The sequence below is a fragment of the Methylococcus mesophilus genome, from assembly GCF_026247885.1.
Taxonomy (GTDB): Bacteria; Pseudomonadota; Gammaproteobacteria; order Methylococcales; family Methylococcaceae; genus Methylococcus; species Methylococcus mesophilus.
On sequence record NZ_CP110921.1, the window covers coordinates 801,389 to 1,032,074 of the forward strand.

Annotated in this window: 193 protein-coding genes, 3 tRNA genes and 5 pseudogenes (2 of these 201 cut by a window edge); 119 read left to right on the top strand and 82 right to left on the bottom strand. The window is 61.7% G+C overall.

Features of this window, described 5'->3' with window-relative positions; genetic code table 11:
* From OOT43_RS03675 to OOT43_RS03700, 6 genes are all read right to left on the bottom strand, one after another.
* A protein-coding gene (locus OOT43_RS03675) for a hypothetical protein (protein ID WP_266023354.1) crosses the window boundary here: on the bottom strand, nt 1-1,617 show its beginning. The gene continues 2,010 nt to the left of window position 1, outside the view; the window shows 1,617 of its 3,627 coding nt (coding positions 1-1,617); its start codon is at nt 1,615-1,617; its stop codon lies beyond the left edge, outside the window.
* A 256-nt stretch (nt 1,618-1,873) separates the two neighbouring features.
* Complete coding sequence (locus tag OOT43_RS03680) at nt 1,874-2,641, bottom strand: helix-turn-helix domain-containing protein (RefSeq protein WP_266023355.1); 768 nt, start codon at nt 2,639-2,641, stop codon at nt 1,874-1,876.
* Between the two features lie 70 nt (nt 2,642-2,711).
* A complete protein-coding gene (locus OOT43_RS03685) occupies nt 2,712-2,924 on the bottom strand; it encodes an FmdB family zinc ribbon protein (protein ID WP_266023356.1) in 213 nt (70 codons plus the stop codon).
* A gap of 13 nt (nt 2,925-2,937) precedes the next feature.
* Entirely contained in the window at nt 2,938-3,360 is a 423-nt protein-coding gene (gene hemJ / locus OOT43_RS03690; protein WP_266023357.1) for a protoporphyrinogen oxidase HemJ, read from the bottom strand.
* Nucleotides 3,361-3,364: 4 nt separating this feature from the next.
* Nucleotides 3,365-3,829, bottom strand: a complete 465-nt coding sequence (locus OOT43_RS03695; protein ID WP_266023359.1) for a TlpA disulfide reductase family protein — start codon at nt 3,827-3,829, stop codon at nt 3,365-3,367.
* Between the two features lie 68 nt (nt 3,830-3,897).
* The gene (locus OOT43_RS03700) at nt 3,898-4,824 is read right to left on the bottom strand and encodes a Tim44 domain-containing protein (protein ID WP_266023360.1); all 927 of its coding nucleotides are present in this window, start codon (nt 4,822-4,824) and stop codon (nt 3,898-3,900) included.
* A 198-nt stretch (nt 4,825-5,022) separates the two neighbouring features.
* Between OOT43_RS03700 and OOT43_RS03705 the strand changes: the two genes are divergently transcribed.
* Both OOT43_RS03705 and OOT43_RS03710 read left to right on the top strand, forming a co-directional pair.
* Complete coding sequence (locus OOT43_RS03705) at nt 5,023-6,723, top strand: phospholipase C (protein WP_266023361.1); 1,701 nt, start codon at nt 5,023-5,025, stop codon at nt 6,721-6,723.
* Between the two features lie 205 nt (nt 6,724-6,928).
* Nucleotides 6,929-8,530, top strand: coding sequence for an alkaline phosphatase family protein (locus OOT43_RS03710; protein ID WP_266023362.1), 1,602 nt, complete (start codon nt 6,929-6,931; stop codon nt 8,528-8,530).
* A 48-nt stretch (nt 8,531-8,578) separates the two neighbouring features.
* Here the strand turns inward: OOT43_RS03710 and OOT43_RS03715 are convergent, their stop codons facing one another.
* The 4 genes from OOT43_RS03715 to OOT43_RS03730 form a co-directional block, all read right to left on the bottom strand.
* On the bottom strand, nt 8,579-8,749 hold the full coding sequence (locus OOT43_RS03715) for a rubredoxin (RefSeq protein WP_266023363.1): 171 nt from the start codon (nt 8,747-8,749) through the stop codon (nt 8,579-8,581).
* 36 nt (nt 8,750-8,785) lie between these two features.
* Nucleotides 8,786-10,834 carry an oligopeptidase A gene (gene prlC / locus OOT43_RS03720; RefSeq protein WP_266023365.1) on the bottom strand — a complete coding sequence of 683 codons (2,049 nt, stop codon included), beginning with the start codon at nt 10,832-10,834 and terminating at the stop codon, nt 8,786-8,788.
* Nucleotides 10,835-11,073: 239 nt separating this feature from the next.
* Nucleotides 11,074-13,206, bottom strand: a complete 2,133-nt coding sequence (locus OOT43_RS03725) for a sodium-translocating pyrophosphatase (protein WP_266023366.1) — start codon at nt 13,204-13,206, stop codon at nt 11,074-11,076.
* Between the two features lie 48 nt (nt 13,207-13,254).
* On the bottom strand, nt 13,255-14,517 hold the full coding sequence (locus OOT43_RS03730; RefSeq protein ID WP_266023368.1) for a 6-phosphofructokinase: 1,263 nt from the start codon (nt 14,515-14,517) through the stop codon (nt 13,255-13,257).
* Between the two features lie 427 nt (nt 14,518-14,944).
* Between OOT43_RS03730 and OOT43_RS03735 the strand changes: the two genes are divergently transcribed.
* Entirely contained in the window at nt 14,945-16,243 is a 1,299-nt protein-coding gene (locus OOT43_RS03735; protein WP_266023369.1) for a hemolysin family protein, read from the top strand.
* A gap of 17 nt (nt 16,244-16,260) precedes the next feature.
* Here OOT43_RS03735 and OOT43_RS03740 read toward each other — a convergent pair whose 3' ends face one another.
* Together OOT43_RS03740 and argH are read right to left on the bottom strand one after the other, a co-directional pair.
* Complete coding sequence (locus OOT43_RS03740; protein ID WP_266023370.1) at nt 16,261-16,884, bottom strand: histidine phosphatase family protein; 624 nt, start codon at nt 16,882-16,884, stop codon at nt 16,261-16,263.
* Nucleotides 16,884-18,281, bottom strand: a complete 1,398-nt coding sequence (argH, locus tag OOT43_RS03745; RefSeq protein WP_266023371.1) for an argininosuccinate lyase — start codon at nt 18,279-18,281, stop codon at nt 16,884-16,886. The genes OOT43_RS03740 and argH overlap by 1 nt, the downstream gene beginning before the upstream one ends.
* A 138-nt stretch (nt 18,282-18,419) precedes the next feature.
* Between argH and pgi the strand changes: the two genes are divergently transcribed.
* From pgi to OOT43_RS03780, 7 genes are all read left to right on the top strand, one after another.
* Complete coding sequence (gene pgi / locus OOT43_RS03750; RefSeq protein ID WP_266023372.1) at nt 18,420-20,060, top strand: glucose-6-phosphate isomerase; 1,641 nt, start codon at nt 18,420-18,422, stop codon at nt 20,058-20,060.
* A 12-nt stretch (nt 20,061-20,072) separates the two neighbouring features.
* On the top strand, nt 20,073-24,236 hold the full coding sequence (locus OOT43_RS03755) for an EAL domain-containing protein (protein ID WP_266023373.1): 4,164 nt from the start codon (nt 20,073-20,075) through the stop codon (nt 24,234-24,236).
* A gap of 81 nt (nt 24,237-24,317) precedes the next feature.
* Complete coding sequence (locus OOT43_RS03760) at nt 24,318-25,757, top strand: DUF6513 domain-containing protein (RefSeq protein WP_266023374.1); 1,440 nt, start codon at nt 24,318-24,320, stop codon at nt 25,755-25,757.
* Between the two features lie 3 nt (nt 25,758-25,760).
* The gene (locus OOT43_RS03765; RefSeq protein ID WP_266023375.1) at nt 25,761-26,351 is read left to right on the top strand and encodes a DUF447 domain-containing protein; all 591 of its coding nucleotides are present in this window, start codon (nt 25,761-25,763) and stop codon (nt 26,349-26,351) included.
* The gene (locus OOT43_RS03770; RefSeq protein ID WP_266023376.1) at nt 26,348-27,160 is read left to right on the top strand and encodes a (5-formylfuran-3-yl)methyl phosphate synthase; all 813 of its coding nucleotides are present in this window, start codon (nt 26,348-26,350) and stop codon (nt 27,158-27,160) included. The genes OOT43_RS03765 and OOT43_RS03770 overlap by 4 nt, the downstream gene beginning before the upstream one ends.
* 32 nt (nt 27,161-27,192) lie before the next feature.
* Entirely contained in the window at nt 27,193-28,212 is a 1,020-nt protein-coding gene (locus OOT43_RS03775; RefSeq protein ID WP_266024827.1) for a quinone-dependent dihydroorotate dehydrogenase, read from the top strand.
* Nucleotides 28,209-28,568 carry a VOC family protein gene (locus OOT43_RS03780; RefSeq protein WP_266023377.1) on the top strand — a complete coding sequence of 120 codons (360 nt, stop codon included), beginning with the start codon at nt 28,209-28,211 and terminating at the stop codon, nt 28,566-28,568. The genes OOT43_RS03775 and OOT43_RS03780 overlap by 4 nt, the downstream gene beginning before the upstream one ends.
* A gap of 16 nt (nt 28,569-28,584) precedes the next feature.
* On the opposite strand, the gene OOT43_RS03785 is transcribed toward OOT43_RS03780, so the two are convergent.
* Entirely contained in the window at nt 28,585-29,178 is a 594-nt protein-coding gene (locus OOT43_RS03785; protein WP_266023378.1) for a UbiX family flavin prenyltransferase, read from the bottom strand.
* Between the two features lie 212 nt (nt 29,179-29,390).
* On the opposite strand from OOT43_RS03785, the gene OOT43_RS03790 reads away from it, so the two are divergent.
* The 10 genes from OOT43_RS03790 to OOT43_RS03835 all read left to right on the top strand — a co-directional run bounded on the left by OOT43_RS03790 (nt 29,391) and on the right by OOT43_RS03835 (nt 49,259).
* A complete protein-coding gene (locus tag OOT43_RS03790) occupies nt 29,391-32,489 on the top strand; it encodes an efflux RND transporter permease subunit (RefSeq protein ID WP_266023379.1) in 3,099 nt (1,032 codons plus the stop codon).
* A gap of 264 nt (nt 32,490-32,753) precedes the next feature.
* Nucleotides 32,754-41,498, top strand: a complete 8,745-nt coding sequence (locus OOT43_RS03795) for a type I polyketide synthase (RefSeq protein ID WP_266023381.1) — start codon at nt 32,754-32,756, stop codon at nt 41,496-41,498.
* Between the two features lie 325 nt (nt 41,499-41,823).
* Complete coding sequence (locus OOT43_RS03800; RefSeq protein ID WP_266023383.1) at nt 41,824-43,746, top strand: putative bifunctional diguanylate cyclase/phosphodiesterase; 1,923 nt, start codon at nt 41,824-41,826, stop codon at nt 43,744-43,746.
* 567 nt (nt 43,747-44,313) lie between these two features.
* Nucleotides 44,314-45,597, top strand: coding sequence for a tyrosine-type recombinase/integrase (locus OOT43_RS03805; RefSeq protein WP_266023384.1), 1,284 nt, complete (start codon nt 44,314-44,316; stop codon nt 45,595-45,597).
* Nucleotides 45,598-45,628: 31 nt separating this feature from the next.
* Nucleotides 45,629-45,955: a type II toxin-antitoxin system RelE/ParE family toxin gene (locus tag OOT43_RS03810; RefSeq protein WP_266023385.1), complete on the top strand. Its 327-nt coding sequence runs from the start codon at nt 45,629-45,631 to the stop codon at nt 45,953-45,955.
* Nucleotides 45,952-46,239 (top strand): helix-turn-helix domain-containing protein, encoded by a 288-nt coding sequence (locus OOT43_RS03815; protein ID WP_266023386.1) that lies wholly within the window; start codon nt 45,952-45,954, stop codon nt 46,237-46,239. The genes OOT43_RS03810 and OOT43_RS03815 overlap by 4 nt, the downstream gene beginning before the upstream one ends.
* Before the next feature lie 10 nt (nt 46,240-46,249).
* On the top strand, nt 46,250-46,804 hold the full coding sequence (locus OOT43_RS03820; protein WP_266023387.1) for a hypothetical protein: 555 nt from the start codon (nt 46,250-46,252) through the stop codon (nt 46,802-46,804).
* A 343-nt stretch (nt 46,805-47,147) separates the two neighbouring features.
* Entirely contained in the window at nt 47,148-47,597 is a 450-nt protein-coding gene (locus tag OOT43_RS03825) for a DNA primase (RefSeq protein WP_266023388.1), read from the top strand.
* The gene (locus OOT43_RS03830) at nt 47,581-48,927 is read left to right on the top strand and encodes an AAA family ATPase (RefSeq protein WP_266023389.1); all 1,347 of its coding nucleotides are present in this window, start codon (nt 47,581-47,583) and stop codon (nt 48,925-48,927) included. The genes OOT43_RS03825 and OOT43_RS03830 overlap by 17 nt, the downstream gene beginning before the upstream one ends.
* 86 nt (nt 48,928-49,013) lie before the next feature.
* Nucleotides 49,014-49,259 (top strand): hypothetical protein, encoded by a 246-nt coding sequence (locus tag OOT43_RS03835; protein ID WP_266023390.1) that lies wholly within the window; start codon nt 49,014-49,016, stop codon nt 49,257-49,259.
* Nucleotides 49,260-49,698: 439 nt separating this feature from the next.
* Here OOT43_RS03835 and OOT43_RS03840 read toward each other — a convergent pair.
* The 3 genes from OOT43_RS03840 to OOT43_RS03850 all read right to left on the bottom strand — a co-directional run bounded on the left by OOT43_RS03840 (nt 49,699) and on the right by OOT43_RS03850 (nt 52,307).
* Nucleotides 49,699-50,804, bottom strand: a protein-coding gene (locus OOT43_RS03840; RefSeq protein ID WP_394358016.1) for an IS3 family transposase whose coding sequence is annotated in 2 segments (ribosomal slippage) — nt 49,699-50,546 and nt 50,546-50,804 — 1,107 coding nt in all. Because the reading frame shifts where the segments join, the coding sequence is not laid out codon by codon here.
* Between the two features lie 297 nt (nt 50,805-51,101).
* Nucleotides 51,102-51,362: a hypothetical protein gene (locus OOT43_RS03845; protein ID WP_266023391.1), complete on the bottom strand. Its 261-nt coding sequence runs from the start codon at nt 51,360-51,362 to the stop codon at nt 51,102-51,104.
* A gap of 162 nt (nt 51,363-51,524) precedes the next feature.
* The gene (locus OOT43_RS03850) at nt 51,525-52,307 is read right to left on the bottom strand and encodes a Crp/Fnr family transcriptional regulator (protein WP_266023392.1); all 783 of its coding nucleotides are present in this window, start codon (nt 52,305-52,307) and stop codon (nt 51,525-51,527) included.
* Between the two features lie 508 nt (nt 52,308-52,815).
* Here OOT43_RS03850 and OOT43_RS03855 point away from each other — a divergent pair.
* The 9 genes from OOT43_RS03855 to OOT43_RS03895 all read left to right on the top strand — a co-directional run bounded on the left by OOT43_RS03855 (nt 52,816) and on the right by OOT43_RS03895 (nt 66,232).
* Nucleotides 52,816-53,103, top strand: a complete 288-nt coding sequence (locus tag OOT43_RS03855; protein ID WP_266023393.1) for a sll1863 family stress response protein — start codon at nt 52,816-52,818, stop codon at nt 53,101-53,103.
* A gap of 443 nt (nt 53,104-53,546) precedes the next feature.
* Nucleotides 53,547-62,267 (top strand): GH36-type glycosyl hydrolase domain-containing protein, encoded by an 8,721-nt coding sequence (locus OOT43_RS03860; RefSeq protein ID WP_266023394.1) that lies wholly within the window; start codon nt 53,547-53,549, stop codon nt 62,265-62,267.
* 139 nt (nt 62,268-62,406) lie between these two features.
* A complete protein-coding gene (locus tag OOT43_RS03865; RefSeq protein WP_266023395.1) occupies nt 62,407-62,772 on the top strand; it encodes a Thivi_2564 family membrane protein in 366 nt (121 codons plus the stop codon).
* A gap of 108 nt (nt 62,773-62,880) precedes the next feature.
* Nucleotides 62,881-63,030, top strand: coding sequence for a lmo0937 family membrane protein (locus OOT43_RS03870; RefSeq protein WP_218806269.1), 150 nt, complete (start codon nt 62,881-62,883; stop codon nt 63,028-63,030).
* A gap of 149 nt (nt 63,031-63,179) precedes the next feature.
* Nucleotides 63,180-63,329: a hypothetical protein gene (locus OOT43_RS03875; protein WP_266023396.1), complete on the top strand. Its 150-nt coding sequence runs from the start codon at nt 63,180-63,182 to the stop codon at nt 63,327-63,329.
* A gap of 150 nt (nt 63,330-63,479) precedes the next feature.
* Nucleotides 63,480-63,701 carry a hypothetical protein gene (locus OOT43_RS03880; RefSeq protein WP_266023397.1) on the top strand — a complete coding sequence of 74 codons (222 nt, stop codon included), beginning with the start codon at nt 63,480-63,482 and terminating at the stop codon, nt 63,699-63,701.
* A 175-nt stretch (nt 63,702-63,876) separates the two neighbouring features.
* On the top strand, nt 63,877-64,755 hold the full coding sequence (gene galU / locus OOT43_RS03885; protein ID WP_266024830.1) for a UTP--glucose-1-phosphate uridylyltransferase GalU: 879 nt from the start codon (nt 63,877-63,879) through the stop codon (nt 64,753-64,755).
* Nucleotides 64,756-64,890: 135 nt separating this feature from the next.
* Entirely contained in the window at nt 64,891-65,571 is a 681-nt protein-coding gene (trhA, locus tag OOT43_RS03890) for a PAQR family membrane homeostasis protein TrhA (RefSeq protein ID WP_266023399.1), read from the top strand.
* Between the two features lie 253 nt (nt 65,572-65,824).
* Nucleotides 65,825-66,232, top strand: coding sequence for a carboxypeptidase-like regulatory domain-containing protein (locus OOT43_RS03895; RefSeq protein WP_266023401.1), 408 nt, complete (start codon nt 65,825-65,827; stop codon nt 66,230-66,232).
* Between the two features lie 62 nt (nt 66,233-66,294).
* Here the strand turns inward: OOT43_RS03895 and OOT43_RS03900 are convergent, their stop codons facing one another.
* Nucleotides 66,295-67,329, bottom strand: a complete 1,035-nt coding sequence (locus OOT43_RS03900; RefSeq protein ID WP_266023402.1) for an IS630 family transposase — start codon at nt 67,327-67,329, stop codon at nt 66,295-66,297.
* Nucleotides 67,330-67,961: 632 nt separating this feature from the next.
* Between OOT43_RS03900 and OOT43_RS03905 the strand changes: the two genes are divergently transcribed.
* The 18 genes from OOT43_RS03905 (at nt 67,962) to OOT43_RS03990 (ending at nt 88,446) form a co-directional block, all read left to right on the top strand.
* Complete coding sequence (locus tag OOT43_RS03905; RefSeq protein ID WP_266023403.1) at nt 67,962-70,436, top strand: IPTL-CTERM sorting domain-containing protein; 2,475 nt, start codon at nt 67,962-67,964, stop codon at nt 70,434-70,436.
* A gap of 117 nt (nt 70,437-70,553) precedes the next feature.
* Nucleotides 70,554-71,072 (top strand): exosortase H, encoded by a 519-nt coding sequence (xrtH, locus tag OOT43_RS03910; RefSeq protein ID WP_394358032.1) that lies wholly within the window; start codon nt 70,554-70,556, stop codon nt 71,070-71,072.
* Nucleotides 71,053-71,715: an exosortase H-associated membrane protein gene (locus tag OOT43_RS03915; protein ID WP_266023405.1), complete on the top strand. Its 663-nt coding sequence runs from the start codon at nt 71,053-71,055 to the stop codon at nt 71,713-71,715. The genes xrtH and OOT43_RS03915 overlap by 20 nt, the downstream gene beginning before the upstream one ends.
* Nucleotides 71,716-71,928: 213 nt before the next feature.
* On the top strand, nt 71,929-74,619 hold the full coding sequence (locus tag OOT43_RS03920; RefSeq protein WP_266023406.1) for a cation-translocating P-type ATPase: 2,691 nt from the start codon (nt 71,929-71,931) through the stop codon (nt 74,617-74,619).
* A gap of 288 nt (nt 74,620-74,907) precedes the next feature.
* Complete coding sequence (locus OOT43_RS03925; protein ID WP_449406829.1) at nt 74,908-77,316, top strand: intermembrane phospholipid transport protein YdbH family protein; 2,409 nt, start codon at nt 74,908-74,910, stop codon at nt 77,314-77,316.
* 75 nt (nt 77,317-77,391) lie between these two features.
* Nucleotides 77,392-77,592 carry a YnbE family lipoprotein gene (locus OOT43_RS03930; protein WP_394358033.1) on the top strand — a complete coding sequence of 67 codons (201 nt, stop codon included), beginning with the start codon at nt 77,392-77,394 and terminating at the stop codon, nt 77,590-77,592.
* A gap of 18 nt (nt 77,593-77,610) precedes the next feature.
* Nucleotides 77,611-77,967 (top strand): YdbL family protein, encoded by a 357-nt coding sequence (locus tag OOT43_RS03935; RefSeq protein ID WP_266023408.1) that lies wholly within the window; start codon nt 77,611-77,613, stop codon nt 77,965-77,967.
* A 710-nt stretch (nt 77,968-78,677) separates the two neighbouring features.
* Nucleotides 78,678-78,992 carry a BON domain-containing protein gene (locus tag OOT43_RS03940; RefSeq protein ID WP_266023409.1) on the top strand — a complete coding sequence of 105 codons (315 nt, stop codon included), beginning with the start codon at nt 78,678-78,680 and terminating at the stop codon, nt 78,990-78,992.
* A 99-nt stretch (nt 78,993-79,091) separates the two neighbouring features.
* Nucleotides 79,092-80,222: an ABC transporter permease gene (locus OOT43_RS03945; RefSeq protein WP_266023410.1), complete on the top strand. Its 1,131-nt coding sequence runs from the start codon at nt 79,092-79,094 to the stop codon at nt 80,220-80,222.
* Nucleotides 80,223-80,298: 76 nt separating this feature from the next.
* Nucleotides 80,299-81,060, top strand: coding sequence for an ABC transporter ATP-binding protein (locus tag OOT43_RS03950; RefSeq protein ID WP_266023411.1), 762 nt, complete (start codon nt 80,299-80,301; stop codon nt 81,058-81,060).
* Nucleotides 81,057-81,995, top strand: coding sequence for an MlaD family protein (locus tag OOT43_RS03955; RefSeq protein WP_266023412.1), 939 nt, complete (start codon nt 81,057-81,059; stop codon nt 81,993-81,995). The genes OOT43_RS03950 and OOT43_RS03955 overlap by 4 nt, the downstream gene beginning before the upstream one ends.
* Entirely contained in the window at nt 81,992-82,639 is a 648-nt protein-coding gene (locus OOT43_RS03960; RefSeq protein ID WP_266023413.1) for an ABC-type transport auxiliary lipoprotein family protein, read from the top strand. The genes OOT43_RS03955 and OOT43_RS03960 overlap by 4 nt, the downstream gene beginning before the upstream one ends.
* Nucleotides 82,640-83,076: 437 nt before the next feature.
* Nucleotides 83,077-84,186, top strand: coding sequence for a serine hydrolase domain-containing protein (locus OOT43_RS03965; protein WP_266023414.1), 1,110 nt, complete (start codon nt 83,077-83,079; stop codon nt 84,184-84,186).
* Nucleotides 84,187-84,613: 427 nt separating this feature from the next.
* A complete protein-coding gene (locus OOT43_RS03970) occupies nt 84,614-85,825 on the top strand; it encodes a class I SAM-dependent methyltransferase (protein WP_266023415.1) in 1,212 nt (403 codons plus the stop codon).
* A 161-nt stretch (nt 85,826-85,986) separates the two neighbouring features.
* The gene (locus OOT43_RS03975; protein WP_266023416.1) at nt 85,987-86,532 is read left to right on the top strand and encodes a PRC-barrel domain-containing protein; all 546 of its coding nucleotides are present in this window, start codon (nt 85,987-85,989) and stop codon (nt 86,530-86,532) included.
* Nucleotides 86,533-86,615: 83 nt separating this feature from the next.
* Nucleotides 86,616-86,816: a CsbD family protein gene (locus OOT43_RS03980; protein WP_266023417.1), complete on the top strand. Its 201-nt coding sequence runs from the start codon at nt 86,616-86,618 to the stop codon at nt 86,814-86,816.
* 161 nt (nt 86,817-86,977) lie between these two features.
* Nucleotides 86,978-87,253 (top strand): DUF3309 family protein, encoded by a 276-nt coding sequence (locus OOT43_RS20510; RefSeq protein ID WP_394358045.1) that lies wholly within the window; start codon nt 86,978-86,980, stop codon nt 87,251-87,253.
* A 242-nt stretch (nt 87,254-87,495) separates the two neighbouring features.
* Complete coding sequence (locus OOT43_RS03990) at nt 87,496-88,446, top strand: IS5 family transposase (RefSeq protein WP_266023418.1); 951 nt, start codon at nt 87,496-87,498, stop codon at nt 88,444-88,446.
* Nucleotides 88,447-88,711: 265 nt separating this feature from the next.
* On the opposite strand, the gene OOT43_RS03995 is transcribed toward OOT43_RS03990, so the two are convergent.
* On the bottom strand, nt 88,712-88,912 hold the full coding sequence (locus tag OOT43_RS03995) for a hypothetical protein (protein WP_266023419.1): 201 nt from the start codon (nt 88,910-88,912) through the stop codon (nt 88,712-88,714).
* 373 nt (nt 88,913-89,285) lie between these two features.
* On the opposite strand from OOT43_RS03995, the pseudogene OOT43_RS20515 reads away from it, so the two are divergent.
* Both OOT43_RS20515 and OOT43_RS20520 read left to right on the top strand, forming a co-directional pair.
* A pseudogene (locus OOT43_RS20515) lies at nt 89,286-89,615 on the top strand (aldo/keto reductase); the annotation flags it as partial.
* A 48-nt stretch (nt 89,616-89,663) separates the two neighbouring features.
* Nucleotides 89,664-89,948 carry an aldo/keto reductase gene (locus OOT43_RS20520; RefSeq protein WP_394358034.1) on the top strand — a complete coding sequence of 95 codons (285 nt, stop codon included), beginning with the start codon at nt 89,664-89,666 and terminating at the stop codon, nt 89,946-89,948.
* A 362-nt stretch (nt 89,949-90,310) separates the two neighbouring features.
* Here the strand turns inward: OOT43_RS20520 and OOT43_RS04000 are convergent.
* The 11 genes from OOT43_RS04000 to tolQ all read right to left on the bottom strand — a co-directional run bounded on the left by OOT43_RS04000 (nt 90,311) and on the right by tolQ (nt 99,118).
* Nucleotides 90,311-90,386: transfer RNA gene (locus OOT43_RS04000), tRNA-Glu, on the bottom strand.
* 23 nt (nt 90,387-90,409) lie between these two features.
* Nucleotides 90,410-90,485 (bottom strand) — tRNA-Ala (locus OOT43_RS04005).
* A 44-nt stretch (nt 90,486-90,529) separates the two neighbouring features.
* Complete coding sequence (gene gltX / locus OOT43_RS04010) at nt 90,530-91,936, bottom strand: glutamate--tRNA ligase (RefSeq protein WP_266023420.1); 1,407 nt, start codon at nt 91,934-91,936, stop codon at nt 90,530-90,532.
* Between the two features lie 73 nt (nt 91,937-92,009).
* Entirely contained in the window at nt 92,010-92,684 is a 675-nt protein-coding gene (queC, locus tag OOT43_RS04015) for a 7-cyano-7-deazaguanine synthase QueC (protein ID WP_266023421.1), read from the bottom strand.
* The gene (gene queE, locus OOT43_RS04020; RefSeq protein ID WP_266023422.1) at nt 92,681-93,328 is read right to left on the bottom strand and encodes a 7-carboxy-7-deazaguanine synthase QueE; all 648 of its coding nucleotides are present in this window, start codon (nt 93,326-93,328) and stop codon (nt 92,681-92,683) included. The genes queC and queE overlap by 4 nt, the downstream gene beginning before the upstream one ends.
* 5 nt (nt 93,329-93,333) lie before the next feature.
* Nucleotides 93,334-94,191 (bottom strand): tol-pal system protein YbgF, encoded by an 858-nt coding sequence (ybgF, locus tag OOT43_RS04025; RefSeq protein ID WP_266023423.1) that lies wholly within the window; start codon nt 94,189-94,191, stop codon nt 93,334-93,336.
* 4 nt (nt 94,192-94,195) lie between these two features.
* On the bottom strand, nt 94,196-94,798 hold the full coding sequence (gene pal / locus OOT43_RS04030) for a peptidoglycan-associated lipoprotein Pal (protein WP_317134049.1): 603 nt from the start codon (nt 94,796-94,798) through the stop codon (nt 94,196-94,198).
* A 49-nt stretch (nt 94,799-94,847) separates the two neighbouring features.
* Nucleotides 94,848-96,122, bottom strand: coding sequence for a Tol-Pal system beta propeller repeat protein TolB (tolB, locus tag OOT43_RS04035; protein ID WP_266023424.1), 1,275 nt, complete (start codon nt 96,120-96,122; stop codon nt 94,848-94,850).
* A gap of 19 nt (nt 96,123-96,141) precedes the next feature.
* Nucleotides 96,142-98,004: a cell envelope integrity protein TolA gene (gene tolA / locus OOT43_RS04040; protein WP_266023425.1), complete on the bottom strand. Its 1,863-nt coding sequence runs from the start codon at nt 98,002-98,004 to the stop codon at nt 96,142-96,144.
* A complete protein-coding gene (gene tolR / locus OOT43_RS04045; protein ID WP_266023427.1) occupies nt 98,004-98,444 on the bottom strand; it encodes a protein TolR in 441 nt (146 codons plus the stop codon). The genes tolA and tolR overlap by 1 nt, the downstream gene beginning before the upstream one ends.
* Entirely contained in the window at nt 98,441-99,118 is a 678-nt protein-coding gene (tolQ, locus tag OOT43_RS04050) for a protein TolQ (RefSeq protein ID WP_266023429.1), read from the bottom strand. Before tolQ ends, tolR begins: the two co-directional genes overlap by 4 nt.
* Nucleotides 99,119-99,389: 271 nt before the next feature.
* Here tolQ and OOT43_RS04055 point away from each other — a divergent pair, with 271 nt between their 5' ends.
* On the top strand, nt 99,390-101,741 hold the full coding sequence (locus OOT43_RS04055) for a dynamin family protein (protein WP_266023430.1): 2,352 nt from the start codon (nt 99,390-99,392) through the stop codon (nt 101,739-101,741).
* 17 nt (nt 101,742-101,758) lie between these two features.
* Nucleotides 101,759-102,466 (top strand): hypothetical protein, encoded by a 708-nt coding sequence (locus OOT43_RS04060; protein WP_266023431.1) that lies wholly within the window; start codon nt 101,759-101,761, stop codon nt 102,464-102,466.
* Between the two features lie 12 nt (nt 102,467-102,478).
* Here OOT43_RS04060 and ybgC read toward each other — a convergent pair whose 3' ends face one another.
* From ybgC to OOT43_RS04100, 8 genes are all read right to left on the bottom strand, one after another.
* Nucleotides 102,479-102,886: a tol-pal system-associated acyl-CoA thioesterase gene (ybgC, locus tag OOT43_RS04065; protein WP_266023432.1), complete on the bottom strand. Its 408-nt coding sequence runs from the start codon at nt 102,884-102,886 to the stop codon at nt 102,479-102,481.
* Nucleotides 102,879-103,913 (bottom strand): Holliday junction branch migration DNA helicase RuvB, encoded by a 1,035-nt coding sequence (gene ruvB / locus OOT43_RS04070; protein WP_266023433.1) that lies wholly within the window; start codon nt 103,911-103,913, stop codon nt 102,879-102,881. The genes ybgC and ruvB overlap by 8 nt, the downstream gene beginning before the upstream one ends.
* Before the next feature lie 13 nt (nt 103,914-103,926).
* The gene (gene ruvA / locus OOT43_RS04075) at nt 103,927-104,532 is read right to left on the bottom strand and encodes a Holliday junction branch migration protein RuvA (protein WP_266023434.1); all 606 of its coding nucleotides are present in this window, start codon (nt 104,530-104,532) and stop codon (nt 103,927-103,929) included.
* Complete coding sequence (ruvC, locus tag OOT43_RS04080) at nt 104,529-105,026, bottom strand: crossover junction endodeoxyribonuclease RuvC (protein ID WP_266023435.1); 498 nt, start codon at nt 105,024-105,026, stop codon at nt 104,529-104,531. Before ruvC ends, ruvA begins: the two co-directional genes overlap by 4 nt.
* A 9-nt stretch (nt 105,027-105,035) precedes the next feature.
* Nucleotides 105,036-105,782 (bottom strand): YebC/PmpR family DNA-binding transcriptional regulator, encoded by a 747-nt coding sequence (locus OOT43_RS04085; protein WP_266023436.1) that lies wholly within the window; start codon nt 105,780-105,782, stop codon nt 105,036-105,038.
* A 647-nt stretch (nt 105,783-106,429) separates the two neighbouring features.
* Nucleotides 106,430-106,894 (bottom strand): transcriptional regulator, encoded by a 465-nt coding sequence (locus OOT43_RS04090; protein WP_266023437.1) that lies wholly within the window; start codon nt 106,892-106,894, stop codon nt 106,430-106,432.
* A gap of 39 nt (nt 106,895-106,933) precedes the next feature.
* Nucleotides 106,934-108,039, bottom strand: a protein-coding gene (locus OOT43_RS04095; RefSeq protein WP_394358035.1) for an IS3 family transposase whose coding sequence is annotated in 2 segments (ribosomal slippage) — nt 106,934-107,781 and nt 107,781-108,039 — 1,107 coding nt in all. Because the reading frame shifts where the segments join, the coding sequence is not laid out codon by codon here.
* 99 nt (nt 108,040-108,138) lie between these two features.
* Nucleotides 108,139-109,277, bottom strand: a protein-coding gene (locus tag OOT43_RS04100; RefSeq protein WP_394358036.1) for an IS3 family transposase whose coding sequence is annotated in 2 segments (ribosomal slippage) — nt 108,139-109,022 and nt 109,022-109,277 — 1,140 coding nt in all. Because the reading frame shifts where the segments join, the coding sequence is not laid out codon by codon here.
* A 128-nt stretch (nt 109,278-109,405) separates the two neighbouring features.
* On the opposite strand from OOT43_RS04100, the pseudogene OOT43_RS04105 reads away from it, so the two are divergent.
* Nucleotides 109,406-109,528 (top strand): annotated as a pseudogene (locus OOT43_RS04105) (IS481 family transposase); the annotation flags it as partial.
* 92 nt (nt 109,529-109,620) lie between these two features.
* Here the strand turns inward: OOT43_RS04105 and OOT43_RS04110 are convergent.
* Nucleotides 109,621-110,082 carry a YaiI/YqxD family protein gene (locus OOT43_RS04110; protein ID WP_266023441.1) on the bottom strand — a complete coding sequence of 154 codons (462 nt, stop codon included), beginning with the start codon at nt 110,080-110,082 and terminating at the stop codon, nt 109,621-109,623.
* A gap of 529 nt (nt 110,083-110,611) precedes the next feature.
* Between OOT43_RS04110 and OOT43_RS04115 the strand changes: the two genes are divergently transcribed.
* The 7 genes and pseudogenes from OOT43_RS04115 to OOT43_RS04145 form a co-directional block, all read left to right on the top strand.
* Nucleotides 110,612-112,039 carry a circularly permuted type 2 ATP-grasp protein gene (locus OOT43_RS04115; protein WP_266023442.1) on the top strand — a complete coding sequence of 476 codons (1,428 nt, stop codon included), beginning with the start codon at nt 110,612-110,614 and terminating at the stop codon, nt 112,037-112,039.
* Between the two features lie 3 nt (nt 112,040-112,042).
* Nucleotides 112,043-113,020, top strand: coding sequence for an alpha-E domain-containing protein (locus OOT43_RS04120; protein WP_266023443.1), 978 nt, complete (start codon nt 112,043-112,045; stop codon nt 113,018-113,020).
* A 21-nt stretch (nt 113,021-113,041) separates the two neighbouring features.
* A complete protein-coding gene (locus OOT43_RS04125) occupies nt 113,042-113,800 on the top strand; it encodes a proteasome-type protease (protein ID WP_266023444.1) in 759 nt (252 codons plus the stop codon).
* 110 nt (nt 113,801-113,910) lie between these two features.
* Complete coding sequence (locus OOT43_RS04130) at nt 113,911-117,198, top strand: transglutaminase family protein (protein ID WP_266023445.1); 3,288 nt, start codon at nt 113,911-113,913, stop codon at nt 117,196-117,198.
* Nucleotides 117,199-117,265: 67 nt separating this feature from the next.
* Entirely contained in the window at nt 117,266-118,216 is a 951-nt protein-coding gene (locus OOT43_RS04135; RefSeq protein ID WP_266023446.1) for an IS5 family transposase, read from the top strand.
* 171 nt (nt 118,217-118,387) lie between these two features.
* Nucleotides 118,388-119,650: a VOC family protein gene (locus OOT43_RS04140; RefSeq protein ID WP_266023447.1), complete on the top strand. Its 1,263-nt coding sequence runs from the start codon at nt 118,388-118,390 to the stop codon at nt 119,648-119,650.
* A gap of 296 nt (nt 119,651-119,946) precedes the next feature.
* Nucleotides 119,947-120,072, top strand: a pseudogene (locus tag OOT43_RS04145) (IS5/IS1182 family transposase); the annotation flags it as partial.
* 133 nt (nt 120,073-120,205) lie between these two features.
* On the opposite strand, the gene OOT43_RS04150 reads toward OOT43_RS04145, so the two are convergent.
* Together OOT43_RS04150 and OOT43_RS04155 are read right to left on the bottom strand one after the other, a co-directional pair.
* Nucleotides 120,206-121,311, bottom strand: a protein-coding gene (locus OOT43_RS04150; protein ID WP_394358008.1) for an IS3 family transposase whose coding sequence is annotated in 2 segments (ribosomal slippage) — nt 120,206-121,053 and nt 121,053-121,311 — 1,107 coding nt in all. Because the reading frame shifts where the segments join, the coding sequence is not laid out codon by codon here.
* Between the two features lie 62 nt (nt 121,312-121,373).
* Nucleotides 121,374-121,744, bottom strand: a pseudogene (locus tag OOT43_RS04155) (transposase); the annotation flags it as partial.
* 97 nt (nt 121,745-121,841) lie between these two features.
* On the opposite strand from OOT43_RS04155, the gene OOT43_RS04160 reads away from it, so the two are divergent.
* On the top strand, nt 121,842-123,698 hold the full coding sequence (locus tag OOT43_RS04160) for a hypothetical protein (RefSeq protein WP_266023448.1): 1,857 nt from the start codon (nt 121,842-121,844) through the stop codon (nt 123,696-123,698).
* Nucleotides 123,699-123,887: 189 nt separating this feature from the next.
* Here the strand turns inward: OOT43_RS04160 and OOT43_RS04165 are convergent.
* Nucleotides 123,888-123,963: transfer RNA gene (locus OOT43_RS04165), tRNA-Lys, on the bottom strand.
* Between the two features lie 130 nt (nt 123,964-124,093).
* Between OOT43_RS04165 and OOT43_RS04170 the strand changes: the two genes are divergently transcribed.
* Entirely contained in the window at nt 124,094-124,855 is a 762-nt protein-coding gene (locus tag OOT43_RS04170; protein ID WP_266023449.1) for a hypothetical protein, read from the top strand.
* 27 nt (nt 124,856-124,882) lie between these two features.
* The gene (gene mtaB, locus OOT43_RS04175; protein WP_266023450.1) at nt 124,883-126,184 is read left to right on the top strand and encodes a tRNA (N(6)-L-threonylcarbamoyladenosine(37)-C(2))-methylthiotransferase MtaB; all 1,302 of its coding nucleotides are present in this window, start codon (nt 124,883-124,885) and stop codon (nt 126,182-126,184) included.
* Here mtaB and cysZ read toward each other — a convergent pair.
* Genes cysZ through OOT43_RS04205 form a run of 6 tightly spaced genes read right to left on the bottom strand, consistent with a single transcriptional unit; the run spans nt 126,147 to nt 132,922 of the window.
* Nucleotides 126,147-126,896, bottom strand: coding sequence for a sulfate transporter CysZ (gene cysZ, locus OOT43_RS04180; protein ID WP_266023451.1), 750 nt, complete (start codon nt 126,894-126,896; stop codon nt 126,147-126,149). The two genes, mtaB and cysZ, sit on opposite strands and share 38 nt — an antisense overlap.
* A gap of 49 nt (nt 126,897-126,945) precedes the next feature.
* Nucleotides 126,946-128,328, bottom strand: a complete 1,383-nt coding sequence (locus OOT43_RS04185; RefSeq protein WP_266023452.1) for a sigma 54-interacting transcriptional regulator — start codon at nt 128,326-128,328, stop codon at nt 126,946-126,948.
* A gap of 19 nt (nt 128,329-128,347) precedes the next feature.
* Nucleotides 128,348-128,917 carry a surface-like protein gene (locus OOT43_RS04190; protein WP_266023453.1) on the bottom strand — a complete coding sequence of 190 codons (570 nt, stop codon included), beginning with the start codon at nt 128,915-128,917 and terminating at the stop codon, nt 128,348-128,350.
* Nucleotides 128,910-130,463, bottom strand: coding sequence for a sensor histidine kinase (locus tag OOT43_RS04195; RefSeq protein ID WP_266023454.1), 1,554 nt, complete (start codon nt 130,461-130,463; stop codon nt 128,910-128,912). The genes OOT43_RS04190 and OOT43_RS04195 overlap by 8 nt, the downstream gene beginning before the upstream one ends.
* A 27-nt stretch (nt 130,464-130,490) precedes the next feature.
* Complete coding sequence (locus OOT43_RS04200) at nt 130,491-131,369, bottom strand: ribose-phosphate pyrophosphokinase (protein WP_266023456.1); 879 nt, start codon at nt 131,367-131,369, stop codon at nt 130,491-130,493.
* Nucleotides 131,370-131,371: 2 nt separating this feature from the next.
* Nucleotides 131,372-132,922, bottom strand: a complete 1,551-nt coding sequence (locus OOT43_RS04205; protein ID WP_266023457.1) for a thymidine phosphorylase family protein — start codon at nt 132,920-132,922, stop codon at nt 131,372-131,374.
* Nucleotides 132,923-133,013: 91 nt separating this feature from the next.
* Between OOT43_RS04205 and OOT43_RS04210 the strand changes: the two genes are divergently transcribed.
* The 8 genes from OOT43_RS04210 (at nt 133,014) to OOT43_RS04245 (ending at nt 142,817) form a co-directional block, all read left to right on the top strand.
* On the top strand, nt 133,014-133,790 hold the full coding sequence (locus OOT43_RS04210; RefSeq protein ID WP_266023458.1) for an ABC transporter permease: 777 nt from the start codon (nt 133,014-133,016) through the stop codon (nt 133,788-133,790).
* Nucleotides 133,787-134,524 (top strand): ABC transporter ATP-binding protein, encoded by a 738-nt coding sequence (locus OOT43_RS04215; RefSeq protein WP_266023459.1) that lies wholly within the window; start codon nt 133,787-133,789, stop codon nt 134,522-134,524. The genes OOT43_RS04210 and OOT43_RS04215 overlap by 4 nt, the downstream gene beginning before the upstream one ends.
* 90 nt (nt 134,525-134,614) lie before the next feature.
* Complete coding sequence (locus OOT43_RS04220) at nt 134,615-135,262, top strand: DUF2076 domain-containing protein (RefSeq protein WP_266023460.1); 648 nt, start codon at nt 134,615-134,617, stop codon at nt 135,260-135,262.
* A 202-nt stretch (nt 135,263-135,464) separates the two neighbouring features.
* Nucleotides 135,465-136,118, top strand: coding sequence for a hypothetical protein (locus tag OOT43_RS04225; protein WP_266023462.1), 654 nt, complete (start codon nt 135,465-135,467; stop codon nt 136,116-136,118).
* A gap of 228 nt (nt 136,119-136,346) precedes the next feature.
* The gene (locus OOT43_RS04230; protein ID WP_266023463.1) at nt 136,347-137,618 is read left to right on the top strand and encodes an efflux RND transporter periplasmic adaptor subunit; all 1,272 of its coding nucleotides are present in this window, start codon (nt 136,347-136,349) and stop codon (nt 137,616-137,618) included.
* A gap of 26 nt (nt 137,619-137,644) precedes the next feature.
* Nucleotides 137,645-140,800, top strand: coding sequence for an efflux RND transporter permease subunit (locus OOT43_RS04235; protein ID WP_266023465.1), 3,156 nt, complete (start codon nt 137,645-137,647; stop codon nt 140,798-140,800).
* Entirely contained in the window at nt 140,797-142,107 is a 1,311-nt protein-coding gene (locus OOT43_RS04240) for a TolC family protein (RefSeq protein ID WP_266023466.1), read from the top strand. Before OOT43_RS04235 ends, OOT43_RS04240 begins: the two co-directional genes overlap by 4 nt.
* Nucleotides 142,108-142,292: 185 nt before the next feature.
* Complete coding sequence (locus OOT43_RS04245) at nt 142,293-142,817, top strand: hypothetical protein (RefSeq protein WP_266023467.1); 525 nt, start codon at nt 142,293-142,295, stop codon at nt 142,815-142,817.
* Nucleotides 142,818-142,830: 13 nt separating this feature from the next.
* Here the strand turns inward: OOT43_RS04245 and alr are convergent, their stop codons facing one another.
* The 5 genes from alr to OOT43_RS04270 all read right to left on the bottom strand — a co-directional run bounded on the left by alr (nt 142,831) and on the right by OOT43_RS04270 (nt 148,791).
* A complete protein-coding gene (gene alr, locus OOT43_RS04250; RefSeq protein ID WP_266023468.1) occupies nt 142,831-143,910 on the bottom strand; it encodes an alanine racemase in 1,080 nt (359 codons plus the stop codon).
* A gap of 4 nt (nt 143,911-143,914) precedes the next feature.
* Nucleotides 143,915-145,300, bottom strand: coding sequence for a replicative DNA helicase (dnaB, locus tag OOT43_RS04255; protein WP_266023469.1), 1,386 nt, complete (start codon nt 145,298-145,300; stop codon nt 143,915-143,917).
* Nucleotides 145,301-145,311: 11 nt separating this feature from the next.
* Nucleotides 145,312-146,733 (bottom strand): bifunctional D-glycero-beta-D-manno-heptose-7-phosphate kinase/D-glycero-beta-D-manno-heptose 1-phosphate adenylyltransferase HldE, encoded by a 1,422-nt coding sequence (hldE, locus tag OOT43_RS04260; RefSeq protein ID WP_266023470.1) that lies wholly within the window; start codon nt 146,731-146,733, stop codon nt 145,312-145,314.
* A 76-nt stretch (nt 146,734-146,809) separates the two neighbouring features.
* Nucleotides 146,810-147,760: a prolyl aminopeptidase gene (gene pip, locus OOT43_RS04265; RefSeq protein WP_266023471.1), complete on the bottom strand. Its 951-nt coding sequence runs from the start codon at nt 147,758-147,760 to the stop codon at nt 146,810-146,812.
* A gap of 107 nt (nt 147,761-147,867) precedes the next feature.
* Nucleotides 147,868-148,791: a hypothetical protein gene (locus OOT43_RS04270; RefSeq protein ID WP_266023473.1), complete on the bottom strand. Its 924-nt coding sequence runs from the start codon at nt 148,789-148,791 to the stop codon at nt 147,868-147,870.
* Nucleotides 148,792-149,275: 484 nt separating this feature from the next.
* On the opposite strand from OOT43_RS04270, the gene OOT43_RS04275 reads away from it, so the two are divergent.
* The 10 genes from OOT43_RS04275 (at nt 149,276) to OOT43_RS04320 (ending at nt 158,295) form a co-directional block, all read left to right on the top strand.
* Nucleotides 149,276-150,238: an HpcH/HpaI aldolase/citrate lyase family protein gene (locus OOT43_RS04275; RefSeq protein WP_266023474.1), complete on the top strand. Its 963-nt coding sequence runs from the start codon at nt 149,276-149,278 to the stop codon at nt 150,236-150,238.
* 59 nt (nt 150,239-150,297) lie between these two features.
* Nucleotides 150,298-151,467, top strand: a complete 1,170-nt coding sequence (gene sucC, locus OOT43_RS04280) for an ADP-forming succinate--CoA ligase subunit beta (protein ID WP_266023475.1) — start codon at nt 150,298-150,300, stop codon at nt 151,465-151,467.
* A gap of 5 nt (nt 151,468-151,472) precedes the next feature.
* Nucleotides 151,473-152,375, top strand: a complete 903-nt coding sequence (gene sucD, locus OOT43_RS04285) for a succinate--CoA ligase subunit alpha (protein WP_266023476.1) — start codon at nt 151,473-151,475, stop codon at nt 152,373-152,375.
* Nucleotides 152,376-152,442: 67 nt separating this feature from the next.
* Nucleotides 152,443-152,763, top strand: coding sequence for a rhodanese-like domain-containing protein (locus OOT43_RS04290; RefSeq protein ID WP_266023477.1), 321 nt, complete (start codon nt 152,443-152,445; stop codon nt 152,761-152,763).
* A 1-nt stretch (nt 152,764) separates the two neighbouring features.
* Entirely contained in the window at nt 152,765-153,211 is a 447-nt protein-coding gene (gene dtd / locus OOT43_RS04295) for a D-aminoacyl-tRNA deacylase (RefSeq protein ID WP_266023479.1), read from the top strand.
* A 73-nt stretch (nt 153,212-153,284) separates the two neighbouring features.
* Nucleotides 153,285-154,133 (top strand): GNAT family N-acetyltransferase, encoded by an 849-nt coding sequence (locus OOT43_RS04300; RefSeq protein ID WP_266023480.1) that lies wholly within the window; start codon nt 153,285-153,287, stop codon nt 154,131-154,133.
* An 88-nt stretch (nt 154,134-154,221) separates the two neighbouring features.
* Nucleotides 154,222-155,205, top strand: a complete 984-nt coding sequence (gene dusB, locus OOT43_RS04305; RefSeq protein ID WP_266023481.1) for a tRNA dihydrouridine synthase DusB — start codon at nt 154,222-154,224, stop codon at nt 155,203-155,205.
* A 14-nt stretch (nt 155,206-155,219) separates the two neighbouring features.
* Nucleotides 155,220-155,492 carry a helix-turn-helix domain-containing protein gene (locus OOT43_RS04310; RefSeq protein WP_266023483.1) on the top strand — a complete coding sequence of 91 codons (273 nt, stop codon included), beginning with the start codon at nt 155,220-155,222 and terminating at the stop codon, nt 155,490-155,492.
* 34 nt (nt 155,493-155,526) lie between these two features.
* The gene (gene purH, locus OOT43_RS04315) at nt 155,527-157,089 is read left to right on the top strand and encodes a bifunctional phosphoribosylaminoimidazolecarboxamide formyltransferase/IMP cyclohydrolase (protein ID WP_266023485.1); all 1,563 of its coding nucleotides are present in this window, start codon (nt 155,527-155,529) and stop codon (nt 157,087-157,089) included.
* A 6-nt stretch (nt 157,090-157,095) separates the two neighbouring features.
* Nucleotides 157,096-158,295 (top strand): (Fe-S)-binding protein, encoded by a 1,200-nt coding sequence (locus OOT43_RS04320; RefSeq protein ID WP_266023486.1) that lies wholly within the window; start codon nt 157,096-157,098, stop codon nt 158,293-158,295.
* Between the two features lie 63 nt (nt 158,296-158,358).
* Here the strand turns inward: OOT43_RS04320 and speD are convergent, their stop codons facing one another.
* From speD to OOT43_RS04335, 3 genes are all read right to left on the bottom strand, one after another.
* Nucleotides 158,359-159,159, bottom strand: a complete 801-nt coding sequence (gene speD / locus OOT43_RS04325) for an adenosylmethionine decarboxylase (RefSeq protein ID WP_266023487.1) — start codon at nt 159,157-159,159, stop codon at nt 158,359-158,361.
* A gap of 92 nt (nt 159,160-159,251) precedes the next feature.
* Nucleotides 159,252-159,668 (bottom strand): OsmC family protein, encoded by a 417-nt coding sequence (locus OOT43_RS04330; RefSeq protein WP_266023488.1) that lies wholly within the window; start codon nt 159,666-159,668, stop codon nt 159,252-159,254.
* A 68-nt stretch (nt 159,669-159,736) separates the two neighbouring features.
* On the bottom strand, nt 159,737-160,087 hold the full coding sequence (locus tag OOT43_RS04335; RefSeq protein ID WP_266023490.1) for a hypothetical protein: 351 nt from the start codon (nt 160,085-160,087) through the stop codon (nt 159,737-159,739).
* A 112-nt stretch (nt 160,088-160,199) separates the two neighbouring features.
* On the opposite strand from OOT43_RS04335, the gene OOT43_RS04340 reads away from it, so the two are divergent.
* The 3 genes from OOT43_RS04340 (at nt 160,200) to OOT43_RS04350 (ending at nt 167,109) form a co-directional block, all read left to right on the top strand.
* Nucleotides 160,200-160,862: a lipase family protein gene (locus OOT43_RS04340; protein WP_266023491.1), complete on the top strand. Its 663-nt coding sequence runs from the start codon at nt 160,200-160,202 to the stop codon at nt 160,860-160,862.
* Nucleotides 160,863-160,945: 83 nt separating this feature from the next.
* Nucleotides 160,946-166,711, top strand: coding sequence for an alpha-2-macroglobulin family protein (locus OOT43_RS04345; protein WP_266023492.1), 5,766 nt, complete (start codon nt 160,946-160,948; stop codon nt 166,709-166,711).
* Between the two features lie 212 nt (nt 166,712-166,923).
* The gene (locus OOT43_RS04350) at nt 166,924-167,109 is read left to right on the top strand and encodes a hypothetical protein (RefSeq protein ID WP_266023493.1); all 186 of its coding nucleotides are present in this window, start codon (nt 166,924-166,926) and stop codon (nt 167,107-167,109) included.
* A 298-nt stretch (nt 167,110-167,407) separates the two neighbouring features.
* On the opposite strand, the gene OOT43_RS04355 is transcribed toward OOT43_RS04350, so the two are convergent.
* From OOT43_RS04355 to OOT43_RS04375, 5 genes are all read right to left on the bottom strand, one after another.
* Nucleotides 167,408-167,833 carry a hypothetical protein gene (locus OOT43_RS04355; RefSeq protein WP_266023494.1) on the bottom strand — a complete coding sequence of 142 codons (426 nt, stop codon included), beginning with the start codon at nt 167,831-167,833 and terminating at the stop codon, nt 167,408-167,410.
* 309 nt (nt 167,834-168,142) lie between these two features.
* The gene (locus OOT43_RS04360; protein ID WP_266023495.1) at nt 168,143-168,892 is read right to left on the bottom strand and encodes a DUF1963 domain-containing protein; all 750 of its coding nucleotides are present in this window, start codon (nt 168,890-168,892) and stop codon (nt 168,143-168,145) included.
* A gap of 85 nt (nt 168,893-168,977) precedes the next feature.
* Nucleotides 168,978-169,934 (bottom strand): trypsin-like peptidase domain-containing protein, encoded by a 957-nt coding sequence (locus OOT43_RS04365; RefSeq protein WP_266023496.1) that lies wholly within the window; start codon nt 169,932-169,934, stop codon nt 168,978-168,980.
* Nucleotides 169,935-170,058: 124 nt separating this feature from the next.
* Entirely contained in the window at nt 170,059-171,276 is a 1,218-nt protein-coding gene (locus OOT43_RS04370) for a UbiH/UbiF/VisC/COQ6 family ubiquinone biosynthesis hydroxylase (protein ID WP_266023497.1), read from the bottom strand.
* A 32-nt stretch (nt 171,277-171,308) separates the two neighbouring features.
* On the bottom strand, nt 171,309-172,007 hold the full coding sequence (locus OOT43_RS04375; RefSeq protein ID WP_266023498.1) for a hypothetical protein: 699 nt from the start codon (nt 172,005-172,007) through the stop codon (nt 171,309-171,311).
* A 141-nt stretch (nt 172,008-172,148) separates the two neighbouring features.
* Between OOT43_RS04375 and OOT43_RS04380 the strand changes: the two genes are divergently transcribed.
* From OOT43_RS04380 to OOT43_RS04405, 6 genes are all read left to right on the top strand, one after another.
* Nucleotides 172,149-173,624 carry an NAD-dependent succinate-semialdehyde dehydrogenase gene (locus OOT43_RS04380; protein ID WP_266023500.1) on the top strand — a complete coding sequence of 492 codons (1,476 nt, stop codon included), beginning with the start codon at nt 172,149-172,151 and terminating at the stop codon, nt 173,622-173,624.
* 111 nt (nt 173,625-173,735) lie between these two features.
* Nucleotides 173,736-177,665, top strand: a complete 3,930-nt coding sequence (locus OOT43_RS04385; protein WP_266023501.1) for an FAD/FMN-binding oxidoreductase — start codon at nt 173,736-173,738, stop codon at nt 177,663-177,665.
* 565 nt (nt 177,666-178,230) lie between these two features.
* Complete coding sequence (locus tag OOT43_RS04390) at nt 178,231-179,256, top strand: hypothetical protein (protein WP_266023502.1); 1,026 nt, start codon at nt 178,231-178,233, stop codon at nt 179,254-179,256.
* Between the two features lie 241 nt (nt 179,257-179,497).
* The gene (locus OOT43_RS04395; RefSeq protein WP_266023503.1) at nt 179,498-180,268 is read left to right on the top strand and encodes an alpha/beta hydrolase; all 771 of its coding nucleotides are present in this window, start codon (nt 179,498-179,500) and stop codon (nt 180,266-180,268) included.
* Complete coding sequence (locus OOT43_RS04400) at nt 180,265-180,918, top strand: DUF2459 domain-containing protein (RefSeq protein ID WP_266023504.1); 654 nt, start codon at nt 180,265-180,267, stop codon at nt 180,916-180,918. Before OOT43_RS04395 ends, OOT43_RS04400 begins: the two co-directional genes overlap by 4 nt.
* 106 nt (nt 180,919-181,024) lie before the next feature.
* Entirely contained in the window at nt 181,025-181,237 is a 213-nt protein-coding gene (locus OOT43_RS04405) for a hypothetical protein (protein ID WP_266023505.1), read from the top strand.
* A gap of 47 nt (nt 181,238-181,284) precedes the next feature.
* Here OOT43_RS04405 and OOT43_RS04410 read toward each other — a convergent pair whose 3' ends face one another.
* Complete coding sequence (locus tag OOT43_RS04410; RefSeq protein WP_266023506.1) at nt 181,285-182,829, bottom strand: cytochrome-c peroxidase; 1,545 nt, start codon at nt 182,827-182,829, stop codon at nt 181,285-181,287.
* A 115-nt stretch (nt 182,830-182,944) separates the two neighbouring features.
* Here OOT43_RS04410 and OOT43_RS04415 point away from each other — a divergent pair, with 115 nt between their 5' ends.
* On the top strand, nt 182,945-183,100 hold the full coding sequence (locus tag OOT43_RS04415; RefSeq protein ID WP_266023507.1) for a hypothetical protein: 156 nt from the start codon (nt 182,945-182,947) through the stop codon (nt 183,098-183,100).
* Between the two features lie 196 nt (nt 183,101-183,296).
* On the opposite strand, the gene OOT43_RS04420 is transcribed toward OOT43_RS04415, so the two are convergent.
* Nucleotides 183,297-183,833, bottom strand: coding sequence for an aminotransferase-like domain-containing protein (locus tag OOT43_RS04420; RefSeq protein ID WP_266023508.1), 537 nt, complete (start codon nt 183,831-183,833; stop codon nt 183,297-183,299).
* A 112-nt stretch (nt 183,834-183,945) separates the two neighbouring features.
* Nucleotides 183,946-184,743: pseudogene (locus tag OOT43_RS20525) on the bottom strand (aminotransferase-like domain-containing protein); the annotation flags it as partial.
* Between the two features lie 89 nt (nt 184,744-184,832).
* On the opposite strand from OOT43_RS20525, the gene OOT43_RS04425 reads away from it, so the two are divergent.
* Together OOT43_RS04425 and OOT43_RS04430 are read left to right on the top strand one after the other, a co-directional pair.
* Nucleotides 184,833-185,288, top strand: a complete 456-nt coding sequence (locus tag OOT43_RS04425) for a 2,4'-dihydroxyacetophenone dioxygenase family protein (RefSeq protein ID WP_266021129.1) — start codon at nt 184,833-184,835, stop codon at nt 185,286-185,288.
* A gap of 62 nt (nt 185,289-185,350) precedes the next feature.
* Nucleotides 185,351-186,247: a haloalkane dehalogenase gene (locus tag OOT43_RS04430; protein ID WP_266023510.1), complete on the top strand. Its 897-nt coding sequence runs from the start codon at nt 185,351-185,353 to the stop codon at nt 186,245-186,247.
* Nucleotides 186,248-186,253: 6 nt separating this feature from the next.
* On the opposite strand, the gene OOT43_RS04435 is transcribed toward OOT43_RS04430, so the two are convergent.
* The gene (locus OOT43_RS04435; RefSeq protein ID WP_266023511.1) at nt 186,254-187,492 is read right to left on the bottom strand and encodes an alpha/beta hydrolase family protein; all 1,239 of its coding nucleotides are present in this window, start codon (nt 187,490-187,492) and stop codon (nt 186,254-186,256) included.
* A 143-nt stretch (nt 187,493-187,635) separates the two neighbouring features.
* On the opposite strand from OOT43_RS04435, the gene OOT43_RS04440 reads away from it, so the two are divergent.
* Nucleotides 187,636-189,369, top strand: coding sequence for a phospholipase D-like domain-containing protein (locus OOT43_RS04440; protein WP_266023513.1), 1,734 nt, complete (start codon nt 187,636-187,638; stop codon nt 189,367-189,369).
* An 809-nt stretch (nt 189,370-190,178) separates the two neighbouring features.
* Nucleotides 190,179-191,819: an MOSC domain-containing protein gene (locus OOT43_RS04445; RefSeq protein WP_266023514.1), complete on the top strand. Its 1,641-nt coding sequence runs from the start codon at nt 190,179-190,181 to the stop codon at nt 191,817-191,819.
* A gap of 36 nt (nt 191,820-191,855) precedes the next feature.
* Here OOT43_RS04445 and nikR read toward each other — a convergent pair whose 3' ends face one another.
* Nucleotides 191,856-192,350 (bottom strand): nickel-responsive transcriptional regulator NikR, encoded by a 495-nt coding sequence (gene nikR, locus OOT43_RS04450; RefSeq protein WP_266023515.1) that lies wholly within the window; start codon nt 192,348-192,350, stop codon nt 191,856-191,858.
* A gap of 163 nt (nt 192,351-192,513) precedes the next feature.
* Nucleotides 192,514-193,926 (bottom strand): aminotransferase-like domain-containing protein, encoded by a 1,413-nt coding sequence (locus tag OOT43_RS04455; RefSeq protein WP_266023516.1) that lies wholly within the window; start codon nt 193,924-193,926, stop codon nt 192,514-192,516.
* A 122-nt stretch (nt 193,927-194,048) separates the two neighbouring features.
* Here OOT43_RS04455 and OOT43_RS04460 point away from each other — a divergent pair, with 122 nt between their 5' ends.
* The 8 genes from OOT43_RS04460 to OOT43_RS04495 all read left to right on the top strand — a co-directional run bounded on the left by OOT43_RS04460 (nt 194,049) and on the right by OOT43_RS04495 (nt 201,889).
* The gene (locus tag OOT43_RS04460; RefSeq protein ID WP_266023517.1) at nt 194,049-194,960 is read left to right on the top strand and encodes a DMT family transporter; all 912 of its coding nucleotides are present in this window, start codon (nt 194,049-194,051) and stop codon (nt 194,958-194,960) included.
* A gap of 25 nt (nt 194,961-194,985) precedes the next feature.
* Complete coding sequence (locus OOT43_RS04465) at nt 194,986-195,771, top strand: PhzF family phenazine biosynthesis protein (RefSeq protein WP_266023518.1); 786 nt, start codon at nt 194,986-194,988, stop codon at nt 195,769-195,771.
* Between the two features lie 121 nt (nt 195,772-195,892).
* A complete protein-coding gene (locus OOT43_RS04470; protein ID WP_266023519.1) occupies nt 195,893-196,495 on the top strand; it encodes a DJ-1/PfpI family protein in 603 nt (200 codons plus the stop codon).
* Between the two features lie 136 nt (nt 196,496-196,631).
* Complete coding sequence (locus tag OOT43_RS04475; RefSeq protein WP_266023520.1) at nt 196,632-197,504, top strand: tRNA nucleotidyltransferase; 873 nt, start codon at nt 196,632-196,634, stop codon at nt 197,502-197,504.
* A gap of 112 nt (nt 197,505-197,616) precedes the next feature.
* Entirely contained in the window at nt 197,617-197,910 is a 294-nt protein-coding gene (locus OOT43_RS04480; RefSeq protein ID WP_266023522.1) for a hypothetical protein, read from the top strand.
* A gap of 663 nt (nt 197,911-198,573) precedes the next feature.
* The gene (locus OOT43_RS04485) at nt 198,574-200,109 is read left to right on the top strand and encodes a serine hydrolase (protein WP_266023523.1); all 1,536 of its coding nucleotides are present in this window, start codon (nt 198,574-198,576) and stop codon (nt 200,107-200,109) included.
* A 65-nt stretch (nt 200,110-200,174) separates the two neighbouring features.
* A complete protein-coding gene (locus OOT43_RS04490) occupies nt 200,175-200,963 on the top strand; it encodes an SDR family NAD(P)-dependent oxidoreductase (RefSeq protein ID WP_266023524.1) in 789 nt (262 codons plus the stop codon).
* A 269-nt stretch (nt 200,964-201,232) separates the two neighbouring features.
* Nucleotides 201,233-201,889, top strand: a complete 657-nt coding sequence (locus OOT43_RS04495) for a pyridoxamine 5'-phosphate oxidase family protein (RefSeq protein ID WP_266023525.1) — start codon at nt 201,233-201,235, stop codon at nt 201,887-201,889.
* A gap of 68 nt (nt 201,890-201,957) precedes the next feature.
* Here the strand turns inward: OOT43_RS04495 and OOT43_RS04500 are convergent, their stop codons facing one another.
* From OOT43_RS04500 to OOT43_RS04525, 6 genes are all read right to left on the bottom strand, one after another.
* Nucleotides 201,958-202,878: an EamA family transporter gene (locus OOT43_RS04500; protein WP_266023526.1), complete on the bottom strand. Its 921-nt coding sequence runs from the start codon at nt 202,876-202,878 to the stop codon at nt 201,958-201,960.
* Complete coding sequence (locus tag OOT43_RS04505) at nt 202,875-203,057, bottom strand: glutathione S-transferase family protein (RefSeq protein ID WP_266023527.1); 183 nt, start codon at nt 203,055-203,057, stop codon at nt 202,875-202,877. The genes OOT43_RS04500 and OOT43_RS04505 overlap by 4 nt, the downstream gene beginning before the upstream one ends.
* 75 nt (nt 203,058-203,132) lie before the next feature.
* Nucleotides 203,133-204,113 carry an efflux RND transporter periplasmic adaptor subunit gene (locus tag OOT43_RS04510; protein WP_266023528.1) on the bottom strand — a complete coding sequence of 327 codons (981 nt, stop codon included), beginning with the start codon at nt 204,111-204,113 and terminating at the stop codon, nt 203,133-203,135.
* Nucleotides 204,114-204,142: 29 nt separating this feature from the next.
* A complete protein-coding gene (locus OOT43_RS04515) occupies nt 204,143-204,850 on the bottom strand; it encodes an ABC transporter ATP-binding protein (RefSeq protein ID WP_266023529.1) in 708 nt (235 codons plus the stop codon).
* A gap of 7 nt (nt 204,851-204,857) precedes the next feature.
* Entirely contained in the window at nt 204,858-206,018 is a 1,161-nt protein-coding gene (locus OOT43_RS04520; protein ID WP_266023531.1) for an ABC transporter permease, read from the bottom strand.
* Nucleotides 206,015-206,671, bottom strand: a complete 657-nt coding sequence (locus tag OOT43_RS04525; RefSeq protein WP_266023533.1) for a CerR family C-terminal domain-containing protein — start codon at nt 206,669-206,671, stop codon at nt 206,015-206,017. Before OOT43_RS04525 ends, OOT43_RS04520 begins: the two co-directional genes overlap by 4 nt.
* Nucleotides 206,672-207,041: 370 nt before the next feature.
* Here OOT43_RS04525 and OOT43_RS04530 point away from each other — a divergent pair, with 370 nt between their 5' ends.
* Nucleotides 207,042-208,130 (top strand): GlxA family transcriptional regulator, encoded by a 1,089-nt coding sequence (locus OOT43_RS04530; RefSeq protein WP_266023534.1) that lies wholly within the window; start codon nt 207,042-207,044, stop codon nt 208,128-208,130.
* Between the two features lie 111 nt (nt 208,131-208,241).
* Nucleotides 208,242-210,056 carry a hydrogenase maturation protein gene (locus tag OOT43_RS04535; protein ID WP_266023535.1) on the top strand — a complete coding sequence of 605 codons (1,815 nt, stop codon included), beginning with the start codon at nt 208,242-208,244 and terminating at the stop codon, nt 210,054-210,056.
* On the opposite strand, the gene OOT43_RS04540 is transcribed toward OOT43_RS04535, so the two are convergent.
* A complete protein-coding gene (locus tag OOT43_RS04540) occupies nt 210,045-211,373 on the bottom strand; it encodes an ATP-binding protein (protein WP_266023536.1) in 1,329 nt (442 codons plus the stop codon). The two genes, OOT43_RS04535 and OOT43_RS04540, sit on opposite strands and share 12 nt — an antisense overlap.
* Nucleotides 211,370-212,032 carry a response regulator gene (locus tag OOT43_RS04545; RefSeq protein ID WP_266023537.1) on the bottom strand — a complete coding sequence of 221 codons (663 nt, stop codon included), beginning with the start codon at nt 212,030-212,032 and terminating at the stop codon, nt 211,370-211,372. Before OOT43_RS04545 ends, OOT43_RS04540 begins: the two co-directional genes overlap by 4 nt.
* A gap of 141 nt (nt 212,033-212,173) precedes the next feature.
* On the opposite strand from OOT43_RS04545, the gene trhP reads away from it, so the two are divergent.
* From trhP to OOT43_RS04600, 11 genes are all read left to right on the top strand, one after another.
* Nucleotides 212,174-213,514 carry a prephenate-dependent tRNA uridine(34) hydroxylase TrhP gene (gene trhP / locus OOT43_RS04550; RefSeq protein ID WP_266023538.1) on the top strand — a complete coding sequence of 447 codons (1,341 nt, stop codon included), beginning with the start codon at nt 212,174-212,176 and terminating at the stop codon, nt 213,512-213,514.
* 31 nt (nt 213,515-213,545) lie between these two features.
* Nucleotides 213,546-214,031 carry a ribonuclease E activity regulator RraA gene (rraA, locus tag OOT43_RS04555; protein ID WP_266023539.1) on the top strand — a complete coding sequence of 162 codons (486 nt, stop codon included), beginning with the start codon at nt 213,546-213,548 and terminating at the stop codon, nt 214,029-214,031.
* Entirely contained in the window at nt 214,031-214,639 is a 609-nt protein-coding gene (locus OOT43_RS04560) for a cob(I)yrinic acid a,c-diamide adenosyltransferase (protein WP_266023541.1), read from the top strand. The genes rraA and OOT43_RS04560 overlap by 1 nt, the downstream gene beginning before the upstream one ends.
* Before the next feature lie 23 nt (nt 214,640-214,662).
* A complete protein-coding gene (gene ispH / locus OOT43_RS04565; RefSeq protein WP_266023543.1) occupies nt 214,663-215,604 on the top strand; it encodes a 4-hydroxy-3-methylbut-2-enyl diphosphate reductase in 942 nt (313 codons plus the stop codon).
* Between the two features lie 38 nt (nt 215,605-215,642).
* A complete protein-coding gene (locus OOT43_RS04570) occupies nt 215,643-216,005 on the top strand; it encodes a rhodanese-like domain-containing protein (RefSeq protein ID WP_266023545.1) in 363 nt (120 codons plus the stop codon).
* A gap of 4 nt (nt 216,006-216,009) precedes the next feature.
* Complete coding sequence (locus OOT43_RS04575) at nt 216,010-216,435, top strand: RNA-binding S4 domain-containing protein (RefSeq protein WP_266023547.1); 426 nt, start codon at nt 216,010-216,012, stop codon at nt 216,433-216,435.
* A gap of 8 nt (nt 216,436-216,443) precedes the next feature.
* On the top strand, nt 216,444-217,847 hold the full coding sequence (gene xseA / locus OOT43_RS04580; protein WP_266023549.1) for an exodeoxyribonuclease VII large subunit: 1,404 nt from the start codon (nt 216,444-216,446) through the stop codon (nt 217,845-217,847).
* A 40-nt stretch (nt 217,848-217,887) separates the two neighbouring features.
* Nucleotides 217,888-218,427 (top strand): OmpA/MotB family protein, encoded by a 540-nt coding sequence (locus OOT43_RS04585; RefSeq protein WP_266023551.1) that lies wholly within the window; start codon nt 217,888-217,890, stop codon nt 218,425-218,427.
* 142 nt (nt 218,428-218,569) lie between these two features.
* On the top strand, nt 218,570-218,980 hold the full coding sequence (locus OOT43_RS04590) for a ketosteroid isomerase-related protein (RefSeq protein ID WP_266023553.1): 411 nt from the start codon (nt 218,570-218,572) through the stop codon (nt 218,978-218,980).
* 5 nt (nt 218,981-218,985) lie between these two features.
* On the top strand, nt 218,986-219,597 hold the full coding sequence (locus tag OOT43_RS04595; protein WP_266023555.1) for a GNAT family N-acetyltransferase: 612 nt from the start codon (nt 218,986-218,988) through the stop codon (nt 219,595-219,597).
* Entirely contained in the window at nt 219,594-220,463 is an 870-nt protein-coding gene (locus tag OOT43_RS04600) for a carbon-nitrogen hydrolase family protein (protein ID WP_266023557.1), read from the top strand. The genes OOT43_RS04595 and OOT43_RS04600 overlap by 4 nt, the downstream gene beginning before the upstream one ends.
* Nucleotides 220,464-220,470: 7 nt before the next feature.
* Here OOT43_RS04600 and OOT43_RS04605 read toward each other — a convergent pair whose 3' ends face one another.
* On the bottom strand, nt 220,471-220,881 hold the full coding sequence (locus tag OOT43_RS04605; RefSeq protein WP_266023559.1) for a hypothetical protein: 411 nt from the start codon (nt 220,879-220,881) through the stop codon (nt 220,471-220,473).
* Nucleotides 220,882-221,019: 138 nt separating this feature from the next.
* On the opposite strand from OOT43_RS04605, the gene OOT43_RS04610 reads away from it, so the two are divergent.
* Nucleotides 221,020-221,919 carry a DMT family transporter gene (locus OOT43_RS04610; protein WP_266023561.1) on the top strand — a complete coding sequence of 300 codons (900 nt, stop codon included), beginning with the start codon at nt 221,020-221,022 and terminating at the stop codon, nt 221,917-221,919.
* Between the two features lie 4 nt (nt 221,920-221,923).
* Here the strand turns inward: OOT43_RS04610 and OOT43_RS04615 are convergent, their stop codons facing one another.
* The 7 genes from OOT43_RS04615 to OOT43_RS04645 form a co-directional block, all read right to left on the bottom strand.
* Nucleotides 221,924-222,577 (bottom strand): DUF2231 domain-containing protein, encoded by a 654-nt coding sequence (locus tag OOT43_RS04615; protein WP_266023563.1) that lies wholly within the window; start codon nt 222,575-222,577, stop codon nt 221,924-221,926.
* A gap of 99 nt (nt 222,578-222,676) precedes the next feature.
* The gene (locus OOT43_RS04620) at nt 222,677-224,002 is read right to left on the bottom strand and encodes a lytic transglycosylase domain-containing protein (protein ID WP_266023565.1); all 1,326 of its coding nucleotides are present in this window, start codon (nt 224,000-224,002) and stop codon (nt 222,677-222,679) included.
* Nucleotides 224,003-224,171: 169 nt separating this feature from the next.
* Nucleotides 224,172-224,690: a hypothetical protein gene (locus OOT43_RS04625; RefSeq protein WP_266023567.1), complete on the bottom strand. Its 519-nt coding sequence runs from the start codon at nt 224,688-224,690 to the stop codon at nt 224,172-224,174.
* A 78-nt stretch (nt 224,691-224,768) separates the two neighbouring features.
* On the bottom strand, nt 224,769-225,614 hold the full coding sequence (locus tag OOT43_RS04630; protein ID WP_266023568.1) for an NAD(+)--dinitrogen-reductase ADP-D-ribosyltransferase: 846 nt from the start codon (nt 225,612-225,614) through the stop codon (nt 224,769-224,771).
* 57 nt (nt 225,615-225,671) lie between these two features.
* Nucleotides 225,672-226,979, bottom strand: coding sequence for an ATP-dependent Clp protease ATP-binding subunit ClpX (gene clpX, locus OOT43_RS04635; RefSeq protein WP_266023570.1), 1,308 nt, complete (start codon nt 226,977-226,979; stop codon nt 225,672-225,674).
* A 27-nt stretch (nt 226,980-227,006) separates the two neighbouring features.
* Nucleotides 227,007-227,753, bottom strand: a complete 747-nt coding sequence (gene cysE / locus OOT43_RS04640; RefSeq protein ID WP_266023572.1) for a serine O-acetyltransferase — start codon at nt 227,751-227,753, stop codon at nt 227,007-227,009.
* Nucleotides 227,747-227,914: a hypothetical protein gene (locus OOT43_RS04645; protein WP_266023573.1), complete on the bottom strand. Its 168-nt coding sequence runs from the start codon at nt 227,912-227,914 to the stop codon at nt 227,747-227,749. The genes cysE and OOT43_RS04645 overlap by 7 nt, the downstream gene beginning before the upstream one ends.
* Nucleotides 227,915-228,190: 276 nt before the next feature.
* Here OOT43_RS04645 and OOT43_RS04650 point away from each other — a divergent pair, with 276 nt between their 5' ends.
* The 3 genes in view from OOT43_RS04650 to OOT43_RS04660 are tightly spaced (at most 9 nt apart) and all read left to right on the top strand, a layout consistent with a single transcriptional unit that may run on beyond the window.
* A complete protein-coding gene (locus tag OOT43_RS04650; RefSeq protein ID WP_266023574.1) occupies nt 228,191-229,264 on the top strand; it encodes a DUF1611 domain-containing protein in 1,074 nt (357 codons plus the stop codon).
* Nucleotides 229,261-230,331 carry a dipeptide epimerase gene (locus OOT43_RS04655; protein WP_266023575.1) on the top strand — a complete coding sequence of 357 codons (1,071 nt, stop codon included), beginning with the start codon at nt 229,261-229,263 and terminating at the stop codon, nt 230,329-230,331. Before OOT43_RS04650 ends, OOT43_RS04655 begins: the two co-directional genes overlap by 4 nt.
* Before the next feature lie 9 nt (nt 230,332-230,340).
* On the top strand, nt 230,341-230,686 hold the 5' portion of the coding sequence (locus OOT43_RS04660) for a DUF2721 domain-containing protein (RefSeq protein ID WP_266023576.1). Its footprint extends 95 nt past the window's final position; 346 of the gene's 441 nt are visible here — the first part of the coding sequence; the start codon lies at nt 230,341-230,343; the stop codon falls past the right edge of the window.

Consider the following 230,686-nt stretch of genomic DNA (forward strand, 5'->3'; position numbering starts at 1 on the left):
GGGAGCCGCACTAAGGTTCACAACTGTGGGATTGCCGCCGCTGGCTGGCGTCACCCAGTCCACATGCATAGGCGGACTCTGCAAAGCGATCTGAACTTCAGATTGGCTGTTGGTGAGCTTGGTCGGTACCCCCAGACGCAACGAACGGCCCTGGAAATCTCCCGCGACCAGCTTGCCCGAGTAGCTATCTACGACATGAGGTTCATCATATTGCGAATTGAGCGTCATCTTGTATTGTTGATTCGGATCGATGGAAACGATACCCACCTGAAGTCCTGCGACATCCGTACCGCACCTTGGCCTCCAAGCCAAAGCAACCTGAAGATTCAGGTCCTGCTCTTCGGGTTGCGCCGGCCGCCTGCGGTCGAAACGCCCTAATGCGAAATCCGAAAAGCACTGCGCCGCCAACCCCAAATTAGCCGATTCTCTGATATTCAGATTTCCGTCAAACGTGAGCAACCGCAGCGAGCTATATCGCGCAACCGTCTGCCCCAATGTTCCCACCCAAGCCATCGCCTGATCGTACTCGGCTCGCCCATTCAGGCGACCACTTTTGAGTATTACACTGATACCGGCCTCCTTGCCCAAATAGTTCTCGCCTCCCCGGATAAACGCATTATACGAGTCCAATTTGATGTCATAAGCGATCACGCGCGCATCCCCACTGCCCGTCACATAGGCAACGGCAAGCTGATCTGCATCGGTTCTGCCGTATCGCCCAACAGCCGCCGAGAGCGATGTCACCTGATCTTCCTTTCTTGCAAGACTGAGCCAATCAGTAACTACAATCTTGGACTGCAAACTTGTTGGAGCAATATTTTGATACGTGATCCGGAGCATATCTTTCTTCTCCGCCGCCGGTTCTATCATAGCGATCACTCTGGACCGCCGGCCGTTTTGCCCCTGAGTTTCAAAAACGGCAAATGCGTGTGGCCACGAATGCTTGTTGCTGTCCAGTCGCCCAAGCTTGATCCATTTAAGGCCCGTCTTCATGTCGTTGACATCCTTTGCGGTAGCGAGATACGTATCGCCAAACGCCGTATGCATGACCAGCTCATCAAAGCCGTCATAATTGAAATCGGCCATCCACGCAAAATCGACCTCACTCCACCCATTCTCCAAAGGCACCCGCTCGATCAGCGCTGTTTGCGGGCCTTTTATCGGATCCATCAAAAACAAGTCCAACTCCTCTGGCCTGGCATTGGACCGGGCTCGAGGGGCGATGCCCGCAACAACGTCATTTGACAGATTGAACATCCGCCCGGCCGCCAGCGCGGACATATATCCCGATGGAGCTCGGTCAGATACTTTCCATGGACTCCTAATCTCTTTATCGGAATCAGCGTCCCAACGGGCGAAGGGCTCGCCTACAATCGCCGAATTGGCAGTCGTAAAAATTTTCCATTCCGCAAGGCATTGGCCTGGGCAATCGACGCCGAAGTACGCAAGGTCGTCATTGCGAAAAAGGTATTGATTACCGCCAAATACATCGTTTACCGCGCTGAGATCTGGATTGGAAAAAGCCAAGGAACTGCTTAACAGGCCTCCCCATAAGATAAGTCCAAGGCCCTTCTTAACCGCATGTTTCAGAACATAGGTATCGATTGTTGCGTTCATCTCGCCGCTCCCAGAGTGCTACAGATATTATTTTCACGTGCGCATAGCAAACTCAGTTTTTACTTGCCAAGCCGCCTTTATCTTTGAAACATTACTGCCCTGAAATGACAACGCCTATGCGGTCAGCCGCGTGAATCTTTACACTTTTGTTAAGGTTTGAAGCTCTGCCAACCGATGCCGCCAGACCCAAGCGGCGCGGGATATTAACCACATTCTGGCCATGGGAACAGTCTCTGTTCAGAGACAGTTCCCGTCGTCAGCGACCCAGCCACAAGGCCGCGAGGCCGGTCCGCCCCTTAACGCCGAATTTTCGGTAGAGGCGGGTGGCGTAGGTATGAACTGTGGCAGGCGTGAGGCCGAGGCGTTCGGCGATCTCGGCCTCGGAAGTGCCGCTGAGCAACGCACTGAGCAGCCGTCGCTCGGCGGGGGTGAGGGGCTGGGAAGCGATCAGCAAACCGTGATGCAGAGCCACCTGCCGGTGGAACCATTTCAGCGGCCGGCCGGCCCGCTCCAGCGCGGTACGTTCGATGTCCCCGAATAAAGAAGCCTCTGGACCGATGCGCTCGAAGCCGAACCAGGATTCCATATCGCTGTTGACCGGGGTCGCGATATAGCAGACGTCGCGGATGCCGAAAGGCTTGAACAGGTTGCGATAGAACTCGCTGTCGTACCAGCCGGGCGGCACGATCTCGTGCTGGATGCTGACGCGGAAGCGGCCGGCATGGCGCAGATTGGCGATGATGCTGGGGTCGATGTCACCCCGGTCGAGACGGCGGCAATGCTCCGCATAGGCGGCATCCCGCTCGGGGCGAGGGTGAAGATAGCGAATCGCGCAGGCCCGCCAGCCGCCGATCGGATCGTCCCGACAGTCCAGCCGCACCGCGCCGAACCAGCACTCCTGCTGCGCGCCGATAATCTCGCACAATGAGGCCATGGCATAGTCGAGCGCCTCATTGACACGAGTCGGCCCGAATTCAGCGAGCCCGTCCCACAGGTCGTGAATCTGCTGTTGTTGCGACGCCATGCGTACCGGAGAGGAAGCCCCCCGGCACCGTCCCGCCCCGGAACCGGCTAGAGGACGGACCTGAACGGAGTCAGTGCTTGCAGCCGCAGCCGCCCATGCCACAGCCGTGGCCGGCTGCCGGCGGCGAGGAATGGCTCGATCCGCCATGTACGGCAGGTGCCGACAGCTTCTTGGTCACCGCCTCGGAACCGCAGTGCGGACAGGCGGGCGGCGGATCGCTGATTTTCTGCATCACGGTGAAATCCCGGCTGCAGGACTGGCAGGCATAGTCGTAGGTAGGCATTCGATGCTTCTCGTCAGAAGGGTTTCAAGCTTGCGAGCAGGACGATGGCGAAAAGAAACAATACCGGGACTTCATTGACCCAGCGGTAGAACAAATGGCTGCGCGTATTGCGGTCTTCGGCGAAATCCCGCAGCCATTGCCAGCAGAGGAAATGGTAGCCGACGAGAAGTGCGATGAGCGTCAGCTTGACGTGCAGCCACCCGCTGCCGCCGTACAGCGCCCCGGCGTAGTCGACCAGCATCCAGATGCCGAACAGGAGAGTCAGGAGCATCGCCGGCGTCATGATTCCCCAGAACAGTTTTCTTTCCATGATCTTGAATCGGGCGATGCCCACCGCATCAGAGGTCATGGTGTGGTAGACGAACAGCCGCGGCAGATAGAACAGACCGGCGAACCACGTCACCATGAAGATCAGGTGAAAAGCTTTCAGCCACATGCGCTCATCCCTCCCGGAGCAGCTTGTCTATCACTTCCCGCAATTCGCGGAAATCGGGTTTGCCGAGGCGCGTTGCGACGACCGCTCCGTCGCCGTCCAACAGATAGCAATTCGGCACCAGTTCGACCCTGAGCGCACCGGCCAGTTCGCCCAACGGATCGAGCGCAACGGGAAACGGCCAGCCTTCCTTCCCGGCGAGGGACAATACGCGGCTCGGCAGATCGTAAGGCATCGCCACCGCTGCCATCCGCAGGCCGCGCTCCTCGTAATCCCGGAACAGCGCGGCGAATTCCGGCATTTCTTCCAGGCAACTGCGACAATTGCTGGCCCAGAACGCCAGCAGGACGGGACGGCCACGCCAGTCCCCCAGTTTCACCCTCTGTCCCTTGACAGTGGTGAAGCCCAGGGCCGGAGACAGACCTCCGCCCTCGAGATGTCCGTAGCCAAGCCAGATTACAGGCGCGAGCAAGCCTGCGGCGGCAAGGAGCCGGGCGAACCACCCCCACGCGCTCCTACCGCGGCGGACTGGGGCGGCTTTCAGGCCTCGACCTGCTGAATGCCGTCCAGGAACCAGGTCGGCTGGCGGCTCGAACGCGACCTTACGAAATGCCATACCTCGTGAACCACTGCCGCTTCTTCGGCCGGCGATTCGCGCAGTGTGACGTCGAACAGCACGGCGACTTCACGCTCGTCGCCGCGGTCGCTGACCTCCAGGATCTCCGCATCGACCCGCAGCAGTTCTGTGCGGTGAGGCTCGGCAGATGCCCGCAACTGGTCCTGCAACTCGGCAAACACCTTGTCGGTCGCGAGGGCCCGCAGGGTCCCCAGGTCGCGCTCGTCCCAAGCCGCCTGAAGCTGGCGGTAAGCGGCTTTGGCGCCATTCAGAAAACCGGCTGCGTCGAAATCGGCCGGCTGGGTCCGCTCCGGCTGTGCTCCTCCGCGACGAGACAACAGATCGGTATCGAATGCAGGACGTCCCGAAGCAGGCTTCACGCCCGCGGCAGGTTCCGAATGCGGGTAATAGCCGGCTCCTGCCGCGGGCTGGGGCTGGCTCCTGCGCGCGGCCAGCAGCCGGTAGAGGAAATAGCCGACACCGGCAAATAGCAGGATGTCCAGAAAATTCAGATGCTCGAAAGCGCCGCCGAACAGCATGGCACCCAGCAGTCCGCCCAGCGCCAGACCGCCGAGCATGCCCATCAGGCCGCCGCGGCGGGAATAGGCCTCGCGCGCCGCCTGGTTGCGCTGGCTCGCGGCACTGGCCGGCTGGCTGGGCTGGTAACCCGGCCGCTGCGTTTGCGAGAAGGAATTTCCGTCGGTCGAGCGCCGATAGGGTTCGCTGTATGACGGCCTGCTCCCGAAAGAACTTCCCCCGCCCAGGCGTTTGGCGAACGCATCGCTCATGCTGGAAAACAGCAGCGCCGTGACGAGCGCGGTACTCAGTGCGAATCCAAAAATCTTTTTCATATGGCCCTCAAGCCTCAACGTCATCGCCGGTGTTATAGGGGAAGCACCGGCCAATTACAACTCCCCCTGTCACAGCTCCGCACTGTCCCGAGCGCGTAATGTGCAGCGATTAGCCTGTCCGTTGCCGTGTCGAAAGCGACCGGCAAGCCGCCGCTCGCGGCTGAAACCGCCATAAAACCCGCACAGGAGCCGATGTTCATGCGAGTCGCACAAAAGGTGTCCCTGGCCGCCGCCCTCGTCGCGGCCGGCTTCGGTCCCGTTACGGCCAACGCCCATACCGACAGCGAAATCCGGAAAATCAAACGTTTCGTCATCATCTACCAGGAAAACCACAGCTTCGACAATCTGTACGGCGGGTGGGAAGGCGTCAACGGACGTACGCCGGCCAACTATGTTCCGCAGGTCAGCCAAGCCGGCGAGCGTTACGCCTGCCTGTTACAAAACGACCCGAACCTGACTTCGCCGACGCCGCTCCCGGTCACCTGCACCGATCCGGTCAACCAGATCGAAAGCGCGTTCACCAACGCCGAATTCCCGATCGACACCTACGTTCCGGCTACGGCCTCGACCTGCACCGGCGGCATCTCCCAGGGCGACAGCTATAACGGCGGCTGCACCGAGGACATGGTGCATCGCTTCTATCAGCACCAATATCAATTGAATGGCGGCGCGATGAACCGATACGTGACCGGCAGCGATGGCGTCGGTCTGACCATGGGCTATTACGATACGAAACAGCTTCCAATTTACCGTTACCTGCACCAGGACGGCCATCCCAGGTACGCCGTTCTCGATAATTTCTTTCAAGCTGCATTCGGTGGCTCATTCCTGAACCAGCAATGGCTGATCGCGGCCAATACGCCGATCTGGCCCAACGCGGTGAATGACGGCAGTGAAAAGGATCTCCACGCGGTGGTCGACGTCAACGGCATGCCTACCAGCTATCCGCTCTATACCTCCCCCGCAACCTACGCACTCTATGACAATCCGTTGTCCGTTTCTTGCGATCCCCCGGCCGGACGAGGCCCCACCCCTCCAAATGTCGTGTGCGGCGACTACGCGGTCAACGACCTGCCCATGCCGAGCAATCAACCCTACCAACCGGGCACTCCAGACTATATGAAATTGCCGCTGCAAACCGCGCCGACAATCGGCGACCGGCTGAGCGCGGCGGGTGTCAGTTGGGCTTGGTATTCGGGGGGATGGTCAAACGCCAACGGCGACATCGGCGCGCCCGGCTGGACCAACGGACACGGCCCCCATTGTGCCGATCCTCATGTAATCCAGGGCGCTGCTTTCCCGAACTGTGCGGACACTTGGTTTCAATTTCACCACCAAGCCTTCAACTACTTTGCCAATTTCAGCGCCCAGACCAAAGCCGGCCGGAAAAACCGCAAGGCTCATTTGAGGGACGAAATCGAGTTCATCGACTTGGCTCAGACTTCCAAGAAAAAGTGCAAGCTGAAGAGAGTGAGCTTTGTCAAAGCCCTGGGCGAGAGCAACGAACACCCAGGCTATAGCAGCGAACCCCTAGGAAGCGACCACCTGGTCATGCTGCTCGACGCCATCGAAAGCAGCGCCTGCGCGAAGGACACCATGGTCATCGTGACCTATGACGAATTCGGCGGCCAGTACGACCACGTTCAGCCACCGGGCCAAGGCAACGACAACGGGCCACACGATCGGTGGGGACCGGGCAACCGCATTCCCGCTCTGGTGCTATCGCCGCTGCTGTCTCAGCATTTCTCGGTCGACAACACGCAGTACGATACCACCTCGATCATGGCTACTCTGGAAGCGCGCTATGGGTTGGCCCCGGTCGCCACGCGCGACGCGGAAGTGAACAATCTGTTCTCGGTGTTCAACGCCGCCACCGCCAAAACAGCGATGAAGCACTGAACTGCTGGAAATCATCCTCCCGCCGGTCACTTATCCAAACCGGCGGCAATAGCCCTATGAATTGTTAATAAATGCTTCATCCACACAAACCCATAACATCCTAGGAGCCATTGATATGCCGACCACACGCAAACTACCCCTTGCTGTAGCCCTAGCGGCAACCGGTTTAGCGCCGCTTTTCGCCGATGCCCATCCATCCCAAGAGATGAAGAGAATCAAACGGTTCGTCATCATCTATCAGGAAAATCACAGCTTCGACAACCTGTACGGCGACTGGGAAGGCGTGAACGGACGCACGCCGGCCAACTATATTCCGCAGGTCAACCAGGCAGGCTCCCCCTATGGCTGCCTGCTGCAGAACGACCCCAGCCTGACGTCTCCGTCGCCGCTACCGGTGAGCTGCACCGATACCGAGAACGATATCGCCAGCGCATTCACCAACGCGGAATTTCCGATCGATACCTATATTCCGGCTACGGCCCCGACCTGCACCGGCGGCTATGACCAGGGCGACAGCTACAACGGCGGCTGCACCGAGGACATCGTACATCGCTACTATCAGCAGATTTACCAGTTGAACGGAGGCAAGCTGAACCGCTACGTCACCGGCAGCGACGCCGTCGGCCTGACCATGGGCTATTACGACACCAGACAGCTCCCCATCTACCGCTACTTGCACCAGGACGGTCATCCCAACTATGCGATCCTGGACAACTTCTTCCACGCGGCCTTCGGCGGCTCGTTCCTGAACCACCAATGGCTGATCGCGGCGACCACGCCGATCTGGCCCAATGCGGTGAACGACGGCAGCAAGAAGGATTTGCACTCGGTAGTGGACGGCAACGGCATGCCGACAAACTACCCGCTCTATACCTCGCCGGCGAGCTATGCGCTCAACGATGCTCAGTTGACCGCGTCATGCAATCCGCCGCCGGATCGCGGCCCCACGCCATCGGGTGTCGTATGCGGAGACTATGCGGTCAACACCACCCAGCCCACCAACCAGCCCTACCAGCCGGGAACCAAGGATTACAAGATGCTGCCGCTTCAAACCGCGCCGACGATCGGCGACCGGCTTTCGGCGGCCGGCGTGAGCTGGGCCTGGTATTCGGGCGGCTGGTCCAATGCCGCCGGCAACATTGGGGCGCCAGGCTGGACCAACGGACTCGGGCCGAATTGCGCGGACCCGCATACCATCCAGGGTTCGACTTTCCCGAACTGCCCGGACACCTGGTTCCAGTTCCACCACCAGCCGTTCAACTACTTTGCCGGCTTCAGCGCCCAGACCAAGAGCGGCCTGAAAAACCGCAAGAAGCACCTGCGGGATGAAATCGAGTTCATCAAGCTGGCACAGACTTCGAAGAAGGAGTGCAAGCTGAAATCGGTGAGCTTCGTGAAACCCATCGGCGAAGGCAACGAGCATCCGGGCTATTCCAGCGAGCCCATCGGCAGCGACCATCTGGTCGTCCTGCTCTCGGCAATCGAAAACAGCGCCTGCGCGAAGGATACGCTGGTCATCGTGACCTACGACGAATTCGGCGGCCAGTACGACCACGTCCAGCCGCCGGGCCAGGGCAACGACAACGGACCGCACGACAAGTGGGGACCGGGCAACCGAATCCCGGCCTTGATCGTGTCGCCGCTGCTGCCTCGTGCCTTTTCAGTCGACAGCACGCAATACGACACCACTTCGATTATGGCGACTCTGGAAAAACGCTACGGGCTGGCTCCAGTCGCCGAGCGGGATGCGCAGGTCAATGACCTTTTTTCGGTCTTCGACGCTGCATCGGCGACAACCGCCCACTGACATCCATGAATTCCGCCGGCCGCGCGGCCGGCGGATACCGATTTCTGCTCAATCCAGCAGTTCGAAGAAACTCTTGTCCACGCCGCACTCCGGACAGCCCCAGCCTTCGGGAATGTCCTCGAAAAGGGTTCCGGGCGGAAGACCCGCGTCCGGATCGCCTTCGGTTTCGTCGTAGATGTAGCCGCAGGCGGAACATTGGTACTTGTGGTATTCGACCATATTCGTCTCCTTGTCGATCGTGAAGCTCAAAAAGACCTAACCGGCGGACGCGAGCATCCCGCTATGGCGCAACAAGGCTTCGATTTCCGGCTCGCGTCCGCGGAAGGCGACGAAGGACTCCAGCGCGCTGCGCCGCCCACCCTGTTCCAGCACATTGCTGAGGAAGGCATGGCCGGTGTCCGGATCGAAGATGCCGCGCTCTTCGAACAATGAAAAGGCATCGCTCGACAGCACTTCCGCCCACTTGTAGCTGTAATAACCGGCCGCATAGCCGCCGCCGAAGACGTGCTGGAAGCTGTGCGGGAAGCGGTTATACGGCGGAGGCGGCATGACCGAGACCTGCCGCCGCACGTCGTCGAGAATTTCATAGACACACCCGCCTCGGGCCGGATCGTATTCGTGATGAATGCGGAAATCCAGCAGGGCGAACTCCAATTGACGGACCGTCTGCATGCCGGCCTGGAAGTTTTTGGCCGCCAGCATCTTGGCCAGCAGTGCGTCGGGCAGAGGCTCGCCGGTGCGGTGATGACCCGAGATCAGTGCCAGCGCCTCGCGTTCCCAGCAGAAGTTCTCCATGAACTGGCTGGGCAGTTCCACCGCATCCCATTCCACGCCTCGAATACCTGACACGCCGAGGTGCTCGACCCGGGTGAGCAAATGGTGCAGGCCGTGGCCGAATTCGTGGAACAGCGTCACCACGTCGTCATGCCGAAGCAGCGCGGGTTCGTCGCCGGCCGGGGGGGTGAAATTGCAGGTCAGGTAGGCGACCGGACTCTGAATGCTCCCGCCGAGACGGCGCCGGCTGACGCATTCGTCCATCCAGGCGCCGCCGCGCTTGCTGGGCCGGGCGTAGAGGTCGAGATAGAACCCACCCCGCAGTTCGCCTGCCCGGTCGAATATCTCGTAGTAGCGGACGTCCGGGTGCCAGACATCGACACCGTCGCGACGCTCGATATCCAGGCCGTACAGCCGCTGCACCACCGCGAACAGGCCGGAAACCGCGCGTTCGGCGGGAAAATACGCCTTCACTTCCTCTTCGGAAAACGCGTATTTGTGCTCGCGGAGCTTCTCGGAATAGTAGGCTACGTCCCAGGACTGAAGCGCCTCGATCCCATGCTGACCCCGCGCGAACTCCCGCAGTTCCTCCAGGTCGCGCCGGGCGACGGGCATGGCCTTTTCGGCGAGATCGTTCAGGAAACTCAGCACCTGTTCCGGGCTCTCCGCCATCTTGGTCGCCAGGGACAATTCGGCGTAGTTGGAAAATCCCAAGAGACCGGCCTCTTCGTGACGCAAGGCCAGGACCTTCTCCATCACCTCGCCGTTGTCCCAGCGTCCGCCATGCGGCCCGGTTTCCGAAGCGCGGGTCGCATAAGCCCGGTAGAACTCTTCCCGCAGCGCCCGGTCATCGGCATAGGTCATGATCGCGATATAGGACGGAAAGGCGAGGCCGAAAACCCAGCCGGACTTGCCTTCGGATTCTGCGGCCTGGCGGGCGACGGCGAGGTCGGTTTCGGGCAGCCCGGCCAGCAGCGCCTCGTCTTCGATATGGCGAGTCCAGCCCTTGGTGGCATCCAGCACGTTGTCGGAAAACCGGCTGCCCAGTTGCGACAGCTCCTGGGCGATTTCCTTGAAGCGCGCCTTGCTCTCGCCTTCCAGAGCAACCCCGGAAAGGCGGAAATCGCGCAGGGCGTTGTCGACGATCTTGCGCTGTGCGGTGTCGAGCCGGGCAAATTCCACGCCTTCGGCGATTTCCCGGAACGCGGCATATAGCGCCGCATTCTGGCCCATTTCGGTGGCATATTCGCTCAACAGGGGCAGACTGGCATTGTAGGCTTCCCGCAAAGCCTCACTGTTCATCACGGAGTTCAGATGCCCGACCGGCGACCAGGCCTTGTTCAGGCGGTCATCGAGATCATCCAGCGGTTCCACCAGACCGGACCAGGTGAACGGCCCGCCGCGCCCGAGCAGAGCGTCCACCGCGGCCCGGCTTTCGGCCAGGATTTGTTGAACCGCCGGCACTACATGGCTCGCTTCGATGCGCGAGAACGGCGGCAGTTCATAGTCTTCCAGCAAAGGGTTGGTCATTGCATTACCTCGAATTCGGTTTGAATCCTGCAAACCGCTCAGGCGACGGCTTGGTTGGCCGCCGGGAATCTCTGGGGGGAGTATCGAAGGAGGGAATATACAGGGAGTTGGCCTCGGCCCTCACCCCACCGTCCCAATGTTTCCGGGCTTTCCTGCCCGGAACCCTCCGGGCGGGCCAAGCCCGACCAAATCCGCTCCCGGCGGATTTGTCCCGGAGGGGGAGGGAGACAAGCGGGGGTTTAGAGCAGGGGTACGATCAACAGGGCTACGATGTTGATGATCTTGATCATCGGATTCACCGCCGGGCCCGCAGTATCCTTGTACGGATCGCCGACGGTGTCGCCGGTCACCGCCGCCTTGTGCGCCTCCGATCCCTTGCCGCCGAAGTTACCGTCCTCGATGTATTTCTTCGCGTTGTCCCAGGCGCCGCCACCGGTCGTCATCGAGATGGCGACGAACAAGCCGGTGACGATGGTGCCGATCAGCACGCCGCCCAGCGCCTCCTTGCCGAGCAGCAGCCCCACGACGACCGGAATCGCCACTGGCAGCAAGGAAGGCACGACCATCTCCTTGATCGCCGCCTGGGTCAGCATGTCGACCGCCTTCGAGTAATCGGGCTTGGCGGTATGCTGCATGATCCCCGGAATCTCCCGGAACTGCCGGCGCACTTCGTTGACGATGCCGCCGGCGGCCCGGCCCACGGCCTCCATGGCCAGCGCGCCGAACAGGTAGGGCACCATGCCGCCGATGAAGAGGCCGATGATGACCATGTGGTTCGACAGGTCGAAGTTCACGTTGCCGCCCAAGGCATGGGTGTAGTCGGCGAACAGCACCAGCGCCGCCAGCCCCGCCGATCCGATCGCATAGCCCTTGGTCACCGCCTTGGTCGTGTTGCCCACGGCGTCCAGCGGGTCGGTGATCGCCCGGACCGAATCCGGCAGCTCGGCCATCTCGGCGATGCCGCCGGCGTTGTCGGTGATCGGGCCATAGGCATCCAGCGCGACGATCATCCCGGTCAGGGACAGCATCGAGGTGGCCGCCACCGCGATGCCATACAGTCCCGCCAGTTCGTAGGCGCCCCAGATGCTGGCGCAGACCGCCAGCACCGGCGCTGCCGTCGCTTTCATCGATACCCCGAGGCCGGCGATGATGTTGGTGCCGTGGCCGGTGGTGGAGGCTTCGGCGATATGGCGTACCGGCGCGAATTCGGTAGCGGTGTAGTACTCGGTGATCACCACCATCAGCCCGGTCAGGCCCAGGCCGATCAGGGCGGCGAAGAACAGGCCGAACCAGGACACGTCGGTGCCGCCGAGACTGACGCCGCCGCCGAACATGAAGCCGGTGATCGGCAGGAAGGCCACGGCCGCGAGCCCCCCCGACACGATCACGCCCTTGTACAGCCCGCTCATGATCTTCTTGCCCGGCGTGATCCGGACGAAGAAGGTCCCGATGATCGAGGCGACGATGGAAATGCCGCCCAGCACCAGGGGGTACACGATGGCCGCTTCGCTTCCCCCGGTCAGGAGCCCTCCCAGCAGCATGGTGGCAACGATGGTCACGGCGTAGGTTTCGAACAGGTCGGCCGCCATGCCCGCGCAGTCGCCGACGTTGTCGCCGACGTTGTCGGCGATCACGGCCGGATTGCGCGGATCGTCTTCGGGAATCCCCGCCTCGACCTTGCCGACCAGGTCCGCGCCCACGTCGGCGCCCTTGGTGAAGATGCCACCGCCCAGACGCGCGAAGATCGAGATCAGCGAACCGCCGAACGCCAACCCCACCAGGGCATGGAGCGGATCGCTCGCGCCGGCCGACTTCAGCAGCGCGTAATAGCCGGCCACCCCGAGCAAGCCGAGCCCAACCACCAGCATTCCCGTGATGGCGCCGCCGCGGAACGCCATGGAAAAAGCCTCATCCATGCCGGTCATGGCTGCCTGCGCGGTCCGCGAGTTGGCGCGGACCGAGATGTTCATGCCGATATAGCCCGCCGCGCCGGAGAGCGCAGCACCGATGACGAACCCGAAAGCGATGGTCCATCCCAGAAAGGCTCCGATGACGAAGAACAGCAGCCAACCGACTATCGCGATGGTCCGATACTGCCGATTAAGGTAGGCCTGGGCGCCCTGTTGTATCGCCGCGGCGATGTCTACCATCCGCTCGTTGCCGGCGGGCTGGGCATTGACCCAGCCGATGGAGAGAATGCCATAGAGCAGCGCAGACAGCGCAGCGGTAAAAGCGAATGCGGTTCCCCAGTCGACCAGCAGGCCGATCGCGAGAAATTCCGCGAGCCCCGCCAAGGTGATCGCCTTGGTCCGGGGGTTGCGCATCAAACAACACAGCCCCTCCCGGGCGCAGGACAGAACCGAGCAAGCCATAGCGATACTCCTCGAACGTTGTTGTTGGTGTTACAAAAAAAGAGGAATTCAGACGCTGAACGACGTAGCCAGTTTCTTCGGGACGGCGACATTCCTCAATGTCACATAGTCCGGCAAGCCCCCGGCGTAGGGGGGGTAATCCTCGCCTTCGATCAGCGGCTGCAGGTATCTGCGGCAGTCTCCGGTAATCCCGAAGCCGTCGGCACTGATGAATTCGAGGGGCATCTTCTTCTCGACGTTGGCCACTTCCGCCAGATTGGCGGCGCTAATTTCCCAGCGGTAAGGCGAATCGGAGGTCCGTATGATGGCCGGCATCACGGCATTGTGCCCTTTCAGAGCCATTTCGACACCGGCCTTTCCCAGAGCATAGGCCTGCTCGACATCGGTGCGCGAAGCGACGTGGCGCGCGGCGCGCTGCAAATAATCGGCGACGGCCCAGTGGTACTTGTAGCCCAGGCGTTCCTTGATCATACCGGCGACGACCGGCGCCACCCCGCCGAGTTGGGCATGGCCGAACACGTCCCGGCTGCCGGATTCGGCGACGAACCTGCCGTCGGCGTCCTTAATGCCCTCCGACACCACGATCGAACAATAGCCGGTGGTACGGACCTTCTCGTCCACTGCGCGCAGAAACCGTTCCGGGTCGAATACTTGCTCGGGAAACAGGATGATCAGCGGCAACTCGTGCCGCGCGTCGCTCGCCAGGCCACCCGCCGCGGCGATCCAGCCCGCGTGCCGCCCCATGACCTCGAGCACGAAGATGCAGGTGGAAGTGGCCGCCATGGAGCGCACGTCGAAACTCGCCTCGCGCACCGAGACGGCAATGTACTTGGCGACCGAACCGAAGCCCGGACAGCAGTCGGTGATCGGCAGATCGTTGTCCACCGTTTTCGGGATATGGACGGCCTGCAGGGGATAACCCAGCTTTTCGGAGAGTTGGGAGACCTTCAGGCAGGTATCGGCCGAGTCCCCCCCACCGTTGTAGAAGAAATAGCCGATGTCGTGGGCGCGGAATACCTCGATCAGCCGCTCGTACTGAGCCCGGTTTTCCTCCAGCCCCTTGAGCTTGTAACGGCAAGAACCGAAAGCCCCGGATGGCGTGTGGCGCAGTGCGGCGATGGCTTCGGCGCTTTCCTGGCCGGTATCGATCAGGTCTTCGGTCAGGGCGCCGACGATGCCGTTGCGCCCGGCATAGACGGTACCGATGCGGTCGGGAAACTGCCTGGCGGTTTCCAGTACTCCGCAGGCCGATGCATTGATAACGGCGGTCACACCGCCGGATTGGGCGTAAAAAGCATTCCGCGCCACCATGAACCGCCTCCCCTCCAGTATTGTTGGCTGGCGCCTAACTTAGAACAAACGCCCCCTTCCTTACAACAAGTTTCGGCCCGCCAGCTTCGCCCGAATGCGCGTAAAAACAGTTGAATCGAACTCACGACCCCGCTACGCTAACGACCGGGGCATCCCAGCCTCTCACCGATAACCATGCTCGAATCCTCAACGTATCCCAACCGCCGGTTCTGCCGGACGGATGACTGACGGACTGCCTCGTGTCCGACGAATACCCCAGTTCGTGCCCATGGCATGAACTTTTTCCGACTCCTGAGCCTCCTCGTCATTTCGCATTCCTCCGTCCGGCCTTCCGGGGATCGCGAACACCCATGACTTCCACCCAGGCGCCCGCATCCCGCCTCGCTCCGAGTCTTTGCCGTTTTTCCAACTACCCGCTCCCCTTAAAGTGATCCAGATCGGATTGGTTCTGTTCCTTATCTTTGTCAACGGCCTGTTCGCCATGTCGGAAATGGCCATCGTGTCCGCCCGGAGGTCCCGCCTCCAGCAACAGGCCGACAAGGGCGGTGCCGGCGAAGTCCGCGCCCTCGAGCTCGCGGCGCAGCCTTCGCGGTTTCTCTCCACCGTTCAGGTCGGCATCACCACGATCGGCGTGCTGAACGGAGCCCTGGGTGAAGCCTCGGTTTCCAGCCAGATCGAGCCGCTGTTGATGACGATGCCGGAACTGGCGCCGTACGCCCACGAGATCAGCCTGACCATCACCGTTTTCGCGATCACCTATCTGTCTCTGATCATCGGCGAACTGGTGCCCAAGCGCTTGGCCCTACTCCACGCCGAATCCATTGCAGCCGCCGTGGCGCGGCCGATGCATTACCTGTCCCTGATCGCCCTCCCCCTGGTCAAGTTCCTGAGCATTTCCACCGACATCGTGCTGCGGATCGTGGGCGCCCGCCCGGTTCGCCAGCCTTCGGTCACCGAGGAAGAGATCAAGCTGCTGCTGCAGCAAGGCATCCTGGAAGGCGTGTTCGAGGAAGTCGAGCAGGAGCTGGTGGAAAACATCCTGAGGCTGGACAGCCGCAAAGTCGGCGCGATCATGACGCCCCGCAAGGATGTGGTCTACCTGGACGTCACCAAGTCCTACGAGGCGAACCGCGGCATCCTGACCGACCATCCGCACTGGATCATCCCGCTGTGCCGGGGCGGCGTGGACAACGTTGTCGGCTTCGTGAAAACCAAGGATGTGCTGAACCGGCTGCTGGCCGGCGAGAAACCGGAGCTGGCGGAACTGGTGACCCGCGCGCTTTTCGTCCCCAACTCGCTGTCGCTCATGCAATTGCTGGAGCACTTCAAGCGATCGCACCTGCAGACGGCACTGGTCGTGGATGAGTACGGCGAACTGACCGGCCTGGTGACGCTGACCGACGTGCTGGAAGCGATCGTCGGTGCCATCGCCTCCGAAACCGCGGAAGAAGAACCTCAGGTCTCGCAGCGCGAGGACGGCTCCTGGCTGGTCGACGGCATGCTCGACATCGACCGGTTCAAGCAGCTGTTCGAACTAGACGCTCTGCCGGAGGAAGAAAGCGGCAATTTCCATACCATGGCCGGCTTCGTCATGCTGCGGCTGGGCAACGTGCCGAAGGTGACCGATACCTTCGAATTCGAGGATCTGCGGTTCGAGGTCGTGGACATGGACCGCAACCGGGTCGACAAGATTCTGGTTACCCGCCTTCCGCCGGCGACCGGATAATCCCTCCGGGGGGCGGTTCACGCGGCCGGCGTCCCGCCGTGGAACACCAGCTGGGACAGGAATTCGTCACCCTGCTCGATGCACTCGATGCGCGTGATGCCCGCGTTGGCTACTTTGATGTGGAACAGGTTGGCAAGCGGAACGTCGAGCACATGCGAGATCACCATCCGGACCGTCCCGGCATGGCAGACGACCAGGATGTGTTTGCCGAGATGCCGTTCCAGCATGTCTTTCCAGCCCGCGATGACGCGGCTGCGGAAATCGCCCAGGCCTTCCGCGTTTTCCGGACGATGGTTCAGGGGATCGCGATAGAAGCGCTGCAGCACACCGGGATCGTATTCGGTGGCGATTTCTTCCCGGGTCTTGCCCTGCCACGCACCGAAACCGAGCTCCTTGAAGCGCGGCTCGATTTCCAGCGGGCGCTGGTGGCGTTCGCTGAAAACCTCGGCAAAGGCCTGACAGCGCAACAGCGGGGAGGTGACGATGACATCCCACGGACAATGCCGCCCCAGCGCACGCCACATCTGATCCCAGCCCACGGCGCTGAGCGGGTCGTCGATCTGGCCGCGGTAGCGGCTGCCGCCGGCGGGCTCGCCATGGCGCATCAGGTCGACCAGGGTATTGCAGCTTTCGCCGGCCATCAGCTCTCCTGCAGGGCGGCCAGGCGAACCCGCGCGTCGGCCACGGCCCGTTTCACGCAGTCCGGCGCGGTGCCGCCCACGTGCGAACGCGCCGCCACCGAACCCTCCAGCGTCAGGACCGCATAGACGTCCGGCCCGATGGCGGCCGACAGGGATCGAAGCTCCTCCAGCGGGATATCCGCCAGGTCGCGGCCGGTGTCTATCCCTAAACGGACGGCCTTGCCCACGACCTCGTGGGCATCGCGGAACGCCGTACCGCACCGGACCAGGTAGTCGGCCAGATCGGTGGCAGTCGCATAGCCCTTGCGGGCCGAGGCGTACATGGCCGGCCGGTTCGGCCGCACGTGCGGCATCATGTCGGCGAAGGCACGGAGACAACCGGACAAGGTATCGACCGTGTCGAACAGCGGCTCCTTGTCCTCCTGGTTATCCTTGTTGTAGGCGAGTGGCTGGCTCTTCATCAGGGTCAGCAAGGCAAACAGATGGCCGAACACCCGCGCGCTCTTGCCGCGGATGAGCTCGGGCACGTCGGGATTTTTCTTCTGCGGCATGATCGAGGAGCCGGTGCAGAACGCGTCGGGCAGATCGATGAAGCCGAACTGGGCGGAGGTCCACAGAATCAGCTCCTCGGAAAAGCGCGAGAGATGCATCAGCACCAGGCTGGCGCAGGCGGCGAACTCGATGGCGAAATCGCGGTCGCTGACGGCGTCCAGCGAATTCGCCGCCGGCCGGGAGAAGTCGAGCAAGGCCGCGGTATAGTCGCGGTCCAGCGGAAAGCTGGAACCGGCCAGGGCCGCCGCCCCCAGCGGCATGACGTTGACCCGCTTGCGGCAATCGCGCAGGCGGTCGTAATCGCGCGACAGCATTTCGTACCAAGCCATCATGTGATGGCCGAAGGTGATCGGCTGTGCCACCTGGAGATGAGTGAAACCCGGCAAGATGGTGTCGGCCTCGCGCTCGGCCAGGTCCACCAGTGCGGTCTGCAGGCGCAGGATGAGGCCGCAGATGCGGTCAATTTCGGCGCGCAGGTACAGCCGCACGTCGGTAGCGACCTGATCGTTGCGGGAACGCCCGGTATGCAGCTTCTTGCCGGCCTCGCCGATCCGCTCCGTGAGACGGGCTTCGATGTTCATGTGTACGTCCTCGAGGCGCACCGACCAGGGGAATTCCCCGGCCTCGATTTCCGCACCTATGGCTTCCAGACCACCGACGACCGCCTGAAGTTCCCCGCCGGTCAAAAGTCCCAGCCGCTCCAGCATGGTGGCATGCGCAATCGAGCCCCGGATGTCGTGGGACGCCAGCCGCTTGTCGAAATCGACCGAGGCGGTGAAAGCCTCGACGAAGGCGTCCGTCGCCTCCTCGAACCGCCCTCCCCAGGGCTTTTGCTGAATACTCATTACGTCTTCCGCTGCGAGGATCAAAGCGGCTCATTATAAACCCAACGCTGCCGGAGCTTCGCCCATCCCCGCCGCTTGTAGTAGCATTTATATATGAGCGGCAACCACGAGCTCGCGCGACGCCATAATAAGGAAACCATGCCACAATCGACCGACCTTCCCGCCTGGCGGACTCTTTCCGAACACTTCAAGACCATCGCCCCGCGCCACATGCGCGACATGTTCGCCGACGATCCTGGGCGTTTCGACGCTTTTTCCGTCCGGATCGGCGATCTGCTGTTCGATTATTCGAAGAACCGGATCACCCGGGAAACCGTCGATGCGCTGGTTCGGCTCGCCGGGGAGGCCGGCCTGCGCGAAAAGATCGACGCCATGTTCGGAGGCGAGCGGATCAACGTCACGGAGAACCGGGCGGTGCTCCACATCGCCCTGCGCAACCGCTCCAACCGGCCGATTCTCGTCGGCGGCAAGGACGTCATGCCCGAGGTCAACCGCGTGCTCGAGCGCATGCGCCGCTTCTCCCAGTCCGTGCGCACGGGAGAATGGCGCGGCGCGACCGGCAAGACCATCACCGATGTGGTCAACATCGGCATCGGGGGGTCCGACCTCGGCCCCAAGATGGTGGTCAAAGCCTTACTGCCTTACGCCGACCCGGACCTGCGCGCCCATTTCGTCTCCAATGTGGACGAATCCGACTTGATCGAGATCCTGCGGCCGCTGAATCCGGAAACCACACTGTTCGTCGTCGCGTCCAAGACGTTCACGACCCAGGAAACCATGACCAACGGCCGCTCGGCCCGCGCCTGGTTCCTGGAGCGCATCCCGGACGAGAATGCCATCGCCCGCCATTTCGTCGCCATTTCGACCAATCGTATCAAGGTCGCCGAGTTCGGCATCGACCCCCGCAACATGTTCGAGTTCTGGGACTGGGTGGGCGGCCGCTATTCGCTGTGGTCGGCCATCGGCCTGCCGATTGCGCTGAGCGTCGGCATGGACCGCTTCGAGGAAATGCTCGAAGGCGCCCATTTCGTCGACGAGCATTTCCGCACCGCCCCCTTCGAACGCAACATCCCGGTGCTGATGGGCCTCCTGGGCATCTGGTACATCAATTTCTTCGGCGCCCAGAGCCACGCCGTGCTGCCGTACGATCAATACCTGGAGGATCTGCCGGCCTATCTTCAGCAGGCCGACATGGAAAGCAACGGCAAGACCGTCGACGTCGAGGGCCGAGCGGTGGCCTACCCCACCGGTCCCGTCATCTTCGGCCAGCCCGGCACCAACGGCCAGCACGCTTTCTACCAGCTGCTCCATCAGGGCAGCATGCTGGTCCCCTGCGATTTCCTCGCCGCGGCCGAAAGCCATCACCCCCTGGCCGAGCACCACGACATCCTGATCTCCAATTTCCTGGCCCAGACCGAAGCGCTGATGCGCGGACGCACTACGGACCAGGCCCGGCAGGAGATCGCCTCGGACAATCTGACCCCAGAACGCCTCGGAGCGCTGGCCGCCGCCAAGACTTTCCCCGGCAACAAACCGACCAACAGCTTCCTGTATCGCCGCCTCGACCCCCACACCCTGGGCATGCTGATCGCCTTGTACGAACATAAGATATTCACCCAGGGCGCGATCTGGTACATCAATTCCTTCGACCAGATGGGCGTGGAACTCGGCAAGCAACTGGCGAGAACCATTCTTGCCGAGCTTCCCGGCGATGGCCCGGTCGATACGCATGACGCCTCCACCAACGGCCTGATCCGATACTTCAAGTCGCTGCGTTGAAAAACGTTCCCTATGGTCGAGGACGCCAACAGCAAGGACAGGGAAAAAGCCGGCGAGGGCCTGTCCGCCGTTCGGCTGGTCGTCGCTTCGTGGAATAAGGTAGATTCGGCAAGAAAGTTTCTTGAGGCGCTTCCCCCAAACTGCAGGGCTGCGTTCTTCCTCCCCGCCTTGCCGGAAGACGCCTTGGCGGGCCTGGCGGAAGCGCCTCTGCCCGTGGCTGTGGGGATCGCCGAAGCCGGCGCCGCCGTTCTGCCGGCACACGCATACCTCCCGCCTGCCGGGAAACACCTCTCCGTCGACGGCGGACTGATCAGGCTGGGCAGCCGCCTTTTGGCCGGCCATCCGGTCGGCCATTTCGTGCAATCTCTCCCACCCGACCGCCACGGACAGACCGCCGTCGTATTCCCTCCCGGCGCCACGGATCGGGAACGCGCGCTCGCAGGCGTCGTCGAACGCTCCGGCGGCCTGGTGTTCGCGGTACCTCCGTCCGAAGCCGGCGCCGAGAACGCGGATTTCGCTCCGGAGGCCATCGCTCGGACCATCGGCGACTGGGCGCGCAGCGAGGCGGAGACCGGCTCCGGAACCCTGGACGCGATCCTCGATCTGGTACGCAGCCGTACCGGAGCCGATCTACGTGCCTACAAACCCCCGCCACTGGTGCGCCGCATCGAACGCCGCATGGGCGTCGCCCGCGTCGAGGGCACGGGCGATTACCTGAAACTGCTCGAGACCGACGTGAACGAGCTCGACCGGCTGGCCCAAGATCTGCTGATCGGGGTTACCGCCTTTTTTCGCGATGCCGAGGCCTTCGCTCTGCTGGAAACCGCCGTCGTTCCGGCGATTTGCGATGGAGAGCGAGCGGACCGGCCGGTCCGCTGCTGGATAGCCGGTTGCTCCACCGGCGAGGAAGCCTATTCGATCGCCATCCTTCTGACCGAAGGATTCGAGCGGAACGGGCGGCAGACGCGCCTGCAGATATTCGCAACCGACATCGACGCCGATGCACTGGAAGTCGCCCGCCATGGCATGTATTCCGAAGCTTCGCTGGCGGGCGTTTGCGAAGCGCGGCTGAAGCGTTACTTCGTCCGGGAGGGGACGGGATACCGCATCGCCAAACAGATAAGGGAAACTATCGTCTTCGCGCCCCACAATCTGATCAGCGACCCGCCGTTTTCCAAGCTCGACCTGGTGGTATGCCGCAACGTCCTGATCTACCTGAACCCAAAGACCCAGGAAAAGCTGCTCGAAATCTTCCATTTCATTCTCAATCCCGGCGGCCACCTGTTTCTGGGCAGTTCGGAAAGCCTCGGCGACACCGCCCACCTGTTTGACGAGATTTCGAAGCCCTGGCGGATATTCCGGCGCAACGACGCGGCGGTGGCCGTACGGCCGAGCCTGCCGCTGTTTGCTCCGGCCACCACGGCTCGCATCGCGGACGGAAGGATTCTGACCACCGATCCGGACGGCCATGAAATCCAGGAAAGGCTCTACCGCGGACTGCTCGAACGCCACGCCCCCACCCTGATCGTGGCGAATGAGAGGCATGAAGTCGTCTACATCAGCGGAAATACTCAATCGTACCTGGAGCTGCCGCCCGGAGAGCCCACCCTCGACCTGTTCAAGCTTGTCAAACCCCCCTTGCGCGCCATGCTGCGCTCTTCGCTGGATCTGTGCCTGCGGGAGGGCAGAAAGGTCGGCACCGTAGCAACGGGTGGCGGCCCCGCCTCCCCGATACCGGAGGCGGTCCGAATCACGGTCACCCCGATCGCCGATGGCCAAGTCTCCGATCTGCTTCTGATCGGGCTGGAAGCGGAAGCGCTGGCCGGCCCGGTTTCGACGGCGGCAGCCAAGAACGGGGACGACGGCTGGCTGCTGCAGCAGCTCGAACGGGAACTCGCGGCGACCCGGGAGGATCTGCGGCGCACCATCGAGAAGACCCGCCATACCAACGATGAACTGCGGGCATCGAACGAAGAAATCATGGCCATGAACGAGGAGCTCCAGTCGGCCAACGAAGAACTGGAAAGCTCGCGGGAAGAACTGCAATCGCTCAATGCCGAACTCACCGCCACCAACACCATGCTTGACGCCAAGGTCGGCGAACTGGAAGCCACCGGCAACGACCTCAACAATCTCCTGGTCGGCACCGACTTGGCGACCCTGTTCCTCGACCGTAGCCTCAACATCCGCCGCTATACTCCCGCCTGCAACCGTCTGATGCACCTCATCCCGAGCGACATCGGCCGGCCTTTCGCCGACATCGTCCACCACTTCGAAGACGGCGAACTGTTCGGCGACGCGGCGGGCGTGCTCAGGGGCGAAGGTTCCAAGAGCCGGGAAATTCTCGACCACCAGGGAGCCTGGTATCTTCGCAAGGTCCTGCCCTACCGGTCGCGGGACAACTGCTGCGTGGAAGGCCTGGTGATCACCTTCGGCGAAGTGACGTCGCTGAAGCAAGCGGAGCAGGAATTGATCGCGCAAGCTGCGGAACTGCGCCAGCAGGCGGAGCTGCTGAAACACGCCCATGTCCTGGCGCGTGATCTGGACGACCGCATCGTCTTCTGGAATGCCTACGCCGAAAAGTTCTATGGCTGGAACAAGGACGAGGCGCTCGGCCGCACCTCCCACGAATTGCTGAACAGCCGTTTTCCCCTTCCGCTGGCCACGATCCGCCAGCAGATACTCGCGGACGGTTATTGGAAAGGCGAACTCACCCATGTCGACCGGCAAGGCAGGGAAAGAACCGTGGCCACCCACTGGGAACTTTACCGGGATGCCGAAGGCACGCCTCGCGCCATCGTCGAAGTCAACAACGACATCACCGAACGCAACAGCTTCGAGGCCCAATTGCGGCAAAGCCGCCACTACCTCGATTATCTGGCGTATTACGATCCGTTGACCCAATTGCCGAACCGTCTCCGGTTCCAGCAACGGCTGGAGCAGGCCGTCGCCCAGGCGCTGTCGGGCGGCAAACGGCTGGGGCTTCTGTTTCTCGACGTCGACCGCTTCAAACTCGTCAACGACAGCCTGGGCCACGACGTGGGCGACAGCCTCCTGTTGGAGGTCAGCCGGCGCCTTGAAGAGCGGCTGGGTCCCCGGGACACCCTCGCGCGCATCGGAGGCGACGAGTTCGCCGTCCTGATGGAAGACCTCGACGACATCGGCTACGCCTCGCGCTTCGCCCTGGCGGCCATCGAGGCCGTCAAGGCGCCGGTCGTACTGGACCGCCATGAGCTGTTCGTCAGTCTCAGCGGTGGGATCAGCCTGTTTCCCGAAGATTCCCGCGACGCCGACGGGCTGCTCCGCAGCGCCGACGCCGCGATGTTCCTGGCCAAGGAAAAAGGCCGGGGCAACTACGAATTCTTTACCCCCGATCTCAACCGCCGGGCGAACCGGCTGCTGTCGATCGAAACCCGGTTGCGGAAAGCCTTGGAGAACGGCGAGCTGGATCTCGCCTTCCAGCCCCAGATGAACCTGCAAAGCGGCGCCATCACCGGCGCCGAAGCGCTGGCGCGCTGGAACAACCACGAACTGGGCCGGGTGCCCGCGGACGAATTCATCCAGGTGGCCGAGGACAGCGGCCTGATCGTCCCGCTGGGCGAATGGGCCATCCGAACCGCCTGCCGCAGGATCGCCGAATGGCAGCAGTCGGGCCTGACGCCGGTCCGCATCGCGGTGAACATCTCCGCCCGCCAGTTCGGCGAACCGAATTTCGTCCGGCTGATCGCGGATTCTCTCGCCGAGACCTGCGTGGATCCGGCCCTTCTGGAACTCGAATTGACCGAGCGGTTGCTCCTGCAGGACGTGGATACGGTCGTAAGGACGCTGCTGGAACTCAAGCGCACCGGCGTCAGTTTCTCGATGGACGATTTCGGCACCGGCTATTCTTCGTTGAGCTACCTGCGCCGGCTGCCCCTGAGCCATCTCAAGGTGGCGCGAGAGTTCGTCCCCTGGGGCGCAGACGACTGCAACAACCTGTCGATTTCCCGAGCCATCGTCTCCCTCGCCAAGAGCCTGGAACTGACCTGCACCGTCGAAGGCATAGAAACCCAGGCGCAATTGGATTGCTTCAAGACTCTGGGCTGCGACCAGGCGCAGGGCTATCTGATCAGCCCGCCGCTGCCGCCTGGAGAATTCGAGGATTTTCTGCGCCACCCTCCGCCGTTCGAACTTTAGGCGCCGACAGACGGACCGGCGCGGCCGCTTTGCTATACTTCCTCCCCCTCGCACCCATCCCGGACATTCCCGCACCCACCCATGGCGGAACACATCCTGTTCCTCACCGGCAAGCTGGCTGAAAAGCAGTTGCACCGGATACTCGAGGAAATGGCGCCGGAATTCGCGTACACGGTGCACCAGCTCGGCCTCAGCGTGGCCGCGCTGATGACCGCGGACATGATCCGCCGGCGGCTGAAGGATACCTATGGCGCCGACCGCATCCTGGTGCCGGGCCGCTGCCGCGGCGACCTCGAAACTCTGTCCCAGGACCTGGGACTGCCGGTGGAACGCGGGCCGGAGGAACTGCGCGACCTGCCGGAATTCTTCGGCCGGGCGGCCAGGAAGCCGGATCTCAGCCGCTACGACCTAAGAATCTTCGCCGAGATCGTGGACGCCCCCAACCTGGACGTGGACGGAATCCTCCGCCAGGCCGCCGACTACCGCAACCACGGCGCGGACGTCATCGACATCGGTTGCCTCCCCGCCACGCCGTTTCCCCATCTCGAAGCAGCGATCGCCGCGCTCAAGGCGGGAGGGTTCCGGGTCAGCGTGGATTCGCTGGAAACCGACGATCTGGTGCAGGGCGGCAGAGCCGGCGCCGATTATCTGCTCAGCCTGCACGAAGACTCGCTGTGGGTCGCCGACCAGGTCCCCGCCATCCCCGTCCTGATCCCCGCCAGGCATGGCGATCTGGATTCGCTCGACCGCGCCATCGCCGGCATGCGAACCCGCGGCAAACCGTTCCTGGTCGACCCCATCCTCGACCCCATCCATTTCGGCTTCGCGGATTCCCTGGTGCGCTACCACGAAACCCGCCGCCGCCACCCGGATGTCGAGATCATGATGGGCGTTGGCAACCTCACCGAACTGACCCACGCCGACACCGCCGGCATCAACGCCATGCTGCTCGGCGTGTGCTCGGAGCTGGGCATACGCGCCATCCTGGCGACCCAGGTCAGCAAGCATGCGCGGCGGGCCGTGGCCGAAGCCGATCTGGCGCGGCGGATCATGCACGCGGCCCGGGAACTCAACGCGCTGCCCAAGCACATGGGGGACGGCCTGATGGCCCTGCACGAACGCGCTCCTTATCCCTACAGTGAAGCGGAGATCCGGGAGCTTGCCGAAGCCATCCGCGACCCCAGCTACCGGATACAGATCAGCGCCGAGGGCGTGCACATCTTCAACCGGGACGGCTTCCACAGCGCCACCGATCCGTTCCAGCTCTATCCCTCACTGAGCGTGGAACACGACGGCGGACACGCCTTCTATCTCGGGGTGGAACTGGCCCGCGCTCAGATCGCCTGGCAGCTCGGAAAACGCTATGCCCAGGACGAAGCCCTGGATTGGGGCTGCGCCGTCGATACGCAGGACTCGAAGAGCAGCGGAGCTGACTCGAAGAGCAGCGGAGCTGAATCCGCGGTCGACCCGCACGCCTATAAACCGGCCGGCACCACGCTGGCCAAACCGACGGGTGACTGAACCATGATCCGCGAAACCGTGGTGACCACGGCCGCCGCCGGAGAGGCCGCGCACATCGCCCCCATGGGCATCCACGTGCTGAACACCGACTCGAAGAGCAACGAAGCTCAATACCTCGTCATGCCGTTTCGGCCCTCCCGGACCCTGGACAACATACTAGCTTCCGGCTGCGCCGTGATCAATTACAGCGACGACGTCCGCATCTTCGCCGGCTGTCTGACCGGCCGCCGCGACTGGCCGCTGGTTCCGGCCGAACGCGTCGCCGGCCAGCGTCTGGATGGTGTCCTGGCGCATGCCGAGCTCGAACTGAGCCGGGTAGAGGACGATCCGGAACGGCCGCGCCTCTACTTCCGCGTGGTGCACGAGGCCAACCACGCGCCGTTCCGCGGCTTCAACCGCGCCCAGTTCGCCGTACTGGAGGCCGCCATCCTCGTCAGCCGCCTGCACTTCCTGCCCTGGAGCAAGATCGAGCGGGAGCTGGATTATCTGCGCATCGGACTGGACAAGACCGCCGGCCCGCGTGAGCTGGAAGCCTGGAGCTGGCTGATGGAAGCCATTGAGGCGCATCAGACCGGCCGTGAGGAAATCGAATGACCGGCATGCTCGCCAGCGTCCGCAACCTCGCCGAGGCGCGCCTCGCCCTGAAGACGGGCGTCGACATCGTCGATCTCAAGGCGCCTGAGCACGGCAGCCTGGGCGCCCTGCCGGCGGACGAAGTGGGCCGGATCGTGGCCGAAATGGGCGGCACGGTGCCGGTCAGCGCCACTATCGGCGACCTGCCGCTGGACCCGGACCCGATCTGCCGCGCCGTGCTGGAGATGGCGGCCACCGGGGTGGATTACGTCAAGATCGGCATGTTCCGCGGCGGCGACTGGGGCTCCACCCTGGTCACCCTCTCGCACCTGGCCAGCCGCGGCACGCGGCTGGTCGCCGTACTGTTCGCGGACAATCTGCCGGACTTCGACTGGATCGCCCGGCTGAAAAAATCGGGTTTCGCCGGCGTCATGCTGGACACCCAGGACAAGACCCGAGGATCGCTGACCGGGCTGCTCGATCGTCCGACCCTGGAACGCTTCGTGGACGAAACACAGGAGCAGGGTCTGCTGTGCGGCCTGGCCGGTTCGCTGCGCAGCGCCGACATTCCCGATTTGCTCACGCTCCAGCCCGATTACCTCGGCTTCCGCGGCGCGCTCTGCCACAGCGCCCGGCGCACCGCCGACCTCGACCCGGAAGCCTTGGCAGCCGTACGCCAGATGATCCCATCCGCTCATCCCCTCCCCTTCTCATGCCAAGCGTCGTGCCCTGGCACCCTTCGGATAAAGGCAAATCTGCTCCCGGCAGATTTGTCCCAGAGGGAGAGGGGAGCAAAGTCCCTCTCCCTCTGGGAGAGGGATTCAGGGTGAGGCCCCGTAACCTGCAACCCTCCACCCTCCCCATGTACGAAAATCTGCTCCGTCCTCTGCTGTTCCGCCTGGACCCGGAAACCGCCCACGAACTCAGCCTGTCCGCGTTGCGGCTGACGGCCAAGCTGGGGACGGCGAATCCGTTGCGGCAAACCCTGCCCGCCAGCCCGCGCACAGTCATGGGGCTGGACTTCCCCAACCCGGTCGGCCTCGCCGCCGGCCTGGACAAGAACGGCGACTGCATCGACGGGCTGGCCGCGCTCGGCTTCGGCTTCCTCGAAATCGGTACGGTCACGCCGCGCGCCCAGCCCGGCAACCCCAGGCCGCGCTTGTTCCGGCTGCCGCAAGCCGGCGCTATCGTCAACCGCATGGGCTTCAATAACGCGGGCGTCGAACACCTCATCGCCCGCGTCCGGCAGACCCGCTACCGCGGCATCTTAGGGATCAACATCGGCAAAAACCTGACAACTCCGGTGGAGCGCGCGCTGGACGATTACCGCGCCGGGCTTAAAGCGGTCTATCCGTATGCCCACTACGTCACCCTCAACGTGTCCTCCCCCAACACGCCGGGCCTGCGCAGCCTGCAATTCGGCGCCCAGCTCGACGAATTGTTGGGCGGGCTGATGCAGGAACGCGAGGAGCTGACCGGAGAACACGGCAGGCGGGTGCCGCTGGCGCTCAAGGTCGCGCCGGACATGGAGTCGGAGGAGATCAAGGCGCTAGCCAGCGCCCTGGTCCGCCACGGGGTGGACGCGGTCATCGCGACCAATACCACGGCTTCGCGGGACGGCGTAGAGGGGCTGAAACATGCCGATGAGGCCGGCGGTCTGAGCGGCAAACCGTTGTTTTCGCGTTCGACCGAGGTCGTCGCCCGGCTGGCCGATGCCCTGCAGGGCCGGGTCCCCATCATCGCCTGCGGCGGCATCTTTTCCGGCGCGGATGCCGTGGCGAAGCTCGGCGCCGGCGCCAGTCTGGTGCAGGTCTATACCGGCTTCATCTACCGCGGCCCGGCGCTGCTGCCCGAAGTCGGCCGAGCCCTCGCCGCACCGTGAGCTACGTTGCGCTGGCGACCCGGCGATTCGAGACTTTGACGGATTTCTACGGCGAGGCGCTCGGTTTCGCCGTCTTGAAACAATGGGATCGCCCGAACGGCCGCGGCTGCGTGTTCGACCTGAACGGATTGAAACTGGAAATCCTGGATGCCGCCCAGGAAAAGGCGGCCTTGGAACTCGGTCCGGTCGGCGACCGAATCCATCTGGTAATCGAAGTCGCAGACGTGGATGCCGTATACCGGAACCTAGCGATCGACGCTCCACCCCCGGTCACGACGAGCTGGGGCGCCCGAACGTTCGCGCTGCGCGATCCCGACGGCACGCCTGTACACTACCTGCAATGGACAAACGAATAGGCTTTGCCCAGGCCCCTCAGATATCGGCAGCGCCGGTGTCGATATCTTCCCCCCAGCGCTTGGCCCGGCCCACGTCGATGTCGAATAAATCCAGCACCCGGCACACGGTGTCGGTGACCATGTCGTCGATGGTCTGCGGCCGGGTGTAAAAGGCCGGCACCGGCGGCATGACGATCGCGCCGCATTCAGTCACGGCGAGCATGTTGCGCAGATGGATGGCGTGCAGCGGGGTTTCCCGCACCAGCAATACCAGCCGCCGCCGCTCCTTCAGCACCACGTCGGCGGCACGGGTCAGCAAGGTGCTGGTCACGCCGGTGGCTATCTCGGCCAGGGTGCGCATGGAACACGGCAGGATCACCATGCCCGCAGTGCGGAAAGAACCGCTGGAAAGCGCCGCGCCGACGTCGTTGGCGCCGTAGCTCACGCTGGCGAGCCCCCTCAGCGCCGCGGCGCTCAGCTCCAGCTCGTGCGCCCGGGTCAGATCGGCGGCCCGAGACACCACCAGGTGCGTCTCGATCCCGGTCTCCTTCAGCAGCTCCAGCAGCCGCGCGCCATAGATGATTCCTGTGGCGCCGCTGATGCCGACGATGAGGCGTTGGGGTTGTGGCATGGCAGGCTGGCTTCCAATCGGTAGGTGAGACTCGATTGTATCCCGAGCCAATCTCCGATTCCCGCCCTCGGTTGGCGGCGCGGGCAGGAAAGCCGGATTTTGCTAAACTGCCGCAGCCACCTTGGATCGAGCTGACTTCGGACTCGAAGAGCAGCGGAGCTGATTTCCAGGAGTTCTCGGCCACCCTGCGATAAACCACAGACTGCTCCCCCATGATCGAATCCCTCATCCGCGCGGCCCTCCGGCAACGCCTCGTCGTCGTGATCCTAAGCTTGTGCCTGCTGGGCTTCGGGATCGCCGCAATGCAGGAACTGTCGGTGGATGCCTTCCCCGACGTGACCAATGTCCAGGTCCAGGTCGCGGCGGAGGCGCCGGGGCGCTCGCCCGAGGAGGTCGAGCGCTTCGTGACAGTGCCGCTGGAAATCGCGATGACCGGCCTGCCGGGCCTGACCGAGATGCGTTCGGTCAACCGCAACGCCCTGTCCCAGATCAACCTGGTGTTCAGCGACGACACCGACGTCTACTTCGCCCGCCAATTGGTGCTGGAGCGGCTGATCGAAGCGGCTGCCCAGTTGCCGGAAGGCATCACGCCGGTGCTGGGGCCGGTGTCGACCGGCCTGGGCGAAGTCTACCAGTTCACCCTGGAGCGCCCGGACGACCGTGACCGTGTCCTGACCGAGCAGGAGCTGACCGAGCGCCGGACCATTCAGGACTGGGTAGTCCGCCCCTTGTTGCGCGGCGTCCCCGGCGTCGCGGAAATCAACTCGATCGGCGGCTTCGAGCGGCAGTACCAGGTGCTCGCCAACCCGGACCGCCTGAGGCATTACGGCATCTCGCTCAAGGACATCTACACGGCCCTGGCGCTCAACAACGCCAACAGCGGCGGCGGCAAGCTGCCCCGCTATGCCGAGCAGTACCTCATCCGCGGGCTGGGGCTGATCGAGAACATCGAGGACATCCGCAACATCGTGCTCAAGGAAAGCGGCGGCACACCCGTGTTCATCCGCGACGTGGCCGAGGTGAAGATCGGCCACGCGGTGCGCTACGGGGCCGTCATCAAGAACGGGCAGACCGAGGCCGTGGGCGGGATCGTGATGATGATCCGCGGGGGCAACGCCAAGCGCATCGTCACGGAACTGAAGGAACGGATCCGCGAGATCAACGACAAGGGCATGCTGCCCGGCGGCCTAAAAATCGTGCCTTACTACGACCGCACCACGCTGGTGGACGCTGCCGTCCACACCGTGACCAAGGTGCTGATCGAAGGCATCGCGCTGGTCGTCGTCATCCTGCTGCTTTACCTGGGCGACGTCCGTTCCAGCCTGATCGTGGTGGCGACCCTGGTGGTCACGCCGCTGGTGACCTTCATGGTCATGAACCGCTATGGCATTTCGGCCAACCTGATGTCGCTGGGCGGGCTGGCGATTGCCATTGGCATCATGGTCGACGGCTCGGTGGTGGTCGTGGAAAACACCTTCCGCCACTTGGGCGAAATGAAGGATACCGGGGAACCCAAGCTGCAGGTGGTGCTGCGCGCCGCCGCCGAGGTCGGCACGCCGGTATTGTTCGGGGTCGGCATCATCTGCCTCGTGTTCCTGCCGCTGATGACCATGACCGGCCTGGAAGGGAAGCTGTTCGCCCCGCTGGCCTACACCATCGCCATCGCGCTGTTTATTTCGCTCATCGTATCGCTGACCCTCTCGCCGGTGCTGTGCGCCTACCTGCTCAAAGGCGGGGCCGAGCACGACACCCGTATCATCGCGGCAATGAAGCGCCCCTACCTCGCCCTGCTGCGGGTTGCGCTCGGCCGGCCGCGGACGGTGGTCGCCACGGCCCTGGCCCTGCTGGCCTCGAGCCTTGCGCTGTTCCCCTTGCTGGGCACCTCGTTCATTCCCGAGATGAAGGAGGGTTCGATCGTCACCGGCATCAACCGGGCCCCCAGCATGTCGCTGGACGAATCGATCGAAATGGAGACTGAGGCGATGCGGCTGGTCATGCAGGTTCCGGGCATCGAACGCGCCGTGTCTCAGCTCGGCCGCAGCCAGAACCCGACCGACACCCAGCCGGAGAACGAATCCACCCCCATCCTTACCCTCAAGCCGAAGGACGAGCTGCCGCGCGGCTGGGACCAGGACGACGTGATGGACGCCCTGGCCGAGAAGCTCAAGGTGCTGCCGGGCGTTCAGGTCGTGATGGCCCAGCCGATCTCGGACCGGGTCGACGAGATGGTCACCGGCGTGCGGTCCGACATCGCCATCAAGATCTTCGGCGATGAACTCGAGACGTTGAAGCTCAAGGGCGATGAAATCATCCGGGTGCTCAACTCGATCCGGGGTTCGGCGGACATCCGGATGGAGCGGGTCAGCGGCCAGCAGTACCTCACCATCGACATCGACCGCTGGGCCATCGCCCGCCACGGAATCAACGTGCAGGACATCAACGACATCATCGAAACCGCGATCGGAGGGCGCGACGCGACCCAGATCTATGAGGGCGAAAGGCGGTTTCAGACCGTGGTAAGGTTTCCCGACGGCTTCCGCGGCAGCCAGGAAGCCATCGGCAAGATCATGCTGGAATCTCACCATGGCGCGCTGGTGCCGCTGGAGCATCTGGCCCAAATCCGGCTGACCGACGGCCCGGCCCAGATCAGCCGGGAAATGGCCAAGCGCCGCCTGGTGATCGGTGCCAACGTGCGCGGCCGCGACCTGGGCGGTTTCGTGGCCGAACTGCAAAAGGCCGTCGGCGAAAAGGTCAAGCTGCCCGAAGGTTATTACCTCAAGTGGGGCGGCCAGTTCGAGAACCTGGAGCGCGCCATGAATCGCCTGCTCGTCATCATTCCAATCACCATCGCGGCGATCTTTTTCCTGCTGTTCCTACTGTTCAATTCGCTGCGATTCGCCAGCCTCATCATTCTGGTCCTCCCCTTCGCCTCCATGGGTGGGATTTTTTCCCTGTTCGCCTCTGGCGAATATCTGTCGGTGCCGGCTTCGGTCGGCTTCATCACGCTTTGGGGTATCGCGGTGCTGAATGGCGTCGTCCTGGTTTCCTACATACGGAGTCTGCGCGAAACCGGCATCGACTGCGAAGCCGCCATCGTCGAAGGCTGCAAGCAGCGTTTCCGGCCGGTCATGATGACCGCCACCGTCGCCATGCTGGGCCTGGTGCCGTTCCTGTTCGCCACCGGCCCCGGTTCGGAAGTCCAGCGGCCGCTGGCCATCGTTGTGATTGGCGGCCTCATCACCTCGACACTGCTTACCCTGGTGGTTCTGCCAACCTTATACCGGTGGTTCGAAGGCCGCTTCTCGCCATAGGTCGCAGCGACACCCTGCCGGAAGAACCTCGGGCTCCGCCGGCAATCCTTTTGCACTCCCATTATTCCCCGTCACTTCCTTCCCCATAATGGGGCTGCCGGCTCCATTTCAGTATGTCCCTTGAATTCCTCCGGATTCTTGTTACGTTGAACTTCGACGCAACCCCCGCTAGGTCACGTTGGCGTCTCAAAGTTCCATCGTAAAGCTAGCATCATCTCTCATGCCCAATCCTGGGCAGTTCCTTTTTTCAGGAGGACATACCCAATGCGTACCGAAACCGCTCAACCGATCGCCGTTATCGGCATGGCCTGCCGCTATCCCGGCGCCGGAAACCTGTTGCAACTGTGGGAAAACATTCTTGCCCGGCGCCAGCAATTCCGCGAAATGCCCGATGTCCGGCTGCCGCTAGGCGACTATTACGACCCGGACCCTGCGGTCTCCGATAAAACCTATGGACGCAAAGCCGCGGTCCTCGACGGCTTCGAGTTCGATCCCGGCAGCTACCGCATCCCGAAGTCGACGTTCGATACCACGGACATCGTCCATTGGCTTTCGCTGGCCACGTCCCTGGAGGCGCTGAGCCATGCCCGCGTCAGCCGCGATTCCCTCCCGAAGGATACCGCCGGCGCAATCATCGGCAATACCCTGACGGGAGAGGAAACCCGCGCCGGCACGATGCGGCTGCGCTGGCCCTTCGTCCGCAGGGTGCTACGGAAGACGGCGGAGGCGCGCGGCCTCCCCGAAGACCTGATGCAGGAATTCGAAACCGCGATGGAGGAGGTCTACAAGTCGGTGTTCCCGGCAGTGAACGAAGACACGCTGGCCGGCAGCCTGGCCAATACCATCGCCGGCCGCATTTGCAACTACCTCGACTGGCACGGCGGCGGCTACATCGTTGACGGGGCCTGCTCATCGTCACTGCTGGCGGTGGCCACCGCCGCCGATTACCTGCAACAGGGCAAGATGGACTTGGCGATCGCCGGCGGCGTCGACGTGAGCCTCGACACGCTCGAACTGATCGGCTTCGCCAAGGCAACCGCCCTCACCCGCGACGAAATGCGGGTCTACGACCGGCGCGGCAAGGGATTCATTCCCGGCGAGGGCTGCGGCATGGTGGTGCTGAAACGGCTGGAGGATGCCCGCCGGGACGGCGACACGGTATATGCGGTATTGCGCGGCTGGGGCGTGTCGTCCGACGGCCGCGGCGGCATCACCGCGCCCAGCGCGAAGGGCCAGACCCAGGCGCTGCTGCGCGCCTACAGGGCGGCGGGCTACGCCCCCCAGACGCTGGCATTCGTGGAGGGCCACGGCACCGGGACCGCCGTGGGCGACCGCACCGAACTCGAGGGCGTGGCCGGCGCACTGGCGGCTCACGGTCCGGTCGAGGACCACTCGGTCGGCATGACCTCCTTCAAATCCATCGTCGGCCATACCAAGGCGGCAGCCGGCATCGGGGGATTCATCAAGGCGGTGTTGGCGGTCAACCGGCGCGTGGTGCCGCCCACTGCCGGCTGTGCCGAGCCGCACGCCAGCTTCGCCGATTCGGCGCGGGGGCTTTACCCGGTACTGGACGGGCAGATAAAGGCGCCAGGCGAGCGCCTGCGCGCCGGTGTTTCGGCCATGGGGTTCGGCGGCATCAACTGCCACGTGACTCTGGAAAGCGGCGACCCGCCTGCGCCGGAACTCGCCCCCTCCCTGCCGGAGCGGATCCTGCTGGCCAGCCGCCAGCATACGGAAGTTTTTCCATTCTCGTCTTCCGACCCACACTCGCTGCTCCGAACCGTGCGCGTATTTCTGCAGCAGGTCAGAGGAATGGCGGCCGGAGAACTGGTGGACGCGGCGGCCCAGGCGGCGGCCCTGGCCGATGACCGGCCCTGGCGGGCGGCGGCGGTCGCCGGTTCGGTCGAAGAGCTCGAAGCCCGGCTCGAACTGCTGGCGCAGCGGCTGGAGCAAGAGCTCCCGGCGGCGGGCACCTTGTGGCAGGGAGATCAAGTCTGGATCGGCCACGCGGCCGCCCCGCAGCGGGTCGGCTTCCTGTTTCCGGGCCAAGGCTCCCAGCAGATCGGGATGGGCCGCAGCCTGGTGGAGCGTTTCGAATGGGCGCGGGACACCATCGAACGCTCGGACTCCGAATCGGCGGCATTGCGCCCCAACGGCCAGGACGGCCCCCTGAGCCGGTTGTACCTGCGCCCCAGCGAGCGCGATCCGGCGAAAACGCTCGAACCGGCCTGGATGGCGGAGCTGACCGCCACCGAAAACGCCCAGCCTGCGATCTGCACCACCTCCCTTCTGTGGAAACAACGGCTCGAATCGCTCGGCATCCTTCCCGCCGTAGTCGGAGGACACAGCCTGGGCGAACTCACCGCGCTGTCCGCGGCCGGCGCTTATGACACTTCGACCCTCATCCGTCTGGCAACCCTGCGGGGGCTCGCCATGGCGGCGCCGGAAGGCGAGGCAGGCGCCATGGGTGTGCTGGCCTGCGACGCCTCGGCCGCGGAGGCGATCATCGCCCGCGCGGCGAGCGGCTATTGCGCGATCGCCAACGTCAACTCGCCATCGCAGACCGTGATTTCGGGCGAGCGTACGGCCGTGTCCCGCGCCGTCGAGCTGGCGAACGCCGATGGCATCCGCGCCAGCCTGTTGCCGGTATCCAATGCCTTCCATTCGAAACTGGTCGAAAGCGCAGGGGAGAACTTCCGGCGGGGCGCTGACCTCCCCGACCGCGCCGGCGACCTGACCGTGCGGGTATTCTCCAGCATCGACGGCAGCGAAATCGCGTCCGGCGCGGACCTGCGCGCGCACCTGTCCCGCCAAGTCGTATCGCCGGTGAACTTCACCCGCCTGCTGGAAACGATGTCGGACCATTGCGACTGGCTGGTGGAAGTCGGTCCGGGCCGGGTGCTTTCAGGACTGGCGCAAAGCCACGCCGCTGTCCGCGTGCGTCCCTGCCTGCCGGTCGAAGGGCGGCCGGGACGCGACGGCGATTTCAATGCGGTGGTGGCCGAAGCCCATGTTCGCGGACTCGCCCTGCGCTGGGAACGCCTGTACGAAAACCGGCTGGTGCGGCCCTTCGTACCGGCGTCGGAACGCAAGTTCTACGTTGCGCCCTGCGAACGCGAACTCGCCGCCGTCCCCGCCGCCGCAGGGTCCCGCCCCCTCCTGACGGCCGGTCCGCTCCGCCGGATCGAGGGGCAAGCAAATTCCGATCTCGCCCAGTTGTCGGAAACGCTGACGGCGGCCTTCCGCGACGCCGTTCACGCCGAGCACGCCGCGGTGCTGCTGTACGAACAGGCCGAGGATGCCTTGCGGGTCGTCCTGCCCTTCGACGCCTTCGCCAATCGGCTGAGCGCCGCCGACGGCATCTTCGCCGACGTGCTCCGCTCCGGGGCGCCGGAGGCCATCGAAGTGCTGGGGGAAGATCCCCGTTTCCGGGCCGAACTCGAAGCCCTCGGCGTCCCGCTCGAATGGACCGCTCTTTACGTGCCTTTCCCCAGCGGAGCCGGCCACCCTCTCGGCCTGGTTCGCGTCGCCCGACGGCCCGGCGAACCCTTTACCCCAATGGACGCCGAAATCCTGGCCGAGCTGGCGGCGATTGCCGCACCCGGCCTGATCCAGGCCTACATGGCCGAACGCGCCCGCGAACTGCAGGGAATCGAGACGCTGCTGCACGGCGCGGTGGCGAGAGGAACCGCGGACCGGCCCCCGGAGGCAATCATCGGCAACCTGGTGGAATCGGCCAAGGACAGCCTCGGAGCCGAATACGGCGCGATCCTGCTGCACGACCGCGACACCGGCACGCTCCATCCCGCCATCCACGACAAGGCCGAAGTCCTGCGCCTGAGCGCCGAGAGCGGCATCCCCGGCGAAGTATTCGCGACCCGGCGCTCCCTGCATTTGGCCAATGCCCATGCCGACCCGCGTTTCGAGCCGGCGCTCGACCGTCTCGCCGGCACCCGCACCCGCACCGTAGACTGTGTTCCCATCCTGACGATCCAGCATTCTCCGCTCGGCGTGCTGCTACTGGTGAACCGCCGGTTTCCCGGCAACCGGGATTACCTGGCGGAACTGGGTCTGAGAATCGGCGCCCTGCTGGCCAGCCGGCCACTGCTGGACCGCATGCGGGCCGTCTCGGAAGGCCTGAAGGGCGAGATCGTCGCCGAGGTGCCGCGGCCCCCGGCGGAATGGTCACCTGAACCAGTGGCCGCCGCTCCCGAAACCGCTGACGTGACGGCTGCCTCGGCGCGCAGGGTCGTCCTGGAGCTGCTGGCCGAACGCACCGGCTTCGCGATCGACACATTGAAAGACGACGCCCGCCTGATTGACGACCTCAACCTGGATTCGATCAAGATCGGCAGCTTGCTCGGCGATGCCGCGATCCGCCTGGGCGTGCAAGGAAAGATCGATCCGATGCGAATGAACGCCGAGACCGTCGGCAATGTGATCGAGTCCTTCGACGCCGTCGCCGCACCCGCGGCGCCTGCAAAGGCCTCCGCAGTGCCGGCGCCGGCATCGGCGATGGACCTGCTGCTCGGCCTGGTCGCCGAGCGCACCGGCTTCAGCCGCGACTGTCTGGCGCCCGACCAGCGCCTGCTGGACGACCTCAACATCGATTCGATCAAAGCCGGCGCGCTGTTAGGCGACCTCATCCTCAGCACCGGCACCCAGGACCGGATCGAAGCCGCGCCGCTGGCCAACGCGACCCTGGGGGAAATTGCCGCCGCGCTCCAGGCCGCGATCGGCGGAGATTCCGCACGCTGCGAACCGGCGGCGGCTGCCGCAACGGAACCCGCAAGACGCATGCACTGGGTGAGGGCATTCAACCAGGCTAGAGTCGCCGCTCCGCTCCTTTCGCCTTCGGCCGCGACGGAACCTCCAGCCGGCGAATGTCTCATCCTGCTCCCCCAAGCCGGCGTTCCATTCGGAGAGAATCTGGGACGGCGCCTTGCCGCCCGCGTGCTGAATGCGAGGGCTCTGGACGAGGCCCATCTCGCGGACGGCACCAAACGGCTGGTGGTCGTGCTATCGGATACCCATGCGCCGCGCACCGGCTCGGTCGCCGGCGCCGGTATCCACGAGCTCGCGGTGATTCACGGTCTGGCCCGACGGGCTCCCGCCGCCTGGCGAAACCTGAGGAGCATCATCTTCCTCCAGCGCAGCGGCGGCAGCGAGCTGCCGGGTGGCGGGGCGCCCAGCGCCTGGTCCTTCGCCGGCAGCCTTTCGCTGGAACGGCCGGAACTCGAGGTCGGCGTGATCGATTTCGATCCCTCCCTGGCCGCCGATTTCGTCGCCGACCGGACCCTGGCCGAACTGTCCGGACAGCCCGGCTACAAGGCGGTGGAATACGACGCCGAAGGCATGCGCTGGACCCGCTGCATCCGCCCGGTCGAGCCCGAGGACTGCGCGGCGCGCTCGATCGAATGGTCGGCGAAGGACGTGGTCCTGGTCACCGGCGGCGGCAAGGGCATCACCGCGGAGTGCGCGCTGGCGTTCGCCCTTGAGACCGGCGTCAGGCTCGCCCTGGTCGGCCGCTCGCCGGCACCGCAGCCCGGCGAAACCGGAGAACTGGCGGCGACCCTGCAGCGGTTCGCGGAAGCGGGCATCGACTGCCGGTACTACGCGGCCGATGTCGCCGATTACCCGGCAATGGAACGGGCCGTCGCGACGATCCGGGGCGAAATGGGGCCGGTGACCGGCGTGATCCATGGCGCCGGCACCAATACCCCGCGGCCCGTGGCCGAGGTCTCCGCCGAACAGGCCCGGCTCGAAATCGCGCCCAAGCTGCAAGGCGCCGAGAACCTGCTGGCCCTGTTCGAGAACCATCCGCCCAAGCTGTTCGCGGCACTGACTTCGATCATCGGTGTGACCGGCATGAAGAACAACGCCTGGTACGCCTATTCGAACGAAGCGGTGGCGCGGCTGCTCGACGGATTCGCACAAGCCCATCCGGACACGGCGGTAGTCTGCCATGCCTTCAGCGTATGGGACGAGGTCGGCATGGGCGTGAAGCTCGGCAGCGTCCGCCACCTGGGCCAATTGGGCATCGACGCCATTCCGATCTCCGAGGGCGTGCGCCAGTTCCTGCGCTGGATGCGCACCGCGCCGCCGGCACGGGAAGTGATCGTGGCCGCCAGTGCCGACGGCCTTGCCACCTGGGTTCGCCCCCCGATGGCCGAGGCGACCACCCCGCCCGGCCGATTCCACGGCGAGGTGCAACGCTTCGAGGCAGGGATAGAACTCATCACCCAGGTCAGCCTCGACACCCGGCACGATCTCTATCTGGCCGACCACGACTACCGCGGTTCCCTGCTCCTGCCTACCGTCATGGGGCTGGAAGCCATGGCCCAGGCGGTACTGCGGGTCGCCGGGAGTGCGGAGACGGCGGTCGTGCGGATCGAGGACATCCGGCTGGAACGGCCGATCGTCGTGAGCCGGGAACGGCCGCAGCGCATCGAGATACGGGCGCTGGCGCTGGAACGCACGGAGGTCTCTGACCCGGTCGTGGTGGAAGCGTCGATCCATGCCGAACAGACCGGCATGGAACCTGCGCATTTCGCTGCCCGCTTCGTGCTGGGGCGGCGTCGAGACGCCGCAGCGGGAGAAACCGCTCTGCCGCCGCGCCAGTTGCTGGGCATCGTGCCGAAGATCGATCTCTACGGCGGCGTGCTGTTCCAGGGGCCGCTGTTCCAACGTATCAGCGGCGTGGAATCACTGGACGACAGCCATGTCGTTTTCGTGACCGAGGCAAAGGGTGAGACGATTCGTAACCCCGAAGGATTCTCGGATACGGTGCGGGCTCCGCTGGTGCTGGGCGATCCGTTCTACCGCGACACCCTGCTGCAGGCCGCCCAGATATCGCTAACACCGGAAGTCTGCCTGCCGGTCCGTATCGGACGCATCGACCTCTATAGCGGCGATGCGCCCGGCGCCAGCTATCGGGCCGAAGCCAAGGTCGTCGGACGCAACGGCAGCCGGATACTGGGAGAAGTCACGGTGTTCGACGGCCAGAACCGGGTCATCGAGCGCATCACTGGCTACGAAGTGCAGAGGCTGGATCGGCGCGCCGATCTGCCGACCCCGGCCCAACTGCTGGCGCGGGCAAACTTGTCGGACGATCCGGCGCTGCAGAGCGAAGCGGACCAAAGGGCCCGTGAATTCGGTCTTTCGGCCCCATCCGTGATCGTCCGCAACATTCCCAATCTCCATGCCAGCAAGCGCGACAGAAGGCGCGTCATATGCCGTCCGGTCTTTCACGCTGCGGTTCGCGAGGCCGGGCTCCGCTTCGCCGTAGATACCTCGCACCTCGAGGTACGCTGGCTGGAAACCGGCAAACCGGTGCTGTACCGCTCGCACAGCCGGTCGGGAACGGATGCGGCGGGCGGACTCATGGAGCCGGAAGCGGCTTTCGCACCGCTGGAAGTATCACTGAGCCATGACGACGAGGTTCTGCTTTGCGTTGCCGGCATGGGGCTCCAAGGCTGCGATCTGGTGGGTCCAATCCAGCGCAGCCGGGATCAATGGCGTGCGATGCTGAACGCCGGGCTGTTTGCACTCGTCGACCGCCTGGAACGCGAAGGGGACGCACTGGATGAGGCCGGAACGCGGGTTTGGTCTGCGCTGGAGGCGGCTATGAAGGCTCTCGATACCCGCGACATCACGCTGGATATCGAGGCCCGGCATGCCGATACCGTCCTGTTCCGCGCCACCTGGGAAGAGGTCCGGGTGCGGGTCGTGAGCTTCCCGGCAATGGTCGCCGGACGGAAGCGTTGCATGGTAGCCATGGTCGTAAACGGCGGGTCGAATCCGAACGGAAAGGATACGCTCGATCGGGAACAGCGTGACGAGAGCTCACCGGAAACGGCGGAGGACGGACCGGTCCGGGAGGTTGCGGCAGCGACTCAACCCGAGACCGTGGCTGGACGCGATGGATCTTGGACCCGTTGGCTGGCGGCGGGCGGAAATCCCTCCGATTTTCTCCGGGTCGAAACCCATATCGCCGACCCGGATTGCGACCACCATATCGCGTTCCGTTTTCCTCTGGCATTCAAAGATGGCGCCAACGCCGACGGTACGCTTTATTTCTCCCGCTTCTTCGAGTGGATGGGACGGCTCAGGGAAATGGCGCTAAGGCCTGTTTTGGCCCGGCTCACCGACGAATTCACATCGGGCGAGCATGCCTGGGTCACCAACCGTTCCTGGGCATCCATCGAAAGGCCGGTACATGCGGGGGAGATCATGGAGGTGTCATGCCGCTTCCTTGGCCGCAATGGCCCCGGGGATTCGACGGTCGCCGTCGGATTCGAATGGCACCGGGTCCTGCCTGATGGGACGCAGGAGCGCGTGGCAACCAGCCAGATCCAGATGACCTGGGCCAGGGTCGTCTCCCACGGGGTGGTCACGCCCGAACCGTATCCGCCGTATCTCGACGGCTTCTTCCGGGAGCTCGGATCCACGGCCGACGGGTTCGAACAAAATGACCAGCCCAGCCATGTCCCCGCATCGGACCGCATCGGCGCCGCCTTGTGGCGCGAAAAACCGGGGCCCGTCGCCGGCCTGGTGCTTTCCGAGCAGAATGTCGCCACCTCGCCGAATGACGCGAATCTGGTGGGCAATATCTACTATTCGAAGTACTATGAGTTGCAAGGGGTACTCCGGGATGGCTATTTTTACGGCATCGTTCCCGATGCCTATCGGATCGGCGAAGCGCAAGGAGGCTTTCGGTGCATCTTCACCGAAGTCCGGCACCTCCGGGACGCAATGCCGTTCGATACCATCAAAGCCCGTATGTATTTGGCAGGGATCTACCAAAAAGGCGTCGTACTGGCATTCGACTTTTTCCGGCTCATGCCCGGCGGCCGATCGGAAAAACTTGCCACCGGCACGCATGTAGCGGCCTGGAGGGCGACGGCGGAAGCCGGCAGCATCGCTGACCTGCCAGCAGCGCTGCGTGACCATTTGCTCGGCAAAGTCAGGAAAGACATACTGGAGATGAAGAGCAGATCGGCTGCTTGACGGAAACGTCGCTTGAAATACCTCGCCCGCCCTTTCCTTCCGGGAGAGGGCGGAAACGAGGGCTATGGCGAATGGGTACAATGGTTGGCATCCGGAGCGTCCATTCCCCATGGCTACGATACGCAAAGCCGCCTTAAAATCCAGGAAGTTCGTCCCGACACCGAACACGGACCGAACGGTGGCGGACTCCTCCGGCGAAGGCGCTAAAATATCTCCGCCACGTCACGACAGACGTGGCCACGAGAACAAGAACCAATCAATGCCCGATCCCCGCAGTTTCCGTACACCGGAAGCCAGGGGACAAAGCGAGAACAGGAATAAGCGGGTGACACTCATCATCATCTTGGGGAAGTACCTGTGGATTGCCGGCATTCTGGCTTCCGTAGTGATGTCCGAAGTCGTGACCGCAGCGATGGGTTTGCTCCTCAAAGGGGAAGTCACCTACGACTATCTGGCCACGGGGATGGTGGCCGCCCTCCTGGTTTCCGGGATTGTCGTTGCCGGCACCATGAAACTTGAGGATCTGGAACGGCGCCGCCAGGAGGAAGTGGCCAAGAACCGCGCGCTCCGCGCCAGCGAACGGCGTTACCGCACCTTGATCGAGGTCGCCAACGACGCCATCCTCGTCACCGATTCCGAGACCGGAACCCTGGTCGACTGCAACCGGCAGGCCGAAACTTTGCTGGGAATGTCCCGCAATGAAATCATCGGCCAGCACATGAGCAATCTCCAGGAAACCCGCAAAGATGCCGATAGTGCGGAAACCGATTTTCTCGGCTATATGTTGCGCGGCAAAACCGGAACCATCGAGCTATCGCTGATCAGGGCCGACGGCACCACCATTCCGGTGGAAGTCAGCAGCAGCACCTTCGAAATGGATGGGCGGCGCTATGTCCACGGTGCGTTCCGCGACATTACCCAACGAAGAGAGGCAGAGGACCGGATCAAGCATCTCGCCCATCACGACCCGCTCACCAATCTGCCCAATCGCATTTTCCTGCACGGACGCCTCGAACAAGCGGTCGAATTCGCCCGGCGGGAGCAGAAGCAGGTCGCGGTGATGTTCATCGACCTGGACAATTTCAAGAGAATCAACGACACCCTGGGCCACCGGATCGGCGATGCGCTGCTGGGACAAGTTGCAGGGCGGCTGACCGAAAATGTGCACGGAAGCCAGGTGGTCGGGCGGCTGGGGGGCGACGAGTTCATCGTCGTGATCACCGGCAATAATGTCTCGACGACCGCAACGTCCATGGCGGAGCGAATCCTGGAAAGCGTCTGCCGCCCTTATACAGTCGAGGACTATCAGCTGCACTCCGGCGCAAGCATAGGCATTGCCATTTATCCCGCCGACGGAAACAGCGCGGAGACCCTGATGAAGCACGCTGACGCCGCGATGTACCATGCCAAAAACCGGGGACGCAACACCTTCGAATTCTTCAGCCAGGCCATAAATCGCGGCGTCAGGGAACGGCTCGAAATCGAAAACGGCCTGCGCGACGCGCTGAAGCACGGGGGCTTCAGACTCCATTACCAGCCCCAGATCGATCTGGCCACCGGCTCCGTCTGCAGCGTCGAAGCGCTATTACGGTGGCGCCATCCGGTACTCGGCGCCATCACTCCCGACCGGTTCATACCCATCGCCGAAGAGACCAAACTCATCCTGCCCTTGGGGCTGTGGGTCATCGACCGGGCATGCCATCAGATGCGAAGCTGGCGGAACGAAGGCATCGCCGGCGTACGCATGGCCATCAACGTTTCGGTGAAACAACTGCAGGATGAGTCATTTTTCGAAGCCCTGGGCTCGATCGTCGAACGCCATGGCCTATCCGGCTCTGATATCGAACTCGAAATCACCGAATCCGCCATCATGGAAAATCTCAGCCGTGTTCAGGCAATATTGAAATCGCTACAGGATTATGGAATCACGCTCTCCATCGACGATTTCGGCACCGGCTATTCCTCATTGGGCCGACTCAAACTCCTGCCCATCCAAAGCCTGAAAATCGATCGTTCCTTTGTTCAGGACATTGAGACCGATCACGGAAATGCCAAGATTTGCGACGGTATCATCGCACTCGGCCACAGCCTTGGACTGACAATCATTGCCGAAGGTGTGGAAACGGAGGCGCAAAAAAACTTGCTGCAAAACTCTGGCTGCGATGCGATTCAAGGCTTCCTCATTGCTAAGCCATTGCCTGCGGAGGACGTTGCGAAACTTATCGTCCAGGTAAACGGAATAAACTGAATTGGCGGCCCGACAAATAGTCGCGGCGCCGTTATGAGATTGGCATTCGCAATTCTGTGCCGTCTTCGCACCAAGGTTTTCCGAATGGATTCCGCAACGAAAAGCGGCGATCGAAAAACTTGGGAGACTATTAGAACTCGCGCCAAGAAGATCTCGGATCTGAAAAATCCGATGATGCCAGTGCAGGGGCAAACGTGGGGACATCCGCCCATCATCTTTCACATTCAACCGCACGGCGCATTCTCATGCATCGTTCCATACGAACGACGCAGCGAACCGAAAGCCATTGCGTTTATGGCGTCCCCAGGGGGATTCGAACCCCCGTCGCCGCCGTGAAAGAGTTGCAACTAGACTTCTCTTAGCTCCAGTAAACTCTGGCAGCCTCCGAATTAGTTTTTCATCTCGTTGACAACGTTATCTTTTTATTCTGATAATCTCCGACAAACTCCGAGAATATCTGGCGGACATATGGCGGACACGGACACTTTTAGGAACACTTGGCGGACATTTCGCTGACATCTGGCAGGCACCGGAGCGACCTGACAAACCCAATACAAGGTCATCACAATGGCACGCGCAGTACGATCAACAGGGCTAGAGAGCCGGACGGCACGGCTCAAGCTCGAAGCCGGCAAACGGCACGCATTAAACATCGGGCCGGGCGCGAGTCTGGTTTACCGTCGGGGGAAATCTGGCGCAGGTGCATGGTTTTGCCGCGTCGTGGATTCATCGGATAAAGAGTCGCTGACCAAGATCGGCCCCGCCGACGACTACGCCGACTCAGACGATGTGCTGGTGCTGAACTTCAGCCAGGCGCAAGCCCGATGCCGGGAGATTTCCGCCGAAGCCCGGTTGCCGCCGCATAAGCGGGTTAAACCGCTGACCGTCGCCGAGGCCGCCGAACACTATATGGGATGGTTCCGCGTGCACCGGAAATCCTTCAAGGACACGGAGCGGACGATCAGTGCCCACATCCTACCTAAACTGGGAGCAAAACAAGTGCACGAGCTGACGGTCCGAGAGCTGCGGAAATGGCACGAAGGACTATGCACCGTGCCCCCACGGAAACGGCTCAAGGCGGGTGAATCCGGCGTGCAGCACCTGTCAGCGTGGGAGGCCACACCGGACAATATGCGGGCGCGGAAGTCGACCGCAAACCGCGTCTTGACCGTGCTGAAAGCGATCTTGAACAAAGCCTTTCAAGACGGACTCGCGGTAGACGACTCAGAGTGGCGGCGGGTCAAACCGTTCGGGCGCGTTGACGAACCCGTGATTCGGTTCCTATCCGTGGACGAATGTACCCGACTGGTGAACGCCTGTCCGGCTGACTTCCGGCAATTGGTCCGGGCTAGCTTACTGACTGGGGCGCGCTATGGCGAGCTGGCGCGGATGATGGTCGGCGACTTCCACTACGGCACCGGCGCGGTGCGGATTTCGGGCGAAGGCAAAACCGGCCGGGCACGGTGGGTACCGCTGAATGAGGAAGGACAGGCGTTTTTCTTAGGTATGGCGGCTGGCAAGCTGGACCAAGACTTATTGTTTATGCGGGAGGACAGACAGCCTTGGGGTAGTTCACACCAGTGCCGCCGGCTGGCGGATGCCTGCAAGATCGCCCGGATCGAGCCGGCGATTTCTTTCCATGACCTACGGCATTCTTACGCATCGTTGCTGGCCCAAGCCGGGGCGGACCTGTTGACCATATCCAAGCTGCTCGGGCACGCGGATACCCGGATCACGTCTCGGCACTATGCCCACCTGTGTGATCGCACCTTGGCGGCGGCCGTGCAGTCCAAATTGCCGAGTTTTGGCGTGCCAGAGTCGTCAAACGTGGTGACGCTACGAGGTCGGTAAGCGCGTTCCTCTATAGCAAAAAAGGCATATAATGGTGGTACATCGATGGGTCATTGAACTGATCCCGGAAGCAGAAGCGGAGCTGAAAGCGATACCGGCGGACATCCGGGCGCGGTTTATCCATATCAGCGGGATGATCGCCGAGTCCGGTCCGCACCACGTAGGCATGCCGCATGTGCGGCATCTGGAAGGCAGGCCGTGGGAAATGCGGATGAAGGGGCGCGATGGCATCGCCCGCGCCGTCTACGTAGCGCAGCACGGATGCCGGCTTACCGTAATCCATGTGTTCGCCAAGAAGACCCAGAAAACACCCCGTCGTGCCATTGAAATTGCCATGAACCGAATGAGGACGCTATGAAAACGCTAGACGAACTGACCCATGAATTGCTGGAAGACCCGGATGTGAGGCGGGAGTACGACGAGATGGAGCCTGAATTCTCCATCGCGCGGGAACTGGTCCGGGCGCGAGCGGCCGCCGGGCTGACTCAAACGGAATTGGCCATACGGATGGGAACCACACAAAGCGTTGTCGCCCGCATGGAAAGCGGAGCCCGTATTCCTTCATGGCGCAGCATCGAGCGATTCGCTAAGGCGCTGGGAGGGCGGGCCGGCGTCCATATCGAGTTGCATCCGGCAGGGTAGGATGAAGTCGTTGGACGAACTGACCCACGAATTGCCGGAAGACCCGATTGTGAGGCGGAAGTATGAATCCCCGGACAACTTTTGCATGTTCTTGCTGGGTAACGCTGATATGGACCTCACTGGCAGGTTGACCGAGGCCAAGAATTACCTATCCAAACAGCCCCCTGATTCAGTCGCGAATGTCGCGGCCTGGGCACTGGCGATAATGAGTATGTCGGTACACGACCGCATCGCGGCGGAACGGTGGGCGACAAAGATGCCTTACGAGCGTTCGCTGGCGTTGTATACCAAGGAACAGTGGAAAGCTCAGGCCCAGGCCGCGGAGGCCCGAGCCAAAGGAGCAAAAGCCAACAAAGAGAAAGCTCAAAATAACCAAAAATTCATAAAAACCGTGAATGCCGACTTGTTGAAGCACCCAGACACATGCAGGTTGAAGCTGAGCGAACGGGCTGCGTTGATTTTGAAATCTTGCGCTGCCAACCGTGTAACCCAACTCAACGGCACCCCATACTCGCTGAGTTACATAAAAAAGCTCATCGCGGAGTCGCGTAAACCCACTGTCTGATCTGACTTATCGCACAATGGGACAAGTCAGGCCAGGCTTGTCCCGGATATCCGCTAGGATTCCTGGCGCCCCCCGCTTGGTCAATTCAAACTGGACACCAGTTAATCGAACTGGAGCTCCAAGTGCCAAATTCATCCCACCAGACGAAGGCGATCCGCCCAATTTTGACCGATATCAAGGGCGCTTCACAGCTTCTATGCATTCCGATTTCGTCGCTATACGAGCTCCGGAACACCGATCCAGCGTTTCCAATCCCAGTAGAAGCCAACAAGAAACGGCGGCTCTTTTTCGTTTCAGAATTGGAAGCGTACGCATGCAGCCTTCCTCGCGTGGGAACGGCAGAGTGAAAAATTTGTGTCCGCCAAACCTTTTGCGTCACCTATCGGGCGTCCGGCAGACCGGCCCCGGCAAATGGGTGGCGAAATGCCCCGCGCACGAAGACCGGACGCCCAGCCTGTCGATCCGCCAGACTGAAGACGGCCGCATCCTGACCCACTGCTTCGTCGGTTGCGGCGTCGATGACGTGCTGGTCGCGGTCGGTCTGTCCGTCAGCGACCTCTTTCCACCCCGAGAACCGCCGCCAAAAGGCTATCGACCGCACCAAGGCATCCTTGAGCACCGCGCTCGCGATTTGATTGTGCTGGCGGCGCGCGAGGCCTCCATTTGCGCCATCGTGGTTGGCGACATGCTCGACGGCAGGGGCACAAGCGTTGCTGACTGCCTGCGGGCACGCCAAGCCGTCGAGACGATCCACGGCATTGCTCGAGAGGTGCGCCATGCGAGCCACCGCTGAACGCCGACTCGATGACCTGGCCGACCAACTCGCAGGCAGCGCCCCGGTCGATCCGCCCCCGCCGGAAGCCTTGCGGCTGACGGAAGAGGAAATCAGCGCAGCTACGCTGTCGCCCCGCTGCATTGTGCAGGATTACCTCTATGCCGACGTAGCGACATTGATTGCGCCCGGGGGCACGGGGAAAACCACGATCCTGCTGCATGAAGCGGTGTCTATTGCACTGGGACGTGATGTCTGGGGCATGGTGACCCGTGCGCCAGGGTGGACGCTGATCGTCACCGCGGAGGATCCACGGGAAGCCCTCGCCGCCAGGCTGCGCGAGATCATGGACGCTATGGAATTGCAGCCCCCGGAGCGGCGCATCGTTTTAGATCGTGTGCGGGTATGGGACGTGACCGGCCTGGACGTGCGTCTTGTGCATGCCGCAGGCGGGAGCATCTTCGCCGGAGGGTTGGTAGATCGCATCGTCAACGCCTACCGCGACGATCCGCCCGTGATGGTGGTCTTCGATCCCCTTGTGAGTTTCGGCGCGTCCGAGGAATCGGTGAACACGAATGAACAAGCCCTGATTACCGCCGCTCGGCGGATCGTTCGCGGCCTGGGCTGTTGCGTCCGACTGGTGCACCACACCGGCAAGGCGGTGGCCCGAGACAGGACGCTGGACCAGTACGCCGGCCGGGGCGGTTCCGCGCTGGCGGACGGTGCCCGCATGGTAGCGGTCTTGCAGCCCTACGCCCTCGAGAGAGGCGGAACCCATCGCCCCCCGCCGACCCTACGCCATGAGCCTGACACCAACATCGTCGCGCTGGCAAGACCCAAGTTGAGCTATGCGAAACCGAACTTGCCGATTATTTGGATCAAGCGGGCGGGATATGCGTTCGAGCACGCCATCGAGACCAAGGCCGCGCCGGAACAGGTTCGTAAAGCAGAAGCGGAGCAGCTTGAGCGTTTCCTTGTCAGCGAACTTGCTCGAGATCGCCGGCACAGCAAAGCCACACTCGATGCCGCTTTTGGAAGTATCGCGCTATCTCGTTCCGCCGGAAGAACTGCGCTTGCCGAGTTGCTTGTATCCGGACGAGCGGTAGAAGCCGAACTACCCAATGAACGTCGTCAAGGAGGTCGTAAAACCTACCTGCATCCGGTAGCTTACCCCGCCAATACAAATGGCGAGGTACATACTGAATCATCCATAGCAAAAGAATCTACCTCGCCACTTTCAACCTCGCCGCCGCCCTATAGGAAAGAGAATGGCGGCGAGGTTGACGCCGCAAATTCTTTCCCCTGTTCCTCTACCCCGCCGCATGAGATCGGCGAAGTTCGGCGAGGTTAGCGTAGTAACGACCGGTAAAAACCGACCTGGAAGCTACTATCCGGTTTGGTGCTCCCCCATCCGTCCGATAACGCGGTGGCGTTTTGATGAGTGCAGCCGCCCTCCTTGTCAGCCTTCACGCACTCGGCTTCGTCTTCACGGCGGTGGACGGCCGTATCCACGTTTCGCCTTGGTCGCGGCTCTCCGAAGACCAGCGCGCCGCCATCCGCGACCGGAAGGCCGAACCGCTGGCGCTGCTGCAACAGGAGCACGCCAACGATATGACCGAGTACGTCAACGAACGAGCCGCAGTTCTGAAGGTAGACCACCAACTTTCCCGGGCGGCCGCGTAACAAGAGGCGGTGCGCCGGGCGGCGATCCATTTCCGGTTGGCCGAACTCTACGGCGATCCGTACCGGCCCGGTGGTGAAACCGCGATCGGCGAATGCTCACCCAATGAATTACTGGTCTTGCTTCGCGAGAAGTACGGCCCCCGGCTAGTCCTACCGGCAACCATTGCTTGCTTGGTTGATTGATTGATTGTTTCTTTTTTAAGAAGCATTTTCGGAGAAATGGCGAGGGGGTACCCCCTGGCGACGAATATGAAACATAAGGTGAACCGATGAGTGACGGCGGCGGCGGTGAGGGCAATTCAGGTTCCAGCAGCGCGCCGGGCGAGGCGCTGAACACAAGGCCGAAACAGATAAGCCGGCCCGAAAGCTGTGCAAGAAGACCGCTCAAAAAGCACATACTGCTTGTATGGCTGAGGCCACATCTGACCTGCTCCCCGATTTAGTCCGAAACGGACATAGAGTCTGCGGTTAAAAATGTGTCTGCAAACTGATCTGGCGTCAGGTAAGCCAACGAACTGTGGGGGCGTTGCTCATTGTATTCCCGACGCCACTCCTCAATGACTTGGCGAGCATGGCGCATCGAGACGAACCAATGCTCGTTCAGGCATTCATCCCGGAATTTGCCGTTGAAGCTTTCGATGTAGGCGTTCTGCTGTGGCTTACCTGGCTGGATGAAGCTCAAGCACAGTCCTTGGCTATCGGCCCATTCATCCAAAGCCTTGCCGGCAAACTCGGGGCCGTTGTCGACGGTGACTGATTTGGGCAATCCGCGGATCTCTGCCAGCCGTTGCAGCACACCGACTACACGTCTGCCAGGCAGCGAAGTATCGACTTCGATGGCCAAGCACTGCTTCGTGAAGTCATCGACGATATTCAGGCACCGCAGCCGCCGACCATCGGCCAAACCGTCCGAAACATAGTCCATAGACCAACTCTCGTTAGGCGCCGATGGCGCGACCTTGATTTGGCGCTCCACGCCGGCAATGCGCTTCCGCTTTCGTTTGCGGACCATCAGGCCGGCCTCGTGATACACGCGATAGGTGCGCTTTCGGTTGATTTCCCAACCCTCTCGGCAAAGTAGCACGTGCAGCCGGCGATACCCATAGCGCCGCTTCTGCGCTGCCAATTCGCACAGTCGTTCCTTGAGCTCCTGGTCTGCTGGCCGCTTAGCTTCGTAGCGATACAGCGACCGAGAAATACCGATCAGCCCACAAGCCCGCGTGACGCCCATCTGGTGCTTTGTCATCAGATGGGAGACCGCCGCCCTCTTGGCTTGTGGGCTTACCACTTTCGGCCTACAACCTCTTTCAACGCAGCATTGTCCAGCATCGCCTCCGCCAGCAGGCGCTTGAGCCGGGCATTCTCGGTCTCCAGTGCCTTGAGCCGCTGCGCATCCGACACTGTCAGGCCGCCGTATTTCGCTTTCCAGTTGTAGTACGTCGCCTCGCTGAGCCCGTGCTTGCGGCACAGCTCCGCTACTTTTAGGCCGGCTTCGGCTTCCTTCAGGATGCCAATGATCTGTTCTTCGGTGAAACGCTTCTTCATGCCGCCTCCTATCGAGGCAGACTCTACATCACGACCGGACTAATCTCGGGGAGCAGGTCACATCGACCAAGAAATCCTGCAAGGCGACCTATTCTTGCAATAAACCTGGCAATACGAACGGCAAGATCGACAAGAACGGATGCACGATAGGATCGACCTGTTGGCATCCCCCAATGAACCATTGCATGTCTAAGTCCCTCTGCGATCTACCGCAGTACGCGGGACAATGCCTTTGTACCAATTGAGCCCAGGTAGGATTGGCTGAGATACGAAGCCTATCGATCATTGGGTGTGTGCCTACCGATTTCGACGCCAGTTTCCGGCCTGGCCGGGCGGAGTGACACCCGCGTCGCGATTGCTGCAATCGACGGGCAGCACCAACGAAATCACACTGCCGGTGGGAAAATAGGCATGGCGTATCGGATCGCCGGGGTTTCGCAGGACATTGGCCACTCCGAGTTCGACCGTCTCGCAATTCGCCAGTAAACGTTGACGGTTTTTCTCCGGGATGGCGGCCAATAGACGATTGGTGGCGGGAACAACTTGGGTGTATGGCACGGCGGCTCTCCGGAAATCACTGGAAAACCCAGCCGGCGACACCAGGAGAGGATGCAATGTCGTCCCGACGCAGGGGGCCGAAGACACGGAGATGGACTCCCGCGTCTCAAAAACCTAGATTTATCCAAAAAATTCGCACCGTCTGTGCGTTGGCAGACAAACCTACGCTGGATCGGGCTTAGGCGGACACGCTAAACGGATCGTCCCGAGGGTCGCCCTGCCGGGGGGGGGGAGCAGACGCTCGAATTCCGCTTTGACCACTTGGTAGCATTCGCACACCCGGGCTTCCAATCCCGGCCGGTCCAGCACCGCGATGTGGCCGCGGCTGTAATCAATCAATCCTGCTCGCTGCAATTTCCCAGCGGCTTCCGTCACGCCTTCACGGCGCACACCTAGCATATTGGCAATCAATTCCTGGGTCATGGTCAACTCGTTCCCGGGCAGCCGGTCCAGGCTGAGCAGCAGCCAGCGACAGAGTTGCTGGTCGATGGAATGATGCCGATTGCAGACCGCCGTCTGCGCCATCTGAGTCATCAGCGCCTGGGTATAGCGCAGCAACAAATCGTGCAATGCCCCGTTTCGGCATTCCCCCGAGCGGTCGAACTCCTGCATAAGGATGTGGGCCGGCAGCCGATATGCGTAGCCCGCACTCTGCACGACGGCACGATTCGGCATGGTTGCACCGCCCATGAAGAGGGCAATACCGATGACGCCGTCGTTGCCGACCACGGCGATTTCAGCCGACGCGCCATTTTCCATGACGTAAAGCTTGGAGACGATGCAAGTCGCAGGGAAATAGGCGTAACGCAACTGGCTCCCTGCCTCGTGAAGAACATGGCCGAGCGGCATTGGGATCAACTCAAGATGGGGCAAAAGGCGCTCGTATTCGGCTGCAGGTAGCGCATCGAGAAGGCGGTTTTGGCGAGGACTTTCCAGGTCGGTCATAGGCAGCAGTCACATTTACCGATGGAGATCGAAGGCCTGCATCCGTGAGGCCAAGCGCAAAATTCCAGGTGATGCGATTCGCACGAAGCTCGTATTTCGACGTTAATTAAAGCAACCCCATGGCGTTCTGCAAGGGGGCAAGCGGATATTTTCGTTGAGCATTCGAATAGTGTGGGATTCGCTGTGCGCGGCATAGCAAGAGGCGTTCAGCCCCGGAGCGGGAACAACCGCCAACCCGGCCATTCTTGTGGCCTGGAGGGGGAAGCCGCCTTGCCGGTTTCCCCAACGGGAATCCGGAAATCTATCCGCGACAGCGGCTTACGTGCGTTACCGTACCGACGGCGCCTGATGTTGCGGTTAGGCTGCTTTCCAGTGACTGAAACGACAAGCAACGACTGACCGCAAAGCGCGCTCTTTCCGGGGATCACATCGGCATCGACGCCTCTCGAAGCCGCACAAACCGATACGGAGCGACGTAAGAACGCCGATCAACACCACAGACAAACCCGTGAAAACAAAAGACGAGTATATAGAAAGCCTGGCTTCAGAACTGAAAGAGTGGAGCGCTCAGATTGATCTCTTGGCGGCCAAGGCGGAGAACGCCGCGGCAAATGTGAAGCTCAAGTACCTCGAAGAACTCGATGCCTTACGTGCCAAACAGCATGCGGCCGCTGAAAAGATGAAAGAGTTACAGGACGACAGCGGCGATGCGTGGGAGACGGTCAAAGAGACTGCGGATAGGGTCTGGGATGACCTGAGGACCGGCTTGGCCAACGCTGTCTCCAAGCTCAAATAAGCCAATGGCGGCGCCTCGCAAGCGCAGCCTTTCGGCTCAGCGGGACAAATTGCTGCGCCAAGGGCGGAACCCCAGCCCTGATTCGGTTTCCCTTACCTGAAAGGCGTTGCCTTTCTTTATGGCTCGTCCCACGCCTCAGCAGTCTGTCCTGAACCTGTCGAAGCCGCCGGGATCGGAGGAAATAAAAGAAATCCCTACTCCCGCCCGGTGCCAAGGTTCCGGGGACGGCCGACAGCGACCTTCTGTTCGATACCGTACAGACCACGCGCGACCCTGCCACTAATTTGTTCTTTCACTTAGAACCTGTCTCAGGAGGCTGCTCGCCCTGAGATATGGAAAGGTTTCTTCAGCCTACTGGAGAGGCGCCTAAGCCGGTCGCTTAGGCTCTCTGCTCAATCGAATGCAGCCGACTGACAGCTTTTTGTTTGGGCTCGGAGCAAACCATGTTGAAAAGGCCAGAACGAAGGCGGCCCGCTAGAGTGGAGCATCCGGGGGGAGATGAGACACCCATACGGTTCGAGCTGTTCAGCGCCGAACGGCTCGAACAACATGCCGTGAGTTTGGCGCAAGCGCAAAAAATCAGTAGTCGCAAGGAAGGACGGAAACTGATCCCGAGGGTGCGCGAGAATTCCCGGGTGTTGCTTGCAGCCTATAAAGCCGTCGCCAAGGCGGTGCGCGAGCAACACGCCATCACGCCGGCCGAGGAGTGGCTCCTCGATAATTTTCATGTAGTCGAAGAGCAGGTCATCGACAACCATGTCGACTTGCCCGAAAGCTACTACCGGGAACTGCCCAAGTTGGCCGAAGGCATTCTCGCCGGCTATCCCCGCGTCTACGGCATCGCCTGGGCCTTGACGGCCCATACGGACAGCCGCTTCGCCCCGGAGTTGCTTACGCTGTTCGTGCGGGCGTACCAAACCATCGAGCCCCTCACGCTCGGTGAACTCTGGGCGATACCGAGTACTCTACGGGTCCTGCTGGTCGAAAATCTTCGCCGTCTGGCCGTTCGCATCATGCGTTCCCAAACCGCCCGTCGAGCGGCGGATGAATTCGTTGATCAGGTCGAACGAATCGCCGCTCAATCCGATACGCCTGACCAGGCGCTTCCCGCGGCGGTATTACCCGCCCCCCCGCTGCGTCAGGCGTACGCCGTCCAGATCCTGCAGCGTTTGCACGACCCGCATCCGGGCGCAGCGCTCTCCCTCGATTTTCTGAATGACTGGCTCAACGAGCAAGGCGTCAGCCTCGATGAGATCGTGCATCGGGAACACGCCGATCAAGTCGCCGATAACCTGACGGTCCGTAACATTATCACCAGCATGCGCGCCATCTCTGCGTTCGAGTGGCCCCAATTCGTCGAGGACGTCAGCCTGGTGGATAAGTGCCTGCGCGCTCACGATGGCTACGGTGCGATGGACTTCCTGACCCGTGATCGTTACCGCCACGCGATCGAGGATCTCGCCAGACGCTCGCCGCATTCGGAGGTGGAGATCGCTCGCAGGGTGATCGACAAGGTCCAGCGCTTCAGCGAGCACGCTACGACCGACGAACGACAACAGGAACCGGGCTACTATTTGATCAGTGCCGGCCGGTACGCGTTCGAACGGGAAGTGGATTATCGGCCGTCGTTGAAACAACGGCTGTTGCGCGCCTATATGGCCCACGCGGGGCTCGCTTATGTGGGGAGTCTCGGGGGGTTGACCCTGTTGCTGCTCTCACTTCCTTTACGCGCGAGCTTCACGGCGGGGCTTAGCGAATTTGAGCTGTTCTTGCTCGCGCTGTTCGGCGCATTTCCCGCCTCGGATATCGCCGTGGGCCTGGTGAACCGGCTCATGATTGCGAGTCTGCCGCCGCGTCACCTGCCGCGGCTCGAACTGAAGGACGGCGTGCCCGAGAGGCTGAGCACGTTCGTCGTCGTACCGACGATGTTCGTCAACGAGGCCGGAATTAAGGAGCAGGTCGAGCAGATGGAAATCCGCTATCTGTCCAATCCGGACGGCCAGGTGCGCTTTGCCCTGTTGTCCGATTGGGCGGACGCAGAGGAGGAAACGATGCCGAACGATGACCGGCTGCTAAGTGTAGCCGCTGCCTCGGTGGCCGCGCTCAACGCCAAGTACGGAGAACAACGATTCTTTGTATTCCACCGCAAACGGTTGTGGAATCCATGCGAAGGCAAGTGGATGGGGTGGGAGCGCAAACGCGGCAAGCTGCACGAGTTCAACCGTCTGTTGCGTGGCGCCGCCGATACTTCTTTTCTCCCGATCGGCGGCAAGCCGGCCGCCGCACCGCCCGGTGTCCGTTATGTCATTACCCTTGATGCCGACACGAAGCTGCCTATGGGCGTCGTGCCGCAATTGGTGGGCGTGGCCGCCCATCCGCTGAACCGGCCGGTGTTCGATCCGGCTACCCAATGTGTTGTCGAAGGCTACGGCATCCTCCAACCCCGCGTGACACCGACCCTGCCGCAGCGGCTGGAGCGCTCGATGTTTCACCAGATTTTTGCCGGCGCCTCCGGTACGGACGCCTACGCCAGCGAAGTATCCGAACTTTATCAGGACCTGTTCGCACTCGGTACTTACAGCGGTAAGGGCCTGTATCACGTAGACACCTTCGAAGCCGCGCTGGCCCTGCGCGTACCGGACAACACCCAGCTTAGTCATGACTTGTTCGAGAGCGTATTCGCGCGTTGTGCGCTGGTGAGCGATATCGAGTTTTTCGAGGAATTTCCTTCCCACACCGAGGTCGCAGCATCGCGCGAGCACCGTTGGGCGCGCGGCGATTGGCAGTTGTTACCGTGGATCTTTGGCGCTCGCGGCAAGGGTATGCCCATGATCGGACGCTGGAAGATGCTCGACAATTTGCGGCGATCTCTCTCGGCCCCTGGGACCTTGTGTGCATTGATCACAGTCTGGGCCATCCCGAATGCACCGCAGTCGATCCTAATCGGGTTCGTGCTGACGGCGCTGGCCTTTCCCGCGATTCTGGCGACCGCCAGTGGGTTCAGGTCGCCCCGTCGCGGTATATCGCTGGGCACCCATCTGCGGGCGGCGGGAGAGGATGTGCTATGGGCAATTGGCAACAGCCTGGTGGCGCTGACCTTGCTCGCGCAACACGCTTGGCTGATGGTGGACGCCATCGTCAGTACCCTGGTGCGGCTATTCATTACCCGGCGCCAATTGCTGAAGTGGGTCACCGCCCTGCAGGCAAAGACAGCGGCAGGTCACGCTCTCACAAACCTCATCCGGCCCCTGCGCAACTCGTCGACGATCGTCATGGGTGCCGGCGCCGTGGTGCTGTTTTTCAATCCGGCCGGCATCGAGGACGCTGCGCCGTTCCTGCTGTTATGGTGGCTGGCACCGGTCGCCGCCCGCGCGTTGAGCCTCCCGCCCAGACTGGATCGGGCAGAATGCCTGGAGCCTCGGGATAGCGTGCAATTGCGTTTGATCGGAAGGCGGATCTGGCGCTTTTTCACTACCTTCGTGACGGCGGAAGAGAACCATTTGCCGCCGGATAATTTTCAGGAGGACCCGCTACCCGTTATCGCCCATCGCAGTTCGCCCACCAATTTCGGCCTCTATCTATTGTCCGTCGTGGCCGCCCGTGATTTCGGCTGGCTCGGGCTGATAGACACCGTCGACCGGATCGAAGCCACGCTGACAACACTCGCCGCGCTGCCGCGTCTGCACGGCCACTACTACAACTGGTACGACACCCGCGATCTGCACCTGCTGGAACCCCGCTATGTGTCGACCGTGGACAGCGGCAACCTGGCGGGGCATCTACTCGCGCTGGCCGAGGCGTGCCGGGAAACGCTGAAGCGACCGCTCGCGTTCTCCATCGCGTTGACCGGCCTTTTGGATACCCATCAACTGCTCACGGCCGCGCTTGCAAAAATCAGCGACGATAGGCGTACGCTCACCGTGACGCTGAAAGAGTTGCGACAAAAAGTAGGCGTCCTCGGGGACCTTTTGGGAAGCCATCCTGCTGACCCGGCCGGCTGGAGCCTGTTATGGCGGCAGTCGACACTCTGCGCCGACACGCTGCTGGACCTGGCACGTGCCTATGCCGCCGAACGCGGCGACGCGGGCGACAGCGAAGTGCTGGCGTGGGCTACGTTGCTGTGCGACGACATCCGCTCTCACGCGCGCGATGTCGATAGCCTGGTTCCCTGGATCCATTTCGCGGACCGCCTCGAAGCCGGGGCGGAATCGGAATCGCCGTGCCCTCATCCTGTGGCGTTCCGGCAACAGATGACCCTGGAGACTCACCTGAGTGACCTCGCCGGCTGCTATGCCCTGGGCTTGGCCTGCCTTGAGGCATCGCCCGACGGACCCTTGGAACCCGGTGATCTGGACGCACTGGCGATGGCGCTGCGGAGCGCCGGAGAACGGGCCGAAGCGCTCACGGACCGCCTGGAGAAGATGGCCGTACAGCTGGACACCTTGTTCCACGAAATGGATTTCCGCTTTCTTTATGAAACCGGACGCCACATGTTCGCACTCGGGTACCGTGTGGCGGAAGGTACCCTCGATCCCAGCTATTACGATCTGCTTGCCTCCGAGGCTCGCCTCTCCAGTTTCGTCGCGATCGCCAAGCGCGATGTGCCGAGCACGCACTGGTTCCACCTCGGCCGCCGGGTGACACGCGCCGCGCATGGTACGGTGCTGCTGTCGTGGTCGGGGTCGATGTTCGAATACCTGATGCCTTCCCTGGTGACCTTTACCCCACGTTACAGCCTGCTCGATCAGACCTGCCGCCTGGTGGTCAAACGACAGATCGAATATGGCAAAGAACGGGGCGTGCCGTGGGGCGTGTCGGAGTCGGCTTTCAACGGCCGCGACCTCTCCTTCATCTATCAATACGCCGCATTTGGCGTACCCGGCCTGGGGATGAAGCGAGGCCTCGGAGAAGAGCTGGTGATTGCTCCCTACGCCACTGCCTTGGCCGCGATGTACCTCCCGCATGCCGCCGTGGAAAACTTCGAGCGTTTGGAAAAGGAGGGCGCATTGGGCCGCTTCGGCTTCTATGAAGCGCTCGATTTCACCCCGATCCGGCTTGCGGAGGGCCAGCGCTTCGCGATGGTGCGTTGCTACATGGCCCACCACCAGGGCATGTCCCTGGTGGCCTTCTCCAATGTGGTGCATGACGGGGCAATGCGCCATCGCTTCCACCGCGCGCCACTGATCCAGGCGGCCGACTTGTTGCTGCAGGAGCGCATCCCGCGGGGCGCGGATACCCGCTGTATGCCGCTTCTCCAGGTGCTTTCCGAAGTCAAGGAATCCGTGCAACCCCCGGTCCGGCGCGTGCCTTCCCCCACGTCTTCGATCCCTTCGGCGCATCTGCTGTCCAACGGCCGTTACGCGGTGATGATAACCGCCTCCGGATCGGGCTACAGCCTATGGCAAAACTTGGCGGTGACGCGCTGGCGCGAAGACGTGACGCGGGATGCCTGGGGCAGTTATATCTATCTGCGCGATGCAGCGAGCGGCCAGGTGTGGTCAGCCGGGTACCAGCCGACGGCGGCAGCTCCCGACCATTATGAGGTGGTCTTTCTCGAAGACCGTGCCCGTATCACCCGCACGGACGGCAGCATGGTCAGTACCCTGGAGATTGTCGTGTCGCCCGAGGACGATGCGGAAATCCGTCGCTTGAGTTTGACCAATAATGGGGCACTCGCTCGGGAAATCGAAATCACCTCCTATGCGGAAGTCGTACTCGCACCCTTTCCTGCGGACATCGCACATCCGGCTTTTTCCAATCTGTTCGTCCACACCGAGTATCTGCCCCAGGCGCATGGGTTGATCGCGCAGCGGCGCCAGCGCGCAGCCGGCGACCCGAAAATCTGGGCAGCCCACCTGCTGGCCGATGGCCGAACCGGTGACGGGCTCCAATACGAAACCGACCGGGCCCGCTTCGTCGGACGTGGACAAACGTTGCGTGAACCGATTGCGGTGATGGACGGGCGTCCCCTGACCAACACCGTTGGCGCCGTCCTCGATCCGATATTCAGTCTGCGCACACGGGTTCGGATTGCCGCAGGTGCAACCGAACACGTGACGTTCACGACCCTGGTCGCCGCGTCACGCCAGGCAGTGGAGGATGCCGCCGACAAATACCACAGCGTGGCTGCGTGGGACCGGGTGTCCGCCCAGGCGTGGACGCACGCTCATGTCCAGCTGCATCATCTGCGAACCAAGCCGGACGAGGCCCAGCTGTTTCAAAACCTGGCTAACCGCCTGCTCTATGCCGATCCCTCGCTGCGGCCGGCCGGCAAGTTGATGCAGATGAATACCTTGGACCGCGCCGGGCTGTGGCGGCACGGTATCTCGGGAGATCGGCCGATCGCGTTGCTGAGCGTCACGCAGCCTGAAGACCGGACCATCGTCGAACAATTGTTGCGTGCCCACGAGTACTGGCGCATGAAAGGACTTGCCGTCGACTTGGTGATCTTGAACGCGAAGGAGTTGTCGTACGTCGAGGATCTGCAGACTCTGTTGGAGGGCATGGTGCGGGAGAACCAGGCGCTTTCGGCCCATCACGAGCATGGGGATCACGGTGCGATTTTTGTCATGCGGAGCGATCAGCTCTCGGCGGAAGAGCGGCTTCTGCTCCAAACGGTTGCACGTGCGGTGCTCGTCAGCAATCGGGGCACGCTGGCAGAGCAACTGTTGAGGCACCCCCGACCGGCGGCCGCTTTCGTCGCTCCAAGAGCCTTGCCCGCTCCCGGAGCCCATTCGCCACGGTTGGCGTTGCCCACGCTCGAATTCTTCAACGGTCTCGGTGGGTTTAGCGACGACGGACGCGAATACGTGATCGTGCTCGACAGCGGCCAGTGGACACCGGCCCCCTGGATCAATGTGATAGCCAATGCTGACTTCGGGTTTATGGTCTCGGAGTTGGGCAGCGGCTGCACCTGGTGTGGCAACAGCCGCGAAAATCAGTTGACACCCTGGTCGAACGATCCGGTCTGTGATCCCCCCGGGGAGGTCTTGTATTTGCGTGACGATGAGACGAACGAGTTGTGGAGTCCGACCGCCTTGCCGATCAGGGTCGATAATGCGAGCTATGTGATCCGCCATGGGCAGGGATACAGCCGTTTCGAGCACGCCTCCCATGGGATTCATAGCGAGCTTCTACAATTCGTCAGCCCGGACGATCCGGTGAAGATCTCGTCTTTAACGGTGAAAAATATGTCCGGGCGAACCCGCCGGCTGACGGTCGCGGCCTACGTGGAATGGGTGCTCGGTGCCTCGCGTACCGTGACAGCGGCTCACATCATCACCGAGCTTGATCCGGAAACGGGCGCCCTGTTCGCTTACAACCCCTGGGACGTGGAATTCGGCCATCGCATCGCGTTCGCCGATCTCGCCGGTCGGCAGACCGGGTGGACCGGGAATCGGGCTGAATTCATCGGCCGTAACGGGAGCCTGGATGCACCGGCGGGCTTGCTGCGTCCCAAGGCGCTGAGAAACCGCGTCGGCGCTGGGCTGGATCCTTGCGCAGCACTGGAGACGGTGATCGAACTCGAGCCCAACGGTCGAGCCGAGATCGTATTCCTGCTGGGACAAGGGGATGACCGTGCCCATGCCGGCGAGTTGGTTCAGCGCTATCGAGCAACCGAGGTCGCCGCGACGTTTAGCCGGGTGACGCAGTCGTGGGAGCAAATGCTCGGCAAGATTCAAGTGAAAACACCGGACCGGGAGCTCGACCTCCTGTTGAACCGCTGGCTGCTGTACCAATCCCTGGGCTGCCGCATGTGGGCTCGGGCCGGGTTCTATCAGGTGGGCGGGGCATTCGGCTTTCGCGATCAACTGCAGGACAGCATGGCGCTAGTGGTTACTCGGCCCGATCTGACCCGCGCCCATCTCCTGCGCGCTGCGGCGCGCCAGTTCGTCGAGGGCGATGTGCAACATTGGTGGCATCCCCCCACCGGCCGCGGCGTACGTACCCATTTTTCCGACGACCGGGTCTGGCTGCCCTACGCCGTGGCCCACTACATCAAAGTGAGTGGCGATGCCGGCGTGCTTGAGGAGGAGCTACCCTTTCTGGAGGGCCCCACGCTGGCGCCGGAGCAGGATGACGCCTATTACGAGCCGACCCCGTCGGCCCAGCAAGCGAGTCTTTTCGAGCACTGCGCACGCGCGCTCGACCTGAGCCTGGAAACGGGCTCGCACGGGCTGCCCCTGATGGGGAGTGGTGACTGGAATGATGGTATGAACCGGGTCGGCCACCAAGGCAAGGGGGAGAGCGTATGGCTGGCCTGGTTCCTGACCGCCACGCTCTCCGAATTCGCAACTGTGGCGGAGGCGCGGGGAGATAACGAGCGCGCCGTGCGCTGGCGTGAACACGCCGGCCAACTCAAGGCCGCTGTGGAAACGGAAGGATGGGACGGGGCATGGTACCGGCGCGCCTATTTCGATGATGGCACACCCTTAGGTTCCGCCGCCAATGCCGAGTGCCGCATCGATTCGATTGCTCAGAGCTGGGGTGTTATTTCCGGTGCCGCGGAAGCCGAACGAGCGCAGCGGGCGATGTTGTCGGTAGGGGAATACCTCATTCGCTACGGCGACGACCTGGTGTTGCTATTCACCCCTCCCTTCGACAAAACCGAGCGAGATCCGGGTTATATCAAGAGTTATCCCCCAGGAGTTCGGGAGAACGGTGGTCAGTATACCCACGCGGCGATTTGGTCCGTCATCGCCTATGCCATGCTCGGTGATGGCGACAAGGCGGCGGAACTGATGCGTATGCTAAATCCAATCAACCGAACGGCCACCCGCACCGGCGTTTACGCCTATAAGGTCGAGCCGTATGTGCTGCCGGCGGATATCTATGCCGAGCCTCCCCACGTGCGGCGTGGCGGATGGACCTGGTACACCGGAGCGGCAGGCTGGTTTTACCGTGCCGGATTGGAGTGGATCTTAGGTCTGCAGGTCCGCGCCAACAGATTGGTGTTTGACCCATGCATTCCCAGAGCCTGGCGCAATTACAGCATCGTTTATCAGCACGGAAATGCCTCTTATGAAGTCACGATTGAAAACCCGAATGGCGTGGCACGTGGTGTTGCCGCGATAGAGCTGGATGGCGTACGCCAGTTAGACGGTAATAGCATTGCATTACAGGATGATAGACAACAGCATCGGGTGCGGGTACTACTGGGTTAATAACTTGTTCGAATGGTCTACTGCTCTGTACGCCGGCTCAGTCTCGAGCATGGCATAAAATGCCGAAGAGGAGGAAGTAAAATAATGTGCGCCAAGGTTTTATACGTCAACCCGATTTTTTATTTTTAGGAGAAGGGCGATGGATTTAATTTCACTTGTTGTAGCTCTTATCGTCGTCGGTGTGCTGCTGTGGCTTGTCAACAGTTACATACCGATGGAAGCACGGATTAAACAGATCCTGAACATCGTCGTAATCATTGCGGTGGTGCTATGGCTGTTGAACGTATTTGGTGTCTTGGGCGCCGTTCCGAGAGAGTTGCTTTCGGTAGTGGTGGCGCTGATTGTCGTCGGCCTTTTACTGTGGCTGGTTAACATCTATATACCGATGGAGGCTCGGATCAAGCAGATCTTGAATATCGTGGTGATCATCGCGGTGGTTCTGTGGCTGCTGAGCGCATTTGGTGTTTTGAGTGGACTCCCGCGGATCCACGTCGGAAGCCCTTAATTTCAGGTCCGGTCGAGGACTTTCCATGATGTGACATTTTCGACAACCCCTTGACCGTGTTAGGCGGTAGTATCGGCTACGGATGGCCTTTTTTTTGGAGAAGCAACAATGCTAGAAACTATAGCGATTATCTTGATTATTGGCTGGGTGCTGGGTTTGGTCTCTTCGTACACACTAGGCGGATTCATTCACATTCTATTGGTTATCGCGATCATCGTGATCGTGCTTCGTGTCATTCAAGGTCGAAGGCCACTGTAGCGCCCCTGGAATGTGGTTTTGCGACGAAGTGCCGTCGGGCCGATCCGGAAACGTCAGGTCACCCGGGAGCTTACATCCAAAATTCGCACAGGCTGCTTACAGTTGTACCAACAATTCTTATTTTAATATTGAAATCAGGAGATGCGGTCATGAGCCTAATCGATGATATTGGCAGTGCCATCGGCAGCGTGGTGGGTGCCATTGGCAATGCACTGACGACTACAGTAAACGCGGTCGCCGATACAATGAAAAGCGCCGTTAATACTGTAACGGATCTATTCCATCGGCTTTTCCGGTGACCCCCGGCACAACGACTCGCGCCTGAATGGATCTATGCGCCAGGGGTGCGTGAACCGGTTCGGCGCGCTTAGGGTTCCGGCCTAGGTCGGTATTTCTGGGCGCGCAGTCCGAGGCCGGGATCCAAGGCCTTCAATCATGGGAGTGAGAAAATGAACGTTATCAAGGTCGTGGCCGCCGTGCTGATCCTAGCTGGCGTCTTTGGGCTGGTATATGGCCGTTTCAGCTATACCCGGGAAACCCAGGAAGCCAAGTTGGGCCCGTTCGAACTGTCGGTTAAAGACACCCAAACGGTCAATGTCCCGGTCTGGGCTGGTGTGGGAGCCATAGTGGCTGGCGGCGTGCTCCTGCTTTTTGCAAGCAGGAAGAGCTAGCGGCTACGTCGATGAGTAGACCAAGGACAATTTCATGAATGCCGCAGAATTCCAGCGCTTGCTCGCGCAGATCGAGCATTTGACGCCACATCAGAGGGGACGATTGGGCGATCGGCTTCGCACCCTGGAACAGCCAACGCCGATTCATGGAGCTATGTCAGGGCGACGGGCGGGAATGAAAAAAGTCGTCAGGAAAGCCGTGTTTCCCGTCGCCGGCCTGGGCACCCGCTTTTTGCCAGCGACCAAGGTCAGTCCCAAGGAAATGCTGCCGGTAGTGGATAAACCGTTGATTCAATATGCCCTCGAAGAAGCCGTGGCGGCGGGTATCGAAGTGATGGTCTTCATCGTCGGACGGAGTAAAGGAGCCATACTGGATCATTTCGATAAGGCTTATGAATTGGAGGCCGAGTTGGCAAATCGCGGCCAGGCGGAAACCCTGACGATCGTTCAGAACATCGTGCCACCTCATGTGACTTGCGTTTACATTCGACAAGCCGAAGCATTGGGCCTGGGTCATGCTGTGGCCTGCGCAAAAGCCGTGATCGGCGACGAGCCTTTCGCCGTGATTCTGGCCGACGACATGATAGACGACGAGCAATCGGGTTGTCTGGCTCAAATGATGAGAGTATTCGAAGATCGGCAGTGTTCCGTGCTTTGCGTTCAAACAGTGCAGCCCTCGGAAACCGGAAATTACGGCATCGTCGCCGTTTCTACCGTCAGCGATCGTCTGAGCAAGGTCGATGCGATTGTTGAGAAACCCAAGCCCGACCAAGCGCCTTCCAATTTGGCGGTAATAGGGCGTTACATCTTGACGCCTGCCATTTTCGATAAACTGAAAGTCGTGCCGCGTGGCGCAGGTGGAGAAATTCAGTTGACCGATGCGATCGCCATGCTACTGGCGGATGAGACGGTGCTCGCGTACGAGTTCGAAGGTCAGCGCTACGACTGCGGCTCGAAGCTTGGCTATCTGGCCGCTACGGTGAAACAAAGCCTGAAGCATGCCGAACTCAAAGAACCGTTCAAGAAGTTCCTTCAAGCGCTCGATCTAGATTAAGCGGCGTCCCCTGACAGTCGGTCGCAGGCACCGGCGACTTTTGGGGCCATTGGTTTTACGCTCTTTCCATCTCGCTACCTAATACCGAAATCAACGAGTCGCTGAGCCCATTGTAAATATTTAAAGAGGTTCACTATGGAGTCCAGTTCGTTTTCGTCGCATCCGAAACCCAGAAATAGCTGGCTTGGTTTCGTAGTCGAGAACAAAGCCGAGCGATTCAATACCCTCAGTGCCTTCTCGGGTGCGATGGCCGCAGTTTTTGGGGTTGTTTGGTTGGTGGCGTTTGCTGTCCGTCAGGGCGATCTCTGGAAGATAGCAAGCTTCAGCATTTATGGGTTTACGCTCATCTCGGTCTACGTTTTTGCAACGCTTTATCACCGCTCAGAGGGCCGCGCCAAGGCCGTCTTTTCAAAACTCGACCACCTGTCCATTTATCTTTTGATTGCCGGCACCTACACACCTTTCACCCTGGTGACTCTCCGCGAAAGCGTAGGTTGGCAAGTATTTGTCGCCATCTGGGGAATGGCGTGCATTGGGATTATTCTTGATTTGACACCGAATAACCGGAATCGAGTGCTTCGCGTAATTATTTGTCTCGCGATGGGCTGGCTGATTATCGTCGCGCTCGACCCCTTGCTGCGAGCCATGCCCATTGAGGGCTTTTATTGCCTTCTCTTGGGTGGTTTGTTCTATACCATTGGCGTGTTGTTTTATGCGCTCGATGAAAAAGTCAGCTATTTTCATGGAATTTGGCATCTTTTCGTAATGGCAGGCAGTTTCAATCATTATGTTGCGGTTCTCTACTATGTGGCGTGACGAATCGCGACCCTTTCATCAGAGTCGGCAGCGACACCGAGGACGAGTGCCAGGCCAGAACCTTGCGTCTAGAGCATGGCTTTCATGGAAAGACAAAAACCCATCTTCTCGGCGCAAACGGGATGAGCTGAAACCCTGACAGTCATTTCAGTTGAATAATCTTGCAATCGGTACGGTGGCGCACAGACATGGGTCACAGCGTCTGTATGCTGTGTTCATGGCCGCTATTTTTTGCGTCCAAGGAGCACTTCCCATGAAACAATTGCACTTAGTGGTTATTTACTCTTGCATATTGTTCAGCCTGCTTTCTGTTGCGGAGCAGTCGCCTCTTGAACCACAAACCCAAGGCGAAGTTACGTTCATCAGCGGTGGGGTGGGGGCCGATGAACGGAGCGCTATGCAAGCCATCCGCGCTGACTACAACCTGAGGCTGCTATTTTCGATGAAACGCACAGGTGAATACGCCAGCGACGTGAAAGTCCATATTACGGATTCTAGGGGAAACACTGTCCTGGAAACGGTGTCTGACGGCCCTGAGCTTTTCGCCAATCTCAAGCCCGGCCGTTACATCGTTACCGCCGATCGGGCCGGGCAGGTCGTCCATAAAGCCGCGACGCTCGAAAACAAGCAGACGGCTTCACTATCGTTCACCTGGCCCTAAGCTATTTATAAGGCCCCTAAATACAGTACGGATATGAGATACTAACCTTCTCGAAAATAGAGTCACATAATGATGTATTGGCATTCAGGCTGCCGGAAGAATGACTTCACCAACTCGGGTAATTTTTGAATGCGGCGTAGTGCAGAGAGGGCCAACCGTTTCATGTCGTCTTTGCTCTGTGCCAAGCGCTTAGACACGCGGCGCCTCACTTGGGCCCAGACTTGTTCATCCGGGTTCAGGTGGGGCGAATACGGCGGCAGGATAAACAGCTTGAGCCGGCCTTGTTGGGCCTCAATAAATTTCTGAATCAGCTTGGCTTTATGAATGGGATGGCCGTCGACGATCACGAACACGGGCTGCTGGGCCCCGATCAACAGGAGCTTGAGAATCTCCCGGAACACCGCGGCGGTTACCGAACCTTCGTGCAGCATGAAACGGAACTCGCCCCGCGGACTCACGGCCGACAACAAGTTCAGCCCGAAACGCCGGCCGGTCGCCTCAACCACGGGCGTCTGGCCTTTAGGCGCCCAGGGGGTGCCGGTGTGATAGTCCGACCGCATCCCCGATTCGTCGGCAAAGTAGATCGTGGCCCCCGTGGCTTGCGCTTCGGCTCGAATGGCCGGGTAGGTGTCGATTCCCCACTGGCGGACCAGAGCGGCATCCTGTGGCCAGGCCTGATACAGCGGTTTCTGCGCCGTAAACCCCAGCAGCTTCATGATTCGGCTTACCGCCGCCAGCGAGAGCTGATTGCCGAACTGGCGCTGGATCAGCTCGGTGATCAGCGACAGCGTCCACAGCCCAAACTCGAATTTGAACTGCAACGGCGTGTGGTCCTTCACCGCCTGCGCCAGCCAGCGCATCTCTTCGGCGCTGACTTTCGGGGGGCGCCCCGGAATCGGTTTTGCCAGCAGGGCCTGCTGACCTCCGTTGGCAAAGTCGGCCAGCCAGCGGAACACGCTGCGGATATTGACCCCGTATGCCGCCGCTACGCTCTGCACCGCTTGGCCTTCACGCACCGCTTTGATGGCCTGCTGGCGGATCACCTGCAGCGCATGGTGATCCAGTGATCGCCCGTCCGAGTTCCGTTTGCATTTCATAATCCCATTATATCAAATATATTACATTACTTTGTTGAAGCTTAGTATGCGATATTTGCAGGCGGCGCATCGTTATCACTCCTGGGCTCGGGATTCCGGTTAGGTTCGATCGACATTCTGGGGCAATATCTTAAACCGCGCCTCATGTGGTGAGGGACAGGGAGCTGGAGCCCTCTCCTTGCACGTAAGTCTTGCGAGGATGGGTGATATAGGATTGCGCGCTTTTTCTAACGCGGGGGGCAGATTCGGTACCGGTCGCAGTGCAATGATGTATACCATTGAGCCTGTCTCCCGATCGTTTCTTCTCGACCAATGAGATATAAAAATGACTACGACATCATGGGGTTAAACGGAAAATACCACCACAGAGGGAATCAAGAAGGCTTACCACCAGGCGATTGACGACATCTTTCTATGGTCCGGCCGGAGTTTTTTTGGACGCGTTTTGGGGTCAATCATTGTGTCTGAGAGAGGAGCGGAAAATGCGTAAGAAATCTGACGTCCTTGGGAGTTGCGGCAGATTCGCTATACTATAGCCTTACGCTAAGCGACTATTTTTCGTACAACGTATTTGAGCCGGGCCCGTCAGGATAGTTGGACTTGGCTCTTTGCCGGACTTAACAGGGGGAGCAATGAACAAATTGAAATACAATGCCTTGGGTGTCTGGGCAAGCGTGGGATTCGCCATGCTTCTTGCATCGGTGCAAACCGGCGCAGCCGTGGCCGCGACGGCGCCCCCCCTGGGCGTGGCGCAAAGTTTCGCAGTCCTCGGCGGCTCGACGGTGACCAACACCGGCCCGACCGCCGTCACCGGCGATCTGGGGGTCAGCCCCGGTTCCGCAATCACCGGCTTTCCGCCGGGGAGCGTGACCGGAACCGTACACGCGGCTGATGCGGTGGCGCTCACGGCACAAAACGACGTTACCACGGCGTACAACACGCTCGCGGGCGAGGGGGTTAATGTCGACTTGACGGGCGTAGATTTGGGAGGGCTCACGCTGACTCCTGGCGTCTATCATTTTGCGACGTCGGCGCAGTTGACTGGGACGCTCACTCTCGACGCGCAGAACGACCCGGACGCGGTATTCGTTTTCCAAATGGGCAGCACGCTCACGACCGCCAGCAACTCCGCGGTTGTTTTGATCAATGGCGCTCAAAATTGCAACGTGTTCTGGCAAGTCGGTAGCTCGGCGACTCTCGGTACCACCACTGCGTTCGCGGGAAACATTCTCTCGCTAGCAAGTATTACACTGACCACTGGCGCAACCCTGTCTGGCAGAGCCTTGGCGCGCAATGGCGCCGTGACGATGGACACCAACACCGTTGCGGTCGCGAACTGCGCCGTCACGCCCCCCATCGCACCCACTCTAAGCAAATCGTTCACTCCGGCCACCATCAACGCTGGCGGCGTTTCGACCCTCACTATTACGCTGAGCAATGCGGACGGCAGTGTTGCCGATCTGACAGCCCCGCTCACCGACACCTTGGCAGGCGGCATGGTTGTCGCAGCGACTCCGAACGCCAGTACCACCTGTCCGGGTAGCGGCGCCGTGGCAGCCACGGCCGGCGGAACCACGGTGACCTTGCCGGCGTCGCGCTCGATTCCGGCTGCCAGTGGTACTACGGCCGGCACCTGTACGGTGACCGTGGATGTGACGGCGCCGCCGGGCGTCCATCTCAATACGCTGCCGGCCAACGCCTTACAGACCAGCAATGGCAACAACGGCGCGGCGGCGACGGCGACGTTGTCCGTCAATGCCGCGGTGACACTCAGCAAGGCTTTTAGCCCCGCTACCATCAATGCGGGAGGCGTCTCGACGCTCACCATCACGCTGGGTAACGCGAACGGGAGTGTCGCCAACCTGACAGCCTCGCTTACCGACACCTTGACCGGCGGCGTAGTCGTAGCTCCTGCCCCGAACGCCAGCACCACCTGTCCGGGCAGCGGCGCCGTGGCAGCCTCGGCCGGCGGAACCACGGTGACCTTGCCGGCGTCGCGCTCGATCCCAGCCAACGGCACCTGCACGGTGACCGTGGATGTCACGGCGCCGGCCGGAGCAAGTTACGTCAACACGCTTGCGATCGGAGCATTGGCGACAGACAACGGCAGTAACACCGTCCCGGCCAATGCGACCTTGGTCGTCAACGCCACCCCGCCTGCGCCCTCGCTCGGCAAAGGTTTCCTACCGGCTTCGATCAGTGCGGGTGGTATCTCGACCCTCACCATCACGTTGATCAACCCCAGTACCAGCATCGCGACCTTAAGTGCTGCGCTTACGGACAATTTACCGAGTGGCGTGGTCGTGGCTCCTACACCGAATGCCAGCACCACCTGCATCGGTGGGACGCTCGTCGGGCCGCCGGTATCGGGCGATACATCGGTAACTTTAGCGGCAGGCGCAAAAATCCCAGCCGCCATTGGCGCCACGGCCGGCACCTGCACGGTGACCGTAGATGTGACGGCGTCGGCTGGAGGGAGTTACGTCAACACGCTTGGGGTCGGAGTATTGGTGACAGACCAAGGCAGCAATGCGGCACTGGTCAGCGCGATCTTGGCCGTGATTAACCCGATTGCGACGCCGCCGACGCTCAGCAAGGGCTTCATCCCGACCATAACCGTGGCAGGGGGGGTATCGACCCTTACGATTACCTTGAGCAACCCAAATAGCGAAGCCACCAACCTGACTGCCCCGCTGACCGACGTCTTGCCGAGTGGCGTCGTTATTGCCCCCACCCCTAATGCCAGCACTACCTGTCCGGGGAGCGGAGCAGTAGAAGCCACCCCCGGCGGTACCACGGTGATCTTGCCGGCAACTCGCTCGATCCCGGGCGGTGCTCCGGGTACTTGTACCGTGACAGTGAACGTGACGGCATCGGTCGGCAGTCACACTAACACACTGCCCGCGAATGCCTTGAAGACCACCAACGGCAACAATGGCACCCCGGCGACTGCGAACCTCCTCGTATTCGCCAAACCCACTCCGGGCCCCAACCCCAACCCCAATCCCACCGGCATTCCTACCCTGTCCGAGTGGGGGCTTTTTCTGCTGACGATCTTGCTGGGCACCGCAGTGTGGTGGCAAAGACGGTCCGGACGGTCCAGATAAGTCGGCGGTGGCTCGAGTGGGGAGTGATCGCATGTTCCGGAGGCAAACGGATGGTTCCGGTTTATCTAATGCAGTATCTGGTGGGTGACTGGGTTGGCCGGGAGCAGGAGGGTGTTCATGTGGCGCTATATCGTTATCTTCCTGCTTTTCTCGGCTGTCTTGTTCGCGAGCGAAACCACTCGGCCTATTCAACACGCGGTTGTTGAGCCCTGGACCTATCTGCTGACTCGTATGAGTGGTTGGCTGATGAGGTTGGGGGATACAAATGTTGCAACCGACGGTCAGCTTATCGTGAATTTAGCGACGGGTTATGGCGTGACGATCGAGGCGGGCTGTAACGGTATCGAGGCGTCGATCGTGTTGATTGCAGCGATTCTGGCATTTCCGTCTCGGCCGATCCGTAAGCTTATGGGTATTGGGGTGGGGGTGCTAGCCGTACAGGGACTCAATCTGGTTCGTATTGTTAGTCTTTTTTATCTCGGCGAATGGAATACGACCGCGTTCGAATGGGCGCACCTCTACATCTGGCAAAGCCTAATCATGCTCGATGTTCTAATCATTTTTCTGCTGTGGATGCGCTGGCAGTCACGAATATCTCAAGATTCTGTGATACCGCATGAAACGCCCCCTGCGTAGCTTGATCGTCTGGACGATGCTCTGGCTGCCAATTTGTCTGGCTGCCTGGTATTATTTTGCTGACATTCATACTTATCTGGCGCGCCTTGGCGTGGTTTATTTTTTTCAAGCATCTTTTCCGGATGCGAACGTCATGGTGCAGCAGAGCGGCTACGAGTTATTGTTTCTTGTCAATCACACTATTCCTGCCGACCTTGATGCGCAAAGCAGATTTCTAGGTGTAAAAGTCAAGCTCAATGCAATGGTTTATGGTGCTGGGTGGCCATTGTTTGTGGCGCTGATGTTGGGTACTCGTGATTGGGCTGAAAAAGAGTGGCAAGTCCCCCTGGGGCTGTTGTTATTGCTGTTGTCTGAGATCGCTGGAATTTATTGCTTCGTGAGCTATGAGACCCTGAAGGGGCTGCTGGAGGCGGGTGTTGACACGAACGCTGTGCTAGGCTTTTCTTGGGGCGAACAGGTAGCCATCGCGATCCTGAAATACATTACTCGTATTGTTTTGCCGACATTGCTGCCGATCATGCTCTGGGTCGGTTTCAACCAAACCTTCATCTCCATGCATATCCTGGCAGGAGGAGCTGGAGCGTCCGGAACGACAACGGGGCGCTCGGGCATTCAAATTGCCGATCAGCACCGGGCCGGATAAAGTCGATCTGCCATCGGCTCTGGGTTCGTGCAAGCGGTGGATCAGGCGCAGCGCCGTCTCAATCGAGTCCTGCCGTCCGTCGGAGGCGTCGGTCAGGAATGGGGAGAAGGGGAGCCGTAGTTAGAGTTAGGCAAACAGGCGATAAACGGTGGAAAGTCCTTCCGGCAATCCGAGCTTGAGTCCACTGGTAGCCTTCCAAAGGAAAGGTCACCGATGAAAATCCATCAGCTATCGCCCGACGAGGTGCTCGATAGCCTGAAAAGTGGTCAGGACGGCTTGTCCCAGGCCGAGGCCCTCCGCCGCTTGAGCGAGTATGGCCTGAATCGGATCGATAAGGTGCGGGGCGAGCCCCTTGGGCTGGTCTTCATCAAGGAATTCATTCATTTCTTCGCACTGATTCTATGGCTGGCAGCGGGATTGGCTTTTTTCGCCGAGTCCCGGCAACCTGGCGGCGGCATGGATACGCTGGGTTACGCCATCCTCGGCGTGATCGCCATCAACGGTTTGTTTTCCTTCTGGCAGCAGTTCCGAGCCGAACGCGCCGTTGCCGCCCTGCAAAAACTCTTGCCCCCTTATGTCAAAGCGCTGCGGGACGGAAGGATCGAGCTGATTCTCGCTGCCGATCTGGTACCCGGCGATGTGATCGTGTTGCAGGAGGGGGATAACGTACCGGCAGACTGCCGCTTGCTCGAAGCCTTCTCGTTACGGGTCAACAATGCCACCGTCACTGGCGAGTCGATGCCTAAGGCACGGGATGCGGCGCCGTGCTCTGAAGAAGATCTGCTGCATGGCCGCAATACCCTGTTGGCGGGCACCTCCATCGTGTCCGGCGACGGCAGGGCGGTAGTCTTCGCCACCGGCATGCACACCGAGTTTGGCAAGATTGCCCATCTGACACAAACGGCGCGTGCGGCGACTTCGCCGATGCAACAGGAAATCGTCCGTCTCAGCCGCGTCGTCGCGCTTTTGGCTCTCTCGCTCGGCGTGGTGTTTTTCTTCATTGGCCAGAGCGTGGGCTTGTCGTTCTGGGAGAATTTCATTTTCGCTATCGGCATCATCGTCGCCAACGTGCCGGAGGGTTTGTTGCCCACGGTCACGCTGTCTTTGGCCATGGCGACCCAGCGCATGGCAAAGCGCAATGCACTGATCCGTCACCTGCCGTCGGTCGAGGCCCTGGGATCGGCGACCGTGATCTGCACCGACAAAACCGGCACGCTTACCGAGAACCGCATGGTGGCGAGTACACTTTATCTGAACGGCCAAATATTGACTCCGACAGAGGTCAAACGGCGGCACGAACTGGCGCGAGTTTATCGCCGTTTTTTCGAGGATGCGTTGCTTTGCCACAATCTGAAAGAGACCATCATTGCCGGGAAGCCGCAATTACTGGGCGATCCCATGGAAGTGGCCTTGGTGTGCATGGCGAAGACCTGTTTGGGAGAAAATATTTCCTATCCCAAAATCAACGAGGTGCCTTTCGATACCGACCGTAAGCGCCTTTCCACGCTGCACCAGACGCCCGGCGGGCTGGTGCTTTATTGCAAGGGTGCTCTGGAAATGCTGTTACCTTTGTGTAACCGCTTGCAAACGGGCGATGCAATTACGCCACTGACGCTGGAAGCCCAGCAGAATTTCACGCGGGCCCTGGAAGACATGGCGCGCGACGGCTTGCGCGTGCTGGCGTTCGCCTGGCGGGAGTTGGAAGACGACCATGACGGGGAGCGGTGCGAGCATGACCTGATCCTGTGTGGTCTGGTGGGTCTGGCAGACCCGCCCCGGCCCGAGGTTCGGGACGCCATCGGCAAATGCCGGAAGGCGGGTATCAAGGTCATCATGGTGACCGGCGACCACCCGCACACCGCCCTGGCCATCGGCCGGCAGATCGGCCAGATCCAATCAGAAACACCCGTGATCATCACCGGCGAGCAATTGCGAAAACTGTCAGAAATCCAGCTGCGGCTGGCGCTGGATGCACCCGACATCATTTTTGCTCGGGTGGGTGCGGACCAGAAAATGCGCATCGTGAGTGCTCTGAAAAAGAAGAAACACGTCGTGGCGGTGACCGGAGATGGCGTCAATGACGCGCCGGCGCTGAAAATGGCGGACATCGGCATCGCCATGGGCGTGATCGGCACCGATGTGGCCAAAGAGGCCGCCGACATGATCCTGCTGGACGACAATTTCGCCAGTATTGTCGCCGCCATCGAGGAAGGCCGGGCGGTTTACGACAATATCCGCAAGTTCCTCACCTATATCCTCACCTCCAACATCCCTGAAGTCGTACCCTATCTAGCCTTCGCCCTGCTCAAGATACCGCTGCCTTTAACCATAATTCAGATTCTGGTGGTGGACCTGGGCACGGATATGTTGCCCGCTCTGGGGTTGGGCGCCGATCCCCCAGACCCCGGCATTATGTGCAAGCCACCCCGGGCTCGCCAGGAAAGGTTGCTCAACTGGCCTTTGCTGCTGCGGGCTTATCTATTTCTGGGGTTGCTGGAGGCCGCCGCCGCGATGGCGGCCTATTCTTTTGTCCTGCACGACGGTGGCTGGTCCTGGGGCGAGCGGCTGGAAAGCCACGATCCTCTTTATCTCCAAGCAACCACGGCCTGCCTGAGCGCCATCATCATGATGCAGGTCGTCAACGTATTTCTCTGCAAAATCCCGGGACGCAGCCTGTTCGGCGCGCATGTCTTCGCCAATCGATTGCTCCTTTGGGGCGTCGCCCTGGAAATCGTCGTGATACTGATCGTCGTCTATACCCCCTGGGGCCATTTAGTCTTTGGTACCGCACCTATCGCGCCGGCAGTTTGGTTGTTCATGCTGCCCTGTGCCTTGGGAATGCTGCTGATGGAGGAGGGGCGCAAGTGGGTGGCTGCCCGATGGCGTAAGAAAAGGGGGGGCTGACCACGACCAGATTGCGGGACAATGTTGTTGAATTTAGAAATCCGCCCTTGGAATTGTCCGGCTCCCAAGCTCCGCTTGGAAATACTGACTTCTTGATATCCGCGTATATTTCTCGTCTTGCCGGCCAGATATCCCTTGCCATGGAATGCCTGGAATATTGCTACGAGCGCGGCCAGTGACCGGAACTCACGGCCGGCGAAGCGAAAAATTCGTTGGGCAATCATACGAAAGGACGTCCACATCTTGTCTCGACGCCAAAGTGTTATCACGGGATTCGCCCTGGGCGTATTGCTGCTCGTCGGAGCTTATTCCGTATTACCCCTGCTGGTCGTCGGGTTTCTGGAGTCCCGATTGGCCGACTTCGGTTTTGCCCGCGCCCGCATCATCGGCGCGTACCCGTCATGGGAACGGTTGCGGTTGGATGAGTTGCGGCTGATCCGTCGATACGGAAATGACAAGCTTTCCATCCGGGCGTTCGGCGTCACGGTGAATTACCGGCCCTTGGATCTGTTATCGGGTCGCATCGACGGTGTGCACCTCGCCAAGGTCGAAGTCGAGCGTGTCCCTGCCCCCGGTGACACGACTCCGGCTTCAACCCAGGTTGACACATTCCCTGCCATCGCAGCACCGGGCCAATGGTTGGCGGGACTGCCGGTGGAGGAACTGTCCGTCGATACGCTGGTCGTGAGGTGGCGATATCACGATGCAATCCACGACTTGTCCGCCACCGGCCTCCTAAAGGATGGCCTGGCGTTGGTCAAGGGAAAGATTCACCCCGGGGACGGCCGGGTACTGGAGTTGTCGGCCCGCCTCACCGAAAACGGGGAGATGCATCTGGCTGTCTGGTTTCCGGGAAAACAGGTCTTTCCCGTCTTCCGTCTGGATAACCGCCTAAACCAATACAAGGACGGGGCGATGAAGATCGAAGGTTCGCTTCAGGCCCAGGTGGACACGCTGGCGGCGCTGCTCGGCTCGTGGTTTGGTTGGGAAGACATTCCTGGCAAGCTGGAAGGCACCCTGGATAGTCGCTGGCAAGGCGAGCTAACCACTTCTCCCGGTGTCTCGGGGGGGACACGCATCGACAGCGAGCATCATCTGGAGTTGCAAGCCGCACGGCTGGGCAGCCCGCTGGAGCGGGCGCGGGTTCGCGTGGATGTGACCGGCTTGCTGACCGGAAACCGGCTGGCGTGGCGGATTGGAAACCGGTCAAGCCTGTCGGCGCGGCTGTCCGACCATGGCTCGGGAACACCCCTGGACATCGGTGTTCCGAAGGGAATGGCCGGTCAGGCCGAATTCGGCACCGATGGATTGACCATCAGCTTGCTGCCGGGATTACCTGTTCACTTGTCGTCTCTGCAACGGGACGGATTTTCACTGGCCGAAACAGGGATTGAACTGACCGAGGCCGCGACACTCCGCGTTGAGACTCGGTTTGCCCGGTGGTCCTGGTCGCCCCTGAGTTTGGCGATGCCTGGACTTGCCCTGCACGGGCCCGACGGCGAAGCGCAAGCCGGGAGAGTCCTGCTCAAATTCGATCAACTCGGCGGGGACGTGGACGATTGGGAGGGCAAGGGGCGTGCGCGGATCGAGGGCATCCAGCCTGTTTTTCGCGGCAAGTCTCTCCCCGTCGCTTCAATGGAGATACCCTTCCGTATGGACGGGAAACGTATTGATGCGGAAGCCCGATTGGTGATGGGCAAGGGCAAGCTCGTCCTGAGCGGGCAAGCTCGCCATGAAGTGGCCAGTGGCCATGGGCAGGTTCGATTCGAGCTGATCCCGGTCGTGTTCGGCGAGTCCGGCGACAAGCTGAGCAGTCTGCTCGAGCCTTGGCGTTCCCCTCTCGAATTGCGGGCGGGGCGCATTGCCGCCGATGGCCGTCTCGGCTGGCGGCTGCTGGCCGCCGAAGGCTGGGTGCTTGAGGGAGAAATCAGGCTGCGCGGCGAAGGCCTTGCCGGTCGCTACGAAGCCACCGCCTTCAGGGAACTGAGCGCCGATCTCGCCCTGTTCGAGCGCGATGGCCTGCGGACGAGCGAACCTGCGCGACTTCGGGTCGGCAGTCTCGACATGGGCTTCCCCGTCACCGACTTACGGGTGACGGCAGATATCGCCGTTCCTCCTGGCGAGGCGTACCCGGTGGGCAGCCTGCACGAATTTTCACTGGGCCTCTTGGGCGGCACGGCGCACGCGGAGGCCGTTCAATGGGACTTTGCCGTACCGGATCACCCCATCACGATTAGCCTTCAGGGACTGTCCCTCGGCGAAATCGTCGCGCTGGAAAGGCGAGACGAGTTGCAGGCCGAAGGGACTCTGGACGGCCGCCTACCCTTGAAAATCAGCAAAGCGGGAATCGCGATGCATGGGGGTGAACTGCACGCCCGTCCGCCCGGCGGGGTCATTCGCTATCGGCCCACCGCGGGAGGCCCGTTGATGGAGAGCAAGCATCCAAGCACGAACGTCCTGTTGCAAGCCTTGGCTAACCTGAATTACGAGGTATTGAAGGTGAATGCCGATAGCACGCTGGACGGCGATCTGGCCCTGAAGGTGGCATTGCAGGGACGGAATCCGGATTGGCAATCCGGGCGTCCCATTCACCTCAATCTCAGGCTGGAGGAAAATATCCCGAAGCTTTTGCGGAGCCTGCGTCTCGCCGACGACATTAGTAAGCGGGTTCAGGATCATTTCCGCAACAAACCCTAGGCTCACGTTGCCTGTCGATCGGCGCGGCTGCGATGCTATGCTTCAACCCATTGTCCACGATTTCGCAAGGGGAAAATGATCATGCGAGGCTTCTTAGTCTGCTCCGTCCCACTCGGTTCGATGCTTCTGCTTGTGGCTTGCACGCCTCGCGTCGAGCTGGCAGCGTCCAAGGAACCTATTACGATCAATCTGAACGTCAAGATCGATCATGAGATCCGCATCAAGGTGGAAAAGGATTTGGAAGGCGTGTTGTCGAAAGAAAGCGGGCTGTTTTAATCCGAAGGAGGATGGGTCATGGCTAAATTTTTCACCTTGCGTTACTTGGTAGCGTCTCTGTTCGGGTTAACCCTGGGGCTTGCCGGTTTGACGCAGGCAGTCTGGGCGATAGGTCTCGATGCAGCAAAGGGGCAAGGACTGGTGGGCGAGCAACCCAACGGCTATCTCGAGGCGGTCAAAGCCGACGCAGCAGGGGAAGTACGGGCGCTGGTCGCCGACATTAACGCGAAACGCAGACAAAAATATGAGGAAATCGCCGAAAAAAATCAGACCAGCTTGCAGGTCGTCGAGGCGCTGGCCGGCAAAACCGCCATCGAGAAAACCCCTCCTGGCCAGTATATAAAATCCCCTTCTGGCACGTGGATGATCAAATAGGTTAGTATTAAAAATATCTAACATTTCTATTAATAAATACCTGCCATCTGGATATCTTTCATCCAAGGCGCCAAGATCAGAAATCGTGGTATTTCCTCGGCTGCGCCCCAATGCTGAAAGTTTGCGATGATCAGGAATTAAGCGCTCCATCGCCAATCACTGGAAGGCTCATTGGGAAAATGCTTTCCGGCTCATAATCTATCTGCGCACGCCTTGGAAAATACCTGTGATATGGATGTCGAACATCCATTTTTGGTGGGTCTACGACCGTGAGCATTCATCCCATCCTCCTTTGGGAGAGGCGACTTTCTGATAAGGGGAGTAATCGCCTATCCGACTTTCAGCCGGGGCAGATATCATTGCCGTTTCGCCTCGACGCAGCCGATGAAACAGCCGCTCGTGGAAGGGACCGATGCCTCGCGCGATTGCTGGCGCCGCCTGGGCGCTTCTGCCATTCGCAAACCTTCCGGCAGGTCCTGCCAGGCTACCTGCTCTAGTGCACAGAGGCCAATCTGTCTGTATGTGCGGTACCGTACCGACTGTAGGCGACTTTGCGGTTTAGAGTACCGTCAAACATTACAGGGGGCCCAGGTTTCTCCAGAGCCATTAAACTATTGTTTCGATTTGTCTCAGTAGGCTGTGAGCCCTGAGGTGTGCAGAGGGCTATTCAGTCTGCTGGCGAGAGTGGCTATTTGACAGGAGATTTATCCATGAAACACCTCATTAGGTTTTTTTCAGCATTTTTTTTGACCCTGGTGTTAGTTGCAGCTGTGGGTTGCGCTTCAACGCAAACGCAAGAGGGAACGGGAGAATATGTCGACGACAGCGTCATAACCTCAAAGGTTAAAACAGCTATATTCAGCGAACCTTCCTTGAGCTCTGCGGAGATCAACGTTGAAACATTCAAGGGCGTGGTTCAATTAAGCGGCTTCGTGAACTCCCGCGCCGATATTAACAAAGCGGTTGCGGTGGCGCGTGGCGTCGGCGGCGTGAAATCGGTAAAAAACGATATGCGGCTTAAATAGGAAAGAACACCACTGGTTTTCAGTCAGCGGATTTTGTTCGCCGATCTTCAACCCATCCGCTGGGAGTTGGTGGCTATTGAGTTGGCTCGCGGAATATCTATGAATCCCAGGCCAGTAGCACCCGCGGCAATTACCCGGCGAGCCCCGGCTGAGTTCGAGTTATCGGGATGCTGGACAGCGCGCGGCATCAGCGCCATAGAATCCCAGCTTGAATCGCTGACCCTTCCCTCCGTGACGGAGGCAAGAGTCGACGGCGCGCGTATCGATGCGCTGGATACAGCGGGGGCGTGGGTTCTGCAAAAGCTGCTGCTGCGGTTGCGCGAGCAAGACAGGGTCGCGACTCTGCGCGGCTTGCGTCCGGAATTCGCCAAGCTGCTGGAAGTCGTGGCGCACTATCTTGCCGACCCGGTCGACCAGCCCGCCGCTGTCCCGTCCCCGACGACGCTGGAGCGCGTCGGTCGAAGCGCCGGAGCCGTCTTTGAACAGGCCGTCGCGCTGCTCGCATTCGTGGGCGAAAGCGCGGCCGCGTTCGCCGGATGCGTAGCGCACCCGGCACGATTCAGATGGCGTCCCACCCTTTACAACTTGCGTAGCGCCGGATTCGACGCGCTGCCTATCGTCGGGCTGCTGTCGTTCCTGCTCGGGATCGTGGTCGCTTACCAAGGTGCCGACCAGCTCAGGCAGTATGGCGCCAACATTTTCGTGGCCGATCTGGTCGGCCTGTCGATGCTGCGCGAGTTCGCGCCCTTGATCACCGCCATCATCGTCGCCGGACGCTCGGGCTCTGCGTATGCCGCGCAGATAGGCACCATGGCCGTGACGGAGGAGATCGACGCCATGCGCACCCTCGGCATCGCGCCCCTGGAACTCCTGGTCCTGCCCAAGATCGTCGCGCTGATGATCGCCCTGCCGCTCTTAACCGTGTTCGCCGACACGCTCGGCGTGTTCGGTGGCATGCTCATGGCACGCGAGCAACTCGGCGTGGGTTATGGCGAATTCCTCGACCGTTTCGTCAAGACCGTCGGCGTCGCGGCCTATGGCGTCGGCATCGGCAAGGCGCCGGTGTTCGCCGCCATCATCGCCGTGGTCGGCTGCTTCCAGGGCTTCCAAACCAAGGGCGGGGCCGACAGCGTCGGCCGCCAGACCACGCGCAGCGTCGTGCAATCGATCTTCCTGGTGATCGTCGCCGACGCGCTGTTCTCCATCGCCTTCAGCGCCCTGGACCTCTGAAATGCCCAGCAATACGCCCACGGACGCAACGGTCATCGAGATGGACAAGGTATCGACGCACTTCGGCGACCATGTGGTGCATTCCGACATCGACCTGGAAGTGCGCCGCGCCGAAATCTTCGCGGTGATCGGTGGCAGTGGTTCCGGCAAATCGACGCTGCTGCGGGAAATGATCCTGCTACAACGTCCGGACTCCGGCTCCATCCGGGTGCTCGGCGTTGATCTTGGAAAAGTCGGCGACGACGACGTCCGAGCGCTGCGCCGGCGGTGGGGCGTGATGTTCCAGCATGGCGGCTTGTTCGGCTCGCTGACGGTCAAGGAAAACGTCGGCCTGCCCCTCCGCGAACACACAGGGCTGGCCGACGGGCTGATCGATGAGATCGCGGCCTGGAAGCTCGCCATGGTCGGCCTTGCGCCAGCGGTCGGCGCGCAGTATCCGTCCGAACTCAGCGGCGGCATGATGAAGCGCGCCTCCCTCGCCCGCGCACTGGCGCTCGATCCGGAACTGCTGTTTCTCGACGAACCCACCGCCGGGCTCGATCCGGAAGGCGCTAGCGGCGTCGATGAGCTGGTGCTCAAGCTGCGCGACCTGTTCGGCTTGACCCTCGTCATCATTACCCACGACCTTGACCTGTTGTGGCAGGTCGCCGACCGCGTCGCCGTCCTCGCCGAGGGCAAGGTGCAAAGCGTCGGTTCGATGTCCGAACTCTCGGCGATGGACCATCCCGCCATCCGACCATTCTTCGACGGTCCGCGCGGAAGGGCAGCATTGGAACAGAAAAATCAGCCGGCCAAGGCAAGCACAAGGCCACGGGGGCCATCATCGAAACCAAAGTGAACTATGCCCTCGTCGGCGCGTTTATCCTCATTCTGGGCGCCGGGATGATCGCCGGAGCGCTGTGGCTCGCCTCGGGCGGCGCCTTCCAAAAGCGCTACGACCCGTATCTGGCGGTCTCGGACGAATCGGTGGCCGGCCTCAACCTGAACGCGCCGGTCAAATACAACGGTGTCGACGTGGGCAAAGTGCGGGAAATCCGCCTTGACCCGGGCAACCCGGAACGGGTGAACCTGGTGTTCGCCATCGAGCGCGGCACACCCATCAAGGAGGACACCTTGGCGGTTCTGAAAACCCAGGGTCTGACCGGCATCGCCTATGTCGAACTTAGCGGCGGCACCCCGGGTTCGCCGCCACTGCGCGCGGCTGCGGGAAGCGGATACCCGGTGATCCGCACCAAACCCTCGCTCAGCGCGCGGCTGGAGAATGTGCTCACCACCGCGCTTGCCAAGTTGGACAGCACCTCGAACAACCTCAACGCCTTGCTCAGCGGCGAGAACCGGGCAGCGTTCACCAGCGCGCTCGCCGATATCGCCACCGTGGCGCGCACTCTCGCGGCGCGCAAGGACACCCTGGACGCGGGCCTAGCCGATGCCGCCCGCACTTTCGGCAACACGGCGCGGATAACCGCGCAGGCCGGGCCCGTGATCGATCGCATCGGACGCGGCGCCGACGCGGTGGAGAACATGGGGAATACCGTCGCCCGCACAACCGCCGGTGCCGGCACGGTAGTCGCCTCGTTCGGCGCCGACCTAACGCGATTCACCGGGGAAACGCTGCCCGAACTGGAACGCTTGTTCGGCGAACTCAACATCCTGTCGAGCTCCTTGCGACGCCTGAGCGAGCAAACCGAACGCAATCCGGCCGGACTGTTGTTCGGCCATGCACCGGTCCCAGAAGGGCCGGGAGAACGGGAGACGGAACCATCAAAGCCTTGACCAAAATAGCGATCGCTCGCTGGTGTCGGCGCTTTGCCGCCGGCTCAGCCCTGGTGGTGTCCTGCGCCTGCAGCCTCCTGTTTCCGGCGGCGACGCCGCACCCGGCCTTCTATTCGCTCGACAGCGCGCGGGGCATCGAGCCGGCGGAATCCCAGGCCGCCGCGGCACCGACCTTGAGCGTCAGTCCTCCGGTCGCGGCTGCCGGTTTTGACAGCACGCGCATCATCTATGTGCGGGAGGCCCATAAACTTGAATATTTCGCTCACAGCGAATGGGTGGACCCGCCGGCGCGCATGCTCGCGCCGCTGCTGGTCGCGACCCTCGAGCGCACCGGGGCATTCCGCGCCGCGAAACTGACACCCAGTGCCGCGGGTAGCGACCTGCGGCTAGATACCGAGATCATTCGGCTGCAACACGAGTTCGGAACCCAGCCCAGCCGCGTGCGTTTCACGCTCCGCGCTTATCTCGTCGACGACAAAACGCGCCGCGTGCTGGCTCGGCGCGAGTTCGAAGCCGTCGTTCCCGCTTCCAGCGAGGATCCCTACGGAGGAGTGGTGGCGGCCAATCAGGCGGTACAAACCGTGCTCCAAAACCTGTCCGCGTTCTGCGCCGAGGCGGCGCTCCGAGCTGGGATGAAAAGGTGAATCACAGTTGCATTAGTTCGAATCACTCTGCTTTGACCTCCTTTCCCTCCATCAACCCGGTTTTAAACGACGGATGGCATGCACTTTTTTAGGCTTAGCTGACACTGCCGACAGATACGGGTGGCAACTTGCGGAGCATCCTCAATATTATGGTTGACCGCGCATTCCGCAATGCATAAAGGTGACTTGGTATTCCCGCCGGCACAGCCGTAGCGCTCACGTTCCAAGATCAGATGTAGATTCTACCTTCGGACGCGCGATCACATGGAGTCTATATGGTTCTGCTTGGCAGTCGAATGTCGATAGGATGGCTAAATTCAGCTCGTGAGAGCCCTTTGCATCTGAGAAGATCGGCTCATTGCCTTTCACTCGTCATCGCTGTAGCCCTATTAAACACTAGCTGCGAGCTCATTCCGATCCGGCTGGTTCCGGACCCAATGCCATGCGACCGAAGCCTGCCCCCTACTGCCATTCTCACGTATTTGAACCAACTGGTTCATCCGCTAATTGACAAGGGCGAAGTCTATGGAATGGCGGTAGGTATGTTGACGCCGGACGGTAAAACACAGGTTTTTGGCTTTGGCCGAACCGGAACAGGAAATGGTAGGCAGGTCTTAAATGGCAATACGATATTTCAAATCGGCTCCCTGTCAAAGCTTTTCATCTCCTCCCTGTTGGTTATGCTCGTGGCAGACGGAACGCTACATTATGAAGATACCCTTCGCAGTATTTTACCCTCCGAAGTCGAACTTAGCCCGGAAGCCGGCCGGATCACTCTGCTCGAGTTGGCGACTCACACTTCAGGACTCCCGCGTGAACCCCATTCACTCACTCAGCTGGGCTACCTGATTAGATATGGTTTTACCGGTGAAAATCTTTATGAATATCTCGATCGCAATACCGCTTACGAATACCTGCGCACATGGCGGCCCAGCGCCGGGACGGAGCGCCGCTATCGATACTCGAATTTAGGCGCCGGGTTGTTGGGACATTTGATTGAGGTCAAGACGGGCAAAGCATTGCCCGAACTGATGGCGACCCGGATCAGCCGTCCGCTCGGTTTACGCGATACCGTTTTTGAACTCAATCCCGAACAGCGCACTCGCTTGGCGACTGGTCATGCAGGTGAAGAGCCATTTTTCATGCTCCGCAATTCGGATGTCCCGGCCTGGGATCTGGGCGAGTTTATGCGCGCCGCGGGTGGAATATACTCAACCGCCAATGACATGCTTATTTTCACTAAGGCTAGCCTGAAGCTCTTGGGAAGCTCACTGGATGAGGTGCTGGCATCAGCTCACCGCATTGGGTTCGACGGAGATGACGGATATTTGGCGGAGGGTTGGCTGATCGATTATCGTAAAAGCTACATTGGTACTGTCGTTTACAAGCATGGCTTAATTGCAGGCTATACCTCATACGTTGGAATGCAGCCCGTACACAAAGTAGCTGTTGTCGCGCTGCAGAATAGCTTCAACTGGAAGGATAGGGTTGGACACAACCTATTACTGTGCCTCGCCAGCAGATATGCTGCGGCTGGTAGTGAATGATATTTCCATATTTTGGCGAGCCACCAAATTCGATTAAAGTAGCGTTGTGGTGACACAAATTCCACGCCAACAATCATCTGGTGACGTTAGCCGGTGATTTTTGAAAGGTCTACGGATGAAACCGATTTGAGTCAACGGAAGCAAATCTAGTGATAGCTATTTCGGCCTTGCTGCCGGCCTTTGTAATCTAAAAACATCTTTGTGATCAGTTGGTTGTAAGGGGGCGCGGCTCTAATGCCTTGAATTCGGGGTACATCACGGGGAGATCTTATGTGCGATACCGTACGGACATAATCGTAAGCTTCAGTTAGATTTCTTGCAGACTTGAATATTAACGAACTCAAATAGTCGGCTTAAGATCAGCGGATTGGCGCTGGCACGAGGACGGGCGAGTGAGTTCTAACTGCTTCACCAGGAGGCGAAATCGATGAGCCAATCTACGGCAGATTTCGGGGCATGGGCCCAAGACGGACTCTATCGGTTGATTCAGAAGCAGGTATCGGGCGGTAAGGTCAAGATTCCTTTAGAAGTACGGTTAAGGGGAGGCCCGACTTATCGCTTTGGTGGAGACGAGCCAGCGGTGAAGGTTTTAGTGAAGGATCGCCAAGGTCTGGAAGCTTTGCGTCGGCTGGATGAACTGAGAATCTGTGAAGCGTATATGAACGGCAGCCTGGACGTCGTGGGGGATATGCTGGGGTTTGTCAGTCTCCGGCAAGCGTTGAGCGACATTCATCCACTACACTATCTGTGGCGACGGATTGCGCCGTGGTTCGTCGGCCGGATATCAACGGACAGGCAGGCCATCGCCGCCCACTACGACTTTCCCAGCGAATTTTATCTCAAGTTCCTGGATCCGACCCGCTGTTATTCCCAGGCGGTGTTCGAGCGCGATGATGAAGCGCTGGAAACGGCGCAGCGCCGCAAGCTGGATTTTGCGATCGATGCCTGCCGCCTAAAGCGGGGAGATCGCGTGCTGGATGTCGGTGGCGGCTGGGGCAGTTTCACGGAACATGCGGGACGGCGCGGTATTCAGGTCACCTCACTGACGATTTCCGACCAATCGGAGAAATTTTTGGCGGACTTGATTTACCGGCGCCAACTCCCCTGCCGGGTACTGAACCAGGACTTTTGGGAGCATGCTCCTCCCGAACCCTACGACGCTATGGTTATTCTCGGGGTGATGGAACATCTCCCCGATTATCCGGCTGTGCTGCGACAATTCCAACATTTGCTGAAGCCAGGTGGACGCGTCTATCTCGACGCCAGCGCTTTCCGGAAAAAATACGCCAAGCCCGCCTTTATCGCGCGTTATGTGTTTCCTGCTGACCATGCCTACTTCTGCCTTCATGATTTCCTGACTGAAGCGGCAAAAACACCGATGGAGGTGTTGGCAGTACACAACGATCGCCACAGTTACTTCCTCACATGCAAGGCCTGGGCCGAGAATCTTGAAGCGGCCAGGGAGGAAATCATCCGCCGCTGGGGTGCACCCCTCTATCGTCGCTTCCGACTCTATCTATGGGGTTCGGCCTATGCCTTCCTTAGCCATAATATGGAAGCGTTCCGAGTGGTCCTGGAACGGCCCCAGGAGACACTTGAGCCATCGGGTGGAACTCGGCAATGCTGCCCGGTTACTTGATTGGAGCCTGCAAAAATCTGGGAGTCGCCGGCAGTCAATTATGGCGAGAGCTGACATCGATCCGCCGCTGGGCCCGAGCAACAGATCGCGAGGTCACAACGCATCTCGTTAACCTCGAAACTTCCTGAGATATCAATCATTTTACGGAGTAGGAGGATGGTATGAAAATGCTGAATTCCATTGTGGCCATGTCTTTTTTTTGTGCGGCATTCGCCGATAACTCTTTTGCGACTGATATCCAGGAAAAACAACAGGAACTTCAGAAGCAACAGCAGGCAGTCAAGGAGACGCAGAAGGAACTCAAGCAAGAGCGCCAAAAAGAATTGGTTGATCGTGCCCAGGAGTCCAACGAGTCGATGCAACAGGTGAGCCGGGCCAGCAAGATCATCGGTACCCAAGTGAAAAATCCCAACGGAGAAAACCTCGGCGACATCAAGGAACTGGTGCTCGATCCGGAGAGTGGACAAGTGGTCTATGCCGTCGTTTCCTTCGGTGGTGTATTCGGTATGGGGAACAAGCTCTTTGCCATTCCGTGGAATGCTCTAAATTGGACGCGTGATAAAAAGTATTACGTCCTCGATCTGGATAAGGAGACCTTAAAGAAAGCCCCTGGATTTGACAAAAAACACTGGCCAGACAGTTCAAACAAATGGCAGAGACTGCGTGAAGAGCTTGAGCAATTTCCTTTCTACCGCCCTAAACCTTAACAGGGGGATCATCCGCAAATAGCTGTATTTGAAGTAACATCGAAATAACGTGGCTATAATCCTAAAACGATAGGAGAAGCGAGATGAGCTGGAATCGAATAGAAGGTAATTGGAAGCAATTCAAGGGCAAAGTTAAAGAAACTTGGGGTGAATTGACCGACGATGAGCTCGAGCAGATCGCTGGAAAGCGCGATATCCTACTCGGCAAGATCCAAGAGAAATACGGGCTTGCGCAAGATGAAGCCGACAAGCGGATCAAGGACTTCGAAAAGGCTATCGATTGATCGCTTATTTCTTAGCTAGAAACTGAGTGGGGCTGTGCCGTTCGCAAACGGGCGGCACCTTCGCTTCAACCCCACAATAACTCATACGCACGAGCTTGGCCAAAAAGGCGTTTCCCCTGAATATGACGAATGTGGCTGTCGCACTAGGCTTGCACTGCCGTATGTTTGATTGCTCGGGATATCGTCGGCCTAGTGCGTCATGGTCTCATGTGAAAGGGTTGGGAATAAGCTACAACGCCGCATTGCTTTTAAGTTGTTTTGGGTTCGACTTTTTTCTTTTATGGGCGCGCCCAAATTTCAATTGGCGCAATCTTGCTCGTAATTTTGATTCTGATGCTTTGGGAGTAGTCCCCGCCTGGCCACATAGCCGGGGGTGTGGTTATACGCCCAGAGGAGTAATCGGGCTGTTGCTGGTTATCGTACTGATCCTGTTTTAGATGGGCAGAATATAGTCGTGACGGCGGTATTGGAGATTTGGCGTAGGGTCCGCTCATTACGCCCGGACCGGAAAACAGCAACGACATTAATGGCGGCAGAAGAGCCATATCGCAGTTATTTTCGGCTTTGTGTGTAAGCGTGTGTCCTGATCCCTCATAAGGCGATTGCCAATTAAGGAGCTTCTGAACAAACCCTGCTGGTAAGCTAATCCCTGCCCAGAACCCCTGAACGCGGAGCCCCCATGAAACAGACCACCTTCGCCTCCTTAGCCTTTGACCGGAAGAAGAAGCAGACCCGGCGCGAGAAGTTCCTGGCCGAGATGGAGCAGGCGGTGCCGTGGCCGGAACTGCTGGCGGTGATCGAGCCGCATTACCCGAAAGCGGGTCGGCGCGGTCGTCAACCGTACCCGTTGGCGACGATGCTCAGGCTTTACTTCCTCCAGCAATGGTATGCCTTGTCCGACCCGGGCCTGGAAGATGCCCTGTACGAGATCGAATCGATGCGGCGTTTTGCGGGTCTGGAGTTGGCCGATGACGCGCTGCCGGATGAAACCACGATCCTCAACTTCCGGCGCCTGCTGGAACGGCACGAGCTGACGGCGAAGCTGATGAACACGATCGCTGACGTGCTGGAAGCGCGAGGGCTGCTGCTCAAGGGGAGCACGATGGTGGATGCGACGATCATCCACGCCGCGCCATCGACGAAGAACAAGGCCAAAGCGCGCGACCCGGAGATGCATCAGACCAAGAAGGGCAATCAGTGGTTCTTCGGCATGAAGGTGCATGTGGGAGCGGATGTTCACACCGGTGTCGCCCACACGGTGTCGGTGACACCGGCCCACGCCTCGGACATCAGCCAGTTGCCGAACCTGCTGCGCGAGGACGACCGGCTGATCCTCGGCGATGCCGGCTACGTCAACGACACCTATAAGCGCGCGGCGCGGCAGGCCGGGGTCGTGTGGGGCGTGGCCCTGAAGGCCCGTCCGAAACGGCGGCTGGGGTCGGCGCAGAAACGCCGCAATCGAAAGACGTCCTCGCTGCGCAGCCGCGTCGAGCACCTCTTTCGGGTGATGAAGCGGCAGTTCGGCTACACCAAGACGCGCTACCGGGGCCTGGCCAAGAACGCCGCCCAGGTGTTTACCCTGATAGGGTTGACCAATCTCTACCTGAAGCGGTACGCATTGATGACCTGACGGGCGAGGTACGCCCGGAATCCGCCCCGACGGGCGCATCCGGGCGGGAATCGCCAGGATAAGCAAGGGTTATCGGTACCCTTCACCCATTTTCAAAGCCTGATTATCAGCGGGATATGCTTTTGTCGGCCAAATCGGGTTTGTTCAGAGGTTCCTTAGGCAATCTTAACAGCCGGAATGGAACGGCGCCGCACCGACGAAGGAAAATTGGATTAAATCTTGTGTGATTATGTCCGAACCCAAATCGGATATCCGGGGTATTGAGCTACGCCTGCACCGCCCAATCGACAGAGTGCGCATGGCGATTCAAATCTTCCAGCATCAGCTCAGGATCATTCTCGGCCAAACAAGTCTCCGCGATTCCCGGTGCCAAGTGTACCAGGCGGGCGATTCGGCTGACTTGACTCAGATTCATGCCCTCCGCCGCCGCGATGTCGGACAGCGATTCGAACTTCCCCTCGTCCAACAGCCGTTGCCAGTAATGCGCGAGGCCGAGTGCTCGGATGAGCGGCGTGTCCTGCTCGGCTCTGCGATTTTCCCCTTCCCGCTTGGCTTCTTTCCGGAATGCGGCCGGCGCACCCAGCGGCGTGAGGACCTCGCGCTTTACACCACGCTTGACCGCTTACCACCTCGCGCAGCGGCTGCCCAGCGGAGGTCGCACAGGCGTCCAGTATCGAAGCCGCTGCGGCGGGTCTGCGCTTCATACCGGACGGGAAGCTTGAACGCGGTCACGGTGACCGCGAGTCCGGCAGCGTGACGCACCCGCCATAGTCGATCGACTTGAACCACTGGCACTTCGCCAGCGCACCGCAGTGGGTTAGCCTGGAAGCCGGCCCGAACGCATCAAGCAGGTTGCCGATGGTTCCCTCAAGCGGCCCAGGGTCGAAGCCATAGATCTATTCTACCAACACCGTGTCGCCCCGGACGTTCCCATCGAGGAAGTGGCCGGCGCGGTGAAGGAGAAAATTCAGGTTGGCAAGGTAAAACACTTTGGTCTGTCGGAGCCATCCATACCGACCATCCGCCGCGCCCCTGCCGTACAGCCGGTCACGGCGGTGCGGAGCGACTACTTTCTTGGAGGCGACGTCCGGAAGCCGAAGCTCTGCCGACCCTCGAAGAGTTGGGTATCGGTTTCGATCCACAAAGTCCTTGCGGGAAGGGCTTCCTGACAGGAAAGATTAACGAAGCCAGCACCTTTGAGAGTACCGATTTTCGCAATGCACTCCCCCGCTTTACGGCTGAAGCTGGAAAGCCAACCCGATCTACTCGGCTCAATTGCAACCCGGAAGAAAGCGACACCGGCTCAGATCGCGTTAGCTTGGCCGCTGGCTCAGAAGCCCTCGATCGTTCACATCCCGGGAACCCGCAAATTGAATCGTTTGCAAGGGAACCTTGCAGCAGCGACGATTGACCTGACTACGGATGACCTTCGGGAACTCGACGATGTTGCTTCGAAAATCACAGTGCGGGGGATCGGTCCCCTGAACACCTGGAGCAGTTAACCTGTCGGTGAGCCGCGCACATTCAGCGCTGCTTACCTATTTGGTCGAGTTCATCTTGCCACTCCGGCGGATCCAGAAGCGATTGGCTGGCTCACTGTCGCACTCCTGGCAAAAAGCATGAGCTCGAAGAGATGGATTGCGAGCCAGCGGCGCCGATTGCAAGTTCAGTTGCAAATAGTGTGAGCCTGCGGTCTCGACCGCATCAACAGCCCGATTCTACGCGAGAGCCTTGGGCGGGCCATCTCGAATTTTTCGGAAATCCAAGCACCTTGCTGACGTGCGATTCCGGAACACTTGGCGGACATCTTGCGGACATGACCCGTGTCCTGCGCCAAAATTCTCTTGTAAGCGCCTGATATAACTGGCGTCCCCAGGGGGATTCGAACCCCCGTCGCCGCCGTGAAAGGGCGGTGTCCTGGGCCTCTAGACGATGGGGACAGGACTGGCTTCTAACTTTGAGTTGGTGGAGCCAGGGAGGATCGAACTCCCGACCTCAACAATGCCATTGTTGCGCTCTCCCAGCTGAGCTATGGCCCCAACCGAAGTTGAGCAATCATTATAGAGACGGATCGCCCAACTGTCTAGTCCTTTTTAGCTTGGATGTGCTGCAAAGCCCGGTCGATACGGCTGAGGGTGCGCAATTGACCGAGCAAGTACAGGGTCACGTCCATTGGCGGCGATACGGCGGTGCCGGCCACGGCGACCCGCAACGGCTGGGCGACCTGGCCCAGCTTCAGGCCCAAATCTTCGGCCGTAAACACGAGCACGGCATGCAGCGGCTCTTTTTCCCAAGTCTCGACGCCAGCGAGCCGGCGCCGCAGTTCTTCCAGCACCGGCACGCTGGACGCGGTGAGATTTTTCTGGGCGGATTTCGGATCGTAGTCGTCGAAATCCATATAGAAGAACCGGCTGGACTGCGCCATCTCGACCAAGGTCTTGCTGCGCTCGCGCTGAGCCAGCACAACCTCGACCGGGTCGGGGCCGTCGGTCGGATCGATATCCAGCCGCCCCAGATGCCACCGCAGATGGTGGGCGACATGGGCGGGATCGGAATGCATCAGGTAATGATGGTTCAGCCAGAGCAGCTTGTCCGGGTTGAAGGTCGAAGCCGAGTGGTTGATATCGGTCGCTTCGAAATATTCGATCATCTCGTCGATCGAGAAAATTTCCTGGTCGCCGTAGGACCAGCCCAGACGGACCAGATAGTTGAGCAAGGCTTCCGGCAGATAACCTTCATCGCGGTACTGCATCACGCTCACCGCGCCATGGCGCTTCGACAGGCGCGCGCCATCGGCGCCGAGGATCATCGGCACATGGCCGTAGTGCGGAAGTTCGGCACCCAAGGCTTTGAGGATGTTGATCTGGCGCGGGGTGTTGTTGACATGATCGTCGCCCCGAATGACATGGGACACTTTCATGTCCAGGTCGTCCACCACCACGGTGAAGTTGTAGGTCGGGGTGCCGTCCGAGCGTGCGATGATCAGATCGTCGAGTTCGCTGTTCCGGAACGCAATGCGCCCGCGCACCAGGTCGTCCCAGGCCACCTCCCCTTCGGCCGCATTGCGGAAGCGGATCACCGGGGACACGCCCGGCCTGGGCTCGGTGCGATGGCGGCAGCGGCCGTCGTAACGCGGCTTTTCCTTGCGCTCCATCTGCCCGGCCCTCAGTTCATCCAGCTCCTCCTTGGTGCAGTAGCAGCGGTAGGCATGGCCCTGCTCCAGCAGTTGTTCCATCACCTCGCCGTAGCGGTCGAAGCGGTGGGTCTGGTAGAACGGTCCCTCGTCGTATTCCAGCCCCAGCCAAGTCATGCCTTCGAGGATGGCGTTCACCGATTCGACCGTGGAACGCTCCAGGTCGGTGTCCTCGATGCGCAGGATGAAGGTGCCGCCGTGCTTGCGGGCGTACAGCCAGGAGAACAGCGCCGTTCTGGCGCCGCCGATGTGCAGATGGCCGGTCGGGCTGGGTGCGAAACGTGTGCGGTGGGTCATCCCTAGAACCTGATGGGTGAGCGGTGGATTGGAAAAGGGACCAATGATACCAGACCGGCCGCGCCGGCCCGCTTCAGGGGCGATAGCGGGTAGGATCGGCGATGCCGGCCTGCTCGAACCCTTGCCGGCGCAACCGGCAGGAATCGCAAACGCCGCAAGCCAGGCCTTCCGCATCGGCGGCATAGCAGGATACCGTCATGGCGTAGTCGATGCCGAGAGCCGTGCCGGTACGGACGATGTCGGCCTTGGAAAGATCGATCAGCGGGGTGTGAATCCGGAACCGTCCGCCTTCGACGCCGGCCTTGGTCGCCAGATTGGCGAGCTGCTCGAAGGCCCGGATGAATTCCGGCCGGCAGTCGGGATAGCCGGAATAGTCGACGGCGTTGACGCCGATGAAGATATCCGTCGATCCCAGCACTTCGGCCCAGCCGAGCGCAAAGGCGAGGAACACGGTATTGCGGGCGGGAACGTAAGTGACCGGGATCCCGTTCTGCGGATGATCGGGTACGGCGATGTTGAGATCGGTCAGCGCCGATCCGCCGATCGCATCGAGGCCGATGTGGACGGTCTTGTGCTCGACCGCCCCCAAAGAGTGGGCGACGCGCCGTGCGGCCCGCAGTTCGGCGCTGTGCCGCTGGCCGTAATCGAAGCTCATGGCATGGCAGGCGAAACCCTCGCGCCGGGCGATCGCCAGCGTGGTGGCGGAATCGAGTCCGCCCGACAACAAGACTACGGCAGGTTTCATCATCGCCCCGGACTGTCGCCCCAGAGCAGCTTGTGCAACTGGAGCTGGAATCGAACCGGCAGCCGGTCCCGCAGGATCCATTCGGCGAGCTGCGCCGGATCCAGCGAGCCGGCCACCGGAGAAAACAGGATTTCGCAGCGCTCGGCGAGCCGGTATTGGTTCAGCTTCGCCACGGCCCAATCGTAATCCGCCTGGTCGGTGATGACGAACTTGAGCTGATCGCCCGCCCGAAGCGCATCGATGTTCCCGTAGAGGTTGCGGGAAACTTCACCGGAGCCAGGGGTCTTCAGGTCCACCACCCGCACCACGCGCGGATCCACCGCCGAGACGTCATGCGCGCCGCCGGTCTCCAGCGACACCTCGTAGCCTTGGTCGCACAACGCGGCAAGCAGCGGCAGGCAGGCCTTCTGGGCCAGCGGCTCACCGCCCGTCACCGTCACATGGCGCGCGCCGTAGCCGTCGACCCGTTCAACGACCTCAGCAATGCTCATGCGCTCTCCTCCGCTGAACGCATACGTGGTATCGCAGTACACGCAGCGGAGCGGGCAGCCGGTGAGACGGACGAACACGGTCGGCAGGCCGACCGTGCGGGTTTCGCCCTGGAGCGAGAAGAAGATTTCGGTGATGCGGACGGGGGTTTCCGGCACGGGCTTCAGCGCTTCTCCTGCTGCAATTTCTGAAGCCGCTTTTCGGCTTGCTTGGCCGCGCTGGACCCCGGATAGCGCTTGATGACGTCGTTCAGCATCTGCTTCGCGCTGGCCGCCTGGCCGGTATCGGATTCGATGTAGGCCAGCTTCAGCGCCGCGTCCGAGACTTTGGCGCTTTGCGGGAAGCTCTTGATGAGCTTTTGAAAGGCATCCTTCGCGCTGGGGAAGTCGCGGTTGACGTAATAGGCCTCGCCCAGCCAGTACTGGCCGTTGTCGGCGTAGTCGCCGCTGGGATATCGGGCGGTGAAGCTCTTGAATTCCTTGATGGCTTCGGCGTATCTGCCATCCTTGAGCGTCCCGAAGGCCTTCTGATACGCCGCTTCCCTGGCGGCACCATCGGACGCGGGAGGAGGCGCGACCGGCCTGCTCGTGGGCGCGGGGGTCGGTGTCGCGGAGGCAGTTCGGGTGTCGCCGCCGCTCCCGGCATCATCCGCTACGGCATCCTGGGCATCTGCCGCGGCGCCATCAGGCGACGTCGCCGGCGGGACGCCGCCGCCCTGCCGAATCCGCTGGTCCAGGTCCGTGTACATGGCCTGCTGCTGGTTCTTCAGCGACTCCAGTTTATGGTTGACCTCTTCGAGCTGGCCGCGCGTTTTCGCCAACTCCCGCTGCAGGCGCTCGATCTGGCTGTTCAAGTCCATCAGCACCTGGCCGGAGAGCTTCTTTTCCAGCTTGGCGACGCGCTCGTCCAGGGTTTCCGCGCCGTAGCCGCCGGCGTCATAGCCGCCATAGCCCTGCTCCGCGCGAACCGGAACGGCCAGCGACAGGCCGTAAAGAATGAACAGAACAGGTATGGGCTTCATCGGATCAGTTTCCCGGATAGACGATTTCGACACGGCGGTTACGCGACCAGGACGACTCTCCGCCTCCGGAATCCGCCGGCTTTTCTTCGCCGAAGCTTACGATCTGCATCTGGCCATCGCTGGCACCCTGGAAACGCATGGTGTTGGCGATCGAGCGCGCGCGCTGTTCGCCCAACGCGATGTTGTACTCGGGCGATCCGCGTTCGTCGCAATGCCCCTCCAGCGTCACTGTGACGTTGGGATGCGAGGCCAGATAAGCGGCATGAGCATTGACCACCGATACATACTCCGGAAGCACCTCACTGCTGTCGTAGCCGAAGTAGATCACGCGCTTGGAAAGCGGGCTGGAGGGATCGTTCAGCGCCGGATCACCCGCGCCGCCGCTGCCGTATGCACCGCTGCCGCCATAAGCGCCGCCGGTTCCGCCGTAAGCCTTGCCGGCCCCGCCGCCCGCGCCGTACTTGCCGATCTGGGGTCCGCCCGGACCGCCGCCCTCAAGCCCTACGCCGGCCGCGTCGTCCGGCTTCACCTCTTCCGTCTTGGAGCATCCCGCCATCAGCAGCGATGCCGCAACCATTGTCACCAAACCCATTCTAATGCGATTCATATTGCCTACCTTTCCAAAACTTCAAGATTTGTGGCCGATTACGGCGCCGTCAAGGCGACCACGCCGGCTCGCGCACGGCACCGCCTTCGATACGCAGGCTCTGACGGACCTTGCCGTCGATCGAAACCGCGGCCAGTTGCCCCCGACGCGCCGCATACAGAATCATGCTGCCATTCGGCGCGAATCCGGGCGACTCGTCCAGAGGGCCACTGGTCAGAACCCGGACCGCACGGCTGGCCAAGTCCATCACCGCGATCCGGTAGTCGCCGCCCTTGCCGTGCACCATGGCGAGGCTGCGCCCGTCCGGGGAGAACACGCCGCGGGCGTTGTAATCCCCGTCGTAGGTCAGCCGCTCGGCCGGTCCCCCGCTTGCCGACACTAGATACAACTGGGGCTTGCCGCCACGGTCGGAGGTGAATACGAGGGAGCGGCCGTCCCGGGACCAGTTCGGCTCGGTGTCGATCCCGCTGTAGTCGGTGATCTTGTTCAGCGCGCCCGATCCCAGGTTCATGACGTAGATGTCCGGATTGCCGCCCTTCGACAGGGTCAGCGCCAGCCGCGATCCGTCCGGAGAGAACGCCGGCGCGCCGTTGATACCCGGAGCGTCCGACACCTTGCGGCGCTCGCCGGTCGCCAGCGTCTGGACGTAGATCGCCGAAGTCCGGCTTTCGAACGAAACGTAAGCGATCTTCGTGCCGTCAGGCGACCACGCCGGCGACATGATCGGCTCTTTCGAAGCGATGACGCTCTGCGGGTTGTAGCCGTCCGTATCAGCCACCTGCAGGTTGTAGCGGCGGTTGGCGCCTTCGCCCGACACGGTGACGTAAGCGACGCGAGTGGCGAAGGCGCCGGGCTCGCCGGTGATCGCCTTATAGATGACGTCCGCGATCCGATGGGCCGCCTGGCGGGTTTCAGCCCGACCGAAGGGCAGCCTGTAGCTGATTACCAGCGTGCCGCGAATGACGTCGACGACGTGGAAATCGGCTTCATAGCCGCCACCTGCCGGCTGAACCTGCCCCACCACGACGAAATCCTGGCCCAATGCCTGCCATGCCGACTGTTGAATCTGGTCCGGTGCAGTCGGCCGCTCCCGCATCGCGCTTTCCGCCAGCGTCCTGAATCGCCCGCTGCGCTGCAGGTCGGCGGAAACGATCTGGCTGAGGGAGTCGCTTAAGCTCCCCTGGTCGGCGAAAGGAACGATGGCCACCGGAATCGCTCCTTCGACACCTTGGCTGATCTGAACCTGGAGTTCCGCCAGGACCGGCCCCGCAGCGAATAGCAACAGGAACGAAACCCAACGGGCGATCGCACGCGCCTTGTTCATGCTTTGTACCTTGACTCGACTAACCGGAAGGATCGAATTTGAACGTGAAAGACCTGAGTTCCGCGGCTACCTTGGGATCGGACGGCATGGGCAGGGGGGAGGCCTTTTTTACCGCGCTTTCCGCGGAACGATCGAAGGTGGCGTCGCCGCTGCTCTTGACCACTCGGGCTTCCACGACCGTTCCATCCCCAAGCGTTCGTACCTGGATTATACAGGACAGGCCAGCTCTGGCGGCAGGCGGCCTGAGCCACAGGCCTTCCACACGGGGCTTGATGTAACGGTTCGCCCATTTGTTCGCTTCCCGCTCGATCAGTTCCCTGCGTTCGTTGTTTATCTGCTCATCGAGTTCGGCCTTGCGCCGGGCGTCTTCCGCCGCCTTTTTCCGCGCCTCCGCAGCCGCCATGGCTTTGGCTTCTTCTTCCATTTCCCTTCTGGCTTCGGCGACGGCCCGGGCCTTGGCCTCTTCCGCCGCCTTGCGCCTTGCCTCCGCTTCCGCCTGCTTGCGCGCTTCATCAGCGGCCTTCTTCTTGGCGGCGGCTTCCGCGGCCGCTTTGGCCCTTGCCTCCTCAGCGGCTTTCTGCTTCGCCTCGGCTTCGACCTTTTCACGCGCGGCTTCGGCGGCTTTCCGTTTCGCCTCGGCTTCCGCCACGGCCTTGGCCCTCGCTTCTTCCGCCACCTTCTTCTTTGCAGCGGCTTCCGCAGCCGCCTTGGCTCTGACTGCCTCGGCGGCCTTCTGCTTCGCTTCGGCTTCGACCTTGGCCTTCACTTCCTCCGCCGCCTCGCGCCGGGCATCCGCTTCGGCCTTTTCCCTCGCCGCTTCCTCCGTCTTCCTCCTTGCCTCAGCCTGCGCGGCCGCCCTGGCCCTGGCTTCTTCGGCTGCCTTTTCCTTTGCTTCGGCTTCGGCCTTTTCACGCGCGGCATCCGCCGCCTTCCGTTTCGCCTCCGCTTCCGTCGCGGCCTTGGCCTTCGCTTCCTCGGCCGCCTTGCGCCGGGTCTCAGCCTCTGCCTTTTCTTTGGCTTCTTCCGCCGCCTTCTTCCTGGCCGCGGCTTCCTCGGCAGCCTTCTCCTTCGCTTCGGCTTCCGCCTTTTCACGCGAGGCTTCGGCGGCGGCCTTGGCCTTTGCTTCCTCCGCTGCTTTGCGCTCGGCGGCGTCCCTCGCCTTTTCCTGCGCCTTCTTCTTGGCCGCCGTTTGCGCGGCCGCCTTGGCCCTGGCTTCTTCCGCAGCCCTCTCCTTCGCTTCGGCTTCGACCTTCTCACGCGCCGTTTCAGCGGCTTGGCGCTTCGCCTCGGCTCGCGCTTCCTCCGCAGCCTTCTCCCGTGCTTCGGCCTCCGCTTTCTCGCGAGCCTCAGCCGCTTTGCGGCGCACCTCCGCCTCGGCCTTTTCGCGGGTCTCCTCCGCCGCTCGTTCCTTCGCCGCCGCTTCCGCTTTCCTTCTCTGCTCGTCCTTCCGCGTCTGCTCAGCAAGCTTCTTGGCTTCCATCTGCCGCCGGCTCTCTTCCGCAGCCTTCTCAGCCTCGCGCCGTTCCACGTCGAGCCGCTTCTGTTCGACGATGCGTCGGCGCTCGGCCTCCCTGCGTTCGGCCTCGATTTGCTGAGCGCGCCGAGACTCTTCCGGATTCGGGGTTGAAGCAGGCTCGGACGGCTCAGCCACGGGTTCCGGCCCCGTTTCGACCGGTGGAGCCGCTTCGGCCTTCAACCGTTCCGCCTCGGCGGCGATGCGGGGATCATCGAGTACGACCGCCTCGATGACTTCGGGCTGGGGCGCTTCGGCCGATCGTTGCGAGGATTCGAACTTCAGCGCGAACAGGACCAGCAGAACGAGGTGGAACGCCAGCGCCAGCGCGAACGGCCCACGCAGACTGCGGAGACGGGAATCGGCCATCAATCTTCGACGGGATTCGTCATCAGTCCTACCTGCGGCACGCCGGAATTTTTGAGCGCGGCCATCACGGTGATCACCCGCCCGTAATCCACAGCCTGATCGCCCCGGATCAGGACGGCGGTGCCTGGTTTTTCAGCCAGAGCGCGAGTCACTTTCTCGGTCAGAGTGGCCGGGTCGACCGGAACGTCTTCCTGATTGGTCGCATCCAGGTAGAGCTGGCCGTCCTTGTCGATGGTGACGATGATCGGCTTGTCCTGATTCGGGTCGATCGCCCTCGCCTCGGCCTTGGGCAGATCGACGTCGACGCCGGATTGGAGCATCGGCGCGGTCACCATGAAGATGATGAGCAGCACCAGCGAGACGTCGATGTAGGGTACGACGTTGATTTCGGCCATGGGACGGCGGCGGCTGCCGCGTCCGGCTCCGGTCGAGACGTTCATTTGGTGTGCGCCTGCCGGTGCAACAGGCTCAGGAATTCCTCGGTGAAGGACTCGTAGCGGTTCGCCAGCCGGGAAATGTTGGTCGAATACCGGTTGTACGCGATCACCGCCGGGATCGCCGCGAACAAACCCATGGCCGTGGCAACCAGCGCCTCCGAAATGCCAGGCGCCACCATCGCCAGAGTCGCCTGCTTGACCGAGCCCAACGAGCGGAACGAATTCATGATGCCCCAGACGGTACCGAACAGGCCGATGTACGGGCTGGTCGATCCCACTGTGGCAAGGAACGGCAGCCTTTCGTCCAGCTTGTCCATCTCGCGGTTGAGCGCCACGCGCATCGCTCGCTGGGTGCCCTCCATCACCGCCTCCGGCATGATACCGCTCTGCTGCCGCAGGCGGCCGAACTCCTTGAAGCCGGCCAGAAAGATGAGTTCCATGCCGCCGCAGTCTTCGCTTTCCGTGGCCAGCTGGCGGTACAGGTCGGCCAGGTCGATGCCGGACCAGAAGCGGTCTTCGAAAGCCATGGAGGTCTGTTCGGCCCGCCGGATCTCACGGTACTTGCCGAAAATGAACGTCCAGGAGATCACGGACGCCGCGATCAGAATGAACATGACGATCTGGACGACCGCGCTGGCTTCCTTGATCAGGGTAATAATCGACAGCTCAGAATTCATTTTTGCTCTGAGAGTTAAGGTAGGTGAACGGCTAAAATTGAGGGAACCGGCATGCGGCTCAAGAAGGTGGCCGGCAGGATTTCGCATTCCGGATGCCGGCTAGTTTATGAAATACCGGCCGGGCCTATCAAGCGGCGGGAGCGCCGACACACCGGGCGGATTCGTTCACAAGGCTTAGATGCTAAAATGCGGCGGCCCGATATTCATGGATTCGTCACCCGGCCCGCCCGCCAGCCGCCTGCCACGAGGACCCTCTTTGGAAACCCATGCAATGAAAGAGCCGGACTACAGCCTTTACGTCAAGGCGTTCACCCGATTGTTCGAAGCTTATGACGCCGCCGTCCCCTACCTCGGCCTCACCGACGACTTCAAGTACTACGTCAACCGCAAACGGACCTGGCTGGAACGGCTGAAGTCGCCGGAGTTCCCGGTCGCATTCCTGGGGGCGTTCTCGGCCGGCAAGAGCACGATCATCAACGCGGTGCTCGGCAACGACATCCTGCCGCAGGCCACCAAGTCCTTCACAGCCATCCCCACCCTCATCCGCAAAGGCAAGAGCGCCAAGGCCGTCATCCACTATCTGGACGAGAACGAGCGGGAAGAACTGAAGAACCTGTATGTCGAGGAGATTTCCAAGGAGCTCCGCAAGAGCTGCGACGCCTACCGGAGCCTGAGCCGGGGCGAGCTGCTGAGCCAGCTCGGCCGGGACATCGAGCAGCACAAGGGGCAGTTCGGGTCGTTCAATAAACAGAAGTTCTTCGACGAGTTGAAAGCCCTCGTCCACGGCTGGAGCAAGCTCAGCGGCGCGGAAAAGGAAATCGCCCTGGAGGAGTTGCCGAGCTACGTCACCGAAGACTACGAGGATGTGCTTTTCGTCAATCAAGCGGAAATCTTCCTCACCGACGTCAGTATTCCGGAAAACGTGGTGCTGGTGGACCTGCCAGGGCTGGGGGTGGTCAATCCGCGCCATCGCAAGGTGACCAAGTCCTACGTGGAAAACGACGCCAAGGCCTTCGTCATCGCCATGAAGGTGTTCCACCTGCTGGAGGGCGAGGAAATCGAGCTGCTGGCCGAGATCCACAGCCAGCGCAAACGCGTGCTGCAGCGGGCGTTCTGGGTAATCAACCAGTGGGATGTTCTGAGCGCTCAGCAGAAGAAGGAAGAGCAGGTCAATTTCGGCCAGAAGATCGACCGCTACGGTTTCCACATCGCCAAGGACCGCGTGTTCCGGGTCTCGGCACTCAACTACCTGCTGCTGAAACTGATTCAGGACGGCCGCCTGGAACAGAGCGCCAGCCTCCGCGAACATGTGGATGCCCTCCAGAAGGCGCTCGGCAAAATCCCCGAACGCCACGAGGCCGAACGCCACCTCAAGTCGCTCGAAGAAGCCAAGAGTTTCGCGGCTTTCCGCAGCGGACTGTTCGATTACCTTGCGCATACTGCGCGCGCCGAATTCCTCGACGAAGCCCGCAGCGAGTACATGGATCTGGCGAAACGGCTGCGCGAACACCTGGAACCCCTCCACCAGACTTACCTCAACACGAGCGACGACAGCATGAAAAACACCTTCATCGCCAGTGAGTTGTCGCGTCGTCAGGACGAAGTCCTGCGGCGCCTGCGTTCCACGGTCGAAGAGCACATCAAGGCGTTGCGGACCGAGGTGCTGCCCGAGTTCGTGTTCTGGCGCGACGAGGACCAGGAACAACTGGGCCAGCAGATCACCCATGCGATCGACACCCTGGACCGCAAAGCGCTCAAGAACGAGCTGCTGAAGGGCCTGGACCTGCACAGCGTGGTCAGCCGCCTGCCGCACAAGATCGAGGAAAAGCTGCACATCCAGCACACCTTCCGCTGCCAGCTGCAGCAGTTGCTGGAAGAGCAGATGGTGCGCCGCCATCTGGCACAATTGCTCGAAGACATCACCGCCACCGAAGCCCTGCCGCCCGAGGTGCTGGCGGTACTGCAGGACCGGCTGAGCGGCCGCGACATGCTCAACCGGCTGAAGGGAATGTGCGACGTATTCCTGTTCGAGTACGGCGAGGTGATCGACGATCTCGGCCGCGACATCATGGCGCAAGCCGCCGGCGATGCGGGCCGCAGAAGGGACGACATCCTGGAGCAGGTACAGAAGAATGCCGACCGCGCGCTGGATATCGCCAGAAACCTGCATCTGATCGGTCCCGGCGAGGGAGCGCAGCAAATGCTTGCTCTCGGTCTGGACAAGCTGCGCCGCATTCAGGACAGCCTGGCCGACGCGAAGAGCAGCGGAGGCGAAAGCGCGCCGGTGCAGCTCGCGGCCGCGACGATCCGGGGAGACGAGATCGACCGCGCCCTGGACTGCTACAAGGCCGGCCTGCTTGAATATACCCGCCGGCAGCAGGTACAGATCAACAAGTTCGCACGCCGGGGCATCAAGAACTATTTCGAGGAGCTGGAAGGCGAACTGCTGGGCTATTTCGACTCCATCAAGGGCGAAATCGCCAAGACCATCATGAAACAGCTCACCCGCGACCTCGACGCCGAACTCAAGGCTGAGCTGGATAAGCAGCGGACCGTCCGCGATGCCTACGCGATCGTGACGTCCGCCGTCGGACCGGAGCGGCGTTCGGTCGAAGGCCCCTGAAAAGACTTCTCCACCGCATGAGAAAGTGGGCCTGGGCCGGGGTGCTCGCGGCCGCCTGCGCCGGCTGCGGGACCGAACGGGCCTGGATCTACCGGCCCGAAACGGCAGCGGCGCGCAGCCCCCTGCTCGTTCTGACGGTTGCGGTGCCGCCCTTCCAGGATCTCCGCACCAACGCGAACACGGACGAACTGATGCATTACGCCATGCCGGTGTTCCCCTTCGGCTGGCAGAACCTCTCGCATCCGGAGTACGCGCAAAGGCACGCGAGCACGGGGCCATGGCTGTGGAAACCGGACGAGGACTTGGCCCGCGCCGCCGTGGCGGAAATCGACCGGGCCAGGATATTCAGACAGGTGGCGTTCAGCCGGAACGGCGGCGAAGCCGACCTCAGGCTCGAAGGCACAGTGAAATCGACCCAGTACCATTCGAAGACCTTCAGCTACGGGCTGTCGGTCTTCGGTCCGCTGTTCTGGATCCTGGGCGCACCATCGGACAGCTTCGACAACGAACTCGTGCTAGGCTTCAGGCTCGTCGAAAGCGGCAACGGCAAGGTCCTGTGGGAAAAGGAGTATTCCCGCCAGATCGGCAAGACGAGCTGGATCTACAGCGTGCAGGACGATTTCCGCTATCCCGAACTCGCCAAGACCATCCTCAGGCAACTGGCGGATGACCTCGCCGCCGTCGCGGCCCCCGGCCTGGCTGGATTGCCACAAGCAGGAAACTGAGCGCGCGGGTACTCAGGCCACACCCCGCAGCCGCTTCAGCACGGCTTCAGGCAGGGCCTGGGGCCGAAATCCATTGGCGGAGAGAGAGACGATCTTGACGCGTCCGTCGCACAGAACGGCGTCACCCCGCGTCACCCGCTGAGCGAAACTGAAGCTCGCCGACCGCGCTTCCACCAGCGCCACGCCGACCCCGATCGCATCGTTGAAACGTGCCGGCTTCAAGTATTCGACCTGGACCGAGCGTACGGCGAAGATCACTCCCAGCTCTTCGCGCAGACTGTCCTGCTCGAATCCCAACGCGCGCAGCCATTCGGTACGGGCGCGTTCCATGTATTTGAGGTAATTGGCGTAATAAACCACGCCTCCGGCATCGGTGTCCTCGTAGTAAACCCGCACCGGCCAGACAAATTCTTCACTCATCGCCGAATATTTCCTCGTTGATATTCGTCCTCTGCGGCGGCTTCAGCCCGAAATGGAGATAGGCGTTGCGCGTGGCGACGCGGCCGCGAGGCGTCCGCATGATGAAGCCCTGCTGGATCAGATAGGGCTCCAACACGTCCTCGATGGTGCCGCGCTCCTCGCCGATCGCTGCGGCCAGATTGTCCAGGCCGACGGGGCCGCCTTCGAATTTTTCCATCATAGTAAGCAGCAGACGGCGGTCCGACTGATCGAAGCCGTTCGGGTCAACATCCAGCATTTCCAGCGCGCGACCGGCCACCTCTTCGGTGATCCGGCCATCGGCCATGACCTGGGCGAAGTCGCGGACCCGCCGCAGCAGGCGGTTGGCGATACGCGGGGTGCCACGGGCACGGCGCGCCACTTCCAGCGCCCCTTCCGGGGTGATCTCGCTGCCCAGTATCCGGGCGGAACGGGCGACGATCCTGCCCAACTCTTCGACGGTGTAGAACTCCAGCCGGTGCACGATGCCGAAACGGTCGCGCAGGGGCGAGGTCAGGAGCCCGGCGCGGGTGGTGGCGCCGACCAGGGTGAACGGCGGCAGATCGAGCTTGATCGAACGGGCGGCGGGGCCTTCCCCGATCATGATATCGATCTGATAATCCTCCATCGCTGGATACAGCACCTCTTCCACCACGGCGCCCAGACGATGAATCTCGTCGATGAACAGCACATCTCGGGGCTCGAGGTTGGTCAACAGCGCCGCCAGGTCGCCGGCCTTCTCCAGCACCGGCCCGGAGGTGTGGCGGACATTGACGCCCAGCTCGTTGGCGATGATGTTGGCCAGGGTGGTCTTGCCCAGGCCCGGCGGGCCGAAGATCAAGACGTGATCCAGCGCCTCGCCGCGCCCCAACGCTGCCTGGATGAAGATCGCCATCTGCTCGCGCATGGCGCGCTGGCCGACGTAATCCTCCAGACGCTTGGGCCGGATGGCGCGGTCGATCGCCTCCTCGTCCCACTGTCCCGCCGCACTCACCAGCCGCTGCGTCATCGTTCGAGCTCCCTCAGCGCACCGCGGATTGCAGCGCCAGCCGGATCAGATCCTCCGCGCTGCGCCCTTCGACCGGCTGCTTGGCGACCAGCGTATTCGCTTCCTGGGGCTTGAAACCCAGCGCGATCAGGGCGCTCACGGCCTCGTCGGCAGGATCGGCGGCCGGCAAGGGCGCTGCGCCGCCGGCGAAGCTGGCAGGAGCCAGAGACGGGACGCCGATGTCCAGCCGGTCCCGGAGTTCGATGATCAGGCGCTCGGCGGTCTTCTTGCCGATGCCGGGGAGCCGCACCAGCCGCGCCGAATCCTGCCGCTCCACGCAGGCGCGAAAATCGTCGACCGAGATGCCGGAGAGGATGGCCAACGCCAGTTTGGCGCCGATGCCGCTGACCCGGATCAGGCTGCGGAACAGTCCCCGCTCGGCCTCCGTGCCGAAACCGAACAGGCTATGGGCGTCCTCGCGGATCTGAAGATGGGTATAGAGCCGTACTTCGGCGCCGATCTCAGGCAGGCCATAGAATGTGGACATCGGCGCATCGACCTCGTAGCCCAGACCCTGCACGTCGATCAGCAGCGAAGGCGCGCGCTTGGCGACCAGGACGCCGCGGATGAAGCCGATCATCGTCGTGCCATCCGGCTCATGCGGCTCAGGGTCTGGCGGTGGTGCAGATGGCAGAACGCCACGCCCAGCGCGTCGCTGGCATCCAGCGGCAAGGGGCCGGGCTGGCCCAGCAGGAAGCAGACCATGTGCTGTACCTGCGCCTTGTCGGCGCTGCCCTTGCCCACCAGAGCGAGCTTCACCTGGCGCGCGGCATACTCGTGCACCGGCAAGCCCCTTGAGACACCGGCACAGATCGCCGCGCCGCGGGCTTGGCCCAGCTTGAGCGCCGAATCCGCGTTCTTGTGCATGAACACCTGCTCCACCGCCATTTCCTCCGGCTGAAACTCCTCCACGATCCGGCTGATCCCCTCGAAGATCCGGCGCAGGCGCTCGGGAAAGTCGTTCGTTTCGGTACGGATGCAGCCCGCCGTCACCAGCACCGGCTTACCGGTCCAGTCCAGGATGCCATAGCCGGTCACCCGGGACCCGGGGTCGATGCCGAGCACCCGCGTCATCGCGTCCGCTCAGCCCAGCTCGGCAAGAATGTCCTCACTGATGTCCGCGTTGGAATAAACGTTCTGGACATCGTCCAGGTCCTCCAGGCGTTCGAGCAGGCGGATCATTTTCTCCGCGTCTTCCTTGTCCAGCCTGACGCTGGTGCTGGCGCGCATGGTGACTTCAGCCGATTCCGGCGTAAGCCCCGCGGACTGCAGCGCATCGCGCACCGCTTCGAACCGGTCGGGCGCCGCGAGCACATCCACCGAACCATCCTCGTTGACCACCACATCGTCGGCACCGGCATCCAGCGCCGGCTCCATCACCCGGTCCTCGCCCAGATCGGCGCCGAAACTGACGACCCCGGCCTTGGCGAACAGATAGGCGACCGAGCCGTCGGTGCCGAGATTGCCACCGGCCTTGGAAAAAGCGTGGCGCACTTCGGCCACGGTGCGGTTGCGGTTGTCGGTCAGGCAGTCGACCAGCACGGCGATGCCGCCGGGACCGTACCCTTCGTAGCGGACCTCCTCGTAGCTATCGCCGTCCCCGGCACCCGAGCCCTTCTTGATGGCGCGCTCGATGGTGTCCTTCGACATGTTGGCGACCAGCGCCTTGTCCATGGCCGTGCGCAGGCGCGGATTATTGCCGGGATCGGGACCGCCGGTACGCGAGGACACGGTGATTTCGCGTATGAGCTTGGTGAACAACTTGCCGCGCTTGGCATCCTGGGCCCCCTTGCGATGCTGGATATTGGCCCATTTGCTATGACCCGCCATAGTGCTTCTCAAGACCTCCGGACTGATTGAACCGGCAAAGTCTAACATTGTGAGCCGGGGCGAATCGACCGGGCACCTCTCCTACCTCCGCGCGTTGTCGACGCAAGGAACGTCCGCAGGCCGCGGAAGGTACGGCAGCATCGGTGCCATCGACCAAGCCCGTCCGTGTCACGCCTCAAGTATCTAGCAGAGAGTCCGTTGGTATGGTAGCCCGCAGCCTGCGCCGATGTGGTCGAGGGCCTGTCTTGTTCGGCGGGAGCAAAGGAGCTGAATGGCAGGCGCTCGAACTTCACCGTCTTCCACAGGAGTTCGATCCGGTTCAATTCGGGGCTTTAAGGTGGCAGGAAGTCAAGCGGTGCCAGCGCCTTCGCGGTAGGGACGGAGGCGTTGTCCAGAATCACCACCCGGGGCTTCTGGAACCGTTCGATCAGCGTCAAGAGGAAGCCGAACGCCCCGAGGCCATTCACGCTCCGCCATCGCCTGCACGCACTCTCCGTCAGCCAACCGCAAGATCGCTTCCGAAATCGCTCGCCTGCAACGCGATCACTCCTACGCGTGGCATCGTCACGCCCCTTGCTGTGTCCAATCAGCCTTCAGTCTATCGCCAAGAGATTTGTCACGATCTGGTTATCGGCGCATCTTGGAATCTACGTTGGCTTGATGGGCTTCTCATTCGGGCGTCCGGCCTCTATCCCTCCGGCGCGGACTGCTGTTTGATACATTGCAATGAATTCGTTTGCCCAGCGCTCTGCTCTCGGGGTGCAAGCAGCCAACGATGACTGCAATTCGGGGATTTCAAAGTATCGAGGCTCATGAAAATACGGGTTGGCCATGCCGCCAACATCCTTGGCGTCGTGGCTGAGATCTACCAGTCGACCATCAATCAAATTGTACTGATGTTGGTAATGCCCACGTATTGATCCGCCAAAGACAGACTGCATAAATAACGAGCCATACCTGCACGAACCAGATAAGTCATTGGGCATCGCGATGCCCCGCTCCGATGCAAATGCTATCCACTGCTTGAAGAAACACGATTTCGCGGAGGCAAAGCCGTCGTAACAGTAGCCCAGGCGACCGGTACGGTTCGATGTCCAATCAGTAAAGTTCATGCTTGATCCTTGTCTAGGGTAGTTGACCTGCTCCCCGATTTAGTCCGAAACGGACATAGAGTCTGCGGTTAAAAATGTGTCTGCAAACTGATCTGGCGTCAGGTAAGCCAACGAACTGTGGGGGCGTTGCTCATTGTATTCCCGACGCCACTCCTCAATGACTTGGCGAGCATGGCGCATCGAGACGAACCAATGCTCGTTCAGGCATTCATCCCGGAATTTGCCGTTGAAGCTTTCGATGTAGGCGTTCTGCTGTGGCTTACCTGGCTGGATGAAGCTCAAGCACAGTCCTTGGCTATCGGCCCATTCATCCAAAGCCTTGCCGGCAAACTCGGGGCCGTTGTCGACGGTGACTGATTTGGGCAATCCGCGGATCTCTGCCAGCCGTTGCAGCACACCGACTACACGTCTGCCAGGCAGCGAAGTATCGACTTCGATGGCCAAGCACTGCTTCGTGAAGTCATCGACGATATTCAGGCACCGCAGCCGCCGACCATCGGCCAAACCGTCCGAAACATAGTCCATAGACCAACTCTCGTTAGGCGCCGATGGCGCGACCTTGATTTGGCGCTCCACGCCGGCAATGCGCTTCCGCTTTCGTTTGCGGACCATCAGGCCGGCCTCGTGATACACGCGATAGGTGCGCTTTCGGTTGATTTCCCAACCCTCTCGGCAAAGTAGCACGTGCAGCCGGCGATACCCATAGCGCCGCTTCTGCGCTGCCAATTCGCACAGTCGTTCCTTGAGCTCCTGGTCTGCTGGCCGCTTAGCTTCGTAGCGATACAGCGACCGAGAAATACCGATCAGCCCACAAGCCCGCGTGACGCCCATCTGGTGCTTTGTCATCAGATGGGAGACCGCCACCCTCTTGGCTTGTGGGCTTACCACTTTCGGCCTACAACCTCTTTCAACGCAGCATTGTCCAGCATCGCCTCCGCCAGCAGGCGCTTGAGCCGGGCATTCTCGGTCTCCAGTGCCTTGAGCCGCTGCGCATCCGACACTGTCAGGCCGCCGTATTTCGCTTTCCAGTTGTAGTACGTCGCCTCGCTGAGCCCGTGCTTGCGGCACAGCTCCGCTACTTTTAGGCCGGCTTCGGCTTCCTTCAGGATGCCAATGATCTGTTCTTCGGTGAAACGCTTCTTCATGCTGCCTCCTATCGAGGCAGACTCTACATCACGACCGGACTAATCTCGGGGAGCAGGTCATAGTAACTTTGATCTTGCCCCCGAATTTCGGACATCCGTTTAAGGGACACGGGATAGCTCGAACTCTTCCGGGCTGAGATAGCCCAAGGTCGAGTGGAGCCGGTTTCGATTGTAGTAAACCTCGATGTAGTCGAACACGTGCGCCTTGGCCTCTTCACGTGTAGCGAAGTGCTCCCCATGGATCGCCTCGACCTTCAGACTGTGGTTCCAGCTTTCCATCGCCGCGTTGTCGTAGCAGTTACCCTTGGCGCTTATGCTGGCGATCAGGCCGTGCGCGTCGAGTAGGGCGCGATGTTCACGTGAGCAGTACTGGCTGCCGCGGTCGGTGTGCACGATCACGCCGCGCGGCCGTTGCCGGCGGAACTGTGCCATGCGTAAGGCATCGCAGACCAGCGTGGCCGTCATACGTTCAGACATCGACCAGCCCACCACCTTGCGCGAGAACAAGTCCAGCACGGCTGCCAGGTACAACCGGCCTTCGCCAGTGTCGATACAGGTGATGTCGCCCACCCACACTTGATCGGACCGCCCGGCCGTGAAGTCCTGTTGCAGCAGGTCTTCTGCTACCGGCAGCGTGTGCTTGGAGTTCGTCGTCGCCTTGAACTGACGCGCCGCCTTTGCGCGCAAGCCCTGGCGCCGCAGGCTTTCTGCCACCTGCCGACGCCCCGCTCCAAGCCGCTTGGACAACCGTGGCGCGCCTGCACGGCTGCGTTCAGCCGCGAAGACGGCCTTGACCTTGATATCCAGCTCCGCTCGCCGTTGCACCCGCGCCGATGGCTTGCGGCCCCGCCACGCGTAGTACCCGCTCGGCGATACCTTCAGCAGCCTGCACATCAGGCGCACCGCAAATTCATCCTCATGCGCCTTCATCGTCGCGTACTTCACTTCGGCTGTTTCGCGAAGTACGCCGCCGCCTTTTTTAGGAAAGCGTTCTCCTCCTCCAATCGCGCCACCTCACGCTTGAGCCGTGCGTGCTCGGACTCTATCAGCCGGCGCGCCTCCGCGTCCTGGCCTTGCTGTTGGGCCTTGCCACGCCATGCGTAGATCTGCGCCGGCTGCAGGCCCAGATCGCGCGCCGCCACCGACACGCCGTCCTTCACGGCCCGAAGCAATGCCTGTTGCTTGAACTCCGCGCTGTACCGCGTGCGCTCCGTCTTCGCCTCTGCCTTCTTCGTCATCTCTCTCATCTCGGATTCCGATATTAAATCGCTTATCCGGGTGTCCGAGAAACAGGAGCAGGATCAAATCGCCAGGAGCGACTTTGGACCGCGGTAGCGGCTCCCGGCGGGACGAACCCCGGGGAAGGGGTGAGCAATTCACCGACCGTCGGTTTGGCAGCCGGTCCCTGGAGCCTTCCGGTCAACACGAGTCCGATCAGCTCTGCCAGGCCTTAGGCATCGAATATCGCCTCATTCCCCCCGGAAGCCCTCCCGCCTTTGCTCGGCATTATCGTTCGATGCCCTGGCTATTTGTCCAGGACCTGACGATGGCTTCGTCCTGTGGTATCAGGGTCATATGGCATCAGTTCCCGCTCTCCGCGCGATATCGGCTCAACAGCCGATCCAGTTGGTTGGCGAAGGCTTGCCGTTCGGCTTGGGATAAGGAGGCTGGGCCACCGGTATTGACGCCGCTGCTGCGCAACTCCTCCATAAAATTCCGCATCGCCAGCCGTTGGCGGATGTTTTCGTTAGAATACAGCTCCCCGCGGGGATTCAAGGCATGGGCGCCTTTTTCGACCACTGCCGCCGCCAGTGGAATATCTGCGGTAATCACCAAGTCGCCTGGGTCCACCAGGGCGGCTATCTTTTCGTCTGCCACATCGAAGCCTGAGGCTACCCGGATGGCCCGGATAAATCGCGACGGCGGAGTGAACACATTTTGATTGGCCACTAGCGTCACCATGATCTGCGCACGCTCGGCGGCGCGGAACAGGATGTCTTTGATGAGTTTGGGGCAGGCGTCAGCATCGACCCATATTTGCATTTAAGTTGCCTTTTTGTAGAAAACTCGGAAACTCATCGGTGATTTATGCCGTTAGGTCTTCCGACCGAGTGGCTAAACGCGCGAGCCCGACCCGGTCGGACGCTCGCAGTCCGTGGCGCTCTCAAGCATGAGCGCACGGTTGAATTCAAGCAGCGAACCCGCAATATTCGACGACTGCGGAAGGGGCTGGAACAGGTTCTCCGTCTACTTTGAGACCGTCCAGGTGAAAAAGGATAGCCTCACGGATGTTCTGGCCGGCTTCCTGAAGAGTGGCGCCGATAGCGCGCGGGGTCTCTTCGGCCGGTGAGGAGGTATCCCTGCATTCCAGGATGCCCCTCAAACCGGCATAAAGTGACGCTGCTGTCACCTTCTTGGCAACTTGACAGGAACACAGTTCCATCTTACCAAAATGATGCGATGGAACTTCAACAAATCGTCCATTTTGGTGCGTGGTCGCGGTCAGTTCTGTTTAGAGCAACGAAACGGCGCTCACCCTACGGTGTGGCCTACACCTTGCTTTTTTCTGGACATGACTCCCAAAGACGCTCAACCCTTCTACAACGAAATGTACGACGACCATGGAACGGTCCGTGACATCTACCTTGCGTACAAGCAGTGGCTCAATGGCCTTGGAGCAGGCGCGCTGGAGCGCAAACGCGCCGAAGCTGAGCTGCTCTTCCGTCGAATGGGTATTACATTTACCGTCTACGGGGAAGCCGATGGCGCCGAGCGTCTGATTCCGTTTGATATCGTGCCGCGTATTTTCGGCGCCGAGGAGTGGCGCCGTCTTGAGTTGGGTCTAAAACAACGTGTACGAGCGCTGAACGCTTTCCTTAACGACATCTATCACACCCAAGAAATTCTCAAGGCAGGAATCATCGACGCAAAGCAGGTTCTTGGCAATGCAATGTACCGCCCAGAGATGCAAGGAGTAGATCTGCCTAACCAAGTCTATGCGCAAATCGCCGGCATTGATTTGGTACGGGTGGATAAGAATGACTTTTATGTACTGGAAGACAACCTGCGAACGCCTTCCGGGGTTTCATACATGCTGGAAAACCGCAGGACCATGATGCGGCTATTTCCCGAGCTCTTCGCGCTGCACACAGTCGAACCGGTCGAGCATTATCCGCAGATGCTGTTGGATACTTTACGTGAGTCCGCCCCAGCCTATGTTGACAATCCAGCGATCGTAGTACTTACACCGGGAGCCTATAACAGCGCCTACTTTGAGCACGCCTTCCTCGCCAGCCAGATGGGAGTGGAATTAGTTGAAGGACAGGATCTCTTCGTCGACCAAAGTAAGGTCTATATGCACACGACAGAGGGGCCCCAACAAGTACATGTGATCTACCGGCGGGTCGACGACGATTTTCTTGACCCGCTGGCCTTTCGGGCGGATTCTATGCTGGGCGTGCCGGGGTTGTTCGAGGCCTATCGAAGTGGCCATGTCGCGTTAGCTACCGGAGTAGGGACCGGCGTGGCAGACGACAAATCGACTTATTCGTTCGTCCCTGAAATGATCCGATTCTATCTCGGAGAGTCGCCGCTTCTGTCAAATGTCCCTACTTGGCGATTGAGCGAAACTGACGATCTCAAATACGTGTTGGGACACCTGCCCGAACTGGTAGTGAAGGAAGTACAGGGTTCCGGTGGCTATGGCATGCTTATCGGCCCTACCAGCAGCAAAGCCGAGATCGAAGCTTATCGAGAGCGCATTCTGGCCCGTCCCGAACACTTTATTGCCCAGCCAACGCTAGCGCTGTCCGCTTGTCCAACTCTGGTAGAGGCAGGCGTTGCTCCCCGGCACGTGGATCTGCGCCCATTCGTTTTATCCGGCAAGGAGATCAGGCTGGTTCCGGGTGGGCTCACTCGGGTTGCGCTAAAGGAAGGGTCCTTAGTCGTCAACTCCTCGCAAGGAGGCGGTACTAAGGATACCTGGATAACAGGGGTCTAAATCATGCTTTCCCGAACCGCCGAAAACCTCTTTTGGATGGCACGCCATATCGAACGAGCTGAGAACACCGCTCGTATCCTGGATGTGGCGAAACTTTCGTCCCTGGTGCCGTTGGACATGGACGGGAGCGAGGCCTATCTATGGTATGCGCCCCTGAACATTACAGGCTGCGCTGCCAGTTACGAGGTCCAGTACGGGCTTGCCCGGTCTGACGCCGTCACGCGCTACATGGCACTTGACCCGGACAATCCATCGAGCATTTATTGCTGCCTACGCCAGGCCCGTGAAAACGCGCGCTCCGTGCGTGGCGCCATCACCGCGGAGATGTGGGAGGTAATCAACGCTACCTGGTTAGAAGTAGGCCGACTCTCCAAGGGGATGCGCGAAGAGCAATATGGAGATTTCTTCGAGTGGGTCAAAGAACGTTCGCATTTGTTCCGCGGCGTAACGCTCGGTACCATCATTAAGGATATTGCCCTCAATTTCATCCGCCTCGGTACCTTTCTTGAGCGAGCAGACAATACAGCGAGGATCCTCGATGTAAAGTACCATATCCTTCTGCCCGGTGTGGCAGATGTCCGAGGAGCGGCCGATTACTACCAATGGGGAGCCTTGTTAAAGTCTGTCAGTGCGTTTGAAGCTTACCGGAAGATTTACCGAAACGTCATCGCGCCACTGCGGGTAGCCGAGCTTTTCATTCTGCGTGACGACATGCCGCGCTCTCTCCATGCCTGCCTAAATGAGGTCGAAACCGCGTTGATTCAGATCAACGGACTTTCCGGTCGCGAAGCCCGTCGGCTCGCAGGCGAAATCCATGCTGATCTGCATTTCGGTCGAATAGAGGATGTGTTTACACGCGGTTTACATGAATATTTGACGGATTTCCTTAGGCGTACGGACTTGCTCGGACAGGAGATCCGCAATTCTTACATGTCCCGACAAAGCCCAGGGGCGATGGACAAACTACGCCACGTCGCTTGATACCCCGATTTCACGACCACCATGACTTACTGTTTAGCTCTTAAACTGAACGCCGGGATGGTGTTTGCCTCGGATTCCCGTACCAACGCCGGCGTCGACCACATTGCCATGTTTAAGAAGATGCGGACCTTTATCAATCGCGGTGACCGCACCATCGTAATCCTAAGCTCCGGCAATTTATCGATCACGCAGAACGCCATCAACCTGTTGGAGCAACAGGGGCGGCATCCTGAAAATCGGAATATCTGGAATGTGGAATCGATGTTCGACGTCGCGCAGCTTTTGGGGGAATGCTTGCGGTCAGTGCGCCAGCACGATGGCGCCTTTCTGGCACAGAGCAACGTCGACGCCAGTGCCAATTTCATTGTCGGAGGCCAGATTCGCGGCGAACCTATGCGTTTGTGCTTGGTTTACGCCGAGGGCAACTTTATCGAGGCCGGCGAGGAAACACCATTTTTCCAGATTGGAGAAACGAAGTACGGTAAGCCGATTCTCGACCGGGTCATCAAGCCCGACACGCCACTGGACGAGGCGATTAAGTGTGTCTTGGTGTCGTTCGACTCGACCATGCGCAGTAATTTGTCGGTCGGCTTACCCATCGATCTTGCATGCTACAGCGAGTCACATTTCGATTTGAATTTGGTGCAGCACATCACCGACGACGACCCGTATTTTTCGCAGATAAGTCGGCGCTGGAGCGAAGGACTGCGCGGCGTATTCGCATCGCTTCCCAGTCCAGACTGGCTGAGCGAACCGCTACCGCGCGACTTTCCCCTTTAATTCATCTCGTACGTTCGCTAGCTAGACCGGGAAGACGTCTTGACAATAACGGAAGACAAAGATTTATCCGCATTTCTTGCCCCGGTAATCGAGCACCACCAAGGACCGTCATGACCATCCGTGTTGCCTTACATCATCAATCCCGTTATCGCTTCGACCGGCCGGTAGTAGCTGCGCCGCATGAAATACGCCTACGACCTGCTGCCCATACCCGAACCCCCATTTCGGGCTACTCGCTACGAATTAAGCCAAAGCAGCACTTCTTACATTGGCAGCAGGATGCCTATGGCAACTTCGTGGCGCGCCTCACCTTTCCGCAACCTACTCGCGAGATAGAGATAACCGTTGAACTGGTAGCGGACATGACGGTCATCAATCCATTCGACTTTTTCGTCGAAGAATGGGCAGAGCACTATCCCTTTGCTTACCCGGAACTGTTGACTTCAGAGCTGGCGCCTTTTCTAGAGGCCGATGCCGCTGGACCGTTGACCCAAGCGTGGCTCAATGAATTCCGACGAACAATTCCTTCCAAGATTACCACCACTAACCTTCTGGTAATGCTGAATACAAATGTTCAGCAAGCGGTCTCGTACTTAATTCGACTGGAGCCGGGCGTCCAGACCTGTGAAGAAACCTTGTCCAAACGGTCCGGCTCTTGTCGCGACAGCGCGTGGCTGCTCGTACAGCTGCTCCGACATCTCGGTATCGCTGCACGGTTCGTTTCCGGCTACCTCATCCAACTTGAGCCAGACGAGAAGCCGCTGGATGGACCGCCCGGACCAGAAGCAGATTTCACTGATCTCCATGCTTGGTGCGAAGCCTATATCCCCGGCGCCGGCTGGATTGGCGTTGACGCAACCTCGGGCTTGCTGGCCGGGGAAGGTCACATCCCACTGGCAGTCTCGGCGTTGCCGACATCCGCAGCGCCAGTAATCGGAATGACCAGCGTTTGCGAGGCTCGACTGGACGTATCCATGTCAGTTACCCGCATCCATGAGGATCCACGCGTAACCAAGCCCTATACGGACATACAATGGGAGGAAATCCGCGCGCTGGGGAAACAAGTCGACCAGGAACTGGAAGCTGGCGATGTCCGTCTTACTCAAGGTGGAGAGCCGACTTTCGTGTCCGTCGATGATATGGACGCCGCGGAGTGGAATATCACCGCCTTAGGTGAAAATAAATGGCTTCTTGCAAATGATCTGGTCCGTCGTCTACAGCATCGTTTTGCCACCGGTAGCGTACTCCACGTCGGCCAGGGCAAATGGTATCCGGGAGAACCGTTGCCACGTTGGGCGCTGAATGTATTCTGGCGAAGCGACGGGGTTCCAGTCTGGCGGAATGCTGCGTTACTGGTGCAGGACCCCAAAGCCACACAGAACGAAACTACCGCTGAAACCTTCGGACAGTTGATAGCCAAAAAATTAGGTCTAAATCCCGGATACTTGATGCCCGCCTATGAGGATCCTTGGTTGGCTTTGGATCAGGAAAGCCGCCTTCCCGCAAATATCGATCCGCTACAGTCCGATCTCGATGACATAGAGGTTCGCTCAATTTTGGCGAGGCAGTTGCGGAAGGGTTTGGCTTCTGTCGTAGGGTTTATTCTCCCCCTCAAGGCGCTAGACCGGCCGAGTTCGCCCTGTTGGAAATCGAGCCGCTGGCCGCTCAAGCACGAGCGCCTGTACCTACAGCCCGGCGACTCGCCTATGGGACTCCGGTTACCTCTGGCTAGTTTGCCTTGGGTTGCTCCCGAAGAATTCGAGTTGGAGTTGCCGCCCGACCCGTTCGAGCCCCGTAGCGACTTGCCTGAATACGCTGTCGCCGCGGCCGTTGGCGCAATGGAAGACATTGATGAATCACCGACAGCTCGGGAAGTCATTCATACCGCACTGGCACTGCAGGTGCGTGACGGCCTGTTACATGTGTTCTTGCCACCGACGACCCGGTTGGAACATTGGATGGCATTGCTCGCCGCTGTCGAGTCCTGCGCCGAGGAACTAAAGCAAAATATCCGTCTGGAGGGTTATGCTCCACCGCGAGATCCGCGTCTGCAATTACTCTCAGTGACGCCTGATCCCGGGGTTATCGAGGTCAACATCCATCCTTCAGCCGACTGGGAAACACTGGAGCAACGGACCCGGGAACTTTACGAAGAGGCTCGGTTAGCGCGCCTGACGACTGAAAAGTTCATGCTCGACGGCCGCCATACGGGCACGGGAGGGGGTAATCACGTCACGTTGGGTGGAACCCGGCCAGCGGACAGTCCGTTTCTGCGGAGGCCGGATCTGCTCCAAAGCTTGATAATCTATTGGCAGCAGCATCCTGCGCTTTCCTATCTCTTCTCGGGGCAGTTCATCGGACCGACCAGTCAAGCACCGCGGGTGGATGAAGCGCGTGACGACAATCTTTACGAACTTGAAATTGCCTTCCAGCAACTGGCAACCCAACTAACCCCGGGGGAGGAAAGCTCCAGACCGTGGCTGATCGACCGGTTGCTGCGCAATTTGCTTATCGACATGACCGGTAACACCCATCGTGCGGAGTTCTGCATCGATAAGCTGTATTCGCCGGATACCGCTGCAGGGCGCTTAGGTCTAGTCGAGCTCCGCGCTTTCGAAATGCCGCCGCACTACCGAATGAGCCTGGTCCAGGCTCTGTTGCTGCGGGCGCTCGTGGCTCGGTTCTGGCGTAAACCTTATCACGGCAAAATGGTTTACTGGGACACTGCTCTGCACGACCGGTTCATGTTACCTCACATGATCGAAACCGACCTTCGCGATATCATCCGCGACCTAAGGCAGTCGGGTTATAACTTCGACTATGCCTGGTTCGCGCCTTTCCTTGAATTTCGCTTTCCGCACTACGGCACAGTCGTCTACGATGGTGTACAACTCGAGCTACGACAGGCAATCGAACCCTGGCATGTCCTTGGCGAGGAAGTCAGCGCGGGCGGCACGGCGCGTTATGTAGATTCCTCCGTGGAACGTCTGCAGGTCAAAGTCAGGGGCATGACAGGCGGCCGCCATAGGGTTCTGTGTAACGGCCGGGCATTACCCTTGCATGCAACCGGGGTACCAGGTGAATTCGTCGCCGGGTTACGCTTTAAAGCGTGGGCGCCGCCTTCTGCACTGCATCCCGCCATCGGTATTCAGGCACCCCTGGTGATCGATCTATACGACGGATGGAACGGCCGTGCTATAGGTGGATGCACGTATCACGTCAGTCATCCTGGGGGCCGCAACTATGACAGTTTCCCGGTCAATGCCAATGAGGCCGAGGCACGCCGCCGCGCCCGCTTCTGGGATCACGGTCACACCCCAGGGCCGATGCGCGTGCGCGACGAACCGACCAACCCCCGCTTCCCGATGACTTTGGACCTTCGCTGGGAAAACCCTTAAGGAACTTCTGAACAAATCCAGCGGGTGTAAGCTATTCCTGCCCAGAAGCCCTGAACGCGGAGCCCCCATGAAACAGACCACCTTCGCCTCCTTAGCCTTTGACCGGAAGAAGAAGCAGACCCGGCGCGAGAAGTTCCTGGCCGAGATGGAGCAGGCGGTGCCGTGGCCGGAACTGCTGGCGGTGATCGAACCGCATTACCCGAAAGCGGGTCGGCGCGGTCGTCAACCGTACCCGTTGGCGACGATGCTCAGGCTTTACTTCCTCCAGCAATGGTATGCCTTGTCCGACCCGGGCCTGGAAGATGCCCTGTACGAGATCGAATCGATGCGGCGTTCTGCGGGTCTGGAGTTGGCCGATGACGCGCTGCCGGATGAAACCACGCTCCTCAACTTCCGGCGCCTGCTGGAGCGTCACGAGCTGACGGCGAAGTTGATGAACGCCATCAATGACGTGCTGGAAGCGCGAGGGCTGCTGCTCAAGGGCGGCACGATGGTGGATGCGACGATCATCCACGCCGCGCCATCGACGAAGAACAAAGCCAAGACCCGCGATCCCGAGATGCATCAGACCAAGAAGGGCAATCAGTGGTTCTTCGGCATGAAGGTGCATGTGGGAGCGGATGTTCACACCGGTGTCGCCCACACGGTCTCGGTCACACCGGCCCACGCCTCGGACATCAGCCAGTTGCCGAACCTGCTGCGCGAGGACGACCGGCTGATCCTCGGCGATGCCGGCTACGTCAACGACACCTATAAGCGCGCGGCGCGGCAGGCCGGGGTCGTGTGGGGCGTGGCCCTGAAGGCCCGTCCGAAACGGCGGCTGGGGTCGGCACAGAAACGCTGCAATCGAAAGCTGTCCTCGCTGCGCAGCCGCGTCGAGCACCTCTTTCGGGTGATGAAGCGGCAGTTCGGCTACACCAAGACGCGCTACCGGGGCCTGGCCAAGAACGCCGCCCAGGTGTTTACCCTGATAGGGTTGACCAATCTCTACCTGAAGCGGTACGCATTGATGACCTGACGGGCGAGGTGCGTCCGGAATCCGCCCCGACGGGCGCATCCGGGCGGGAATCGCCACGGTAAGTAAGGAATTTCGGTACCCTTCACCCATTTTCAAAGCCTGATTATCAGCAGGATGTGCTTTTGTCGCCCAAATCGGGTTTGTTCAGAGGTTCCTTAACGAGGACGATGCATGCTGTGCTCCACTACTCAGCTACGCCATGGCGACAAGATCAATTCAGAATTCTTCGAGGAATATCTGATCCGATTGTTGGAAGAAAGGGACCGCTCCGGGCTTACCGAGCTGATTGGCGGCATCGAGGCGATGTTAATCAGCGTCGAGCCAGGAAATTCGGTCGAGTATATTGCTGAGCTGGCGCTGATGACGCCCTACAATTATTTGGTGACGCTCGACAGCGAAAAACATATGACGCACGTGTTGCGTATCGATATGCATTCGCCGGACATCCTTCTACGAGAACCCAAGACAGCGGATTATATGGACATATTCCGCGGCCTGAATGACCTCTATCCTGTTGGCGCCAAGCGTCCGCATAGCCGTTACCTGGGCGAAATTCTATCGTGTGCCGACCGACACCAGGTTGTGGCCTTGCAGCAGCAACGGGAATTTCGGTTTTTTCAGGTCGGACAGCTCGCGGAGCTGGATCTTCCATTGAATGTTAGCCTATCTAAGCCATCTCCCTATACGCAGAACGTGTTGGGTTACATGGAGCGCAAAGCCAACGAAATACGCGTTTACCATCACGGCGATTGCATCATTCTCGCTGCTGCCCAGCGCGCTAACGACCGCGGCAAGGAAATGCAGGAGCGCTTAGGGATAAAGGACCTCCTCTGCCCCGTTGATCACCTTGCAACTCGGGTTTACAGCCAAAATCGGGAACCGGCAATCCTAGAATATCTAGCATTGTCGAGCTACTACTACTGGGGTAGCTACAATATCAAGGACCAAAATTCGTCCACCAACGTCACCAAGAATATTCGGGGGGTATCCGAATCAGTGAGTCCAGCCAAAGTATTTACTGCCGCCAACCATCCATACTGTCTCAATCACATAGATAAATTACCCAGTCCAACGGAGACATTTGTGCGCAACTACGGACCGCGCCTGCACCACATCGCTGTGGAGGTGAAGGATGGCCAGCAGGATGGAAAGGAGTATATCGATATTGTTGTCGATGCCATCTCAGGACAGGGTAAGGGCTTCCTGCTGGAAACTATCGGCTCGCGTAGCGCGGGTTTAAAGCAAATTTTCTCATCAGCGTCGGATTTTTCTTCCTTGATCATTGAATACGTCCAGCGCTTCGGCGATTTTCAGGGATTCTTTACCAAGGATAATGTCGCCAAATTAACCTACGCTGCAGGCCAGGAAGAGGGCGTGAGGGAGAGTCTTATTCAAGAGGCAGAATGCGGAAACCGCGCCATCCGTGGCCTGTAGATGGGCACAAAAAGCCAGAGAATTTGCTCTTGCTTGGTGTTTGGTGGAGAGAGGGGACTCGGCTCACATCCGCAGGTTTCTACGAGGCTACAGGGAGTCTTCGGCGGAACCCTTACAAGACCACCGTACTCAAATCTCCAAGCTCAAAGCCAGCATAGCCATCTCAATCAACGACCGGGATTCGATATTCGAGGCGTCCAGCAGCAGCGGTTTGTCGTGTCGCTGACACGACAATTCCGACACGCTCGTTCTCTCGGTCATAAGCACTCGAACGCTCCACCGCCGGGAGCTCGGAGGTGGAGCGCAGCTTTGGCTGGCTGGAGAAGTGTCGCCGATTGTGGAAGAACTGCGAGCGCAAGCTCATTGCCAGCTTGCAGTTCATCCCCTTGGCGTATCTCGTCCTGCTCATCAGAAGATCGTGAACAGGCTCTAAGAACCCGTGCGATTCAGCGCTGAATCGACGGACCTTGCCTGTGCCAATTCGTCTGCGAATCAATACCAAACTCCGCGCGGCCTTACACCGGCGGCCCGCGTCGGGTTGACCTGCTCCCCGATTTAGTCCGAAACGGACATAGAGTCTGCGGTTAAAAATGTGTCTGCAAACTGATCTGGCGTCAGGTAAGCCAACGAACTGTGGGGGCGTTGCTCATTGTATTCCCGACGCCACTCCTCAATGACTTGGCGAGCATGGCGCATCGAGACGAACCAATGCTCGTTCAGGCATTCATCCCGGAATTTGCCGTTGAAGCTTTCGATGTAGGCGTTCTGCTGTGGCTTACCTGGCTGGATGAAGCTCAAGCACAGTCCTTGGCTATCGGCCCATTCATCCAAAGCCTTGCCGGCAAACTCGGGGCCGTTGTCGACGGTGACTGATTTGGGCAATCCGCGGATCTCTGCCAGCCGTTGCAGCACACCGACTACACGTCTGCCAGGCAGCGAAGTATCGACTTCGATGGCCAAGCACTGCTTCGTGAAGTCATCGACGATATTCAGGCACCGCAGCCGCCGACCATCGGCCAAACCGTCCGAAACATAGTCCATAGACCAACTCTCGTTAGGCGCCGATGGCGCGACCTTGATTTGGCGCTCCACGCCGGCAATGCGCTTCCGCTTTCGTTTGCGGACCATCAGGCCGGCCTCGTGATACACGCGATAGGTGCGCTTTCGGTTGATTTCCCAACCCTCTCGGCAAAGTAGCACGTGCAGCCGGCGATACCCATAGCGCCGCTTCTGCGCTGCCAATTCGCACAGTCGTTCCTTGAGCTCCTGGTCTACTGGCCGCTTAGCTTCGTAGCGATACAGCGACCGAGAAATACCGATCAGCCCACAAGCCCGCGTGACGCCCATCTGGTGCTTTGTCATCAGATGGGAGACCGCCACCCTCTTGGCTTGTGGGCTTACCACTTTCGGCCTACAACCTCTTTCAACGCAGCATTGTCCAGCATCGCCTCCGCCAGCAGGCGCTTGAGCCGGGCATTCTCGGTCTCCAGTGCCTTGAGCCGCTGCGCATCCGACACTGTCAGGCCGCCGTATTTCGCTTTCCAGTTGTAGTACGTCGCCTCGCTGAGCCCGTGCTTGCGGCACAGCTCCGCTACTTTTAGGCCGGCTTCGGCTTCCTTCAGGATGCCAATGATCTGTTCTTCGGTGAAACGCTTCTTCATGCTGCCTCCTATCGAGGCAGACTCTACATCACGACCGGACTAATCTCGGGGAGCAGGTCATCGTAGCGATACAGCGACCGAGAAATACCGATCAGCCCACAAGCCCGCGTGACGCCCATCTGGTGCTTTGTCATCAGATGGGAGACCGCCACCCTCTTGGCTTGTGGGCTTACCACTTTCGGCCTACAACCTCTTTCAACGCAGCATTGTCCAGCATCGCCTCCGCCAGCAGGCGCTTGAGCCGGGCATTCTCGGTCTCCAGTGCCTTGAGCCGCTGCGCATCCGACACTGTCAGGCCGCCGTATTTCGCTTTCCAGTTGTAGTACGTCGCCTCGCTGAGCCCGTGCTTGCGGCACAGCTCCGCTACTTTTAGGCCGGCTTCGGCTTCCTTCAGGATGCCAATGATCTGTTCTTCGGTGAAACGCTTCTTCATGCTGCCTCCTATCGAGGCAGACTCTACATCACGACCGGACTAATCTCGGGGAGCAGGTCAATGGGCCCCAAATACAAATGCCAATTTCGATCAGCGAATGGGGGTGCTGACTCACGTTGTAAATCATGTTCCTGGAATCGCGTGGGCCTTACTGTCAAAGCTCCTGCCAGAATACGGGGACATTTCACATCCAACCGTAAAACCAAAGTTCCGCGAATGTGAAAACGCTAAAATAGAGGTCCTGACATATGGCATCGTATGGGAGAGTGAGGCCGTAATTATTGACCTTGCACTAAAGCATGCTGGGACGGATGCGGATCGGTGGGGAGCCCTTATCCACAGGATAAGTAGATTCCAGCCAGCGCCCTTTGAAAAGGCACTCATCGTGTTGGATTCGCTCTTTGGTAAGCTGTCGGCAGAGGAGCGGTTCGGCATCTGGGACGCATTACGGCAGGAAGCAAATCGCCATCATACCTTCTCGGACGCAGAGTGGGGATTAAGTGAGGGGAGGCTTGCTCGATTGAATGAGGTCGTCAGCAAGTATCAACCCAACGCCCCGCTTTTGGCGAACATATGGCTGTTCGACGAGTGGCTACCTCACATTCCGAACAAAAGCACCAAAATCGAGGATCCGACGGTCGCGATCGACCATGCACGGCGGGAGGCGATCTTAGCAGTTTACAGGTCTATGGGTGTTCGTGGACTAATGGAACTGGCAAAGAAGGCGAAGTTTCCACAGCTTGCGGTTGCCAGCTGGCGCAGCCTAGATCTGTCGCTTGACGATTTTCGCGAGCTTTTGCGCCTCTCACTGGACGGTGGAGAAAGCACCGCCGCCGTTAGATCATTAGTAATTCGTAATGGCGCAGCCAGATTCGGAACAATGTGGATCGATGTGCTCCGTGCAATCTCCGCCGACATGAATCTTGTGCCAGAACGCAAGGCCGAACTCCTAGTCGCACTGGAAGATTCCAAAGAGACTTGGGATATCGTGCACGGCTTCGGTGAGGTTGTCGAGGAGGTGTATTGGAAACAGAAGCGTTCGTTCCCCTTTGACGGAACGACAGAAGACCTCGAGTTTGCAATGGAGACATACCTTTCTTGGGATAGACCGTTTGCAGCAATCGAGGCATCAATTCGTCGACTTGGTGACGTCCCGTCGGAGAGTCTTATGCGTTTGCTCACCGCTGCTATACCAGAAATTAATGCCTCAAAAGATGACAGGGGAACGGTATCCGTCTACTACATCGAAGAGATCTTTGACGAGCTTGAAAAGCGGTGTGACGTGGCTGCAGAAGATCTCGCAAGAATGGAGTTGGCGTACGTGCCTTTCCTCGGCCATCGGCAGAAAACTCTCACATTACATCGTCTAATGGTTCAGGACGCAAGAATCTATATGCGGATGATATGTGCGGTATATGAACCCGCCGGCGGTGAGGGTGAACGCAGAGAGTTGTCAGATGGCGAAATGCGACTTGCCAAGGCCGCGTATGAAGTGCTGCATGAACTGCGGGTTCTACCGGGCCAGAGCGACGAGAATATAGACTTCGGGGCTCTGAGTAACTGGTGCTTTGGAGTTCGCGAGCTCGCTGAGGAGATGGACCGTAAGGCTGTCGTGGATTTCAAAATCGGGACCTTACTTGCCCATTCCCCGCCGAGCTCAGTCGACCAAGTCTGGCCACACGAAGCAGTCCGAGCAGTTATTGAGCAACTGGCCTCTGACAAGGTTGAGCGAGGATTGATGACTGAGCGATATAACATGCGAGGCGTGTACACCAAGGCTTTCGCGGAAGGCGGTGACCAAGAGCGCGCATTGGCGCAACAAGCGCGACAGTGGGCCAATGCTATTCCGGATTCTCCCCGGACTGCCGCGATGCTCATTCGAATCGCAGAAGGATGGGATCGGGAAGCGAACGATGAAGATGTTCGGGCAAAGAAGGAGGCTCTCCGTCACTAGCTCAAATTGACGTCTCGTTACGGCGGTACGCCTTGGTTCTGGGATGATAGTGATGTTTGTGCCAAATTGCGCGCGAAACAATGCCAAATTGCGCGTAGCCTTACACGGAGGCCCGCGCTTGGTGGTTACGAATCGGCTACGCTCAGAAACAAAAAAGGGTTAAGCTTTCGCCTAACCCTTTGATATTTTTGGTGGGCCGTATTGGATTCGAACCAATGACCACTGCATTAAAAGTGCAATGCTCTACCGACTGAGCTAACGGCCCAGAGCTTCGCATTATAAGGTTGATGCCCTTATGAAGCAAGTCGACCGCATGCACGCCGCGAGTCTTCGCATTGACCAGGCGTGTTTGGCGGCGGACAATTATTTTTCGTCTCCGCTTCGATTTCTGCATAATGCGATTTTTTCTGCGTTGCTCCCTGCTGGCTATGACGCTCACTCTCCTCGGGTGCGTCTGGCTCCGGCTGCTTGAAGTCAAAAACCAGCTCGACGATTTCGACGATCATTTCAAGGTGGTCTCGACCGACCACTTCCTGCTTGAATTCCTGCACCCGGTCCTTTACGCCGACGATTTTCGCGAGTTGACGCGGATGGAGCCAACCCGTATCGAAGCCTTGCCCAAGGGCAGCCGCTGGCACGTGCTGTTCGAGAAAATCGACATGAGCGGCAAGCCGGATCCCGGCCACCAGGATCTGGAATTTGTGCTCAGTTTCAACTCGAAATCGCGGCTGGAGGTCTGGGACTTTCCGCCACCTTTCCTGGCCGCGGCGCCTCCGCAGTTTCTTGAAGCCTCCTTAAAGTCGCTGGGCAAAGGGGAAATTTTCCAGGATCAGCGCCAACTCAAGGTCGATCCGAAGGACCTGCCGCATATCGATGCGGGATTTCCCAACCAGGCTCGCGTAAAGGAAGGCTTGGGGCAGCCGGCATTGGAGCTGGACCATGAGGACGGTCGGCTTTGGGTTTACCGCTACCGGCTCAACACCCCCCATATCGAGGACGACGAAGGAAACCGGCGCATCGCGCTGGTCAGGTTCTGGTTCGACCCGGCCAGCAAGACTTTACGGAAATTTTCCGGAAAATTCATCGGACTCAAACTGTCCATCGATTACCGTAATTTTCTGCCGGCCAAACAAGCCGCCCGCACTGACGACAACTGAGCGGCGGTTCCACAACGTCCATTCATCATGCGAATCAATCTTCAAAGCCTAGGCTGCCGTCTGAACGAGGCGGAGTTGGAAAGCTGGGCCCGGGAATTTCAAGCCGGTGGCCACCGCCTCGTCGACGAAGCGTGCGATGCTGACATCATCGTGCTGAATTCCTGCGCCGTAACCGCGGAAGCCGTGCGCAAATCGAGACAGACGATACGGCGCAGTCAGCGCCAGAGCCCCCGCGCGCGCCTCGTGCTCAGTGGATGCTACGCCACTCTGCATCGTGAAGAAGCAGCGGCGCTCGGCGTCGACCTCGTCGTCGGCAACGCTGACAAATCGCGTCTGGTTGATATCGCCGCGCGGGAACTCGCGCTCGAAGCCATGCCGGAATTTTCCACCGAACCCGGCGAGGCGGCATTGTTCGCTCTGGGCCGGCAGCGCGCGTTCGTCAAAGTGCAGGATGGCTGCCGTTACCGCTGCACGTTCTGCATCGTCACCGTGGCACGGGGCGACGAACGCAGCCGCCCGCCCGCGGAAGTCATCCGGGAGATCCGGCAGTTGCAGGCGGAAGGCGTACAGGAGGTGGTGCTGACGGGCGTGCATCTCGGCGGCTACGGCAGCGAGCTTGGGCTGCCGCTGGATGCATTGATCCGTTCGATCCTGCAGGAGACCGGGATTGCGCGCCTGCGGCTGGGTTCGCTGGAACCCTGGGACCTGCCTCCGGGCTTTTTCGAACTGTTCGAAAACCCCCGTTTCATGCCGCATTTGCACCTGCCGCTCCAGAGCGGCAGCGACGCCGTGCTCAAGCGCATGGCGCGGCGCTGCAAGTCGGAAGAATTTGCCCGATTGGTGGCCCAAGCCCGGCGGCAAGTCCCGGACATCAACATCACCACCGACATCATCGTCGGATTTCCGGGCGAAACCGACCACGAATGGGAGGAAAGCCTGCAGTTCGTCGAAACCATGGGCTTCGGAGACATCCACGTCTTTACCTATTCCGTCCGCGAGGGCACGAAAGCCGCGGCAATGGACGGACAGATTCCTGCCGAGGTCAAGAAGGAGCGCAGCCGGGCGCTGCATACCCTGGCCCAGGCACAAAAGCAGGCGGTGCTGGGTCGATTTGCCGGGAGGGAAATGCCGGTGCTGTGGGAAAACCGGAGGGACGGCGCCGATCGCGGCTACACGCCGAACTATCTCCGCGTCGCCATGCAGACCCCGGAAACCGGGCTGTCCAACCGGATTACGCCGGTCCGCCTCTCGAAAGTGGACGCCTCCGGCGAATTTCTCTGGTGCGCGCCGCCTACTCTTCCGCCGGCAGCTCCAGCAGATACAGGGTAGCGCCGATGACCGCCGCAGGCGCGGCGAGAACGTTCAGGAGAGGGATCGTCTGTGCCAGCAGAACCGTCCCGCCGAATGTCCCAGCACCGAGCCGGAACCGGCCCAGCAGTTCCCGCTGGCGGTCGAAGTCGCAGCCGCGCGCTTCCAGCGGATAGGCGGTGTATTCCAGCGCCATGAACCAGGCATTGAAGACCATCCATAACACCGGGGCAGCGAGGTTGACGACCGGAATCAGGAACAGAATGGCCAGAGGCACGATACGCAGCCCCAAATAGGCCAGGCGCCGGAACTCGCTCCTCAGGGCCGACCACATGCCAGCCTCGCCCGGCGCACCTGCTGGCCGGATCCGGCGCCCCGTCGCCAGTTCCGCCGTGCGTTCAGCCAGGGCGCCATAGAAGGGCGAGCCGATGATGTTGGCCAGCACCGAGAAGGTGAAATACATCACCGTGAAGAAACCGACGGCGAATACGGGCCACAGCAGCCAGCGCAGGAAATCCAGCCATCCCGGCATCATCCAGCTAAGGAAAGCGGAGAAATAGCGAATCCCGAGCCACAGTCCCAGACTGTAGAGAATCAAATTGACCGCCAGGGGAATCCAAACATAGCGCCGGATACCGGGCTTAGCCAGCCAAGTCAAGCCGGTGAGCAGGCAGCGGAACGCCATCCCGGGCGAATTCAAGCGGCGGAAATCGGCCGCCGCGACCTGTGACATGGGATTGCTCATGAGGAAATCAGGGTAAAAAAACCGGGGACTGAGAATATCACGAAGGCTGTTGCACATCGCCGGCCGGCTCCCCACCCGCCTTGAACATCGACGGATTCATCCCGTGCCGGCTCAAAAGCCGGTAAAACTCGGTACGGTTGCGCTTGGCCAAGCGGGCAGCCTGAGTCACGTTACCCCGGGTCATCTGCAACAGGCGGATGAGATAGTTGAGTTCGAACTGATCCCGGGCCTCCTGCAGCGAGGGAAAAGCTGACGGCGCCTCCCGCAAGGCGCGCTGCACCAGGGTCACGGGAATCAGCGGCGTGGTCGACAGCGCAACGCACTGCTCCACCACGTTGCGCAGTTGCCGGACGTTGCCGGGCCATTGGAAATTCACCAGCGCCTCCATCGCTTCCGGAGAGAATCCCTTGACCTGATCGCCGTACGAGCTCACCAGATCCCGCAGGAAATGCATCGCCAGCAAGGGAATGTCCTCAGGACGCTTGACCAGCGGCGGCAACAGCAGGGTCACCACGTTGAGGCGGTAATACAGGTCCTCGCGGAAGTTCCCTTCCGCCATAGCCTGCTCAAGGTCGACATGAGTAGCGGAGATCACGCGCACATCGACCGGCTCATCCAGGGTCGCCCCGACCGGGCGTACCTTCATCTCCTGAAGGGCGCGCAGCAGCTTCACCTGGAACGACCTCGGCATGTCGCCGACTTCATCCAGGAACAGAGTGCCGCCGTCGGCAGCCTTGAACAGGCCCTGGTGATCTCGCGTCGCGCCGGTGAACGCACCCTTGCGGTAGCCGAACAGCTCGGACTCGAGCAGATTTTCCGGGATGGCGCTGCAGTTGACGGCAACGAACGGCGCCTTGGCGCGAGGGCTCAGGTCGTGAATTGCCCGCGCCAGGAGTTCCTTGCCGGTGCCGCTCTCACCGCCGATGAACACGCTGGCGCGGTTCTGGGCCACCCGCTGCGCCTGTCCCAAGACGTCTTCCATCAGGGGACTCTGAGTGACGATCCGCCCGCGCCATTCCTCCTTGTCGGGAACGACGGCCGTGGTTCCGTTGATGCGGATCGCTTCGGAGATGTGCTCGATCAACTCGTTCTTGTCCACCGGCTTGGTGACGAACCCGAATACCCCCCGACGGGTCGCAGCGACGGCGTCGTTGATGGTGCCATGCGCCGTCATGATGATCACGGGCAGAGTGGGATGGCGTTCGCTCAAGGCGTCGAACAATGCCATCCCGTCCATTCCATCCATCCTGAGATCGGTCACGACGACGTGGGGCCGGAACACAGCCACCTGGGACAGCGCCGATTGGCCGTTCGCCGCTTTGGCCACATCGAACCCCGCCGCCGTCAGGCGCAACCCGATCAGACGCAACAGGTCCGGGTCGTCGTCCACCAGCAACACTCGCTTGCGCGTTTCACTCATCGTTTGAATATCCCGATTACTATAGTTTCTGCTCAATCGACTTGAGCGTGTTCAATTTGCTGCGCAATTCCTCGACTTCACTTTCCAGGTTCTGGATCTTGCTGTCCTTGGCCTTTGCGTCTTTGCGCACCTTGTGCTTGCCGCTCTGCGCCTCCTTGATCTGCTTGTCCAGCTCGGCCTTTTCGGCCGCTTCCTTCTGAGACCTGGACACCAGCTCACCCAGGTAGGCCAGCCAGCCGCGTACGCGCGTGTCTTCGATTTCATTGGTCACCACCCTGATGTTACCCAGCGTCACCGAAGCGTCGCCGCACCCCGTCGTAACCATCTGCGCCAGCAGCAGGTGAAGCCGGTATCCCATGCGCGGATTGGATGCCTGCATGCGGTCGACCTGCTGGCATTCCGGCAGACGCTCGGCCGGCGTCATCCTGGCAAGGTCTTCACTGTAGCGGACCAGCGCGTCCAGATTCGTCGCCGCATAGTCGCGGGGAGGAGCCGCAACCGGCTGCTCCGGAGGCTTGGCGGGTTGCCACAACTGGCACCCCGCCAACAGGCCTGCAAGCAAAATAAGCAATACATGTGCCTTAAACATTGGCTGTTTCTCCTTGTCGAGGAAGCGATATTCGCACACGCAACCGCGGCGACGATTCGTCACACCAGGGGATTCTGACCCTGACCAGGGTACCCTTGCCGGTCGGCGCATCCAGCAACTCGACGCTGCCATGGTGGCTCATGACGCATTCACGGACGATGGCCAGACCGAGCCCCGTGCCCGGGATGCCCAGTTCCCGGCCCTTGCTGCCCTGGAAGAAAGGCTCGAACACCTGGTGCCGCTCTTCCGGCGCTATCCCCGGCCCCTCGTCGCCGACTTCGAGTTCCATGTAGTGGTCCAGGGCACAGAGCCGCAGTGAAATCAGGCCGCCGGTCGGGGAATATTTGACCGCGTTGGACAGAAGGTTGTCGACCACAGTGCGGAGTTGTTCGCGGTTGCCTTCGATTTCGATCTTCGCCAGATGCGAATCGACCCGGAGTTCGTTCGCCCGCAGACGCAACTGATACTCCTCCAGGACCTCGACCACCAGCGCATGCATGTCCACCGGTTCGCGCCGGAGCGCAGCCGGGTCGGCGTTGGCTTGGCTGAAATTGATCAGCGCGGTGATCAGCCGCTCGAGCCGCTGGGTGTTGCTGACCAGTATCTGGGTGATTTCCTTCTGCTCCGGATTCAGCTCGCCCACCACTTCATCGGCCAGCAGCCCCGTGCCTTCGTGGATGGTCGCGAGCGGCGTCTTGACTTCGTGCGACACGTGGCGCATGAACTGCTGCTTGGCCTCCTCCAGCGCATTCAGCCGGCCTCTGAGCCATTCCAGGCGCTCGCCCAGGAACGTCAGGTCGGACGGCCCGGTAACGCTGACCGGCTGGCGGTAATCGCCGCTCCCCAACTGGCGGATCGCCGACTCCAGCTGGCGGATCGGACGGGTGATGAGGACCGTGAACAGGACGACGAGGCAGGCGGCCCCGGGAACCAACACCGCCGACCGCACCAGGATGCGGTCCTGGACGTTCTTGGAATGCCCGTCGAGCAGCGCGACATCCTTGTCGATCAGCACCGTATAGGCCTGCGACAAAGCCCTGGCCCTCATCCCCAGCGCCTGGAACACATCGTCAAATTTCGCCAGCGCCGCCAAGGAACCCTGCGAGTTACGCCGCTGCGCCGCCCCTTGCGCTTTCGCCTTGCGGCTTTCGTAAACCTCGACCACGCTCTGATAGGCGGACGCCTCGTCCGATCCGAACTGGTCGAGCTGGGCGGTCAACGGCTCGTCTTCAGTCCGGACCCGCAAGTCCAGCACGATGTCCTGCACTTGCTCATGCATCGCCTTGAAGGCACTGCGCATATCCGCGTCATCGAATACCAGAAGCTGCTTTCCCTTGCGCTCCAGATCGCTTAGCCGCTCCATCAGCAGGAAGCTTTTCTGGCTGAGCTGGGCGACGGAATAGACGGTTTTTCGGGACTGCGCGGCAAGATCGTCGACGGCGCTGACGGTCGAGCCGATGGCAACCAGCAATGGCAGAGCCGCCAGCACGAAGCCGCCGAGTACCAGTTTGCTAACCGACAGCGAAGGGAAACGGAATTTGTACAACGTAAAGATTCCTGCTGCTAGGGCCGCTCAAAACGCGTATTTTCGCACCGCATCGGCCAGCAGAGGTGCGAGACACATTCGGTTGGTGGGGTGGCTGATGCTGTCGGTCGAGACTATCTCCCCGACGCCGGCCTGCTTGAGCCGGTTCCAGGCATCGCCGGCGAACAAAGCATGAGTCACGGCCACGTCGATACTGGTTATGCCAGCCTGGACGAGTAGCCGCGCCGCTTCCGCCAAGGTGGTTCCGGTACTCGCGACGTCGTCCACCAGCACCACGGCATCGAATTCCCCGACCTCCCGCGGGAGCGCGATGCCTACCTCCCTGTCCCCCATCCGTCGCTTCGAAGCGACGGCGCACGGCAGGCTCGCCTTTCGTGCGATGGCCTCCACCCATTGGCGGGACTCCTGATCCGGCCCCAATAATAGCCGTTCCTTTTCATCTGTCGCCAGATGACGACTGATGAGCGTCGCCGATGACAGACTCAAGACCTGTTTCAGCGGCACCGCCTGGTCCAGACGGTCGATCCGGTGCAAATGAGGGTCGACGGTAATCAGGGCATCGAAATAACGTGCCAACAGGCTCCCGACGACCTTCTGGGCCACGGCCTCGCCCGGATGAAATGCGATGTCCTGGCGCATGTAGCAGAGATAAGGCGCTACCAGGATCAGCCGGTCGCAGCCCTGCCGGCGCAGGGTTTCGGCGGCGAGCACCAATTCCACCAGTTTATCGTTGGGGCGGTCGAGGCTGCGGTGTACGATCACGGTTCCGCGTACGTCCGGCGGAACCCTCACCCGGCTTTCGCCGTCGGGGAAACGGTGAACTTCGATCTCGCGCCAGGGACAGCCCAGCGCCTCGGCGAGTTGACGGGACTGCTTGCAGGTTTCCTCAAAGCCCGCGACGATCACGCTCAGAATTCCATGTGCAGTCTGCTGAGGAACTGAGCGTCGCCGATGCGGTAGCCGCTTCTGACGCGAGTGAACTCGTGAGCGAATTCGAAATTGGCGGGGAATTCCGCATAGACTCGGTAGAGCGGTTGCCCCTCCTCCACCATTTCGCCCAGCTTGTGCAACAGATCCACCCCGGCGCCCCTGCTGATCGGCGCGCCGGCCAGGCGGGCGGTCTGCGCCAAGAAGAAATTATCGATCTCCACCACCATTCCGGTTCGGTCCGCGAGCACGTCGAAGAACAGCCGCCCGGGCTCCAGCCGCAATTCCTGTCGCCCCTGGGCGTCGATGATCCTCTGCATCTTGGCGAGCGCGCGTCCCGATTCGAGGATGTCGCGAGCGATCGAATAGCCGAAGCCGCCGCGGACATCGGGATCGAACTCGATGATGCGCCCGGCCAGCCGCAGGGATTTTTCGCGCAGGTCGACCGGCGCTTCGGGATCGTTTTCCAGCACCTGCATGACGTCCCGCACCTCCAGCACCGGGCCGATGCCCCGGCCGATCGGCTGGCCGCCGTCGGTGATCACGGCTTCCAAATGCAGGCCGACGCGGTCGCCGACATATTCGAACAGCTTTCTGAGGCTCATGGCATCGCGCATCTGCCGCACCTTGGCGGTGGGGCCGACCGGGATATCCAGCAGCAGATGGGTAGCGCCGGCCGCCAGCTTCTTCGACAGGATCGAAGCGACCATCTGGCCTTGCGAGTCGATGCCGAGCGGGCGCTCTACGGATATCAGCATGTCATCGACCGGCGCCAGCCGGGTGGTGCCGCCCCAGGCCAGGCAGCCACGCTCCATCCGCACCAGCCGGTCGAGGGATTCCGGCGCCAGGTCGGTGCGGGCCAGCACTTCCATGGTGTCGGCCGTCCCCGCGGGCGAGGTGATCGCCCGGCTGGAAGTCTTGGGGATCAGCATGCCGTGCGCTGCCACGATGGGCACCACCAGCAAGGAGGTCCGGTTGCCCGGAATACCCCCGATGCAGTGCTTGTCGGCCACCAACGGCTCGTTCCAGTTCAGGCGCACTCCGGTTTCCAACATAGCCCGGGTCAGCGACAGCACTTCATCGCGATCGAGACCGTTCTGGCCCGTCGCCACCAGGAATGCGGCCATTTCCATCTTGGAATAGCGCCCTTTGGCGATGTCGCTGGTGATGGCCTGATAGCCGCCGTAATCCAGCCGCTCCCCGCCGATCTTTCGCCTGACCCCGTCCATGGACAAGGGCGGCTCGGCTTGCGCCACGTTGACTGGCTGCCCCGCCGGCTCGGCGAAGCGTTGAAACGCCTGTTCGGAGAGGCCCAGCTCGTCCGGACCGACGATGCAAATATCGTCGACCACGTTCAGCACCGCCTCGATCTGCTTCCCGTTGCAGCCGACCCGGATCTTGGCCAGCGCCTGGAAGCCTTCCGCCCGGTACACCGAGCATTCCCGGTGCATGTAGGCCACATTTTCCCGGTAGGTATCGATGGCGACCGCCCGGAGCTTCAGCCGGGTCTCGATTGGCTCTTCGTCGGACATCGGTCGGCAATCCCTCCTCGAATCGAAAGTCCCCGGCACTGCAGGGACAAAGCCCTTTTCGCCCCGTACAATATCACGCCTTTCAAGTCCCATGATCCGTTCTCCCGGCGTGCTCTCCCTACGCTCCAGCCTTTACAGGATCTACCCCGCACTGTCCATGCTGGCGCTGGTAGGACTCTGGCAGATCGCGGCGAACGCGACAGCGTCGGCTGCCCTCCCCGGCCCTTCCGCGGTCCTGACGGTCCTGGCCGGGGAAGTCCTTTCCGGCAACCTGTTCCATCATCTCGGCGCCACGCTGTCACGGCTCGCGGTAAGTTTCGTGCTGGCGATGAGCCTCGGGAGCGCGCTGGGCGTGCTGCTGGGACGGCACCCGCGCCTCGACCGTTTCTTCGACGTCTGGGTGATGCTGTTCCTCAACGTGCCGGCCCTCGTCATCATCATCCTGTGCTACGTCTGGTTCGGGCTGGGCGAGGCTGCGGCGGTGACGGCGGTGGTCGTGAACAAGCTGCCCAACGTCGTCGTCACCCTGCGCGAAGGCACCCGCGCGCTCGACCGCAATCTGCTGGAAATGGCCGAATCCTATCGCTTCGGCCGCATCAAGACCTTGCGTCATGTCATCGCGCCGCAGCTTTTTCCGTTCTTCGTCGCCGCCTCCCGCAACGGCGTGGCGCTGATCTGGAAAATCATCCTGGTGGTCGAGATCCTGGGCCGCAGCGACGGCATGGGCTACCAGTTGCACCTGTTCTTCCAGATGTTCGACGTGGCGGGAATTCTGGCCTACACGATCGCCTTCGTCGGGGTGATCCAGCTCATCGAATGGGCAATCTTCAAGCCCATGGAGGCACGGGCAATGCGGTGGCGGCGATGATTCGCATACGGATCGTGCGGAAGCTGTACCGGGTGCCGACCTCGCGGGAAAACCCGGCGGTCATCGAAAACCTGGAGCTGAACCTGGGACACGGAGAATTCGTCTGCCTGGTCGGCCCTTCCGGCTGCGGCAAGAGTACCCTGCTCAACATCGTCGCCGGCCTGGACAGGGAATTCGAAGGCAGCGTCGACTTCGGCGAGGATGCCGGCGACCGGCCCCATACCGCCTATGTATTCCAGGAGCCGCGCCTGCTGCCCTGGCGCAGCGTCCGCCAGAACATCGAGCTGGCGCTGCCGAAGGGCGAAACCGAGCGCGAGCACGTCGACCATCTGCTCGACATTCTGGGACTCAGCCATGCCGAGCACCAGTTCCCGGAGCGTCTGTCCCTGGGAATGAGCCGCCGCGCCGCACTGGCTCGGGCCTTTGCCGTCCGTCCGGCCCTGCTGCTGATGGACGAGCCCTTTGTATCGCTCGATGCCGCGACCAGCCGGCGTATCCGCGAACTGCTGCTCGCCGTTTGGCAGGAACGGCCCCATACCGTGCTATTCGTGACCCACGACGTCCGCGAGGCCATCGCGCTGGCCGACCGACTGGTCTTCCTCAACGCGCACCCCATGCACATCAGCCGGGAAATCGCGGTCACCGAACCCCGTGGCGCCCGCACCGGCGCCTGGGTGGAAACCTTCCGTGCCAGGCTGCTCGAGGACCATCCGACTATCGGGCACCTGCTGTGACCTCCCCGCGCCACCGCCCCATTGAAATCCTCCGATCCATCCCGACAATGTGCGGTGTTGGGACTCGCGCCCGCCATCGAACATCGACCTATGAACACTGAAGAACGCCAGGTACTCGAACGCTTTCTCTCACGGCTGACCGACATCAAGGGGATCGACAAGAATCCGGAAGCCGACCGGCTGATCCAGGACGCCGTGGCACGCCAGCCCGATGCCGCCTACCTGCTGATCCAGCGCAACCTGTTGCTGGAGAAGGCACTGGAAAACGCCAAGGCCCGAATCGAAGAGCTCCAGCTCCAGCGCCAGCCCGCCCCGGTCAATCGCGGCGGCGGGAGTTTCCTGGGGGGCGATCCTTGGGCTCAACCCGCACCGGCCGGCCGCACCTGGGACGCCACCCCGCCGGGCTATCGCCAGCATGCCGCGCCGCCCCTGCAACAATCCGGCGCGCCCAGCTTCCTCGGCAACATGGCATCGACCGCCGCCGGCGTGGTGGCCGGCTCCTTTCTGTTCCAGGGAATCGAAAGCCTGATGCACGGAGGCCAGCACGATCCCTGGGGCGCTTCGGCCGGAGAACACCTGACCGAAAACACCACCATCAACAACTATTACGGCTCCGACCAGGCACCCTCCTCCCCGGATGCTCAGGACGGCTGGTCCGGCCAGGACGATTCTTTCCTCAACACCGGCTACGACTTTTCGGACGACGACACCGGAAGCAGCGACGACAACTGGATCTGATGGCCGTGGCTCCCGCCCTCCTCCGTCCATGCGCCGGCGGCGGTGAGGACCCCTGAACTGAATGCGTTAAGGAAAGCGCTTTCAGGCGTTGCGCGAAGCTTCCGCTCGATGCCATAGCGTGCCAGAATGCGACCGGCGCTTGTCCGGCTCAGCGGCTTGTGTCCGGTCCCTTCGCTTCAACTCAACAACCAGGAGCTTCCGAGTGAAAAGATCGATGCTTTCATTGGCTATGGCGGGACTTACGGCGGCCTCGGGGCTGGCGGCACCCGTTGGAGCCGTTCATGCCCAATCCGCTTGCTATATCGATAGCGAGTTCCCGGACGAGCGCTTCGTGATCGACGCCGAAACCCAGGGCGCGCTGGTCAGCTCGTGGTACGACCTGGCCGCCCTGCTGTTCGGCGGCAAACAGACGGCTTACAGCGTCCACGGAAAATGGGTAGACACCTACCAGGACGGAGAAAACCCATTGGCCGTACTGATGGCCACGGCAACCGGTACGATCGACGTCGGTACCAAGTATTTCGGCAAAAGTGCCAATCCCAGCGCCATGCACACCCAAACCGGAGCCCATCTCGGCCTGACCGTACATGTCGTCAGAACGGGAGGCAATACCGAGTGGCTGCCCTTTACCCTGGACTGCGGCAGCGACGAAGCCAGCGTCCTTCCCAGCCAGTGGACATGCGAGGGCTACAGCGAGTGGGGAGACTACTTCGGCGTCAGCACCCTGACCAAGGTGCCATTCCAGGCTAACGACGCACGCTGCAATGTGTTCGAGGCCGTGCCCGCATCCGCTCCACCCACCGTTTCTGCGGCAGGTCAGGGCGGCACACACAAGAGCCACGCGACCAAACAGTAATCCACCCCGGCGACGATCGAGCCGCGGGCCGGCTTTCGCGGCCGGCCCGTCTCTGTTCCGCAGCCTCTCGAGTCCCTCCCTGCCATCCCCCTACGGCATTTGCCGATCCCTGAATCATTGCCGATACTAGGCGCTACGGTAAGGAACCCCTTCATGGCTCGGAACGATGTCCCCAGGCGCCAACCCATCGCGGTGTAGCAAGCTATCAGCGTCAAGGAAGGCGGGGACATGAAAGCGATACCCAGGGGAACCGGCGCTTCCGGCCTGCTCGGTAACTTTCGACTCGCTTTCGCCCCGCTCCTTCTACCGCTCCTCGCGGCATCGGGCGGCTGCTCCGACCACGGCGGCTCCAACGGAACAGCCTTGAAATCGGCGAGCGTCGCAGCGGTCGCCCCCGTAGTTCGTACCGACCTGCTGAGCACGCTCAATATCGCCTCGGAGTTCGAGCCGTACCAGCAGGTCGACGTGCACGCCAAGGTGGCCGGCTACGTGAAAAGAATCGACGTGGACATCGGCGATGCGGTCAAGGAAGGCCAGGTTCTTGCCATCCTCGAGGTTCCGGAGCTCGAGCAAGACCTGGCCCGGGCCCATGCCGCCGTTTTGCGGGCCCGTGAGCGAATCCGGCTGGTACGGAGCAATATCCGCCGCGCCGAAGCGATCGCCCATCAGGCGGAGCTGACCTACAAGCGCATGTATTCGGTCAACCGGACCACGCCCAATCTGGTGGCTCAGCAGGAGATCGACCTCGCCCTGTCCCAGGCGGATGCCACGGCGGCGGAACTTTCGTCCCGCCAAGCCGCCGCCCTGGTAGCCGAACAGGAACTCGCGGAAACCCAGGCGGAGGAACTCAAGGCCCAGGCACTGGCCGACTATGCGACTATCCGGGCGCCATTCACGGGCATCGTCACCAAGCGTTATGCCGACACCGGCGCCATGGTGCCCCAGGGCATCCAGTCAAGCCAGCAGGCCATGCCGGTGGTGCGGATCACGCAGGTCGATCCGCTGCGGCTTTCGTTCCCCGTCCCTGAATCCATGGTTTCGCTCGTTCATGCGGATGCGCCGGTGACCGTTCGCGTACCTTCCTTGAACCGTACTTTCGACGGAAAAATCTGGCGATTCACGGGCAAAACCACCGACATCACGCGCACCATGGAAACCCAGCTCCTGATCCCCAACCCCCGATTCGAACTGAAGCCCGGCATGCTGGCCTCGGTGGAGTTCGTGCTGGCGCGACGCGACCAGGTCCTTGCGATCCCGGTCGAAGCCGTGGATGAAGACGGGAAGGAGCCGACTGTCCTGGTCGTCGATCCGGACGGCAAAGTGGAAGATCGCAAGCTGAAGCTCGGCATCAAATCGCCGGACCGCTACGAAGTGATCTCGGGCCTGGCGGAAAACGAGAAGGTCATCGTTGCCGGACGATCCCGGTTCGTGCCCGGCCAGACCGTGCAGACGAGAACGGTGTCGTTCGACGCCCCGGCCGCCGACAGCGGCGGCGAATGAGTCACCCCTGAACCCCGCCTGCCGAGATGCCCCGTTTCGCCCTCCGCTTCCCCTATTTCATCATCGTCTGCGGGCTGATGGCAGGGGTGCTGGGCGTGTCGGCCCTGCTGCGCATGCCGGTCGACCTGTTCCCGAGCATCAACATACCGGTGGTGATGGTCGCCACCTTCTACTCGGGCATGCCGCCGCAGCAGATCGAAACCGCCATCACCGCGCCATTCGAGCGCATGTTCACCCTCGCCAGCGAGGTGGATCACATCGAGTCGCGCTCCCTGCCCGGCGTCAGCCTGATCAAGGTGTATTTCCATCCCGGCTCGAATCCGGACTCGGCGTTGACCGGCATCTCCAATCTGGCGATGGCGACCCTCCGCCGCTTGCCGCAAGGTACGCTGCCGCCGGTGATCCTGAAATCCGACGCCTCCAGCATGCCGGTCTGCCTGGTGACCTTCAAAGGCCAGGGCCTGGCGGAGAAGGACCTGCTCGACATCGCCCGCTTCAACGTGCGCAACCAGATGGCGAGCGTCCCCGGCGCCTCGGTGCCGATGCCGTTCGGCGGCAAGATGCGGCAAATCCAGGTCTACGTCGACCCGGTGAAGATGCAGGCCTACGACCTGAGCATCGACGACGTGGTGAGTTCGGTCAACGACGCCAACCTGATCCTCCCCGCCGGCTTCTCGCGCATCGGCGACCTGACCTACAACATCTACACCAACAGCCAGGTCGCCACCATGCGGGAGCTCGATCGGGTGCCGCTGCGCACCGTCGGGCAGGGAGCGGTCATGGTGGGCGATGTCGGCCGTGCCAAGGACGACACCATGATCCAGACCAACATCGTACGCATCGACGGCCAGCGTTCGGTCTACGTGCCGGTGCTGAAACAAGGGGGAAATACCAACACCATCGCCATCGTCGACGGCATCAAGGACATCGTCTCCCGCCTGCTCGATGTGCCCAAGACCCTGGCGACCGACGTCATCTTCGACCAGTCGCTGTTCGTCAAGAGCGCCATCGAGAACCTGATGCACGAAGGCCTGACCGGGCTTTGCCTGACCGGCCTGATGATCCTGATGTTCCTCGGCAGTCCGCGCGCCACCGGGGCGGTGATGCTGTCGATTCCGCTGTCGGCGCTGACCATGTTCTTCGTCATGTTCCTCGGCGGCGGCTCGGTCAATACCATGCTCCTGGGCGGCCTGGCGCTGGCGTTCTCGCGCCTGATCGACAACTCGGTGATCGTGCTGGAAAACATCTTCCGGCACATGGAGATGGGCAAACCGGCGGCCGAGGCCGCGGAGCGGGGCGGCATGGAGGTCTCGCTGCCGGTGCTCGCCGCCACCCTGACCATGGCCATCGTCTTCTTCCCGGTGAGCTTTCTGCAGGGCGTCAGCAAATTCCTGTTCTCGGCGCTGGGGCTGGCCGTGGTCATGTCGGAATTCGCTTCCTACATCGTGGCCATGACGGTGGTGCCGCTGTTCTGCTCCCGGTTCATCAAGAACGTCCACGGCGGCGGCCATGCGCCGGGCTCCCGCCCTTCACTTTTGGCAAGCTTCAACGCCGGGTTCGATGCACGCTTCAAGGCCTTTCTCGATCGCTACCAAGTCCTGCTGGCCCGCGCGCTGCAACGCCCGCAAGCGACGCTCGCCGGCATCGCGGGCCTGTTCGCCGCCAGCCTGCTGCTGTTTCCGCTGCTCGGCCTGTCCTTCTTCCCTCGCACCGACCCCGGCCTGTTCACCCTCATGATCAAGGCGCCTTCGGGGATGCGGCTGGAGAAAACCGAGGATCAGATCCGCCAGGTCGAGGCGCTGATCCGCCGCAACGTCGCCCCAGAAGACCTCCAGCTCATCATGTCCAACATCGGCTCGGTGGCCGACCTGCCCGCGCTCTACACCACCAACTCCACCGAGGATACGGCCTTCGTCCAGGTCGCCCTCGATGCCGATCACAAGACCGGCAGTTTCGAATACATGGACCGGATCGGGGAGGCTCTGAAGACGGAAATGCCGCAACTGAGCGCCTACCTCCTGACCAGCGGGCTGGTCGACGCGGTCATGAACCAGGGCATGCCGGCGCCGATCGACGTCCAGGTCAGCACCAACGACATCGCGACGGCCGATCGCGTGGTCAAGGCCCTGACCGCGAAAATCCGGGAGCTTCCCGGCGTCGGCGGCATTTTTACTCCGCAGAACAATCATCTGCCGGCCTTCAACATCGAAGTGGACCGCATCCGTGCCGGCCAGGTCGGCCTCACCGAGAAGAACGTGGTCGACAGCCTGATCTCGGCCCTGACCTCGGACGTCATGATTTCGCCGAACTACTGGATCGACCCCAAATCCGGCAATAACTATTTCCTTTCCGTCCAATATCCGCTGGATCTGATCAAGTCCATCGCCGATCTGCAGAACCTGGTATTGCACGGCCCGAACGTGAAAGGTCCGACGACCCTGGACAGCGTCGCCAGGATCAGCGAGATGCGTTCGCCCAACGAAGTCGACCACTACCAGATCCGGCGTGTGATGGACATCTATGTCGCGCCGAACGGCGAGGACCTGGGGCGGCTGGCCACCGCCATCGAGAACATCGTCGCGGGAATGCAGTTGCCGGAAGGCGTGACGGTAACGTTGCGCGGTTCGGTGCAAAGCATGCGGGCGTCTTTCCACAGTTTCGCCGTCGGCCTGAGCCTGTCGGTCATCCTGGTCTACTTGGTTCTGGTCGCCCAGTTCCGCTCCTTCGTCACGCCCTTCATCATTCTGTTGGCGGTGCCCACCGGCATCACCGGGGTGATCCTGATGCTGCTGTTGAGCGGCACCACGCTCAACGTCATGTCGCTGATGGGCGTGCTCATGCTGAGCGGGATGGTGGTCTCGAACAGCATCCTGATCGTCGAATTCACCAACCAGTTGCGCGCCGGGGGCATGGGCGTGGAGGAAGCTGCCTCCCAGGCGTGCCGGACGCGGTTGCGGCCGGTGCTGATGACCTCGCTCGCCACCATCATCGGCCTGATCCCGATGGCTTTGAAGCTGGGCACCGGCAGCGAAGCCTACGCGCCGCTGGCGCGCGTGATCATCGGCGGCCTCAGTGTCTCGGTGGTGCTGACGGTGTTCATCGTACCGGCCGCCTACGTGCTGATTTTCCGCAACCGCGACGGCAAAGCGCCCACCGCTTCCCTGCCGGAAGCCATTCCATGAGACCCGACCGGCGCAATCTGCTCCCTGCCTTGGCGCTGCTGCTGGAATGCGCCGCCGGCCCTGCAAGCGCCCGCACCCTGTCGCTCCGGGAAGCGCAGGACGTCGCCCGTGCCAATCACCCCCGTATCCAGGTTGCCGACCTCCAGGCGCAGGCATCGCAGGAGGCCGTCATCCAGGCCAGATCGGCCTACCTCCCTCATATCACCCAGCAGACGGTCGGAGCGATTTCCAACAGCTCGAAGAATGCCCCGGCACGGCTGGCCGCCGGCTATGGCCTGGCGCCGCCGCCGGTTGCATCGCGGGCCGCGACCGGCGCCTACCTGAAGCAACTGATCTATGATTTCGGCCGCACCTCCAACCTGGTGGCCAGCGCCGAACTGAACGCCAAGGCCAGCGATGAAAACCGGGCTGCTAATGAAGCGCAGATCCTGCTGTTGGTGACCGCTGCCTACTTTCAGATGGTCCAAGCGCAGGAAGTGCTCAAAGTGGCCGAGGACACCCTCGCGAAACGGGAACTCAATCTAAAGCAGATCAAGGCACTGACCGCATCCGGCCTCAAATCTGCTCTGGACGTCAGCTTCGCCGAAGTCAACCAGAGCGATGCCCAGATGTTGCTGCTCAAGGCCCAGAACGATCTGGCTTCGGCCCGCGCCGTGCTTTCCACCGCCATGGGCAGCCGCGACGAAGAAAATTTCGACGTGCGGGAGGAACCCCTGCCCTCCCCCATCGGAAAGCTGGAAGCCGCAGTCACCGAGGCCCTCTATTTGAGGCCCGATCTGCGCACCCTGCGGCTGCAATTGCAGGCGGCGGAAAAGTTCGCGGAAGCGGAAAAAGCCGCGGCCCGCCCGAAGATCGAGCTGGTGGGCGACATCAACTACATGCCCTGGGTCAACATCGAGGCGGGCAAGTATCCGAAATTCAATGTCATCGGCGGCCTCCTCATCGATGTCCCGGTTTTCGAAGGCTTTGCCCTGGAGGCTCGCGAAAACAAGGCGAGAAAAGAATACCAAGCCGCGGCCCACGGACTGACCGACGCGGAAAACAACATCCTGCGCGATGTCCGGGTGGCCTGGATGGCGGCGAAAACCGCGTTCGAACGGATGCCGCCCGCTCACCAGCAGTTTCTGGAAACCACCAAATCGTTCCAATTGGCGCAGTCGCGCTACCAGATGGGATTGAGCTCCATCGTAGAACTGACCCAGGCCCAGCTCAATTTCACGCGCGGCGCCATCGACGAAATCGAAGCTCGCATCGAATACCAGATGCGCTGCGCCGAACTGGATTACCAGATGGGAAAGCTGCGCTGACGTCTATAGCAACGCCCGATGCGGCCGATAGCCCACTGTGTGATTTCAAACGGTCATCGAGGCATATCACGCAACTCTTCGATTATCTCCCGTCCCGAGCCATCGTATTCCTTGTAATCGTCCGTGGCAGCGAACTTGCATTTCTCCGGATTTGACAATCACGTCCACTCTGCCAGCCGCATTCGATGATCACCAAAACACAAACACCCGGCCTGTCGAAATTCCTCTCCACCGTCCTCTTGACCGCAAGCGCCCTGTTCGCGCTCGGCCCAGCCGCGGCCCCGGCCTTCGAGTACAACGACGAAGGAAAAACCCTGGCGAACAAGCGGCTAAAAGGCAGTTACGGATTCGCGGCGCAAGGCTATTTCGGTGCCGATTTCGATGCCACGACCCAGCTCACCACCGGCGCAATCGCCATCCGCGTAGGCGTGTTCAATTTCGACGGCGATGGCCATTGCAGCATCCACAGTATGGCCAACAAGGCCGGCCTCAAGGCGGCGGTCACCCAGGATACGTCCGATTGCACCTACGAGGTCTATCTCGACGGCACCGGGAAGGTCGATGCGGTGCTGGGCGGAAAATCCTTTGAGACGTTTTTCGTGCTGGTGAACGGCGGCAAGGAATTCATGTTCACCCGGCGCGAAGGCACCAGCACCTCCGCGGACCAAGGCGGCGCCACGCTGGTCTTCGCCATAGCCAAGAAGCAATAGCCGGCCCGGCGCTTCAGGCGGCGGTTTCCACCATGTTCACCCGCTGGGTGACATTGCACAGCAACACGTAGGGAATGGTGTCGGCGCAGAGTGCGATTTCCTCCACCGGCAGCCCCTGGCCCCATAGCGTCACCGTGTCGCCGACTTCAGCCGCCGGACAGTCGGTCAGATCGACCGATATCATGTCCATGGAGACCCTCCCGATCAGCGGCACGCGCCTGCCCCGGACCAGCACCGGTGTGCCGGTGGCCGCGCGGCGGGGATAGCCGTCGCCGTAGCCTATGGCCGCGATGCCCATGCGGGTCGGGCGGGGGCACACGAAATCGCCGCCGTAGCCGACCGCATCGCCGGTATTCAGGTGCTTAATCGCGATCAGCCGGCTCTGCAGGGTCATGACCGGCCGCAAGCCTTCTTCCGGCCCGGTCCGTCCGGGAAACGGCGACACGCCGTAAAGCAGGATGCCGGGCCGCACCCAGGCGCTGCGGGCCGCTTCCCAGGCCATGAGACCCGCCGAATTGGCGATGCTGAACTCGCCGCCGTCGCCAGCCATTCGGCCAAAGCAGCGGAGCTGGATCTCCGTTGCCGGGTCATGGGTGACGTCGGCGTTGGCCAGATGGGTCATGACGGGCACCGGCTGGCGCACCTGCGGCATCCGCACCAGCCGCGTCCGCGCACGGACGAACTCCTCTTCGCCCAAGCCCAGCCGGTGCATGCCGCTGTCGGCCTTGAGCCACACTGCCATCGGGGCGGCGATGTCCAGCCGCTCCAGCAGATCGAGCTGAAAGCCGGAATGAATCACCGGTTCGAGACCATGGCGGGCGCTCAGCCTCATCCCTTCCTCGTCGGTATAGCCCTGCAGCACCGCGACACGTTGAGCGATGCCCGCCTGGCGCAAGACGACGCCCTCCTCCACCCGCGCCACGGCGAACGCATCCGCTGCCGGCAGCGCTCTTGCGGCTCGGACCAGCCCGTGCCCGTAGGCATTGGCTTTGATCACCGCCATGATTTTCGAATCCGGCACGGCGGCGCGAATCCAGGCGAAATTGTGGGCGAAGGCCGCCATGTCCAGGACGGCACGGGCTGCGGGCACCATGCCTTCAGTATCCCTCGCTGGAATAGGGATCGGCGATGAAGTTCTCGAAACGCGTGTACTGGCCCAGGAAGGTCATCCGCACCGTGCCGATCGGCCCGTTACGCTGCTTGGCGATGATGATTTCCGCCGTGCCCTTGTCGGCGCTGTCGGGATGGTAGACCTCGTCGCGGTAGATGAACACGATGATGTCGGCGTCCTGCTCGATCGAGCCCGATTCGCGCAGGTCCGACGGCACCGGCCGCTTGTTGGGCCGCTGCTCCAGATTGCGGTTGAGCTGGGACAGGGCGATCACAGGCACGTTCAGCTCCTTGGCCAGCGCCTTGAGCGAGCGGGAGATTTCGGAAATTTCGGCCACCCGGTTCTCGCCGCCCGAGCATTGCATGAGCTGCAGGTAGTCCAGCACTACCAGCCCGAGCTGGCCGTTCTCGCGCGCCAACCGGCGGCAGCGGGCGCGGACCTCGGTAGGTGAAAGCGCCGCCGTGTCGTCGATGAAAAGCTTGGTCTCCGCCAGAATGTTGATGGCCGAGGTCATGCGCGGCCATTCGTCGTCCTCCAGCTTGCCGGTGCGGACCCGGTGCTGATCGATGCGTCCGAGCGAAGACATCATGCGCATCGCCAGCTGCTCGCCGGGCATCTCCATGCTGAACACGGCGACAGGCAGGCCTTCCTTGATCGCCACGTTTTCGGCGATGTTCATCGCGAAGGTGGTTTTGCCCATCGACGGCCGGCCGGCGATGATGATGAGGTCCGACTGCTGCAGGCCCGAAGTCATGTCGTCGAAATCGGCGAATCCCGTGCTCGCCCCCGTGATGTGCCCCTCCTTCTGGAACAGCATCTCGATGCGGTCGACGGCTGCAACCAGCAAGCTCTTGATCGGCTTGAAGCCGGCGCTGCCGCGCTGGCGCTGGTCGGCGATCTGAAACACGCGCTGCTCGGCGTGCTCCAACAGGTCGCTCATGCCCCGTCCTTCGGGCTGATAGGCCGAATCGGCGATTTCGGTGCCGACGTGGATGAGTTGGCGAAGCACGGCTCGCTCGCGCACGATGTCGGCGTAGGCGGAGATATTGGCGGCGCTGGGCGTTTCCCGCGCCAGCACGGCGAGATAGGCAAGCCCGCCGGCCTCCTCCAGTTCACCGGTTTTCTCCAACACTTCCGACAGCGTGACGACGTCGAACGGCGCCTGTCGCTCGGAAAGCTGGCGGATCGCCCGGAAAATCAGGCGATGGTCGCGCCGGTAAAAGTCCTCCTCGACGATGCGATCGGCGACGACGTCCCAGGTCTGGTTATCGAGCAGCAGGCCGCCCAGCACCGCCTGTTCGGCCTGGATCGAGTGAGGGGGTACTTTGAGCGCCTCCACGCGCTTGTCGATCGATCGGGCGTAATCGGACATCTTGAGTTCAATCAGCCATTGCGGATGGTTTCAATGAGGCGGGTGGTCGAATGGCCGTCGACGAAGCCGAGTATCCTAACCTCGCCGCCGGCAGCCAGGACGCAATCATGGCCGGCGATCGCGTCGATGTCGCGGTAGTCGCCGCCCTTGACCAGCACGTCGGGCCGGATGGCACAGATTTCATCGCGCGGGGTATCCCCGTCGAATGCCACGACCCAGTCGACGCTCTCCAGCGCAGCCAGCATGGCCATCCGATGCGCCAGAGGATTGACCGGGCGGCCCGTCCCCTTCAGCCTGCGCACCGAGCCGTCGCCGTTGACCAGCACGATCAGGCGGTCGCCCAGGGCGCGGGCCTGCTCCAGATAATGCACATGGCCGGGATGCAGCAGGTCGAAACAGCCGTTCGTGACCACGATCCGCTCGCCGGCGCTGCGCAAAGGTTCGAGCACCGCCAGCAGGTCCACAAGCGTGATCGCTCCCCGCCGGGGCGCCCGCTGGCCGCGAATTGCAAGGGCCAATTCCTCGGGCGAAACCGACGCCGTTCCAAGCTTGCCGACCACGATGCCTGCGGCCAGGTTCGCCAGGGCCACCGCATCGGCCAGCGGCCTGCCGGCGGCAAGGGCAGCTGCGAGCACCGAGATGACCGTGTCGCCCGCCCCGGTCACGTCGTATACCTCCTTGCCGTGCGCCTGAAGGTGCAGCGCTCCCGCCGCCGGTCTCAGCAGGCTCATGCCGTGCTCGCCCCGGGTCACCAGCAGGGCTTCGAGATTCAGCCGTGCTATCAATTCCAGCCCTTTGCGTTCGATTTCCGCTTCGTCGCTGCACGCGCCGACCACGGCCTCGAATTCGGAAAGGTTGGGGGTCAACAGCGTCGCACTCCGATAGCGCTCGAAATCCCGCCCCTTGGGATCGACCAGAACCGGCTTGCCGACCTCCCGTGCGGCCGCGATGAACTCCTGGACGGAAGCCAGAGTCCCTTTCGCGTAATCGGAAAGCACGACCACACCGGTCTCGTCCAGCAGCGCGCGGAACCGTGTGACCAGGGGAGCCGGGTCGAGATGGCCGAAGCCGTCCTCGAAATCCAGCCGAATGAGCTGCTGCTGCCGGCTGACGACGCGCAGCTTGGTGACCGTCGCGACCGTAGGACAACGCTCCATGTGGCCGCGGATGCCCGCCGCTGCCAGGAGCCGCTCCAACGCGTCGGCCGCCTCATCCTCGCCCGCGTAGCCCAGCAGATCGACCGTGCCGCCCAACGCCGCCAGATTGAGCGCCACGTTCCCGGCACCGCCTATGCGCTCCTCCGAGTTTTCCACCCGCACGACCGGCACCGGCGCCTCCGGGGATATGCGGGAAGCTCCGCCGAACCAGTAGCGGTCGAGCATGAGGTCTCCGACGACCAATACGCGGACGAGGCTGAAGTCGGGGAGGATCATCGGATGGGGAGAGCGAGAAAGGCGTCTAGAATACCATAGCGGCATACCGGGGGGCGCCGCGCGCGATCAGGGGAAATCAGCTCCCCAGCCTTTCCGCCATGCTGTCCAGCGCTCTCACCAGCGCATCGATCATTTCCTCGCCCTGGGCAATGTGGCCGGAGTTCGGCAGTATCTTCAGTTCCGATCGCGGCAATGCCCGATGCAGCAACCAAGCCGCCTCGGGAGGACAGACCCGGTCCTGCCGGCCGTGCACGATGATCGCGGGAAGATGCGAAATCCTCGGGCAGTCTTCGAGGATCTGACCTTCCCTGATGAAATAGCGGGCCGCCGCATAATGAAGTTCGATACGGCACTGGGACAGAGCGCCGACAGGGAGGGGTTCGTCATCCGGAGGGTTGAATGCCTCACCCAGCGTGACGCGGGTGCTCCACAGCCACCATTCCTTCGCCATTCGCCTCTGTTCCAGCTCGTCGGCGCCGTTGATGCGGCCGTGGATGGCCCGAACGGGATTGGCCCGCTCCTTGGAATCGAAATTATCGATGAACCGCTGCCAGGATTCGGGATGCAACCGGCTGGCGCCGTCGCGTACGAACCAGTCCACATCGCGCTTGCGTGCCAGGAAACTGCCCCGCAGAACCAGCCCGCTGACCTGCTCGGGGTAAGCCTGCGCATATAGCAAGGCCAGAGCCGCTCCCCAGGAGCCGCCGAAAAGCAGCCATTTCGGGACATTCAAACGCGTCCGGATCGATTCGAGATCGCCGACCAAGTGCCGGGTCGTGTTGCTCCGAACTCCGCCATGCGGCGCCGATCGCCCGCAGCCCCGTTGGTCGACGAGTATCGCGCGATAACGTTCCGGGTCGAAAAACGAACGATGATGGCTCTTGCAGCCCGAACCCGGCCCTCCGTGGAGAAACACTGCGGGGATACCCTCGGGGTTACCGCATTCCTCCACGTAGACCTCATGTCCGTTCCCGACTCCGAAACGGTGGATAGCGTAGGGCTCGATCGGAGGGTAGAGCGATTTCATTGCGCCTCTGCAACGAGGCCGCAGAAAATACGGCGGCCGGGAAAGAAAAAGGGGGATCTACGATCCCCCTTTCGGCCGGCTTCAGACCTGATGGGCTGTCACGCTCATCAGAAACCGATACCGACGTAGGCACCAGCGGTGTAGTTGTCCGTATCGGTTCCGTTCAGGATCGTCTTGCCGCCGGCAGTCTTGACGCTGTAACCCACGTCGCCGCCGGTGAAGGTATAGCGGAAGTCGGCACCGACCCACAGATTCTTGAAGATGTTGTACTCCAGACCCGTACCCAGCATCAGGCCGGGATTCAACACGGTCACGCCGCTGGAAGGCGGGCTGATCACGTTGATGGCGAGACCGAACGGCACGATCCAGGGCCGGAATCCCTGAATGCCAGTGTACTTCAACTTCGGAGAGGCATACAGCGAGAACATGGTGACCTGGGCCTGAGACCGGATGCCGCCGAGCTGGCTGCTGACGAATGCGTTGTTGACGCTGCCGTAGTTCTTATAGTCGAACATCAGTTCGGCATCGAGTGCCAGATCGTCCGAGATGCCGAAGGTGTCGTCGGTCAGGCGGTGATCGAAACCCGCGCCGACGTACCAGCCAGCCTTGTCGGACCCGAAAGAGGAGGACGACAGAAGGTTGTTGTTGACCAGCAGTTCGTTGCTACGCGCATGGCTCATTGAAGCCCAACCGCCGCGGAAGAAGACCATGTCGTCTTTCTTCGCTTCATGCTTGGCCAGTTCGGCAGAGTTCTGGTCCACCTTGGTCTGCTGAGCCTGCACCTGCTGGGCAGCCCGGCTGGCTTCAGATTTGGCTTCGGCAGTTTCGGCCTCGGTCTTTGCGCGAGAAGCTTCAAGCTCGGCACGCAACGCCTGCATTTCCTGCTCCATCACTTCCAGCCGGCGCTCAAGCGCCGACTGCGCGGAAACGTGGTGGTGAGTTGCGGCGACTGAAACCTGGGGCGCGAGAGCGGCGGCGATCGAAGCGGTGAGCAGCGTGGTTACGCCGCCCGATTTCTTGACCTGATTCATGAAAGTCCCCTCGACAAAGTATTGTTAGTTGGATAAAGCGTTGCTCCGGAGCAACAGTTAGTTGCTTGCCGAGAGGATGCTAGCAAAAAAGCAGGACGGTAACAATTCTCCTTGTGCGATTTTGTTGACCCACGTCAGCATTGTTCTCCGCCACTGCCGTCCCCGCGCGCGAATTACGGGAAAGCGCGGCTGCACCTCCCGCCCAGGATTCGCCGATTTCCAGCGCGTTGAATTGCCTTGACCAGTATAGAACAGCACTACCGGAAGGCCATATTAGTGAATCCCAAAGGCCTGGTTTATAATGCGAAGTTCGCCGTGTACGGACTTATAACAACCCGAGCGAACGTCGGAAGATGCGTGCTCCCCCCGCATCCGGTCGCGATTACCCGGCTCCTTCAGCGGCGGCGCACGCTCTTGAAGCGGTGTTGCACACGAACTACGCACAAGACTACCCCCAAATACAATTAAGAATTCAAGAGGTCACATGGCTGTCAAGAACCGTCTCCACCGCAGCGAACTCGCGGTGCCGGGCAGCAATCCGCGCATGCTCGAGAAGGCGCCGGAAGCCGGCGCCGACATCGTCTTTCTGGACCTGGAAGATGCGGTTGCGCCGGACGACAAGGAACAAGCGCGCAGGAACATCATCTCGGCGCTCAATACCTACGAATGGTCTGCATGCGCGGTTTCCATCCGGATCAATGGCCTTGATACCCATTATGCCTACCGCGACCTCGTTGAAATCGTCGAATCCTGCGGCGACAAGCTCGACACCATTCTGATTCCGAAAGTGGGCTGCGCCTCGGATGTCTTGTTCGTCGCGACCATGCTGTCCCAAATCGAAGCATATAAAGGTCTCAAGCCGATCAATATCCACGTGCTGATCGAAACGGCCATGGGCATGGCCAATGTGGAAGAAATCGCCCGCACCTGCCCCGAACGCATGGAGGCGATGGTGTTCGGGGTGGCGGACTACGCCGCATCGGTGCGCGCCCGCACCACCAACATCGGCGGCGCCAACCCTGATTACGGCATGCTGACCGACCCTGACGAGGCCGGCGCCCGCACCTATCACTGGGGCGACCAGTGGCATTTCGGCATTTCCCGCATGGTCGCGGCGTGCCGTGCCTACGGGCTTCGCCCCATCGACGGTCCGTTCGGCGATTTCAGCGATCCGGAAGGCTTCCGCGCTGCCGCCCGCCGTGCCGCGGCCCTGGGCTGCGAAGGGAAGTGGGCCATCCATCCCTCTCAGGTTGCACTGTGCAACGAAATCTTCACTCCCACGGAGAAGGAAGTCACCCGCGCCTACCGCATCCTGGAAGCCATGGAGCGGGCGGCGAAGGAAGGCAAGGGCGCGGTATCCCTGGACGGACGCCTGATTGATGCCGCGTCGATCCGCATGGCGGAGAACGTGGTGCGCCAGATGAACCAGATCGAGTCGCGCCGATAGAGAGGAAAGCCCCAGCGTGTCGCGCGATGCACACTTTGAGTTGAACGAGGAGATCGTCCGTGAATATCCATGAGTATCAGGCCAAGGAGCTGCTCAAGAGCTATGGCGTGCCCGTGCCCAACGGCGCCGTCGCCTATTCGGACGCCCAGGCCGCCAGCGCCGCCGAGGAACTCGGCGGCAGCCGCTGGGTGGTCAAGGCGCAGATCCATGCCGGCGGCCGCGGCAAGGCCGGGGGCGTCAAGGTTGCCAATTCCATCGAGGAAGTCCGCCAATACGCCGACGCCATGCTCGGCAGCCACCTCGTTACTCACCAGACCGGCCCGGAGGGATCGCTGGTCCAGCGCCTGTGGGTGGAGCAGGCCAGCCATATCAAGAAAGAATACTACCTGGGGTTCGTGATCGACCGCGGCAATCAACGCATTACCCTGATCGCCTCCAGCGAAGGCGGCATGGAAATCGAGGAAGTCGCAAAGGAAGCCCCGGAGAAAATCGTCAAGGAAGTCGTCGATCCGGCCATCGGGCTGCTGGACTTCCAGTGCCGCAAGGTTGCCACGGCCATCGGGCTGAAGGGGAAGCTGATGCCCCAGGCCGTCAGGCTGATGAAGGCCATCTACCGCTGCATGCGCGATAAGGACGCGCTGCAGGCCGAGATCAACCCGCTGGCAGTGGTCGGCGAGAGCGATGAATCGCTGATGGTCCTCGACGCCAAGTTCAATTTCGATGACAACGCCCTCTATCGCCAGCGCACCATCACCGAGATGCGCGACCTGGCCGAGGAAGATCCGAAAGAAGTCGAAGCCTCCGGCCACGGCCTCAACTACATCGCCCTCGACGGTAACATCGGCTGCATCGTCAATGGCGCAGGCCTCGCCATGGCTTCGCTCGACGCCATCACCCTGCACGGCGGCCGGCCGGCCAACTTCCTGGATGTCGGCGGCGGCGCCTCGCCGGAAAAGGTGACCAACGCCTGCCGCATCGTGCTGGAAGACCCCAACGTCAAGTGCATCCTGGTGAACATCTTCGCCGGCATCAATCGCTGCGACTGGATCGCCAAGGGCCTGATCCAGGCCTGCGACAGCCTGCAGATCAAGGTGCCGCTGATCGTGCGCCTGGCCGGCACCAACGTCGACGAGGGCCGCAAGATCCTGGCCGAATCCGGCCTCTCCTTCATCACCGCGGAAAATCTGGACGACGCGGCTGCCAAGGCCGTCGCCATCGTCAAGGGATAACAGCCATGAGCGTATTCGTTAACAAGCACTCCAAGGTCATCTTCCAGGGCTTCACCGGCGAGCATGCCACCTTCCACGCCAAGGACGCCATGCGGATGGGCACCCAGGTGGTCGGCGGCGTCACCCCCGGCAAAGGCGGCACCCGCCATCCCGACCCCGAACTCGCCCATCTGCCGGTGTTCGACACCGTGGCCGAAGCCGTGGCTGCCACCGGTGCCGACGTCTCCGCCGTATTCGTGCCGCCGCCCTTCAACGCCGATGCGCTGATGGAAGCCATAGACGCCGGCATCCGGGTCGCCGTGACCATCGCCGACGGCATCCCGGTGCACGACATGATCCGGCTGCAGCGCTACCGCGTGGGCAAGGACTCCATCGTGATCGGGCCGAACACCCCGGGCATCATCACGCCGGGCGAGTGCAAGGTGGGCATCATGCCTTCGCACATCTACAAGAAAGGCAACGTCGGCATCGTGTCGCGCTCCGGGACCCTCAATTACGAGGCAACCGAGCAGATGGCAGCGTTGGGCCTGGGCATCACTACCTCGGTCGGCATCGGCGGCGACCCCATCAACGGCACCGACTTCGTCACCGTGCTGCGCGCCTTCGAAGCCGACCCGGAAACGGAGATCGTCGTCATGATCGGCGAAATCGGGGGCCCCCAGGAGGTCGCCGCCGCCCGCTGGGCCAAGGAGAACATGCGGAAGCCGGTCATCGGCTTCGTCGCCGGCCTTGCCGCTCCGGCGGGCCGCCGCATGGGCCACGCCGGCGCCATCATCTCCAGCGAGGCCGACACCGCCGGCGCCAAGATGGACGCCATGGAAGCGCTGGGACTGTACGTCGCCCGCAACCCGGCCCAGATCGGCCAGACCGTGCTGCGCGCCGCGCAGGAGCGCGGAATCAAGTTCTGATCCGGATTCCCCGAAACCAACGACCAGGGGTCCCGGCGCGCGCCGCGGCCCCCCAACCTTTCCTGCCATGCGACAACTGGACCCCACTCAAGTCAAAGACCTCCTCGATCAACTCGAGACCCGCCCCTTGCTGCTGGACGTACGCGAGTCCAACGAATTCGCCTATTGCCGCATCGAAGGCAGCCTGCACGTCCCCATGGGCGAGATCGTATCGAGGCTAAATGAACTCGATCCCGACCGGCAGACCGTGGTCATCTGCCACCACGGCATGCGCAGCTTCCAGGTCGCCCAATTCCTGGAGTCCCAAGGCTTCAGCCACGTCATCAACCTTGCCGGCGGAATAGACGCCTGGGCGCGGGAAGTCGATCACACCGTACCCCGCTATTGAGATGATCGCCCTTATCCAGCGGGTTACGCAGGCCAGCGTCCGCGTCGGCTGCGAAACCGTCGGCGCCATAGGCCGGGGCACCCTGGCCCTGGTGGCCGTCGAGCGCGGCGACGGCGAAGCCCAGGCGTCGCGCATGGCCGAGCGCCTGCTCGGCTACCGGGTGTTCCCGGATAGCGAAGGCCGCATGAACCTGAGCCTGTCCGATGCGGGCGGCGGCCTGCTGCTGGTTTCGCAGTTCACCCTGGCCGCCGACACTGCGAAGGGCATGCGCCCGAGCTTTACCCCGGCGGCAGATCCCGAAACTGGCCGCCGGCTGTTCGACGCCCTCGCAGATGCCGCCCGACGCCGCCATTCCCCCGTCGCAACCGGACGCTTCGGCGCCGACATGCAGGTTTCCCTCGTCAATGACGGCCCCGTGACCTTCCTTCTGCGCTGTCCGCCCGGCTGATCTTCCCTCCGGGGATATTCCCCTTCCGCTGCGTTCGCTATCATCCTCCTGTGGGTGTGCGGAGGTATTCGCAATGCAGCAGAAATTTCACATCGAACGAATGAATCGTGAGCGGCTGGAGCTGGCGCTGGATTGGGCGGCGGCCGAAGGCTGGAACCCCGGCCTGCACGATGCGGCGAGTTTCTTCGCCGCGGACCCTTCCGGATTTTTCATGGGATTTCTGGGCGACGAGCCGGTGGGGAGCATCAGCGCAGTGTCCTATCCCGGCGATTTCGGCTTCATCGGGCTCTACATCGTCCGACCCGAGCACCGCGGCAAGGGCTTCGGCCTCAAGCTCTGGCATACCGCGGTGGAACACCTCGGAGAGCGTACCGTCGGCCTGGACGGCGTGATCGAGCGGCAGTCCAGCTATGCCCGTTCGGGGTTCGTGACCGCCCACCGCAACTTCCGTTTCGAATGGACCGGTCCCGCCGTCTTGGAAGCGGACCCCGCCGTACGCGGGCTGGAACCCTCCGATTTCGGGGAACTCCTGGCGTACGATGCCGCGCTGTTCCCGGGAGGCCGGGACGAATTCCTGCGCGCCTGGACCGGGCAACCGGGGTGCACCGGCCTGACCTACCGCTCCGACGACGGTGACATTGCGGGATACGGGCTGCTCCGCCCTTGCCGCACGGGCCACAAGCTCGGTCCGCTGTTCGCCGACACGCCCCGCATCGCGGCTAGCCTGCTGCAGGCCTTCCGTTATCACGCCGGGACCGGCTCCATCTTCATCGACATGCCGGAGCCCAATACCGCCGCCTTGCAGCTGGCCGCACGCCGCGGCATGCGGCGGGTATTCGAAACCGCCCGCATGTATACCCCCCGGGCGCCCTCCCTGCCGTTGGAGCGCACGTTCGGCATCACCACTTACGAGCTGGGCTAGGCCGTCCTTACCATGCAGGCGCCGGCGGCACCAGTGCTTGGCACCGATAGCGCTTCCCGGTAAACTCAGCCGCTTTTTTTCCGCCGCTATGCAAATCGGACCCTACCACCTCAGCAGTCCGGTCATCCTCGCGCCCATGGCGGGCGTCACCGACCTCCCCTTTCGCAGACTCTGCCGGCAATTCGGCGCGGGGCTGGCGGTCTCGGAGATGATGGCCGCCAACCCGGCCTTGCAAACCACCCGCAAGTCCATGCTGCGGCAGGACCACCGCGGTGAGGTGGGCCCGATCGGCGTGCAGATCGTCGGCGCCGTTCCACGGGAGATGGCCGAGGCGGCTCGCCGCAACGCCGGTCTCGGCGCGGACATCATCGACATCAACATGGGCTGCCCCGCAAAAAAAGTCTGCAACGTCGCCGCCGGTTCGGCGCTGCTGCGCGACGAGAAGCTGGTGGCGAGCATACTCGAAGCGGTGGTCCAGGCCGTACCGGTGCCGGTCACCTTGAAGATCAGGACCGGCTGGGATTCGGCGTCCCGCAACGCGGTGACTATCGGCAAAATCGCGGAATGCGCCGGAATCCGGGCCCTCACGGTCCACGGCCGCACCCGCGAATGCGGGTTTGCGGGGGCAGCCGAATACTCTACAATTGCCGATGTTAAGAATGCCATCGGCATTCCGGTTATCGCCAACGGCGACATCGACTCTCCCGGAAAAGCCGAGGCCGTGCTCCGATCGACCGGCGCGGATGCCGTGATGATCGGCCGTGGCGCCTGGGGACAGCCCTGGCTGCTGCGGGAAATCGCCGCGCGGCTCAAGGACGGCCGCCAGCCCTCGCCCCCTACGCTCGACGAGATACGCCGCACCGTGCTCGGCCACCTCGAGGCGCTGTATTCCTTCTATGGGGAGGTGCAGGGGGTGCGCATCGCACGCAAACATATCGGCTGGTACGCCTCCCGCATTCCGGGTTTGGACGATCGGCCGGTACGGGGGATTTTTTCCCTCGACAACGCCCCCCAGCAGCTCTCCGCTGTGGACGCCCTGTTGAAGTTTCAGTTCGAGAAGACCGCTGCATGAGACAGGACAATCGATTGCTTGAATCTTTCGAATCTCCGGCCAAGGATCCTTCCAATACGCCCGTCGTGCTCAGCGAGCAGGTACGCGCAGCCCTGGTCAATTATTTGTCGCAGTTGGACGGCATCAGCGTGACCGACATGTATACCCTCGTCATGGGCGAAGTCGAACGGCCGCTCATCCGTACCGTGCTCGAGCACTGCTGTCACAACCAGACCCGCGCCGCCCAGTTGCTGGGCCTCAGCCGCAGCACACTGCGCAAGAAGATGCAGCAGCACGGCATCGAGTGAGCATTTTCCCAGCCTTTCCGACCCAAGAGATCCAATGAGTAATCCTATCGCCCGCGCCCTCGTCAGCGTTTCCGACAAGACCGGCTGCGTGGAGTTCTGCCGGCGCCTCGCCGACATCGGCGTCGAAATCATCTCGTCCGGCGGCACCGCCAGACTGTTGGCCGAACACGGCGTCCCGGCCATCGAAGTCAGCGACTACACCGGCTTTCCGGAAATGATGGACGGCCGGGTCAAGACGCTGCACCCCAAGGTTCATGGCGGCATTCTCGGCCGGCGCGGCATCGACGAGGCGGTCATGGCCGAACACGGCATCCGCCCGATCGATCTGGTCGTGGTCAATCTCTATCCGTTCGAACAGACCGTCGCCAGGTCCGATTGCGACATGGAGACCGCCATCGAGAACATCGACATCGGCGGCCCGGCCCTGATCCGCGCCGCATCGAAGAATCATGCATCCGTCGCGGTGGTGGTCGATCCTGCGGACTACTCCGCGGTGCAGGCTGAGCTGGAAGCCTCCGGCGGCGGCTTGTCACACGCCACCCGCTTCGCTCTGGCGGCCAAGGCCTTCCGCCACACCGCCTGGTACGATTCGGCGATCGCCGACTACCTTGACCGCGGCAACGGGGATGACGGCTTTGCCGACCCGCTGCTGCTGCGCTTCCGCCGTGCCCAGTCGATGCGCTACGGCGAGAATCCGCACCAGCGAGCGGCATTCTACGTCGAGCCCGGCGTCCCCGCCGGCTGCATCGCTGCGGCCCGCCAGTTGCAGGGCAAGGAACTGTCTTACAACAACATCGCGGATGCCGATGCCGCGCTCGAATGCGTCAAAGGCTTCGGCGAGCTTCCCGCCTGCGTAATCGTCAAGCACGCCAATCCGTGCGGCGTTGCCGAAGGCGGCACCCTGTCGCAAGCCTACGACCTGGCCTATACCACCGACCCGACCTCCGCCTTCGGCGGCATCATCGCCTTCAACCGGACGCTGGACGCCGAGACCGCGCGCGCCATCGTCGAGCGGCAGTTCGTCGAGGTCATCATCGCGCCCGCCGTCGCCCAAGACGCCCTGCCCGTTCTGGCCGCAAAACCCAACGTGCGGGTGCTGAGCACCGGCGACTGGCCCCCCGCCCCCGCACCGGAGCTGGATTTCAAGCGCGTCGGCGGCGGCCTGCTGGTTCAAGACAAGGACATCGAACGGGTGACCGGCGAGCGTTTCCGGGTCGTGAGCCGGCGCTCGCCGACCGAACAGGAGCTGATCGACCTCCAGTTCGCGTGGCGGGTGGCCAAATTCGTCAAGTCCAACGCCATCGTTTACTGCAAGGACCGCCGCACGGTCGGCATCGGCGCTGGCCAGATGAGCCGCGTCTACTCCGCCCGCATCGCCGCGATCAAGGCGCAGGACGAAGGCTTGAGCGTGGCGGGCTCGGTCGTCGCCTCCGACGCCTATTTCCCGTTCCGGGACGGTATCGACGCCGCCGCCGAAGCCGGGGTCACCGCGGTGATCCATCCGGGCGGCTCGATCAGGGACCCCGAGGTGATCGCCGCCGCCGACGAACACGGCATGGCCATGGTCTTCACCGGCATCCGCCACTTCCGCCACTAGAAGCGCGTGAACCCGGCGCTGGAATCGCTGCTGGCCGACGCCGATCTGTGCGTCAAATGCGGCCTTTGCTCGCCGCACTGCCCAACCTATCGGCAGACCGCAGACGAGAACGAATCGCCCCGCGGACGGATTGCCCTCATCCAGGGCTGGGCCTCCGGCCGGCTGCCGCTGACGGCGGCGCTGCGCGAGCCTCTGGACGATTGCCTGCTATGTCGGAATTGCGAAGCCGTCTGTCCGGCCAAGGTTCCCTACGGAAATCTCATGGACCGGTTCCGCGCCGAGACTGGGCAAGCCCGCAAGCCCTTGGCGGCCCGCGCCTTGTCGTCCGCGTTGCGCAAGGGGCTGCGCAGTCCGGCGTTGTCGAGCCTGGGGCGCCGGGCGCTGGATGCCGCAGCGCACCTGCCGGGCGGCTCCGCGTGGAAGAATCTCCCGCCCGCGGGAAATCCGGAAGACTGGTACGGAGACCACCCCGCCGCCGGAGAGCCTCTCAGCCATGCCGGCCTCTTCCTCGGCTGCACGGCGGCGGCGGCCGATGCCGCCACGGTGTCGGCGATACTCGAACTGCTGCCGAGACTCGGCGTCAGCGTCACCGTGCCGAAAAACCAGACCTGCTGCGGCGCGATGGACCTGCATGCCGGCGATGCCGCAACGGCCCGCGGGCTGATGTCCCGCAACAGCGAGGCCTTCGCGGGACAGCCGCTGGATGCGGTGATCGGCTTCGCCAGCGGCTGCAGCGCGACCCTGATGGAATACCGCCACCCTGCGGACACTGCAGGCGACGAACCGCTGTCGGCCAAAGTTCAGGACATCAGCCGTTTTCTCGCCGAGCGCATTCCTGCGGAACGCTGGGATCTTGCTCCGCTACGGGCCAGGATTCTGGTCCACAACCCTTGCTCGCTACGCAACGTCTGCAAGAGCGAAGGCAAGGTGGAGGCGCTATTGGGCAGGATTCCGGAAGCGGAGGTCATCACGCTGCCGGGCAAGGGACGCTGCTGCGGCGCCGCCGGCAGTTACATGATCGAACACCGGCGCATGGCTGAGGCCATCCGGACCGAGACGGTGGAAGCCATCCTGGCAGCGGCCCCGGACTACCTGGTGACCTCAAACATCGGCTGCGCGCTGCATCTGCGCGCCGGCTTGCGAGGCCGGGCCGACATCACTGTGGTCCACCCGGTTCAGTTGCTGGCGCGGCTCCAGCGCGTTTGATCCCCGCAAAAACGCAACGGGCGCCGAATGGCGCCCGTTTTTGCAAGCCTTTCCTGTCCGGCCTCAACGCCGCAGCTTGTAATTGCGGCCGTAGAAGATTTCCGCCATCTCGCGCTGGAGCTGCTTCTGCACCTGGGCGCGCTCCTCCGGAACCAGCTGGTCCTTGTCGGTCTCGAACAGGTAGTTGTCGAGATTGAAGTCCTTCAGGATCATCTTGGTGTGGAAGATCTTCTCCTGGTAGACGTTCACGTCGATCATCTGATACCGGTCCGCCGTGGCATCGGAGATGTAGTTCTGGATCGAGGTGATGTCGTGGTCGATGTAATGCTTCTGGCCGCTGATGTCGCGGGTGAAGCCGCGGACCCGGTAGTCCATGATCACGATGTCGGACTCGAAGCTGTGAATCAGGTAGTTCAATGCCTTCAGCGGCGAGATGCGGCCACAGGTGGAGACATCGATGTCGGCGCGGAAGGTGCTGATGCCGGCATGCGGATGGCTCTCCGGATAAGTGTGTACCGTGATGTGGCTTTTGTTCAGATGCGCCACGACGGCTTCCGGCATCGGGCCGGGCGACTCGGAATTGGTCACCGCGGCGGGGGCATCGTGCCCTTCCGAGATCAGCATCGTCACGCTGGCGCCCTGCGGCTCATAATCCTGGCGCGCGATGTTCAGAATCTCCGCGCCGATGATCGCGTTGACGTCGGTGAGAATCTGGGTCAGGCGCTTGGCGCTGTAGGCTTCATCGATGTACTCGATATAGCGGCGCTGGCCGGATTCCGACTTTGCGTAGCAAATGTCGTAGATGTTGAAGCTCAACGATTTGGTCAGGTTGTTGAACCCGTGTAATTGCAGCTTGTTGTCCATCAATTTTCGATATGACCCGCCAGGAATATCTGCCACAAAAAATTAACGGGCGCTCGCGCCCGCCGAAAATATTCTGCGATGCCTTTGCCAGCCTATGCTTCGGCGATTTCGTAATCGTGGGTAATTTCCGCCGTCTTACCCAGCATGATCGACGCAGAACAGTATTTTTCGGCTGAAAGCTCGATCGCCCGCTTCACCGCCTCTTCCCGCAGCGCCCTTCCCTTGACCACGAAATGGGCATGAATCCGCGTGAAGACCTTCGGATCGGTCCCGGCCCGCTCGGCTTCGAGATGGACCTCGCAGTCGCGCACATCGTGCCTCCCCTTCTTCAGGATATGGACGACGTCGAAAGCCGTGCAGCCGCCCATGCCAAGCAGCAGCATTTCCATGGGGCGCACCCCCAGGTTCCGGCCTCCGCTCTCAGGCGGCCCGTCCATCAGAACGGCATGGCCGCTACCGGACTCGCCCAGAAACGCCATGTTATCGACCCACTTGATTCGCGCTTTCATCGTCGAAGCGAAGCATCGTATAAAGTTTCATAGGGTATCACAAACCGGAAAGGAAATAGACCTGTGCGCTAGCGCCGCGGATAGCGGCGTTCCAGGTCCTCGAGATAGCGGTCCACGAAGTCCAGACTGCCGGACAGAGCCCCCGGAGCCTTGCGCTCGAGGAAACCGGCGAGAGGCGCCCCGATTTGGGGATAGAGAATCAGGACGCCGATAACCCAGAACGGCGGCAGCCCCATGACGACTTCACTCATGAGTCCGCCCGCCAGCAGCATCCAGCCGACGTCCCGCGGCAGCTTCCCGATCCGGCTCAAAGCGTCTTTCCGGCTCGGCGGCATGAGGGCGGCGGCGCGGGGACTTTGGTCGGGTTCCACCGCGACCGAAGCCCTGGCCGCGTGTGCCGGTTCTCGTTTATTTTTCAATGCCGTCTCCAGGATAATGAGTCGCCGGTGGAGTCTCCGCCGGCATTGTTGCAATCAATGACATCCAACGGAACGAATCTTCAAATCATCCCCTCCCGACCCGGCAGATCCTATGGATACCGACACCTTACCCGTTCTGGAAGAGCTGATTCCAGGCTCGCGCAAGCTGTACCTGACTTTCGGCGGGATGCAAGGCGCCCTGGGCATCCCGCCCTTCGAGTTCTACAAGAGCTCCCGCATTCTGAACGAAAGCCGGGTGTTCTTCCGCGATCTGTCGCAGACCTGGTACCACGCCGGCCTGCCCGGCATCAGCTCGAACATCCCCGAAACCGTCCGCTACATCGAACGCATTATCGACAAATCGTCGGCGGAGGAAGTCGTCTTCATCGGGAATTCCATGGGCGGCTACGCCGCGATCCTGTTTTCTACGCTGATCGGCCGTGGCAGGGTTGTCAGTTTTTCGCCCCAGACCTTCATCTCCCCGTCCAAGCGGCGGGCATCGGGAGACGGGCGGTGGCGCTCCAAGGTGCTCCGGACCTACGGCGCGGCACTGTTCAAGCCCAAGTTCTTCGACCTCCGGCGCCTCTTGGAACAATCCACAGGCCACAACCGGATCGACATCTTCGTGTCATCGCTGGACGAGCTGGACGTCATCCATGCAAGAAACCTCGAACCGTTCGGCAATGTCCGCGTGACCGAACGCGAGCTTGGCGGCCATAACTTGGTCAAGCATCTGCGGGACAGCGGGGAGCTTCAACTCATCCTGCAAGGATGAGACCATTGCCGCCTTTGGAACGATACATCCGATAACCCGCTCCGGCCGGGCCCGGCCGAATCCTATCCGCGACGAGGAAACAGATGAGCATGCGCGCAGTGTTCTGGGTTGTGACGTTGTTCTGGATTCAGGCGGCCGGCGCCGCCCGTCTGGAGCTGTTTTCCCCTGAGGGGACGGCCAAGGAGGTGCGCCAGGTGACGGCACGGTTCTCCGAACCTATGGTGGCGTTCGGCGACCCCCGACTCGCCGACCCGTTCACGGTGGATTGCCCGGCCAAGGGGCGCGGACGCTGGGCTGAGCCCCGCACCTGGGTCTACGACTTCGAAGCCGACCTGCCCGCCGGCCTTTCCTGCCGATTCAGACCGAAGGCGCAGTTGAAGGCATTGAGTGGTGCCGCCGTCGAACTCGCCAAGGAATATGGCTTCGACACCGGCGGTCCGGTGGTGACGGGTTCCTACCCCAGCGAGGGCAGCGAGAGCGTCGACGAAAACCAGATCTTCCTGCTGGCCGCCGCCGCGCCGGCCACGCCGGAAAGCGTCACCGCCCACGTCCGCTGTCGGATCGACGGCGTCGGCGAGGAAATCGGGGTCGACGTCCTGACCGACGAACGACGCGATGCCGTGCTGGCGCAGCGCCGGAAATTCGGCTGGGGCTACACCGACCTGCTCTGGCCGGACGGCGATTTCGAGTCGCTCAAACCGGAGGAAATCAAGGCCGGCGAAGCACGGCTGGTACTGGTGCAATGCCGCCGCGCCATACCGCCAGAGACGAAGGTCAGTATCTTCTGGGGCAAGGGTATCGCCGCGGCCGGCGGCATCGCGACGGACGAAGACCAGGAACTGAGCTTCAAGTCCCGCCCGAGCTTCACCGCACGGTTCGCCTGCGAGCGCATCAATGCCGAGGCGGACTGCATTCCGCTCCTGCCGATGTCCCTGCACTTCGGCTCGCCCGTGCCCGCCGGCAAAGCCGCCGCCGTGCGCCTGGTCGACTCCGCCGGTAGGGTCTACCCAGCCGACGGCCTCGACCCGGGCCGAAAACCTTTCGTTGAGGAACTGAGCTGGAAGGGCCCGTTCCCGGAGAAGGCCACGTTCCGCATCGAGCTGCCCCCGGAGTTCGCCGATGACGCCGGGCGTCCGCTGGAAAACGCCGGCCGTTATCCGCTGGAGGTCAAGACCGACGAATATCCTCCTCTGGCCAAGTTCCCCGGCGAATTCGGCATCCTGGAGCTGAAGGAAGGCGGCGTCCTGCCCGTCACCGTGCGGCACATCGAGAATCCCGTTCCCGGCCAGCGGCTGGCCTCGGGCGGCCCGGCCATCCCCGGAAAGATGAAGCGAGTGGCCCTCGGAGACCAGGACATCGCCGCCTGGATACGCAAGGTGAAGAAGGCCGCCGAACGCCGGGGCGAATCGGTCCAGTTGCCCAACGGGGAGACCGAATGGAAGGAACTCACCGGCACTGAATCGGTGTTCGCCGACGCCCAGGCCGAGACTTTCGAGCTGCCGCGCGCCGAAGCGCAGAAGGAGTTCGAGGTGCTCGGCATTCCACTGGAAAGCGCGGGCTTTTACGTGGTCGAACTGGCCAGCCCACGGCTCGGCGCCGCTTTATTGGGCGAGGAAAGGCCCCGCTACGTGGCGACCTCAGCGCTGGTCACCAATCTGTCGGTACATTTCAAATGGGGCCGGGAATCCTCGCTGGTCTGGGTGACGAGCCTGGATTCGGCCCAACCGGTGCCGAACGCCGATGTCCGCATCAGCCGCTACTGCAAAGACGAACCCTTGTGGCAGGGACGGACGGACGCCAACGGCGTGGCGCTGATCCAGGGCCCGGCCCTGCCCAAGCCCTCGGATTCCGGCGACAGCTGCGACTGGGGCGACGGCCCCCTCATGGTCAGCGCCCGGACCGAGGGCGACATGAGTTTCACCTTGAGCAGCTGGGCCAACGGCATTTCGCCGCAGAACTTCAGCCTGCCGGTCGGTTTCTATGGCAACCCGGAAGTCGTCCACACGGTGCTGGACCGAAGCCTGTTCCGAGCCGGAGAGACCGTGTCCATGAAGCACTTCCAGCGCCTGCGCACGTCCAACGGCTTCGGCCTGCCGGATACCCGCCCCGCGAAAATAAAGGTCCGCCACACCGGCAGCGGCCAGGAATACGAACTGCCGGCCGAGTTCGACGCGCGCGGAATCGCCGAAAATACCTGGGCGATTCCGGCCGAAGCCAAGCTCGGCGGTTACGAGATCGTATTCGTCTATGCCGACGGCAGCGAATCCGCCACCTCGGCGGAATTCCGCGTCGAGCAGTTCCGGGTGCCGACCATGCGCGCCGACATCCAACCGCAGTCCGACGCCCTGGTAAACGCCAAGGAAGCCACACTCGACCTCCACGTCAGTTATCTCTCCGGCGGCGGCGCGGCCAATGCGCCGGTCAAAGTCCGCACGATGGGCGAGCCGCGCCAGGTGTCCTTCCCCGACTATCCGGATTTCAACTTCGAGGCGCAGAGCATCGAGGAAGGACTGCGCGATAGCAGCTACAGTGAGGAGGCCGAGGAAGCGCCGGGGGCCAGCGGTCCCGCCCAAGTGCTGCCGCTGAGCCTGGACAAGGGCGGCGCGGCGCGGGTGACGGTCCCCAACCTGCCGCGCCAGAACACGCCGCAGGACCTGGTGACCGAACTCGAATACCAGGACGCCAACGGCGAACTGCTGACCGTAGCCCGCCGGATCCCGCTGTGGCCGGCCAGGCTCAGCCTGGGGATCAAGACGGAAGGCTGGGTGGCGACCCCGGACCAGCTTCGGTTCCAGGTCCTGGCGCTGGATCTGGCCGGGAAACCCGCTGCCGGCCGGGACATCCAGGTCGACCTGTATGCCCGCACCACTTACTCTCACCGCAAGCGCCTGATCGGCGGCTTCTACGCCTACGAGGACAAGACCGAAGTCAAACACCTCGGCGCCGACTGCAACGGCAGGACCAACGACCAGGGGCTTCTTCTCTGCGTCCTAGCCCCCGGCGTTTCCGGCGAAATCCTGCTCAAGGCCACGGCCGGCGACGGCGCCGGTAACCAGGCACTGGGCACGGCTTCGATCTGGGTCGCCAGCGAAGACGAATGGTGGTTCGAGAACGGCCCCAGCGACCGCATGGACGTGATTGCCGAAAAACGCGCCTACGAGCTGGGCGACAAGGCCCGCTTCCAGGTGCGCATGCCGTTCCGCGAAGCCACGGCCCTGGTGACGGTCGAACGCGAAGGCATCGTCGACAACTTCATCGCCCATCTGTCCGGCCGCTCGCCGGTGGTCGAGGTACCGATCAAGGACGCCTACGCGCCCAATGTGTTCGTCTCGGTGCTGGCGGTGCGCGGCCGGGTGGGGCCGGTCCAGACATGGATCGCTGACATGGCCCGCAAATTCCAGCTGCCCTGGCAGCCCGACGGCGGCAAGGCCACGGCGATGGTCGACCTGAGCAAGCCGGCCTACCGCATGGGGCTCGCCCAGATCGACGTGGGCTGGGAGCCCAACCGCCTCGATGTGAAGGTGCAGGCCGACCGGGACACCTACAAGGTCCGGGAAACCGCCAAGGTGAAGGTAGCGGTGCAGCGGGCAGCGGGCGGCGCTCCGGCCGAGGCGGAGATCGCCCTGGCGGCCGTCGACGAGGGGCTGCTCGAACTCAAGCCCAACGACAGCTGGAACCTGCTGGACAAGATGATGGGCCGGCGCGGCATCGAGGTGCTCACCTCCACCGCTCAGATGCAGGTCATCGGCAAGCGCCACTACGGCCGCAAGGCCGTCCCGCACGGCGGCGGCGGCGGGCGCCAGGCGGCGCGCGAGCTGTTCGACACCCTGCTGCTGTGGAAAGGCCGGGTGCCCCTGGACGCCAAGGGCGAAGCCGAAATCGAGGTACCGCTCAACGACTCGCTCACCGCGTTCCGGCTGGTGGCCGTTGCCAACGCCGGCAGCGGCCTGTTCGGCACCGGCAAGACATCGATCCGCACCACCCAGGACCTGATGCTCTATTCCGGCCTGCCGCCGATGGTCCGCGAAGGCGACCGCTTCCACGCCATCTTCAACGTGCGCAACGCCACGGACCGCAAGATCGCGGGCCAGCTCAGCGCCCGATTGACGCCGAAAGGCGCGGCGGCGGGCCAGGACCTTCCGCCCCAGCCCTTCGAACTCGAGGCCGGCACGGCGGGCGATTTCTCCTGGGAAGTCGACGTCCCGGTCGACGTCGCCGGGCTGGATTGGGAAATCGCCGCCGCGGAAAACGGCGGGGCCGCCACCGACCGGCTGAAAACCTCGCAGCAGGTACAGCCCGCCGTGCCTGTCCGCGTGTTCCAGGCGACGCTGACCCGCATTGACAAACCGCTCTCGCTCGCGGTGCAACGGCCCGAGGACGCCGTGCCGGGGCGCGGCGGCGTGCGCGTCTCGCTGCGCGCCCAACTGGGCGACGGACTCGGCGGGGTGATCGAATACATGACGCGCTACCCCTATTCCTGCCTGGAACAGAAGGTTTCCAAGGCCATCGCGCTGCGCGACGAGGGCCTATGGAACAAGATCGTCGCCGACCTGCCCGCCTACCAGGACAGCGACGGCCTGTTCCGCTATTTCCCGAGCGACACCATTCACGGCAGCGACGTGCTGACCGCCTATGTCCTGGCGATCGCGCAGGAAGCCGGCTGGGAACTGCCCGAGAATGCCCTGGGCCGGGCGAAGGAGGCGTTGAAAGGCTTCCTCGGCGGGCGCGTGCTGCGCGACTCCGCCCTGCCCACCGCCGATCTCTCCATTCGCAAGCTGGCGGCCGTCGAGGCCCTGGCCCGCTATGACGAAGCGACGCCGGAGCTGCTGGACAGCATCCGCATCGAGCCCAGGCTCTGGCCCACCTCGGCGGTATTGGACTGGCTGTCGGTATTGCGGCGGGTCGAAGCCATCCCCGATCGCAGCGCCAAGCTCAAGGACGCCGAACAGACGCTCCGTACCCGGCTTAACTTCCAGGGCACCACTCTGAACTTCTCCAGCGAGAAGAGCGACGCCCTGTGGTGGCTGATGATCTCCCCCGACCTCAACGCTGTGCGGGCGTTGCTGGGCGTGATGGAACTGCCGGGCTGGCGCGAAGACATTCCCCGGCTGGTGACCGGCGCGCTGGGCCGCCAGACCAAGGGCCGCTGGAACACCACCACCGCCAACGCCTGGGGCCGGCTGGCGATGGAGAAGTTCAGCGAGACCTACGAATCGGTGCCGGTCACCGGCTACACCGAGGCGAATCTCGGCGCAGTGAAAAAAGGCATGCAATGGACCGAGGAAACCCGGCGCAGCGCTCTGAACCTGCCCTGGCCCGACGGCCCCGGCACGCTCGAGGTGCGCCATCAAGGCACGGGCAAACCCTGGGCCATCGTCCAGAGCCGCGCCGCGATCCCGCTGAAAGAGCCGCTGTTCACCGGCTTCTCGATCAAGCGAACGGTCACCCCGGTCGAACAGAAGCAGCCCGGCGCCTGGAACCGCGGCGACGTGGCACGCGTCACGCTGGAACTCGACGCCCAGTCCGACATGAGCTGGGTAGTGGTGGACGACCCCATCCCCGCCGGCGCCAGCATCCTCGGCGGCGGCCTGGGACGCGACTCCGCCCTGCTGACCCAAGGCGAACAGCAGACCGGCTGGGCCTGGCCGATCTACGAGGAGCGCCGCTTCGACGCCTATCGCGCGTATTACGACTATGTGCCCAAGGGAAAATGGAACATCGAATACACCGTACGCTACAACAACCCCGGCAGCTTTGAACTGCCGCCGACGCGAGTCGAGGCCATGTATGCGCCGGAGATGTTCGGGGAGCTGCCGCACAAGGCGCTGGAAATCGGTGGAACACCTTGAGCCGTTAAGGTAGGGAAACCTCAGACGGACTTATGGATCGAAATCTGCTGGTCTCCGGGCACGGGTATCGGCTTAGTCTGCATATTTCCGGTGGACGCTTATCCCCGCATGACGGTGACTATTGGCGTAAGACGATATCGAGGAGTTGACACCGGCACGCAGAGACCGTGATACTATTTTTCGTGATTTATTAACTTAAGAGGAGGAACCTGATGATGCGGCTGATACTGATAGCGGCAATGAGTGTTTTATCGGCGTGCGCCGTCGGAGAAAGAATCAACACCGCGGTCACCGGACACACCACGCAATGTATCGATGGCGTCGAATATGTGCAGTTCCCCAGCGGCGCATCGGTGGCATATAGCCCTGACGGCAAGGTCAAGGGCTGCCATAATTGATCGATATCCGACCTCGCATGAGCAGAACCCGCGTTACCCCCTGGCCAATGCCGTTAAGTTAAGCCGTCATACCGGCAGGGAATGCCGGTATCCAGGTCACATGGACGTGAAGGGTTTTCGCCATCCCTGGCGTCTGGGTTCCGGCACTCCCTGCCGGAACGACAAGTTTTTTCTTAACTTAACGGCATTGATCCCCCGGCGGGTTCTTGCTTCGACAATATCCCACCTAACTCCGATTACCGCGAAGAATGATCGGACCCATGTGGTATTGGACGCAGATTGGCTTACACCGCCAGCCTCAACGGGGCATCGAATTATAGATGCTCTGATCGAGAGTTCTACGCATCTGAGTCCTTATCAATGCGTCTTCTTCTTCGTCCTGGCTGGGTCTGCCGCAGTTCGCTTTTTCCGCCAACTCCGCCTCTTTGGCAAGTTCCTTGTTTTGCCAATACAGGTTAGAAGCCTTCATTTTCCCGCCACATCGCTCCGGCACGACCATGCCGATGGTAAAGCCGTCACATACTCCGTTCGCCGATATTTTTCCCGTAGCCGGGCAAGGATGTGAGCTTAGAAATACCTGGGTTTCGCGCTCTTTCAAAGCGTTGGCCGCCTGTATGTCCACTTCGGCCTTCTGTGCCTGTTCGGCACAACCGAGCAATAGCGAAAATCCCAAGACGGCCACCCCATTCTTGACCTCGCTTGTGAAACTGTAGCTTCCGTCCATTAGGCTCCTCCAAATAGGTAGATTGCTGCGATTGCAAAACAAACCCATAACGAATCTCTCGGCCGTAGCCCACGCCACGCCAATCATAGCTAAGTATCATCGGACAAATGTCATTCGTCGCCACCCACCGAAAGACCTATATCGCTGCACAGTTCCGCCGCAAAAACCCATTTCGTAACGTACCGGTGAAAAGTGGTAACGATCGAGTCCAGGGGCGAAGCGGAGTCCCCTGGAATGACTAATTAAGCTGAGTTTCGCAGGTCTGCTCAACCCAGCCTACGGTCCTAGAGCCTTCCTTTCTACACGGAATTATGTAGTTTGTAGTACCAGTTCACAGCGAAGAATTTTTGTTCCAGAAGATATTAAGAATAAATAAGCGTAACCACCAGAACACCACGTAGCACGATTACAAAGCCACCAATCGAGTTGGGCAAGGAAGTGAAGCCGTTCTTGATCTTGTATTTCCGGTAATCCGGGGTGCTGCACCCAGGTGGGCCAACCACCGATCTTTCGTTTTGCTACGTGAATAATGCCCGGATAAATATTTTCGTCGAAATCGTCAGCGCCTTGAGGATAATCTTCTGGAATCGAGTGTAAATCAAGCGAATACATCGTGTCCTCATATCCTGGGGCATCCATGGAGTCGCGAAAGGTTACCGATTGAGGATCGATAACCACCTCAGCAATTATGCCGAGTAGATCAGGCTGCTTCTCGGAGATAAGGTCGCATACCGACACATCGTATCCCGGCGTATTACCGACTTTAGGGTTCCATCCGATAGGCATGTTGCCTTCATATGCACATTGTTGGCAGTAATGAAAGGAAACCAATGAATTGTCGTGGGATTCGAGTGGGGGCACATCGGAAAGGAGAAACTGTGCCATGAATGACATGGCATGGCCGTGGTTACAGGTTGGACGTGGCACATCGGCAGGCCACCATGGGATACCGGAAATTTTGGTGATTGGTTCGCAGCCGGGGTCCCCAGGCGCAACGATCATTTCGCGCGTTGGCCGCTGATGCTCAAGCAATACTTGCCGAAAATCGTTAGGTGACATTGTTTTGTGTGGCTCCTTCTTACCTAACGTTTGAATTCAGCAGACGGCAAAAGCACAGCTTTTGATAGTCCGCTGGAATGAAGGGTTAGAGCGCAACGCCACAGCACTCTTTGAACTTTTTTTGGCTACCGCATGGGCAAGGAGCTACCCGGCTCGGTGGAATACGGCGTGTGCTTTCGTTAAATATAAGCTTGCCCAAAATGATTTCAGACAACACAAATGGTCGCCAAACACGGCCAATTTCAGACTCCTCATGAACTCGGCCTGCATACACTCCCATGAATTTCGTAGCTATGCCGCCAGCAATGATCTGGGATCCATCGGACTTTGTGTAATTGTCCATTCTCAACACTACGGGCGATCCGGACATGCCGGAGCGTGTGGTTGCATCAATTAAAAAGGCCGGTCTTCCAGTCTCGAAATCAATATCAGGATCCGAGGCGATATGCCCCGTTTTCCAGATCGGCCAATTCTCGCCGGCACATATACCAAACGGGTAACCAATTACAGAAACTGGCAAAGCTGGCATGGCAACCATATCGACATCGGCGAGTGCGAGGTCCAGCGGATAAAGGGAAACTTGTGAAGCGACTTCCTCAGAAAGCGAAATGGCAACAACGTCAATTGTATTTCCTAGCGGATGCTCCTTCCACATTTTGACTTGATTTTCATCAATTAGAGGAAGATCAACGTCTGTCCATTTTCCAAGAGTGCCTTTTGCGTGAAATCTGACGGTTAATCGATTCGGAATGGCCGCATGCTTCTTATCTAGGCACTCTTCGGTGTCAGAGTTTCGGCCCGTAACGACGTGCCAGTTCGTGATTAGGTACGGGGCTCCATTCCAACTTACTGTAAAGCCCGTAGCAGACGCCAGCTCGATGTCATTAAAGCAAGGGATGACAAGGAGTGACGTTGCTGATAGTGGATCGACAAATGTTGACCGAGGCATCTTTCGCTCTAACTTCAATTGGACACTCCAACAGGCATAAATATCTGCGCCTTCGATGTGTCCAATAATCGAATGTCCATCAGCGAAATTCATGCTGCAAGGATGCTTCCATTTGGTGACTCCCGAAAGTGCAGACGAACTACACCTCCTATTGGTTCAGCCTCTCGCTCCTGCTCGCCGCTCCAGCAACGAGTTGGTGCAAAATCTGCGCTGCTTTTCAGCCTCCCAACCCCTCCCCTCTCGCCAATTTCGGCAAACTCCCATCCAATCCCATCGCATACCGCATCACCAGCTTCTTGGCGGGGGTGATCCGTTCGGCGAGGCCGAGGCCGAGATTGCGGACGAAGCGCAGCGGGACGTTGGGGTTGCCGAAGGCGCGGTAGAAGAAGTCCATGGCGGTCATCATCAGCAGGTTGCTGTTGCGGCGCATGCCTTCGTATTCGCGCAGCACAGCGCTGGAGCCGATGTCACGGCCGGCGCGCTTGGCCTTGGCGAGCACTTCGGCGAGGGCGGCGGCGTCGAGCAGGCCGATGTTGACGCCCTGGCCGGCCAGGGGATGGATCATGTGGGCGGCGTCGCCCACCAGCACCGCGCCTTCCTTGTAGTAGCGCAAGGCGTGCTGGCGGCGGAGCGGGAAGAAGCCGCGGCTGACGATGCTCTTGATGTCGCCCAGTTCGGCGGGGAATTCCCGGCCCAACTCGCCCAGCAGGGCTTCGTCGGGGAGGGAGAGCAGCCATTTCACCCGCTCCGGCGCCTCGTACCACACCAAGGAGGCGTTGCGCCCGTCGAGGGGCAGGAAGGCCTGGGGCCCGTGCGGGGTGAAGCGCTGCCAGGTGATGTCCTGCTGCGGATAGGCGGTTTCGACGGTGAGCACCAGGGCATGGTGCTCGTAGTCCCAGCTGCTGACGCCCATGCCGGCGGCCTGCCGGGCCTGGGACTGGCCGCCGTCCGCCGCGACCAGCAGCCGCGCTTCGATCACGCGGCCGTCCTCCAGTTCGATGCGCGAGCCTTGCGAGCCATAGTCGATCTTGCGGGTCTTGGTCGGACAGAGGAAATCGACGCCGGACAGCGCCGGCAGCCGGTCTATCAGCGCGAGCTGGAGCACACGGTTTTCGACGATATAGCCGAGCACCTCCTCGTGGATGTCCTCGCTGGAGAACAGCACGTCGCCGCGGTCTTCCCACACCCGCATCCGCCGGAACGGGCAGCAGCGGCGGGCGATGACGCCGGCCCAGGCGCCGACCGAGTTGAGGATGCTGACCGAGGCGATGCTCACCGCGGAAACCCGCAGGTCGTGCGGCTGCTCGGGCGAGAATGCGGGCGGCAGTGCCCCCTCGATCAGGGCGACGCGCAGCCCGGTTCCTTCCAGCGCGCAGGCCAGCGTCGCGCCTACCATTCCGCCGCCTACGATGGCGATATCGTATTGTTCTGACATGCTCATTTCTCTCCCGCTGGCGGACAGCCGTTTCAGCGCTTGTGGTTGACCCGGTCGAACTCGGCGAGGAAACTCCCGACCCTTTCCTCGATCGCTGCCTTAGACTGCTCCACCAGGGTGGACTGATCGCCCGGCGTGGCGAAAATGAAGTTGCTCTCCCACAGCAGCGCATCGACGTGCTGGGGCACTTCCAGCGGGCTCTTGTCCTTGCCGCCGGACTCCGGATAGAGCTCAGACGACCAGTTCACCGCGTGGGCGTAGTGTGCCAGCCCCTGGACTTCGGCTGAAATCGCGGCGGGCTGGGCGCCGGCCGGCGTCGCCGCCAGATCGACGACGAGCAGCAGCCGCCCCGACATATGCGGCAGGAAGTGCGTGTCGAACGAGCTCTTGGCGATCTGGAACGGAATCTTGTGTTCCGCCATCAGGTGGCCGATATCGGCGTTCACGGCGGTGCAGATGGCCTTGACCGCCGGATTTTCCGCTTCTTCCACCGGGCAGTAGAAGATGATTCCCGGCCAGCCCTTCAGACGTTCGAGGTTGGTCTGCTTCATGTGCTCGAGAACCTTCTGCTTCACCGCCGGGGATATCGAGGCCGTGTCCGGCGAAAAGGTCTGCGGCTGGGCCGGTTCGGGCTCGGCCTGGCCGCTGCCCGATCCGAGCATCAGCAGCACCGCCGCCGCAATTTTCAGCGGGGACGCGGTCCTTTCCGATCCATGTTTGTGTACATTCATACTCGACTCTCCTCTTTCGACTTTCGTTGTGATGCGCTTAAGACGCCTGCGGCCTCATGGTGCATCATGGTACTACCGCGCCGAAAATGTGCGAAATGCCGTACACGGCGCGGGTACGTCCACTCTTTTTGGAATCCGCCGATGAGCCATGAACTCCGTCTCGCCCTGCCCGGCCTGCTGCGTACGCACTGCCTGATCGACGGCCAATGGGTTGGCGCCGACAGCTCAAAGACTTTTCCCGTTACCAATCCGGCCACGGGCGAGGTTTTCGCCAGCGTCCCCGACATGGGCGCCGCCGAAACCGCGCGCGCCATCGCCGCCGCAGAACGCGCCTGGACCGGCTGGCGCGGCAAGATCGCCAAGGAGCGCGCGGCGGTCCTGCGCCGCTGGTACGAGCTGATCCTGAACCATACCGACGACCTCGCTCGCATCCTCACCGCCGAGCAGGGCAAGCCGCTGGGCGAGGCCCGCAACGAGATCGTCTATGCCGCCGGCTTCGTCGAATGGTTCGCGGAGGAAGCCAGGCGCGCCTACGGCGAAACCATCCCCTCGCCCGTGGCCGACAAACGGCTGCTGGCCATCCGCCAGCCCATCGGCGTGTGCGCGGCCATCACGCCGTGGAATTTCCCGGCGGCGATGATCACCCGCAAGATCGCGCCGGCCCTGGCCGCCGGCTGCACCGTGGTGGTCAAGCCCGCCGAGCAGACGCCGCTGACCGCCCTCGCCCTGGCCGAACTGGCAGTGCAGGCAGGCTTTCCGCCGGGCGTAGTCAACCTCGTGACCGGCGATCCGGCAACGATCGGCGGCGAACTGACCTCCAGCCCGCAAGTCCGCAAACTCTCCTTTACCGGCTCGACCGAGGTCGGACGCCTCTTGATGGCGCAATGCGCCGCCACGGTGAAGAAGGTCTCGCTGGAACTGGGCGGCAACGCGCCCTTCATCGTGTTCGGGGACGCCGATCTGGATGCCGCGGTCGAGGGCGCGGTGCTGTCGAAATATCGCAACTCCGGCCAGACCTGTGTCTGCACCAACCGTTTCCTGATCCACGACTCGATCTACGACGCCTTCGCCGAACGCCTCGCGGCCAAAGTGCGGACGCTCAAGGTCGGCAACGGCATGGACGAAGGCGTCGTCCAAGGGCCGCTCATCGACGTCAGCGCGGTTGCCAAGGTGGAGCACCATATCGCCGATGCGCTGGACAAGGGCGCCCGGGTGCTGATCGGCGGCGAGCGCCACGAGCTGGGCGGACAATTCTTCCTGCCCACCGTGCTCGCCGAAGTCACGCCGGAGATGTTATGCACGCGGGAGGAAACCTTCGGCCCGGTGGCGCCGCTGCTGCGCTTCGGTTCCGAGGAAGAGGCAGTCGCGATCGCCAACGCCACCGAGTACGGCCTCGCCGCCTACTTCTATACCCGCGACCTGGCCCGCGCTTTCCGCGTCGGCGAAGCGCTGGAATACGGCATGGTCGGCGTCAACACCGGCATGTTGTCCTACGACGTCGCGCCTTTCGGCGGGGTCAAGCAGTCCGGCATCGGCCGGGAGGGTTCGCGCCACGGCATCGACGAATACCTGGAACTCAAATACCTTTGCCTGGGCGGGATGAGCCCGTCGGCTTGAGCCCCGTCCGCAGGATTCGGATTCCGATCATCTCTATTGCGCGCCCGGCCGTATTTCCGGCCCTGCCCGCGCGATAGAATCGGGCCTTTATTGCTCAAGAGAAACCACGGCATGGCTGCGGCCCCGGACTCCTTTCCCCCGAACACCGACCCAGGCCCCGTCCGCCTGCGCGAGATTCCCTACAACTACACGTCGTTTTCCGACCGCGAGATCGTCATCCGCTTGCTCGGCGAGGAGATGTGGCAGGTGCTCAACGGCCTGCGCACCGAGCGCGTGACCGGCCGCTCGGCGCGCATGCTGTACGAGGTGCTCGGCGACATCTGGGCGGTCCAGCGCAATCCCTACCTGGAAGACGATCTGCTCGACAACGCCGGACGCCGGCGGGCGCTGCTGGAGGCGCTGCGCCATCGGCTGCGGCAGATGGACCAGCGCCGCGCCGAGATCGAGAGCGATCAACCGGAGCGTGCCGCCAGGGTCGCGCTGCTGATCCAGGCGGCGCACCAGGCGGTAGATGCCTTCCAGGCCCGCTTCGAGCACACCCGGGAACTGCGCCGCCGGGCGCTGACCCTGCTGTCGCGCCACACCCGCAAGGACAACATCTGCTTCGACGGCTACGCCCGCGTCACCCACGTCACCGACGCCACCGACTGGCGCGTGGAGTATCCGTTCGTCGTGCTCTACCCCTGCAGCGAAGAGGAAGTCGGCCACCTGGTGCGCGACTGCATCGAACTGGGGCTGACCATCATCCCCCGCGGCGGCGGCACCGGCTACACCGGCGGCGCGGTGCCGCTGACGCCGGTGTCCGCCGTCATCAACACCGAGAAGCTGCTGGAGCTGGGGCGGGTAGAGCGCGATGCCCGGCTGCCCGGCGTAGACCAGCCCTGCGCCACGATCTTCACCGGCGCCGGCGTGGTGACGCGGCGGGTGATGGACGCGGCGGAGCAGGCCGGACTGGTGTTCGCCTGCGACCCGACTTCGGCGGACGCCTCCTGCATCGGCGGCAACGTCGCCATGAACGCCGGCGGCAAGAAGGCGGTGCTGTGGGGCACGGCGCTGGACAACCTGGCCTCCTGGCGCATGGTCACGCCGGACGGCAACTGGCTGGAGGTCGAGCGGCTGAACCACAACCTCGGCAAGATCCACGACCAGGACTTGGCGCGGTTCCGGCTCAAGCGCTACGACGCCGACGGCCACAAACTTTTGGGCGAGGAAATCCTCTCGCTCCCCGGCGAGCGCTTCCGCAAGACCGGCCTGGGCAAGGACGTGACCGACAAGTTCCTCGGCGGTTTGCCTGGTATCCAGAAAGAAGGCTGCGACGGCATCATCACCTCGGCGCGCTGGATCCTGCACGAGATGCCGCAGCATACCCGCACCTTCTGCCTGGAGTTCTTCGGCCAGGTGCGCGAAGCCGTGCCGGCCATCGTCGAAATCCAGAACTACCTCGGAAGCCTGCCCAAGACCGGCGGCTCCCGCGTCATGCTGGCGGGGCTGGAGCACTTGGACGAACGCTACGTCAAGGCCGTGGGCTATGCCACCAAGGCCCGCCGCCACGGCCGCCCGAAGATGGTGCTGTTCGGGGATATCGTCGGCGACGACGACGACGCGGTGGCCCAAGCCTCCTCGCAAGTGGTGCGACTGTGCAACGCCCGGGGCGCGGAAGGCTTCATTGCCGTCAGCCCGGAGGCCCGCCGCAAGTTCTGGTTGGACCGCGCCCGCACCGCGGCGATCTCCAAGCACACCAACGCCTTCAAGATCAACGAGGACGTGGTGATCCCGCTGCCGCGCATGGGCGACTACTGCGACGGCATTGAGCGCATCAACATCGAGCTGTCTCTGCGCAACAAGCTCAAGCTGTGCGATGCGCTGGCGGACTTCCTCGGCGGCGAACTGCCACTGCGGGCCTACGAGGACGGAATCAACAAAACAGAACTGATCGGCGACCGCCGGGCGCTGGCGCTGGACGCAGTGACGGCGGTGCACGAACGCTGGCAATGGATACTGGACCACCTGGACCTGCCGCTGGACCAGGCCGAGGCGCGGTTCGCCGGTCTCGGCGTCGAAGCCGGCGAACTGACCAACCGCGCCGAGCGGCCCACCCTGTTCCACCGGGTCCAGGACCACTCGGTACGCGTCTCCTGGAAGCACGAACTGCTGCCCCGCCTCAAGAGCATCTTCGAAGGCGACAACTTCCGCCCGGTGATCGAAAAGATCGAGGCGGTGCACAAGGCCGTCCTGCGCGGCCGGGTCTTCGTCGCCCTGCACATGCACGCGGGGGACGGCAACGTGCACACCAACCTGCCCGTCAACTCCGACCATTACGAGATGCTGCAAGAGGCCAACGCCGCCGTCACCCGCATCATGGCGCTGGCGCGCTCGCTGGGCGGCGTGATTTCCGGCGAACACGGCATCGGCATCACCAAGTACGAATTCCTTACCGAAGAGGAAGTCGCGCCGTTCCACGCCTACAAGGCCCGAGTCGACCCCGAGGGCCGCTTCAACCAGGGCAAGCTGATGCCGGGCGCCGACCTCCGTGCCGCCTACACACCCTCGTTCAGCCTGATGGGTTTCGAGTCGCTCATCATGCAGCAGAGCGACATCGGCGCCATTGCCGATTCGGTGAAGGACTGCCTGCGCTGCGGCAAATGCAAGCCGGTCTGCTCCACCCACGTGCCGCAGGCCAATCTGCCGTACTCGCCGCGCAACAAGATCCTCGCCACCTCGCTCCTGATCGAAGCCTTCCTGTACGAGGAGCAGACCCGCCGCGGCATCTCCATCACCCACTGGAAGGAATTCGAGGACGTGGCCGACCACTGCACCGTCTGCCACAAGTGCTACAACCCCTGCCCGGTCGACATCGATTTCGGCCAGGTGTCGATGAACATGCGCAACCTGCTGCGCAAGATGGGCAAGCAGAGCTTCAACCCGGCCAAGACCGCGGCCCTGGCCTTCCTCAACGTCACCCGCCCCAACGCCATCAAGGCCTTGCGCACTACCATGATCGAATGGGGTTACCGCGGCCAGCGCTTGGGCCATCTGCTGCTCAGACCTTGGGGTCAGGCCCAGACCCGCCGGCCGCCGGCCTCGCTGGGCAAACCGAAGGTCACCGAACAGGTGATCCATTTCATCAACAAGAAAATGCCGGGCCAGTTGCCCAGCAAGACCGCGCGCGCCCTGCTCGACATCGAGGACAACCAGGTCGTGCCGGTGATCCGCGACCCGCGCAAGACTGCGGTGGAATCCGAAGCCGTGTTCTATTTCCCCGGCTGCGGCTCGGAACGGCTGTTCTCGCAAGTGGGGCTCGCCACCCAGGCGATGCTGTATGAGATCGGCGTACAGACCGTGCTGCCGCCCGGCTACCTGTGCTGCGGCTTCCCCCAGCGCGCCGCCGGCCAGTTCGACAAGGCCGAAAAGATCACCACCGACAACCGGGTGCTGTTCCACCGCGTCGCCAACACCCTCAACTATCTCGATATCAAGACCGTGGTCGTGAGCTGCGGCACCTGCCTGGACCAGCTCGCCTCCTACGAATTCGACCGCATCTTCCCCGGCAGCCGGGTGCTCGACATCCATGAATACCTGCTGGAGAAAGGCGTGAAACTCAATGGCGTGAACGGCGCCCGCTACCTGTATCACGACCCCTGCCACAGCCCGATGAAGCAGCAGGACCCGCTCAAGACCGTCAACGCCCTGATCGCCACCGCCGACGGCAGCCGGATCGCCAAATCCGAGCGCTGCTGCGGCGAGTCCGGCACCCTCGCCATCGCCCGCCCCGACGTCTCCACCCAAGTCCGCTTCCGCAAGGAGGCCGAATTGAAGGCCGATGCGGCCAGCGTAAGAGCCGACGGCTTCGACGGCCCGGTCAAGGTACTGACCTCCTGCCCTTCCTGCCTGCAAGGGCTGCAGCGCTACCGGGAGGATGTCGACAAGCTCGACGCCGACTACATCGTGGTCGAGATCGCAAGGCACGTGTTAGGTGAGAACTGGATGAAGGATTATGTGGAGCGGGCGGTCAATGGGGGAGTTGAGCGCGTACTAGTATGAATCGTCCAAGATAACAATCATCCCGCCAACCAGACCAGAATTAATCACCATAACGTGCCAACATTGGCTATCGTTTGCAGAAATACTATTTATTCCGATGAATTTAAATTCTATATCTGCACTCCCAACAGAACGAAAGACAAGGCTCGAGTGGTTGTACGGCTGCCTGTTGGTAATAATATCTGCATATTTTTCGATCGGCACCTTTAGCGAGCTATCTACGATAACCGCCTACCGCCACGACGACCTTTACTATCTAGACAACTACACATACCAACTCAGGTCGGACGGGCGGTGGCTTAATTACCTATTTTTTGATTGGCTAAAAATAGTTCCAGGCTGGATGGCGACCCTGGCAATATGTTGCTCATTTGGTGTTTTCTGGGTTATTGCCGCATACCAACAGAGTCGTGTTCCGTCGTACTCACTTCTGCTATCGTTATTATGTCTCCAAATATATCCGCTTTATTTGCAAATCTTATGGCCTGCGACATCGCTACCGGCATATTTGGTTCTGGTGCTCGCTGCGCTAATCACCAGCCGTCTCGGCATATGGAAGTTCTATATGCTGTTCGGCGTGTTATGCTTTGGCACCCTCAGCAATATTTACTACATTCTGCCACTTCTTCACTTGAACCTTGCTAACGGAGGAGAGTCAAAGGACGACGTAAAGACCATCTTATTTAGAATAGTATCGGCATGGGGTTGCGGCTTTGCATTAGGCTATTTATCCATGCTGGCGATACTTTATTTGGCGACTGGCCAATTGGGGCTGGAACTAGCAGAATGGCGACAGCCGCATTTTGTACATAGCGCCAAAGATATCGCTGCAAACATAGACAGATCAGCCGCCTATTTCTTATCACATATCAGAATTATATTCTCTGACGATATACGAACCTACATTCTACTGGCCGCCATAGCCATTCAGTTTTTGCGGAACAAAAACAAGCGCCACAATATTATAGCTATCATTTCACTCGCCATCATCGCAGCACATTACGTCATAATTTTGCCAGCTGGGATAGTATACTCCACAAGGACTGCGATGGCGACATGGTCAGGAATAATTTGCTTGGCTTTCATGACATCCAGCTCGGAAGGAACAAAGTGGCTATGGCTATCTCCACTTGCCGTACTTCTGATATTTTCGTTCGCTAAACAGAACGAGTCCGCGTTGGCTTGGTACGCGACGATAACAAATTATTGGAAGACAGCGCTATTAGAATCAACACCTTTACCTCCGCACCAGTATAACGGCTTAGTATTTTTTAGTAATGACGAGGAAGTCGGAGCTTCTGTAGATATGATTTCTACCCGTTATGGCGTGCAGCAAGGCATGGGGTTTGAGCGCCTTAATCGTTCGAAAAGTTGGAAACCTGTAGCATTCGAAGCCGGCTTTGAGAAAGTTATCATATGCAATGATGTAAAATCTGACTATTGCATTGATGTGAGACGGAGGCATGAAGAAAACACTCGATGCGGCGACGGTCTATATTGTTTCTATGGTGTGACGGAGGACGGACTCCTGATGGCGGGCCTTAACGTGAGCGGCTCCGTCAAGGAATATTCTCCGCCACCAAATTGGTAACTTGGTGATGCATTGGCCGTAGTTCGGCGCTTGACATATAAGTAGCTCGGCCCCTCATAAACGGGTCTCAACTTTCTGGTCGCATGATAGCACATACCAATTTTATAAACTCGCTGTAAACTCAACCGGTTTGCCGTTCGATCGAATGATATTACATTGAGGACAAAACGACATGGTTTTGCCTCACAAGTTTGCGCTGTTTTGGCTCGCTGCGAGTATGCTTGCAATCGGAGCTTTCCCCATGGCCCCTGGCAAGAATTCAATCTCCGATCTGGAAACCGCCGTTTGCGGCTTCGTGCGGGAACCCCTGGCGTTCTGGCAGTTCCGGCTGGCGGCCGGAGCGCCGGACGCCAGCCGCGTCCGGTCGATCCGCGGCATCGACCGGCTGTCGTTCAGCACAGGCGACGGCCGCGTGCTGGGCGGCTACCGTCTGAGCGCCAGCCATCCCAGAGCCTATCTGCTGGTGGCGCAGGGCAATGCCATGCTGGCCGATCAGATCATGGGCGCGCTTGCGTTCTTCCGCGACTTGAGACTCCATGTTTACGTTTACGATTACCGCGGGTACGGCCTTTCCGAAGGAAAGAGTCGGCTCAAGGCCATCGTGTCCGATTACCGCGAGATCGTCGCGGCGCTGAATGCGAAGGGCTATGCCCACCGCTACCTGTACGGCATATCCATAGGCGGGGTGGTCCTGGCCAATGCCGTCGGCGCGGGCGGGGAATACGATGCGCTGGTGGTGGACTCCTCTCCAAGCCGGATTTCCCGCCTGGGCTGCCCGGAGGATTACGATCCGGTGCGCAAGCTCCCGCAGGACGGATCGAAGCTCATGCTCATCGTCGGCCTGCGCGATCGGGTCATGATGCCCTGGGAAATCGATGAACTGGCCAGACTGGTGCAAGAGCGCGGCGGCCTCGTCGTAAAGTCCCCCGAATTCTCCTATCCATTGCAGGATATCGATCCGGCGATTCGCCGACGCCGCTTTCAAACGGTCGCCGATTTTCTGGCGCGATGAATCCGCTCGCCCGGCTGCTGCTTTGCCTGTTGTCGCTGTGCTCCGCCTGCACGGGACCCAGCCCGGCAAACCCGGTTCCCGCGCAAGGCGAGCCCTACGCCTCGATCTATATCGTCAACGAAGGCAAACATGCCGGCCTTATCCTGCGGAAAGCGGACATTCCCGCCGGGTTCATTCCGGAGAGCTCTGATTTCCCCGAGGCCGACTACCTGGAGCTGGGCTGGGGCGACTGGGACTATTACCAGTCCGGCGATCCCGGCCTGTGGTTGACCCTGAAAGCGGCCTTCTGGCCTACGGCCAGCGTGCTGCACGTGGCCGGCATCGAGGGGGACATCGCGGGGCGTTACGCCGGTTATGAATGGATACGGCTCGATCTTGCGCCGCAGCCTTTTGCCGGATTGGCCGGCTATGTCGACCGCAGCTTCGCCAGGCACGGAGCGGCGAGAGCGCCGCCCATTGGGCCGGGACATTACGTCAGCAGCCGGTTCTACCCGGCGAACGGCAAATTCCACATTTTCCACACCTGCAATGGCTGGCTGGCCGGCGCGCTGGCCGCGGGGGGTTATCCGATGGGCTGGTTTGAACCGATCACGGCGGAGCAGTTGATGACGAAGATCCGCCCCTATGCAACGCGCACGGAACCTGAATGAAACTGCCGGCCGTAGGCCATTCGACAGCCATCGGAAAATTTCGGCAATGAGCGGGAAATGCGCCGCGATGGTTGTTTCAAGCGGAAGATACCGGCGGTGGAGATCGTTGAACAACATCGGCGCGAACAGCGTCGTAACGCATGACGGGCGACATCCGATCTTCGATCGCCCGACGAAATCCGGATCGCGATGCAAGATTGAAGGGAAGGATGACACGCGCTCGCAACTCAGGGTCGTTGGCACGAGCCAGATTACGAATCCATCCCGGCATTTTTCAGAGCTGCAGAAATCTGCGAACTGGCTGCTCAATCAAGCCTGAACGGCGCGCTCTATTCTTGAACGCACCGTTCGCGGCCCCCATCCAGCCTAGTCGCCACCGTGTCCTGAGGGCTGGAAGCCATCGGACAGCGTCTTGAGAAATGCGACGATCGCATCCTCTTCCTCATCCGACAGCTTCAGATCACCCATTTCCGTCCGGTTGACATTGGCCGCCACCTCCGCTGCCGGCCAGCAATTGATACCCGGCTCCGGATGGGAAATGTCGCCGCAATCGGGCAACACGTCGCGAGTGTTATAGAAGTGGACCACTTCCTTCAGACTCTTGAATGCGGCGTTGTGCATGTAAGCCTTTAGATACGCCAGTGACGGACGCTTATCCACGTTCCGCAGTGTGGGAACTTTCTGCTTTCCTTTGTTTTCATCGGCATACTGAGCGAAATCGGACCGGCCAATCAGAAATCCGCCCAACCCTGTGTCCACCCAATCCGCACCTTGAGGGTTGAATTCAACGGGCATCCGGTAGAAAGGGTTGTCGGGATTTTTTGGGACGCCATTATTGGCATAGGTGAAATCCGTCAGGAGGGGGGATGTCCGCCCGTGTCTCTCGGCCTTGCTGGAATGGCAATTCGAGCATTTCGCTTTCCCCTCAAACATCGCCAGTCCCTTTCTCTCCTGCTTAGTCAACACCGCCTTCCCTCTCAGATACGCATCGTACTTCGAACTGAATGCGCTGACCTCCCTGGACGCCTCATAGGCGGCAATGGCCAGCGCGATGCGGTCATACGTATCAGATGGATTATTACAGTCCAAGGTCCCGGAACCGAAGGAACGGGTGAACAGCTCGGAATAGCTTGAACCGGTGAGCTGCATGGCGAAGTTGGAAACCTCAACCTTCTGGCAAACGTCAGCCGGACCGGAGTTATTCTGCTCCAATGGATTGAGAAATGGTCCCTGGGCTTGGTCCGCGGCGGGATTTCCGAGTTTTTCCCCCGTGGCTCTGCCGTCCCAGAAATTTCCGCCTACGAAGTCCCCATTTGCGTCACGGTGAAAGCTCGGGCTGAACGATGCGTACGCGGCACTCGGAGGTTTGCGGTTACCGAAGCGGGTCGCCACCGCGCCTTCGTAAACGCCACCGTGCAGATTGATATCCTGATCAGGACCGGTCCATCCAACCTTTGGATCATGGCAGTCGACACAGGCCTGCCCAGTTGGAGTTGAGAGGCTGGTATCAAAGAAAAGCGCCTTGCCAAGAAGCTCTTCAGACGTAAGTGCAGTAACCGCATATCCTTCAGAAACGCTGGCAGCTGTTGCCAACAGGAACGCCAGAAGGTGGTTTGATCTGTTCGTAAATCTCATGTCGTTGACTCCAATATAACGATAGAAATAAATAGATAGGGACACACGATGAGAGATATCCAAAAAACCATTGAAGGGCAATCTGAAGAATAGCTGACATAGAGCCAGTTTCAACTTGATGGCGTGAAAAGGAATCAGCCGTATCCTGCGAATACTCAAGCCAATATGTCGGCTGTAGACGACAAATTGTTTTATTGAGGCTGCCGGAGCGGAGGAAGGATTGTATTGTCCGTTAAATTCAAGGTACGGAGCCATGGCGGGCAAACTAGCTTCCAAGTCAGAACCCTATTGATTTAAAAGATGCTTGCCAATCCTTCATGGCTATAGAAATAAAATAAAATATAATCAATCAGACTATCGATAATATTTGCACCCGGATGAGGTGTCAGAAATGGCGCACAGAAAAATCTCAACATTTGAAGAGAGCTTGGATATGGTCACAGCCCGGCTGTTTGGGGTGAACCAGCCGACCGCCTATTTTCAACATAAGCTTCGCAAGGCCAGCCGGTCCTTGGTTTTCGCTGCCGCGGAAGTCGAAGCGGCCTGAGAGTCTGTCTTGAAAAAATGGAGGATAGCAGGTCGGATAGGCGGCAACGCATCCGCCAAATTCCGCGCCGCCGCTCTTCGAGTCGGCGTTGCGGTGGATGCACTTCGCTTATCCACCCTACCTGAGCGGAGAATTTTCCTGATTTCAATTGATTAACTTCGCTTGAATAGATTTTTCAAGACAGGTTCTGAGGCCGTCATGCGAGACGAGTCACGATCTTTGCCAGTCGCTCGATTGCGGCATCGATCCGGTCCGAGCGGATCATTCCGTAACCCAGAACCACGCCGTTGGGCGCCGGCTTTTCGGCGGAGTATCGCTCTAGGGCATGAAGGCGAATGCCATCTACCGCCGCCGCCGACCCCAACTCCCCAGCCGGAATCTCCGGGCTCAGCACCGCCGCCAGGTGGAGGCCCACCGCGTCCCCCACGGGATGCATCCAATCGCCGCCATGCCGCGACACCGCCCGGAGCAGGGCCGCGCGCCGCCCGGCGTACACCCTGCCCATCTTGCGCACGTGGCGGGCCAGATGGCCCTCGCCGATGAAGGCGGCCAGGGTGTCCTGGGACGGCGTCTGGCAGTGCCAGTCGGCGCACGCCTTGGCGGCGACAAGTGCCTCCAGCGCCCAGGGCGGCGCCACCACGAAGCCCAGACGCAGCTCCGGGAACAGGCTCTTGGAGAAGGTTCCGACGTAGCAGACCGAGCCGGTCCGATCCAGCGTCTGCAGCGCGTCCAAGGGCGGCCTCCGAGGCGGAACTCGCCGTCGTAATCGTCTTCCACCACCACGGCCCCCGTTCCTGCGCGAATTCGAGCAGGGCGACCCGGCGCTTCGCGGAAAGAGTGACGCCCAGGGGAAACTGGTGAGAGGGAGTGACGCAGATCACCCGGGCCTCGTCGGGCAGGCGATCGACCCTCAGGCCTTCGTCATCGACCGGGATGGCGGCGAGTCTCGCGCCGGCGGCGGTGAAGGCATCCCGGAGTGGCGGATAACCGGGGTCTTCGACCGCGACCACCGTTCGGCCCCGCGTGACCAGGATGCGGGCCAGCAGGTCGAAAGCCTGCTGGGCGCCCGCCGTGACCACGATGTGTTCCGGCGAACAGGAAACCGCCCGGGCAAAGGAGACGTGCTTGGCGATCGCCGCCCGCAGCGCCGGCCGCCCCTGTGGCTGGCCGTAGACTGCCGGTGTTTTCGACCAGGCTCTGAGGGCCCTGGCGGAGAGGCGCCGCCAGACCGGAAAGGGAAACGCCGATTTGTCAGGGAGGCCGAGCCGGAAGTCGAAGGGAAAGCACTCATCGTCCACCCCGGGAAGCGCCGGCAGCCGGCGCCAGGCCTCATTCAAACGGCTGTCCGAGCCCGGCTCGCCGGGCGGTCGGCGAGCCGGGCGCGGTGAGATGGCGGCCACGTAGGTTCCGGAACCCGGCCGAACGGCCAGATAGCCCTCGCTCAACAACAGCTCGTACGCCGCCATCGCGGTGTTGCGGGACACACCGACGGCGGCGGCGAAGGCCCGTGTCGAAGGCAGCCGCGTATCGGGCTGGAGCCGGCCGTCGAGGATCGCATCCCGCAGCTGTCCGTACACGGAACGCAGCAGCGCCCGGGAGCCTTTGGGCGGCAGGACGATGGGCAGTTCGAAAAGTGGCTCCATGATTTTTGCGATTTGTGGTCCTTTTTCGCGGTCGCTCGCCGCCCTATTGTGCCGGCACCTTCCCTCACTATCCGGCAAAGGAGCATCTCATGTTGGCTACCGAACCATTCATCCCCGCAGACTCGGGCAACCCTCAGCTGCCGTGGATTTCCATGGGCCCCGGCATTTCCAAGAAGCTGCTGGCCTTGTTTCCCGAGCGCGGGGAATGGGTCACACTGCTGCGGCTGGAGCCGGGAGCATGCGTCCCCCTGCATCGGCACCAGGGCGAAGTTCACGGCTACGTCCTCAGCGGATACCGGCGCCTCGAGCCGGAGGGACGGCTGCTGGGTCCCGGCGCTTACGAGTACGAGCCGGCCGGCCACGTCGACACCTGGACCGCCGGGGGCGATGAACCCTTGGTGAGCCTGTTCTTCGTGCGCGGCGCGGTGGAGTACCTGGCTTCGGACGGCTCCCTCCTGCGCCGGGAAACGGCCGATACCAACGCCGAGGAATACCGCCGCGCCTGCGCCGAGCAGGGCTTCCTCCAACTCGACCTGCGTCGCTGATCAGGTTGCCCCGGCGTCGGAAGCCGCGGGGGCTGGCGCATACAAGATCAGGAGTGCCGATCATGTTCCCATCCGGGATTTCCGCTGTCGATCACCACCCCAGGACGCGCGTGCCGGTCCTGGATGCCGAGATGAGCTACGTCGATGTCGGCGAAGGCGCACCCATCGTGTTCCTGCACGGCAACCCGACCTGGTCCTACCTGTGGCGCAACATCATCCCCCATGTCCAGCCCCTCGGCCGCTGCCTGGCGCCGGATCTGGTGGGGATGGGCCAGTCGGGCGGTGCGCCCGCGTCGGCTTATCGATACTTCGATCACGCCCGGTATCTCGATGCCTGGTTCGAGGCGGTGGGCATCGGCGGTGAGGTGATCCTGGTGGTCCACGACTGGGGCTCGGCCCTGGGCTTCCATTGGGCCCGCCGCCATCCGGAACGGGTGCAGGGCATCGCCTATATGGAAGCCCTGGTGCAACCGAGACTATGGTCCGATTTTCCCCCGCCACGGGAGCAGATCTTCCGCCGCCTCCGCGCGGAGGAAGGCGTCAGGATGATCGCGGAGGACAACTTTTTCGTCGAGACCGTGCTGCCGAAGAGCATCCTGCGGAGTTTGACGGAGGAAGAAATGGACGCCTACCGGCACCCGTTCCGTACGCCGGAATCCCGACTGCCGACGCTGGCCTGGGCCCGCGAACTGCCCATCGACGGGGAGCCGCGGGACGTCGCCGAAGTGGTCGAAGCCTACGGCGCCTGGCTTGCGGCCTGCGACATCCCGAAGCTGTTCCTCAACGCCGAGCCGGGCGCGTTGCTGGGACCGCGCGCACGCCGATTCTGCCGGCAATGGCCGAATCAGACCGAAATCACCGTGCCGGGCATCCATTACCTGCAGGAAGATTCGCCCCGCGAAATCGGCACGGCGCTGGCGCGGTTCGTCGCCCGGCTCCACGCGTCGGCGGTCCGGTGAGCCGCGTTATTTATGCCGAAGCTCCGCCGACGCCCCCATCCATCGGCCTGCATCCCGGCTCAGCCAATCCCTGGCGCGCTCGCGCCCTTTCAGGACGAGATCGAGGAACGCCGTGCTGACGCTGGCCACCTCGGCCCAATGCCGGACGTCGGGCCCGCGCTTTCGCAGCGGCCGGTCGGCAGGCCGCATTGCCCCCCCGGACGGACCGCCGGCTGAGCCATTGCGGGCGCCCCCGGGGCCGGAACGCTGACCGACCTGCAATGTAAGGTCCTCGCGGGACCAAGGCATCCATCCTCCCCCTTCCGATCCTTCGCCCGGTACCGGCTGCGACGGCGGCCCTTTCCATTTCTGCCCAGGCTCCACGCCGGCAAGGGCGTCGTGGGTACCGCCCTGCAGCACCAGCAGGTATTTGCCGCCGGGCGGCATGGACTGCCACAGGGCCGAGCGCAGGGAGGTGGCGCTCATGCCATAGGGGTCATCGTCGTCGGTGCCGGTCACGGCAAGCAGGGGCATCGCCATCCCCGCGGCACGCTCGTCCAGTTTGCCTTCGGCCAGGGTGACATGGGGACTGAGAACGACGGCGCCGGCAAAATTGAATTCGGCGTTTGCCGGGAACGCCGCCTTGACCGCCTCCCCCGCCAAGGCGGAAGCGGCCTGGGCGCCGAGATCGAACCCCGTCACCGCCGTTTTGGCCGGATCCGCGACGGCATAAGGGCTACCCGGAATCGCAGCGCGCTGGCGCAGTTCGCCCAATGCCCAGGCCAAGTGGCTCAGCCGGCTTTCCAGCGAGGCCGAGGAGAAGTAGGTCCGCCCTGTCGCCCGCAGTTCGCCGGCATCGAGCTTGTCCGAGGCCCAGAATACTTTGCCGAGAGCCGCCGGCTGCACGGTGAACACGGCGTAGCCTGCTGCCGCCCAACTGCGGCGCCAGAATGCCCCCGCGGTGGCGTCTTCGCCCAAGCCGGGCAGATAGACGACGAGCGGGAAATGCCCGCCCGTGGTGGGCGCGATCAAACTGACGTCGAGATCGGTGCGCACGTGTTTCCACGTTTCGCGAGCCTCGTTCGTCGCATAAATCCGCTCCGGGCGGTAGCCTCCCTGGGCGTCGAACTCCTCCAGCTTCGCTTGTGCCTCTTCCGGCAACGGCGGGCCTGGCTGCATGCATCCGGCAGCCGACAGCAGGGCGGCAATGACCGCCAACCGACGACGTAAAAAGGCCCCATACATATCGGCTCGCGGCTGGTTCATAGGACGATTTCCTTGCATCGGCTTCCAAAAAAGAGAGTTTTCGCATTTGCCCAATCCGGGCATTTTGGTATTTTTGCCCAGTTTTAAGGGGTTGAAATGTCGGATTCGTAAGATCGCTGCCCCCAACTTGAAGAGCCTACCCGATGCCAAAGACCAGCCCTATCATCGCCGCGCTGTCCCTCACTGTCGCGGTCTGCCACTGCCAAGCCAGCTCGGCTTCTCCGATGCCGGCTGTGATCGTCGAGCCGCAGGATCAACAAACGAAGGCCACCGTAACCCGTGCCATCCGCAGCGCCAGGCAGTCGGTGGATATCGTCGTCTACGACCTGGGCGCTCAGGACGTGCTCCGGGCCCTGCAGGCCGCCAGGATCAGACTGGCCCGCAACCGGCCGGCATCCCCCGCGATCCGGGTCATGGTCAATCCGCAGTGGTTCAGCGCCTCGGCCACTGCCGTCCAGGCTGCGTACTGGCAGGTGATGATGACACAACTCGGGGTCGATCCGACGACGGGGCGCTCGGCGGACGGCGTCGTCCAATTCAACTATGCGGCAAGCAACTTTCAGATCACCCATCAGAAGACGCTGGTCATCGATGCCCGCAGGAAGGACGGCTCGGACTACGGCCGCGCTTCCGCGCTGCCTGCGTCCGCCAAGGCAATCGTCGCCACTTTCAACCTCCAGGCATACGGCTGGCCCAGCACCTGGAGCGGCTCGACGCCAGGAAGAAACTGCCCGAACAATCCCCGATGTTCGTTCGCCGCCAATACCCGCGATTTCGGCGTGGTACTGCACGACCGAGATCAGATATTCACCATCGAGCGCGTCTTCTCGTCCGATTTTCACGGCCCCTCGCCCACCGAATCCAACCTCGCGCTGGGGCTGAACGACCCCGCCGAGACGCTGGTCTGGAGCAACGGCACGTTGGGAATCGCCGCGCCGCCGCCGGACGGTTTCGGCAATGTGATCGCGTTCGCCGCAGACGCCTATCCCGCTTTCCCGGCCGAAAGCTCAGGCAGCGGATTTTATCCCTACCCTTACGGCGCCTTCGTCGCGGATGCCCTGGCCGCACCGGGCCAAGTACGCGCCGGCACGGTGGCCGGCAATGCCAAGGCGGTGCTGTTGAACTTGATCGGCGCCGCAGCCAAAGCCGCTGAAACCGGCATCGCCGCGAAGCTGTACATCTATAACGAAGAATACGCCGATACGGACATCCTGGCGGCGATCAACGCCGCGGCCGCAGTCGGGGTCCAGGTCAGGGTTCTGATGACCTTCAACGCCGGCAACGGGTCCGCCTACCAGCAACTGGTCACGACCGCCCGCCCCGACGGGTCTCCGGTGGACGCCGTCGTCCATCTCTACCCCGATACCTCCAGCTACATGTACTTGCACGCCAAGATGGTGTACCTGGATTTGCCGGGCGGACGAGACGATCAGGTCGTCCTCGGTTCGCAGAATTTCAGTCCGACATCGCTGGAGCAGAACCGCGAACTCGGTGTGAGGCTGAGTGCGGCGAAAGGCAGCCTCAGCCGGCCCGCCTCCGCCAAGCTGCTTTCGACCTTCCGCAGGGATTTTGCCTATCTGGGCAGGGATGTCCCGGGCTGTCCGGTCGTGGTGATTTCACCGACGAACACTTGGAATGCCCAGATCGCCGGGCTCAACGCTACCACCGGCTGCCCCGTACCCTCCTCCGCTGCACGCCGGTATGACACGCCGCCGCTCCCGACCGCGGCGGAAACCACCTATTTTCCCGCGCCCTTGACCGGGGTGCAGAACACCTATCAGCCGCCGTTGCCGCAAGGCCCGATCACCGGCTTCACGCCGCCGGCCTGGGTGCTGGTCGGGGCCGATGGCAGTCGTTCCAACTGTTACGGCGACTGAAACCTCCGCCGGTGTCGCCGAACGTCCTGGCGTCAGCGACACCGGTTTTCCTTATGCGGCCATAGCAGGTCCGCTGAGCGGGCTGGGCTCGTGCCAGTCCCCCCAGGGCAGTCCGGCCTCACCGAGAAATACGACGCTCCAGGACGTCGTCGATGGGGTGGAAATTGAACCTCTGAGGACGCGCCCGGTGCCTATGACTGGGCACGCGCATCCTCCTTTCACTCGATTTTCGAGCGCCCGGCTCTGGTGCAACCTCCAGTATTCGTATTATGATTGCTTTTGATCGTAATACTTTTCTCGAAGCACACGGCTCTGCGAATCGATGTCACCCCCGCTTTGGGCATGACTGGGAAATTGGAGACGCCCCTGAACGAGCGGGCTTCGGCACGCCGGTCGCCTGCAATGGACTCAGCGAGTCTTATCAGCGAACGCAGGGTGCTCCTCCGACTGCAAAGTAGCGATCAGGCTTTCCGCAACCCCATGAGTCCACGGAGCATAGATTCAGTGCTCCCTGCGAAGCGGGTTCAAAGGTTGTACGAAACTGAGATAGCGCCGCTGGCGCACGATGAATCCGGGTGAACCCTTGCGTCATCGTTGTTCCTTGAGGGCAAATCGCGGCGCGGCGCGTCTCGCCCCAAGGCCAGACAGGACGGCAACGCATCCCTCGATCGGAGGACGAAAAAATGAAGAATTTGGCTGCACCGGGCACGGCTCCCAACACCGCTCCATGCCAACCGGAAAGAACGGAATACAGGATCGTCTCGATCAATGCGAGCAAAATCAAAGAAGTCCAATTCAAAGAGAAGACGGTGCCGACGGGCATTTTCAAGCAGCCGGTAACCGGCCCCGTCCTCATCGGATTCGATGGCATCGGCGGCGACGAACAAGCGGATCTGAGGTGCCACGGCGGGCCTCACAAAGCCGTCTACCTCTACGGCAGGCCCGGCTATCTCCACTGGGCGTCGTATCTTGGCCGGCGGCTTTCACCGGGGACTTTCGGAGAAAACCTGACGGTCGAAAATCTGATGGAGGACGATGTCCGCATCGGCGACCTCTTGACCTGCGGCGACCTCATACTCCAGGTCAGCGAGCCGCGTATATCGTGTTTCAAGCTGGCGATGACCCTACAGGAAGATCCCGGTTTCTCGAAAATTTTCCTGGCGGACGGCCGTGTCGGATTCTACGCGCGCGTGTTGCGCGAAGGCCGGATCGCGGTCGGCGACCGGCTTGTCCACCAGCCCACCCCCTTGCCGTCACCCACGGTTCGAGAGTTCGTCCAAGCGACCTATGACGCGAATGCCAGCCTGTCGGAACTCAAGTTCGCCCGCAACGCCGTAGACCTTTCTCCGGAATGGCAGGCGCTGATTGCGAAGCGCGCCAGCGCACTCCGGCTCGCCAAACAAGGCAAGGCATGGCCGGGATACAAGCGGTTCGTCGTCGCCGAACGCCACGAGGAATGCGCCGGGATCGTGTCGTTTTATCTTGCCCCAGCGGACGGGACAGCGCTTCCCGCTTACCTCCCCGGTCAGCACATTGTTGTGCGCACGGACCTCCCGAACCACGGCGAAGTGGTCAGAAGCTATTCGATGTCTTCCGGCCGACCGATGTCGAATCGGCTGCGGATCACGATCAAACGGGCGGAGTTCGCGGCGGATGACACGCCCAAGCGCCTATCGATGTCGGCCTATTTGCATGATTCCATTCAAGCCGGCGACGAACTGGACGTCAAAGCGCCCGCCGGAAGATTCTTCATCGACGAGACCGACGACACACCGCTGATCCTCTTGGCGGGCGGTGTCGGTATCACGCCCCTGTTCGCAATGTTCGAAGGCGCCGCCCTGTCCGGGTGTGCGGCAACCCTGATTTACGCCGCGCGTAATGAAGCGGAACGTTGTTTCCGCGAATCCATAGAACAACTGTGTGCTGCCCATCCGAACCTGCGCGCGAGGTTCTTATCGGAAGCGGAGTTTGCGCCCTCGCTGGCGCATAACACGCGTAAGGGACGTATGAGTTCACAAGCCTTGTCTGAGCTTGACATGAAGGAGGCGAACATCTTCGTCTGCGGACCTCCGGGTTTTCTCGATACCGCAGAATCCCTGCTGAAGGAGGCCGGGGTTCCGGACAGCAGGATTCACGTCGAAGCTTTCGGTACACGCGCCCGAGGATCTGCCGTGATCTCTTCGGTACTGTCCGGCGAGGACCATACCGTCACGTTCCGGAAATCCGGTTTCGAAGTGAAATGGAGCGCCGATCAGGGAACGCTGCTCGATTTGGCAGAGGCGAACGGACTGCGACCGCCTTTCGGTTGCAGGGCAGGCACCTGCCAGGCTTGTACAACCCGCATCCTCTCAGGCTCTCTCGATTATCTCGAATTGGTCGACCCGCCTTCGCCGGAGGAGACGTTTATCTGCTGCACGATCCCGACGTCCGACGTGGTACTCGACCTCTAACGATGAGAAGCGGTGACTGAAGGGATCGAATCCGCCCTATTCGTGCTGCGTATCCGAAAACGGATGCAGTTGAGGAATGAGCGCGGCGACGAGTTCGAGGCGGCCCCAAATCACCCCCCGCTGTGTGATCATCGCATCCGCAATCGCCTGGACTTTCGGTGGCGGCCCTTGAACGAGGATGACCTCCAGGGTGCGTTCGCCATCGAGCAGCACGTGCAGGGAGGATATGACCTCCGCGATATGCTGGCGCTGCAGGTCCGCAAGTCTTTGCTGGACACCCGGCGCAAGGTTGTCGTAGAAGAGCGTGATGGTGCCGACCATCACACGGTCGCCGACTTCGTTGCGATGTTCGACCAACGAGCGATGAATGATTTTGGCAACGGCCTGCGACCGATTGGCGAATCCGCGTTCGTTGACCATCGTGTCGAGTTCGGACAGCAAGTCTTCGGACAGCGATATGCTGATCCGGCTCACCAGCCGTTTACCGTCACCGTCCGCTGCAGCACTCGAGCGCATCGTACCTTTCGCCATTCCACTCCTCCCGCGTCACCTGCGCTATTTTATTCGAGTCCGTCAAGAATCCTTGGAGGCTCGGGCTCTTCTCAAGAGGCTAACCCTGCGGTCCATGGCACAAGTCTGCCAGATTCGCACTTGCTCTGGACACGCCATGAGTTGTGGCATCCCTCGCCCAACGTCATCGATCCGGATCGGTATGCTCGTTCTCAAGAAACCGGAAGATGGCCGGATTTCCGCAACCGGCCGCGTTGAAACGGAGCCAGGGTGAAGCCTCCTGCTGCGGCCTGAACAAGGCGCCGGGTGCCAGCATGATGTCCTGTTTGGCTGCCGCTGCCGCCAAACGCGTGGCGTTCTCGGAGACCGTCCGGCGGGCCCAGAGAAACATCCCGTCTTCCGATTCCCGATAGATTTCCAAGCCTGCGCGTTCCAGATTCCTGATCGCTTCGCCGCGCGCCCGACGGAGCCGCGAGCGCAGCTTCTCCAGATGTTTACGAAAGTAGCCGTCGGTGAGCAGCTCATGGATCAGACGTTCGTCGATTTCCGAAGTGGTCAGACCGGTCAGGAGCTTGAGGTCCGTCAGGCTCTCGGCGATTTCATACTTGCAGGCGAGAAAGCCGACGCGCAGGCTCGCCGAAACGGTCTTCGAAAATCCGCCGACGAAAACCACCCGATCCAGTTGGTCGAGCGTCGCCAAGCGGGTCGCCGGTCCGGCCAGCAGATCCCCGTAGATGTCATCCTCCACGATCACCAGGTCGTAACGCTCGGCCAACTGCAGCACCCGATGAGCCACTGCCTGGCTGATACTGACGCCGGTCGGATTGTGCAGCAGCGTATTGGTGAAAAACACTTTGGGTCGATACTCCTGAATGAGGCTTTCCATTGCCGCCGGATCCGGTCCCTGCGGAGTCCACGGAACTCCGACCAGTTGTGCGCCGGACAGCTTGAGATAGCCGAACAGCGTGTAGTAGCCCGGATCGTCCACCAGCACGGCATCGCCCGGCTTGACGAAGAACCGAGCGATCAAGTCCAGGGCATGCGAAGCGCCCCGCGTGGTCACGATCTGCCGAGCGGAGCAACCGATGCCCTGATCTTCCAGGCGCCGAGCCAAAAGCGCTCTGAAAGGCTCATAGCCTGCCGGCAGCCCGTAGGCGGTCAAATGCGCGCCGCTCTTTCGCGCCAGCAGCCGCAGACTGCGCTGGATGCCGGCGCCATCCATCCACTCGCCGGGCAACCAGCCGGCGCCGGGCATCGCGATGTGGGACTGCTCCTGCAATGCATTGCGGAGCAGCCACAGCACATCCATGGCGCGATTGAGCTGGCAGGCCTGATTCGCCGTATCGCCGGTGTCCGAACGCTGAGTGACGTAAAAGCCCGAGCCATGCCGCGACTTCAGGTAACCCATCGCCACCAGCCGATCGAAAGCCTGGACCACGGTGAATTTGCTGACGCCGTGATCCTCCGCAAAATGCCGTATCGAAGGCAGGCGCGCACCCGCGCGCAGGGCGCGTTCATCGATACGCTGCTTGATGCCCACCACGATCTGTTCGATCAAAGGGCGGGGGTCGTGGGAGTCGAGGTTGAGAGGAGTCATCGCTGTATAGGTCGCCCGATAGGTACAGGTTAGCCAAATGGATTGCTGACTGTATATGTATTGTTCGCATTTTCCCATCTATCGTGAGGACGCTTCGAAACCAACGTATTTGGAGGGAAGCGATGGGCAGCCGGACGAACAGGTCGGACATGCGCCAAGGGTGGATCCTGGCGTTCCTTGGAATCGCGGCGTTTAGCTTGACCTTGCCGGCGACGCGGATTGCCGTGGCCTATCTTGATCCCTGGTTCGTGGCCTTCGGGCGGGGCGTACTCGCTGCGGCGCTGGCCGCGCTGGTCCTGTTGGTCACTCGGCAACCCCGGCCGAGGGCTTACCAGTTCTTGAGTCTGACGGTCGTGGCTCTGGGCGTCATCGTGGGCTTCCCGGTGCTTTCGGCCTGGGCCATGCGGGAGTTGCCAGCTTCCCACGGCAGCATTGCGCTCTCGGTCACGCCTTTGGCCACCGCCTTTTTCGGCGCCTGTTTGGCGGGGGAACGGCTGCCGGGTCGATTTTGGCTGGCGGCGTTGGCCGGTGCCGGCGCGGTCTTCGTGTTTGCCCTCGAAGCCGGGGGCGGCGGTCTGCGCAGGGGCGATCTGTGGCTGTTTGCGGCTGCGTTGATGGCCGCGTTGGGCTACGCCGAAGGCGCCCGGCTGTCGCGGAGCCTCGGCGGCTGGCAGGTGATCAGCTGGGCCCTCGTTCTGGCGGCGCCGTGGCTGCTCGGCCCATTGGTGTGGGCCATGGCGCGCTCCGAGCTGTCGGCGCCGCCCGAGGCCTGGGCGGGGTTCGTCTATGTCGCTGTGATCAGCCAGTTCCTGGCCTTCATGCTGTGGTACCGGGGCTTGGCCCTGGGCGGTATCGCGCGAATGAGCCAAGTTCAGCTCCTGCAACCGGTGCTCACTCTGGGGGCCTGCGCGCTGTGGTTGGGCGAGCCCTTGAGCCGATCCCTTGTCGGCGTGGCCGCGACGGTGCTGGCGAGCTTGTGGATCAGCCAGCGTGCTCCGACACGAGCCGCCGAATCGCTCAGATCACGTTGTTGATGCAAAAAGCAAAGGAGGACCTCATATGCGTATCCCGTTCTATCAAATCGATGCATTCACCGATCGTTTGTTCGGAGGCAATCCTGCCGCGGTCTGTGTGCTCGATCGCTGGCTCGAGGACTCGGTCCTGCAGGCCATCGCCGCCGAGAACAACCTCTCGGAGACCGCCTTCCTGGTTGGACGGAATGGGCGATATGCCTTGCGCTGGCTTACCCCCAAGGTGGAAGTGGACCTGTGCGGCCATGCGACCCTGGCGACGGCCTATGTCGTCTTCCGGCATCTCGAACCGTCCTTACGGGAAGTCGCCTTCGACAGCCGGAGTGGCGAACTCCGGGTGAGCCGCGCGGGAGACCTCATGACCCTGGACTTCCCCGCCATTCACGGGCAGCGCTGCGCCTGCCCGATGCAGCTGTCCGAGGGATTGGGACGAGAGCCTCTGGAAGTTTGGAGAGCTGCCAAATACCTGTGCGTGTTTGCCGAAGAAGACGACATCCGTGCTTTGCAACCGGACTTTTCCCGGCTGGCGGACCTTGAGCTCATGGGCGTCATCGCCACGGCACCGGGCCATTCGGTCGACTTCGTCTCGCGGATGTTCGCCCCTCGCGTTGGCATCCCCGAAGATCCGGTGACCGGGTCGGCGCATTGCATGTTGGCGACTTATTGGGCCGCCCGCACAGGCAATACGCTTTTCAACGCCAAGCAGCTTTCCAGCCGGGGCGGTGATCTTGGCTGCGAACTGCGCGGCGACCGCGTACTGATATCGGGGAGGGCAGTGCAGTACTTGCAAGGCGAGATTTTACTTAACCCTTAGATTAAGGAAGCACCGAATTCGTGGCAGAACCTGTCGGACAGGATTATGTTGGCACAGTACCTGGTTATCCCACCTTATTCGTTGGTCATCATGACGCATCAGCGAGGACGGTCATCTAGCAATGCATATCGCGATTCTCACGTTCCATGGATTCAATGAACTCGATTCACTGATTGCTCTCGGCATCCTGAACCGGATCAGGAAACCCGACTGGCGGGTAACGCTTTGTTGCCCCGAGCCGGAAATTACGTCCATGAACGGCGTGACTGTCCGTGCGCAGTCGACCCTTGAGGACGCCGCCTTGGCTGACGCCATCGTTGTCGGGAGCGGGATTCAAACCCGGCGGATCGTCAGCACCCCCGAGTTGATGAGTCGGCTCTCGTTGCAGCCGGAGCGCCAACTTATTGCCGCGCAATGCTCCGGTACGCTGGTCTTGGCGAAACTGGGCCTGTTAGGCAAGGTGCCTGCCTGCACGGATCTGACGACAAAGCCATGGGTACAAGAGGCCGGAGTTGAAGTTCTGAACCAACCTTTCTACGCCCATCAAAATGTCGCGACTGCCGGGGGTTGTCTTGCTTCAGCCTATTTAGCCGCTTGGATCATTGCCCGAAGCGAGGGACTGGAAGCCGCTGCCGAGGCACTCCATTACGTCGCTCCGGTAGGAGAGAAAGAAGCGTTCGTTACCAACGCACTTAAGCGCGTTGAGCCTTATCTTCCGCAATAACGCTTAACCCAGTCTAAGCCGGGGGTGACGCAGATTTTCCCGAGGTTGCAGTGAGTTTACCGAAACGAGTCGACTTTGCCGTTGACGCGCGAGCGGCTTTGCATCAAGTTGGCGGCTCGACAACGCGATGACCGATATGACTTCCGAACCTAGCTCTCTCCATTGGGATTTCGTGCAGGCCGATCCTGCGCTCGGCATCCTGCGTCTGGCGGCGTTGTCCGCCGGTTCGGGAGGGCGACCGGACGATGCGACCTTGGACCTGATGTTCGAGCAGTTGCCGGCCGATGGGTTCGCCGGCATCGCATCGGCCACCGTTTGGCAGGAGCTGGTCCGCGGCCTGATGGCTCAAAAACCCTCGAATATGTTTGCCGCGCCTTCCGGTTGTGGGGCTCTGCGCTTGGTGTTGCCTGAGGTGGCTGCTTTGTTCGGCGTCCCGCAGATCGCGGACGATCCTCCTCAAGTCGATATCGGCCAACATCTGTTGCGCGTTCTGGACGCGGCGGCGCGCTGCAACGCGCCACTGCCGGTGCGTTTCGCCGCGCTGGTGATGCACATCGGCAAGTCGGACTCTCCACCCGAGCACTTGCCCGTTCATTATCGCCACGTTGAGCGGGGGCGCCCACGCATCGAGGGACTGTGCGAACGTTTCGGTGTGCCTGATGCCTGTCGCGAACTCGCTCTACTCGCGCTGGCCGAGTGCGAGCGGGTACACCGGGTGACGGCGGTGCGAGCAGGGCCCGTCGCCGCGCTGTTGGAACGGGTGGGGGCATTCGAGCAGCCGGAGCGCTTCGAACAGTTGATGACGCTTTGCGCATGCGACTACCGCGCATACCGGGGACGCGCCACCGAAGAATATCCCAAAGTCGTCTTGTTGGGCGTTGCGCTGAAAGCCTGTGCCGGCATTGCAGAATCCGATGGGACTGGAGTAGCGGACAGCGTGCAGGAAGCCCGTGCGGCAGCGGTCGCGAAAGCGTTTTGCTCAGAGCGGTGGTCTGGCCCGGCGGAATAGCGGCGGGCAAGTGACTGGCAAGCCAGCGGCATTCCATCCCACCGCTACGTGCCTAGCGATACGCAAAACCAAGATGCCAAAGAATTACATCCCCGAACTCAGCGAAGTACGCATGATCAACCGCGCTCCGCAGCGGCCGGTCGATTTCGGCTCGGATCGGGACTACGTTTTCTCCTGTCTCAAAGATGTCGAACGGGCATTCGAAGTGGAGGGATTTCCAGGTATCGCTCCGGAGCAAATACCGGTCCGCTCGCTAGTTAGGCAGCTTATCGTTTGGTGGCGCACTCTCGAACCCCACAACGAGGCCCAACAAGATGCCTACGGCCGCCTGCCGGGTGTCATTCGTCTCATCGATACGATCAGCGGCTGGTTGGAAGAGCTTAATGACCGCGGCTCCCATTCCTGATCTTCACTGGCCGGAGCCTGCGGAGCGGGTATTGCCGAATCGCCCGGGCTTGATCAGTTTTTGGCCAGGCAGTGCAGACCGGCGAGGTCCGGGGATTCCAGCGCGTTGTTAAACGGCTTTTCCACAGCTTTTGTGGAATATGTCATAGGGCCGGCCATGCGGTTTGGATGGGCATGTCGCCGTTTGACGTCCGAGCGCGCATGCGATTTCGCAATCAACACTGTATTGGAGCCAGCGCACCAGCTCAGGTCTGGCGTTTGCGACCACGCCGCAAATGAACAGCAGCAGACACCATCCGCCGACAAACCACAGGACAAAACTCATAGGACCACCCGCGACCCTGCATCGGAAGTTCAGTATTGCCTAGAAATCAGGCAATTTGCCTGCCGATCGATGACAACACTGGGTCATGTGGCGTGGGGAGCCCGCCGAGGCGGAGGTGGGATGGATTTGCAGCCGTGGCGTTCTAGCGCGGTGGTTAATCGGGCGATAAAGTGATCTCCCGTCCTGTTGAAGACACTGAATAGCCTCATGATTCCCCTGAAAATGACGAGAGGGCGCATGGCGGCAGCCAACTCGTATTGCGTTCGGCATGCTGCAATTTTTATGAATTTCTCCCAATCGTTAGGGATGAAGAGGGGGTGCCTCACGGGAGTCGCTCTCTTGAGTTTGGCTGGCTTTGCCGCCGCGGGTGCGGCCAGCGAAGTACCGCCGCCGCTCTGGTCGGCAGTGGAAATTCCTTCCGGGCAGATCGACCGGGCCGTCTCGGCGATCGACGGTCTGGCCCGCGAGCTCATGCAGCGCACCGGCGTGCCCGGCATGGCCGTGGCCGTCGTCCACGACGACCGGGTCGTCTACGCCCGGGGTTTCGGCGTTCGCAAGATAGGCCATCCCGAGCCGGTCGATGCCGACACCGTATTCCAGTTGGCCTCGGTTTCAAAATCCGTCGGCGCGACCGTGGTAGCCGCCGCCGTGGGGCGCGGCTGGACCGGCTGGAACCGACCGGTCGTCGACATGCTGCCCTGGTTTCGCCTCGCTGACCCCTATGTCACGCGCAACGTGACCGTCGGAGACCTTTACAGCCACCGCAGCGGGCTGCCGGACCATGCCGGCGATTCGCTGGAGGATTTGGGCTATAGCCGCGCGGAAGTGCTGCGGCGCCTGCGCTACCTGCCATTGAGCCCGTTCCGGGTGACGCATATCTACACCAACTTCGGCCTGACCGCGGCGGCAGAGGCTGTCGCGGCGGCGCGAGGCACCCCATGGTCCCGCTTGTCCCAAGAACTCGTCTATGGCCCGCTGGGCATGGCTTCGACGAGCTCGGAGTTCTCCGCCTATGTCGCCCAGCCTAACCGGGCGTTTGGCCATGTGCGCGAGGGCGGTGCCTGGTTCGCGCGCCATGTCCGCCAGCCGGATGCTCAGAGCCCGGAGGGGGGCGTCAGTTCCAGCGTAAAGGACATGGCGCAATGGATGCGCATGGTTCTCGCGCTCGGCACGCTGGATGGGAAAGAGGTGATTGGCCGCGAACCCTTGGCCGAGGCGCTGAGTCCACACATCCGTTCCAGTGCTGCCGCGCAGCCGGCCTACCGCGGATCGTTCTACGGCTACGGTGTGGGCGTCGGCAACGACGGCACCGGCCGGGTCCGGCTCGCCCACTCCGGCGGTTTCCTGCTCGGCGCAGGGACCGCCTTCGCGCTGTTGCCGTCGGAAAACCTCGGTATCATCACGCTCACCAACGGGAGTCCCATCGGCGTTCCCGAAGCGCTCAACGCCGGCTTTCTGGACCTGGTCGAGACGGGGCGGGTGCAGCGCGATTGGCTGACCGCCGTGACGCCGCTATTCGCTCCGATGTACGCCAATCCGAGCGTGCTGGCGGGACATCCAGTCCCGCCGCATCCGGAGCCCGCACGGGCGCTGCGCGACTACGTCGGGACTTACGCGAACGCCTACTACGGCGAAGCCCGTGTATCGAAGGACGGCAACGAGCTCGTCCTGGCGCTAGGGCCCGAGCCGAAACGCTTCCGGCTGAGCCATTGGAGCGGCGACCAGTTCGCGTATGAACCGGTGGGAGAAAATGCCGTGGGGATAGCCGCGGTCTGGTTCCGGAGGAACTCGGCGGGGCAGGTCCAAGCCCTTGAAGTCGAGAATTTCGAGGAAGGCGTACGGGTTTTGCCCAAGCTGAGGGAGGCCCGTCCGTAGCGTTCGAATGGTAGGCAAAGCGGCATTCCGCCGGTATCGACAATAACTCGCAGTAGACCAACGCCATGAATCTAAAACTGAACGGTAAAACGGCCCTCGTGTCCGGCTCCTCCAAGGGCATCGGCCTTGCCATCGCCAGCCAGCTGGCTGCGGAGGGCGCACGCGTCATCGTGAACGGACGGGCGGATCAGGCCGTCGCCGCTGCAGTGGAGCAGATTCGGCGCGCTGCGCCGGAGGCCGAGGTCGATGGATTCGCCGGCGATCTCGCCACGGCGCAGGGGGTTGCGGCGCTGAAGGATAGCCATCCTGAGGTCGACATTCTGGTGAACAATCTCGGAATTTTTGAACCCAAGCCTTTCGAAAGCATTCCCGACGAGGATTGGCAGCGGTTCTTCGAGGTCAACGTGATGAGCGGTGTGCGCCTCAGCCGCGCTTACATCGAAGGCATGAAGCAGCGTAACTGGGGGCGAGTCGTGTTTATCAGCAGCGAGAGCGCCATCCAGATTCCCGCGGAAATGATTCACTACGGCCTGACGAAGACGGCTCAGCTCGCGCTTTCGCGCGGCCTGGCGGAGTCTTGCGCAGGGACGGGTGTCACCGTCAACGCCGTGTTGCCGGGGCCGACCCGGACCGCTGGCGTGGAGGAGTTCGTGATGCGAATGACCGAGGGGCAGCCGTTCGAAGAGATAGAGAAGGCGTTTCTCGCGAGCGTCAGACCCAGTTCCCTGATCAAGCGCTTCGCAACGCCCGAAGAGGTCGCTGCCTTGGTGACTTTCGTGTGCAGTCCTGTCGCTTCGGCAATCAACGGCGCGGCGCTGCGGGTGGATGGCGGCGTCGTTCGCTCATGTTTTTGATGCATGCTGCCGATGCCGCAGCCGGCATCAGCGCCGACGGACGTTTGAGCGGGGAGTTGGAGCTTTAAGGCTTCGACCACGAGAACCGGGGGTTCTTGTTCTGGGCCCGTGCCGAGGGCCTGGGCATCGAGAATGATCCGAGGTTTTTCATCGACGGCAGCCACCTCAGGCCAGCGGACAGAAACGGAACCGCGCATACTGTTCTGCATCGATCCATTACGGAAATCGCGCTGGTTTAGCGCAGCCTTTTTACTTGTCCTGGAGTTTCCATGAGCGAAATTTACGGCAGCCAGCATCTTGCCCTGCAACAGTCCTTCGATACCGGCAGCATGGCGGGCAGGGTCAAAGACATCATCGTCCAGCCGGAAATCAGCGAAGAGCACCGGGGCTTCATCGAAAGTCGGGATATGTTTTTCCTTACCACCGTAGACCATCGCGGCTACCCCACCTGCTCTTACAAGGGCGGCTTGCCGGGTTTTGTGCGCGTGGTGGACGGCAAGACCATTGCGTTCCCGAGCTACGACGGCAACGGCATGTTCCTGTCCACGGGTAACATTACCGCCAACAGCAAGGTCGGCATGCTGTTCATCGACTTTGAGATTCCGCACCGCATACGCGTACACGGCGAAGCAAACATAGACCGCAACGACCCGCTGCTCCAGGCGTTCCACGAGGCCGAGATGGTGGTGCGGGTGAAGGTTACCGAGGTTTTCATCAATTGCCCGCGCTATATACACTCATACCGGCGTGTGGCGACTTCCAAATACGCGCCGCAAGCCGGATGTGAAACGCCGGGGCCGCAATGGAAGCGTATCGATGCCTTGCAGGATACCTTGCCGGCACGTGACAGGGGTATTGCCGAAAAGCTGGGCGGAACGATTACACCGGAAGAATACGGCGCTATGGTAATGCGGGGCGAAGGCTAAAGCGGCTTAAGAATCCTGCGGAGCGTTCCGCCGACTCGTGGATTAAGCTAATTCCGATTGAAGGCCCATCACTCGCTCGCGGCCAGCGCCGCAGTTCGTTGGTCCCGAGATCGGTGCGCCGAGTTGATGAATACCACCGCCCCGATGATGATCGCCGACGCGGCCAGGATGCGCGGCGTCAGCGGCTCCTGTGCGAACCAGTTGCCTAGAAACACCGCCACCAGCGGATTCACATAGGCATAGGTCGCGACCAGGGGGATGGGCGCATTCTGCAACAGCCAGATATAGCAGGCGAAGCCTACCATGGAACCGAAGGCGATGAGATACGCCAATGCCAGCCAGGAGTGAGTGGAGACCTGGGCAAAGCTGAATCCCGTCCATTCATCGCTGAGACCGCTGGCGAGCATCAGGGACAAACCGCCGGCAAGCATTTCCGCCCCCGTGGTCATCAAGGCAGACTTCGGCAGATCTGCAGTCTTGCTGTAGACCGAGCCGATGGCCCAAAGCATACCGGCAAGCAGAAGTGCCGCTACGCCGAATACGTTCAACAGCAATCCGTCGGAAAACTCCGAAGGGCTGACCAGCAGGTAAATCCCACAGAAACCGACGGCCAAGCCGGCGAGCACGCGGCCCGTCGGTTTGACGCCATTGGGCCTGAGGGTATCGGCTAAAACCAAGAACATCGGCACCGCGCCGATCATCAGCGCCGCTACCCCCGAAGGAACGGTCTGCTCGGCCCAGCAGACCAAGCCGTTGCCGCCGAGCAACAGCAGGGTACCGACGATCGCGGCCGACCGCCATTGACTCAGTGTCGGCAGCGCATCGCCGGCTGGGTATCGCCACGCCAGCAGGAGCAGACCCGAAACGAGGAAGCGAAGTCCCGCCGACAGGAATGGCGGTAGGGTCTCCACCGCAAAGCGGATCACCAGGTAGGTCGAACCCCAAACCAGATAAACCGCCAGCAACGCAATCCAGATCCTCGTCTTCATTTCTCGAATGCCTGAATAACCGCGGCTTGCGCCTTGCCTGCCGCAATCCGTTCCGCTACGGCCGGATGGCCGAGCACCGTGTCCACGTATTCCTGCACCGCAGGCTCCGCCTCGATCTGATAAGTATGAAAGCGCAAAACCACCGGCGGGTACATTGCGTCAAGGATGCTGATTCGCATTTGCTCTAGACACGCCATGAGTTAAATCACCCCCCGGCAGAGCCGGGGGCTTACCTCAATGAGTTATGGCCTCCCTCACCCGCCGGCCCCATCCCCGGTTTGCGGATTCGGCGTCGAGCCCGTGTATTCCGGCGCTTCGATGAACACGTCCATCTGCTGACCGACATACACGGGGAGGACTTCCGGATCGAAGCTGTAGAGCACCTGCAGCACACGGGTATCCACCCGCTCTGTGCTGTCGCCGGTCAGGGAGCGCTTCGGCACGATGTAAGGCTCGACGTAAGCCAGTTTCAGCTCGGTACCGAGCTGGCTGTTGCCGCGCAGATAACCGTAGGCCTTGCCGTCCTTGCGAAAGCGCCAGGCGTCGTTTTCGTCGATGTCGACCCGGATGTGGAGCCGGTCCATGTCGCCCATGATGACCAGGGGCGTGTTGAGGAATCCGGCGGTCGCGTATTCGCCCAGGCGTACGTTGACCTGCAGGACTTGTCCATTCAGCGGCGCCCGCACCACCATCCGGTCGAGGGTGGTCTGAACCGAAGCCAGCTGTGCCTCGGCCTGCCTGGCTTGCGCATGGGCCGTTTCCAGCCGGGCTTTCGCGATCAACACGGCGTTGCGGCGGCGCTTGATGTCCTCGGCGCTGATGGCCCGTTCGTCGGTGACGGCTTCGGCCAGGGCCAGCAGGGTGTTCACGTCGGTCAGCGAGGCCTCGGCTTCCACCACGCTCGCCTGGGCTTTGGCCAGATCGGCCCGGCGCACCGCCAGCTCCGCCAGCGGCTCGCGGTCGTCCAGCCGGAACAGGACGGCGCCGGCCTCGACCCGGTCGCCGACCTTGACCTCGACGCTCTTCACCAGTCCTGGCAATGGCGTGCCGATGCCGATGTTCCGGCTCCTGGCCTCGACGATCCCCGCCCCGGCGATGTATGACTTGAATGGCGGCCGGGAGGGCTCGACCACGGCCGGTGCGACCGGCGGCAGCTGGTTGCCGGTGACCACCGAATAGACCCCGAACAGGAATCCGGCTACGGCCAGTACCGGCAAGGTGGCTTTGGGTAACATTCTGTCTCCGCGATGATGTGACGGGAATTTCAAGAGGGGGTGGACGAACGGGTGACTTTCACCACCAGCCCGTCGTCCATCTGCGCGATGCAGTCGGCAAATTCGAAGATCCGGGCGTCATGGGTGACGATCACCAGCGCCCGGTCCTGATCCAGCGCCACCTGTTTCAGCAAATCCATGACGCGATGCCCGGTTTCATGGTCCAGCGCGCTCGTAGGCTCGTCGCAGACGATCAGCTTCGGTCCGTGCACCAGGGCCCTGGCGATAGCCACACGCTGCTGCTGGCCGCCGGAGAGCTGGGAAGGCAGGGACTCGGAGCGGTCGGCCAGCCCCACCCGTTCCAGCACTTCCACGGCACGGCGCTTCGCCTGCTGCCGCTTGGCTCCGTTGAGGATCATCGGAATCGACACGTTTTCCGCCGCCGTCAGACTGGGCAGCAGGTTGTAGGCCTGGAATACGAAGCCGATGTTGGCGGCACGGAACCTGAGCTTGTCCTTGTCCTTCATGTGCAGCAGGTCGTGACCGAAGACTTCGCAGCGCCCTTCGTCCTGGTCGAGGATGCCGGCAATCACCGATATCAGGGTGGTCTTGCCGCAGCCGGAGGGGCCGACCAGCATCATCAGCTCGCCGGCGTGGATGTCGAGGTCGATGCCGCGCAATGCGACGACCTGCTGCCCGCTGCCGTCGTAGGTCTTCCTGACTCCTTGGCATTGCACCGCCAATGTCGACGCGCTCATGATTGCCTCAGCCCTTGAACACGATGGCAGGCTCGAGCTTGATCACCTTGCGAATGCTCAGGAGGGCCGCGAACACGCAGATCAGCGTCACCCCCAGTCCGCTGAACACCAGCAACTGCCAGGGAAATTTGAAAGCCAGAATGGTGTTGCGCATGGACCACCCGAACAGCGAAGTCAGGCCGACCCCCAGCCCGTAGCCGATCGCCCCCACCAGGGTCGCCTGCAGCAGGATCATGCCCAGCAGGGTGCCGTTGCCGGCACCCATGGCTTTCAGCACGCCGAACTGGCGGATGTTTTCCAGGGTGAAGTTGTAGAAGGTCTGGCCGGCGATGGCCGCGCCGACGATGAACCCCAGGGTGACCGACATGCCGAAGTTGATCGGGATGCCGGTATTCTTGAGAAAGTAATTGACGGTCAGCTCCTCGAATTCCGCCTGGGTATAAGCCGCCAGCCCGGTGGTTTCGCGGATGCGGCGGGTCAGAGCGTGAACGTCCTGGCCCGGCTTGGCCTTGACCAGCACGAAGGACAGGAGCTTCCGTTCCCTGGGCGCGTACAGCGTGGCCCGCGAGTAGGTCGTATACACCACCGGCTGGGACTGGAAGGTCCGGGTCGTCTTGGCAATGCCGACCACCACGGCGCGGCGGTCGTTGAGCTCCAGGGTGTCGCCCACCTTCAGCGGCACCGGCTGGCCGCCCGGTTCCTTCGGCGGTTTGGCCAGCTTGTCGCGGGCGCCGTCGATGTCGACGATGACCGAATCGGCCCGCCGCAGGTCCTCCAGCCGGCCTTCCAGCATGACCGGCGGCCCGCCGATGAGGGTGGCATCGTCCAGACCGATGACGTTGCAGGTCTGAAACGTCCCGTCCGCCAAACGCGCCTTGATGAGTCCCTTGTACATGGGCGTCGCCCAGTCCACCCCGCTGACGCCGCGCACCCGGAACAGCTTGGTGTCCTGCAACGGCTTGATGTCGTCGACGAACTGTACCTTGGAATCCATCACCCAGACGTCGGGCAGGCCGACGTCGGTGACGAAGCTGTACGAGCGCATCATCAGTCCGACGAAGATGGCCGGCTGCTGGGTCATGATCAGCGACGCGAAGGTCAGGCCCATGACGATGCCGAGGTACTTGCCGCGGTCGCCCATGAGCATCTTCAAGGCAATGTAGTTCACGTTCCGGCCTCCCCGGCGGACAGATGTCTGAGCGCGGCGATCGAGAAACCGGCAATATGCTCGGCGGTTTTCTCGATCTCCTCGGGCGTGGCGATGATCTCCGGACAAAGCCGGTCGATCAGCGAGCGTGAATGCCGGTACATCAGGCACTGGCCGACGATGCTCAAACCCAGCCGGTGCATCTCCGCCTCGCCGACGCCGGGACCGACCAGTTCGGCGATGATGCCTTGCAAAAGAGTGCAACCCGGTTTCATAGCGGTCTCGATGACCTGATCAAGCGCGGCGGTAGGGTCGGCGAGCTCTCGGGCGATCAGCTTGCCGTGGCGACCGAGATGGGTCTCGTCCAGCATGCGGGCCAGGAAGTTGGCGATGAACTGGCGCAGCCGAATCTCGGGCGGCAAGCTCGGGTCGCGGGCCAGCGTGTCGGGGTAGCGTTCGTGAGTTTCCCTGAACGCGACCGCGAGAACTTCCGAATACAGCGCCTCCTTGCTGCGGAAATGGTAGTTCACGGAAGCCGCGTTGACCTCTGCCCTGGCACAGATGTCCCGTACCGTGGCGTCGTGGAATCCCTTCTCGGCAAACACGTCCAGCGCGGCTTGCAACAGCCGTTCACGAGTGGGGTCCTGAAAAAGATGGGTGTTCGGTGGATTCATCCAGATGATTCAAACATATGTTTTAATCAAAAATACTAAACCGATAGATCAAAGTCAAACACCCGACATGCATAGTCTCTCAGGCGCTGTACAACAGCGTAGCCACCCTGACTTGTCAAACCGAACTTCAGACTTCCCGGGCGGGCTTCGTCATGCCCGGGCTGGAATTTCCGATGCACCGAACCCGCTGCGCGTTATTTGGCAGAAATCGAGGGAAGAATGTCATTGCGCAATGTGCTCACGCGCAAGACCATGCAACTACTTCCTTCGTTGTCCGAATTCCGGGATGCAACCGGCGCGATGGCGCCAAGACTTCCGCGTTGTTGGCGGGGAAACGCGACGAAATCGGTTTAGTAAGGTGGAATTTCCGATGGCACAGACTCCTGTATCCCACGACGGCGCAACCGGAACGAAAGTGAGACCTATCGGCGTCGTCGCATTCGACGGCGTGGAGGTTCTGGATCTTACCGGCCCGATGGAAGTGTTTGCGCTCGCCAATCTCGGATTGCAGCAGACGGGCACCGTCTCCGAGAACGCCTATCCCACCCGGGTTTTCGCGAAGGCACCGGGGCTGGTCACCGCTTCGTGCGGACTCAAGATCCATGCCGATACCGCCTACGGCGATCTCACGGACGACATCGATACCTTGCTGATCCCGGGTTCGCCGGACGTCAGCGCCGTGTTGGCCGACCCGGATTTGCAGGCCTGGGTCCGCGGCATGGCCGGTCGGGTCCGGCGGCTCGTCTCGGTCTGCACCGGTGCCTTTCTTCTTGCGAAAACGGGGCTCCTGGATGGATTGAGGGCGACGACCCATTGGGCTTACTGCGACAGGCTGGCCGCCGACTATCCATCCATTAGCGTCGAACCCGATCGGATCTTTTTGCGGGAGGGCCATATAGCCACCTCGGGCGGCATCACCTCGGGCATCGATTTGGCGCTGTCGCTGGTGGAGGAGGATTGGGGCCGGGAGATGGCATTGCTCGGCGCACGGTACATGGTGGTGTTTCTAAGGCGGCCGGGAGGCCAGTCCCAGTTCAGCGGCTATCTTGTGAGCGAGGCTACGACTCATCCGGACTTGCGCGCGCTGCAGATGTGGATCGTGGAGCATCCGGCAGAGGATCTTCGCAACGAAGTGCTGGCCGAACGGATGGCGATGAGTCCCCGTAATTTCGCCAGAGTCTTCCGAATGGAAACCGGCATGACCCCAGCCAAGTTCGTAGAGAAGGCGCGGGTCGATGCCGCACGCCATTTCTTGGGCATCAGCGATCATCTGATCGAGACAGTGGCCAGGATCTCGGGCTTCGGCGATGCCGAACGCATGCGGAGAGCGTTCATCCGCCATCTGGGCGTCAGCCCACAGGACTATCGCGCACGATTCGGCCCGCCGGGTCCGCAACCGGCACCTATGGCGACCGAAAGCTATGCCGCCGCTCTCAAGGCATCGCTGAATGCGTTTTAGCGCTTGGCGGGCAAGACGTGCGCCCGGCGGTCTTCGCCAAGCCACTGCCCCGCTTCGGTCCTCGCCCCCGCGGTCGAGCTGTGAAAACCAAAATCAACAGAGGATGTCACCGTGAACATTCTTTTGCTTTCAAGCAGTTACAACAGCCTCACCCAGCATGCGCATGTCGAACTCAAGGCCCTGGGCCATCGGGTAAGCGTGGGAGTCGCGACGACGGCCGAAGCGATGCGGGAGGCGGTTCGCCAGTTTCCAGCCGACTTGGTGCTGTGCCCGATGCTTGCCCAGGTCATTCCGCGGGACATTTGGGAACAGCACATGTGCATCATCCTTCATCCAGGGATCGCCGGCGACCGGGGCGGCAATTCGCTCGACTGGGCAATCCTCAATGAGGAGACGCAATGGGGCGTGACTGCGGTTCAGGCCGCCGAGCACATGGATTCCGGCCCGATCTGGGCAACTTACGAATTCAGAATGCGGGCGGCGAGCAAGAGCAGCCTCTACCGGGATGAGGTGACCCGTGCGGCGGTCAGGGCCATGCTGGTCGCGGTCAGGCGTTTCGAAAGCCGGCTGTTCGTGCCGGCCCCGCTGGATTATTCGCGGCCGGAAGTCCGCGGCCGTTACCGTCCCTTCGTCAAACCCGAGCAACGGCAGATCGACTGGCAATGCGATCCCGTCGCCAAGATTGTCAAGAAAATCCGCTCCGGGGACGGCGCTCCGGGGGTGCTGGATGAAATCGGCGGGATGCCGGTTTACCTCTACGGCGCGCATGAGGAAGGCTCGCTGGTCGGAAAGCCCGGACAAATCATCGCGCAGAGACAGGGTGCGATCTGCCGGGCCGCCGTCGACGGAGCGGTATGGATTTCCCACTTGAAGCGCAAGGGCGATCATGCGGACGCGTATTTCAAGCTGCCTGCGGCGATGGTGGTGGCGGACCACCTTGCCGACGTGCCCGAGGTACCCGTCCCGATCCATGCCGAAATCCGCGAAGCGACCTTTCGCGACATCTGGTACGAAGAACGCAACGACGTCGGCTACGTCAATTTCCGCTTCTACAACGGCGCGATGGGGACCGACCACTGCCATCGCCTCGAACTGGCGATGAGCTATGCGCGGCAGCGCCCAACCAAGGTGATCGTGCTGTTCGGCGGACAAGACTTCTGGTCGAACGGCATCCATCTTAACCTGATCGAAGCCGCGGCGGATCCGGCCGAAGAGTCCTGGCGGAACATCAATGCAATGAACGATTTCGTGCACAGCCTCCTGACCTCGACCGACCATCTGACGATCGCGGCGATGTACGGCAGCGCCGGTGCCGGCGGCGTGATGATGGCACTGGGGGCGGACAGGGTGCTGGCACGGGAGGGGATCGTCCTGAATCCCCACTACAAAGGCATGGGCGGACTGTACGGTTCCGAGTATTGGACCTACTCCCTGCCGAAGCGGGTCGGCGCCGACCTTGCGGAGCAACTGACCGAACGGTGCCTGCCGATCAGCGTCCACGACGCAAAGGCCATCGGGCTCATCGATGACATCGTGATACAGGACGATTTGGGGAACGGGAGCTTCGGGCGTTTTCGGAATCAAATCATCCGCATCGCCGAGAACCTCGCGGACAGCGCACGCTTTCCCGCCCTGCTTCACTCCAAACGGATACAACGCGAGGCGGATGAGAGAATCAAGCCGCTGGACCAGTATCGCCGCGAAGAGCTTGCCCGGATGCACCGGAACTTCTGGGGCGACGACCCAAGTTATCATATGGCGCGGACGGCATTCGTGCGTAAACAACCCCGGCCGGGACACCTGAAATGCTCCGTCGCCCTGGAAGACGCCTGCCGAAACGAGCATTGCGACGAGGCGAAGCGAACATCCGCCAGCCGTTGCGCATTAGCGTCAACCGGATGGGGTGAGTATCGCTCAACCGCCTGACGGGCCGGTGTCTTGCTGGCGCTGAGCGGGGAAGGCGACTCGCACGCAAAGCCCCGTTTCCACCCCGTCGGCAAGCGTGACGGTGGCACCGTGGCGGTCGGCAATCGCGCGGACGATCGCAAGTCCCAGCCCCGTCCCCGCTTCCGCGGTTTCCAAGCCGCGATAGAAACGGTCGAAGACGCGGCTGCGCTCGTCGGCGGGAATGCCGGGGCCGGTATCCGCGACCTCGAGACAGGGCCGGCCGGCCTCTCCCAGCCGCACCGAGACATCCACGACGCCACCCTGCGGGGTGTAATGCACGGCATTGTCCACCAGATTCGCCAGCAGGGTATGCAAGGCGCCTGGATCGCCGGTGACGCTCAGATCGGCATCGACTTCCGCAAAGCCGAAATCGATCGATTTCCGGGCGGCCAGGCCAGCGTGTTCCGCCACCACCTGCCGGGCGATGTCCGCCAGCACCACGCGGGTCAACGGCACCGAAACGGCATCGGGCTCCTGGCGGGCCAGGGTCAGGAGCTGCTGTACCGCGCGGGCCGCGCGCCGGACGCCGGCCTTGAGGTCCTCCATCGCCGCGGCGCGCTCGTCCGCGGTTCCTGCATGCTCGGCCAGATCCGTCTGGAGCTGCATGGCGGCGATCGGGGTGCGCAGCTCGTGCGCCGCGTCGGCGATGAACGCCCTTTGCGCGGCCAGTGCTTCCGACAGGCGCGTGAGCAGATCGTTCAGGGAATGAACCAATGGCAGCGCTTCGTCGGGTATTCGGGCTTCGGCCAGGGGCGTCAGGGATTGCGGGGTGCGCGCTGCGACCGCCAGCGCCAGCCGCCGCAACGGCGCCAGCCCCCGCCCCACGATAAACCAGATCGCCAAGCTCAACACCGGAAACAGCACCACGAACGGCGCCAGCACCCGGGACGCGGCTTGCAGCGCCAGCTTGTTGCGCACGCGCATGGGTTGCGCGACCTGGATCACCTGCCGGCCCAGGGGTAATGCGAACACCCGCCAGGCGCCCTCGCGGGTTTCGACGGTAGCGTAGCCATTGCCGACGAGACCCGGCAACGAGCGGTGCGGATGGGAGAAATAGAGCTGAACGCCTTCCGGACTCCAGACCTGGATGACGAAGTCCAGATCATCGCGGTCCTGGCGTACGGGAGGCGGATAGGCTTGATCGCCGAGCGAGAGTGCGAATTGGCGCAGTTGATAATCCAGCAGGGCGTCCACCTCAAACCTAGCCGCAGAATAAGTCGCGTAGGCTCCGGCGCCGACTGCCCCGGCGATGGTCGCGAGCAGCGCCGCGATCAGCCGTCGCCGGATCGATCTCATGACTGCCTCGGCATGAGATAGCCGACGCCGCGCACGTTGATGATCCGCTCAGCGCCGAGCTTGCGGCGAAGCGAATGGACGTAAACCTCGATCGTATTGCTCTCCACCTCTTCGCCCCAGCCATAGATACGCTCTTCGAGCTGAGCCCGCGACAAGGGCATGCCCGGATGTTCGAGCAGAGCGGTGAGCAGGGCATATTCGCGCACCGAAAGCTGGACCGGCGCCTCGTTCAGCCACACTTCCCGGGTCATCGGATTCACCTTGAGTCCTTCATGCTCGATCAGCGGCGTCGGCCGTCCGCCTCTGCGCCGCGCGAGGGCGCGTACACGGGCGGAGAGCTCTTCCAACTCGAACGGCTTGACCAGGTAGTCGTCGGCACCCGAGTCCAGCCCCGCGACCCGGTCCGCGACCGAATCGCGCGCCGTGATGATCAAGGCTGGTATAGGATTCCGCCCCGCCCGGAGCGCCTTGAGCACTTCCAAGCCGGATTTGCGCGGGATGCCGAGATCCAGGATCAGCAACTCGTGCACGGCAGTCGCAAGCGCCAGTTCCGCGGCGACGCCGTCCCGCACCCAGTCGACCGCGTAGCCCTCCCGCTTCAGCCCGAGCTGGACGCCCTTGCCAATCATGGCGTCGTCTTCAACCAGCAGTATGCGCATGCGGCGAATCGTGATCGTGAATGTTGGCGGCAATGAATAGGCCTTGGCGGCAGCCGCGTCAAGCGGCGCCGGTCAACGCCGCGGCCGGGTTCTGGTATAGTGCGGGAAGCTACGCCATTCCTTAGATGTTTCCGCTCCCCCATGCGCTCCGTCGAACTGCTCTCCCCTGCCGGCACCCTGAAAAACCTGCGTTACGCCTTCGCCTACGGCGCCGACGCGGTCTATGCCGGCCAGCCGCGCTATTCGCTGCGGGTCCGCAACAACGATTTCCTGGAGAAAAACCTGGCGTTGGGAATCGCCGAGGCGCATCGGCTGGGCAAGAAATTCTATCTCGCGGCCAACGTGCTGCCCCATAACGCGAAGATCAAGACTTTCCTCAAGGACATGGCGCCGGTGATCGAAATGGGGCCGGATGCGCTGATCATGGCTGACCCCGGCCTGATCCTGATGGCGCGCGAGGCCTGGCCGGAGATGCCGGTCCATCTGTCGGTGCAGGCCAACACCATGAACTTCGCCGCAGTGAAATTCTGGCAATCGGTCGGCATCTCGCGGATCATCCTCTCGCGCGAGCTCTCGCTCGACGAGATCGCCGAAATCCGCCAGCACTGCCCGGACATGGAACTCGAAGTCTTCGTCCACGGCGCGCTTTGCATCGCCTACTCCGGCCGCTGCCTGTTGTCCGGCTATTTCAATCACCGCGACCCCAACCAGGGCACCTGCACCAACGCCTGCCGCTGGAAATACGACGTCGCCCCGGCACAGGAGAACGCGGAAGGAGATTATGTCCCGGGCGCCTTGCGCTTGAACCTTGCCGACCTCAACGGCAACTTCGCCGACTGCGGCGGTGCGGAACGCCACCCCCTGGCCGACGAGGTCTATTTCCTCGAGGAAGAAAACCGCCCCGGCGAACTGATGCCGGTCCTGGAGGACGAACACGGCACCTACATCATGAATTCGAAGGATCTGCGCGCGGTCGAGCACGTGCAGCGGCTGGTGGACATCGGCGTCGACAGCCTGAAGATCGAGGGACGCACCAAGTCTTATTATTACGTGGCCCGTACCGCCCAGGTCTACCGGCGGGCCATCGACGACGCGCTGGGCGGCCGTAAATTCGACTGGAACCTCTTGGGAGTGCTGGAAAACCTGGCGCAACGCGGCTACACGGACGGGTTCTACCAGCGCCACCATACCCAGGATTACCAGAACTATGTGCGGGGCTATTCGGAAAGCCGCCGACAGCAGTTCGTCGCCGAAGTCGCCGGGTTCGATGCCGGGGTGGCCGAGGTGCTGGTCAAGAACAAGTTCGGCGTAGGCGACCGGCTGGAACTGATCCGGCCGGAAGGCAACCTCGATTTTGTCCTGTCCGGCATGGAAGACTCCGAGGGCAACGCCATGCAGGAGGCGCCCGGCGGCGGCTGGGAAGTGCGAATCCCTCTGCCGGAACCCTGCGGCGATACCGCCCTGCTGTCCCGTTACCTGTAATACCGATCTGCCCGATACTGGAGTTCGCACCATGGATTTCACCACCGCCGATCTCTGCGACCGGTTTTTCCCAAGCCACCCGCTGCAGATCGCGGAGCCGGCCTTCCGCGCCTTCGGCGCAGTCCCGCGCTTCCACGGACCGATCACCACCCTCAAGGTGTTCGAAGACAACGTCCTGCTCCGCGAAACGCTGGAACAAAAGGTCGAAGGCCGCGTGCTGGTCGTTGACGGCGGCGCCTCCCACCGCTGCGCGCTGCTGGGCGCAAACCTCGCGCGGCTCGCTGCCGACAATGGCTGGCGAGGGATCATCGTGTACGGTTGCGTGCGGGACTCCGTGGAGCTCGGTGCGCTGCCCATCGGCATCCGAGCGCTCCACACCCATCCGCTCAAGAGCCACAAGCGCGGTGGCGGCGACCGGGATTGCCTCATCACTTTCGCCAGCGTGAACTTCCGCAGCGACCATTACCTTTATGCGGACGAAGACGGTATCGTCGTCTCCGAGGAGAAGCTGATCTGATGGGAAATCGCCTGACCCGAATCTACACCCGAACCGGCGACGGCGGCACCACCGGCCTCGGCGACGGCGGCCGCACCGGCAAGGACAGCCTGCGCATCGAAGCCTGCGGTGCGGTCGACGAGCTGAACAGCACACTCGGCGTGGTGCTGACCCAGGCGACCTCGGAGGAACTCCGCGCCTGTCTGGCCGAGGTCCAGCAAACCCTGTTCGATCTGGGCGGCGAATTGAGTCTGCCCGGCCAAACCCTGATGCAGGCCCGGCAGACCGAATGGCTGGAAGCCTGGCTGAACCATTTCAACGGGCAGTTGCCGCCGCTCAAGGACTTCGTCCTGCCCGGCGGGAGCCTGCCGGCATCCTATTGCCACGTCGCACGGACGGTCTGCCGCCGGGCGGAACGGCGGCTGGTGGCGCTGGATCGCGCCGAGTCCGTCAACCCGGAATCGCTGGCCTATCTGAACCGGCTGTCGGACTTCCTTTTCGTGGTGGCCCGGACGCTGGCCCGCATGGGCGGCCATCACGAGCCGATCTGGCGCCGGGACCGCGAACCGCCGCTGCCTCGCGTTGATTCCGAGGTATCGCCATGCCACAATGCCCCACCTCCCAAGTAAGAAATTAACCTGGTAACAAACCCATGGAAATCATCCTCGCCAATCCCCGCGGCTTCTGCGCCGGCGTCGACCGTGCCATCGAAATCGTCGACCGCGCCATCGAAGTGTTCGGGGCACCGATCTACGTCCGCCACGAAGTCGTCCACAACCGCTACGTGGTGGATGGGCTTCGGGATCGCGGCGCGGTGTTCGTCGAGGAACTGTCCGAAGTGCCGGAAAATTCGACGGTCATCTTCAGTGCCCACGGCGTCTCCAAACAGATCCAGGAAGAAGCCAGGCAGCGCGGCCTTCAGGTTTTCGACGCCACCTGTCCGCTGGTCACCAAGGTCCATATCGAAGTGCACCAGCACGCCAACGAGGGCCGCGAGATCGTCTTCATCGGCCACGCCGGACATCCGGAGGTGGAAGGCACCATGGGACAGTACGACAACCCCGCCGGCGGCATCTATCTGGTGGAATCGCCGGAGGACGTCGAGCAGCTTCAGGTGAAGAATCCGGACAATGTGGCCTACGTAACCCAGACCACGCTTTCCATCGACGACACCGGCGCCGTGGTGGAAGCGCTGAAAGCGCGCTTCCCCAAGATACTGGGGCCACGCAAGGACGACATCTGCTATGCGACCCAGAACCGCCAGGATGCCGTAAAGAAGCTGGCGGCCCAGTGCGACACCATCCTGGTGGTCGGATCGCCCAACAGCTCCAACTCCAACCGCCTGCGCGAAATCGCCGACAAGCTGGGCCGCAAGGCCTTCCTGATCGACAATGCCGGCCAGTTGACCCGCGACATGGTCGCCGGCGCCGAACGCATCGGCGTCACCGCCGGCGCCTCGGCCCCCGAGATCCTGGTGCAGCAGGTCATCGCCCAGCTCAAGGAATGGGGCGGGCGCACCGCTACCGAAACCCGGGGCATCGAGGAAAAGGTCGTGTTTTCCCTGCCCAAGGAACTGCGCCGGCTCAGCGCCTGAGACGGCAAATTTCAACGTTCTGCTAAGGAGAAGTGACCATGGCCCTCACCCCCATGGATCTGGTGGCCGCTGCAAAACAGCGGATTCGTGAAGTCGGCACGAGCGAGGTTCAGGCAGCGCTCGGCGATACCTTGATTCTTGACGTCCGCGAGCCCGAAGAGTACGCGGCCGGGCACCTGCCCGGCGCCGTCAACATTCCGCGCGGCGTGGTGGAATTCCGCATCGAGACCCATCCCATATTCCAGGGAAAAAAGGACGCCGGCATCATCGTGTACTGCCAGAGCGGCCTCCGTTCAGCACTGGCCGCCGATATCCTGCAACAGCTCGGCTGGAGCGGGACCGTCAGCATGGCGGGCGGTTTCAAGGCCTGGAGCGAGGGCGGTCTGCCGGTTTCGAGCTGACCGCATGGCAGGACCGGGCGCGCGTCCCTCCCCTTTCGAGGAAGATGGAGAGAAGGTCAGGCTGGACAAATGGCTCTGGGCCGCCCGTTTCTTCAAGACCCGGCAGCTCGCCATCGAGGCCATCAACGGCGGCAAGGTCCATCTGAACGGCCAGCGGGCCAAGCCCGGCAAGGAAATCGGCGTCGGCGCACGGCTGGAAATCACCCGCGAACAGGATGCCTGGGAAGTCGTCGTCGAAGCCCTGAATACCCAGCGGCGGCCCGCCAGGGAAGCGGTGCTGCTCTATCGCGAAACCCCCGAGAGCCAGACACGGCGCGAGGCCGAGGCCGCCCGCAGACGGGATGAGCGGCAATTCGCGGACGAATCCGCACACCGCCCGTCAAAGAAGGACCGGCGCCTGATCCATCGCTTCAAGCAATCCCTGGACTGAAAGCCAGCGTGAACCTGCGCTCCGCTCCGGATTCCCGGCCCGAAATCGTCTATACCGTATCGCGCCTCAACCGCGAAGCCCGCATCACCCTGTCCAGCCATTTCGGCACGGTCTGGGTGGAGGGAGAAGTGTCCAACCTGGCCACACCGGCCTCGGGCCACCTGTATTTCACCCTGAAGGACGCCGAAGCCCAAGTCCGCTGCGCCATGTTCCGCGGGTCCGGACGCCTGCTCGGCTTCAAGCCCGCCAACGGCGATCACGTCCTGGCCCGCGCCCAGGTCGGACTGTACGAGCCCCGCGGCGATTATCAGTTGATCGTGGATCTGCTGGAGGAGGCCGGCGACGGCGCGCTCCAGCGCGCGTTCGAGGCCTTGAAGAAGCGCCTGGACGCCGAAGGACTGTTCGATCCGGCCCGCAAGAAGCCCGTCCCCCGCTTCCCCGCCTGCATCGGCGTCGTCACCTCGCCCACGGGTGCCGCGATCCGCGACATCCTCACCGTGCTGGCCAGGCGCTACCCGGCGGCTTCGGTCATCGTATTTCCCGCCAAGGTCCAGGGCAGCGAGGCGCCGGCGGAACTCGTCCGTGCCTTGCAGCGGGCCGATGCGGCCGGCTGGTGCGACGTCCTGCTGTTGGCGCGCGGCGGCGGCTCGCTGGAAGACCTCTGGGCCTTCAACGACGAAAGCCTGGCACGGGCCATCGCGGCCTGCCGAACGCCGGTGGTGACCGGGATCGGCCACGAAGTGGACTTCACCATCGCCGACTTCGCCGCCGACCTGCGCGCGCCTACGCCTTCCGCGGCCGCCGAATCCGTCACACCCGACCGGATCGACCTCGGCAATCGCCTGCAGCGCCTCGAATCCCAACTCGGCCGGAGTTTCCTCGGACGGCTGGAACGGGTCCAGCAGCGGCTCGATTTCGTCGAACGCCGGCTGCAGCAATGCCATCCCAAGCAGCGGCTGGGGCGCCAGGCACAGCGCCTGGCGGAGCTGCAGCACCGGCTGGCGCGACATGCCGCCGTCCGTTTGAATCTCCAGCGCCAGAGACTGCAAGCCCTGGAGCTGCGGCTCGTCCGCCACGATCCCATCCAGCGGGTGAAACGCCTTACCGAGAAGCTCGGTACGCTGGATTCCCGCCTGCGGCGCTCGGCCTCGCTCCTGCTGGAACGCCGAAGCGAACGGCTCGCAGCGCTGGGCCAGCGGCTGGACACGGTGAGCCCGCTAGCGACCCTGGCTCGGGGCTATTCGATCGCCCTGCGGGCGGCCGACAACGCCGTTGTCCACTCCTGGGAAGATATTCAGCCCGGAGAGATTCTTTACACCCGCCTGGCGGAGGGTTCGCTTCTCAGCCGCGTGGAAAAGGCCGAATCTGGCGGTCCGCCGGCTTTTCCTGGACAATCCCGGCGAGGCCGTTAAGGCGCTCGTCAACCAACCGCCAATAAGGAAGGAGCAAACCATGGTAAGAAAATTCGCGACGACCGTACTCACCGCCGGGGTGCTGAGCGGATGCGTGATGCAAAGCACTTACGACCGCGATGTCGGCTACGAAAGACAGCTCAACGAACAGCTGCGGACGGAAGTGGAAGCCGACGAGGTCAAGATCCAGCAGTTGCAGGACCGTCTCCGCGTCACCATGGAAGACGAGTTGCTGTTCCCCGAAGGCGGATACCAGATCAGCAAGGAAGGCAAGGCATCGATCGACAAGATCGTGTCTACGCTGCAGAGCGCCACCAATCACCGCATCGAAGTCGAAGGCCATACCGACAACGTGCCGATCGGCAAACATCTGGCCCACCGCTTCTCCAGCAATTGGGAGCTATCCGCCGGCCGAGCCGCCGAAGTGGTCAAGTATCTCCAATCCAAAGGCGTCGATCCATCGCGCATGACAGCCGCCGGACACGGCGAGTACCAGCCGGTGGCTTCGAACGCGACCGCGGAAGGAAAAGCCCAGAACCGCCGCATCGACATCGATCTCGTGCCGATCTACAAGCAATAATCCGGTCTGCCGGCCCAAGCCTGTCACTCGGTCTCGACAGGCCTGGGGCCCCATCATTAAAATTACGGCCTTTTGAATTCCGGGGACGCGCCGCACTGAGTGCTCCGGAAACTCCTTACCCAGCATCCGGAATTTCAGCGCCATGCATCAGAACGCCAAAGCTCTCATCGAAAACTATTACGCCGCCTTCAACGCAGGCGATATGGAGACCTTTCTGGGCCTCCTCACCGACGACGTGATCCACGACATCAACCAGGGCTCCCGCGAAATCGGCAAGGACGCTTTCCGCGCCTTCATGGACCGGATGAACCGCAATTACAAGGAACAGCTGGTCGACATGGCCATCATGACCAACGAAGACGGCAGCCGTGCCGCCGCCGAATTCGTGGTGCTCGGCGAGTACCTGGTGACCGACGAAGGCCTGCCGCCCGCCAAGGGCCAGAAATACCGCCTGCCGGCCGGCGCATTCTTCGACATCCGCGACGGCAAGGTCGCCCGCATCACCAACTACTACAACCTGCAGGACTGGATCGAGCAGGTCGAAAAGGCTTAGGCGCCATGAGCGAGGCGATCACCGTCAAGGTCCTGTCGGGGCCCGAAATCGGGAAATACATTCCCGACCTCGCGCGCTTGCGCATCGAAGTATTCCGAGACTTTCCCTATCTGTACGACGGCACCACGGAGTACGAGGAACGCTATCTGCAGACTTACGTGGAGTCGCCGGAGAGCGTGGTGGTACTGGCACTGGACGGCGAACGCGCCATCGGCGCCTCCACGGGCCTGCCGATGGAGGACGAAACGCCGGAATTCAAACGCCCCTTCCTCGAGCACGGCTACGATCCGGCCAGGATCTTCTACTGCGCCGAATCGGTGCTCCTGAAGGACTACCGCGGCCGGGGCATCTACAAGCAGTTCTTCGAAGGCCGCGAGGGCCATGCCAGCCGCCTGGGAAGGTTCGACTATTGCAGCTTCTGCTGCGTGCAGCGGCCGGAGAGTCATCCCTTGAGGCCCGCCGACTACGTGCCGCTCGATGCCATCTGGAGCCGGTTCGGCTACGTCAAGCACCCCGAACTCGTCACCAGCTATGCCTGGAAGGACGTCGATCAGTCCGAGGAGACGGAGAAGCCCATGGTGTTCTGGCTCAAGCCGCTGAAGGATTCCGCCCGATGAAGCCGCTGTTCATCGCCGCTGCCCAGTACGACATCGGCTTCCTCGGCGACTGGTCCGCCTACCAGGAAAAAACCGGGCGCTGGGTAGGAGAGGCCGCCGGCAACGGCGCGCAGATGCTGGTGTTCCCGGAATACTTCAGCATGGAACTGGCCTCGCTGTTCCCGGAGGCGGTCTACCGCAGTCTGTCCGGCCAATTGGCGGAAATGCAAACGGTTCTGCCCGATTTCATGATGCTCTATGCCGATCTGGCGGAGCAACATGGCATCTACATCCTGGCCGGCTCCTTCCCGGTGCGGCAGCCGGACGGCAGCTACCGCAACCGCGCCTTTCTGTTCCGCCCGGACGGCAGGCCGGAATTCCAGGATAAGCTGCAGATGACCCGGTTCGAGAACGAACAGTGGCTGATCTCGCCGGGCACGGAAATCCGCACTTTCGACACCGAGTTCGGCCGGATCGGCATCAACATCTGCTACGACAGCGAATTCCCCATGATCGCCCGCCGACAGGTGGAAATGGGCGCGAACCTGATCCTGGTGCCGAGCTGCACCGATACCGTAGCCGGCTATCACCGGGTCCGCATCGGCTGCCAGGCGCGGGCGCTGGAAAACCAGTGCTACGTCGTGCAGTCGCCGACCGTGGGATTGGCGCCCTGGTCCGAGGCGGTGGATGTCAACGTCGGCGCGGCGGCGGTCTATACGCCGGTGGATTACGGCTATCCCGACAACGGCATCCTGGCGATCGGCGAGCTGAACCGCCCGCAATGGGTCTATGCCGAAATCGACCTCGGCTCCATCGCCCGCGTCCGCGAAACCGGCCAGGTCTTCAACTACCGCGACTGGCCGGCCCAGTTCGATCTGGTCAGGTAGGCGAAAATCAAAGGATCATTGCGAGACCGGCCAGCACTGCCACGCCGCCGCTCACGTACGCGGTTTTCTTGAACCAGCCCAGGCTGCGCCACCAGGTCCCGATTGCTTCGCGCCGGTTCCTGAACCGGGCCTTTCCTTCCTCGATTTTGAGGGCGACTTTCGGCGCCAGTTTCCGGACGGCCAGGATCAGCACGATGATGAAAGTGATCATGCTGGTCCAGGCCGCTTTGTGCTGGGCCTCCAGATGATCGAGCTCGAACACCTTCGAATAGAAGGTGGTCAGGGCATGCTGGGAAAGTTCGAGCAGCAGGTCGGCGAATTCGATCAGCCCCTCGAGCATCAGCTCGCCCGCAAAAACGGCCGAGATCAGGAAAATGGCTGGGAGCCCGTAACGGATCAGTTTTCTCTTGTCGATCATGATGTGTATTGTTCTTGTCGAGTCCTGTCGTCAAAAACGCGATGCGGCCATCGGATCGGCCCGATTAAAAAACCCGCGGAAATATAGTGTTAATTCGCGCGGGATTCAATCCGCGGCCCGCGAAGGCTTGTTTCGCCGATGTTGACCTTGCGGCTGTTTTCCTCCGAGCCGCGGCGCATTCGGGGGCTTTGGGCCATGCTGTTCGCCTCCCTCCTGTTTTCCGTGATGAGTGTCTCGGTATACGCACTCGGGGTGAGGCATCCCGAACTGCCGGCAATGACGGTCAGTTTTTTCCGGATCATCGTCAACCTCGCCGTTCTCCTCCTTCCTGCGTTCGTCCGCTCGCAGGTGCCGTCCCTGCTGGGCGACATGCGTCTGTCCCTGTGGCTGCGCGGCTTGTTCGGCTCGCTGGCTCTGATTCTTTCCTTCATCTCGATTCAGCGGATCGGACCGGGAGAGGCGGCCTTTCTCGGTGCCAGCAGCGGGGTGTTCGTGGCCTTGCTCGGCCCGAAAGTGCTCGCGCAGAGGAACAGCGGCTGGATCTGGGCCGCGCTGGCCGGTTCCCTGGCCGGCCTGTACCTGCTGCTGATGCCGCGCGCGGGCGCTTCCGATGAACTGGGCAGGCTGATGGCACTGGGCTCGGGGCTCCTCAGCGCCCTCGCCTATCTGATGGTCGCCCGCGCCGGACGCAGCAATCCGCCCGGCACGGTCGTGTTCTATTTCTGCGCGGTTGCCATACCGATGCATCTGGCCTGGTTCGGACTCTCGGGATTCACTATGCCGCGGGAAGGGGAAGCCTGGGCCTTGCTCCTCGTTTGCGGCTTGGCGGCGAGCGGCGCGCAGATCCTGATGACACGGGCCTATCAGGACTCCCCTGCGGCCCTCGTCGGCGCCGTGAGCTACGCCACGCCGGTGTTCAATCTGGCCTTCGGCTGGCTTTGGTTCGCCAAGGTTCCCGATGGAACGGCGCTGGCCGGCTGCGCCCTGGTGCTGCTTTGCGGCGTGCTGCTGCCGTTCCTGAGCGCCCGCGGCACCTGATCGGCTAGGGCTCGCCGCCGCCATGTTCGTGGTGGTGCGCAGCCTCCCCGGACTGCAGGTTTTTCACGCCCACCCCGTGCTCGTATACCATCAATCCGCCCAGGTCGGCGCCGAAAAACATCGCCGTTGCCATGAGACCCGCCAGAAAGAGGTGAAAGGCGTTGGCCATGCCGGAGAACCGGTAGCGGGCAATCAGCCGCCAGAGGGAGAGGACGAGGGAAAGACTGGTGACCGTCAACCCCAGCCGCTTATGCCATTCCATGATCTCGTGCACTGCTTCGCCGTGGGGAACGAAACCCGCCGCAAACAGCCCCGCAGCCGCCGCCGACACCGCGCCCAGCGCTCCCAGGTACAGCATCCAGCTCGCGACCAAACGCAGTTCGTTCTTACGCAACGCCACGGCAATCAGATCGAGCAGAAAAAACGCGCTCAGGAAAGCGATCGGAAAATGCACCAGGAGGGGATGGATGTTCGGAGCGAGCGCGGAAACGCCCGGCAAGAACTCGAACGTTCCGCCGCCATCGAAAAACCGCGTGGTCGAATCGAGCGCGTTGTCCAGCAACCCGACCCAGCCCGCCCCGGCCCCATCGTCTGCACCGTGTACCGCAGGTGTGAGGAACCCGCTGCCGCCCGAAACCGGCCAGCCAAAAAATGCCATGATGCACTCCGCGTCTTGTCTAGACGCCGCATCCTAAAGGATCGGGGATGGACTTGCCATCCCCGGCCCTGGCGCGCCCTCGAATGCTGTCGCCAAGTGTCAGCGTGAACGCGCAAGACGCAGTTTGTCTCCGCTCCTGCCCGAGGCGGCGGCAGGACGCGCGGTCTTGGCTTTTGCGGCGTGGCGGATACTCACGGCCACATGCGGGCGTCCGGCCTTGCCGTGCAAGGGTTTGGAGAACTTGGCGAAATGGACGTGGCTCCCCTTCGCGGGTTTGGCGGGTGCCTTGTGCGAAACCTGCCGATGAGGCCGCACCGGAGAATCGCCCGCCACGCTGAACGGGCTGGGCGCGTGATCCAGCGGACTTTCGTAATCCACCCCTTCCGGGAAGAACCGGTCCGGATCGCTGGCGATCTCCGCCGCAGCCAGAAACTCCGCATAGTAATTACGGGAGGCGAAGCCGAATAGCGGATGGTCGTAATCCTGGACGATGCGTTCGAAATTGTGTCCGTAAGTGTTCTTCGCCTTCTGCATTCCGCCGATGCCGTGATTATAGGAAGTCACGGCCAGCGGCCAGCTCCCGAGCTTGCCATAGGCATGGCTGAGATAGCGCGCCGCGCCATGGGCGGACGCGATCGGGTCCAGACGCGCGGCAACGCTGTCCTGGCCGTTCATGAAGGTCTTGGCGGCCCCGGCGGTGAACTGCCAGACGCCGACCGCACCCGCGGAGGATCTGGCATTGGCCTGGAACGAGGACTCGACGTGGGGCAGAAAAGCCAGTTCCTCGGGCAGGCCGGCGTTGCGGAAAATGCGGCGGAAATGCTCGTCGTAGCGCCCGCTGATTTCCAGGCCGCGCTTGAAACGCTCCCGCAGGCCCCGCTGATAGCGGAGACGCTCGGCAGCACCCCGGATTGCCGTCCGGACGTCCGCCTGCTCCCCGATCCGCCGGGCCAGCTGCTGGTCGGCGGCGTCCAGCGGCGCCCTTGATGCCAGCTTGTCCTCCAGGTTCCGCAAGCGGTATTTCCAGTAATCGACCCGCGCCTGCACCAGGGATTTCTGGCTGGGCGTAAAACCGCCACCGGCCTCCCCCGGCAGATCGACGACCTCGTAAACCAAGCCCATGTGACGGTCATCGTGCAGGGCGACCTGGGACCGGCTCCACTCCGCATAGACATTGCGCCAGAAGGCGACCTGGGGCTCAAGAGCGGGGTACCGCGGAAACAGTCCCCCGAAATAACGAGTCATGTACTCCGCCCGTGGCCGGCTCCTCGGCATGAAATCGAGATCCTGGGATGTCACCGATTCGGCCGAAGGGACGGCCTGTGCCGGCGCATCCTTCCTCGGTGCCACGGTGCGCGAGGAACACGCGACCAGCAGCAAGGCCGGAACGATGCAGACGAACCCTCGAGCGAATTGCTTGACCATGTGCGTGTCCCCCTTGGCATGAGCCGGCGCCCTCCCCTTCGGTTATGTACCGTTGCCGGTATCGCCCGAAGCCGTCGCCTTGTATCGGTGCTCTATTGTAGTCCGCTACCTCGGAGCGACAACTGCCGTGGTGATGCTTCGCCGGCCGCCCCTATTCCCTAGCGCTTCCCTAGCGCGATTTAGGCATCAACGGCAACGATGCGCCGATTTCCACGTCTTCCGCGCCCTGCAGAACGTTTTCAACCTGGAGAAAGCGGGCGCCGATCTTTTTTGAAAGAGCCTTCGCCAGCTTGCGGTAATATTTGTCCAACAAAGCCGTCCGCGATTTACGGAAATCCAGAGCCGCCCTCACCAGTTCGTCAGCCTTGGCTTCGCTGATGGTTTCGAAATTGGCCGCATAGTCGTTGATCAGCGCATAGCGACTCTCGTTCAGTTTCATCAGGTCCGCTTCATACTGGTGATAAATCGACCAGAATTTCTTGCCTTGAGCCTCGTCCAGGTCCATCGCATCGGCAACGAATTCGCGCTTCTCCATCCGGATACTGGCCCGGAACAGCGCCAGTTCGTCCTGTTCGGCAAGCTGCGCCGCCGGGGCGGGCGAGGGCGCCGGCTCTTTTGCGGCATAGGTATCGATGCCGGTAAATAGGAGAGCAAGCGCCATTGCTGCTGAACCAAAGGGATTGTTCATGAAAAGAGCTGCTCCCGGCGTCGTGAGGTTTCTTCTATCATAGGCCAGCCGTAATCCAAATGCACAGGGTTATCTGTGTCATACCGTGAGCCTTACCCGGTAATTCCCGCCTATCACCAGATACTCGGCCTCTCCACGCAAGGGATGGCACGGCAGCAGGTCGTTGAAGAACAGGAGCTTCACGACCGGCACTTCGGTTTCGAGGATATAGGCGCCGAACTGCCCCGCATGCGTTCGGTCGCTGGAGAACGAGACGATATTGTTGAGGCGCACCAGGATTTCCCGTCCGTTGCCGGAGCCCAGGGTGCAGAATTCGCCGACGTTGTCGACCCCGCGGTACAGCCTGATGTGACGGCGCGACGGCGTCTTGAAGCGCGCGATCACCCATTGGCAAAACTCGAAAAGCAGGTCGAGCTGCAAATAGATACAGTTGTTGTGGAAGCGGGTCGCCATTTTCTCTTCGACGTAGCCCATCCAGGCAGGGGCAGCGAATCCGGTCAGCGGCTGCTTGTGGAAAGTGGGGAACAAGCCGAAGCGGCTCTCGACCCAACCCTTCAACACCGCCCCTTGCGGATTGTTGGAATCGAAGCCCCAGTCCTGCAGCAGGCGCAGGTAACTGCCCCGGAACCGTCGCCGTCCCTGCCTGTCTTCACCGCGGCGCTGCTCCTCCTCGAAACCGAACACCACGCTCATATAATCCTGGAAGACGTCCCCCGCCTCATGAAGACTTTCGCAGCCGCTCAGCCTGGCAAACAGACTGCTGTTGGCCTCGCGTGTACCGTGGATGCGCAGCGGCAGGGGATGCTGGTTGAAGTCCGGGCTGGCGAGAAGTCCAGTTGGGATCCCGACGAGATTGGTGCTGTGCCCTGCGAGGGCAACGTTGTGCGAGCGCTGACTTTCGGGTGGAGAATGCGGGCCGGCCATGGCGCCCTAGGGTATCACCGGAATGGGCGTATACACGCCCCAAGGCGCCGCTAAAAATCAGACTTCGCCCACCACGAGCCGCGCCCCGGTTTGATCCTCATTGGCTCTGACCAATGTAGCGGGCGCTTTTCCCTCCACCGTGTCGTCATCCACGATGCACTGGCGTACATCGGATTGGGAGGGAATCTCGAACATAGGCCGCCGGAGGATGTGTTCGATGATGCTGCGCAGGCCGCGCGCGCCGGTGTCGCGCTCGATGGTGCGCGCGGCGATGCGGCGGATCGCGGTCTCGGTGAAGACCAGTTCGACGCCTTCGTAGGCGAACAGCTTCTGGTACTGCCGTACCAAAGCATCGCGGGGCTCGGTGAGAATGCGGACGAAAGCCTCCTCGTCCAGCGGCTCCAGCGGGGCGATGACCGGCAGGCGGCCGATGAATTCGGGGATGAGTCCGAATTTGCGCAGGTCCTCCGGCTGAATCTCGGCGAGCAATTCTTCCATCGGGGGTTTCTTCGAGTCCTGCATCGGAGCGTGGAAGCCGATTTCGCCGCGCGGCGGGCCGATGCGTTTCTCCACGTGCTTTTCCAGTCCCGGAAACGCGCCGCCCGCGATGAACAGGATGTTGCGGGTGTCGATCGTGACCTCGTCCCCGCCTCCGCTCCCTTCGCGCCGCCTGCCGCGGGCCGCCACTTTCACCTGGCTGCCCTCGACGAAGCGAAGCAGCGCCTGCTGCACGCCCTCGCCGGAAATGTCGCGGGTGTTGATAGCCATTTCCGGGCTCTTCGCCAGCTTGTCGACTTCGTCGATGTAGACGATGCCCCACTCGGCCCGTTCGACGCTGCCGTCGGCAGCCTCCAGCAGACGGACCAGGATGTTCTCGACGTCGTCCCCGACATAGCCGGCCTGGGTGAGCGTGGTCGCATCGGCCACCACGAAGGGCACACCGACGATGCGCGCCAGGGTGCTGGCCAGCAGGGTCTTGCCGGTGCCGGTCGGCCCGATCATCAGGATGTTGGACTTGCCGACCTGGACCTCGGCATCGTCCCCGGCCAGCCCAAGAATCTCGCGGCTCTCGTGGCGGAGGCGCTTGTAGTGGTTATAGACGGCGACGGACAGGATTTCCTTGGACAGCTCCTGGCCGATCACGTACTGGTCGAGATGGCGTTTGATGTCCTCCGGCTTGGGGACGTTGCCGTGCAGCTCCGCCATCGAGCGTTTGCGGCCCCAGTTGGTCACGACCTGTTCGGCCAGCCGTACGCAGGCTTCGCAGATCTGGCCCTCGATGCCCGCGATGAGCGGGGTGTCTCTACCTTGTTCGATGCCGCAAAAGGAACAGTGCTGGGTCTTTCCCGGCGTGTCGCTGCTCATGCCGTCCTCCTCAAAAATTTTCCTGATTCAAGATTCAGCTGCCGCGGGTTCCCTGCACACCGCCTCGCCATCGCACTGCCTGCATTCGTGGGCCGCTTCGACGCGCCGCTTCACCAGTTCGTCTTCCAGGATCTCGATCCGATCCAGCAGGCACTGCACTGCTCTGCCGACCGGATCGGGGATCAGATGATGGTCCAGGTCGATACCGTGCGGGTCCGCCTTGCGCGAACTCTTGGGCTGGACAATCTTGCCGGGGATGCCGACCACCGTGCAGTAGGCCGGCACGTCCTTGATCACGACCGAATTCGCACCGACGCGGACCTGGTCGCCCAGGACAATGGGCCCCAGAATTTTGGCGCCCGCGCCGATCAGCACCCCGTTGCCCAGGGTAGGATGGCGTTTGACCTTGTTCCACGAGGTGCCGCCGAGGGTAACGCCGTGATAAAGAGTCACGTCGTCGCCGATCTCGGCGGTCTCACCGATCACGACGCCGGCGCCGTGGTCGATGAAGAAGCGCCGGCCAATGGTCGCACCGGGATGGATGTCGACGTTGGTCAGCCAGCGGGCGAACGCCGCCAGCAGCCGTGCGCTCAGCCGATGTCCGGCGCGCCACAGGCGGTGGGCGAGCCGGTGCAGCAGCACCGCGTGGACGCCGGGATAGGTCAACATGACTTCCAGCCGGCTGCGGGCCGCCGGATCGCGCTCGAATACGCAGCCGACGTCCTCGCGCAGAAGCTCCGCGAGGGACGGGCTGGCGGCTTCGCCTCCTACCACGGAACCACACTCCACGAGGTCCGTCCCGGAACCGGCGGCGCCGGGATGATGTAGAAGGGGTATTCCTCCTGGTCTTTCGCCGCAGTCTCCTGCTCCTGCGCGGGGACGCTGGGGATGACCGATTTGCAATAGTCCTGGTCGATGAATCCGTAGCCGATCATGGAACACCTCCTTACATGGGGACACATGAAAAACTCTCGAAAAGGCATCAAGCAACCGATATGCCATCATCAAAAAACAAGTGAATCCCAGTGAATTCAATACATTGCGTCGCGGGTCTTAGTGCCGGCACCGCACATCCCTTCTGTGCCAGGCGGAATTTGTAGGATTCATGACAAACACTCCGCAGCCGGGTCTGGGGCAAGATTTCACCGAGTCGTGCCGTAGCCCGGTATATGATGGGCACCCTTCGTCACGCTCATTGGAGGAGTTCAAGTTTGGACAGGTCGCCCGCCCTCATCCTGGCACACGGCTGTTTCGAAGACGTCCACGGCAAAGTGGCCCATGGCCTGATCCGCGGCACGGACCGCTTCGACATTGTCGCCGTGATCGATCCGGATTGTGCCGGCCACGACGCCGGCACCCTGCTCGACGAACGGCCTCGGGGCATCCCCGTGCTCGCCTCGGTCGAAGCCGCGCTGGCTCAGGGGCGAAGACGCCCAGCTGTCGCCATCGTCGGCATGGCGACCCACGGCGGCCGCTTCACCGAAACCCTGCGCGCAGCCTTGCTCGAAGCCGCTGCAGCCGGCCTGTCGCTGGTCAACGGCCTGCACGACCTCGCCGGCGACGATCCGGAAATCGCGGCGGAAGCGGCCCGCCACGGCACCAGAATTCTCGACTTGCGCCGACCCAAGCCTATTGCAGAACTGCACTTCTGGACCGGCCAGATCCACGGCGTCGCCGCACCGCGGATCGCGGTGCTCGGCACCGATTGCGCCCTGGGAAAGCGCACCACCGCCCGCCTGCTGACCCAGGCTCTGATTGCGGACGGCGTCAGGGCCGAGATGATCTACACCGGCCAGACCGGCTGGATGCAGGGTGGACGGCACGGCCTCATCCTGGACGCCCTCCCCAACGATTTCGTCAGCGGCGAGCTGGAGCACGCCATCCTGAGCTGCTACCGCGAAGCCAGGCCCGATCTCATCATCCTGGAAGGACAGTCCGCCCTGCGCAATCCGAGCGGGCCTTGCGGGGCGGAGCTGTTGCTGTCCGGAGCCGCGGCGGGCGTCATCCTGCAGCACGCGCCCGGCCGGCGCTGCTACGACGGCTTCGAGGGCCCCCGTTTCCGGATTCCTCCCGTGGAAGACGAAATCCGGCTGATCGAACACTACGGCGTACCGGTGCTGGGCGTCAGCCTGAACGGACGGGATTCCAGCCCGGAAGGATTGCGGGAAGCGCAGCGCAGACTGGCCCGGACCCTGGACATCCCGGTCGTCTGCCCGCTGGAAGACGGCGTAACCGAACTGCTGCCGCCGCTGCGGGCGTTGCTGGAACGGGAGGAAGTCGCATGAAGATCGCCGACATCCGGGTGCGGACCGAACATTTTCCGCTGACGCGCCCCTACCGCATCGCCTTCCGCTCGGTCGAGGAAGTCGACAATCTCATCGTCGAAATCAGGACCGCCGACGGATTGCTCGGATTGGGCGCCGCCTCGCCCGAACACCACGTCACCGGCGAAACCCTGGAAGCCTGCCACTCCGCATTGGAGCGGGACCGTCTCGGGTGGCTGATCGGCACGGACATCCGGACCCTGCCGCGGCTGTGCCGGGAATTGGCCGAACGGCTGCCCGCCGCACCGGCCGCCCGCGCCGCCCTCGACATGGCGCTGCACGATCTGTTGGCCCAGGGTCTCGACCTGCCACTGGTCGAAATCCTGGGGCGCGCCCACGACAGCCTGCCGACCTCGGTCACGATCGGCATCAAGCCGGTCGAAGAAACACTGGCCGAGGCGCGCGAATATCTGACCCTCGGCTTCCGGGTGCTCAAGGTCAAGCTTTGCGGCAACGAGGAGCAAGACTTCGAACGCCTGCACCGGCTGCACGAAACACTGGCCGGGCGCGCCGTCGTGCGGGTCGATCCCAATCAGAGCTACGATCTCGACGGCCTGCTCCGTCTGGACCGGCTGAGGCAGGAACTCGGCATCGAGTTCGTCGAACAGCCCTTTCCGGCGGAGCGGACCGACTGGTTGCGGGCGTTGCCGGAAGCGGCGCGCCGCCGGATCGCCGCCGACGAATCCCTGCTCGGCCCCGCTGACGCCTTTTCCCTGGCCGCGCCGCCTGCCGCCTGCGGCATCTTCAACATCAAGCTCATGAAGTGCGGAGGGCTGGCCCCGGCGCTGCGGATCGCCGCGATCGCCGAAACGGCGGGCATCGCGCTGATGTGGGGCTGCATGGACGAGAGCCGCATCAGCATCGCCGCCGCCCTGCACGCTGCCCTCGCCTGCCCGGCGACCCGCTATCTCGACCTGGATGGCAGCTTCGACCTGGCCAGGGACGTCGCAGAAGGCGGCTTTGTACTCGAGGACGGCCGGCTCCGGGTGACCGAACGGCCCGGCCTCGGACTCGTATACCTGGACTAGAGGACAGCCATGCAATTCCTGGTCAACATCGAAGACGTGGCCCACGTCATCCAGCTTGCGGTGGCCCCGGTGTTCCTCCTGACCAGCATCGGGGCGGTGCTGTCGGTGATGACGGTCCGCCTCTCTCGCTGCATCGACCGGGCGCGCTACCTGGAAGACAACCTCGAAAAGCTCGACCAGAAGATGCGCCATTTCGCCCATGTGGAACTCAGAATTTTGTGGCGGCGCGCCCGGATGATCGGCGCAGCCCTCACCCTCTGCACGATCAGCGCGCTCCTGATCTGCACGGTCGTCGGCATCCTGTTCGTCGGCGGCATTTCCGACACCGAGCTGGGCACGGCGATCGCGCTGCTGT

Bases quoted from the DNA above. Each gene is read 5' to 3' on its own strand.
- argH (WP_266023371.1), bottom strand. From the start codon at position 18,281: ATGAGTATTCAGCAAAAGCCCTGGGGAGGGCGGTTCGAGGAGGCGACG.
- tolR (WP_266023427.1), bottom strand. From the start codon at position 98,444: ATGAACGTCTCGACCGGAGCCGGACGCGGCAGCCGCCGCCGTCCCATG.
- ybgF (WP_266023423.1), bottom strand. From the start codon at position 94,191: ATGAAGCCCATACCTGTTCTGTTCATTCTTTACGGCCTGTCGCTGGCC.
- OOT43_RS04425 (WP_266021129.1), top strand. From the start codon at position 184,833: ATGTTGGCTACCGAACCATTCATCCCCGCAGACTCGGGCAACCCTCAG.
- OOT43_RS03790 (WP_266023379.1), top strand. From the start codon at position 29,391: ATGATCGAATCCCTCATCCGCGCGGCCCTCCGGCAACGCCTCGTCGTC.
- OOT43_RS04300 (WP_266023480.1), top strand. From the start codon at position 153,285: ATGCAGCAGAAATTTCACATCGAACGAATGAATCGTGAGCGGCTGGAG.
- OOT43_RS04380 (WP_266023500.1), top strand. From the start codon at position 172,149: ATGAGCCATGAACTCCGTCTCGCCCTGCCCGGCCTGCTGCGTACGCAC.
- alr (WP_266023468.1), bottom strand. From the start codon at position 143,910: ATGGTGCCCGCAGCCCGTGCCGTCCTGGACATGGCGGCCTTCGCCCAC.
- OOT43_RS04475 (WP_266023520.1), top strand. From the start codon at position 196,632: ATGACTTCCGAACCTAGCTCTCTCCATTGGGATTTCGTGCAGGCCGAT.
- OOT43_RS04510 (WP_266023528.1), bottom strand. From the start codon at position 204,113: ATGTTACCCAAAGCCACCTTGCCGGTACTGGCCGTAGCCGGATTCCTG.
- OOT43_RS04230 (WP_266023463.1), top strand. From the start codon at position 136,347: ATGAAAGCGATACCCAGGGGAACCGGCGCTTCCGGCCTGCTCGGTAAC.
- OOT43_RS03760 (WP_266023374.1), top strand. From the start codon at position 24,318: ATGGCGGAACACATCCTGTTCCTCACCGGCAAGCTGGCTGAAAAGCAG.
- OOT43_RS03775 (WP_266024827.1), top strand. From the start codon at position 27,193: ATGTACGAAAATCTGCTCCGTCCTCTGCTGTTCCGCCTGGACCCGGAA.
- galU (WP_266024830.1), top strand. From the start codon at position 63,877: ATGAAAAAAGTCGTCAGGAAAGCCGTGTTTCCCGTCGCCGGCCTGGGC.
- OOT43_RS04610 (WP_266023561.1), top strand. From the start codon at position 221,020: ATGTTGACCTTGCGGCTGTTTTCCTCCGAGCCGCGGCGCATTCGGGGG.
- OOT43_RS20510 (WP_394358045.1), top strand. From the start codon at position 86,978: ATGTTTGATTGCTCGGGATATCGTCGGCCTAGTGCGTCATGGTCTCAT.
- OOT43_RS04415 (WP_266023507.1), top strand. From the start codon at position 182,945: ATGGCGCACAGAAAAATCTCAACATTTGAAGAGAGCTTGGATATGGTC.
- OOT43_RS04085 (WP_266023436.1), bottom strand. From the start codon at position 105,782: ATGGCGGGTCATAGCAAATGGGCCAATATCCAGCATCGCAAGGGGGCC.
- speD (WP_266023487.1), bottom strand. From the start codon at position 159,159: ATGGACAACAAGCTGCAATTACACGGGTTCAACAACCTGACCAAATCG.
- OOT43_RS04240 (WP_266023466.1), top strand. From the start codon at position 140,797: ATGAGACCCGACCGGCGCAATCTGCTCCCTGCCTTGGCGCTGCTGCTG.
- OOT43_RS03810 (WP_266023385.1), top strand. From the start codon at position 45,629: ATGGTGGTACATCGATGGGTCATTGAACTGATCCCGGAAGCAGAAGCG.
- OOT43_RS03700 (WP_266023360.1), bottom strand. From the start codon at position 4,824: ATGAAAAAGATTTTTGGATTCGCACTGAGTACCGCGCTCGTCACGGCG.
- OOT43_RS04120 (WP_266023443.1), top strand. From the start codon at position 112,043: ATGCTTTCCCGAACCGCCGAAAACCTCTTTTGGATGGCACGCCATATC.
- OOT43_RS04645 (WP_266023573.1), bottom strand. From the start codon at position 227,914: ATGATCGGCTACGGATTCATCGACCAGGACTATTGCAAATCGGTCATC.
- sucD (WP_266023476.1), top strand. From the start codon at position 151,473: ATGAGCGTATTCGTTAACAAGCACTCCAAGGTCATCTTCCAGGGCTTC.
- OOT43_RS04125 (WP_266023444.1), top strand. From the start codon at position 113,042: ATGACTTACTGTTTAGCTCTTAAACTGAACGCCGGGATGGTGTTTGCC.
- trhA (WP_266023399.1), top strand. From the start codon at position 64,891: ATGGAGTCCAGTTCGTTTTCGTCGCATCCGAAACCCAGAAATAGCTGG.
- pgi (WP_266023372.1), top strand. From the start codon at position 18,420: ATGCCACAATCGACCGACCTTCCCGCCTGGCGGACTCTTTCCGAACAC.
- OOT43_RS03905 (WP_266023403.1), top strand. From the start codon at position 67,962: ATGAACAAATTGAAATACAATGCCTTGGGTGTCTGGGCAAGCGTGGGA.
- OOT43_RS03915 (WP_266023405.1), top strand. From the start codon at position 71,053: ATGAAACGCCCCCTGCGTAGCTTGATCGTCTGGACGATGCTCTGGCTG.
- OOT43_RS03900 (WP_266023402.1), bottom strand. From the start codon at position 67,329: ATGAAATGCAAACGGAACTCGGACGGGCGATCACTGGATCACCATGCG.
- OOT43_RS04515 (WP_266023529.1), bottom strand. From the start codon at position 204,850: ATGAGCGCGTCGACATTGGCGGTGCAATGCCAAGGAGTCAGGAAGACC.
- OOT43_RS04360 (WP_266023495.1), bottom strand. From the start codon at position 168,892: ATGTCACCTAACGATTTTCGGCAAGTATTGCTTGAGCATCAGCGGCCA.
- tolA (WP_266023425.1), bottom strand. From the start codon at position 98,004: ATGGCCGATTCCCGTCTCCGCAGTCTGCGTGGGCCGTTCGCGCTGGCG.
- OOT43_RS04570 (WP_266023545.1), top strand. From the start codon at position 215,643: ATGGCCCTCACCCCCATGGATCTGGTGGCCGCTGCAAAACAGCGGATT.
- OOT43_RS04290 (WP_266023477.1), top strand. From the start codon at position 152,443: ATGCGACAACTGGACCCCACTCAAGTCAAAGACCTCCTCGATCAACTC.
- hemJ (WP_266023357.1), bottom strand. From the start codon at position 3,360: ATGTGGCTGAAAGCTTTTCACCTGATCTTCATGGTGACGTGGTTCGCC.
- OOT43_RS03830 (WP_266023389.1), top strand. From the start codon at position 47,581: ATGCGAGCCACCGCTGAACGCCGACTCGATGACCTGGCCGACCAACTC.
- OOT43_RS04110 (WP_266023441.1), bottom strand. From the start codon at position 110,082: ATGCAAATATGGGTCGATGCTGACGCCTGCCCCAAACTCATCAAAGAC.
- OOT43_RS04400 (WP_266023504.1), top strand. From the start codon at position 180,265: ATGAATCCGCTCGCCCGGCTGCTGCTTTGCCTGTTGTCGCTGTGCTCC.
- OOT43_RS03865 (WP_266023395.1), top strand. From the start codon at position 62,407: ATGGATTTAATTTCACTTGTTGTAGCTCTTATCGTCGTCGGTGTGCTG.
- OOT43_RS04590 (WP_266023553.1), top strand. From the start codon at position 218,570: ATGCATCAGAACGCCAAAGCTCTCATCGAAAACTATTACGCCGCCTTC.
- OOT43_RS03805 (WP_266023384.1), top strand. From the start codon at position 44,314: ATGGCACGCGCAGTACGATCAACAGGGCTAGAGAGCCGGACGGCACGG.
- cysZ (WP_266023451.1), bottom strand. From the start codon at position 126,896: ATGTCACAGGTCGCGGCGGCCGATTTCCGCCGCTTGAATTCGCCCGGG.
- OOT43_RS03740 (WP_266023370.1), bottom strand. From the start codon at position 16,884: ATGGCCGGCGAAAGCTGCAATACCCTGGTCGACCTGATGCGCCATGGC.
- OOT43_RS03940 (WP_266023409.1), top strand. From the start codon at position 78,678: ATGAAACACCTCATTAGGTTTTTTTCAGCATTTTTTTTGACCCTGGTG.
- OOT43_RS03785 (WP_266023378.1), bottom strand. From the start codon at position 29,178: ATGCCACAACCCCAACGCCTCATCGTCGGCATCAGCGGCGCCACAGGA.
- OOT43_RS03795 (WP_266023381.1), top strand. From the start codon at position 32,754: ATGCGTACCGAAACCGCTCAACCGATCGCCGTTATCGGCATGGCCTGC.
- OOT43_RS03935 (WP_266023408.1), top strand. From the start codon at position 77,611: ATGGCTAAATTTTTCACCTTGCGTTACTTGGTAGCGTCTCTGTTCGGG.
- OOT43_RS04385 (WP_266023501.1), top strand. From the start codon at position 173,736: ATGGCTGCGGCCCCGGACTCCTTTCCCCCGAACACCGACCCAGGCCCC.
- OOT43_RS03715 (WP_266023363.1), bottom strand. From the start codon at position 8,749: ATGGTCGAATACCACAAGTACCAATGTTCCGCCTGCGGCTACATCTAC.
- OOT43_RS04630 (WP_266023568.1), bottom strand. From the start codon at position 225,614: ATGGCCGGCCCGCATTCTCCACCCGAAAGTCAGCGCTCGCACAACGTT.
- tolQ (WP_266023429.1), bottom strand. From the start codon at position 99,118: ATGAATTCTGAGCTGTCGATTATTACCCTGATCAAGGAAGCCAGCGCG.
- pal (WP_317134049.1), bottom strand. From the start codon at position 94,798: ATGAATCGCATTAGAATGGGTTTGGTGACAATGGTTGCGGCATCGCTG.
- OOT43_RS04655 (WP_266023575.1), top strand. From the start codon at position 229,261: ATGAAGATCGCCGACATCCGGGTGCGGACCGAACATTTTCCGCTGACG.
- dusB (WP_266023481.1), top strand. From the start codon at position 154,222: ATGCAAATCGGACCCTACCACCTCAGCAGTCCGGTCATCCTCGCGCCC.
- OOT43_RS03730 (WP_266023368.1), bottom strand. From the start codon at position 14,517: ATGGTGGCGCGGAATGCTTTTTACGCCCAATCCGGCGGTGTGACCGCC.
- OOT43_RS03815 (WP_266023386.1), top strand. From the start codon at position 45,952: ATGAAAACGCTAGACGAACTGACCCATGAATTGCTGGAAGACCCGGAT.
- OOT43_RS04620 (WP_266023565.1), bottom strand. From the start codon at position 224,002: ATGGTCAAGCAATTCGCTCGAGGGTTCGTCTGCATCGTTCCGGCCTTG.
- OOT43_RS03990 (WP_266023418.1), top strand. From the start codon at position 87,496: ATGAAACAGACCACCTTCGCCTCCTTAGCCTTTGACCGGAAGAAGAAG.
- OOT43_RS04625 (WP_266023567.1), bottom strand. From the start codon at position 224,690: ATGAACAATCCCTTTGGTTCAGCAGCAATGGCGCTTGCTCTCCTATTT.
- OOT43_RS03835 (WP_266023390.1), top strand. From the start codon at position 49,014: ATGAGTGCAGCCGCCCTCCTTGTCAGCCTTCACGCACTCGGCTTCGTC.
- ruvC (WP_266023435.1), bottom strand. From the start codon at position 105,026: ATGACGCGGGTGCTCGGCATCGACCCCGGGTCCCGGGTGACCGGCTAT.
- OOT43_RS03685 (WP_266023356.1), bottom strand. From the start codon at position 2,924: ATGCCTACCTACGACTATGCCTGCCAGTCCTGCAGCCGGGATTTCACC.
- OOT43_RS04495 (WP_266023525.1), top strand. From the start codon at position 201,233: ATGAGCGAAATTTACGGCAGCCAGCATCTTGCCCTGCAACAGTCCTTC.
- OOT43_RS03970 (WP_266023415.1), top strand. From the start codon at position 84,614: ATGAGCCAATCTACGGCAGATTTCGGGGCATGGGCCCAAGACGGACTC.
- OOT43_RS04140 (WP_266023447.1), top strand. From the start codon at position 118,388: ATGCTGTGCTCCACTACTCAGCTACGCCATGGCGACAAGATCAATTCA.
- OOT43_RS20520 (WP_394358034.1), top strand. From the start codon at position 89,664: ATGCACTCCCCCGCTTTACGGCTGAAGCTGGAAAGCCAACCCGATCTA.
- prlC (WP_266023365.1), bottom strand. From the start codon at position 10,834: ATGACCAACCCTTTGCTGGAAGACTATGAACTGCCGCCGTTCTCGCGC.
- OOT43_RS04545 (WP_266023537.1), bottom strand. From the start codon at position 212,032: ATGCGCATACTGCTGGTTGAAGACGACGCCATGATTGGCAAGGGCGTC.
- OOT43_RS03930 (WP_394358033.1), top strand. From the start codon at position 77,392: ATGATCATGCGAGGCTTCTTAGTCTGCTCCGTCCCACTCGGTTCGATG.
- ybgC (WP_266023432.1), bottom strand. From the start codon at position 102,886: ATGAGTGAAGAATTTGTCTGGCCGGTGCGGGTTTACTACGAGGACACC.
- OOT43_RS03965 (WP_266023414.1), top strand. From the start codon at position 83,077: ATGCCATGCGACCGAAGCCTGCCCCCTACTGCCATTCTCACGTATTTG.
- OOT43_RS04390 (WP_266023502.1), top strand. From the start codon at position 178,231: ATGCTGTTCGGCGTGTTATGCTTTGGCACCCTCAGCAATATTTACTAC.
- OOT43_RS03765 (WP_266023375.1), top strand. From the start codon at position 25,761: ATGATCCGCGAAACCGTGGTGACCACGGCCGCCGCCGGAGAGGCCGCG.
- OOT43_RS03725 (WP_266023366.1), bottom strand. From the start codon at position 13,206: ATGGCTTGCTCGGTTCTGTCCTGCGCCCGGGAGGGGCTGTGTTGTTTG.
- gltX (WP_266023420.1), bottom strand. From the start codon at position 91,936: ATGACCCACCGCACACGTTTCGCACCCAGCCCGACCGGCCATCTGCAC.
- OOT43_RS04170 (WP_266023449.1), top strand. From the start codon at position 124,094: ATGCGATTTTTTCTGCGTTGCTCCCTGCTGGCTATGACGCTCACTCTC.
- OOT43_RS03710 (WP_266023362.1), top strand. From the start codon at position 6,929: ATGAAGAGAATCAAACGGTTCGTCATCATCTATCAGGAAAATCACAGC.
- OOT43_RS04430 (WP_266023510.1), top strand. From the start codon at position 185,351: ATGTTCCCATCCGGGATTTCCGCTGTCGATCACCACCCCAGGACGCGC.
- OOT43_RS04215 (WP_266023459.1), top strand. From the start codon at position 133,787: ATGATTCGCATACGGATCGTGCGGAAGCTGTACCGGGTGCCGACCTCG.
- pip (WP_266023471.1), bottom strand. From the start codon at position 147,760: ATGAAATCGCTCTACCCTCCGATCGAGCCCTACGCTATCCACCGTTTC.
- OOT43_RS04465 (WP_266023518.1), top strand. From the start codon at position 194,986: ATGCGTATCCCGTTCTATCAAATCGATGCATTCACCGATCGTTTGTTC.
- OOT43_RS03850 (WP_266023392.1), bottom strand. From the start codon at position 52,307: ATGACCGACCTGGAAAGTCCTCGCCAAAACCGCCTTCTCGATGCGCTA.
- rraA (WP_266023539.1), top strand. From the start codon at position 213,546: ATGGATTTCACCACCGCCGATCTCTGCGACCGGTTTTTCCCAAGCCAC.
- ruvA (WP_266023434.1), bottom strand. From the start codon at position 104,532: ATGATCGGCTTCATCCGCGGCGTCCTGGTCGCCAAGCGCGCGCCTTCG.
- ruvB (WP_266023433.1), bottom strand. From the start codon at position 103,913: ATGACGCAGCGGCTGGTGAGTGCGGCGGGACAGTGGGACGAGGAGGCG.
- OOT43_RS03975 (WP_266023416.1), top strand. From the start codon at position 85,987: ATGAAAATGCTGAATTCCATTGTGGCCATGTCTTTTTTTTGTGCGGCA.
- mtaB (WP_266023450.1), top strand. From the start codon at position 124,883: ATGCGAATCAATCTTCAAAGCCTAGGCTGCCGTCTGAACGAGGCGGAG.
- OOT43_RS04130 (WP_266023445.1), top strand. From the start codon at position 113,911: ATGACCATCCGTGTTGCCTTACATCATCAATCCCGTTATCGCTTCGAC.
- OOT43_RS03860 (WP_266023394.1), top strand. From the start codon at position 53,547: ATGTTGAAAAGGCCAGAACGAAGGCGGCCCGCTAGAGTGGAGCATCCG.
- xrtH (WP_394358032.1), top strand. From the start codon at position 70,554: ATGTGGCGCTATATCGTTATCTTCCTGCTTTTCTCGGCTGTCTTGTTC.
- OOT43_RS04575 (WP_266023547.1), top strand. From the start codon at position 216,010: ATGGCAGGACCGGGCGCGCGTCCCTCCCCTTTCGAGGAAGATGGAGAG.
- OOT43_RS04530 (WP_266023534.1), top strand. From the start codon at position 207,042: ATGGCACAGACTCCTGTATCCCACGACGGCGCAACCGGAACGAAAGTG.
- OOT43_RS04350 (WP_266023493.1), top strand. From the start codon at position 166,924: ATGATGCGGCTGATACTGATAGCGGCAATGAGTGTTTTATCGGCGTGC.
- OOT43_RS04600 (WP_266023557.1), top strand. From the start codon at position 219,594: ATGAAGCCGCTGTTCATCGCCGCTGCCCAGTACGACATCGGCTTCCTC.
- purH (WP_266023485.1), top strand. From the start codon at position 155,527: ATGAGTAATCCTATCGCCCGCGCCCTCGTCAGCGTTTCCGACAAGACC.
- OOT43_RS04585 (WP_266023551.1), top strand. From the start codon at position 217,888: ATGGTAAGAAAATTCGCGACGACCGTACTCACCGCCGGGGTGCTGAGC.
- OOT43_RS04345 (WP_266023492.1), top strand. From the start codon at position 160,946: ATGAGCATGCGCGCAGTGTTCTGGGTTGTGACGTTGTTCTGGATTCAG.
- clpX (WP_266023570.1), bottom strand. From the start codon at position 226,979: ATGAGCAGCGACACGCCGGGAAAGACCCAGCACTGTTCCTTTTGCGGC.
- OOT43_RS04245 (WP_266023467.1), top strand. From the start codon at position 142,293: ATGATCACCAAAACACAAACACCCGGCCTGTCGAAATTCCTCTCCACC.
- OOT43_RS04220 (WP_266023460.1), top strand. From the start codon at position 134,615: ATGAACACTGAAGAACGCCAGGTACTCGAACGCTTTCTCTCACGGCTG.
- OOT43_RS04370 (WP_266023497.1), bottom strand. From the start codon at position 171,276: ATGTCAGAACAATACGATATCGCCATCGTAGGCGGCGGAATGGTAGGC.
- OOT43_RS04440 (WP_266023513.1), top strand. From the start codon at position 187,636: ATGCCAAAGACCAGCCCTATCATCGCCGCGCTGTCCCTCACTGTCGCG.
- OOT43_RS04500 (WP_266023526.1), bottom strand. From the start codon at position 202,878: ATGAAGACGAGGATCTGGATTGCGTTGCTGGCGGTTTATCTGGTTTGG.
- OOT43_RS04275 (WP_266023474.1), top strand. From the start codon at position 149,276: ATGGCTGTCAAGAACCGTCTCCACCGCAGCGAACTCGCGGTGCCGGGC.
- OOT43_RS04235 (WP_266023465.1), top strand. From the start codon at position 137,645: ATGCCCCGTTTCGCCCTCCGCTTCCCCTATTTCATCATCGTCTGCGGG.
- OOT43_RS04490 (WP_266023524.1), top strand. From the start codon at position 200,175: ATGAATCTAAAACTGAACGGTAAAACGGCCCTCGTGTCCGGCTCCTCC.
- queC (WP_266023421.1), bottom strand. From the start codon at position 92,684: ATGATGAAACCTGCCGTAGTCTTGTTGTCGGGCGGACTCGATTCCGCC.
- OOT43_RS04090 (WP_266023437.1), bottom strand. From the start codon at position 106,894: ATGAACTTTACTGATTGGACATCGAACCGTACCGGTCGCCTGGGCTAC.
- OOT43_RS03920 (WP_266023406.1), top strand. From the start codon at position 71,929: ATGAAAATCCATCAGCTATCGCCCGACGAGGTGCTCGATAGCCTGAAA.
- OOT43_RS04460 (WP_266023517.1), top strand. From the start codon at position 194,049: ATGGGCAGCCGGACGAACAGGTCGGACATGCGCCAAGGGTGGATCCTG.
- OOT43_RS03895 (WP_266023401.1), top strand. From the start codon at position 65,825: ATGAAACAATTGCACTTAGTGGTTATTTACTCTTGCATATTGTTCAGC.
- OOT43_RS04160 (WP_266023448.1), top strand. From the start codon at position 121,842: ATGGGGGTGCTGACTCACGTTGTAAATCATGTTCCTGGAATCGCGTGG.
- OOT43_RS03870 (WP_218806269.1), top strand. From the start codon at position 62,881: ATGCTAGAAACTATAGCGATTATCTTGATTATTGGCTGGGTGCTGGGT.
- ispH (WP_266023543.1), top strand. From the start codon at position 214,663: ATGGAAATCATCCTCGCCAATCCCCGCGGCTTCTGCGCCGGCGTCGAC.
- dnaB (WP_266023469.1), bottom strand. From the start codon at position 145,300: ATGTCCGATTACGCCCGATCGATCGACAAGCGCGTGGAGGCGCTCAAA.
- OOT43_RS04365 (WP_266023496.1), bottom strand. From the start codon at position 169,934: ATGAATTTCGCTGATGGACATTCGATTATTGGACACATCGAAGGCGCA.
- OOT43_RS04455 (WP_266023516.1), bottom strand. From the start codon at position 193,926: ATGACTCCTCTCAACCTCGACTCCCACGACCCCCGCCCTTTGATCGAA.
- OOT43_RS04540 (WP_266023536.1), bottom strand. From the start codon at position 211,373: ATGAGATCGATCCGGCGACGGCTGATCGCGGCGCTGCTCGCGACCATC.
- OOT43_RS04560 (WP_266023541.1), top strand. From the start codon at position 214,031: ATGGGAAATCGCCTGACCCGAATCTACACCCGAACCGGCGACGGCGGC.
- OOT43_RS04115 (WP_266023442.1), top strand. From the start codon at position 110,612: ATGACTCCCAAAGACGCTCAACCCTTCTACAACGAAATGTACGACGAC.
- OOT43_RS03705 (WP_266023361.1), top strand. From the start codon at position 5,023: ATGCGAGTCGCACAAAAGGTGTCCCTGGCCGCCGCCCTCGTCGCGGCC.
- OOT43_RS04395 (WP_266023503.1), top strand. From the start codon at position 179,498: ATGGCCCCTGGCAAGAATTCAATCTCCGATCTGGAAACCGCCGTTTGC.
- trhP (WP_266023538.1), top strand. From the start codon at position 212,174: ATGCGCTCCGTCGAACTGCTCTCCCCTGCCGGCACCCTGAAAAACCTG.
- OOT43_RS03945 (WP_266023410.1), top strand. From the start codon at position 79,092: ATGAATCCCAGGCCAGTAGCACCCGCGGCAATTACCCGGCGAGCCCCG.
- OOT43_RS04615 (WP_266023563.1), bottom strand. From the start codon at position 222,577: ATGGCATTTTTTGGCTGGCCGGTTTCGGGCGGCAGCGGGTTCCTCACA.
- OOT43_RS04135 (WP_266023446.1), top strand. From the start codon at position 117,266: ATGAAACAGACCACCTTCGCCTCCTTAGCCTTTGACCGGAAGAAGAAG.
- OOT43_RS04190 (WP_266023453.1), bottom strand. From the start codon at position 128,917: ATGTTTAAGGCACATGTATTGCTTATTTTGCTTGCAGGCCTGTTGGCG.
- OOT43_RS04605 (WP_266023559.1), bottom strand. From the start codon at position 220,881: ATGATCGACAAGAGAAAACTGATCCGTTACGGGCTCCCAGCCATTTTC.
- OOT43_RS04525 (WP_266023533.1), bottom strand. From the start codon at position 206,671: ATGAATCCACCGAACACCCATCTTTTTCAGGACCCCACTCGTGAACGG.
- OOT43_RS04330 (WP_266023488.1), bottom strand. From the start codon at position 159,668: ATGAAAGCGCGAATCAAGTGGGTCGATAACATGGCGTTTCTGGGCGAG.
- OOT43_RS04205 (WP_266023457.1), bottom strand. From the start codon at position 132,922: ATGTCCGACGAAGAGCCAATCGAGACCCGGCTGAAGCTCCGGGCGGTC.
- hldE (WP_266023470.1), bottom strand. From the start codon at position 146,733: ATGATCCTCCCCGACTTCAGCCTCGTCCGCGTATTGGTCGTCGGAGAC.
- nikR (WP_266023515.1), bottom strand. From the start codon at position 192,350: ATGGCGAAAGGTACGATGCGCTCGAGTGCTGCAGCGGACGGTGACGGT.
- tolB (WP_266023424.1), bottom strand. From the start codon at position 96,122: ATGAACAAGGCGCGTGCGATCGCCCGTTGGGTTTCGTTCCTGTTGCTA.
- OOT43_RS04375 (WP_266023498.1), bottom strand. From the start codon at position 172,007: ATGAATGTACACAAACATGGATCGGAAAGGACCGCGTCCCCGCTGAAA.
- OOT43_RS04470 (WP_266023519.1), top strand. From the start codon at position 195,893: ATGCATATCGCGATTCTCACGTTCCATGGATTCAATGAACTCGATTCA.
- OOT43_RS04480 (WP_266023522.1), top strand. From the start codon at position 197,617: ATGATCAACCGCGCTCCGCAGCGGCCGGTCGATTTCGGCTCGGATCGG.
- dtd (WP_266023479.1), top strand. From the start codon at position 152,765: ATGATCGCCCTTATCCAGCGGGTTACGCAGGCCAGCGTCCGCGTCGGC.
- OOT43_RS04270 (WP_266023473.1), bottom strand. From the start codon at position 148,791: ATGAATCAGGTCAAGAAATCGGGCGGCGTAACCACGCTGCTCACCGCT.
- OOT43_RS03755 (WP_266023373.1), top strand. From the start codon at position 20,073: ATGGTCGAGGACGCCAACAGCAAGGACAGGGAAAAAGCCGGCGAGGGC.
- OOT43_RS04595 (WP_266023555.1), top strand. From the start codon at position 218,986: ATGAGCGAGGCGATCACCGTCAAGGTCCTGTCGGGGCCCGAAATCGGG.
- OOT43_RS03980 (WP_266023417.1), top strand. From the start codon at position 86,616: ATGAGCTGGAATCGAATAGAAGGTAATTGGAAGCAATTCAAGGGCAAA.
- OOT43_RS04185 (WP_266023452.1), bottom strand. From the start codon at position 128,328: ATGAGTGAAACGCGCAAGCGAGTGTTGCTGGTGGACGACGACCCGGAC.
- OOT43_RS04210 (WP_266023458.1), top strand. From the start codon at position 133,014: ATGATCCGTTCTCCCGGCGTGCTCTCCCTACGCTCCAGCCTTTACAGG.
- OOT43_RS04055 (WP_266023430.1), top strand. From the start codon at position 99,390: ATGAAAGAGCCGGACTACAGCCTTTACGTCAAGGCGTTCACCCGATTG.
- OOT43_RS04060 (WP_266023431.1), top strand. From the start codon at position 101,759: ATGAGAAAGTGGGCCTGGGCCGGGGTGCTCGCGGCCGCCTGCGCCGGC.
- OOT43_RS04340 (WP_266023491.1), top strand. From the start codon at position 160,200: ATGGATACCGACACCTTACCCGTTCTGGAAGAGCTGATTCCAGGCTCG.
- OOT43_RS03680 (WP_266023355.1), bottom strand. From the start codon at position 2,641: ATGGCGTCGCAACAACAGCAGATTCACGACCTGTGGGACGGGCTCGCT.
- OOT43_RS03770 (WP_266023376.1), top strand. From the start codon at position 26,348: ATGACCGGCATGCTCGCCAGCGTCCGCAACCTCGCCGAGGCGCGCCTC.
- OOT43_RS03880 (WP_266023397.1), top strand. From the start codon at position 63,480: ATGAACGTTATCAAGGTCGTGGCCGCCGTGCTGATCCTAGCTGGCGTC.
- OOT43_RS04435 (WP_266023511.1), bottom strand. From the start codon at position 187,492: ATGAACCAGCCGCGAGCCGATATGTATGGGGCCTTTTTACGTCGTCGG.
- OOT43_RS03875 (WP_266023396.1), top strand. From the start codon at position 63,180: ATGAGCCTAATCGATGATATTGGCAGTGCCATCGGCAGCGTGGTGGGT.
- OOT43_RS04355 (WP_266023494.1), bottom strand. From the start codon at position 167,833: ATGGACGGAAGCTACAGTTTCACAAGCGAGGTCAAGAATGGGGTGGCC.
- OOT43_RS04505 (WP_266023527.1), bottom strand. From the start codon at position 203,057: ATGCGAATCAGCATCCTTGACGCAATGTACCCGCCGGTGGTTTTGCGC.